This window comes from Curvibacter sp. T50 (genome assembly GCF_057219955.1).
This window is the reverse complement of sequence record NZ_JBXVVU010000004.1, coordinates 56,836-278,860: the sequence shown is the minus strand read 5'-3', so window position 1 is coordinate 278,860 and position 222,025 is coordinate 56,836. Positions and strand designations below refer to the sequence as shown.

Annotated in this window: 218 protein-coding genes, 1 pseudogene and 1 riboswitch (1 of these 220 cut by a window edge); of the genes and pseudogenes, 108 read left to right on the top strand and 111 right to left on the bottom strand. The window is 66.4% G+C overall.

The features are described from left to right. Window positions 1-24: 24 nt before the first annotated feature. From AC2EBU_RS14640 to AC2EBU_RS14605, 8 genes are all read right to left on the bottom strand, one after another. Window positions 25-492 (bottom strand): hypothetical protein, encoded by a 468-nt coding sequence (locus AC2EBU_RS14640; protein ID WP_484611173.1) that lies wholly within the window; start codon window positions 490-492, stop codon window positions 25-27. A gap of 18 nt (window positions 493-510) precedes the next feature. After that, a complete protein-coding gene (locus AC2EBU_RS14635) occupies window positions 511-1,005 on the bottom strand; it encodes a copper chaperone PCu(A)C (RefSeq protein ID WP_484611172.1) in 495 nt (164 codons plus the stop codon). After that, the gene (locus AC2EBU_RS14630) at window positions 1,002-1,631 is read right to left on the bottom strand and encodes a Crp/Fnr family transcriptional regulator (RefSeq protein WP_484611171.1); all 630 of its coding nucleotides are present in this window, start codon (window positions 1,629-1,631) and stop codon (window positions 1,002-1,004) included. Before AC2EBU_RS14630 ends, AC2EBU_RS14635 begins: the two co-directional genes overlap by 4 nt. A 16-nt stretch (window positions 1,632-1,647) precedes the next feature. Beyond that, window positions 1,648-1,989: a hypothetical protein gene (locus AC2EBU_RS14625; RefSeq protein WP_484611170.1), complete on the bottom strand. Its 342-nt coding sequence runs from the start codon at window positions 1,987-1,989 to the stop codon at window positions 1,648-1,650. Window positions 1,990-2,219: 230 nt separating this feature from the next. Next, a complete protein-coding gene (locus AC2EBU_RS14620) occupies window positions 2,220-2,624 on the bottom strand; it encodes a DUF2946 family protein (protein ID WP_484611169.1) in 405 nt (134 codons plus the stop codon). A 46-nt stretch (window positions 2,625-2,670) separates the two neighbouring features. After that, window positions 2,671-3,159, bottom strand: coding sequence for a copper chaperone PCu(A)C (locus AC2EBU_RS14615; protein WP_484611168.1), 489 nt, complete (start codon window positions 3,157-3,159; stop codon window positions 2,671-2,673). Window positions 3,160-3,198: 39 nt separating this feature from the next. Further along, the gene (locus tag AC2EBU_RS14610) at window positions 3,199-3,807 is read right to left on the bottom strand and encodes an SCO family protein (protein WP_484611167.1); all 609 of its coding nucleotides are present in this window, start codon (window positions 3,805-3,807) and stop codon (window positions 3,199-3,201) included. Between the two features lie 74 nt (window positions 3,808-3,881). Then, window positions 3,882-4,238 carry a DUF2946 family protein gene (locus AC2EBU_RS14605; RefSeq protein WP_484611166.1) on the bottom strand — a complete coding sequence of 119 codons (357 nt, stop codon included), beginning with the start codon at window positions 4,236-4,238 and terminating at the stop codon, window positions 3,882-3,884. A gap of 125 nt (window positions 4,239-4,363) precedes the next feature. On the opposite strand from AC2EBU_RS14605, the gene AC2EBU_RS14600 reads away from it, so the two are divergent. Further along, complete coding sequence (locus tag AC2EBU_RS14600; protein WP_484611165.1) at window positions 4,364-5,026, top strand: glutathione S-transferase family protein; 663 nt, start codon at window positions 4,364-4,366, stop codon at window positions 5,024-5,026. Window positions 5,027-5,068: 42 nt separating this feature from the next. Here AC2EBU_RS14600 and AC2EBU_RS14595 read toward each other — a convergent pair whose 3' ends face one another. Further along, window positions 5,069-5,878: an enoyl-CoA hydratase/isomerase family protein gene (locus AC2EBU_RS14595; protein ID WP_484611164.1), complete on the bottom strand. Its 810-nt coding sequence runs from the start codon at window positions 5,876-5,878 to the stop codon at window positions 5,069-5,071. Between the two features lie 181 nt (window positions 5,879-6,059). Between AC2EBU_RS14595 and AC2EBU_RS14590 the strand changes: the two genes are divergently transcribed. Genes AC2EBU_RS14590 through AC2EBU_RS14575 form a run of 4 tightly spaced genes read left to right on the top strand, consistent with a single transcriptional unit; the run spans window position 6,060 to window position 7,906 of the window. Further along, on the top strand, window positions 6,060-6,419 hold the full coding sequence (locus tag AC2EBU_RS14590; protein ID WP_484611163.1) for a TraR/DksA family transcriptional regulator: 360 nt from the start codon (window positions 6,060-6,062) through the stop codon (window positions 6,417-6,419). A gap of 50 nt (window positions 6,420-6,469) precedes the next feature. After that, on the top strand, window positions 6,470-6,844 hold the full coding sequence (locus AC2EBU_RS14585; protein ID WP_484611162.1) for a hypothetical protein: 375 nt from the start codon (window positions 6,470-6,472) through the stop codon (window positions 6,842-6,844). 58 nt (window positions 6,845-6,902) lie between these two features. Next, window positions 6,903-7,316: a VOC family protein gene (locus AC2EBU_RS14580; RefSeq protein ID WP_484611161.1), complete on the top strand. Its 414-nt coding sequence runs from the start codon at window positions 6,903-6,905 to the stop codon at window positions 7,314-7,316. Next, window positions 7,313-7,906 (top strand): MarC family protein, encoded by a 594-nt coding sequence (locus AC2EBU_RS14575; protein WP_484611160.1) that lies wholly within the window; start codon window positions 7,313-7,315, stop codon window positions 7,904-7,906. The genes AC2EBU_RS14580 and AC2EBU_RS14575 overlap by 4 nt, the downstream gene beginning before the upstream one ends. Before the next feature lie 15 nt (window positions 7,907-7,921). On the opposite strand, the gene AC2EBU_RS14570 is transcribed toward AC2EBU_RS14575, so the two are convergent. After that, window positions 7,922-9,454: a class I adenylate-forming enzyme family protein gene (locus AC2EBU_RS14570; protein ID WP_484611159.1), complete on the bottom strand. Its 1,533-nt coding sequence runs from the start codon at window positions 9,452-9,454 to the stop codon at window positions 7,922-7,924. Window positions 9,455-9,580: 126 nt separating this feature from the next. On the opposite strand from AC2EBU_RS14570, the gene AC2EBU_RS14565 reads away from it, so the two are divergent. The 3 genes from AC2EBU_RS14565 (at window position 9,581) to AC2EBU_RS14555 (ending at window position 12,999) form a co-directional block, all read left to right on the top strand. Beyond that, window positions 9,581-10,288: a response regulator gene (locus AC2EBU_RS14565; protein WP_484611158.1), complete on the top strand. Its 708-nt coding sequence runs from the start codon at window positions 9,581-9,583 to the stop codon at window positions 10,286-10,288. A 4-nt stretch (window positions 10,289-10,292) separates the two neighbouring features. Continuing rightward, window positions 10,293-11,528, top strand: coding sequence for a sensor histidine kinase (locus AC2EBU_RS14560; RefSeq protein WP_484611157.1), 1,236 nt, complete (start codon window positions 10,293-10,295; stop codon window positions 11,526-11,528). A 241-nt stretch (window positions 11,529-11,769) separates the two neighbouring features. Next, window positions 11,770-12,999, top strand: coding sequence for an O-antigen ligase family protein (locus tag AC2EBU_RS14555; RefSeq protein WP_484611156.1), 1,230 nt, complete (start codon window positions 11,770-11,772; stop codon window positions 12,997-12,999). Window positions 13,000-13,074: 75 nt separating this feature from the next. On the opposite strand, the gene AC2EBU_RS14550 is transcribed toward AC2EBU_RS14555, so the two are convergent. The 7 genes from AC2EBU_RS14550 to AC2EBU_RS14520 all read right to left on the bottom strand — a co-directional run bounded on the left by AC2EBU_RS14550 (window position 13,075) and on the right by AC2EBU_RS14520 (window position 18,417). After that, complete coding sequence (locus AC2EBU_RS14550) at window positions 13,075-13,281, bottom strand: zinc-finger domain-containing protein (RefSeq protein ID WP_484611155.1); 207 nt, start codon at window positions 13,279-13,281, stop codon at window positions 13,075-13,077. 14 nt (window positions 13,282-13,295) lie between these two features. After that, a complete protein-coding gene (locus AC2EBU_RS14545) occupies window positions 13,296-14,234 on the bottom strand; it encodes a branched-chain amino acid transaminase (RefSeq protein WP_484611154.1) in 939 nt (312 codons plus the stop codon). Between the two features lie 55 nt (window positions 14,235-14,289). After that, on the bottom strand, window positions 14,290-14,724 hold the full coding sequence (locus tag AC2EBU_RS14540; RefSeq protein ID WP_484611153.1) for a glycerate kinase: 435 nt from the start codon (window positions 14,722-14,724) through the stop codon (window positions 14,290-14,292). A 64-nt stretch (window positions 14,725-14,788) separates the two neighbouring features. Continuing rightward, complete coding sequence (locus AC2EBU_RS14535) at window positions 14,789-15,574, bottom strand: class I SAM-dependent methyltransferase (RefSeq protein ID WP_484611152.1); 786 nt, start codon at window positions 15,572-15,574, stop codon at window positions 14,789-14,791. Between the two features lie 76 nt (window positions 15,575-15,650). After that, window positions 15,651-17,027, bottom strand: coding sequence for a DNA repair protein RadA (gene radA, locus AC2EBU_RS14530; protein WP_484611151.1), 1,377 nt, complete (start codon window positions 17,025-17,027; stop codon window positions 15,651-15,653). A 29-nt stretch (window positions 17,028-17,056) separates the two neighbouring features. Continuing rightward, entirely contained in the window at window positions 17,057-17,368 is a 312-nt protein-coding gene (locus tag AC2EBU_RS14525; protein WP_484611150.1) for an antibiotic biosynthesis monooxygenase family protein, read from the bottom strand. Next, on the bottom strand, window positions 17,368-18,417 hold the full coding sequence (locus AC2EBU_RS14520) for an NAD(P)H-dependent flavin oxidoreductase (RefSeq protein WP_484611149.1): 1,050 nt from the start codon (window positions 18,415-18,417) through the stop codon (window positions 17,368-17,370). The genes AC2EBU_RS14525 and AC2EBU_RS14520 overlap by 1 nt, the downstream gene beginning before the upstream one ends. 95 nt (window positions 18,418-18,512) lie before the next feature. On the opposite strand from AC2EBU_RS14520, the gene hpaR reads away from it, so the two are divergent. The 16 genes from hpaR to AC2EBU_RS14440 all read left to right on the top strand — a co-directional run bounded on the left by hpaR (window position 18,513) and on the right by AC2EBU_RS14440 (window position 30,246). After that, window positions 18,513-18,998, top strand: a complete 486-nt coding sequence (gene hpaR / locus AC2EBU_RS14515; RefSeq protein ID WP_484611148.1) for a homoprotocatechuate degradation operon regulator HpaR — start codon at window positions 18,513-18,515, stop codon at window positions 18,996-18,998. Further along, entirely contained in the window at window positions 18,995-19,714 is a 720-nt protein-coding gene (locus AC2EBU_RS14510) for a fumarylacetoacetate hydrolase family protein (RefSeq protein WP_484611147.1), read from the top strand. The genes hpaR and AC2EBU_RS14510 overlap by 4 nt, the downstream gene beginning before the upstream one ends. After that, window positions 19,711-20,484, top strand: coding sequence for a fumarylacetoacetate hydrolase family protein (locus AC2EBU_RS14505; RefSeq protein ID WP_484611146.1), 774 nt, complete (start codon window positions 19,711-19,713; stop codon window positions 20,482-20,484). The genes AC2EBU_RS14510 and AC2EBU_RS14505 overlap by 4 nt, the downstream gene beginning before the upstream one ends. Before the next feature lie 2 nt (window positions 20,485-20,486). Continuing rightward, a complete protein-coding gene (hpaE, locus tag AC2EBU_RS14500) occupies window positions 20,487-21,956 on the top strand; it encodes a 5-carboxymethyl-2-hydroxymuconate semialdehyde dehydrogenase (RefSeq protein ID WP_484611194.1) in 1,470 nt (489 codons plus the stop codon). Window positions 21,957-22,005: 49 nt separating this feature from the next. After that, a complete protein-coding gene (locus AC2EBU_RS14495) occupies window positions 22,006-22,299 on the top strand; it encodes a hypothetical protein (RefSeq protein ID WP_484611145.1) in 294 nt (97 codons plus the stop codon). Continuing rightward, window positions 22,296-22,694, top strand: coding sequence for a type II toxin-antitoxin system VapC family toxin (locus tag AC2EBU_RS14490; RefSeq protein ID WP_484611144.1), 399 nt, complete (start codon window positions 22,296-22,298; stop codon window positions 22,692-22,694). Before AC2EBU_RS14495 ends, AC2EBU_RS14490 begins: the two co-directional genes overlap by 4 nt. A 52-nt stretch (window positions 22,695-22,746) precedes the next feature. Beyond that, window positions 22,747-23,673 carry a 3,4-dihydroxyphenylacetate 2,3-dioxygenase gene (hpaD, locus tag AC2EBU_RS14485; protein WP_484611143.1) on the top strand — a complete coding sequence of 309 codons (927 nt, stop codon included), beginning with the start codon at window positions 22,747-22,749 and terminating at the stop codon, window positions 23,671-23,673. 7 nt (window positions 23,674-23,680) lie between these two features. Further along, the gene (locus AC2EBU_RS14480; RefSeq protein ID WP_484611142.1) at window positions 23,681-24,109 is read left to right on the top strand and encodes a 5-carboxymethyl-2-hydroxymuconate isomerase; all 429 of its coding nucleotides are present in this window, start codon (window positions 23,681-23,683) and stop codon (window positions 24,107-24,109) included. Window positions 24,110-24,253: 144 nt separating this feature from the next. Next, window positions 24,254-25,069, top strand: a complete 816-nt coding sequence (hpaH, locus tag AC2EBU_RS14475; RefSeq protein ID WP_484611141.1) for a 2-oxo-hept-4-ene-1,7-dioate hydratase — start codon at window positions 24,254-24,256, stop codon at window positions 25,067-25,069. A 15-nt stretch (window positions 25,070-25,084) separates the two neighbouring features. Next, window positions 25,085-25,915 (top strand): aldolase/citrate lyase family protein, encoded by an 831-nt coding sequence (locus tag AC2EBU_RS14470; RefSeq protein WP_484611140.1) that lies wholly within the window; start codon window positions 25,085-25,087, stop codon window positions 25,913-25,915. Window positions 25,916-25,935: 20 nt separating this feature from the next. Continuing rightward, window positions 25,936-26,736: a class II aldolase/adducin family protein gene (locus AC2EBU_RS14465; protein ID WP_484611139.1), complete on the top strand. Its 801-nt coding sequence runs from the start codon at window positions 25,936-25,938 to the stop codon at window positions 26,734-26,736. Between the two features lie 39 nt (window positions 26,737-26,775). Further along, entirely contained in the window at window positions 26,776-27,756 is a 981-nt protein-coding gene (locus AC2EBU_RS14460) for a 2-dehydropantoate 2-reductase (protein WP_484611138.1), read from the top strand. An 84-nt stretch (window positions 27,757-27,840) separates the two neighbouring features. Continuing rightward, window positions 27,841-28,176, top strand: coding sequence for a FitA-like ribbon-helix-helix domain-containing protein (locus tag AC2EBU_RS14455; protein WP_484611137.1), 336 nt, complete (start codon window positions 27,841-27,843; stop codon window positions 28,174-28,176). Further along, window positions 28,173-28,610 (top strand): type II toxin-antitoxin system VapC family toxin, encoded by a 438-nt coding sequence (locus tag AC2EBU_RS14450; protein WP_484611136.1) that lies wholly within the window; start codon window positions 28,173-28,175, stop codon window positions 28,608-28,610. The genes AC2EBU_RS14455 and AC2EBU_RS14450 overlap by 4 nt, the downstream gene beginning before the upstream one ends. 22 nt (window positions 28,611-28,632) lie before the next feature. Beyond that, the gene (locus AC2EBU_RS14445; RefSeq protein ID WP_484611135.1) at window positions 28,633-29,538 is read left to right on the top strand and encodes a DMT family transporter; all 906 of its coding nucleotides are present in this window, start codon (window positions 28,633-28,635) and stop codon (window positions 29,536-29,538) included. A gap of 192 nt (window positions 29,539-29,730) precedes the next feature. Next, window positions 29,731-30,246: a YqhA family protein gene (locus tag AC2EBU_RS14440; RefSeq protein ID WP_484611134.1), complete on the top strand. Its 516-nt coding sequence runs from the start codon at window positions 29,731-29,733 to the stop codon at window positions 30,244-30,246. 70 nt (window positions 30,247-30,316) lie between these two features. On the opposite strand, the gene AC2EBU_RS14435 is transcribed toward AC2EBU_RS14440, so the two are convergent. Continuing rightward, a complete protein-coding gene (locus tag AC2EBU_RS14435; protein WP_484611133.1) occupies window positions 30,317-30,907 on the bottom strand; it encodes an exopolysaccharide biosynthesis protein in 591 nt (196 codons plus the stop codon). A gap of 358 nt (window positions 30,908-31,265) precedes the next feature. Between AC2EBU_RS14435 and AC2EBU_RS14430 the strand changes: the two genes are divergently transcribed. After that, complete coding sequence (locus AC2EBU_RS14430; protein WP_484611132.1) at window positions 31,266-32,300, top strand: diacylglycerol/lipid kinase family protein; 1,035 nt, start codon at window positions 31,266-31,268, stop codon at window positions 32,298-32,300. Continuing rightward, window positions 32,297-33,142 (top strand): metallophosphoesterase family protein, encoded by an 846-nt coding sequence (locus AC2EBU_RS14425; protein ID WP_484611131.1) that lies wholly within the window; start codon window positions 32,297-32,299, stop codon window positions 33,140-33,142. Before AC2EBU_RS14430 ends, AC2EBU_RS14425 begins: the two co-directional genes overlap by 4 nt. 37 nt (window positions 33,143-33,179) lie before the next feature. Here AC2EBU_RS14425 and AC2EBU_RS14420 read toward each other — a convergent pair whose 3' ends face one another. Together AC2EBU_RS14420 and AC2EBU_RS14415 are read right to left on the bottom strand one after the other, a co-directional pair. After that, window positions 33,180-34,034: a mechanosensitive ion channel family protein gene (locus AC2EBU_RS14420; RefSeq protein WP_484611130.1), complete on the bottom strand. Its 855-nt coding sequence runs from the start codon at window positions 34,032-34,034 to the stop codon at window positions 33,180-33,182. A 97-nt stretch (window positions 34,035-34,131) separates the two neighbouring features. Further along, on the bottom strand, window positions 34,132-34,614 hold the full coding sequence (locus AC2EBU_RS14415; protein ID WP_484611129.1) for a DUF456 domain-containing protein: 483 nt from the start codon (window positions 34,612-34,614) through the stop codon (window positions 34,132-34,134). Window positions 34,615-35,040: 426 nt separating this feature from the next. On the opposite strand from AC2EBU_RS14415, the gene AC2EBU_RS14410 reads away from it, so the two are divergent. Continuing rightward, window positions 35,041-35,208: a hypothetical protein gene (locus AC2EBU_RS14410; RefSeq protein ID WP_484611128.1), complete on the top strand. Its 168-nt coding sequence runs from the start codon at window positions 35,041-35,043 to the stop codon at window positions 35,206-35,208. A 118-nt stretch (window positions 35,209-35,326) separates the two neighbouring features. Here AC2EBU_RS14410 and AC2EBU_RS14405 read toward each other — a convergent pair whose 3' ends face one another. From AC2EBU_RS14405 to AC2EBU_RS14395, 3 genes are read right to left on the bottom strand one after another with little or no spacing between them, the layout of a single operon-like run. Further along, window positions 35,327-36,757 (bottom strand): sulfatase family protein, encoded by a 1,431-nt coding sequence (locus AC2EBU_RS14405; protein WP_484611127.1) that lies wholly within the window; start codon window positions 36,755-36,757, stop codon window positions 35,327-35,329. Window positions 36,758-36,769: 12 nt separating this feature from the next. Continuing rightward, on the bottom strand, window positions 36,770-38,338 hold the full coding sequence (locus tag AC2EBU_RS14400; RefSeq protein ID WP_484611193.1) for a sulfatase-like hydrolase/transferase: 1,569 nt from the start codon (window positions 38,336-38,338) through the stop codon (window positions 36,770-36,772). Between the two features lie 37 nt (window positions 38,339-38,375). Beyond that, on the bottom strand, window positions 38,376-39,344 hold the full coding sequence (locus tag AC2EBU_RS14395) for a tripartite tricarboxylate transporter substrate-binding protein (protein ID WP_484611126.1): 969 nt from the start codon (window positions 39,342-39,344) through the stop codon (window positions 38,376-38,378). A 127-nt stretch (window positions 39,345-39,471) separates the two neighbouring features. On the opposite strand from AC2EBU_RS14395, the gene AC2EBU_RS14390 reads away from it, so the two are divergent. Both AC2EBU_RS14390 and AC2EBU_RS14385 read left to right on the top strand, forming a co-directional pair. Further along, on the top strand, window positions 39,472-40,185 hold the full coding sequence (locus AC2EBU_RS14390) for a Crp/Fnr family transcriptional regulator (RefSeq protein ID WP_484611125.1): 714 nt from the start codon (window positions 39,472-39,474) through the stop codon (window positions 40,183-40,185). A 54-nt stretch (window positions 40,186-40,239) separates the two neighbouring features. Then, window positions 40,240-40,413: a hypothetical protein gene (locus AC2EBU_RS14385; RefSeq protein ID WP_484611124.1), complete on the top strand. Its 174-nt coding sequence runs from the start codon at window positions 40,240-40,242 to the stop codon at window positions 40,411-40,413. Window positions 40,414-41,009: 596 nt separating this feature from the next. Here AC2EBU_RS14385 and AC2EBU_RS14380 read toward each other — a convergent pair. Continuing rightward, the gene (locus tag AC2EBU_RS14380) at window positions 41,010-41,651 is read right to left on the bottom strand and encodes a LysE/ArgO family amino acid transporter (RefSeq protein WP_484611123.1); all 642 of its coding nucleotides are present in this window, start codon (window positions 41,649-41,651) and stop codon (window positions 41,010-41,012) included. A gap of 73 nt (window positions 41,652-41,724) precedes the next feature. Between AC2EBU_RS14380 and AC2EBU_RS14375 the strand changes: the two genes are divergently transcribed. Beyond that, window positions 41,725-42,636: a LysR family transcriptional regulator ArgP gene (locus tag AC2EBU_RS14375; RefSeq protein WP_484611122.1), complete on the top strand. Its 912-nt coding sequence runs from the start codon at window positions 41,725-41,727 to the stop codon at window positions 42,634-42,636. Window positions 42,637-42,703: 67 nt separating this feature from the next. Continuing rightward, a complete protein-coding gene (locus AC2EBU_RS14370; protein WP_484611121.1) occupies window positions 42,704-43,030 on the top strand; it encodes a thioredoxin family protein in 327 nt (108 codons plus the stop codon). A 104-nt stretch (window positions 43,031-43,134) separates the two neighbouring features. Here the strand turns inward: AC2EBU_RS14370 and AC2EBU_RS14365 are convergent, their stop codons facing one another. Beyond that, entirely contained in the window at window positions 43,135-45,489 is a 2,355-nt protein-coding gene (locus AC2EBU_RS14365; RefSeq protein WP_484611120.1) for a molybdopterin-dependent oxidoreductase, read from the bottom strand. A gap of 74 nt (window positions 45,490-45,563) precedes the next feature. Between AC2EBU_RS14365 and AC2EBU_RS14360 the strand changes: the two genes are divergently transcribed. Both AC2EBU_RS14360 and AC2EBU_RS14355 read left to right on the top strand, forming a co-directional pair. Further along, window positions 45,564-46,136, top strand: a complete 573-nt coding sequence (locus tag AC2EBU_RS14360; RefSeq protein ID WP_484611119.1) for a winged helix-turn-helix transcriptional regulator — start codon at window positions 45,564-45,566, stop codon at window positions 46,134-46,136. Between the two features lie 153 nt (window positions 46,137-46,289). Beyond that, a pseudogene (locus AC2EBU_RS14355) lies at window positions 46,290-47,521 on the top strand (nucleoside recognition domain-containing protein). A gap of 3 nt (window positions 47,522-47,524) precedes the next feature. Here the strand turns inward: AC2EBU_RS14355 and AC2EBU_RS14350 are convergent. Continuing rightward, complete coding sequence (locus AC2EBU_RS14350; RefSeq protein WP_484611118.1) at window positions 47,525-48,619, bottom strand: NAD(P)/FAD-dependent oxidoreductase; 1,095 nt, start codon at window positions 48,617-48,619, stop codon at window positions 47,525-47,527. A 125-nt stretch (window positions 48,620-48,744) separates the two neighbouring features. On the opposite strand from AC2EBU_RS14350, the gene AC2EBU_RS14345 reads away from it, so the two are divergent. After that, on the top strand, window positions 48,745-49,644 hold the full coding sequence (locus tag AC2EBU_RS14345; RefSeq protein WP_484611117.1) for an MBL fold metallo-hydrolase: 900 nt from the start codon (window positions 48,745-48,747) through the stop codon (window positions 49,642-49,644). Between the two features lie 114 nt (window positions 49,645-49,758). On the opposite strand, the gene rsmI is transcribed toward AC2EBU_RS14345, so the two are convergent. Then, window positions 49,759-50,691, bottom strand: coding sequence for a 16S rRNA (cytidine(1402)-2'-O)-methyltransferase (gene rsmI / locus AC2EBU_RS14340; protein WP_484611116.1), 933 nt, complete (start codon window positions 50,689-50,691; stop codon window positions 49,759-49,761). On the opposite strand from rsmI, the gene AC2EBU_RS14335 reads away from it, so the two are divergent. From AC2EBU_RS14335 to AC2EBU_RS14325, 3 genes are read left to right on the top strand one after another with little or no spacing between them, the layout of a single operon-like run. Next, window positions 50,691-51,098: a YraN family protein gene (locus tag AC2EBU_RS14335; RefSeq protein ID WP_484611115.1), complete on the top strand. Its 408-nt coding sequence runs from the start codon at window positions 50,691-50,693 to the stop codon at window positions 51,096-51,098. The two genes, rsmI and AC2EBU_RS14335, sit on opposite strands and share 1 nt — an antisense overlap. 42 nt (window positions 51,099-51,140) lie before the next feature. After that, window positions 51,141-51,716: an SIS domain-containing protein gene (locus AC2EBU_RS14330; protein WP_484611114.1), complete on the top strand. Its 576-nt coding sequence runs from the start codon at window positions 51,141-51,143 to the stop codon at window positions 51,714-51,716. After that, window positions 51,713-52,369, top strand: a complete 657-nt coding sequence (locus AC2EBU_RS14325; protein ID WP_484611113.1) for a BON domain-containing protein — start codon at window positions 51,713-51,715, stop codon at window positions 52,367-52,369. The genes AC2EBU_RS14330 and AC2EBU_RS14325 overlap by 4 nt, the downstream gene beginning before the upstream one ends. A gap of 46 nt (window positions 52,370-52,415) precedes the next feature. Here the strand turns inward: AC2EBU_RS14325 and AC2EBU_RS14320 are convergent, their stop codons facing one another. From AC2EBU_RS14320 to AC2EBU_RS14305, 4 genes are read right to left on the bottom strand one after another with little or no spacing between them, the layout of a single operon-like run. Then, window positions 52,416-53,330: an NAD(P)-dependent oxidoreductase gene (locus AC2EBU_RS14320; RefSeq protein ID WP_484611112.1), complete on the bottom strand. Its 915-nt coding sequence runs from the start codon at window positions 53,328-53,330 to the stop codon at window positions 52,416-52,418. Between the two features lie 8 nt (window positions 53,331-53,338). Further along, complete coding sequence (locus AC2EBU_RS14315) at window positions 53,339-54,475, bottom strand: PilT/PilU family type 4a pilus ATPase (RefSeq protein WP_484611111.1); 1,137 nt, start codon at window positions 54,473-54,475, stop codon at window positions 53,339-53,341. Window positions 54,476-54,500: 25 nt separating this feature from the next. Further along, window positions 54,501-55,136, bottom strand: coding sequence for a cyclic nucleotide-binding domain-containing protein (locus AC2EBU_RS14310; protein WP_484611110.1), 636 nt, complete (start codon window positions 55,134-55,136; stop codon window positions 54,501-54,503). A 35-nt stretch (window positions 55,137-55,171) separates the two neighbouring features. Further along, a complete protein-coding gene (locus tag AC2EBU_RS14305) occupies window positions 55,172-56,215 on the bottom strand; it encodes a type IV pilus twitching motility protein PilT (RefSeq protein ID WP_484611109.1) in 1,044 nt (347 codons plus the stop codon). 36 nt (window positions 56,216-56,251) lie between these two features. Between AC2EBU_RS14305 and AC2EBU_RS14300 the strand changes: the two genes are divergently transcribed. Beyond that, window positions 56,252-56,944: a YggS family pyridoxal phosphate-dependent enzyme gene (locus tag AC2EBU_RS14300; protein ID WP_484611108.1), complete on the top strand. Its 693-nt coding sequence runs from the start codon at window positions 56,252-56,254 to the stop codon at window positions 56,942-56,944. 14 nt (window positions 56,945-56,958) lie between these two features. Here the strand turns inward: AC2EBU_RS14300 and ahpF are convergent, their stop codons facing one another. Continuing rightward, window positions 56,959-58,563 carry an alkyl hydroperoxide reductase subunit F gene (gene ahpF, locus AC2EBU_RS14295; RefSeq protein WP_484611107.1) on the bottom strand — a complete coding sequence of 535 codons (1,605 nt, stop codon included), beginning with the start codon at window positions 58,561-58,563 and terminating at the stop codon, window positions 56,959-56,961. Between the two features lie 228 nt (window positions 58,564-58,791). Beyond that, entirely contained in the window at window positions 58,792-59,367 is a 576-nt protein-coding gene (gene ahpC / locus AC2EBU_RS14290) for an alkyl hydroperoxide reductase subunit C (protein WP_484611106.1), read from the bottom strand. 207 nt (window positions 59,368-59,574) lie between these two features. Between ahpC and AC2EBU_RS14285 the strand changes: the two genes are divergently transcribed. Then, complete coding sequence (locus tag AC2EBU_RS14285; protein ID WP_484611105.1) at window positions 59,575-61,287, top strand: GMC family oxidoreductase; 1,713 nt, start codon at window positions 59,575-59,577, stop codon at window positions 61,285-61,287. Window positions 61,288-61,306: 19 nt separating this feature from the next. On the opposite strand, the gene AC2EBU_RS14280 is transcribed toward AC2EBU_RS14285, so the two are convergent. Further along, window positions 61,307-61,630, bottom strand: a complete 324-nt coding sequence (locus AC2EBU_RS14280) for a hypothetical protein (RefSeq protein WP_484611104.1) — start codon at window positions 61,628-61,630, stop codon at window positions 61,307-61,309. 50 nt (window positions 61,631-61,680) lie between these two features. After that, a complete protein-coding gene (locus tag AC2EBU_RS14275; protein WP_484611192.1) occupies window positions 61,681-62,928 on the bottom strand; it encodes an ammonium transporter in 1,248 nt (415 codons plus the stop codon). Between the two features lie 516 nt (window positions 62,929-63,444). Here AC2EBU_RS14275 and AC2EBU_RS14270 point away from each other — a divergent pair. Next, a complete protein-coding gene (locus AC2EBU_RS14270; protein WP_484611103.1) occupies window positions 63,445-64,206 on the top strand; it encodes a sulfite exporter TauE/SafE family protein in 762 nt (253 codons plus the stop codon). On the opposite strand, the gene alr is transcribed toward AC2EBU_RS14270, so the two are convergent. Beyond that, entirely contained in the window at window positions 64,203-65,321 is a 1,119-nt protein-coding gene (alr, locus tag AC2EBU_RS14265) for an alanine racemase (protein WP_484611102.1), read from the bottom strand. The genes AC2EBU_RS14270 and alr overlap by 4 nt on opposite strands. Before the next feature lie 140 nt (window positions 65,322-65,461). Between alr and lplT the strand changes: the two genes are divergently transcribed. Beyond that, complete coding sequence (gene lplT, locus AC2EBU_RS14260; RefSeq protein WP_484611101.1) at window positions 65,462-66,766, top strand: lysophospholipid transporter LplT; 1,305 nt, start codon at window positions 65,462-65,464, stop codon at window positions 66,764-66,766. 82 nt (window positions 66,767-66,848) lie between these two features. On the opposite strand, the gene AC2EBU_RS14255 is transcribed toward lplT, so the two are convergent. Beyond that, the gene (locus AC2EBU_RS14255; RefSeq protein WP_484611100.1) at window positions 66,849-67,994 is read right to left on the bottom strand and encodes a response regulator; all 1,146 of its coding nucleotides are present in this window, start codon (window positions 67,992-67,994) and stop codon (window positions 66,849-66,851) included. Window positions 67,995-68,301: 307 nt separating this feature from the next. Here AC2EBU_RS14255 and AC2EBU_RS14250 point away from each other — a divergent pair, with 307 nt between their 5' ends. Further along, window positions 68,302-68,790 (top strand): glutathione peroxidase, encoded by a 489-nt coding sequence (locus AC2EBU_RS14250; RefSeq protein ID WP_484611099.1) that lies wholly within the window; start codon window positions 68,302-68,304, stop codon window positions 68,788-68,790. Window positions 68,791-68,833: 43 nt separating this feature from the next. Here AC2EBU_RS14250 and glcF read toward each other — a convergent pair whose 3' ends face one another. The 5 genes from glcF to AC2EBU_RS14225 all read right to left on the bottom strand — a co-directional run bounded on the left by glcF (window position 68,834) and on the right by AC2EBU_RS14225 (window position 74,213). Beyond that, the gene (gene glcF / locus AC2EBU_RS14245) at window positions 68,834-70,078 is read right to left on the bottom strand and encodes a glycolate oxidase subunit GlcF (RefSeq protein ID WP_484611098.1); all 1,245 of its coding nucleotides are present in this window, start codon (window positions 70,076-70,078) and stop codon (window positions 68,834-68,836) included. 19 nt (window positions 70,079-70,097) lie between these two features. After that, window positions 70,098-71,213 carry a glycolate oxidase subunit GlcE gene (glcE, locus tag AC2EBU_RS14240; RefSeq protein WP_484611097.1) on the bottom strand — a complete coding sequence of 372 codons (1,116 nt, stop codon included), beginning with the start codon at window positions 71,211-71,213 and terminating at the stop codon, window positions 70,098-70,100. A 314-nt stretch (window positions 71,214-71,527) separates the two neighbouring features. Continuing rightward, entirely contained in the window at window positions 71,528-73,081 is a 1,554-nt protein-coding gene (locus AC2EBU_RS14235) for an ammonium transporter (RefSeq protein WP_484611096.1), read from the bottom strand. 29 nt (window positions 73,082-73,110) lie between these two features. Then, window positions 73,111-73,449 (bottom strand): P-II family nitrogen regulator, encoded by a 339-nt coding sequence (glnK, locus tag AC2EBU_RS14230; RefSeq protein WP_484611095.1) that lies wholly within the window; start codon window positions 73,447-73,449, stop codon window positions 73,111-73,113. 26 nt (window positions 73,450-73,475) lie between these two features. Then, window positions 73,476-74,213 (bottom strand): TorF family putative porin, encoded by a 738-nt coding sequence (locus tag AC2EBU_RS14225; RefSeq protein WP_484611094.1) that lies wholly within the window; start codon window positions 74,211-74,213, stop codon window positions 73,476-73,478. 213 nt (window positions 74,214-74,426) lie between these two features. On the opposite strand from AC2EBU_RS14225, the gene AC2EBU_RS14220 reads away from it, so the two are divergent. Next, window positions 74,427-75,968, top strand: coding sequence for a YifB family Mg chelatase-like AAA ATPase (locus AC2EBU_RS14220; RefSeq protein WP_484611093.1), 1,542 nt, complete (start codon window positions 74,427-74,429; stop codon window positions 75,966-75,968). Between the two features lie 27 nt (window positions 75,969-75,995). Here the strand turns inward: AC2EBU_RS14220 and metH are convergent, their stop codons facing one another. Next, on the bottom strand, window positions 75,996-78,707 hold the full coding sequence (gene metH / locus AC2EBU_RS14215) for a methionine synthase (protein ID WP_484611191.1): 2,712 nt from the start codon (window positions 78,705-78,707) through the stop codon (window positions 75,996-75,998). 77 nt (window positions 78,708-78,784) lie between these two features. Next, window positions 78,785-78,873, bottom strand: a riboswitch (S-adenosyl-L-homocysteine riboswitch). A 201-nt stretch (window positions 78,874-79,074) separates the two neighbouring features. Here metH and AC2EBU_RS14210 point away from each other — a divergent pair. Further along, on the top strand, window positions 79,075-79,704 hold the full coding sequence (locus AC2EBU_RS14210) for a hypothetical protein (RefSeq protein ID WP_484611092.1): 630 nt from the start codon (window positions 79,075-79,077) through the stop codon (window positions 79,702-79,704). Between the two features lie 56 nt (window positions 79,705-79,760). Here AC2EBU_RS14210 and AC2EBU_RS14205 read toward each other — a convergent pair whose 3' ends face one another. Continuing rightward, window positions 79,761-80,843: a homocysteine S-methyltransferase family protein gene (locus AC2EBU_RS14205; RefSeq protein WP_484611091.1), complete on the bottom strand. Its 1,083-nt coding sequence runs from the start codon at window positions 80,841-80,843 to the stop codon at window positions 79,761-79,763. Window positions 80,844-80,925: 82 nt separating this feature from the next. On the opposite strand from AC2EBU_RS14205, the gene AC2EBU_RS14200 reads away from it, so the two are divergent. After that, entirely contained in the window at window positions 80,926-81,318 is a 393-nt protein-coding gene (locus AC2EBU_RS14200) for a rhodanese-like domain-containing protein (protein ID WP_484611090.1), read from the top strand. An 86-nt stretch (window positions 81,319-81,404) separates the two neighbouring features. Further along, window positions 81,405-83,405, top strand: a complete 2,001-nt coding sequence (locus tag AC2EBU_RS14195) for a RecQ family ATP-dependent DNA helicase (protein WP_484611190.1) — start codon at window positions 81,405-81,407, stop codon at window positions 83,403-83,405. Between the two features lie 37 nt (window positions 83,406-83,442). On the opposite strand, the gene AC2EBU_RS14190 is transcribed toward AC2EBU_RS14195, so the two are convergent. Further along, window positions 83,443-85,689, bottom strand: a complete 2,247-nt coding sequence (locus AC2EBU_RS14190) for an ATP-binding protein (RefSeq protein WP_484611089.1) — start codon at window positions 85,687-85,689, stop codon at window positions 83,443-83,445. 225 nt (window positions 85,690-85,914) lie between these two features. Here AC2EBU_RS14190 and AC2EBU_RS14185 point away from each other — a divergent pair, with 225 nt between their 5' ends. The 5 genes from AC2EBU_RS14185 to AC2EBU_RS14165 all read left to right on the top strand — a co-directional run bounded on the left by AC2EBU_RS14185 (window position 85,915) and on the right by AC2EBU_RS14165 (window position 91,271). Beyond that, entirely contained in the window at window positions 85,915-87,117 is a 1,203-nt protein-coding gene (locus tag AC2EBU_RS14185) for a threonine ammonia-lyase (protein ID WP_484611088.1), read from the top strand. After that, a complete protein-coding gene (locus AC2EBU_RS14180) occupies window positions 87,114-87,551 on the top strand; it encodes a PaaI family thioesterase (protein WP_484611087.1) in 438 nt (145 codons plus the stop codon). The genes AC2EBU_RS14185 and AC2EBU_RS14180 overlap by 4 nt, the downstream gene beginning before the upstream one ends. A 66-nt stretch (window positions 87,552-87,617) precedes the next feature. Then, window positions 87,618-87,761 (top strand): hypothetical protein, encoded by a 144-nt coding sequence (locus tag AC2EBU_RS14175; RefSeq protein WP_484611086.1) that lies wholly within the window; start codon window positions 87,618-87,620, stop codon window positions 87,759-87,761. Between the two features lie 553 nt (window positions 87,762-88,314). Next, window positions 88,315-90,189 (top strand): phosphoenolpyruvate carboxykinase (GTP), encoded by a 1,875-nt coding sequence (locus AC2EBU_RS14170; protein WP_484611085.1) that lies wholly within the window; start codon window positions 88,315-88,317, stop codon window positions 90,187-90,189. Between the two features lie 167 nt (window positions 90,190-90,356). Next, window positions 90,357-91,271 (top strand): DMT family transporter, encoded by a 915-nt coding sequence (locus AC2EBU_RS14165; protein ID WP_484611084.1) that lies wholly within the window; start codon window positions 90,357-90,359, stop codon window positions 91,269-91,271. A 25-nt stretch (window positions 91,272-91,296) separates the two neighbouring features. Here the strand turns inward: AC2EBU_RS14165 and AC2EBU_RS14160 are convergent, their stop codons facing one another. After that, window positions 91,297-91,773 carry a hypothetical protein gene (locus AC2EBU_RS14160; RefSeq protein ID WP_484611083.1) on the bottom strand — a complete coding sequence of 159 codons (477 nt, stop codon included), beginning with the start codon at window positions 91,771-91,773 and terminating at the stop codon, window positions 91,297-91,299. 116 nt (window positions 91,774-91,889) lie between these two features. Between AC2EBU_RS14160 and AC2EBU_RS14155 the strand changes: the two genes are divergently transcribed. The 4 genes from AC2EBU_RS14155 to AC2EBU_RS14140 all read left to right on the top strand — a co-directional run bounded on the left by AC2EBU_RS14155 (window position 91,890) and on the right by AC2EBU_RS14140 (window position 94,767). Next, window positions 91,890-92,870, top strand: coding sequence for a LysR family transcriptional regulator (locus tag AC2EBU_RS14155; protein ID WP_484611082.1), 981 nt, complete (start codon window positions 91,890-91,892; stop codon window positions 92,868-92,870). A 92-nt stretch (window positions 92,871-92,962) separates the two neighbouring features. Next, complete coding sequence (locus AC2EBU_RS14150) at window positions 92,963-93,349, top strand: universal stress protein (RefSeq protein ID WP_484611081.1); 387 nt, start codon at window positions 92,963-92,965, stop codon at window positions 93,347-93,349. A 21-nt stretch (window positions 93,350-93,370) separates the two neighbouring features. After that, window positions 93,371-94,189, top strand: a complete 819-nt coding sequence (locus AC2EBU_RS14145; RefSeq protein WP_484611189.1) for a metallophosphoesterase — start codon at window positions 93,371-93,373, stop codon at window positions 94,187-94,189. Between the two features lie 155 nt (window positions 94,190-94,344). Next, window positions 94,345-94,767 (top strand): universal stress protein, encoded by a 423-nt coding sequence (locus AC2EBU_RS14140; protein ID WP_484611080.1) that lies wholly within the window; start codon window positions 94,345-94,347, stop codon window positions 94,765-94,767. A gap of 75 nt (window positions 94,768-94,842) precedes the next feature. Here the strand turns inward: AC2EBU_RS14140 and AC2EBU_RS14135 are convergent, their stop codons facing one another. The 8 genes from AC2EBU_RS14135 to AC2EBU_RS14100 form a co-directional block, all read right to left on the bottom strand. Then, window positions 94,843-97,986, bottom strand: a complete 3,144-nt coding sequence (locus AC2EBU_RS14135) for an efflux RND transporter permease subunit (protein ID WP_484611188.1) — start codon at window positions 97,984-97,986, stop codon at window positions 94,843-94,845. 13 nt (window positions 97,987-97,999) lie between these two features. Then, the gene (locus AC2EBU_RS14130; RefSeq protein WP_484611079.1) at window positions 98,000-99,169 is read right to left on the bottom strand and encodes an efflux RND transporter periplasmic adaptor subunit; all 1,170 of its coding nucleotides are present in this window, start codon (window positions 99,167-99,169) and stop codon (window positions 98,000-98,002) included. A 37-nt stretch (window positions 99,170-99,206) separates the two neighbouring features. After that, window positions 99,207-100,616 carry an efflux transporter outer membrane subunit gene (locus AC2EBU_RS14125; RefSeq protein ID WP_484611078.1) on the bottom strand — a complete coding sequence of 470 codons (1,410 nt, stop codon included), beginning with the start codon at window positions 100,614-100,616 and terminating at the stop codon, window positions 99,207-99,209. 26 nt (window positions 100,617-100,642) lie between these two features. Then, complete coding sequence (locus AC2EBU_RS14120) at window positions 100,643-101,338, bottom strand: CerR family C-terminal domain-containing protein (protein WP_484611077.1); 696 nt, start codon at window positions 101,336-101,338, stop codon at window positions 100,643-100,645. Between the two features lie 190 nt (window positions 101,339-101,528). Beyond that, on the bottom strand, window positions 101,529-102,161 hold the full coding sequence (locus tag AC2EBU_RS14115) for a TetR/AcrR family transcriptional regulator (RefSeq protein WP_484611076.1): 633 nt from the start codon (window positions 102,159-102,161) through the stop codon (window positions 101,529-101,531). 104 nt (window positions 102,162-102,265) lie between these two features. Further along, window positions 102,266-103,831: an alkaline phosphatase D family protein gene (locus AC2EBU_RS14110; RefSeq protein ID WP_484611075.1), complete on the bottom strand. Its 1,566-nt coding sequence runs from the start codon at window positions 103,829-103,831 to the stop codon at window positions 102,266-102,268. Continuing rightward, window positions 103,828-106,107, bottom strand: a complete 2,280-nt coding sequence (locus AC2EBU_RS14105; protein WP_484611074.1) for a sensor histidine kinase — start codon at window positions 106,105-106,107, stop codon at window positions 103,828-103,830. The genes AC2EBU_RS14110 and AC2EBU_RS14105 overlap by 4 nt, the downstream gene beginning before the upstream one ends. 6 nt (window positions 106,108-106,113) lie before the next feature. Then, window positions 106,114-107,022, bottom strand: a complete 909-nt coding sequence (locus AC2EBU_RS14100) for a LysR family transcriptional regulator ArgP (RefSeq protein ID WP_484611073.1) — start codon at window positions 107,020-107,022, stop codon at window positions 106,114-106,116. Between the two features lie 131 nt (window positions 107,023-107,153). On the opposite strand from AC2EBU_RS14100, the gene AC2EBU_RS14095 reads away from it, so the two are divergent. Together AC2EBU_RS14095 and AC2EBU_RS14090 are read left to right on the top strand one after the other, a co-directional pair. Continuing rightward, window positions 107,154-108,470 carry a D-amino acid dehydrogenase gene (locus AC2EBU_RS14095; RefSeq protein WP_484611072.1) on the top strand — a complete coding sequence of 439 codons (1,317 nt, stop codon included), beginning with the start codon at window positions 107,154-107,156 and terminating at the stop codon, window positions 108,468-108,470. Continuing rightward, window positions 108,467-109,036 (top strand): NAD(P)H-dependent oxidoreductase, encoded by a 570-nt coding sequence (locus AC2EBU_RS14090; protein ID WP_484611071.1) that lies wholly within the window; start codon window positions 108,467-108,469, stop codon window positions 109,034-109,036. Before AC2EBU_RS14095 ends, AC2EBU_RS14090 begins: the two co-directional genes overlap by 4 nt. 97 nt (window positions 109,037-109,133) lie before the next feature. On the opposite strand, the gene mnmE is transcribed toward AC2EBU_RS14090, so the two are convergent. The 5 genes from mnmE to rpmH form a co-directional block, all read right to left on the bottom strand. Beyond that, window positions 109,134-110,555, bottom strand: coding sequence for a tRNA uridine-5-carboxymethylaminomethyl(34) synthesis GTPase MnmE (gene mnmE / locus AC2EBU_RS14085; RefSeq protein WP_484611070.1), 1,422 nt, complete (start codon window positions 110,553-110,555; stop codon window positions 109,134-109,136). 103 nt (window positions 110,556-110,658) lie between these two features. Beyond that, window positions 110,659-112,362: a membrane protein insertase YidC gene (gene yidC / locus AC2EBU_RS14080; protein WP_484611069.1), complete on the bottom strand. Its 1,704-nt coding sequence runs from the start codon at window positions 112,360-112,362 to the stop codon at window positions 110,659-110,661. Then, window positions 112,359-112,631 carry a membrane protein insertion efficiency factor YidD gene (yidD, locus tag AC2EBU_RS14075; RefSeq protein WP_484611068.1) on the bottom strand — a complete coding sequence of 91 codons (273 nt, stop codon included), beginning with the start codon at window positions 112,629-112,631 and terminating at the stop codon, window positions 112,359-112,361. Before yidD ends, yidC begins: the two co-directional genes overlap by 4 nt. Further along, a complete protein-coding gene (locus AC2EBU_RS14070) occupies window positions 112,628-113,032 on the bottom strand; it encodes a ribonuclease P protein component (RefSeq protein ID WP_484611067.1) in 405 nt (134 codons plus the stop codon). Before AC2EBU_RS14070 ends, yidD begins: the two co-directional genes overlap by 4 nt. 46 nt (window positions 113,033-113,078) lie before the next feature. Continuing rightward, window positions 113,079-113,213 carry a 50S ribosomal protein L34 gene (gene rpmH, locus AC2EBU_RS14065; protein ID WP_005798102.1) on the bottom strand — a complete coding sequence of 45 codons (135 nt, stop codon included), beginning with the start codon at window positions 113,211-113,213 and terminating at the stop codon, window positions 113,079-113,081. Between the two features lie 311 nt (window positions 113,214-113,524). Here rpmH and dnaA point away from each other — a divergent pair, with 311 nt between their 5' ends. The 4 genes from dnaA (at window position 113,525) to AC2EBU_RS14045 (ending at window position 119,747) form a co-directional block, all read left to right on the top strand. Continuing rightward, window positions 113,525-114,946: a chromosomal replication initiator protein DnaA gene (dnaA, locus tag AC2EBU_RS14060; RefSeq protein ID WP_484611066.1), complete on the top strand. Its 1,422-nt coding sequence runs from the start codon at window positions 113,525-113,527 to the stop codon at window positions 114,944-114,946. 122 nt (window positions 114,947-115,068) lie between these two features. Further along, complete coding sequence (dnaN, locus tag AC2EBU_RS14055) at window positions 115,069-116,187, top strand: DNA polymerase III subunit beta (RefSeq protein ID WP_484611065.1); 1,119 nt, start codon at window positions 115,069-115,071, stop codon at window positions 116,185-116,187. Window positions 116,188-116,270: 83 nt separating this feature from the next. After that, a complete protein-coding gene (gene gyrB / locus AC2EBU_RS14050; protein ID WP_484611064.1) occupies window positions 116,271-118,874 on the top strand; it encodes a DNA topoisomerase (ATP-hydrolyzing) subunit B in 2,604 nt (867 codons plus the stop codon). A 3-nt stretch (window positions 118,875-118,877) separates the two neighbouring features. Then, the gene (locus AC2EBU_RS14045) at window positions 118,878-119,747 is read left to right on the top strand and encodes an SDR family NAD(P)-dependent oxidoreductase (RefSeq protein ID WP_484611063.1); all 870 of its coding nucleotides are present in this window, start codon (window positions 118,878-118,880) and stop codon (window positions 119,745-119,747) included. A 166-nt stretch (window positions 119,748-119,913) separates the two neighbouring features. Here the strand turns inward: AC2EBU_RS14045 and AC2EBU_RS14040 are convergent, their stop codons facing one another. After that, window positions 119,914-120,213: an acylphosphatase gene (locus AC2EBU_RS14040; RefSeq protein WP_484611062.1), complete on the bottom strand. Its 300-nt coding sequence runs from the start codon at window positions 120,211-120,213 to the stop codon at window positions 119,914-119,916. Between the two features lie 128 nt (window positions 120,214-120,341). On the opposite strand from AC2EBU_RS14040, the gene AC2EBU_RS14035 reads away from it, so the two are divergent. Both AC2EBU_RS14035 and AC2EBU_RS14030 read left to right on the top strand, forming a co-directional pair. Further along, window positions 120,342-120,605, top strand: coding sequence for a helix-turn-helix domain-containing protein (locus AC2EBU_RS14035; protein WP_484611061.1), 264 nt, complete (start codon window positions 120,342-120,344; stop codon window positions 120,603-120,605). A gap of 1 nt (window position 120,606) precedes the next feature. Continuing rightward, window positions 120,607-121,956, top strand: coding sequence for a type II toxin-antitoxin system HipA family toxin (locus AC2EBU_RS14030; RefSeq protein WP_484611060.1), 1,350 nt, complete (start codon window positions 120,607-120,609; stop codon window positions 121,954-121,956). A 29-nt stretch (window positions 121,957-121,985) separates the two neighbouring features. On the opposite strand, the gene AC2EBU_RS14025 is transcribed toward AC2EBU_RS14030, so the two are convergent. The 4 genes from AC2EBU_RS14025 to AC2EBU_RS14010 all read right to left on the bottom strand — a co-directional run bounded on the left by AC2EBU_RS14025 (window position 121,986) and on the right by AC2EBU_RS14010 (window position 124,302). Further along, window positions 121,986-122,240, bottom strand: a complete 255-nt coding sequence (locus AC2EBU_RS14025; protein WP_484611059.1) for an acylphosphatase — start codon at window positions 122,238-122,240, stop codon at window positions 121,986-121,988. 28 nt (window positions 122,241-122,268) lie between these two features. Further along, window positions 122,269-122,658, bottom strand: a complete 390-nt coding sequence (locus AC2EBU_RS14020; RefSeq protein WP_484611058.1) for a hypothetical protein — start codon at window positions 122,656-122,658, stop codon at window positions 122,269-122,271. Continuing rightward, on the bottom strand, window positions 122,655-123,566 hold the full coding sequence (locus AC2EBU_RS14015; protein WP_484611057.1) for a DUF6544 family protein: 912 nt from the start codon (window positions 123,564-123,566) through the stop codon (window positions 122,655-122,657). The genes AC2EBU_RS14020 and AC2EBU_RS14015 overlap by 4 nt, the downstream gene beginning before the upstream one ends. Window positions 123,567-123,642: 76 nt before the next feature. Beyond that, window positions 123,643-124,302 (bottom strand): Crp/Fnr family transcriptional regulator, encoded by a 660-nt coding sequence (locus AC2EBU_RS14010; protein WP_484611056.1) that lies wholly within the window; start codon window positions 124,300-124,302, stop codon window positions 123,643-123,645. Window positions 124,303-124,437: 135 nt separating this feature from the next. Between AC2EBU_RS14010 and AC2EBU_RS14005 the strand changes: the two genes are divergently transcribed. Then, window positions 124,438-124,818 (top strand): HIT family protein, encoded by a 381-nt coding sequence (locus AC2EBU_RS14005; RefSeq protein ID WP_484611055.1) that lies wholly within the window; start codon window positions 124,438-124,440, stop codon window positions 124,816-124,818. 61 nt (window positions 124,819-124,879) lie between these two features. Here the strand turns inward: AC2EBU_RS14005 and AC2EBU_RS14000 are convergent, their stop codons facing one another. Continuing rightward, a complete protein-coding gene (locus AC2EBU_RS14000) occupies window positions 124,880-125,164 on the bottom strand; it encodes a hypothetical protein (protein ID WP_484611054.1) in 285 nt (94 codons plus the stop codon). Window positions 125,165-125,259: 95 nt separating this feature from the next. On the opposite strand from AC2EBU_RS14000, the gene AC2EBU_RS13995 reads away from it, so the two are divergent. The 6 genes from AC2EBU_RS13995 to AC2EBU_RS13970 all read left to right on the top strand — a co-directional run bounded on the left by AC2EBU_RS13995 (window position 125,260) and on the right by AC2EBU_RS13970 (window position 131,380). Then, window positions 125,260-126,327 (top strand): helix-turn-helix domain-containing protein, encoded by a 1,068-nt coding sequence (locus tag AC2EBU_RS13995; protein ID WP_484611053.1) that lies wholly within the window; start codon window positions 125,260-125,262, stop codon window positions 126,325-126,327. A 5-nt stretch (window positions 126,328-126,332) separates the two neighbouring features. Then, the gene (locus AC2EBU_RS13990; protein ID WP_484611052.1) at window positions 126,333-126,827 is read left to right on the top strand and encodes a PIN domain-containing protein; all 495 of its coding nucleotides are present in this window, start codon (window positions 126,333-126,335) and stop codon (window positions 126,825-126,827) included. After that, on the top strand, window positions 126,808-127,239 hold the full coding sequence (locus AC2EBU_RS13985) for an HIT family protein (protein WP_484611051.1): 432 nt from the start codon (window positions 126,808-126,810) through the stop codon (window positions 127,237-127,239). Before AC2EBU_RS13990 ends, AC2EBU_RS13985 begins: the two co-directional genes overlap by 20 nt. A 3-nt stretch (window positions 127,240-127,242) precedes the next feature. Continuing rightward, a complete protein-coding gene (locus AC2EBU_RS13980) occupies window positions 127,243-129,219 on the top strand; it encodes a DUF2075 domain-containing protein (protein ID WP_484611050.1) in 1,977 nt (658 codons plus the stop codon). Between the two features lie 41 nt (window positions 129,220-129,260). Further along, window positions 129,261-130,220 carry an HNH endonuclease gene (locus AC2EBU_RS13975; RefSeq protein ID WP_484611049.1) on the top strand — a complete coding sequence of 320 codons (960 nt, stop codon included), beginning with the start codon at window positions 129,261-129,263 and terminating at the stop codon, window positions 130,218-130,220. 233 nt (window positions 130,221-130,453) lie between these two features. Next, window positions 130,454-131,380, top strand: coding sequence for an alpha/beta fold hydrolase (locus tag AC2EBU_RS13970; RefSeq protein WP_484611048.1), 927 nt, complete (start codon window positions 130,454-130,456; stop codon window positions 131,378-131,380). A gap of 149 nt (window positions 131,381-131,529) precedes the next feature. Here AC2EBU_RS13970 and AC2EBU_RS13965 read toward each other — a convergent pair whose 3' ends face one another. From AC2EBU_RS13965 to AC2EBU_RS13945, 5 genes are all read right to left on the bottom strand, one after another. Next, the gene (locus AC2EBU_RS13965) at window positions 131,530-133,713 is read right to left on the bottom strand and encodes a M13 family metallopeptidase (protein WP_484611047.1); all 2,184 of its coding nucleotides are present in this window, start codon (window positions 133,711-133,713) and stop codon (window positions 131,530-131,532) included. Between the two features lie 98 nt (window positions 133,714-133,811). Continuing rightward, window positions 133,812-134,024 (bottom strand): cation transporter, encoded by a 213-nt coding sequence (locus AC2EBU_RS13960; RefSeq protein ID WP_484611046.1) that lies wholly within the window; start codon window positions 134,022-134,024, stop codon window positions 133,812-133,814. Window positions 134,025-134,212: 188 nt separating this feature from the next. Next, window positions 134,213-136,339 carry an FAD-dependent oxidoreductase gene (locus tag AC2EBU_RS13955; RefSeq protein WP_484611045.1) on the bottom strand — a complete coding sequence of 709 codons (2,127 nt, stop codon included), beginning with the start codon at window positions 136,337-136,339 and terminating at the stop codon, window positions 134,213-134,215. Window positions 136,340-136,476: 137 nt separating this feature from the next. After that, window positions 136,477-137,622 carry a Fic family protein gene (locus AC2EBU_RS13950; protein ID WP_484611044.1) on the bottom strand — a complete coding sequence of 382 codons (1,146 nt, stop codon included), beginning with the start codon at window positions 137,620-137,622 and terminating at the stop codon, window positions 136,477-136,479. Between the two features lie 153 nt (window positions 137,623-137,775). Next, complete coding sequence (locus AC2EBU_RS13945) at window positions 137,776-138,213, bottom strand: PACE efflux transporter (protein WP_484611043.1); 438 nt, start codon at window positions 138,211-138,213, stop codon at window positions 137,776-137,778. Window positions 138,214-138,340: 127 nt separating this feature from the next. On the opposite strand from AC2EBU_RS13945, the gene AC2EBU_RS13940 reads away from it, so the two are divergent. From AC2EBU_RS13940 to AC2EBU_RS13920, 5 genes are all read left to right on the top strand, one after another. After that, window positions 138,341-138,745: a YkgJ family cysteine cluster protein gene (locus tag AC2EBU_RS13940; RefSeq protein WP_484611042.1), complete on the top strand. Its 405-nt coding sequence runs from the start codon at window positions 138,341-138,343 to the stop codon at window positions 138,743-138,745. Window positions 138,746-138,868: 123 nt separating this feature from the next. Further along, the gene (locus tag AC2EBU_RS13935) at window positions 138,869-139,747 is read left to right on the top strand and encodes a hypothetical protein (RefSeq protein ID WP_484611041.1); all 879 of its coding nucleotides are present in this window, start codon (window positions 138,869-138,871) and stop codon (window positions 139,745-139,747) included. Window positions 139,748-139,896: 149 nt separating this feature from the next. After that, window positions 139,897-141,174: a M14 family metallopeptidase gene (locus AC2EBU_RS13930; protein ID WP_484611040.1), complete on the top strand. Its 1,278-nt coding sequence runs from the start codon at window positions 139,897-139,899 to the stop codon at window positions 141,172-141,174. Window positions 141,175-141,185: 11 nt separating this feature from the next. After that, window positions 141,186-141,830: a Crp/Fnr family transcriptional regulator gene (locus AC2EBU_RS13925; protein WP_484611039.1), complete on the top strand. Its 645-nt coding sequence runs from the start codon at window positions 141,186-141,188 to the stop codon at window positions 141,828-141,830. A gap of 48 nt (window positions 141,831-141,878) precedes the next feature. Then, window positions 141,879-142,097 carry an ATP-binding protein gene (locus tag AC2EBU_RS13920; RefSeq protein ID WP_484611038.1) on the top strand — a complete coding sequence of 73 codons (219 nt, stop codon included), beginning with the start codon at window positions 141,879-141,881 and terminating at the stop codon, window positions 142,095-142,097. A 43-nt stretch (window positions 142,098-142,140) separates the two neighbouring features. On the opposite strand, the gene AC2EBU_RS13915 is transcribed toward AC2EBU_RS13920, so the two are convergent. Then, window positions 142,141-142,851, bottom strand: coding sequence for a Crp/Fnr family transcriptional regulator (locus AC2EBU_RS13915; protein WP_484611037.1), 711 nt, complete (start codon window positions 142,849-142,851; stop codon window positions 142,141-142,143). Between the two features lie 92 nt (window positions 142,852-142,943). Between AC2EBU_RS13915 and AC2EBU_RS13910 the strand changes: the two genes are divergently transcribed. From AC2EBU_RS13910 to AC2EBU_RS13865, 10 genes are all read left to right on the top strand, one after another. Continuing rightward, window positions 142,944-143,939 (top strand): ABC transporter substrate-binding protein, encoded by a 996-nt coding sequence (locus AC2EBU_RS13910; protein WP_484611036.1) that lies wholly within the window; start codon window positions 142,944-142,946, stop codon window positions 143,937-143,939. A 36-nt stretch (window positions 143,940-143,975) separates the two neighbouring features. Continuing rightward, entirely contained in the window at window positions 143,976-144,740 is a 765-nt protein-coding gene (locus AC2EBU_RS13905) for an ABC transporter ATP-binding protein (protein WP_484611035.1), read from the top strand. After that, entirely contained in the window at window positions 144,730-145,485 is a 756-nt protein-coding gene (locus AC2EBU_RS13900; protein ID WP_484611034.1) for an ABC transporter permease, read from the top strand. Before AC2EBU_RS13905 ends, AC2EBU_RS13900 begins: the two co-directional genes overlap by 11 nt. Before the next feature lie 30 nt (window positions 145,486-145,515). After that, on the top strand, window positions 145,516-146,619 hold the full coding sequence (locus tag AC2EBU_RS13895) for a TauD/TfdA dioxygenase family protein (RefSeq protein WP_484611033.1): 1,104 nt from the start codon (window positions 145,516-145,518) through the stop codon (window positions 146,617-146,619). A gap of 19 nt (window positions 146,620-146,638) precedes the next feature. Then, window positions 146,639-148,135 carry an aldehyde dehydrogenase family protein gene (locus AC2EBU_RS13890; RefSeq protein WP_484611032.1) on the top strand — a complete coding sequence of 499 codons (1,497 nt, stop codon included), beginning with the start codon at window positions 146,639-146,641 and terminating at the stop codon, window positions 148,133-148,135. A 9-nt stretch (window positions 148,136-148,144) separates the two neighbouring features. Further along, window positions 148,145-148,759 (top strand): BMC domain-containing protein, encoded by a 615-nt coding sequence (locus AC2EBU_RS13885; RefSeq protein ID WP_484611031.1) that lies wholly within the window; start codon window positions 148,145-148,147, stop codon window positions 148,757-148,759. Further along, window positions 148,756-149,331: a hypothetical protein gene (locus tag AC2EBU_RS13880; RefSeq protein WP_484611030.1), complete on the top strand. Its 576-nt coding sequence runs from the start codon at window positions 148,756-148,758 to the stop codon at window positions 149,329-149,331. The genes AC2EBU_RS13885 and AC2EBU_RS13880 overlap by 4 nt, the downstream gene beginning before the upstream one ends. Next, complete coding sequence (locus AC2EBU_RS13875; protein ID WP_484611029.1) at window positions 149,328-149,597, top strand: EutN/CcmL family microcompartment protein; 270 nt, start codon at window positions 149,328-149,330, stop codon at window positions 149,595-149,597. The genes AC2EBU_RS13880 and AC2EBU_RS13875 overlap by 4 nt, the downstream gene beginning before the upstream one ends. 70 nt (window positions 149,598-149,667) lie before the next feature. Next, window positions 149,668-149,940, top strand: a complete 273-nt coding sequence (locus tag AC2EBU_RS13870) for a BMC domain-containing protein (RefSeq protein WP_484611028.1) — start codon at window positions 149,668-149,670, stop codon at window positions 149,938-149,940. A gap of 38 nt (window positions 149,941-149,978) precedes the next feature. Then, window positions 149,979-150,644, top strand: coding sequence for a microcompartment protein (locus AC2EBU_RS13865; protein ID WP_484611027.1), 666 nt, complete (start codon window positions 149,979-149,981; stop codon window positions 150,642-150,644). Window positions 150,645-150,830: 186 nt separating this feature from the next. Here AC2EBU_RS13865 and AC2EBU_RS13860 read toward each other — a convergent pair whose 3' ends face one another. After that, window positions 150,831-153,146: a penicillin-binding protein 1A gene (locus tag AC2EBU_RS13860; RefSeq protein ID WP_484611026.1), complete on the bottom strand. Its 2,316-nt coding sequence runs from the start codon at window positions 153,144-153,146 to the stop codon at window positions 150,831-150,833. 130 nt (window positions 153,147-153,276) lie between these two features. Here AC2EBU_RS13860 and AC2EBU_RS13855 point away from each other — a divergent pair, with 130 nt between their 5' ends. The 4 genes from AC2EBU_RS13855 to AC2EBU_RS13840 all read left to right on the top strand — a co-directional run bounded on the left by AC2EBU_RS13855 (window position 153,277) and on the right by AC2EBU_RS13840 (window position 159,222). After that, window positions 153,277-155,526: a TonB-dependent receptor plug domain-containing protein gene (locus AC2EBU_RS13855; RefSeq protein ID WP_484611025.1), complete on the top strand. Its 2,250-nt coding sequence runs from the start codon at window positions 153,277-153,279 to the stop codon at window positions 155,524-155,526. Next, window positions 155,526-156,113: a YfiR family protein gene (locus AC2EBU_RS13850; protein WP_484611024.1), complete on the top strand. Its 588-nt coding sequence runs from the start codon at window positions 155,526-155,528 to the stop codon at window positions 156,111-156,113. Before AC2EBU_RS13855 ends, AC2EBU_RS13850 begins: the two co-directional genes overlap by 1 nt. Beyond that, window positions 156,110-158,515: an ATP-binding protein gene (locus AC2EBU_RS13845; RefSeq protein WP_484611023.1), complete on the top strand. Its 2,406-nt coding sequence runs from the start codon at window positions 156,110-156,112 to the stop codon at window positions 158,513-158,515. The genes AC2EBU_RS13850 and AC2EBU_RS13845 overlap by 4 nt, the downstream gene beginning before the upstream one ends. 128 nt (window positions 158,516-158,643) lie before the next feature. Continuing rightward, a complete protein-coding gene (locus AC2EBU_RS13840) occupies window positions 158,644-159,222 on the top strand; it encodes an NnrU family protein (RefSeq protein ID WP_484611022.1) in 579 nt (192 codons plus the stop codon). A 27-nt stretch (window positions 159,223-159,249) separates the two neighbouring features. Here AC2EBU_RS13840 and AC2EBU_RS13835 read toward each other — a convergent pair whose 3' ends face one another. The 4 genes from AC2EBU_RS13835 to AC2EBU_RS13820 form a co-directional block, all read right to left on the bottom strand. Continuing rightward, window positions 159,250-160,854 carry a GMC family oxidoreductase gene (locus AC2EBU_RS13835; RefSeq protein ID WP_484611021.1) on the bottom strand — a complete coding sequence of 535 codons (1,605 nt, stop codon included), beginning with the start codon at window positions 160,852-160,854 and terminating at the stop codon, window positions 159,250-159,252. A 36-nt stretch (window positions 160,855-160,890) separates the two neighbouring features. Continuing rightward, window positions 160,891-162,333: a coniferyl aldehyde dehydrogenase gene (locus AC2EBU_RS13830; RefSeq protein ID WP_484611020.1), complete on the bottom strand. Its 1,443-nt coding sequence runs from the start codon at window positions 162,331-162,333 to the stop codon at window positions 160,891-160,893. 190 nt (window positions 162,334-162,523) lie between these two features. Further along, entirely contained in the window at window positions 162,524-163,642 is a 1,119-nt protein-coding gene (locus tag AC2EBU_RS13825) for a beta-ketoacyl-ACP synthase III (protein WP_484611019.1), read from the bottom strand. Window positions 163,643-163,725: 83 nt separating this feature from the next. Continuing rightward, window positions 163,726-165,909, bottom strand: a complete 2,184-nt coding sequence (locus AC2EBU_RS13820) for a dehydrogenase (RefSeq protein WP_484611018.1) — start codon at window positions 165,907-165,909, stop codon at window positions 163,726-163,728. Between the two features lie 209 nt (window positions 165,910-166,118). Between AC2EBU_RS13820 and AC2EBU_RS13815 the strand changes: the two genes are divergently transcribed. Next, window positions 166,119-167,237, top strand: a complete 1,119-nt coding sequence (locus tag AC2EBU_RS13815) for a 3-deoxy-7-phosphoheptulonate synthase (protein WP_484611017.1) — start codon at window positions 166,119-166,121, stop codon at window positions 167,235-167,237. 46 nt (window positions 167,238-167,283) lie between these two features. Here the strand turns inward: AC2EBU_RS13815 and AC2EBU_RS13810 are convergent, their stop codons facing one another. From AC2EBU_RS13810 to AC2EBU_RS13770, 9 genes are all read right to left on the bottom strand, one after another. Then, window positions 167,284-167,850: a DUF1254 domain-containing protein gene (locus tag AC2EBU_RS13810; RefSeq protein ID WP_484611016.1), complete on the bottom strand. Its 567-nt coding sequence runs from the start codon at window positions 167,848-167,850 to the stop codon at window positions 167,284-167,286. Between the two features lie 61 nt (window positions 167,851-167,911). Further along, window positions 167,912-168,535, bottom strand: coding sequence for a DUF1214 domain-containing protein (locus tag AC2EBU_RS13805; protein ID WP_484611015.1), 624 nt, complete (start codon window positions 168,533-168,535; stop codon window positions 167,912-167,914). Continuing rightward, window positions 168,535-169,386: an SDR family NAD(P)-dependent oxidoreductase gene (locus tag AC2EBU_RS13800; RefSeq protein WP_484611014.1), complete on the bottom strand. Its 852-nt coding sequence runs from the start codon at window positions 169,384-169,386 to the stop codon at window positions 168,535-168,537. The genes AC2EBU_RS13805 and AC2EBU_RS13800 overlap by 1 nt, the downstream gene beginning before the upstream one ends. A 125-nt stretch (window positions 169,387-169,511) precedes the next feature. Then, window positions 169,512-169,775 carry a translation initiation factor IF-1 gene (gene infA / locus AC2EBU_RS13795; protein ID WP_484611187.1) on the bottom strand — a complete coding sequence of 88 codons (264 nt, stop codon included), beginning with the start codon at window positions 169,773-169,775 and terminating at the stop codon, window positions 169,512-169,514. A gap of 226 nt (window positions 169,776-170,001) precedes the next feature. Further along, window positions 170,002-170,262: a cell division topological specificity factor MinE gene (gene minE, locus AC2EBU_RS13790; RefSeq protein ID WP_484611013.1), complete on the bottom strand. Its 261-nt coding sequence runs from the start codon at window positions 170,260-170,262 to the stop codon at window positions 170,002-170,004. A 7-nt stretch (window positions 170,263-170,269) separates the two neighbouring features. Next, window positions 170,270-171,085, bottom strand: a complete 816-nt coding sequence (gene minD, locus AC2EBU_RS13785) for a septum site-determining protein MinD (protein WP_484611012.1) — start codon at window positions 171,083-171,085, stop codon at window positions 170,270-170,272. Window positions 171,086-171,129: 44 nt separating this feature from the next. Next, window positions 171,130-171,894: a septum site-determining protein MinC gene (gene minC / locus AC2EBU_RS13780; protein ID WP_484611011.1), complete on the bottom strand. Its 765-nt coding sequence runs from the start codon at window positions 171,892-171,894 to the stop codon at window positions 171,130-171,132. A 133-nt stretch (window positions 171,895-172,027) separates the two neighbouring features. Next, the gene (locus AC2EBU_RS13775; RefSeq protein ID WP_484611010.1) at window positions 172,028-174,718 is read right to left on the bottom strand and encodes a bifunctional acetate--CoA ligase family protein/GNAT family N-acetyltransferase; all 2,691 of its coding nucleotides are present in this window, start codon (window positions 174,716-174,718) and stop codon (window positions 172,028-172,030) included. A 47-nt stretch (window positions 174,719-174,765) separates the two neighbouring features. Beyond that, window positions 174,766-175,692 carry a histone deacetylase family protein gene (locus AC2EBU_RS13770; protein WP_484611009.1) on the bottom strand — a complete coding sequence of 309 codons (927 nt, stop codon included), beginning with the start codon at window positions 175,690-175,692 and terminating at the stop codon, window positions 174,766-174,768. Between the two features lie 398 nt (window positions 175,693-176,090). Between AC2EBU_RS13770 and AC2EBU_RS13765 the strand changes: the two genes are divergently transcribed. Together AC2EBU_RS13765 and AC2EBU_RS13760 are read left to right on the top strand one after the other, a co-directional pair. Beyond that, a complete protein-coding gene (locus tag AC2EBU_RS13765) occupies window positions 176,091-177,065 on the top strand; it encodes an alpha/beta fold hydrolase (RefSeq protein ID WP_484611008.1) in 975 nt (324 codons plus the stop codon). An 84-nt stretch (window positions 177,066-177,149) separates the two neighbouring features. Then, window positions 177,150-177,551, top strand: a complete 402-nt coding sequence (locus tag AC2EBU_RS13760) for a nuclear transport factor 2 family protein (protein ID WP_484611007.1) — start codon at window positions 177,150-177,152, stop codon at window positions 177,549-177,551. A 36-nt stretch (window positions 177,552-177,587) separates the two neighbouring features. On the opposite strand, the gene ubiM is transcribed toward AC2EBU_RS13760, so the two are convergent. From ubiM to AC2EBU_RS13740, 4 genes are all read right to left on the bottom strand, one after another. Next, window positions 177,588-178,790 carry a 5-demethoxyubiquinol-8 5-hydroxylase UbiM gene (gene ubiM, locus AC2EBU_RS13755; RefSeq protein ID WP_484611006.1) on the bottom strand — a complete coding sequence of 401 codons (1,203 nt, stop codon included), beginning with the start codon at window positions 178,788-178,790 and terminating at the stop codon, window positions 177,588-177,590. 5 nt (window positions 178,791-178,795) lie between these two features. Further along, window positions 178,796-179,005, bottom strand: a complete 210-nt coding sequence (locus AC2EBU_RS13750; RefSeq protein WP_484611005.1) for a DUF2788 domain-containing protein — start codon at window positions 179,003-179,005, stop codon at window positions 178,796-178,798. Further along, window positions 179,005-179,871, bottom strand: a complete 867-nt coding sequence (locus tag AC2EBU_RS13745; RefSeq protein WP_484611004.1) for a DUF2189 domain-containing protein — start codon at window positions 179,869-179,871, stop codon at window positions 179,005-179,007. The genes AC2EBU_RS13750 and AC2EBU_RS13745 overlap by 1 nt, the downstream gene beginning before the upstream one ends. A gap of 96 nt (window positions 179,872-179,967) precedes the next feature. Further along, window positions 179,968-180,519, bottom strand: coding sequence for a Spy/CpxP family protein refolding chaperone (locus tag AC2EBU_RS13740; RefSeq protein WP_484611003.1), 552 nt, complete (start codon window positions 180,517-180,519; stop codon window positions 179,968-179,970). A 176-nt stretch (window positions 180,520-180,695) separates the two neighbouring features. On the opposite strand from AC2EBU_RS13740, the gene AC2EBU_RS13735 reads away from it, so the two are divergent. After that, window positions 180,696-181,592, top strand: coding sequence for a recombination-associated protein RdgC (locus AC2EBU_RS13735; RefSeq protein WP_484611002.1), 897 nt, complete (start codon window positions 180,696-180,698; stop codon window positions 181,590-181,592). A 115-nt stretch (window positions 181,593-181,707) separates the two neighbouring features. Here AC2EBU_RS13735 and AC2EBU_RS13730 read toward each other — a convergent pair whose 3' ends face one another. From AC2EBU_RS13730 to AC2EBU_RS13715, 4 genes are all read right to left on the bottom strand, one after another. Next, window positions 181,708-181,905, bottom strand: coding sequence for a YgaP family membrane protein (locus AC2EBU_RS13730; RefSeq protein WP_484611001.1), 198 nt, complete (start codon window positions 181,903-181,905; stop codon window positions 181,708-181,710). Window positions 181,906-182,001: 96 nt separating this feature from the next. Next, on the bottom strand, window positions 182,002-182,652 hold the full coding sequence (locus AC2EBU_RS13725; protein ID WP_484611000.1) for a Crp/Fnr family transcriptional regulator: 651 nt from the start codon (window positions 182,650-182,652) through the stop codon (window positions 182,002-182,004). Between the two features lie 55 nt (window positions 182,653-182,707). Continuing rightward, entirely contained in the window at window positions 182,708-183,142 is a 435-nt protein-coding gene (gene cueR, locus AC2EBU_RS13720) for a Cu(I)-responsive transcriptional regulator (RefSeq protein WP_484610999.1), read from the bottom strand. Continuing rightward, a complete protein-coding gene (locus tag AC2EBU_RS13715) occupies window positions 183,126-183,323 on the bottom strand; it encodes a heavy-metal-associated domain-containing protein (protein ID WP_484610998.1) in 198 nt (65 codons plus the stop codon). Before AC2EBU_RS13715 ends, cueR begins: the two co-directional genes overlap by 17 nt. Window positions 183,324-183,463: 140 nt before the next feature. Between AC2EBU_RS13715 and AC2EBU_RS13710 the strand changes: the two genes are divergently transcribed. The 3 genes from AC2EBU_RS13710 to AC2EBU_RS13700 all read left to right on the top strand — a co-directional run bounded on the left by AC2EBU_RS13710 (window position 183,464) and on the right by AC2EBU_RS13700 (window position 187,776). Continuing rightward, window positions 183,464-185,761 (top strand): heavy metal translocating P-type ATPase, encoded by a 2,298-nt coding sequence (locus AC2EBU_RS13710; RefSeq protein ID WP_484610997.1) that lies wholly within the window; start codon window positions 183,464-183,466, stop codon window positions 185,759-185,761. A gap of 100 nt (window positions 185,762-185,861) precedes the next feature. Continuing rightward, window positions 185,862-186,449 (top strand): hemerythrin domain-containing protein, encoded by a 588-nt coding sequence (locus AC2EBU_RS13705; RefSeq protein ID WP_484610996.1) that lies wholly within the window; start codon window positions 185,862-185,864, stop codon window positions 186,447-186,449. A 94-nt stretch (window positions 186,450-186,543) separates the two neighbouring features. Further along, a complete protein-coding gene (locus AC2EBU_RS13700) occupies window positions 186,544-187,776 on the top strand; it encodes an acyltransferase family protein (protein ID WP_484610995.1) in 1,233 nt (410 codons plus the stop codon). 3 nt (window positions 187,777-187,779) lie between these two features. Here AC2EBU_RS13700 and AC2EBU_RS13695 read toward each other — a convergent pair whose 3' ends face one another. Continuing rightward, window positions 187,780-188,886 (bottom strand): alkene reductase, encoded by a 1,107-nt coding sequence (locus AC2EBU_RS13695; RefSeq protein ID WP_484610994.1) that lies wholly within the window; start codon window positions 188,884-188,886, stop codon window positions 187,780-187,782. Window positions 188,887-188,955: 69 nt separating this feature from the next. On the opposite strand from AC2EBU_RS13695, the gene AC2EBU_RS13690 reads away from it, so the two are divergent. After that, window positions 188,956-190,179, top strand: a complete 1,224-nt coding sequence (locus tag AC2EBU_RS13690) for a YbfB/YjiJ family MFS transporter (protein ID WP_484610993.1) — start codon at window positions 188,956-188,958, stop codon at window positions 190,177-190,179. Window positions 190,180-190,311: 132 nt separating this feature from the next. Here AC2EBU_RS13690 and AC2EBU_RS13685 read toward each other — a convergent pair whose 3' ends face one another. The 12 genes from AC2EBU_RS13685 to AC2EBU_RS13630 all read right to left on the bottom strand — a co-directional run bounded on the left by AC2EBU_RS13685 (window position 190,312) and on the right by AC2EBU_RS13630 (window position 202,556). Continuing rightward, window positions 190,312-190,599, bottom strand: coding sequence for a YkgJ family cysteine cluster protein (locus AC2EBU_RS13685; protein WP_484610992.1), 288 nt, complete (start codon window positions 190,597-190,599; stop codon window positions 190,312-190,314). A gap of 77 nt (window positions 190,600-190,676) precedes the next feature. Beyond that, window positions 190,677-191,282 carry an NADPH-dependent FMN reductase gene (locus AC2EBU_RS13680; RefSeq protein ID WP_484610991.1) on the bottom strand — a complete coding sequence of 202 codons (606 nt, stop codon included), beginning with the start codon at window positions 191,280-191,282 and terminating at the stop codon, window positions 190,677-190,679. Window positions 191,283-191,307: 25 nt separating this feature from the next. Continuing rightward, on the bottom strand, window positions 191,308-192,609 hold the full coding sequence (locus AC2EBU_RS13675) for a Glu/Leu/Phe/Val family dehydrogenase (RefSeq protein WP_484610990.1): 1,302 nt from the start codon (window positions 192,607-192,609) through the stop codon (window positions 191,308-191,310). 141 nt (window positions 192,610-192,750) lie between these two features. Beyond that, window positions 192,751-193,341 (bottom strand): response regulator transcription factor, encoded by a 591-nt coding sequence (locus AC2EBU_RS13670; RefSeq protein WP_484610989.1) that lies wholly within the window; start codon window positions 193,339-193,341, stop codon window positions 192,751-192,753. Beyond that, the gene (locus tag AC2EBU_RS13665; protein ID WP_484610988.1) at window positions 193,338-195,275 is read right to left on the bottom strand and encodes a sensor histidine kinase; all 1,938 of its coding nucleotides are present in this window, start codon (window positions 195,273-195,275) and stop codon (window positions 193,338-193,340) included. The genes AC2EBU_RS13670 and AC2EBU_RS13665 overlap by 4 nt, the downstream gene beginning before the upstream one ends. Continuing rightward, window positions 195,272-196,390, bottom strand: a complete 1,119-nt coding sequence (locus AC2EBU_RS13660; protein ID WP_484610987.1) for a 4Fe-4S binding protein — start codon at window positions 196,388-196,390, stop codon at window positions 195,272-195,274. Before AC2EBU_RS13660 ends, AC2EBU_RS13665 begins: the two co-directional genes overlap by 4 nt. Before the next feature lie 93 nt (window positions 196,391-196,483). Then, on the bottom strand, window positions 196,484-197,218 hold the full coding sequence (locus tag AC2EBU_RS13655; protein ID WP_484610986.1) for a TorD/DmsD family molecular chaperone: 735 nt from the start codon (window positions 197,216-197,218) through the stop codon (window positions 196,484-196,486). Next, entirely contained in the window at window positions 197,215-197,907 is a 693-nt protein-coding gene (locus AC2EBU_RS13650; protein ID WP_484610985.1) for a 4Fe-4S dicluster domain-containing protein, read from the bottom strand. Before AC2EBU_RS13650 ends, AC2EBU_RS13655 begins: the two co-directional genes overlap by 4 nt. Window positions 197,908-197,922: 15 nt before the next feature. Then, the gene (locus AC2EBU_RS13645; protein WP_484610984.1) at window positions 197,923-200,544 is read right to left on the bottom strand and encodes a molybdopterin-dependent oxidoreductase; all 2,622 of its coding nucleotides are present in this window, start codon (window positions 200,542-200,544) and stop codon (window positions 197,923-197,925) included. After that, the gene (locus tag AC2EBU_RS13640) at window positions 200,541-201,392 is read right to left on the bottom strand and encodes a hypothetical protein (protein ID WP_484610983.1); all 852 of its coding nucleotides are present in this window, start codon (window positions 201,390-201,392) and stop codon (window positions 200,541-200,543) included. Before AC2EBU_RS13640 ends, AC2EBU_RS13645 begins: the two co-directional genes overlap by 4 nt. A 100-nt stretch (window positions 201,393-201,492) precedes the next feature. Beyond that, window positions 201,493-202,074 carry a hypothetical protein gene (locus AC2EBU_RS13635; RefSeq protein WP_484610982.1) on the bottom strand — a complete coding sequence of 194 codons (582 nt, stop codon included), beginning with the start codon at window positions 202,072-202,074 and terminating at the stop codon, window positions 201,493-201,495. A gap of 155 nt (window positions 202,075-202,229) precedes the next feature. Then, on the bottom strand, window positions 202,230-202,556 hold the full coding sequence (locus AC2EBU_RS13630; protein WP_484610981.1) for a hypothetical protein: 327 nt from the start codon (window positions 202,554-202,556) through the stop codon (window positions 202,230-202,232). A gap of 333 nt (window positions 202,557-202,889) precedes the next feature. Between AC2EBU_RS13630 and mnmG the strand changes: the two genes are divergently transcribed. From mnmG to AC2EBU_RS13595, 7 genes are all read left to right on the top strand, one after another. Continuing rightward, window positions 202,890-204,875, top strand: coding sequence for a tRNA uridine-5-carboxymethylaminomethyl(34) synthesis enzyme MnmG (mnmG, locus tag AC2EBU_RS13625; protein ID WP_484610980.1), 1,986 nt, complete (start codon window positions 202,890-202,892; stop codon window positions 204,873-204,875). Then, window positions 204,872-205,537 carry a 16S rRNA (guanine(527)-N(7))-methyltransferase RsmG gene (gene rsmG, locus AC2EBU_RS13620; RefSeq protein ID WP_484610979.1) on the top strand — a complete coding sequence of 222 codons (666 nt, stop codon included), beginning with the start codon at window positions 204,872-204,874 and terminating at the stop codon, window positions 205,535-205,537. Before mnmG ends, rsmG begins: the two co-directional genes overlap by 4 nt. 43 nt (window positions 205,538-205,580) lie before the next feature. Beyond that, the gene (locus tag AC2EBU_RS13615; RefSeq protein ID WP_484610978.1) at window positions 205,581-206,195 is read left to right on the top strand and encodes a LysE family transporter; all 615 of its coding nucleotides are present in this window, start codon (window positions 205,581-205,583) and stop codon (window positions 206,193-206,195) included. Between the two features lie 39 nt (window positions 206,196-206,234). After that, window positions 206,235-207,005, top strand: a complete 771-nt coding sequence (locus AC2EBU_RS13610) for a ParA family protein (protein WP_484610977.1) — start codon at window positions 206,235-206,237, stop codon at window positions 207,003-207,005. A 78-nt stretch (window positions 207,006-207,083) separates the two neighbouring features. Continuing rightward, complete coding sequence (locus AC2EBU_RS13605) at window positions 207,084-207,638, top strand: RBBP9/YdeN family alpha/beta hydrolase (RefSeq protein WP_484610976.1); 555 nt, start codon at window positions 207,084-207,086, stop codon at window positions 207,636-207,638. Between the two features lie 9 nt (window positions 207,639-207,647). Further along, window positions 207,648-208,577 carry a ParB/RepB/Spo0J family partition protein gene (locus AC2EBU_RS13600; protein ID WP_484610975.1) on the top strand — a complete coding sequence of 310 codons (930 nt, stop codon included), beginning with the start codon at window positions 207,648-207,650 and terminating at the stop codon, window positions 208,575-208,577. Window positions 208,578-208,662: 85 nt separating this feature from the next. Then, the gene (locus AC2EBU_RS13595) at window positions 208,663-209,169 is read left to right on the top strand and encodes a hypothetical protein (protein WP_484610974.1); all 507 of its coding nucleotides are present in this window, start codon (window positions 208,663-208,665) and stop codon (window positions 209,167-209,169) included. 98 nt (window positions 209,170-209,267) lie between these two features. On the opposite strand, the gene AC2EBU_RS13590 is transcribed toward AC2EBU_RS13595, so the two are convergent. Beyond that, window positions 209,268-210,695 (bottom strand): FAD-binding oxidoreductase, encoded by a 1,428-nt coding sequence (locus tag AC2EBU_RS13590; protein WP_484610973.1) that lies wholly within the window; start codon window positions 210,693-210,695, stop codon window positions 209,268-209,270. Window positions 210,696-210,896: 201 nt separating this feature from the next. On the opposite strand from AC2EBU_RS13590, the gene AC2EBU_RS13585 reads away from it, so the two are divergent. Continuing rightward, window positions 210,897-211,487 carry a cob(I)yrinic acid a,c-diamide adenosyltransferase gene (locus tag AC2EBU_RS13585; protein WP_484610972.1) on the top strand — a complete coding sequence of 197 codons (591 nt, stop codon included), beginning with the start codon at window positions 210,897-210,899 and terminating at the stop codon, window positions 211,485-211,487. A gap of 24 nt (window positions 211,488-211,511) precedes the next feature. Here the strand turns inward: AC2EBU_RS13585 and AC2EBU_RS13580 are convergent, their stop codons facing one another. From AC2EBU_RS13580 to AC2EBU_RS13570, 3 genes are all read right to left on the bottom strand, one after another. Beyond that, window positions 211,512-215,522: a DUF7933 domain-containing protein gene (locus AC2EBU_RS13580; protein WP_484610971.1), complete on the bottom strand. Its 4,011-nt coding sequence runs from the start codon at window positions 215,520-215,522 to the stop codon at window positions 211,512-211,514. A 219-nt stretch (window positions 215,523-215,741) separates the two neighbouring features. Continuing rightward, window positions 215,742-216,647 carry a DUF2817 domain-containing protein gene (locus AC2EBU_RS13575; protein WP_484610970.1) on the bottom strand — a complete coding sequence of 302 codons (906 nt, stop codon included), beginning with the start codon at window positions 216,645-216,647 and terminating at the stop codon, window positions 215,742-215,744. Beyond that, a complete protein-coding gene (locus AC2EBU_RS13570; protein ID WP_484610969.1) occupies window positions 216,644-217,810 on the bottom strand; it encodes a saccharopine dehydrogenase family protein in 1,167 nt (388 codons plus the stop codon). Before AC2EBU_RS13570 ends, AC2EBU_RS13575 begins: the two co-directional genes overlap by 4 nt. A gap of 149 nt (window positions 217,811-217,959) precedes the next feature. Here AC2EBU_RS13570 and AC2EBU_RS13565 point away from each other — a divergent pair, with 149 nt between their 5' ends. The 3 genes from AC2EBU_RS13565 to AC2EBU_RS13555 are packed head-to-tail and all read left to right on the top strand — an operon-like array spanning window position 217,960 to window position 221,783. Continuing rightward, a complete protein-coding gene (locus tag AC2EBU_RS13565; RefSeq protein ID WP_484610968.1) occupies window positions 217,960-221,121 on the top strand; it encodes a class I SAM-dependent DNA methyltransferase in 3,162 nt (1,053 codons plus the stop codon). Window positions 221,122-221,163: 42 nt separating this feature from the next. Beyond that, entirely contained in the window at window positions 221,164-221,418 is a 255-nt protein-coding gene (locus tag AC2EBU_RS13560; RefSeq protein WP_484610967.1) for a type II toxin-antitoxin system RelE family toxin, read from the top strand. Then, the gene (locus AC2EBU_RS13555) at window positions 221,415-221,783 is read left to right on the top strand and encodes a helix-turn-helix domain-containing protein (protein ID WP_484610966.1); all 369 of its coding nucleotides are present in this window, start codon (window positions 221,415-221,417) and stop codon (window positions 221,781-221,783) included. Before AC2EBU_RS13560 ends, AC2EBU_RS13555 begins: the two co-directional genes overlap by 4 nt. Before the next feature lie 102 nt (window positions 221,784-221,885). On the opposite strand, the gene AC2EBU_RS13550 is transcribed toward AC2EBU_RS13555, so the two are convergent. Beyond that, on the bottom strand, window positions 221,886-222,025 hold the 3' end of the coding sequence (locus AC2EBU_RS13550; protein WP_484610965.1) for an acyl-CoA dehydrogenase family protein. 1,108 nt of this gene lie beyond the right edge of the window; 140 of the gene's 1,248 nt are visible here — the last part of the coding sequence; its start codon lies beyond the right edge, outside the window; its stop codon occupies window positions 221,886-221,888.

The following is a 222,025-nucleotide window of genomic DNA, read 5'->3' as shown; positions in this document are numbered from 1 at the left end:
CACAAAAAGTGGGGAAACGTGGATTCAGGCCGCCGGAGCCGGCGGGGCCCGCATCGGCGCCATCAGCAGCACGCGCGCGGGTCCGTCCTGACCGTGGGGGCGTGCCAATGCCAGGCCTGGCATGGCGCTGCGGTCGGCGGCCAGCGGCGTCCGCACCAGCCCCAGCCGCGGGATCGGTGGCAGGCTGACGTGGGCCAGTGCCCAGACGCAGGTCATTTCCGCGCCGGGCGCCCGGTTGTCGTCCGTACCCGTACCGGTCGTCGTGTCGGGCGTCTGAACCACCGCGTCCAGCCGGACCCACTGCAAACCCTGGGGCGTGCAGATTTCAGCCACCGGGGCGTCGCCCGCGATCCAGGACACCACCCAGGCGCCCAGCACCCCCTGCAACGCAGAGAACAGCATCGACAACACCAGCCAGCGGATGGTGCGGCCGCGCCCACGGCCCACGCGGGGCGCGTGCCAGGATATCCGGTGTGATGTTGTTCGGGTCATCGGGAGGTGGTCCGGCGATCAGTGCCGGTGCGTGGTTGCGTCGCGGGGTGTCTGCACCCAGACCTTCACCGCGCGCTCACCCGCCCGCTCGAAGCGCAGGGTCAGGTCGAAACGGTCGCCGTCTTTGAGCGGTTGCTTCAGGTCGATCAGCATCAGGTGGTATTCGCCGCCATGCCGAAGAGACGTCATGGCGCGCGGTGGTAACGGGACCGCGTCCACCGCACGCATCCGCATTACGTCGCCGTCCAGCACCATGCGATGCAACTCCACGCGGGTCGCCACCGTCGTGGCGGCGCCCAGCAGCCGGTCGGGCCGGTCGCCGGCATTGCGGATGCCACGAAGGTACGCCGCGCCGTTCGGCGCCCCGGCGATGCTGGGCACCGCATATGGGTGGTCGATTTCAAGGTCACCGATCCGAAAGCCATGTGCGAAGGCCGCCGGGGTGGCCGTCAAGAGGGCTGCAGCGAGCCCCGCCGCCAGACGACGCGACGCGAGGTTCGATAGTCCGCTCATGCGGCCACCAACGTCCCGCCGAATCCGGCCGGTGCCGTCATCCAGGGCGCCGGCGATGCGATCCGCGGCGCCCGCGGGCGCGCAGGCACCAGACGATTGAGCTCGCGGCAGACCGTTTCCGGTGCCGAATTGACGATCTGGGCGATGTCACGCAAAGTGGGCAATTCCTTGCGATCCAGGAGGGTCTCGCGGCGCACGTGGGGCCGCGACAGCAAACGCAGCAGATGCTGTAGCCGTTCGACCACGGGGCCGCTGCGCAGCTCGGCCATCTCCAAGGACTGCCGCTGCTGTTGACGGACTGCGTGACCCAGGACGCCGGCCAGATCACTTTCGCCCGCCTGGTCGCAGGCACACAGGGCGGCGTCCAGCAGGGCGGTGGCACCAAACGCCGCCGCCTCACCCAGCAAGGATTCGACCCCGATCAGATCGCCCGGCAGGGCCAGGGCCACGACGTCACGCCCGTCGCGGGTCGGGCGTTCGATCAGGCAGACCCCGCGTTCCATGCGCCAGAGCCCGGCCCGCTGGCCGGTCTCGATGGCGGCCTCGCCTCGGAAAACGGTGCGCCGCGCGGTCGCAGGAGGACGACGAGATTGGGGGATGACGATCGGAGATTGAAGACTGGTCATAAGGGGTACCTCCTTTTCAGCGTACGTGCAGCACAATGCGTCCACCGGAGCCTTCGCTCCAGCCGCTGGGCGCATCCAGCGCGCGGCGTTCCTGAACCCAGGCGGGAACGGCCCCGGGATCCGGCCGATTGCTCAGCCTGGCCAGGCTGGTCGAAAGTGACTCCGGACGCGATGTCGACGGGGTTTGCGCATGCGCATAGTCGCTTGCGCGCAGGGGCAAGACCGGGGCCTCGGCACCGGCAATTGCGGCGGCAACGGCAATACCAAAAACCGCCGTCACGTGAACGCCCAAAAACACCAGAATGCGCCGGTTGGACAAGGCACCGTTGCGTGCCCGGTCAGGGTCGGAATAGCGCATGTCACCCTCCCGCTGCCGGCACGCGCGCAGCAAGCCATGCCACCAACGCGAGCGTGGCGCCCATATTGAGATGCGTGACCGCACGCACCAGAAATTCCAAAGTTTTCATTCGAAACACTCCTGAAAAAACCTGAAGGAACCATTCCTTCAGATGCCGGCGCGAGGGCCGGCGAACACCGGGGGCGGTGCCGGAACGCGCCATCGACACGATGGCGCAGACACCGAACGGATCAGGAGAGGGTGAGAGGGGGGCCGCGTGCCCGCTGAAATGCGGGCGGCTCCGGAAGAAGGGGCGCTGCCCCGGTCAGACCGGGGACGACCGGGCGACCAAGGGCAAACGCCAGAGAAGGATGGGTCGGGGGCGGTGCCAGCCGCTCCGCCGCCAGCACGCAGTAGGGACAAGCATCGAGCCAAGGCTGGCTGGAGTCTCCTTGCGCCGGCGGTGCCTGCGATCGGATTTCCCCGGTTTGAAGCGACACCCACCGCATGCCTGCGGCAGAACACACCTCCAGCCAGGCTGCCTGGCCGGCTGCAGGCGCGGACAAGGCACGCGACAGCGTTGGCAGACAGGCTGCCAACGCAATCGCCAGGATGGCGAGCCACGTCAACGGGCGGTGTCGGCGCAGGGTGTTCACGGCGGATGTTGCAGCGTCCGGGGTCAGGGCAGCAGGCGTGTGGCGCTCAATGCTTCATGCCCGCGTGGCCGGCATGACCACCCTGGCTGGGGTCGGTCTTGGCCGCTGCGTTCAGCGGGCGGGCCGGGGCCTTGATCTCCACCGTCTGCTTCTTGCCGTCCTTGCCTTCGAAAACCAGGCTCACCGGCACGGTGTCGCCATCCTTGATCTGGCCTTTCAGGTCCATCAGCATGACGTGGTAGCCACCGGGCTTGAGATCCACCGCCTTGCCGGCGGGCAGCGCCAGGCCGCCGGCCACCTGGCGCATCTTCATCACGTTGTTGTCCATGGCCATTTCATGGATTTCCACCACACCGGCCACCGGTGAGCTGCCAGCGACCAGTTTGGCATCCTGGGCTGCCGTCAGCTGCATGAAGGCACCGGTGGCTTTCTGTTGCGGCACGGTGGCGCGCACCCAGGGTTCCTTGACGGTGACCTGGGCCTGGGCGGCGGCCGCCACAGCGAGGGTGGCGAGGGTGAGGGCAAAACGTTTCATGGGGGCTCCTTTTACAAAAAAAACACAGTGTGCATCCGCTCAGCCGTTCTGCGCAAGAAGCAGCCGGATGTCATGGGCGTAGTCGTCGGCGGTCTGCTCATGGCGCATGGCCAGTCGCAGGCGACCTTGCGGGTCGAACACGTAGGACAGCGCCGAGTGGTCCATGGTGTAGGAACTGCCGGTGGGCACTTTCTTGTAATACACCTTGAACTCGTCGGCGGTTTCCCGGGTGCGGGCCAGGTCGCCCGACAGGCCGAGGAACGACGGGTCGAACGCCGCGGTGTACTCGCGCAGCATGGGCGCGGTGTCGCGCTCCGGGTCCACGGTGATGAAGACCACCTGCAGCTTGTCTTTGTCGGCGCCCAGCAGCTTGCGCACCTCGGCGGCGCGGATCAGCGCGGTGGGGCAGACGTCCGGGCACTGGGTGAAGCCGAAATACAGCAGCACCGCACGGCCGCGAAAGTCCGCCAGGGTGCGTTCGCGGCCATCGGGGTCGTTCAGGCGAAAGTCGCGCCCGTAGGCCGCCCCGGTCAGGTCCAGACCGCGAAACCGGACCGCCGGCGTGCTTGCCGAGCGGTCACAACCAAGCATAGGCAGCGCCAGCGCCGCCGCCAGCCAGCGAACCCGGGCCCGGGGGGTGAAAGCCATGCTTTCTCCTGAAAACTCAATGAAAAGTGGCAATACCCAGCGTCAGCTGGTCATTGTCTGCTATGAAAATTGAATCAGGAGAACACCGGCGGCGCGCGGGCCTGCCAGGCGGCGCCGATGCGCGCGGCGATGCGCGCGGCCTCGATCGGCACGAGGGCATGTGACAGCGCATGCGGCGGCGCCACGGCGGCGACGAGTGCCGGCGGCGGGGCGCTGAGCGTGGCGCACAGCGGGCAGTCCAGCGTGCTGTGGCCCACCTCGGCCGCGCTGCCATCAGCGTCCAGCACCACCATTTTCACGCTGGCGCCGGAGCAGACCAGCAGGGTGGACTGGGGCGCCACCAGCGGCGAGGCCACTGCCACACCGAGCGACAACACAAACCACACCAGCACCAGGCGGATGATGTGGCGGGCGTGACGCAGGAAACTCATAGGCCTCAATTATCGTTGAATCCGGCTATCCGACCTGATCTATGTCAATCGCATGCCTGTCGGCACCGCGACTGCCGCCGCACCGCCACCCCGATACGATGCCTCTTTTGACCAGGAGACACCCCATGCTCACCCTCTGCGGATTTGCGGCCAGCAACTACTACAACAAGGTCAAGCTCGCCCTACTTGAAAAAGGCGTGCCGTTTGAAGAAGAGCTGGCCTGGGTCGGCCAAACCGACCTGGCCGCCAGCCCGCTGGGCAAGGTTCCCTACCTCAAGACCGACGAGGGCGCCCTGTCCGAATCGACCGTGCTGCTGGAATACATTGAGGCGAAATACCCCGCCCACCCGCTGTTGCCGGCCGACCCGTTTGCCGCCGCCAAGGTGCGCGAGCTGCTGCGCTACACCGAGCTGCACCTGGAGCTGGTGGCGCGCAACCTCTACCCCGAGGCCTTTTTCGGCGGCAAGGTCAGCGACGCGGCCAAGGAAAAAACCGGCCAGCAGTTGGAGAAGAACATCGCCGCCTTCGCCAAGCTCGCGAAATTCGCCCCCTATCTGGCCGGCGACACCTTCACCCTGGCCGACTGCGGCGGCGCCGTACACCTGCAGCTGGTGGCCAGCGCCACCAAGATCATCTACGGGCGCGACTACCTGGCCGAGCTGCCGGTGCGCGACTACCTCAAGCGCCTGGGCGAGCGCGCGACGGTGCAGAAGGTCAACGCCGACCGCAAGGCCAACACGGAGCTGATGATGGCCGCCGCCAAAGCGAAGGCCCAGGCGAAAACCTGACCCGGCTCCGTGGCGGCTTCCTGTTCGGCGGCGGCGTCCTGATCAATATCTCGGCGCGCGCCGCTCGCGCAAGGAGGCCACGCCTTCGCGCACGTCCGGGCCGGCGAAGCCCATGAATTCGAGGGCCAGCGAGGTGTCGAAGGTGGGGCCGGCCTGGCGCAGCCAGTTGTTCAGGCTGTATTTGGTCCAGCGGATGGCGGTGGCGCTGCCGGCGGCCAGGCGGTCGGCCACTTCGTAGGCTTTGGGCAGCAGCTGGTCGTCGTCCACCGCCAGTGACACCAGGCCGATGCGCTCGGCCTCTTCGCCGCTCACCGCCTCGCACAGCATCAGGTAGTACTTGGCCTTGGCCATGCCGCACAGCAGCGGCCAGACGATGGCCGCGTGGTCGCCCGCGGCCACGCCCAGGCGGGTGTGGCCGTCGACGATCTTCGCGGTTTTGGTGGCGATCGAGATGTCGGCCAGCAGGCCCGCCACCAGGCCGGCGCCCACGGCCGGGCCGTGCATGGCGCTGACAATGGGTTTGTCGCAGTTGATGACGTTGTAGACCAGGTCACGCGCCTCTTTCCACACACGGGTGCGCACGGCGAAGTCGCTGGCCATGTCCTGCACCAGGGCCAGGTCGCCGCCGCCGGAAAAGCCCAGGCCGTCGCCGCGCAGCACGGCGCAGCGCACGCTGTCGTCTTTGTCGATGTCGCGCCAGATCTCGCACAGCTCCCAGTGGCCGTCGTGGCCGGCGGTGGGTAGCTTGCCGTTTTGCGCTTTCATCTGGATATCGAGCACGGCGTCGTTGGCACCCCGGCGGGTGATGGACAGGGTCTCGTAGCGGCTGTAGTCGGGTCGGGCAGGCGACATGGTGAGGGCTCCAGGTTGCGGAAGGAAAAAGGCGGCTGCCGTGTTGTGGCAGCCCAGTCCGCATTGTCGGGCGGCCGCCGCCCCGCCGCCGCAAATCGACGCGGCGCAAATCTTGACTTCAGTCAAAGACGAAGGGGCGCAGCGGGGCGCATGATGACCGCATCAATCAGGAGTAGCCATCATGAACAAGGAACAAGCCTCACCCTATGGTCAGGAGCTGCGCCGAATGCGCGCCGACCTGCTGTCCCGGATCGAGCTGCACCGCGGAGGGGACCGTAGCCGCGCGGAAGCGACCGCCGATCATTTCGGCCATCCCGAGGATTCGCCGGCACAGGTTGCCACCGAAAAGGATCTTGAGCTGGCAATCGGTGACCATGAGATGGTCGAACTGAACGCCATCAACGCAGCGCTGACACGCATCGACCTCGGAACCTACGGCGAATGCACGGACTGTGGCGTGGACATTCCGCCGGCACGCCTGGACGTTGCCCCGCAAACGCCCCGGTGCATCCATTGCCAGGAAGCGTTCGAAAAACACTGACCAGCCCGAGTCCAACCGATTTTTTTACCCTTCAGAAGGAAGTTTGTTCAATGAGTACGTTTCACGCCGTTGTCTGGATGGACCACAACGAAGCCCATGTGGTGATGTTTGATCGGGAGCACATGGAGGCCCAGCGCATCAAGTCGCGCAGCCACCACAAGCACCAGGGCAAGTCCCATGACAACGCCGCCTTCTACCTGGATGTCGCCGGAGCGCTGGCCGGCGCCCATGAGGTGTTGCTGGCTGGCCCCGGCATGGCCCGCAATGAATTCCGCGACTGGGCTGTCAAGCACCACCATGCGGTTTCGAAAACCATCGTCGACTCGGTGTCGGCCGACCATCCCACCGACGGTCAGCTGGTCGCCATGGCCCGCCAATACTTTCACAAGTACGACAACATGGCGGCCGATCCGTCGCTGAGCTGACCACAAAACGGCAGTGATCGGGCTGCGGCCCGACGCAGGCTGCGCTATCCTTGACCGGATGCGCAGCCTGTTTCATTTTGCTTTCCATGTGACCGACCTGGACGTCGCCCGGCGCTTCTACGGCGGCGTGCTGGGCTGCCGCGAAGGGCGCTCCACGGCCACCTGGGTGGACTTCGACTTTTTCGGGCACCAGCTTTCGCTGCACCTGGGCAGCCCGTTCCCCACGGCCGACACCGGCCTGGTGGGTGACCACCGCGTGCCGATGCCACATTTCGGGCTGGTGCTGGCGCTGCCGGACTGGCAGGCGATGGCGGCGCGGCTCAAAGCCGCCGGCACCGACTTTGTCCTCAGCCCCCAGCTGCGCTTTGCCGGGCAGCCGGGCGAGCAATGGACGATGTTCTTCCGCGACCCGTTCGGCAACCCGATCGAAGTCAAGGGCTTTGCGTCGCTGGACCAGGTGTACGCGGCATGACCTATACCTTCACGTCCGCCACCATCCTGCTGCTGCTGATCACCGATCCGTTCGGCAACATCCCGATTTTTGCCAACGCGCTGCGGCCGGTGGCGCCCGAGCGGCGTGCGCGGGTGATCCTGCGCGAGGTGCTGATTGCCTTTGTGCTGCTGCTGACCTTCATGTTCGTGGGCGACCGCTTCCTGCGGCTGATGAACCTGTCGGACCTGTCGCTGCAGATTGCCGGTGGTGTGGTGCTGTTCCTGATCGCGCTGCGCATGATCTTTCCGCCGCCGCCGGTGGCCGGCGCGCTGCAGCAGGGCGAGCCGCTGATCGTGCCGCTGGCCATTCCGGCACTGGCCGGGCCGTCGGCCATGGCGACCGTGATGCTGCTGGTCAGCCAGGCGCCGGAGCGGCGGCTGGAATGGGTGGCCGCGCTGAGCGTGACCATGCTGGTCTGTGCCGTGGTGCTGGTGCTGGCCGAGCGCATCCAGCGGGTGGTGGGTGACCGGGTGGTGGTGGCCTTCGAGCGGCTGATGGGCCTGATCCTGGTGGCGATTTCGGTCGAGATGCTGATTCGCGGCCTCAAGGCGCTCAAGACGCAGCTGTAGGGCGAGACCTCGCCCTCAGCCTGCCGTGCCTTCGACCAGCTGGCGCATCAGCACGGCCTTTTGCACCTTGCCCAGCGCGGTGCGCGGCAGGGCGTTCACCGCGATCCACCGGCGGGGAAGCTTGTAGCGTGCAATGCGTTGCTGCAACCAGTCCGACAGCTCTCGCTCCCAAAACGAGAGCAATTCATCACCTTTTTCCGCTGGGTATTGGCAGTTTTCGCCCTTCAGAACCACCACAGCGGCCAGTACCTCGCCCCAACGGGCGTCCGGCAACCCGACGATCGCGCATTCGGCAACCATCGGATGGTTGGCCAGCAACTGCTCGATCTCGGCCGGATAGATGTTTTCGCCGCCGGAAATGATCATGTCCTTGGCGCGGCCGACGATGGTGTAGCTGCCGTCGGCCGCCCGGCGCGCCAGGTCGCCGCTGTGGAACCAGCCCTCGGCATCCACGGCGGGCCGATCTGGCCAGTAATGGCGGACCACCGCCGGCGAGCGCAGCAGAACTTCCCCGACACCGTCCGCGCCGGCCGCCAGACGGACCTCCACACCCAGCGCCGGCCAGCCGCACGAACCGGCGTGGCTGGCGGCCTGAGCGGGCGGCAGGGCGACAGAGAAAGGTCCGGTTTCCGTGGCGCCGTACACATTGCACACGGCAATGCCCCGTTGCAGGAACGCATCGACCAGCGCAGCCGGGAGGACACTGGAGCCAGCCCAGACCGCGCGCAGCGTGGTGAAGTCGGTCCCGGGCCAGTCGGGGTGGTCGATCATTGCCTTCATGGTTGCCGGCACCTGCAGGGTCAGGGTGGGACGGTGGTCCCGGATCGCGGCCAGCGTCGCGCCCGGCTCAAAGCGCGGATGCAACAGCACCGACGCCCCGGCCATCAGGGCCGGCAAGGTCTGGATACACAGTCCGCCGACATGAAACAGTGGCAATACCGTCAGTACCGTGTCGTCCCGCGACAGGGCCTGGGCAGAAACAGCGGCCAACATGTTGGCCAGCAGATTGGCATGGGTGTGGGCAGCGCCTTTGGGTTCACCGGTAGTCCCCGAGGTGTAGACCAGCAAGACCGGCGAATCCGGCCGGGCGACCGAAACCACCGGGCCAAGCGCCGGGGTAGCGATCAGGGATTCGACCGAATAAGCCGCCAGCGCCCGGGACCGCGCCAGTTCACCCGCCTGCGACTGCCAGGACTCGTCAAACACCAGGCAATGGGGATTGCAGTCAGCCAGGACCGCTTGCCATTCCGCCGGGGCCAGCCGGTAATTGAGTGGCACCAAAATTGCGCCGAGTCGGCCCAGTGCGAACAGCAGCACCAGCTGATCCACGTGGTTGAAACCCAGCCACGCAACGCGGTCACCGGATCGGACGCCCCATTCATTCGCCAGGCGGGCCGCGGCCCGCTTAGTGCGCCGGGCCAGTTTGCCGTAGCTGTACCATGCGTCCGCGAATTGGACGGCGGGTGAGTCGGGGGCTTCCTGCGCTCGGGCGTGCAACAGATCGTCCAGCACGGCCGGGGCGTGATCCGAAAGGGATGGTGTCGACATTTACCCAACTTTACCCCGGCTTCAAGCGCCGGGCGGTTCATGCTGTCACCATGGACGGCAACATAACCCGCACACCGGCTGGCGCCATGCCCGCAGCCCGCACGAAACTGCCCCTACACTGATTCCATGAGCACCGACCTGCTGATGATCGAGGACGACCACCGACTGGCATCCATGGTCAGCGACTACCTGAGCCAGTCCGGCTTCTCGTGTCGTGTCGCCGATACCGGCCAGGCGGGCCTGGCCCAAGCCCAGGCGCGGCCCCCGGCACTGATCATTCTGGATCTCATGCTGCCCGACAGCGAAGGCCTGGACCTGTGTCGCCGTATCCGCGCCATGCCGCCCCCCCTGGGTTCGACCGCGATCCTGATGCTGACCGCCAAGGGCGACCCCATGGACCGTGTCATCGGACTGGAAGTCGGTGCGGACGACTACCTGCCCAAACCCTTCGAACCCCGGGAACTGCTGGCTCGCATCCGGGCCGTGCTGCGGCGTCGCGAAGGATCGCCGAACACGGAACCGGCGGGGACGCTGCGATTCGGCTCGCTCGAAATCGACCGCAACGCCAGGACCGTGGCTGTCGGCGGCGAGCCCAGGGAAATGACGTCCTACCAGTTCGACCTGCTGATGACCCTGGCGGAGCGGGCCGGGCGGGTGCTGACCCGCGACCAGATCATGGAAGCTGTCCGCGGCCGGGAGCTTGAAGCCTTCGACCGCTCGATCGATGTGCATGTGGGCAGAATTCGCGCCGCCATAGAAGCGGACGCCAAGAACCCCAAACGGATCCTGACGGTTCGGGGGGTGGGCTACGTGTTCGCCCGTCAGCAGGATTAAGGCCGTGGCCTTTTTCCCCGCGCTGGCACGGCGCCTTTACCTGCGCATCTGGCTGGCCGTCATTGTTGCGGTGGCCGTGGTGATCCTGGCGGCCGGTTGGGCCTGGCGCGAGACGGTCCGATTCAACCGGCTGCAAGCCCCACCGCCCCGCGAGGTGACGGTGCGCAATCCGGCCGGCGAGCTGATCGGTTCCGCGCTGGCCCAGCCGGCCCGGACGCCCGGCGGCGGGATCGAATTCCGGGTTCAGCTGTCCGACGGGCAGACGCTGTGGCTGCAAATGCCCCCGCGAGGGAGCGGAGGCGCTCGTCCGCCGGCGCCCCTGGCGCCACCCTGGTACCGGCCACCCTATGGCTATTTCTGGTTGCTGGGTCTGGTCGCCGTGGCGGTCGCTGCGGGGCTGTATCCGGTCGCGCGTCGTCTGACCCACCGTCTGGAAACACTTCAGCAGGGTGTACAGCGCTGGGGTAACGGCGATCTCGCCGAACGGGTTCCCGAGGGCGGGCAGGACGAGGTCGCCGATCTGGCCCGGCATTTCAACGCCGCCGCCGAAAAAGTTGAGGCGCTCATGCAAACGCAAAAGGCCCTTTTGGGCGCCCAGAAGACCTTGCTTGCCAACGCGTCTCATGAATTGCGTTCACCGCTGGCCCGTATCCGCATGGCACTGGAATTGCAGCGCCAGAACCCCACGCCGGCGATCCACGACGAAATCAGCCGAAACATCGGCGAGCTGGACCAACTCATTGACGAAATCCTGATGGCCAGCCGGCTCGACAGCCCCGACCCCGGGCTGGAACCGGTGGAGTCGGTTGATCTGGTCGGTCTCGCGGCCGAGGAGGCGGCACGCGTCGACGCCCAGCTGGAGCTGCCGCAAGGCCATACGATTGTGCTGCGGGGTGAGACGCGGCTGCTTCGTCGCCTGTTGCGCAATCTGCTGGAGAACGCGCGCCGCCATGGGGGCGCCGATCGCCGCGAAGACATTCGCGTCGAGCTCGGCACCGACCCCGGCGGGGTCACGATCCGGGTCGGCGACCGCGGGCCGGGTGTCCCGCCGGACCAACGCGAGCGGATCTTCGAGCCCTTTTACCGACTGCCCGGCAGCAGCGAGCGCGAAGGTGGCGTGGGACTGGGACTGGCACTGGTGAGATCAATCGCTCAACGGCATGGTGGCTCGGTGTCCTGCCTGGACCGCGTCGGCGGTGGCGCCGAATTCGTGGTTCGACTTCCGCACGAGCGTTCGTGAACAAATGCGCAGCTTCGCCGCTTTACTGCCGGCGCCCGTCGCAAGCCCCCCACGTTCATGGGGGGTAATCCACATTCCGTGCCCCTATAGTCCACCTGACGCTGTCACACCCAACGGGGAATCGGAAAACCGGTTCATTCCTTCCTGAGGAAATCGTCTCCCGACGTCGTCCCTTCGGGGACTTGAATGCCACCTTCGGGTGGCATTTTTTTCTGCGCCTCAAGGTATCTAGAATCGCCCGATGTTTCGCACGCACCTGGTCTCCTGGATGGCATTCGCGTGGGGCGCTTTGCTGTTTCTTCCCATCGGGGTGAACTACCTGACGTTCCTGGCACTGCTGGCTGCGCTGCTGGCTGGCGGCCGGTGGGCTGAGCGGGGCCGACGCATCCGGCACAGTCCGTACTGGTGGCCCGTGGCCGGTTTCGTCGGCTGGACAGTTTTCTGTCTCGCTGCGCAGCCGGCCTATTTCGCGGAAACACCCAGCAACCTGTTTCATGGCCTTCGTATAGCCCTCACCTTCCTGGTTGTCGCCGCGCTGGATGAGCGAGAGCTGTCGTCAGGGCTGCGGGGCCTGGTCATCGGCGGTCTTGCCGGGCTGGCAATTGCTGCTGTGAATGGGGTAATCGGTCTTCCGCCGTCCGATATGTGGCGCAGCCTGATCAGCCACCATGGCAACAAGTCCATTTCGAACGCGCTGATCTATGCCCTTCTGGCCGTGCTCGCCGTGCGAGTGGCGTTCGAGCAAGCCCCATGGAAGCAGAGTGCGCTTTTGCTGATCGGAGCGATGGCCTGCATCGCGCAGATAGTGGTTGTCCTGCCGTCTCGCACCTCCATGATTGCCGCTGTTCTCGCGATGGCCTTGCTGGCCGTGCACCGCTGGCGAAACGCCTGGCGACCGCTGGTCTCCGCCGTGGCGGCGACAACCGCGCTGGCTGGCGCAGTGCTGACGCTGCAGCCGGACGTTTCCCGCGAATTCGAGAGGGGCCTCAATCAGCTGCGGGCGGCCGATAGCGAACGGGTGGAAATGACCAACAGCTGGGGCGTGCGCTACCACCTCTATGACAAGACGGCTGCGATGGTGGCGGATCGGCCTGTGCTGGGTTGGGGTATCGGCAGCTGGAATGGGCAGTGGCGCGCGCGTGCCGACGCCGCCATCGGTGACATCAACATGCCCCACAACGACTACCTCTGGATGGGCGCCCAGGCCGGAATCCCGGGCCTGATTGCCATGCTGGCACTGGTACTGGCCGGAGCGGGCCGGTGCTGGAGCCGGCGTGACGCCATCGGGGCCATGGGTCTGGCCGCCATCGTCATTCTGGCCCTGGGGGCATCCTTCAATTCCGCACTGCGGGACGCCGCAATCGGTCTTTCGTTGCCGTTCGTCACTGCCCTGTTGGTCAGCCGTGCCGTGCTGGCACCATCGTCTGATCCGCCGTCCGGACCAGACGGCCGCAAGCCCTCGATTGCCTGAGTTTTCGCCATAGAGGCCGCCTGCTGCGGCTCCGCTGGCGCTGACCGGCAAAGACTCCGGCGGAGTCGCTGGAGTTCAGTGGCCGTGTCCCACCGTTTCCCCCGCCTTGAGCCGGTAGACGGTTCCGCAATAGGGGCATTTCGCTTCACCGGTTCGGGCCACGTCCAGATAAACCTTCGGGTGGCTGTTCCAGAGTTTCATGTCGGCCTTCGGACTGGGGCAGTAAACACCGCCCTGGGCGTTCAGGTCGCTGGCCAGAAGTTCGATTGCAGCTTGGGTCATGGTGTATCTCCCTTTCAGACCTTGGTCAGCCAGTGGGCGTATTTCGGGTTGCGGCCGTTGACGATGTCGAAGAACGCGCTCTGGATCTTCTCCGTCACCGGGCCGCGGCTGCCGGCACCGATTTCCACACGGTCCAGCTCGCGGATGGGCGTCACCTCGGCCGCGGTACCGGTGAAAAACGCTTCGTCGGCGATATAAATCTCATCGCGCGTGATGCGCTTTTGCACCACCTCGATGCCCAAGTCCTTGCAGATGTGGAACACGGTGTTGCGCGTGATGCCGTTAAGCGCACCTGCCGACAGGTCCGGCGTGTAGACCACGCCGTTCTTGATGACAAACACGTTCTCGCCGGCGCCTTCGGAGACAAAACCCGCGCTGTCCAGCAGCAGGGCTTCGTCGTAACCGTCGTCCAGGGCTTCCATGTTGGCCAGGATGGAGTTGCTGTAGTTGCTCACCGCCTTGGCCTGCGTCATGGTGATGTTGACATGGTGGCGGGTGTAGCTGCTGGTCTTGACGCGGATGCCCCGCGCCATGCCCTCTTCGCCGAGGTAGGCGCCCCAGGCCCAGGCCGCCACCATCAGGTGGATGGTGTTGCCCCTGGGCGAGACGCCCAACTTCTTGTCGCCGATCCAGGTCAGCGGCCGCAGGTAGCAGCTTGCCAGATTGTTCTCGCGGACAACGGCGATTTTCGCCTCGTTCACCTGTTCCTGAGTGAACGGAATCTTCATGCGCAGGATCTTGGCGCTGTTGAACAGGCGCTCGGTGTGCTCCTGCAACCGGAAGATGGCCGTGCCATTGACGGTGTTGTACGCGCGCACGCCCTCGAAGGCGCCACAGCCGTAGTGCAGGGTGTGGGTCAGCACATGGATTTTGGCATCGCGCCAGTCGACCATCTGGCCGTCCATCCAGATTTTGCCGTCGCGGTCGGACATCGAGGGAATTACGGGGCTCATGGTTGATCCTTTGAAGGAAATTCGGGTCGCGTCGCAATGCTGCGCCGACCGGATTTTACGATCCGGACTGAACCATGCTTGTGGTGGCATCGGCTGGCGCCTCAGCCTCCGGCGGGGGGCGCACCAGGGTCCACTGCACCAGTTTGCCCTCGCGGAACTCGCAAGTCACATGGGAGTCGCCGCTGTCAGTCCAGCGGAAAAACTCCGGCTGTTCGTCCTTGGGCGAGCGCAATGCGCCCAGGGACCGGGTCATGGCGATGACATGCATCAGCGTCACCCCGGTCTTGAGCTTGGCGTTGAGCATGACGGCACTGTCCACGTACCCGATCGGGCGGTCGGCGGCCCTTTTCAGGATGGTCATCAATCGGGTGAAATGAAGCAGTATCCACATCAGGATGGCACCGGCCACTACTGCCACACCGGCCCACCCGTACTGAAGAAAGGCCACAACAATCGCAACCAGACCGAAAACTGTGAACAAGTACTTCACCGGAACCCACCTCAGGATTTCACACCACCAACACCATCCGGCCCGAGAGACTGGCGTTCGACGACTACGTCGGCGCGCTGACGGGTCGGGCGAACAGCCACTCGCCGATGATCTTGCGGCCCTCCGAGAGCAGCACCGCGCGATCAAGGTCATGCCAGGCCGTCAACTCGTTGAGCGGGGACCAGTCACGGGCGCGGTCGCGAACCACCTCGACCGTCCAGTTCGCGGACAGGCTGTCGACAAGCCGCTGGCGGGCCGAAGCATCCACCCGACCATACCGGTCATGCAGTTCCACCGCGATGAAGGCACCCTTCAACTGATGCAATGCCGAGGCATTCAGGAGTTGAAACTCAGCCCCTTCCACGTCCATGAGCACTACGGTCCGCGCACCGTCAAGTCCGAGTGATTGCAGCTGGGCGGCGAAATCACCCTCCGCTGCACCCAGAGCACGCAATGCCTTGGAAACCTGGTTGAGTTCAGCGTTCCGCGCGATGGCCATGCGCCCGGTCTCGGTGGCTTCAAAAGCCACCGCTTGCTCGCAAAAACCCTTGGCCAGCAGCGAAACGGGGTAATAACCATCCCCCGCACCCACATCGACGAAGGTGCGCGGCCCATCGCCTGTCATTGATGTCAGCGCGGCAAGAAGCCAGTCGCAGACCGGTTCTTCGTAAAGGCCGTAGATTTTCAGACCATGCGCGGACTGGCTGATATTGGCATCTCCATTGAACCGAATACCGGCAAAGGGCCCGCGCTGTATGACGCCGGCATGCCTGCTGAATACTTCACGAGCCAGCGCCTTGCGATGGCTTTTGATGATCGCCCTGCGGAGAGAATGAAGAAAGCTGTTCAAGAGAAATCCAAGCTGTTAACCGGTCAACAGGCGCCCCGCCTTTCACCGCGAAGAGGCAAGCACTATACCTGCCGCATCAGCCCATTTCTCGCACCAGCGCCATCGCCTCTTCGATCCGGTCCACCGGGTGAATGGTCAGGCCCTCGAAGGCCTTGTCGTGCTTCTTCGGTGCATTGGACTTGGGCACCACCGCCACCGAAAACCCGAGCTTGGCCGCTTCCTTCAGCCGCTCCTGCCCGCGCGGCGCGGGCCGCACCTCGCCAGCCAGGCCAACCTCGCCGAAGGCTAGAAAGCCTTTGGGCAGCGCCTTGCCACGCAAGCTGGACGTGATGGCCAGCATCACCGCCAGATCGGCCGCCGGCTCGCTGATGCGCACACCGCCCACGGCGTTGACGAACACGTCCTGATCCATGCAAGCGACACCGGCGTGGCGGTGCAACACGGCCAGCAGCATCGCCAGGCGATCGCGATCCAGCCCCACACTGAGGCGACGCGGGCTGGGCCCACCGCTGTCCACCAGCGCCTGGATTTCGACCAGCAGCGGGCGGGTGCCCTCCAGCGTGACCAGCACACAGCTGCCCGGCACCGGCTCGGCATGCTGGCTCAGGAAGATGGCGCTGGGGTTGGCCACTCCTTTGAGGCCGCGTTCGGTCATCGCGAACACACCGATCTCGTTCACGGCGCCGAAGCGGTTCTTGATCGCCCGGATCAGGCGGAAACTGCTGTGGGTGTCGCCTTCGAAATACAGCACCGTGTCCACCATGTGCTCCAGCACCCGCGGACCGGCGAGCGCGCCTTCTTTGGTGACATGGCCCACCAGCACGATGGCCGTGCCGCTGGCCTTGGCCGCGCGCGTCAGGTGCGCCGCGCACTCGCGTACCTGCGCCACCGAGCCCGGTGCGCTGGTGAGCTGATCCGAATACACCGTCTGGATCGAGTCGATCACCGCGATCGCCGGTTTGCGGGACTCCAGCGTGGCGAGGATTTTTTCGAGCTGGATTTCGGCCAGCACCTGAACCTGCGAGCCGTCCAGGCCCAGCCGCCGCGCGCGCAGCGCGACCTGCGCGCCGCTTTCCTCACCGGTGACGTAGAGCGTGGGATGCGCGCTTCGCTGCAGCGAATCCAGCGCCTGCAACAGCAGCGTGGACTTGCCGATGCCGGGGTCGCCGCCGATCAGCACCACGCCGCCCTCGACGATGCCGCCGCCCAGCACGCGGTCCAGCTCGTCATGCCCGGTTGGGGTGCGCGCGAAATCGCTGGCCTCGATCTCGCCCAGCGTCGCCACTTCGGCGGTCCGGGCCAGCGAGGCAAAGCGGTTTTTTGCCGGTGCGGCCGCCTCGGCCAGCGACTCGACCAGCGTGTTCCACGCACCGCAAGCCGGGCATTTGCCCAACCAGCGCGCGCTGGTGCCGCCGCATTCGTTGCAGACGAAGTACGTTTTCTCTTTGGCCATCGGGCGAGACTACCACCCCGAAGCGACCGCTACCGACGGTTGCCGTGAACCGTGTCGCGTTGATAACGGCGTCTGACCTCGGCAATCTCCACCCGGTAGTCGCTGTACCAGCGCTCACGGCCGAGTTTCTGGGCCATCAGGTGGTCCGCCTGCTGCTTCCAGGCGCGGATGCTGGCCTCGTCCGGCCAGTAGGACAGCGCAATTTCCTGCTCGCCTTCGGTCACGGCGAGAAACTCCAGGCAGCCGAAGTCGCGCAGCGCCAGTTCGCGCAGGTGCGCGGCGGTGGCGGCGTAGTCGGTGTCAAGGGCACGCGCCGTGGCGCGGAAGATGACCACAAACATCAGTGAACCCCTTCAAAACCCGCCGCCAGCGCCCGCGTCAGCTCCGCCGCGGGCACGGCGCGACAGCCACGGGTGTTCTGGCCCGCCCACAGCGGCGAAAAGTCGGCGCTGCCACGGGCCTCAAACCCAGCCCGCAGGGGCGCCATGGTGGCGGTGGCCAGCGGAAATTCGGGCGCTGCGGCGCTGAGGCTGCCCAGCTCGCGCATCACCCGGTTGACGATGCCGCGGGCCGGCCGGCCGGTGAACACGTTGGTCAGCGCGGTGTGGCGGGCCGCGTCGCTGTGCAGCGCGGCGCGGTGCAGGGCGCTGGTGGTCGCCTCGGGGCAGCACAGGTAGGCCGTGCCCACCTGCACCCCGGCGGCGCCCAGCGCCCGCGCGGCGCGCACACTGGCGGCGTCGGCGATGCCGCCGGCGGCGATCACCGGCACCGACACCGCGCGCACCACCTGCGGCAGCAGCGCAAATGTGCCCATCTGCTCGCTCAGGTCGTGCCGCAGGAAGTGGCCACGGTGGCCGCCGGCCTCCAGGCCCTGGGCAATCACTGCATCCGCGCCGTGGGCCTGCAGCCAGACGGCTTCATCCACCGTGGTGGCGGATGACAGCACCGTGGCGCCCCAGGCCTTGACGCGCGCCAGCAGGGCCGGTGCGGGCAGGCCGAAATGGAAGCTCACCACCGGCGGGCGAAACGGCGCGATCAGATCGGCCAGGTCGGCGCTGAACGGCGCCCGTCCCGCGCCGGCCGGCACGGCCGCGCTGTCGAGTCCGAGCTCGGCGTAGTAGGGTGCCAGCGTGGCACGCCAGGCCGTTTCACGGGTGGCATCGGGTTCGGGCGGCGTATGACAAAAGAAATTAACGTTGCAGGGGCGCCCGCTGGCCGCCAGCACCGCCAGCTCGGCGCGCAGCGCATCGGGCGTCAGCATGGCCGCCGGCAACGAGCCCAGCGCCCCGGCGCCCGACACGGCCAGCGCCAGCGCGCTGCCCTGCGCGCCAGCCATGGGCGCCTGAATCAACGGAAATTCGGTGCCCAGCAGGGCCTGCAGCGTGCGCATGGGGTTCTCCGGACGTTCGCGCATTCTCACCCGAAGGCGCGCCAAGGGTTTACCCGCAGATTCACCGCCCTGAAATCATTTAATATATTAAATAAATGCCGCACCCGACCCCGTTCACCCATCGCAACCTGCCCCGCCTGCTGCTGCAGGCGCGCGAGGCCGTGATGCTGCACACCCGCCCCAGCCTGCGCGGCCATGGCCTGTCGGACCAGCAATGGCGCGTCCTGCGGGTGCTGGGCGAACACGCGGCCGACCCCGGGGGTGTGGAAACCGGCCGCGTGGCGCGCGAGGCGTTTCTGCTGGGCCCCAGCCTCACCGGCGTGCTGGCCCGCATGGAGCGCGACGGCCTGCTGACCCGCAGCCGCTGCCCCGAAGACGCCCGCCGCAGCGTGGTGCGCGCCACCGCCCAGGGCCTGGCGCTGGTGGACGCGCTGTCGCACACCATCGAGGCGCACTACGCCTGGCTGGAAAGCCAGCTCGGCGCTGCCAAGCTGGCCCAGCTGTATGCGCTGCTGGACGACCTGATCGCGCTGGAAGTGCCGCCCGACACCGAAGCCTCCACCCCGGACACAGACGAATGACCGCTCCCCCCCTGTTCCAGCCCGACGGCACCGTCTACGGCACACTGCTGAACTTCCGCCGCGAGGCCGCGCTGTGGGCCGATCGTGCCCGCGAGGCGCCTTACAAAGGTGCGCCCCGCGCCCCGGTGCTCTACATCAAGACCGCCAACACCTTCCGCACGGCCGGTGCGGCCATTCCGGTGCCCGTCAGGGCGCCCGAGGTCGAGGTGGGGGCCTCGGTGGGCCTGGTTTTCGGAGATTTCAAGGATTTTTGGCCAATCCCCAGCGCCAACCGGCCACAAGCAGCTATTAATTCAGGAGTCAATGAAAGCCTTCCCGGTGTCGCCGGCTGTGTGCTGCTGAACGACCTGAGCCTGCCGCACACCAGCTACTACCGCCCGCCGGTGAAATTCCGCAACCTGGACGGCTTCCTCGGCGTGGGCCCGCGCGTGGTGCCGCTGACCGCTGTGGGGGACCTGGCCGCGCTGACGCTCACGGTGCGCATCAACGGCGAGCTGTGGCAGACGGTCCAGCTGTCGACCCTGGTGCGCGACGCCGCCACGCTGCTGGCCGACGTGCGCGACTTCCAGACCCTGCAGCCGGGCGACATCCTGATGCTGGGCACAGATTGCCTGGACGACGGCACGCGACCGCGCGCCCGCGTGGGCGACCGGATCGAAATTACCGCGCCGGGCTTCGAGCCGCTGGTGAATACCCTCGTCGAGGAGGCCACATGAAAAGAGCCCGCATCGCCTGGGCCGGCGCCATCCATGACGCCATCGAGGCCGACGGCCAGCTCGAACTGCTCACCCCCGCGTTCAAGGGCCGCCGGGTCGGCTTCGACGACGTGATCTGGCTGCCGCCGCTGGCGCCCATGCCGGCCCACCGCCCGCGCACCGTGCTGGCGCTGGGCCTGAACTATGCCGACCACGCGAAGGAACTGGCCTTCAAGGCGCCCGAGGAGCCACTGGCCTTTCTGAAGGGCGAGGCCTCGCTCACCGGTCACCGCGGTTTCACCGTGCGCCCGGCCGGGGTGGACTTCATGCACTACGAATGCGAACTGGCGGTGGTGATCGGGCGCGAGGCGCGCCGCGTGGCCAAAGCCGACGCGCTGGACTGTGTGGCCGGCTACACCGTGGCCAACGACTACGCCATCCGCGACTACCTGGAAAACTGGTACCGCCCCAACCTGAAGGTCAAGAACCGCGACACCTGCACGCCCATCGGGCCCTGGCTGGTGGACGCCGCCGACATCCCCGACCCGATGAACCTGGCGCTGCGCACCACGGTCAATGGCACCGTGACCCAGCAGGGCCACACACGCGACATGATCTTCGACGTGCCCACGCTGATCGAGTACTTCAGCGCCTTCATGACGCTCTACCCCGGCGACCTGATCCTCACCGGCACACCCGACGGCGTGGTGGACTGCCGGCCCGGGGACGTGATCGTCACCGAAATCGAGGGCGTCGGCGCCCTCATGAACACCATCACCGCCCAAGGATGACCATGCGCATCGACCACCTGATCAACGGCCAGCCGGTTGCCGGCGCCGCCTACTTCGAAACCGTCAACCCCGCGACCCAGGAGGTGCTGGCCGAGGTGGCCGCCGGCGGCGAGGCGGAGGTCCACGCCGCCGTCGCCGCTGCCAAGGCCGCGTTCCCGAAATGGGCCGGCACGCCGGCGACCGAGCGCGCCCGCCTGATGCGCAAGCTCGGCGAACTGATCGCGAAGCATGTGCCCGAGATCGCCCAGCTGGAGACCAACGACTGCGGCCAGGTGATCAGCCAGACCGGCAAGCAGCTGATCCCGCGCGCGGCGGACAACTTCACCTACTTTGCCGAGATGTGCACCCGCGTGGACGGCCACACCTACCCCACGCCCACGCACCTGAACTACACGCTGTTCCACCCGGTGGGCGTGTGCGCGCTGATCAGCCCCTGGAACGTGCCCTTCATGACCGCCACCTGGAAAGTCGCGCCGTGTCTCGCCTTCGGCAACACCGCCGTGCTGAAGATGAGCGAGCTCTCGCCGCTGACCGCCGCCCGCCTGGGCGAGCTGGCGCTGGAAGCCGGCATCCCGGCCGGGGTGCTGAACATCGTGCACGGCTTTGGCAAGGACGCCGGCGAGCCGCTGTGCGGGCACCCTGATGTGCGCGCGATCAGCTTCACCGGGTCCACCGCCACCGGCAACCGCATCGTCCAGGCGGCGGGCCTGAAGAAGTTCAGCATGGAGCTGGGCGGCAAGAGCCCGTTCGTGATCTTCGACGACGCCGATCTGGACCGGGCGCTCGACGCCGCGATCTTCATGATCTTCTCCAACAACGGCGAGCGCTGCACCGCGGGCAGCCGCATCCTGGTGCAGCAGTCGATCTACGCCCACTTTGTGGACAAGTTCGTGGACCGCGCCCGGCGCATCACGGTGGGCGACCCGCTGGACGAGAAAACCATCGTCGGCCCGATGATCAGCCAGGGCCACCTGGCCAAGGTGCGCAGCTACATCGAACTCGGCCCCAAGGAAGGCGCCACGCTGCTGTGCGGCGGCCTGGAGCAGCCGCGCTATGCCACCGAACTGCCCGAGCGCGTGAAACACGGCAACTTCGTCTGGCCCACCGTGTTCGCCGACGTGGACAACCGCATGCGCATCGCGCAGGAAGAAATCTTCGGCCCCGTGGCCTGCCTGATCCCGTTCCGCGACGAGGCCCACGCGATTGAACTCGCCAACGACATCCAGTACGGCCTGTCCAGCTACGTCTGGACCGAAAACCTCGGCCGCGCGCACCGGGTCGCCGCCGCGGTGGAGGCCGGCATGTGCTTCGTCAACAGCCAGAACGTGCGCGACCTGCGCCAGCCCTTCGGCGGCACCAAGGCCAGCGGCACCGGCCGTGAAGGCGGCACCTGGAGCTACGAAGTCTTCTGCGAACCCAAGAACGTGGCCGTGTCGCTGGGGTCGCACCACATTCCGCACTGGGGTGTATGACAGGCTGTATGACAACCAGCAATGCGTCATACAATGAATCACCTGCTGTATGACAAGGAGACTGTCCATGCTCTCGGTGCGACTCCCCCAGAACCTTGAACGAGACCTCGGCGCCCTGTGCGAGCGCCGTGGCGTCACCAAGACGCAGGTGGTGCAGGAGGCGCTGGCCGAATACCTGGTGGCGGCCAAAGCGACCGACGCCACACCGCCGCCCGGCGAGCCGGACCTGTCGTTTCTGGCCCCGGATGACCCCATCCGCCCGTTCATCGGCATCGCCAAAGGCGGCATGAGCACGGACGAACTGATGCGACTCACGCGCGGCGACGACTGGAACCAGCCATGACCCTGGTGGATACCAATGTGTTTGTCGACGTGATCCACCAAGATCCGGTCTGGCTGGATTGGTCCCTGCGCGAACTGGGAAAGGCGCGCGCCCGCTCCACCGTGCTGACCAACTACGTGGTCTACGCCGAACTGCATACCCATGACACCGCAGGCCCGCACATCGACACCCTGCTGGACCGACTGGGCGTTCAGGTGCTCGACCTGGATCGGGACGCCGCCCGAATGGCGGCACATGCCTTTCGCACCTATCGCCAGCGCGGCGGCACGCGGACCGGCGTGCTCCCCGACTTCTTCATTGGCGCCCATGCGGTGTCGATGGGCTGGGCGCTGCTCACCCGCGACGCCGGACGCTACCGGACCTATTTCCCCGACATCGACCTGATCTGTCCCTGACAGCACGCCGAATGCCGACAGACCCTTCCACCACCACCCCAGGAGCCTGACCATGGGAACCGTCGCCCTCGTCGGCAAGATCACCCACGTGCCCTCGATGTACCTCAGCGAGCTGGACGGCCCGCGCAAAGGCACGCGCCAGGACGCCATTGAAGGCCACCGGGCCATCGCGCGCCGCTGCCGCGAAGCGGGCGTGGACACCATCGTGGTGTTCGACACCCACTGGCTGGTCAACGCCACCTACCACCTGAACTGCGCGCCGCACTGGCAGGGCACCTACACCAGCAACGAGCTGCCGCACTTCATCAGCAACATGCCCTACGCCATTCCGGGCAACCCGGCGCTGGGCCAGCTGCTGGCCAAGGTGGCCAACGAACACGGCGTGGAAACGCTGGCGCACCACGCCACGACCCTGCAGCCGGAATACGGCACGCTGGTGCCCATGCGCTACATGAATGAAGACCAGCACTTCAAGGCGGTGTCGGTCTCGGCGCTGTGCACCTCGCACTACCTGAACGACAGCGCGCGCCTGGGCTGGGCGATGCGCCGGGCGGTGGAAGACCACTACGACGGCACCGTGGCCTTTCTGGCCAGCGGCTCCCTGAGCCACCGGTTCGCGCAGAACGGCCTGGCGCCCGAGTTCGCCTTCAGGATCTGGAGCCCTTTCCTGGAACATCTGGACCAGGAGGTGATCCGCATGTGGAAAGCGGGCGAGTGGAAGGACTTCTGCGACATGCTGCCCGAGTACGCCGCCAAAGGCCACGGCGAAGGCTTCATGCACGACACCGCCATGATGCTGGGCGTGCTGGGCTGGAGCGAATACACCGGCGCGGCCGAGATCATCACCCCGTACTTCGGCGCCAGCGGCACCGGCCAGATGAACGCGCTGTTCCCGGTGCTGCCCGTCACGGGCGCCGCCGTGCCGCCGCCGGTGGCCTCGCGCGCCGACGGGTACACGTCTGTCGCCACCCGCCTGTGAACGCGCCATGCCCCACCTCGTCATCCTCTACACCGCCAACCTCGACGCCGAGACCGACATGACGGCGCTGTGCCGCAGCCTGGCCGACACCATGCTGGCGGCACACGACGACGCCGGCCAGCCGGTGTTCCCGCCCGGCGGCACCCGCGTGCTGGCCTATCCCGCACCGCACTACGCCGTGTCGGACGGCGGCGCCGCGGGCCGTGCGGCCGGCGGCACCGGCGACTATGCCTTCGTGTACCTCAACCTGCGCATGGCCCAGGGCCGCAGCCCCGCCACACACAAGCGCGTGGGCGACGCGCTGCTGATGGCCACCAAGGCGCACTTCCAGCCGGTGTTCCACGCCCGCCACATCGGCGTGACGCTGCAGATCGACGAAGGCCATGAAGTCTTCGACGCCAAACACAGCAACCTGCATCCGCTCTTCAAGAAATGAGGAAACACCCCCGAAGCGCCTGGGGTGCCTTCCCCTCAAGGGGGCGCCATCAGCGGCCCGGCAAAGCCGGCTCCGCGATGGCCCTGGCCTGGGCCGGCAGCCCATCACAGCAACGCGCGCCACACAACCGCGAGAAATTTGCTTATGTTTGACGACACCCTGATCCGCCAGCTCGCTGCCGAGCTGCACCAGTCTGAACAATCCCGCGCTCAGGTGGAGCATTTCTCGAAACGCTACCCCGGCATGACCATCGAAGACGGCTACCGCATCAGCCGCGCCTGGATGGACCTCAAGCGCGCCGAAGGCCGCACCGTGATCGGCCACAAGATCGGCCTGACCTCGCGCGCCATGCAGCAGGCCAGCCAGATCACCGAGCCCGATTACGGCACGCTGCTGGACGACATGCTCTACACCTGCACACCCGGCCAGGTGCTGGACATCCCCGCCACGCGGTTCATCGCGCCGCGGGTGGAGGTGGAGCTGGCCTTCGTGCTCAAGGCGCCTTTGAAGGGCCCGGACGTGACGGTGGAGCAGGTGCTGGCCGCCACCGACCACGTGACGCCGGCCATCGAGATCATCGACGCGCGCATCGAGCAGTTCGACCGCCACAGCAAGGTGATGCGCAAGGTCTACGACACCATCAGCGACAACGCGGCCAATGCCGGCATCGTCGTCGGTGGGGTGAAGGCCGATCCGCACACCACCGACCTGCCCTGGTGCGGCGCCATCCTGCGCCAGAACGGCGTGGTGGAAGAAACGGGCCTCGCTGCCGGGGTGCAGGGCCACCCGGCCATCGGCATTGCCTGGCTGGCCAACAAGCTCGCGCCCTGGGGCGAGTCGCTGCTGGCCGGGCAGATCGTGCTGGCGGGTTCATTCACGCGGCCGGTGCCGGCGCAGGCCGGCGACACCTTTGACGCCGACTACGGGCCGCTCGGCCGGCTGTTGTTCCGTTTTGTCTGATTGCAAAGGACACTCATGCACACCCCCGTCAACACCTTCAAACACGCCCTGGCCGCCGGCCAGACCCAGCTCGGTCTGTGGGTGGCGCTGGCCAGCCCCTACAGCACCGAACTCGTGGCCGGCATCGGCTACGACTGGCTGCTGCTGGACGGCGAACACGCGCCCAACGACGTGCGCTCCACGCTGACGCAGCTGCAGGCCGTGGCCAGCGCGCAGCAGGCCTTCGGCGACCGGCGCTCCCACCCCATCGTGCGCGTGCCGGTGGGCACCGGCGACGTGGGTGTGGCGCTGATCAAGCAGTACCTGGACATCGGCGCCCAGACCCTGCTGGTGCCGATGATCGACACCCCCGAGCAGGCGGCGCTGGTGGTGGCGGCCAGCCGCTACGCGCCTGCCGGCATCCGCGGCATGGGCAGCGCGCTGGCGCGCGCCTCGCGCTGGCAGGCGCACCCGCGCTACGTGCACGAGGCCAACGACCAGGTCTGTGTGCTGGTGCAGGCCGAAACCGTGCTGGCCATGCAGAACCTGGACGCCATCGCCGCCACGCCCGGGGTGGACGGGGTGTTCATCGGCCCGGCGGACCTGAGCGCCTCGATGGGCCACCCGGGCAACGCCGCACATCCGGAGGTGCAGGCCGTCATCGAAGACGGCATTGCCCGCATCCTCAAAGCCGGCAAGGCGCCCGGCATTCTGGCCACCAGCGAGTCGCAGGCGCGCAAATGGCTGGCCGCCGGCGCGCGTTTCGTCGCCGTGGGCGCCGACACCCTGCTGCTGGCCGCGGGCGCCAGCCAGCTGCTGGCCACCTACCGCACCCCGCCGGCCCCGGCCGGCGCCAACAGCTACTGAAAACCTGCCCGGAGCACGCCATGAATGCCCTCAGCCCCTCAAGCCTCTCCAGCCCCGCCGCACCCGCCCCCGCCGGCATGCACCCCGACGAGTGGGCCGCGCGCGTGCGCCTGGCCGCCGCCTACCGCGTCTTTGCCATGCTGGGCTGGACGGAAATGATCTACAACCACATCACGCTGCGCCTGCCCGACAGCGTGAGCGGCGCGGAAAAACAGTTCCTGATCAACCCCTTCGGCCTGCACTACACCGAGGTCACCGCGCGCAACCTGGTCAGGATCAACCTCGCCGGCGACGTGCTGGACGGCTCGCCCTGGCCGATCAACCCGGCCGGTTACACGCTGCACAGCACCATCCACGGCGGCATCGACGGCGCGCATTGCGTCATGCACACCCACACCACCGCCGGCGTGGCTGTGGCCTCGCTGGCCGGCGGCCTGAGCCAGAGCAACTTCTACAGCGCCCAGCTGCACGACATGGTGGCCTACCACCCGTTCGAGGGCATCACCATCCACGCCGAGGAAAGCCCGCGCGTGCTGGCCAGCATGGGCAACAAACAGGCCATCATCCTGCGCAACCATGGCCTGCTGAGCTGGGGCCAGACGCTGGAGCAGGCCTTTGCCATCCTCTGGACGCTGCAGCGCGCCTGCGAGATCCAGCTGGCCACGCTGAGCATGGGCGCCGCCATCCCGGTGCCCGAGGCCATCGCCGCCAAGTGCACGCGCGACGCGCTGCAGTTCAACCCCGCCCACGGCGCCGGCCGCGACGTGTTCGACGCGCTGGTGCGGCAGGTCGACCGGCTGGACGACAGCTACAAAAAATAGAGCAAACCATCACCTTCTGACGCTGGGTAAAGGCCAAAAATGATCCAAAAAGTCGCGATTTACGGCGCTGGCGCCATCGGAGGCTGGCTGGGGGCCAGGCTGGCGGGCGTCGACTGCACCGTGGGCGTGGTGGCGCGCACCGCCACACTGGACGCGCTGCAGCGGGACGGACTGCAACTGGTGGAAGCCGATGGCCGCAGGGCCCAACCCGTGACCGCGGTGGCCGAGCCGGCCGCGCTGGGCCCGCAGGACCTGGTCATCGTCGCCGTCAAAGCGCCGGCGCTGGCCGACGTCGCCCGCCACATCGCCCCGCTGATCGGGCCCGACACCATCGTGCTGACGGCCATGAACGGCGTGCCCTGGTGGTTTTTTGAAGGTTTTGGCGGCCCGCTGGCCGGCACGACGCTGCAGGCGGTGGACCCCACCGGCGCCATCGGGCGGGCGATTCCGGCACGCCAGGTGATCGGCTGCGTTGTGCACGCCAGCTGCTCGGTGCAGGCGCCGGGTGTGATCCGCCACCACTTCGGCAACGGGCTGATCGTGGGCGAGCCCTCGGGGCAGGAGACACCGCGTGTGTTGGCGCTGGCCGCGTTGCTGCAGCGCGCCGGCTTTGCCGCCACGGTGTCGCCGCAGATCCAGAAAGACATCTGGTTCAAGCTCTGGGGCAACATGACCGTCAACCCCATCAGCGCCTTCACCGGCGCCACCACCGACCTGATCATGAACGACGAGCTGGTGCGCGGCTTCATCAGCGCGGTGATGCTGGAGGCCAAGGAGATCGGCGCACGCATCGGCATCCCGATCGACCAGCAGCCCGAAGACCGCCATGCCGTCACCCGCAAGCTGGGCGCGTTCAAGACCTCGATGCTGCAGGACGTGGAAGCCGGCAAGGCCGTGGAGCTGGACGCGCTGGTCACCGTGGTGCGCGAACTGGGCCAGAAGACGGGCGTGCCCACCCCCTTCACCGACGCGCTGCTGGGCCTGGCGCGGGTGCATGCGCAGGTGCACGATTTGTATTGAGCCCGGGTGCGCGACCGCAGCGCGCTTGATCAGCCTGCAGATCGGCTCCATAATGGCTCCACGGATTCATTTTGGAGCCATCTCATGCCCAACCTCTCCATCAAGGACGTGCCCGAAGCCTGGGCCGAAGCGCTGCGCCAGCGCGCCGCGCGCCACCACCGCTCGCTGCAGGGCGAGTTGATGGCCCTGGTCGAACAGGCGGTGAAGCAGGAAACAGACGTGCCCACTTCGCCTGCAGACCCCGCCAACCCTGGCGCGCCACGCATCGTCGGGTATGACAAACGGGGCTGGCCCATCGTGCGGCAGGGCTGGAAAACGGTGGAGCAGGTGGTGGCGGAGCTGAAGGCCAAGTACCCCGAGCCGATCGACTCCGGGCTGTCCAGTATCGACATCATTCGTGAAGACCGGGATTCGCGATGAGCACCGCCCCGCGTTTCTACATCGCCGAGCCGCCCCCGAAATACCTGCCACGGCCCCCGATCGTGGTGGATTGCAGCGCCTTGGCGGGCATCCTGTTTCAGGAACCGTGGCAAGACGCGGCGCGCCAGCGGCTGGCCGGACGCAGCCTGTATGCCCCGTTTATCCTGCAGTCGGAGTTCTGCAATGTGGCGCTCAAGAAGGCCCGGCGCGGCGCCACCGTGGCCGCTGCCGAGGGCCTGGCCCAGTTTTCGGAGTTCGGCATCGAGCTGCTGCGCATCGACATCGGCGAAGCCTTCGACCTCGCCCAGCGCTACCAGCTCTCCGCCTACGACGCCGCCTACCTCTGGCTCGCGGCCGACCTGATGTGCCCGCTGGCCACCTTCGACGAGCGCCTGGCCGCCGCCGCGCAAACCCATCTCTCGGGCCTGGCCTGATTCTCACACCCGGCCCGCCCGCATGACCCCACCCACCCGCCCCCTCTCCGCCACCGCCTTCGCCACGCTGCTGCTCATCGCGCTGATGATGGGCGCCAACCACGTGGCCGCGCGCCTGGCCTTCAACCACGGGGTGGACGTGGCCACGGCGGTGACCTTCCGCAGCGCCATCACCGCGCTGGTGGTGGCCGCCATCGTGGCGTGGCACCGCGTGCCCATCCGTCTGACGGCACGGCACAAAAAAGCCTTGCCCGCCATCGGGCTGCTGATCGGTGTGCAGAGCCTGTGCCTGTACTCGGCCGTGGCGCGGCTGCCGGTGGCGCTGGCCCTGCTGGCCTTCAACACCTACCCGCTGTGGACCGCGCTGTGGGCGCGCCTGTTCTACCGACACCGCCCCGAGCGCGCGGTGCTGCTGGCCATGCCGGTGATGCTGGTGGGCCTGGCGCTGGCGCTGGACGTGTTCGGCGCCGCCTCGGGCCTGGGCGCGGCCGGGCAATGGGGCCGCATCGGCGCCGGTGTGGCCTTTGCGCTGACGGCCGCCGCCACCTTCGGTGTGGCGCTGGTGATCACCCAGCACGAGGCCAGCGACCTGGACGGCCGCGTGCGCACCGCCTCCACCATGGGCATCGTCGGCCTGCTGGCGCTGGCCGCCGTCACCGCACAGGGTGGCCCGCACCTGCCCACCGCGCCGCTGGGCTGGGTGGGCCTGGGCGCGCTGACCTTTCTCTACGGCACCGCCTTCACCATCATGTTCACCGTGCTGCCCAAGCTGGGCGTGGTGGGCAACTCGGCCATCATGAACGTGGAGCCCGTCTTCGCCCTGCTGCTGGCCTGGGCCATCCTGGGGCAGTCCATTGCGCCGGTGCAGGTGGCCGGGGCGCTGGTGGTGGTGGGGACGGTGGTGTGGCTGGGGATGCTGCGGCGGTGAGGGGCGGCGGGCACGAGGGGAGCGGGCACGATTTGTGCTGCCATCGAAATGGGGTCGATCTGACCGACCCAACCGCCTGAGCGGCCGCTTGCAACAGGCGGTTCACTGACCAGTGTTAGTCTTGGATCAATGGGTCATTCCGCTTTACAACCAACCGATTTATCAAATTCTTTGACTCCGGACGCCAACAAAATGGAAAACGTTCTCGCCAAGGTAGGCGCCCTGCTGTACGGCATGCGGTTCACCATGCTCTTCTTCTACGTGGGGCTGGTAGCGATCATCATCGGCATACTGGGCAAGTTCCTGCTCGAAAGCTACAAGCTCATGCAAACCTTGCTGTTCGGTGACCTGGAGAAAATTGCACTCATCATCAAGGTCCTGGAATTGGTGGACATGACGATGGTGGCCCAGTTGGTGTGGGTGGTGGCGCTGGCGGGAGTTTCGCTGTTCGTCACCACCGGGCACTTTGACAAGACCGAGATGAAAAAGCCGGACTGGCTGGACCATGTCAACACCTACAACCTCAAACTGAAACTGGCTTTTGCCATCATTTCCATTTCGGGCGTCCATGCGCTCAAAACCTATCTGAGCAGCGACCTGAGCCTGCCAAGCATTCAGACCGTGACCCTGGTGGCCGTCATCCACTTCACCTTCGTGCTGTCCGCGATGGGCATCTCTTTTGCCGAGCGGATGACCCGAGAGCACTAGGGCACCACAGCACTGGCGCGCCCTGCCCTGGCAAAGCCCCGGTCTGACAGCCCGGGGCGGGGGGTTGCAATCAGTTTGTGGCCCAGGCCAACAGGTTGCCGGCCGCCAGGGCGCCACCCCACCAAAGCAGCGTGACCGAGGCCACCGCGGCGATGGCAACCCCGTAGCCCGCCAGCAGCATCAGGCCGTCGCGCAGCCGCAGGCCCCAGGCGATCAGAACAATGGCCATGGCGGGCAACACGTTGTCAAATGTGATCATCGGGACAGGGACCACCATGGCGAGCCCGGAAGTGCCCAGCATCAGCCCGTTGAAGAAGCGGGCCGGCTGGTTGCTCAAGGCCAGCATGCGGGGCCGTCCCAGGCGGGCAATGATGCGAACCGCGCGATGGAGCATGCTGGCCAGCAGGCCCTTGACGCGGGCACTCAGCTCGCGCCTGGCAAGCCACCCGGGCAAAGGGATTGATTGACCCAGGCACAGTCCGAGCGCCACCAGCAGACACAAAGTGCCCACCCCCGAGGCCATGCCGGGCAAAGCAATCGGAAACAGCAGCGGCATGGCCAGCAAACCCAGCCAGACCAGCCGCTGCCGGGCCCCCAGACCGACGGTATCGGCCACCGTGTCGCCCATCGCAGCCAGGTGAGCCGCCGCAATCCGGTCCACCGAAGATCGACGCCTGATCCTCGCTTCTGCCGGACCGCGAGCGTTTCGGATCAATTTTTCTGACGGAGATTGAGGCAACCTGCGACCCCTCATTTCAAGCAATGATGCAAACCCTGCGAACCAGGATTGTCAAACAATTCTGAAATGGACGCTTATTCAGGCTTCGGCCACCGGAATTAGCTGAACCGTTGCCCCCGCTTTACCCGAACACCCTCATGATCGCGGCAATCGGGCGGTTCCATCCAATGCGCTGCCCCCGGCCGCGCCGGTGGCGCTGGACCGTGCCGGGAAACCACGCCGAACCCGAGGGCCGGGATGGCGACCGCACCACTTTCGACGACCAGTTGGAGCACGACCGATGGCCTTCAGCCTTCGCATCCCCACGCAAAGCAGCTCGCCGCAGGCCGTCGCGCCGGGTCCGCGCTTTGACCCCGCGGCGACACTGCTGTTCGTTGTCAACGCATCCTCGGGAGCCCAGGACATCGAGGCCAAATGCGCCGTGATCGAATCGGCCCTTTCAGCCGGGGGGCGTCGTGGCGAGCTGCTGATTTGCGGGCCCGCGGATCTTCCGCGGGTAGCCACCGAAGCAGCCGCCAGGGCGATGGCACGCGGCTCCGCCGTGGTGGCGGTGGGCGGCGATGGGAGCCTCAGCACCGTGGCCCAGGCCGCCCACGCGGCCGGTTGTGCGATGGGAGTGATTCCGTACGGCACCTTCAACTACTTTGCTCGCACACACGGCATTCCCACCGACCCGGCCGCCGCTGCACGGCTGCTGCTGACTGCCCATCCCGGCCCGGTTCAGGTGGCCGCGATCAACGACAGAATGTTCCTGGTCAACGCCAGCCTGGGCGTTTACCCCGAGTTGCTGCAAGACCGCGAGGCCTTCAAGGCCCGGTTTGGTCGAAGCCGCTGGGTGGCCTTTGTGGCCGCCGCAGCCACCTTGCTGCGCGCCCAGCGTCGGTTGCGGCTGCACATCGAAACGGGAAACACAACACGCGACGTGCAAACCTTGACGCTTTTTGTGGGCAACAACCGCCTGCAACTGGAGCAGGTGGGTGCCGAGCCCGCCGACACCCTGGCCGGCACACCGGGCCACGGCAGCATGGCCGCGCTGATGTTGCGGCCCATCGGGACCCTGGCCATGATCCGGCTCATGCTGCATGGTGCCATGGGCCGGCTGGGGGAGGCCGCCGGGGTGGAAAGCTTCGAGTTCCACCACATGGTGGTGCGGCCCAGGCTGGCACCCGGACGCAAAGTGGTGGTGGTGGCGTTCGACGGCGAAGTGGCCCGCATGCGCTCACCGATCGACATCCGTGTGCTCGACAGGCCTTTGTACCTGCTCCAGGCTTCTGACGACGACCCCATGGCCGGCGCGCCAGGGGAGGTCGCATGAGTGTGCTGCTGCACCTGTCCGACACCCACTTTGGCACCGAGCGGCCGCAAGTGGTCGAGGCCTTGCTGGCCCTGGCGGCGCAGCAGCGCCCCGATGGAGTGGTGCTGTCGGGCGACATCACACAACGCGCGCGGCCCGCGCAGTTCCGCGCAGCCAAGGCCTTTGTGGACCAACTGGGTGCGCCTGTTCTCGCCATCCCGGGCAACCACGACATTGCGCTGTTCGACCTGTGGGCACGGCTGACCCGCCCCTATGCGCGTTTCGCCCGGGTCTTCGGAGCCGATCTGGAGCCCGTCGCGATCTCGCCCGACTGGCTCATCGTGGGGGTGAACACCACCCGTGCGCGGCGTCACACTCAGGGGGAGGTATCGGAGGCGCAAGTTGCCCGGGTGGCCAGCCTGCTGGCCGCAGCCGGGCCGCAGCAACTGCGCGTGGTGGTGGTACACCAGCCGCTGGCAGTACCCGAGGCGGGCGAAGCGTCCAACCTGCTGCGTGGCCATGCGCGGGCCGCCCGGGCCTGGGCACAGGCCGGGGCCGACCTGGTGCTGGGCGGCCACATCCACCTGCCCTACACGCTGCCACTGCAGGGCCTGGCGCGGCGGCTGTGGGTGGTGCAAGCGGGCACCGCCGTCTCCGCGCGCACACGCCCCGGGGTGCCCAACTCGGTCAACCTGCTGCGATGGGGCGATACGGCGGCCACGCTGGACGCCGACCCGCCCGGCGGGCCCCTGCCAGGCAAATGCTGCCTGATCGAGCGGTGGGACTTTTCCGAGCGTCAGCAGGCGTTTGAACGCAGACAGGTCACGGCCTTGCAGCCGGAACGTGCCACCCGACTCCGTTGATCCGCCATGACGGCCGGCCCGCGCAACAGCCGCGCCTTCACTGGCCTTCCTGCGCGACCGCCTGGTTTGCGGGCGACAAGGCGCGCCAGGTGTCTCTAAAAACCGCCTGTTCCACTTTGGCGCGCTGCCCGACCGGACAGGCCACACGGACTACCAGCACCAGGTGTTCAGGGTCTGAAAAATCCCACGACACTTTGGTTTTCCCCGAGGGGAGTGCTATGAAGTTCTCTTCAGAGGCCTTGCGAAAATGGTTCATTGCCTCTTCGCTCCAGACGGCGGTCGCGCGGTCGGCAGCAGCCAGAGCCGCGGCCTCGATGTGGTCCAGGTCATGCGAGAGGCGTTCAGGGATGGGAATCTGAATGGCGTGCAGCACGTAGGCGCCGTTGGGAGACGCATTGATCAGCGGGTGGGTGAGCAACAGCCCGTTGGGAAATTCGGCCACTTTTCCGGTACGCTGGCCGGCCTTGTCAAGCTCCACCAGCGTGGTGGCAAACATGTCGATATCGACCACACGGCCGTGCAAATGGTTGAACTCGATCACGTCGCCTATCTTGAAGGGCTGCACCAGGGTCACATACAGGTAGCCGTGAACGCACATGACGAGCTCCTTGCTGACGATCAGCAGCGCGCCCGCCACCGCCGCGACAGACAGCGCGAAACCCGCGATCGTGGAAGCCCAGACTGACACAATGACCAGCAGCGCCGCAAACCAGATGATGTTGCGCGCCCAGACCAGGTGGAGGCGGCGCTTCTCCGCCGAAATCGAGCCGCGCGAGAGATAGCGCGCCCACAGGTGCGACGCAAGCAAGGCCATGCCAACCAGCAAGGCCGTGACAATGACCTTTTCCCACTGCCCGGGAATCAGGGCGGCCAGGCGTTCAAACAAGGACATGGGGCACCTTCAGAGGGGTCGAGCCATTGGGGGATGGCGAAAGCCGGAAATCGGAAATCGGTCTCGCCCGAAGGCGGTTCGGGCAGGGCGCTTGGGGTCAGAACAGCAAAGCCGCGGCAAACACTCCCACCATGATGAAGGCGAGCACCACTTTGGCAAGCAGCCCCAGCATGATGCCAACCCAGGTCGCAAAGCCGACCTTGACCGCACGGGTTTCGTCCTTGCGCGCCAGATACTCACCCAGAGCAGCGCCCACCAGAGGCATGAACAGCACACCCACCAGGCCCATAAAGAGTCCCAGCACCGTGCCCACCGCAGCGCCCAGCAGGGCCAGTTTGCTGGCACCGGCCTTTTTCGCGCCCAGCAGCCCGGCGGCATAGTCCAGGCCCCAAGCCAGCACCCCCAGCACGCTGATGAACACCACGGTGGTGACGCTGACCCGGGCAAAGTCGTCAATCCAGGCGCCCAACACGATGCCCGCCCAGACCAGCAAGGTGCCCGGTAGCACGGGCAGCACCGTGCCCGCCAACCCCAAAAGAATCAGGGCGATGCACAAACCCCACAACAAGATCATTTCCATGGCCTGCTTTCAAGATCAAAACTCATCTGGCCCCCAGACAGGTGAAGCCTCCGTGCCGTTCTTCAAGGCCCGAAACCCGCCATCAAGAGGGGGACAGTCGAAGTGCCTGCTCACCCCGTAGGCCCGATCCGGCGTGTACCGGGTGCGGGTACGCGCCCAGCACCGCTGTGGCGGCCACCAGACGAACCGAAACCCTTGCCACGACACGATTTGACACCAAACAGGCCAATACCCAGCATAAAAAGGTCATTTGATGCTACACAATCAGGACTTATCAGGAGGCCCGATGACGACGCCATCGCCGCGGTTCCGGGAGCTTTTCTTCACGCTGTACGAAGGCCTGCCGCGGCAGGGGCCGGGCACCGGCCCTGGCGGTTTGCTTCGGGCTGCTGCGCCCGGGCGGCTACCTGGCCTTACCGACGCGGTGTGGAGCAGCGCATTGCCACCCTACGCCTGCAGCACGCCGGCGAAGCCGAGGTGATCCTGGATCAGCTGGCGCAGGAGCCCGAGATGCACCGCTCCTTTGGCCACCACCACGCCTGCGAATTTTTCGTGGTACGCAAACCCCCCGGCGACGAACGTCCCGGCGATTGACGGGCCCGGCGGCGCCACGCCGGGTGTGGCTGGTACGCGCTCATTCCCGAGACTCGAAAGGTGTCGTCGAGTGTGCACACGGTTGCCATGGACACCCGTTCACATTCGCATGGGTGTGTCAGCGCGACGGGACTGGGCTGGCCCCAGCAGGACCTTTGCCCAAGGCCGCTTCCCGGCCGCCGAATCGGGCGACCAGTGCGTCTTGATCGGCCTTGGCGCGCTGGTCGGTGGCCACGGGGTCGAGCATCTGGTTCAAAAGCGCTTGCATGTGGTCGCGGATCGGCCGGGCGCTGTCATGCGCAGCGAGATCCACGCTCTGGCCTGGATCAGATGCCATGTCAAACAATTCCGGCTCGTAGCCTACATAGTGGTGATAGGCCCACGGGCCTTGTCGCACCAGATAGGCGGCGCTCGGGGAGCCGACGGCATGGTATTCACTGAAGCCGATCCGTTGGGGGTCATCTTCCTCATTGGCGATCGCCACAAGCGAGCGGCCCGGTAGCGTGGGGTCAGCGGGCAGGTTTGCGTTGTCGAGCACGGTCGGGGCGATGTCGATCAGGTTGGTGTGGGTCGCGCAGACTTTGCCTGACGGTATGCCCGGCCCAGCCAGGATCAAGGGGATATGGGTGGCTTCCCGGTAGAGGGTCGATTTGTTCCACATCCCTCGCACACCCTGGTTGTCGCCATGGTCGCTGCTCATGATCACTCGGGTGGATTCTTGCAAGCCCGTCTGCTTCAATGCGGTCAGCACCTTGCCGATTTGCTCGTCAATGAAGCCTGTCAACGCGTAGTAGCAAGCCAATGCCAAGCGGCGGCGCTCAGGCGTGCCCAATTCATCGTCTGCATTTGAAAAATCCGCATGCCGCTGCACCCAGGGGTGACGCTGGTAGCCGTTGATGGGATGAAGCCTGGGGCACGCGATGGCTTCGCGATCGATTGCATCGAGATAGCGCTGGGGCACGACCAAGGGAAAATGCGGTGCAACGAAACCGACGAACAAGGTCCACGGGACGGTATCTTTTTCGGCCGCTTTGTCGTGCAGCCACTGCGCTGCATGCTCTGCCGATTGCATGTCGTATCGGTTGTAGCTCGATTCTCCAGCGCCGAGCTCGGTGAACAGGCGCGAGGGGCGCGGCGCGTCGGGCAACGGGTTGCGCACCGAGCCCCAGACTTGGCCAATGCCGTCGGCCAGATGCAGGGGGGCATGCTGCTCGGAAAAGCCGGTGGGTGCAGCGGCATTGACATAGTGCAGTTTCCCGATCGACGCGACGCAGTGGCCAGCAGCCTGCAGTGCATGCCCCCAACCGGCTATCCGCCCGTCGTAGCCCATGGCGTTATCCCAATAAGCGATGTCATGCACCCAGCGCCCCGTTGCCAATGCGGCCCGTGCGGGTACGCAGATGGGCGAAGGTGTGAGGGCTTGGGTGAATCGCGTGCCACGCGCAGCGAGTGCGTCCAGATGGGGTGTCCTGACGAAGGGGTGGCCAGCGCAGCCCAGGGCGTGCGCGTCTTGCTCGTCTGTAAGAAGAATCAGAGTATTACAAGTCATGATGTGATGACGTTAGGCGGGACCCACTGGCTCAGGCAAGGGCTTGCGAATATCGTCAGGACGACCCATGAGCCGCTGCATCAACTCGTCGCGCAAGCCACGATGGTTGGGATCGTCAAAGCGATTGATGCATTCGTGGGGATCGTTGTGCAGGTCATACATCTCGCCCGCGCCGCTGCCAAGCTCAAAGGTGAGCTTGGCGCTGCGGGTGCGCACCGTGCGCAAGTCCAAGGCCACGCCACAACGTGATGGCCCGAGGCGCCATTCGTTGTAAGCGTGGTCGCGCGTTGCATCGCCCGCACGCGTGAGCAGCGGGCGCAGGCTTTTGCCATGTCGGGCAGAGGGAACAGGCGTCGAGGCATAGTCGCCAAAGGTGGCGGCCAGATCAAGCGTGGAGACAGGCTCATCGTTCTTTCGATCTGCGGCGATATCGGGGCCACGCATGATCAACCCGACTCGTAGCAGCCCTTCGTAATGCATCGGGCCCTTGAGCATGAGGCCATGATCGCCCAGCAACTCCCCGTGGTCAGAGGTGAACACGACCAGCGTGTTGTCAGCCAGTCCAGCATCCTCCAGCGCCGCCAACATACGCCCCACCTGGTGGTCCACCAGAGAAATCATGCCGTAGTAGTTGGCGATGATTTCACGCAGCTGAGCATCGGTTTGCTGCGGCATGCGTGAATACTCCTCACGCACTTTTCGGCTTTCCGGTGTGCCACCGGGTGTGTTTTCCAACGCTGCTTTGTGCCACCACGGGCGCTTGTCCAGATCCCGGCTGCGGTGCACCGGAAGATCGACCTCCTCCGGGCGATGCATCCAGCACCAGGGCGCAGGCGCATCAAACGGATGATGCGGGTCGGCCATCGACACCCAGGCGCAAAACGGTTGCGCGTTCGCCTGGGCACCGGCCGCTTCTCGCTGGCGCCGCCCTTGCGCCGCGATGTACTCGACCGTGCGGTCCCCCACCCACGTGCTGTTGTGCCACGCCGTGGGCAGGGCGCTGTTGTGCGTTTGGGCAGCGGTCGTCTGGGGGTCAAGTCGCTGGCTGTAAAGGGCGTTTTTCAACGCACCCAAGCCATCCCTGTGATACCAGCGCTCGTAGTGCAGGCCACCCGGGCTGGCCTCGGGAAGCCAGTAGTTATGCCCCAGCTGCATCAACTCGACCTGCTCAAAGCCCATGTAAGGGCCTTTCCAGTCGTCGGCAAACAGATGCGAACTGGGAATGTTCTCGCAGCGGCCGGTGGGTCGGTTTGCGTAGGAGTGATTGCTCGAAAAATGCGCCTTGCCAATGAACCGCGTGTCGTAGCCCGCTTTGCGAAGGGACCCTGCAAAGCCTCCCGCCGCGATGGATTCGTCAAGGTCGATGCCGTTGTCGTGTACCCCGCTGGTGAGCGGCAGCATACCGGTCAAGATGGCGCTTCGTGCGGGCATGCACACCACATTGGGCGTGATGCAATTGGTGAACCGCGTGCCTTGCCGGGCGAGCAGATCAAGATGCGGCGTCCGTACCCGACGCCCCTCGAATCCGAAGCAATCAGCGCGGTGCTGATCGCTCATGATCAGCAAAATGTTGGGTCGCATCAAAGGGCAAGACCGGGTTTCGTGGGATAGGGGCGCATCAGTTTTCAGCGGTGTATCCCGTGGCTTTGATGACGGGCCCCCAGCGCTCAAAATCCTCTTTGAGATGGCGAGCCAGATCAGCAGAAGACCTGACGTCGGAATCAAACTCCAGCTTTTCAATGGCGGCCACCAGGCGCGGGCTGCGCGCCGCAGCCACAATCGCCTTCTCCAGTTCCAGTTGGACAGCCGCCGGTGCTTTGCTCGATGCAAAAAGCGCAAACACCTCCGTGAGCTGCAATTCCGGGTAGCCCTGTTCTTTGAAGGTGGGCACCCCTGGCAAGCCGGGCAAGGGCTTGTCGCCGCTGAAGGCAAGAATGCGAAGTTTGCCGGACTTGTGATGCGTCACGAGGTTGGGCAACGTGGTGGCGAGAGCGGGAATCGTCCCGCCCAGCACATCCGTCATTGCGGCTGCCCCACCGCGATACGGCACATGTTGAAGGTCAATGCCGGCCTTGCGCCCGAACATCACGCCCATGAAGTGCATGGCGGTGCCGGCGCCTGGCGTGCCGTAGCTGGCTTTCCCGGGGTTGGCCTTGGCCCAATCCACAAACTCCTTGAGCGTCCTGGCGGGCGTGCCCGGCCCGACGCCCAAACCAAACTGGAAAGAGCAAACACCCGCGAGCGGCGCGAGATCGCTCAAGGCATAGCGCAGCTTGGGATAGACATGCGGAAAAATCGTGGCATTGCCCCCCGGCATCATCACAATCGTGCTGCCGTCGGCTGGTGCGGCCAGCATCGCCTCGGTCGCGAGCTGCCCGGCGGCGCCCGTGCGGTTTTCGACGATGGCGTTGTAGCCTGCGGCGCGCAGCTCTTCACCGACCTGGCGAGCCACCACATCCACAGCGCCCCCGGCAGGGTAGCCCACCAGGATTTTCAAGGGCTTGCCTTGCGCGAAGACGAGGCTGGGCCCGAAGCCTGCGCAAGCGCCGGTTCCGAGGTAGGTCAGGCAGTGGCGGCGAGTCAACATGGGGATCCTTTTGAGGAAACTGCGATCAGCATTCGACATGGGCGCAAGCGCTTTGAGGCCCATGGGTGAATGAGCCGATACTGCGCCGGACTTGAGCCGGTTTCAGTTACTTCGGTAACAATGAGGGATGACCCCTAGTCACCTGGCCTCCGGCGATCGCTTTTCCGCAGAACTTCTGCAAAGCCGTCGCCTGGGTCGCAGGTTCGCGAGCGCCCTTGCGCAACCGATGGCCCTGGAGACCCGACCGCTGCGCCGCTTCGAGGTGGGGGTGAGCTTGTTCAAAGCGGGGGATCGTGTCGCGCAGTTGCCTTACGTGGTGAGCGGACGGCTGGATGCCGTGGTGCACGTGCCGGGCGCCCAGGGCGGCCAAATCGTACCGATCTCTTTTCGCGCCGGCGAAATGGCTTTCCTGTCTTATTTGTTCAACCAGCTTCCCAGCGGAAGCGACTTGCTGGTCGGGGAGCCCAGCGTCATTCAATGGCTGCCGCTGCAAGACATTGAAACCTGCCTGTTGAATGATCAGGGCTTGCTCTTGATGCTGGTGCGCTTTCTTGGGCAGCGCCTGCGGGAGGTGCAAGCACGCGAGCGCAGCTGGGCTGCGAGAGGTGTGCATCCCCGGCTGTGCGCCGGCCTGGCGCGCATGGCCGCTGATGTGCCCAAACGCTCCGACGGGCGTACGGTTGTTGTTGCCACGCACGAGCAGTTGGCGGCCAGCTGCGGCATCAGCCGTCCCAAAGCTTCCATTGCACTCAAAGCACTGGCGGGCGATGGTGTGTTGGCACTCGGTCGCGGCTGGATCGAGGTGTTGAATTGGCGGACGCTGGTTGAAAAGGCCGGCTGAACCAGCCATCGCGACAGGCTGTGTCCGGCGTTGGCGTTGCCTCATTGCCGTCTGGTGCCAGGCGCCGATTGCGACCTGGTCAAGCGCTGGCAGATGATGAACGCCATTCGCTTCGACACCATCATGCTCAAGACCCGGACCGTGCGTGCCCAGGCCACCCCCGAAGGCATCGAAGGGACCTTGGCGCCAGCGCAGGAGGGCGACTTCGCCCGCGCCGCAAACCGGTGACCGGGTGCTGCAGTCCGTGGGACACACGCCCGATGACAAGAAGATCGCGGGCGACAAAGCGGACGTGGGCCGTGACAGACCGCGGCGTCATCACCGTCCACGGCCAGATTCAAGCCTGCAGGACCCCGAGCACTTACACGTCTGCACAGTCAACGGCGTGATCCAGGACGTGGTGAACGACCGTTGTGCTTCCCGGAAGCGGGTGTTCGCGGCCGTCAGCGCCTGTTGCGTCGCGGCCCATCGGATCAATGCCGTGGCTCACCGCAATCTGGTCGAATCCGGACCGTCGCCCCCCCACGCAAGTCAGATGCCCCCGGTTTTTCAACAAAATACCCGGTTTCCCAGCGTCGTCCGGTCACAGTCAGCTATCAAAGCGGAAGCATTCGTTTCGACAACCCAACGCGCCCACCGTCAATACCCATCCTGCATCAACCGGAATCCAACGCCCCGCCTGCCTGCAGTTCTTCGCCGGCAAGGCATCAAATGTCTGGACGTTGCTGAAGGCCAGCAACGGCTCCCCGCCCAGGGCGAAGGGAAAGGTCCGTTGCGCGGCCGAGAACGTCCGCGGCCAGTCCCCCGTCGGGTTGGGCAAGTCGTCAGATCCCACCCCACGCATGGCGCACCATCAGCAGTGCCAGCACGGCCATCGTCACCCCGATCAAGCCGTCCAGCACACGCCAGGCGGTGGGCCGGGCAAACCACGGTGCCAGCCAGCGCGCGCCCACGCCCAGCAGGCTGAACCAAACCACGCTGGCGGTGCTGGCGCCGGCGGCAAACCAGGCTTGCAGCGGCGCCGGCTGCTGCGCGCCCAGGCCGCCCACCAGCAGCACGGTGTCCAGGTAGACATGCGGGTTCAGCAGCGTGAAGGCGGCGGCCTGGGCCAGCGCGGCGCGGCGGCTCAAGGCCTCGCCGCCCGTGGCGGCCTGCAGACTGCCGGCTTGGCGCATGCGCTGCAAGGCTTTCCAGCCGTACCAGGCGAGGAACACCGCGCCCGCCAGCGCCAGCGCGCGCGCCAGTTGCGGGCGCTCGCCCAAGGCGCGGGCCATGCCGAAGACGCCGGCGGTGATCAGCGCCGCATCCATCAGCGCACAGAACGCCACCACCGCGCCCACATGCTCGCGCCGCAGGCCCTGGCGCAGCACAAAGGCGTTCTGCGCACCGATGGCCACGATCAGGCCCAGCCCCAGGGCGAAGCCTTGGGTGAACACCGGGGCGCCAACCGTGCTTTCAACACTCATGGCGCCAGCTTGCCGGGTCTGGCGGGTGAAGCCAAGCTACATTTCCTAAACGCACCTTAGCAACACTTCATCCATGCTGGACTACCCCTCACTGTTTGCGCTGGCCGCCGTGGTGCGTGAAGGCAGTTTCGAGCGCGCCGCGCGGGCGCTGCACGTCACGCCGTCGGCCGTGTCGCAGCGGGTGCGGCTGCTGGAAGAACGGGTGGGCTGCGCGCTGGTGGTGCGCGGCCAGCCCTGCGTGCCGACCGAGGCCGGACGCCGCCTGTGCCAGCACGCCGACCAGGTGCGCCTGCTGGAGGGTGAGCTGCGAGAGGCGCTGCCCGCCGCCACGCCGGTGGACGACCCGACCGGCGCGCGGCGCGTCACCCTGCCGGTGGCGGTGAACGCCGACAGCCTGGCCACCTGGTTCCTGCCGGCCGTCACCGCGTTTGCCGCCAGCGCACCGGTGCTGGTGCAGCTGGCGGTGGATGACGAGGGCCACACCGCCGACTGGCTGCGTCAGGGCACGGTGCTGGCCGCCGTCACCGCCCAGGCCCAGCCCGCGGCCGGCTGCAGCAGCCGCGCGCTCGGTGCGATGCGCTACATCGCCGCGGCCAGTCCGGCCTTTGTCGCGCGGCATTTTGCCGACGGGGTGTCCGCCGCCCGCCTGGCCGCCGCGCCCAGCCTGGTCTTCAACGCCAAAGACACCCTGCAGCAGCGCTGGGTGCAACGCACCGTGGGCGCGCCCGTTCCCCTGCCCGGCCACACCCTGCCGTCGTCACACGCGTTTGTGGCGGCATCCCTGGCCGGCATGGGCTGGGCCTTGCACCCGCTGGCCCTGGTGGAGCCGCACCTGGCCCGGGGTGAACTGGTGGCGCTGCTGCCCGGCACGCCGCTGGACGTTCCCCTGTACTGGCACCAGGCCCGGCTGGCCTCGACCGGGCTGCGCGCCCTGTCTGACGCGGTGGCGCGCGCGGCCGCCGCCGGGCTGGTGGCGGTGCCGTGACGGTCTTGCCGGGCCGCCAGCCGCCGCTTCGCAGCACGCGGCCCGGCGGGCGCGACACAATCCGGGCATGACCGCCTTCAAACCCTACCTGAGCGCCATCGAGGCGCCGACGCGCGCCGACGTGGACGCGCTGCCCGGCCTGACCGTGCTGGAGTTCGGCACCACCTGGTGCGGTCATTGCCGCGCCGCCCAGCCCGCGGTGGCCGAGGCGCTGGCGCAACACCCGCAGTGGCAGCACCTGCGGGTGGAGGACGGGCCGGGTCAGCCGCTGGGGCGCAGCTACCGCGTCAAGCTCTGGCCCACGCTGGTGCTGCTGAAAGACGGGCAGGAAGTGGCCCGCGTGGTGCGCCCCAGGCAAACCGCCGACCTTGCCGACGCCCTGAACGGCGCCTGATCAGCCCCCGATCAGCCCCGGACCGGTGCGCCGGCGGTGTGGCGACGCTTTTTGAGTCAAAAGTGCCATTACCCAGCGTGGAATGGTGATTGTTTGCTCTCTTTTCAGGACTCTGCAGGCGCCACCGCCTCGATGCGCGCCGGCACCCATTTGTGCCACGGCGTGCCGGCAAAGGCGTCGCGGTCGTCCAGGTGCGTGAGTTCGTTCGGCGCGGTGCCGGTGAGGGCGGCCTCGCCGTCGGCACCGGGAAAGTCCACGCCCTGGCCATTGGGCAGCGACACGTGGCCGGGCCTCATGCGATCGCTCAGCGCCACCGTGACCTCGGCCTGCCCGCTGCGGGTGACCAGACGCGCGCGGTCGCCGTCCGCCAGGCCCAGGCGGGCCGCGTCGGCGGGGTTCAGCGCCAAGGCGCCGGCGCGGTCCTTGCGGCGCCAGTCGGGGTTGCGGACGATGGTGTTGGCGGTGTAGCTGCGGCGCTCGCCGGCCGAGAGCACGAAGGGAAATTCCGCCGGCGGCTGCGGCGCGGGCTCGGCCGCCAGCGCAAGGATTTCGTCATAGAACTCCCGCAGCGCCAGCTGGATGCGGCCGTTGGGCGTGGACACACGGCGCAAGGATTCGTCCCAGTCGTCCACCGAAAACACCCGGCCCGAAGGCGCGGCCAGGATGGCGTCGAACAGCGCGTCGGCCAGTTCGGCGCTGTCTTGGGCCTCCAGGCCGATGCCGGCCCGGCGGATCGACTCGCGCTGGTGCTTCACGGCCAGCTGGCACACGCCCCACAGGCCCGCGCCCTCGGCCAGGCCGGGCGGCAGCAGGTCACCGATGGCGCGGTACAGCAGCACCGGCAACAGGGCCAGCACCTGCGGTGCGGCGGCGGCCAGCTCGGCAAACGCACGGCGGAAGGCCGGGCGGCCGGCCTGCCAGGCGGTGCGCAACGCCGCCACGGCGTCGGCCGGCAGCACGCCGGCGGTCTCCAGCAGGCGGGCGTGCAGCTCGGCCTCGGAGAACAGGCCGTTCTGCGGCGGCAGCAAGGCGCGGCGCAGGTGGAACACGTTGTGCGGAAACTCGAAATTGAAGAAGGTGGCCTCGGCCTTTTCCAGCTGGCTGGCCACCGGCAGCACGTAGTGCGCCAGGCGCGCGGTTTCGGTCATGGCCACATCGACCACCACCAGCAGGTCGAGTGCGGCCAGGGCCTCGCGCATGCGCGGCCCGTCGGCCAGCGAATGCGCCGGGTTGGCCGACTCCACCCACAGGCCGCGAAAGCGCTGCGGATGGTCGGTGAGGATTTCCTCGGGGATGCTGTTGCACGGCATCAGCCCGCCGATGATGGGCGCGCCGGTGACCGGTGTGCGCTTGTAGCTGCCCGGGCCAGAGGCCGTGCCGACGATAGGCACCAGCGCGGTGGGGCGGTACAGCGTGCCCGGCTTGCCGAAGTGGCCGGTCAGCAGCACCAGCAGCAGGTGCAGGTAGGACACCAGCGTGCTGTGCCGGTTCATCTGCACGCCCAGGTCTTCAAAGCTGGCCACGCTGCGTGCGCGGGCGATGCGGCGCGCCACGTCGCGCACCACCGCTTCGTCGATGCCGGCTTTGCGCGCGTGCGCCGCCACGTCCAGATGGGCGAACAGGGCGGTCACCTCGGCGGCGCCGTCGGCATGGGCCTGCAGCCAGGCATCGGCGAGCAGGCCTTCCTGCACCACGGTGCCGATCAGCGCGGCCAGCAGGAAGGCGTCGGCGCCGGGACGCACCGCGAGGTGGATGTCGGCGATGTCCGCCGTCTCGCTGCGGCGCGGGTCGATGACGATCAGGGTGCGCGCCGGGTCGCGCGCGATCTCGCGCAGCGTGACCCGCGCTTTGGGGATGCCGTGCGAATGCCAGGGGTTCTTGCCGATCAGCAGCGCCACCTCGGCGTGTTCGAAGTCGGCCCGCGCCACGCCGCCGAGCATGCAGCCGGCCACGTAGAAGGCGCCGGTTTTTTCCTGGGCGATGGCGCTGCTCTGGTAGCGCATGCCCAGCGCCGCCCGCATCGCGCGGCTGTACAGGCCCGGCAGGTGGTTGCCCTGGCCGCCGCCACCGTAATACAGCAGGCTGGCTCCGCCGTGGCGGCCGGCCAGCGCCATCGCGCGCTGCGTGACCTCGCGCAGCGCGGTGTCCCAGCTGATGGCCTCGAAGCTGCCGTCGGGGCGGCGGCGCATCGGGCGGGTCAGGCGCTGCGGGCCGTTCTGGTAGTAGTCCATGCGCGAGGCTTTTTCGCAGGCGTAGCCGCGCGAGGCGGGGTGGGCGTCGTCGCCGCGAACCCGCACCAGGTGGCGGCCGCCCTCGCCGCCCAGCTCCACCTCCAGGCCGCAGTTGTTCTCGCACAGGATGCAGGCGGTGTGCTGCCAGGGGGCGTGGCGGTGCGCGCCGTCGTCGGCGTCGGCCTGGGGTGCGGTGGCGGACGGGCTGTCGGGGGTCGGGCTGTGCATGCGCTTTCTCCGGATTTCGACGAAACAGAATGTGGACTATACTTTTTATATGGCAATGCGCAAGCGGGATCACGATGAAACGCAGTGAGCTGGCCGACCGGGCGTGCCCCGTGTCGCGCGCAGCCGCGCAGCTGGCGGACGCCTGGACCTTTGTGGTGCTGCGCGAGTTGTTCCTGGGCAACCGGCGCTTCGAAGGCCTGCGGCTGCACACCGGCATGTCGCCGCGTTCGCTGGCCCTGCGCCTGGCGCAGCTGGTGGCGCAGGATGTGATCGTGCGCGTGACGCCCGATGCGGCGTCGACGCAAAGTGAGTACAGGCTCACCGAGAAGGGCCTGGACCTGTGGCCGGTGCTGGTGACGCTGCGCCAATGGGGCGAACGCTGGGCCGGCCCCTGGTCCGGCGACAGCACACCCCTGGCGCTGGAGCACCGCGGCCACGGCCATGCGCTGCGGGTCGAGTTGCGCTGCGCCGAATGCGGCGAGCCGGTGCAGGCGCGCTCCGCCCGGGTCGTGCCCACCGAGCAGGCCTTGCGCGAGCGCGCCGCGTTCGCCGACGCCGAGCGCGCCCGCACGCCCCGGCGAGCGCGCCGCGCCACCCAGGACCCCGCCCGGGAACCCCGCCGCCCGAAGCCGCCTGCGGCCGTCTGAGCGCCCCGGGAGCCGGCGCAAAAGGCCCCTGGAGCGCCGTTTTCAGGGCCGAATCAACCTGTTCCCAGCGCCAACCAGCCACCAGCAGCTATCTTTTCAGGAGTGATCACCCCCCTTGCGGCCGGCACGAACCCGCCCCACTATGATGACCCCATACTGCTGAACCTGATCTGGCTGGGCTTCTTCGTCAGTGCGTTCGCGGTGGCGCTGGGCCGGCTGGCGATGGGGGACATGGAGGTGTTCCCCAAGTTGCTGGCGGCGGTGTTCGACGCGGCGCGCACCGGTTTCGACATCTCGATCGGGCTGGTCGGCGTGATGGCGCTGTGGCTGGGCATTCTGCGCGTGGGCGAGCGCGCGGGCCTGGTGCAGGCGCTGGCGCGCGGGGCGGCGCCGGCGCTGCGGCATCTGTTTCCCGGCGTGCCGCCCGGCCACCCGGCGCAGGGCGCGATGGTGATGAATGTCTCGGCCAACCTGCTGGGGCTGGACAACGCGGCCACGCCGCTCGGCCTCAAAGCCATGCAGGAGCTGCAGACGCTCAACCCGAGCCCCGAGCGCGCCACCGACGCGCAGATTTTGTCCATCGTGCTCAACACCGCCGGGCTGACGCTGATTCCGACCTCGGTGATCGCAATCCGGCAGGCGATGGCGGTCAGGCAGGGGCGGGCGGGCTTCAACGCGGCGGACATCTTCCTGCCGACGCTGCTGGCCACGGCGATCTCGCTGCTGGCGGCCCTGCTGGCGGTGGCCGTGGTGCAGCGCCTGCCGATCTGGCGCGCGCAGTTGCTGATGCCGCTGGCGGCCTCAATCGCCGGCATCGGCGCGGTGCTGTGGGGCCTGGGCCGGCTGCCGCCCGAGGTGGCCGCGCGCGCGGTGGGGCTGACCGGCAGCCTGGTGATCGTCACGCTGTTGCTGGTGTTCCTGCTGGCGGGTGCCGGTGTACGAGGTGTTCGTCGAGGGCGCGAAGGAGGGTTTCGGGGTGGCGGTCGCCATCATTCCCTACCTGGTGGCGATGCTGGTGGCCATCGGCGTGTTCCGCGCGGCCGGCTGCATGGACGCCGTGATGGGCGCCATCGGCGCGGGCGTGACTGCGCTGGGCTGGAACACCGACTTCCTGCCGGCGATGCCGGTGGGGCTGATGAAGATTCTCTCGGGCTCGGGCGCGCGCGCTGATGGTGGACGTGATGCAGACCCACAGCATCGACTCGTTCCCGGCCCGGCTGGCGGCCATCATCCAGGGCTCGACCGAAACCACCTTCTACGTGCTGGCGGTGTACTTCGGTAGCGTGGGCGTGAAGGACACGCGCCACGCGCTGGGCTGCGCGCTGTTCGCCGACGCGGTGGGCATCGTGGCGGCGATCGGCGTGGCCTACGGGTTCTACCGCTGAACGTCAGAGTCGCGCCAGACCGGCGACATGTTCGCCGATCGCCAGTGACGAGGTCAGGCCCGGACTTTCGATGCCGAACAAGGCGATCACCCCCGGTTGGCTGTCGTCGATGACAAAGTCCCGCTGTGGCTGGCCAGGCCCGTGCAGTTTGGGACGGATGCCGGCATAGTCCGGGTAAAAGGCGCCGTCAGGCAGCCCCGGCCAGAAGCGGCGCACATAGTCCTCGAAATACCTCACCCGAGCTGGATCGACGACATAGTCCGGCGCATCGACAAACTCCAGGTCCGGCCCGAAGCGGGCCTGCCCCCCCAGGTCGCGCCGGTAATGAATGCCCAGCGCGCCCGGAATGGGCGGCGGATAGATCAGGCGCTGGAACGGCGCGTGGCCGGTCAGCGCGAAATAGCTGCCTTTGCCGTAATGCAGGGCGGGGATGCGTTCTTCAGGAAAACCTTGCACCCAGGTCGCCGTTTCCTGCGATTGCAGGCCGCCCGCCAGGATCAGGCGGCGGGTGGTGACGGTGCTGGGGTCGTCCCCGCCGATGCGCACCTCGACCTGTCCGGCCGATGGCGTCGCCCCCAGAAAAGGGGAGTTCAGCACTACCACGCCGCCATGCGCCTCAATCGCGCCAACCAGCGCGTCCATGTAGCCATGCGCATCGAAGACCCCGCTTTCGGCCGAGTGCAACGCGCCCACCGTGCGCAAGGCCGGCTCCAGGGCCAGGGCCTGCGCGGCGTCCAGGCGGGTCACGCCTTCGACCCCGTTGGCCTCGCCGCGCGCGGCCAGTGCGTCCAACGCCGCGAGTTCATCGTCCTGCGTGGCCACGATGAGCTTGCCACATTTGTTGTAGGCAACGTGGTGGCGATCGAGGAAGTGGTACAGCAGGCGCCGGCCCTCGACACAGAAACGGGCCTTCAGCGACCCTGGCGGGTAGTGCAGGCCGGCGTGGATCACCTCCGAATTGCGCGAGGAGATGCCCGCACCCACACGGCGCTCACGCTCCAGCACCGCCACGCTGTGGCCCTGGCGGGCCAGCGCATACCCGCAGGCCAGGCCCACTGCACCGGCCCCCACCACGATTGCGTCAAAGTCGATTGTCATGGCCCGAGGATAGCCGAGCGCCGCCCGCACCGGTAGCCGAACAGCGCACTGCGGCAGAATGAATGGTCAGGCCCGCGACCGCCACGCGGCGACGGTTCCTTCTTCAACCCCTCTGAAGCACCACGATGGACATCCCCAGCCAGCAGATCGGCCCCGTGACCGTATTTTTCGGCGACCGCAACGGCAAGTACCCCGACGGCAACCAGGTGGTCGTGGCCGGTTCGGACCTGCGCGTGGCCTTCGATACGCCGCTGGTGGCCAACCGCATCGGGCCGGCGCTGGATGGCGTCGATGCCGTCATGCTGGGTCATGTGCACGAAGACCACATGGCCGGCCTGCACCGCCTGCCGCGCGCCGCGGTGTGGGCACACGAGGCTGATGTCGAGGCCGCCCGCAGCTGGCCCGGGCTGGCGCGCCACTACGGCTACCCGGCCGACACCAGCGAGCGCCTGCGCACCATGATCGAGGCCAAGTTCCACTACCACCCCCGGCCGGACGCGCAAGCCTATGCCGACGGCCAGCGCTGGGACCTGGGTGGCGGCGTGAGCGTGACCGCCTTTCATCTGCCCGGCCACACCCGCGGCCACTGCGCGCTGCTGGTGGAGCCCGAAGGCGTGGCCTTCATCGGCGACATCGACCTCACCGGCTTCGGCCCCTACTACGGCGACGCGACCTCCAGCCTGACGGCGTTCCGGCGCTCGCTGCAGGCGGTGCAGGACATTCCGGCCCGCGTGTGGGTCACCTCCCACCACCGGGGCGTGGTCAACGACCGGGCGGCCTTTCTGGCGCACCTGGCCGCGTTCACCGCCCGCATCGACGAGCGCGCCGAACGGCTGCTGCAGATGCTGGCCGACGGACCCTCCACCCTGGAGGCGCTGGTGCAGCGCCGGCTGACGTACCCGGTGGGCTACGACGAGGTCTGGGTGAACGATGCCGAGCGCCGCACCATTACCCAGCACCTGGACGAGCTGGTGGCCGAAGGCCGCGCGCGGGTGCTGGAAGACGGGCGGTTTGCACGCGCCTGAGCACCGGCGAGCAGGCCGCAAACAGTTCACGCGCCGGGGGACGCGGGTTTTTGACCGGTTTCAGAACAAAGTTGGCCGATACTCAGCGTGAAAAGGTCACTGTTTGCTATCTTTTCAGGACTCCTGGTCATCCCGACCGGCTTTTCGCAGCGCCAGCGCCGCGTCGTACAGGGTGTTTTTGGGGCGACCGGTAATCTCCGCCGCCAGTTTCACAGCGGTTTTCAGCGGCAGTTCGGCCAGCAGAAGCCTGAGCACGCGCTGGTCGTCACCCGCATCCGCCGCTACGGGGGCGCCGTGCACCACCACCACGAATTCGCCACGCGTACGGTTCGCATCGGCCGCCAGCCAGGCCGGGCCGTCGCGGGCGGGCACGGTAGCGACTTCCTCGAACTGCTTGGTCAGTTCGCGTCCGAAGGTCACTGGTCGCTCGCCGAGGGTTGCCAGCGCGCCGGCCAGGGCCTCGATGCGGTGGGGCGCTTCCAGCAGCACCACGGCGCGCGGCTCACCGGCCAGCTGCAGCACGGCGCGTTCACGCTCGGCGGCCTTGGACGACAAAAAGCCCGCGAACACGAAACCGCCCTCCTGCGTCATGCCGGCGGCGCAGAGCAGTGTGGTGATGCTGCTGGCACCGGGCAGCGGCACCACCGGCAGTCCGGCGGCGCGTACGGCGGCCACCAGGCGCGCGCCGGGGTCGCTGACGGCGGGTGTGCCGGCATCTGACACATAGGCGATGCGTTGGCCGTGGCGCAGGTGGTCGATCACCGTGTGCGCCGCCTCGGCTTCATTGTGCTGGTGCACGGCCAGCAACTGTGCGCCGGGGCGCTCGATGCCGTAGGCGCGCAGCAGCTGCTGGGTGTGGCGCGTGTCTTCGCAGGCCACGGCATCGACGAGGGCCAGCACATGCAGCGCGCGCAGCGTGATGTCGGCCAGGTTGCCGATGGGTGTGGCCACGACGAACAGCGCGCCCTGCGGATAATGCTGGTGCGCCGCTGCCTCGCGGGCCGCGCTCAGGGCCGGGGCAAAGGAAGCGCTCAAGGAGTGGGTCAATGGATTTCCTGACGAAACGGTCCGCGGCGCAGGCGGGGGCAGCCCGGCCGCCCACCACCAAGCAGAAGGGCGACGCCGCCGAAGATGCCGCGCTGCGCCATCTGCAAGCCGCCGGCCTGCGGCTGCTGGCGCGCAATTATCGGACGCCAGGACGCGGCGGCGGCGAAATTGACCTGATTCTGCGCGCGCCGGATGGCACCCTGGTGTTTGCCGAGGTGCGTCAGCGCAGTGCCACGACCCATGGCGGTGCGGCGGCCAGCATCGGCCACGTGAAACGGCAACGCATCATTTTTGCCGCGCGCCACTATCTGATGCGGCTGCCGTCACCCCCGCCATGCCGCTTCGACGTGATCGTCGTGGAACCTGCGGGGCTGCAATGGCTCCAAGGGGCATTCGACGCCGGGTAACACCCCAAGAACGTCGGCAATCCACAGGTATCATGGCCTCCCATGCTTGAGCCGCGCATACAACAGCAATTCATCGACAGCGCCGACCTGAACTACAAGCTGGCCCCGACCCTTTCGGGCGCTGTCGACGCCGCAGTGCAGGCGCTGCTGGCCTGCGTGACCGGTGGCCATACCCTGCTGGTCGGCGCGACCGGTCGCAGCGCCATGCTGGCGCAGTATTTCGCGGACGCATTCGTCGGGCCGTTCGAACGGGAGCGACCCGAACTGAGGGCGCTGGCCCTGACCACCCGTTCTGGTCCCAGCGGGACCCCCGACCTGGCCCGGCAGGTGCGTGCCTTGGGAGCCCCGGGGGATGTGCTCCTGCTGATTTCCACCACCGGTCAGGGGCCCTTGCTGCAGGAGGCCGCATCCGCAGCCCACGCGCGCGAGATGACCGTCATTGCGCTCACCGGCGCCGACGGCGGGGAACTGCGCCGCAGACTGAATGAAACCGATGTGCTGGTGTGTGTGCCCCATGAACGCGCGGCGCGCATCCGCGAAGTACATCTGCTGGTCCTGAACTGTCTGTGTGACGGTGTCGACAGCCATCTGCTTGGAGAACAGGAGAACCTGACATGAAATTTGCCCCGGGCCGCAGTGCGGCATGGATTCTTGTGGCCGCGCTGGCCGGTGGCGCTGTGCTCAGTGGCTGCGCGCCGCTGGCTGTGGGCGGCGCGGTGCTGGTCGCGACCGACCGGCGCACTTCAGGCGCTCAGCTGGAGGACGAAGGCATCGAGCTGCGGTCGGCCAATCGCCTGCGTGAGGCGCTGGGCGACCGCGCCCACATCAATGTGACCAGCTACAACCGGCAGGTTCTGCTGACCGGCGAGGTGCCCGGCGCAGCCGAGCGGCAGCAGGTGGAACAGATCGTTTCGCGGGTCGAGAACGTGCGCGCCATCATCAACGATCTGGCGGTGCTGGGGAATTCGACGCTCGGCCAGCGCTCCAATGACGTGCTGATCACCGGCAAGGTGAAAGCATCCCTGGTCGACGCGCGCGACTTGTTTGCCAACGCCTTCAAGGTGGTCACCGAACGCGGCACGGTGTACCTGATGGGACGCGTCACCCAGCGCGAAGCCGATCGCGCGACGGAAATCACCCGTTCCGTCGGCGGCGTTCAGAAGGTCGTCCGGGTGATGGAGATCATCAGCGAAGAGGAGTTGCAGCGCATGCTGCCCAAGCCCGCGCCAGAGCCTGGCGGCAGCACCCCGCCCGCCGCGAACCGGACCTGACCGGGAAGCTCATGCGAAACGCCCCTGGAGTCAGTGGGGGGGCAGCTCAGCGCAGGCGGCGGATCAGACTGGAAGTATCCCAGCGGTTGCCGCCCATCTGCTGCACGTCGGCATAGAACTGGTCCACCAGCGCGGTCACCGGCAACCGTGCGCCGTTGCGCCTGGCCTCTTCCAGGACCAGGCCGAGATCCTTGCGCATCCAGTCGACAGCGAAACCGAAATCGAACCGATCGGCCACCATGGTCTTGCCGCGGTTGTCCAGTTGCCAGCTCTGGGCCGCGCCTTTGCCGATCACATCCAGGACCTGGTTCATGTCCAGGCCGGCTTTCTGGCCAAATGCGACGGCTTCACTCAAGCCCTGCACCAGTCCGGCGATGCATATCTGGTTGACCATTTTGGTCAGTTGCCCGGCGCCGCTGGAGCCCATGCGGGTAAAGGCGCGCGAGAACGCCAGGGCAACCGGTCGTGCGGCATCGAAGGGCGCCTGGTCACCACCACACATGACCGTCAGCTGCCCATTTTGCGCCCCCGCCTGCCCCCCAGAGACGGGTGCGTCGACAAAATGCAGATCCGCCGCGCGCGCGACGGCGTAGAGCTCTCTTGCCACGTCAGCGGAAGCGGTGGTGTGGTCGACGAAGACCGACCCCGGCGTCATGCCGGCGAAAGCCCCGTCTGCCCCCAGGGTCACCGAGCGCAGATCGTCGTCGTTGCCGACGCAACAGAACACCAGGTCCGCGCCTTGGGCCGCCTGGCGGGGGGTTAGGGCATGTTTATGGCTATTACCCGGCGCAAATTCGTCACACCATGCTATCGCTTTTGGTTCGGTGCGATTGAACACGGTGACGGTGTGCCCCGCTTGGGCCAAATGGGCGGCCATAGGGTAGCCCATCACACCCAGACCGAGAAAGGCAACGCGGCGCGCAGGGGTGGTTTCGTAGGAACGTGGATTGATACTGGGCATGAAAGGGATCAGACGATGGACAGATGTTCGGTTCCGGCGGATAGATCAGCCGACTTGGCGCGCTGGCTCTGCAGCTTGATCTGCAACCGAAGGTCGTTGACGGAATCGGCGTTCCGCAGTGCGTCTTCATAGGAAATGGTTTCGGCCTCGAACAGGTCAAACAAGGCCTGGTCAAAGGTCTGCATGCCCAGATTGCGGCTCTTCTTCATGATCTCCTTGACCTCTCCGACCTCGCCTTTGAAGATCAGGTCGGCAATGAGTGGCGTGTTGATCATGATTTCAACTGCAGCGGTACGGCCTTTGCCGTTCTGCCGGGGCACCAGCCGCTGGGAGATCATGGACTTGAGGTTGAGCGACAGGTCCATGAGCAGCTGGGTACGTCGCTCTTCGGGGAAGAAGTTGATGATGCGGTCCAGCGCCTGGTTGGCACTGTTGGCATGCAATGTCGCCAGGCACAGGTGGCCGGTTTCGGCAAACGCGACCGCGTGCTCCATGGTTTCACGATCGCGAATCTCGCCCATCAGGATGACGTCGGGCGCCTGACGCAAGGTGTTCTTCAGCGCCGCTTCCCAGGAGTCGGTGTCCAACCCCACCTCGCGCTGGGTGACCACGCAGTTCTTGTGCGGGTGCACAAATTCCACCGGGTCTTCGACCGTGATGATGTGTCCGTAGGAATTCTCGTTGCGCCAGTCGACCATCGCGGCCAATGTCGTCGACTTGCCCGAGCCGGTGGCGCCCACCAGGATACACAGGCCACGCTTGGCCAGCACCAGTTCCTTGAGCACCTTGGGCATGCCCAGCCCGTCCAGGGTCGGCAAGGTTTGCGGAATCAGGCGAAGAACCATGCCGATCTTGCCCTGCTGCACGAAGGCATTGACACGGAATCGCCCCACCTGGGCCGGTGCAATGGCGAAATTGCACTCTTTCGTGCGCTCGAAATCGGCCGACTGCTTGTCGTTCATGATCGAGCGCGCCAGCGCCTGGGTGTGTGCCCCTGTCAGAGGCTGCGGCGAGAGTTTGGTCACCTTGCCGTCGACCTTGATGGCTGGCGGAAAATCGGCCGTGATGAACAGGTCGCTGCCGTTGCGGCTGATCATCAGCTTCAGCAGGTCGTTGATGAATTTGCTTGCCTGGTCGCGCTCCATTCCTGTCTCCGGTTTAGCGCGAGCCTCAGCCGCGTTGCTGATAGCTCAACTTGGCTCCCATCGCACGCAGGCGCAGGGACAGCTTGCGAGCCAGCAGACCGATAAGCGCAGCCGACAGATGGGGCGCCTGCACAATCATTTCATCCAGTGCCTGCGCACTGAGAACTGCCATGTGGCATTCGTCGATGGTGGTGCAGTCGGAGAACCGCTTGCCGCCATCCAGCAGCGACATCTCCCCCAGGACCTCACCGGGTTTGGCCTCGCTCAATCGCAGGCGTTCGCCCCACGGCTGGTTGCGTTCCACCGCCATCGAGCCGTTGAGCAGGACGACCATAAAGCTGCCATATTCGTCCTGGCGCATCACGTCGCGCTGCGAAGGGACCACCGCAAAATCGAAAAAATGCACCAGATGGTCCATCGCCTGACCCTGCAGGTGTTTCATGTGATGGTCTTTGACCCACAGGCTTCGCATCAGCGCACCCCCTTTTTCCGAGGGGAAGCGCTTGGCACCGATTTCGACAGCCCGCGCCTCCCAGGGAATGGCTTCCTCCGCGGAAATGCCGTGGTCGGCGAACGCCGTGGCAAAGAACACCGACTCCGGTGCGTCGTCGTTCTCCTGGTTGGCCGACTTGCCACGCAGGACATCGAGCAGATTTTTCATGGAACCCCCTAATTTCCCTGGTGTGGTCAGGCGACTCAGCCGGGGAAGTTTTCTGGAATCTTGGCTTTGGAGCGCGCTTCACCCGGCGTGATCATGTTGCGTTTGACCAGGTCGGAGAGGTTTTGGTCCAGCGTCTGCATGCCCACACTGTTGCCCGTCTGGATGGCCGAATACATCTGCGCGACCTTGGCCTCGCGAATCAGGTTGCGGATGGCGCTGGTGCCGATCATGATCTCGTGGGCCGCCACCCGACCGGAACCGTCCTTGGTTTTGCACAGGGTCTGCGAGATCACCGCCACCAGCGATTCGGACAACATGGCCCGCACCATGTCCTTCTCTTCGGCCGGAAAAACGTCAATAACCCGGTCGATGGTCTTGGCAGCACTGGAGGTATGCAAGGTGCCAAACACCAGATGCCCTGTTTCGGCTGCGGTCATGGCCAGGCGAATGGTTTCCAGATCGCGCAATTCGCCCACCAGGATGGCGTCCGGGTCTTCCCGCAGGGCGGACCGCAAGGCGGCGTTGAAGCTCAGGGTGTGCGGGCCAACTTCACGCTGGTTGACCAGGCACTTTTTGGATTCGTGCACGAACTCGATCGGGTCTTCGATGGTCAGCACATGGCCATACTCATTCTCGTTGAGGTGATTCACCATGCCCGCCAGTGTGGTCGACTTGCCCGAGCCGGTCGGTCCGGTGACCAGCACCAGCCCACGGGGTTTGAGCGCCAGATCGGCGAAGATGCGGGGCGCGTTGAGCTGCTCCAGCGTCAGGATCTTGGACGGAATGGTCCGGAACACCGCGCCGGCACCCCGGTTCTGGTTGAAGGCATTGACCCGGAAGCGGGCAAGTCCTTCGATCTCGAACGAAAAGTCCACCTCCAGGAATTCTTCATAGGTCTTTCGCTGGCTGTCGTTCATGATGTCGTAGACCATGGCGTACACGGTCTTGTGACTGAGCGCCTCGACGTTGATGCGACGCACATCACCATGGACCCGGATCATCGGGGGCAGACCCGCCGACAGGTGCAGATCGGAAGCCTTGTTCTTGACGCTGAATGCCAGCAGCTGGGTGATGTCCACGAATCCCTCGGTCGGTTTGCTACGCTCGGGCCCATTATGACGACGATTGCCGACAAGCTCCAGACCGTTCGGGCCCGCATCGATGCCGCATGTCGGCAGTGTGGGCGCGACCCCGCCTCCATAAGGCTACTGGCGGTTTCAAAGACCTTTGGGCCGGAGGCTGTTCGCGAGGCCTGGGCCGCGGGGCAACCCGCCTTTGGCGAAAACTACGTGCAAGAGGCCGTGGAGAAGATTCAGGCCCTGCAGGATCTCCCCATCGAGTGGCACTGTATCGGACCCCTGCAGAGCAACAAGACCCGGCTGGTGGCTGCCCACTTTCACTGGGTGCACTCGGTCGACCGACTGGCCATTGCCCAGCGACTGAGCCTCCAGCGTCCCGCGACCCTGCCGCCGCTGCAGATTTGCCTGCAAGTCAACGTGGACGGCGGCCAGACGAAGTCCGGCGTCGCGCCGGAATCGGCCGCTCAACTGGCACACGCAATCAAGAGCCTGAGCGGCATCCGCCTGCGCGGATTGATGACCATTCCCGAGCCATCCGACGACTTCACCCGCATGCTGGCCGTCCACCAGCGTACCCGGGCCTTGTTCGACCAGCTCAACGCGCAGGGCTTCGCGTTGGATACCCTGTCCATGGGCATGTCGGCCGACCTGGAAGCTGCGGTGCAGGCCGGCAGCACCCTGGTGCGGGTCGGCACGGCCCTCTTTGGCGTGCGCGCTGACCCGGCCTGAGAGCCCACCGCCGATCAGGCGGCGACCGCTTCCCGTGCGGCTTCCGGTGCCGGCATGGGGGCCGGCGTGCGGATCAGGTGATCGAAAGCGCTCAAGGCGGCCGTGGCGCCGGCGCCGGCCGCGATCACGATCTGCTTGAACGGCACGGTGGTGCAGTCACCGGCGGCGAACACGCCCGGTACGCTGGTCTGGCCCTTGGCATCGATCACGATCTCGCCGAACTTCGTCAGCTCCAGCGTGCCCTTGAGCCATTCGGTGTTCGGCACCAGGCCGATCTGCACGAACACGCCGGCCAGGGGGACGAGATGCTCCTCGCCGGTGGCGCGGTCCTTGTAGCGCAGGCCGTTGACCTTGCCGTCGGCACCCGTGATCTCGGTGGTCTGGGCGTTCGTGTGCACCGTCACGTTGGGCAAGCTTTGGAGCTTTTTCACCAGCACGGCGTCGGCCTTGAGTTCGGGCATGAACTCGATCACGGTGACGTGCTTCACTACGCCGGCCAGGTCGATGGCGGCCTCGATGCCGGAGTTGCCGCCGCCGATGACGGCCACGTCCTTGCCCTTGAACAGCGGGCCGTCGCAGTGCGGGCAATACGCCACGCCCTTGTTTTTGTATTCCGCTTCGCCCGGCACGTTGACGTTGCGCCAACGCGCGCCGGTGGACAGGATCACGGTTTTCGCCTTCAGCGAGCCGCCGTTGGCCAGCTTCAGCTCGGCCAGACCGCCGGGCTCGCCGGCGGGGATGAGCTGGTCAGCGCGCTGCAGGTTCATGATGTCCACGTCGTAGGCGCGGGTGTGGGCTTCCAGCGCCGCGGCGAATTTGGGGCCGTCGGTTTCGAGGACCGAGATGTAGTTCTCGATCGCCAGCGTGTCGTTGACCTGGCCGCCGAAGCGCTCGGCCGCCACGCCCACGCGGATGCCTTTGCGGGCGGCATACACCGCCGCGGCCGCGCCGGCCGGGCCGCCGCCGACGATCAGCACGTCGTACGGCGCCTTGGCGCTGAGTTTGGCGGCGTCACGGGCGGCGGCGCCCGAGTCGAGCTTGGCGACGATTTCCTCGATGCTCATGCGGCCGGAGGCGAACACCGCGCCGTTGAGGAACACCATGGGCACCGCCATGATCTCGCGCTCGGTCACTTCCTGCTGGAAGGCGCCGCCTTCGATCACCGTGGTCTGGATCGCCGGGTTCAGGATGGCCATGAGGCTGAGCGCCTGCACCACATCGGGGCAGTTGTGGCAGGACAGGCTCATGTAGACCTCGAAGCGGAAGTCGCCCTGCAGCGCCCGGATCTGCTCGATCACCTCGGGCTCCACCTTGGGCGGATGGCCACCGGTCCACAGTAGCGCCAGCACCAGGGAGGTGAACTCATGGCCCAGCGGCAGACCGGCAAAGCGCAGCTGCGTGGCGCTGCCGGTGCGTTGCAGGGCAAACGACGGCTTGCGGGCGTCCTGGCCGTCTGTGCGCAGCGTGATCTTGTCGGCACGCAAGCTGGCGATGGTTTCGAGCAGCTCGCGCATCTGGCGCGAGGTGTCGTCGTCGCCCAGGGAGGCCACCAGCTCGAACGGTTGCGTCACGCGCTCCAGGTAGGCGGCGAGTTGGGACTTGAGGGTGTCGTCGAGCATGGATTTACTCCTTGTTTCATAGCGTCAAATGTCCATTTGACGCTGGGTATTGGCAAATTTTGGCGAAAAAAAGCCGGACGGCAGGACTCCAGCCCTCTCGCCGTCCGGCTTGGCTATTCCCTCACGGGTGCAGGACCTGTTTCGCCGCCGGGCCGCCCCAAGGCGAACGGCGACCCCCTTGGGGGACAGGACGCTACACGACGTGAGCGACCGTGGGGGCCCGTGTTTTCAGATCTTGCCGACCAGGTCCAGCGACGGAGCCAGGGTCTTGGCGCCTTCGTTCCACTTGGCCGGGCAGACCTGGCCCGGGTTGGCGGCGGTGTACTGGGCGGCCTTGAGCTTGCGCACCGTTTCCTTGACGTCACGGGCGATTTCGTTGGAATGCACTTCCATCGTCTTGATGATGCCTTCGGGGTTGATCACGAAGGTGCCGCGCAGCGCCAGGCCTTCTTCGGGGATGTGCACACCGAAGGCGTTGGTCAGCTGGTGCGTGGGGTCGCCCACCAGCGGGAACTTGGCCTTGCCCACGGCGGGGCTGGTCTCGTGCCACACCTTGTGAGAAAAATGGGTGTCGGTGGTGACGATGTAGACCTCGGCGCCGGCCTTCTGGAACTCGGCATAGTTGTCAGCCGCGTCTTCGATCTCGGTCGGGCAGTTGAAGGTGAAGGCAGCCGGCATGAAGATCAGCACGGACCACTTGCCGTGCAGGCTCTTTTCGGTGACTTCGATGAACTCGCCCTTGCCGCCGCGGTTGACGAAGGCGGTGGTCTTGAAGGGCTGGACTTGGGTGTTGATCAGGGACATGGAGAACTCCTTGGGTTGGTTGATCTGAAAGCGGTCGGTCCGTGGATCCGATGGGCTAAATCATAGCGGCGACCTATCGATTAATGAATTCAGTTTTTTCTAAGCTATTGATAGGCGTTCTATATTGCATTGCAGCAAATTGCCGTTACGCCCGCCGTGCATCGGTCGCGCTAAGCTCGCGATCTCGTCGCATCAGAAGACATTGCCATGAGCGCACCCCGCTTCGACACCATCATCATCGGCGCCGGCACCGCCGGCTGCCTGCTGGCCAACCGCCTCTCGGCCGACGCTGGCCGGCGCGTGCTGCTGATCGAGGCCGGCCGCAAGGACGACTACCACTGGATCCACATCCCGGTCGGCTACCTGTACTGCATCGGCAACCCGCGCACCGACTGGCTCTACCAGACCGAGCCGGCCGCGGGCCTGAACGGCCGCACCCTGCGCTACCCGCGCGGCAAGACCCTCGGCGGCTGCAGCAGCATCAACGGCATGATCTACATGCGCGGCCAGGCCCGCGACTACGACCGGTGGGCCCAGCTGACCGGCGACGACAGCTGGACCTGGCAGAACGCGCTGCCGTACTTTCGCCTGCATGAAGACCACTACAAAGGGGCCAATGCCGCACACGGCGCCCGCGGCACCCCGTCAGAGCTGCTGGACACCGCGGATAGCGCGCCCGAAGAGCTGTGGCGCACCGTGCTGCGCCACCACAAGGCGGGTGGGGAGTGGCGCATCGACAAGCAGCGCCTGCGCTGGGATGTGCTGGACGCGTTCGCGCAGGCGGCGCAGCAGGCCGGCATCGCCGCCACCGACGACTTCAACACCGGCGACAACGAAGGTGTGGGCTACTTCGAAGTCAACCAGAAAGCCGGCTGGCGCTGGAACACCGCCAAGGCGTTCCTGCGGCCCACCTGCTATGGCCGGCCCAATTTCGAGCTCTGGACGTCGGCCCAGGTCGAGAAACTGGTCATCGAAACCCAGCCCGACGGCCGCCAGCGCTGCACCGGCGTGCAGGTCTGGGACGGCAAACAGATGGTGAAGATCACCGCAGCCAGGGAGGTGGTCCTGTCGGCCGGCAGCATCGGCTCGCCGCAGATCCTGCAACTGTCCGGCATCGGGCCAGGCGCACTGCTGCAGCAGCATGGCATCGGTGTCACCCACGACCTGCCCGGGGTCGGCGCCAACCTGCAGGACCATCTTCAGATCCGCGCGGTGTTCAAGGTCAAGGGTGTGCAGACCCTCAACACCCTGGCGAACTCGTTCTGGGGCAAGGCCCGGATCGGGCTGGAATATGCGCTCAAGCAAAGCGGCCCCATGAGCATGGCCCCGAGCCAGCTGGGGGCCTTCACCCGCAGCGACCCGTCGCAGCCGCATCCGAACATCGAGTACCACGTGCAGCCGCTGTCGCTGGACGCGTTCGGTGAGCCGCTGCACACCTTTCCGGCGTTCACCGCCAGCGTCTGCAACCTCAACCCGACCAGCCGCGGCACGGTCGCCATCCGCAGTCCGCGCTTCGAGGACGCGCCGGCCATTGCGCCCAACTACCTGTCCACCGACGAGGACCGCAAGGTGGCCGCCGACAGCCTGCGGGTCACCCGCCGGATCGTGGCGCAACCGGCGCTGGCACCGTTCCAGCCGGAGGAATTCCGCCCCGGGCCGCAGTACCAGAGCGACGACGAACTGGCGCGACTGGCCGGCGACATCGCCAGCACCATCTTCCACCCGGTCGGCACCACCCGGATGGGCCGGGACGACGACCCCATGGCCGTGGTCGACAGCCGCCTGCGCGTGCGCGGCATCGACGGCCTGCGGGTGGTGGACGCGGGCGTGATGCCCACCATCACCAGTGGCAACACCAACAGCCCCACACTGATGATTGCCGAGAAGGCAGCGCGCTGGATCATGGCCGGCGGAGGCTGAAGCTGCGGCCGTGTCACGCCTAGCGCAATCCGCCGATATAGCGGCTTTGCGGCGGCGCCGTTGGCGATAGTTCGGAAGCGGCGGTCGGCGCGAGAGAAGCCGGCGGCGACGCGCCGGTTGCGGCTCGGCCGGGTCCTGGCGCGTGGCAGGCTTCCAGTTTGTCCGCCCAGGACGCCAGCTCCGGGGCTGTGCCGTCCGCAGCATTGATCCGGCAGAAGCGGGCAATTTCCGCGGCGTACTCTGCGTTGACTGCCATCCATTCGGTGTCCGTCACCCGACCGGTCTTTCGACGCAGCAAGACATGCAAATGCGCCGCTATGGCAAAACGTTCCGAAGGTGACACCACGGGCTCCGTTCTTGCTGCTGTTGGTCGTTCAGATCAGGCCGCCCACACTATGGCCCCACTCGTTCGCGGTGCTGGGCAATGTCCAGGCCGGTCTGCTCAGACTGTTCGTCGACACGAAGGCCGACCATCATGTGGCTGAAGCCGAGCAGAAGGCCGGTCATGACCGCGCTGTAAACACCAACCGCCAGCACACCAATGGCCTGCACCCAGACATCCCCGCGCACACCCGCGATGGCGGGATCAGCCAGCAGCCCGGTCATCAGCGCACCGACCATGCCGCCTACGGCATGGACGCCAAAGACATCAAGGGCATCATCAGCCATCAGCAGACGCTTCAGTCCGGTCGCGCCCCAATAACACGCGACCCCGGCAACGACCCCGATCAGGATGGCGGACTTCGGAGTGACGTATCCGGCGGCTGGCGTGATGGCGACAAGCCCCGCAACGACACCGGAGCACAGCCCCAAAAGCGACGGCCGACGGCGAACCACCCACTCCACCGCCATCCATGCGAGCGCGCCTGCACAGGCGGCCAGATGGGTGACCAACATCGCCAGGCCGGCTTTGGAGTCCGCGGCCAAAGCGGAGCCCGCATTGAACCCAAACCATCCCATCCAAAGCAGCGCGGCGCCCGTCATGGTCAGACCGAGATTCACCGGCTCAAAGGGCTCGCGTCCGTACCCCTGCCGGCGGCCCAGGGCGTAAGCACACACCAGCGCAGCAACTCCCGCATTGACATGAACAACGGCACCTCCGGCGAAATCAAGCACACCCAAGCGCGCCAACCAGCCCCCGGGCTCCCAGACCCAGTGTGCGATGGGCGCATATACCAGCAGACACCAGGGCGTGATAAACCACAACAAGGCGGAAAACCGCATGCGCTCCACCACCGCGCCAACGACAAGCGCTGCCGTAATCACGGCAAACGACAGCTGGAACATCGCATACACGCTCTCTGGCACTTTCGGCGCCAGGGGGCTGACGGAGACCACTTCTCCCACAAGTTGCATGCCGGCAAAACCCCAGCGGTCCAGACCACCGATCCAGGCCGAACCGGGAGTGAACGCCAGGCTGTAGGCCGCCACAAACCACAGCAGACTGACCAGGGCAACGATTCCGACCACACTCGCCATGGTGTTGAGCATGTTTTTGCGACGAACCATGCCACCGTAGAACAAGGCAATCCCCGGCAGGCTCATGAGCAGGACCAGGATGGTCGAAACCATCAGCCAGGCGGTATCGGCGGAACTCAATGCGGCAGCCGATTGCAAGGCCGGAAAGTGGGATGTCGTCATGGATACCGTTGCCAGGGCGGCCTGCGCTGTCGCCTGCGCCGTCGACAAGGTGATCGTCGAAGCGGCTCCGGGGAGACTCTCCGGGCTTTGCGCTGCCACCGGCGCGATGAACGCGACCAGCAAGGCCGCTGCCACTGCATATTGTCGAATGGTCATGTGCATGCTCCAGGGCCTGACTGACCACAACCACGCAAGCGCCATGCCAGGCAACAGAACCGCTTTTCGCGTGCGTGCCGATCACGACGGTGCACACGCGGAACGATTTCGTACCGGTTTCGCGCGGGATAACCCGAATGCACAGCTTTGGTGCTGCCCGTTACAGTTGCGCCGCTGAGCGGCCGACCCAAAGGCGGCGGTACATCACAGGGGCCGAGGAGACACCAGACCCAGAATTATCCCGATCGACATCCAACCAAGATGCTTTGGCGCCGCACCTGTTGCGGCGTTTTTTTTGCCCCGCCTTCCACGCCCCACATCCTTTTCGGCGCACTCTGCACTGCTGAGAAAATCTGTCCCATGGAACTTGTCGCCGTCGCCCTGGCATCGCTCTTTGCCGGCCTGATCGACTCCATTGTCGGCGGCGGTGGACTGATCCTGGTCCCGGCATTGTTCGCACTGTTCCCACAAACCCACCCGGCAACCTTGTTCGGCACGAACAAAAGTGCCTCCATCTGGGGAACCGCTGTCGCGACCTGGCAATACAGCCGACGAGTGCAGATTCAGTGGCAGGCCATCGTGCCTGCGGCCGGCGCCGGCTTTCTGGGTTCATTGGCTGGTGCCTGGGTCGTCACCCAGATCGATCCGGGGTTTCTGCGACGACTCCTGCCCTTCATCCTGCTGGCGGTCTTGCTCTACACCCTCGCCCGCAAAGAGATGGGGCGCAGTCATCAGCCCCGGTTCACTGGACGCGACGAAGCCTTTGTCGCCAGTGCGATCGGCCTGGTCATCGGGTTTTACGATGGCTTTTTCGGACCGGGAACGGGCAGTTTTCTGGTGTTCCTGTTCGTCCGTGCGCTCGGCTATGACTTTCTCAACGCATCGGCATCGGCCAAGCTGGTCAATACGGCCACCAATCTTTCAGCGCTGACCCTCTTCGCGTTGAAAGGACACGTCTGGTGGCACTTCGCGCTGGTCATGGCGGCTGCCAACATCGCAGGCAGCCTCCTGGGAACCCGCCTCGCGCTGCGGCATGGCGCAGGCTTTGTGCGGGGTGTCTTCATCGTTGTCGTGACCGCGCTCATCCTCAAGACCGCCTACGACGCGTTTCTCCGGGGTTAGCAGCCGTGGGTGTCGGTTTCCGAATCCACTTCGACGGGAACGCGCGGCGCCAGCGCGCAAAGCAACTCGTAGCCGACCGTCCCCGCCAAGCGCGCCACTTCATCGACGGCAAGGACCGCCCCGTTTCCCGCTTTGCCCCACAAAGTGACTTCGCTGTCGAACCCGGAATCCGGGCAGTCGGTCAGATCAACCGTCAACATGTCCATGCTGACCCTGCCGATCGTGCGAGTGCGCCTTCCATCCACAAGCACAGGTGTCCCGGTGGGCGCGATGCGGGGATAGCCGTCCGCATACCCACAGGCGACGACGCCGATCCGCATCGGCCGGTCGGCGACATAGGTGCGGCCATACCCAACCGATTCACCCGGACTGATCGACTGCACCGCAATGACGCGGGCCGTCAGGGTCATGGCCGGCGCCAGGTTCCAATGCGCGATATCGTGCTCGGGAAAATCGGGAGAGCTTCCATAAACCGCAATCCCCGGGCGGACCCAGTCGCCGAGGAGGCCGGGAATCCCGCTGTGACGCAAAGTCGCGGCACTGTTGCAGACGGAACGCTCCCCCGGAAGATCCCGGGTGACCGACTGAAAGACAGCCCATTGATCCGTGACACCCGACGGGCCATCCGCATCGGCAAAATGGGTCATCAAGGTGATTTCATCCACCTGCGACAACGCCGAAAGCCGGGTCCACGCAGAGCGGTAGGCCTGCGGCGAAAACCCGAGCCGGTTCATGCCACTGTTCAACTTGAGGAATACCCGATGTGGTTGATGGGTCTTGTGCAAGGCCAGCATGTCGATCTGGGATTCGCTGTGAACCGTGTGCCAGAGATTCAGTCGTGAACACAACTCCAGGTCTCTCGCCTCGAACACGCCTTCGAGCAGCAGGACCGGGCCGCGCCAACCAAGCGCACGAACCCTCTCGGCTTCGGACAGATCCAGCAGCGCAAAACCGTCGGCCCCACGCAGGCCGTCGAAAACGTTTTCAATTCCGTGCCCATAGCCGTTCGCCTTGACCACGGCCCAGACTCTGGCGTCGGCCGCAGCATGGCGCAGGGCTGTCAGGTTGTCGCGCAGGGCGCGGGGGTGAATTCGTGCGGCGATCGGACGGGGCATGATCTGGCAACCGAGCTGTCAAGGTTCGAGATTGTGGCACTTCGGTCGATTGCCGGGGCCATGCTATAAACCCCGATCCGTCGGAGACATCGCCTTTACAGAACAAGCGGAGCCTTCCCCGAAGAGGCCCGGATTCACTCATGAAACGTGGCTTCTACACCATCATGTCAGCGCAGTTTTTCAGCTCGCTGGCCGACAATGCCCTGTTTGTCTGCGCCGTGCAGCTGTTGCGGACGGAGGGCGCGCCGGAATGGCAACAGGCCGCGCTGGTTCCGATGTTCGCGCTGTTCTACGTCGCCCTGGCTCCGTATGTAGGTGCCTTCGCGGACTCGCGTCCGAAGGGCGATGTGATGTTGGTCAGCAACTCGATCAAGGTCGTCGGCTGCCTGATGATGTTGTTCGGCAGCCATCCACTGGCTGCCTATGCGATTGTCGGCTTGGGTGCAGCGGCCTATTCGCCGGCGAAGTACGGCATCCTGACCGAGTTGCTGCCTCCGTCCCAGTTGGTCAAGGCCAATGGCTGGATCGAGGGCCTGACCATCGCCTCCATCATCTTGGGCGTACTGCTGGGCGGACAACTGGTCGGTCCTGCCGTCGCCTCACATCTGCTGGCGATTGACATTCCAGGCTTCGAGACGGGAATCGACACCGCTCCCGAAGCGGCCATTGCCCTCCTGATCACGGTCTACGCGCTGGCGGCCTGGTTCAACACCCGCATTCCGCTGACCGGGGTCCCGATGCGGCCCATGCGGGCCGACCCTTCGCGGAGCCTGGGCGCCAACCTGATCGCCTTGCTGCCCGATTTCTGGACCTGCAATACACGGCTGTGGCGCGACCGGTTGGGGCAGATCTCGCTGGCGACGACCACCCTCTTCTGGGGCGTATCCGGCAATCTGCGCTACATCGTGCTTGCCTGGGCAGCTGCCGCTTTGGGTTACAGCGTGACCCAGGCGTCCAGCCTTGTCGGGGTCGTGGCAATCGGAACAGCGGTCGGCGCGGTCGTTGCGTCGGTACGGATGAAACTGGATCAGGCGACCCGTGTCATTCCACTCGGAATCGGCATGGGTCTGCTGGTCATTGTTCTGAACTTCATCGACAACGTCTGGGTCGCAGCGCCTTTCCTCATCCTTCTGGGGGGGCTAGGCGGCTTTCTGGTGGTGCCGATGAACGCGCTGCTGCAGCACCGGGGCCACAACCTGATGGGTGCGGGCCGTTCGATCGCGGTTCAGAACTTCAATGAACAAGCCTGCATTCTCGGACTGGGCGCTTTGTACGCCTTTTCTACGGGTATGGGGCTGTCCGCCTTCGGCGCCATTACCGGTTTCGGCCTGATCGTCGCGGGATTCATGTGGCTGATCCAGCGCTGGCACCAGAACAACCTGATCCACCATCGGGCCGATGTCGAACGTCTCCTGGAACATGCGCGGCACGACCATTCGCACTGATCCGGATCGCTTGCGCTTTACGGCTTGATCCGCCGTACCCGGGTTGTGCGCCGGCACGGCGCATAAACACAGCGAACAGCCGCTACGCTTCCTGACCGGATCGGGCAGGCAAACCCAAGGTTTCCATCAGTTCGTGTTTGCGCAGCGGCACCGCCAGCCAGGCGTCACAGCCGGCGAATCGGGCGCGAATCCGGTCGATCCAGCCCGCCGGTGGCGACAAAATGATGATCCGTCCGGGAATTCTGGACGATGATGCCTGCGCGTGACGCACGCCGGTACAGATACCAAACGTGTCGTCACCCAGGTAAAGGCGATCAAGGATGACCGCACGGTAGGTTCGTTCGATCAGAAACTTGCGGGCGAGGGAGTGCTCGGCAACCAGGTCCAGTTCGCATCCCCGATCCCGCAATGCCTTTCGCATCGGCGCCCAATCGGCCTTCTTGTCACAGATCAGGAGAACCCGGACCACGGATTCATCAACACCGGGCAACGTCTCCTGAACCGGCACGGTTTCGGGTGCATCGGAGCCAGCAGAGGGCACCTCCGCTTCCGGTCCAGAAGATGAGACGGACGAGAAAAACGTCGGGTGAGAATCGGCAGGGGCGCGTTCAGGCGCCTGCGGGCCAGGCGCCGCAGTCGCCGCACCGACGAGGGGTCGCGCCGGTTCCTGGATCACCGACTCGGTATCGACGACCCGCCGCATCGGAAGCGTTGCTTCCATCGGATTGCCGGCGTTCGGCGATGAGACATCCAGCGTCGCATACACCGGACCCTGCGCAGGCTTGCGGGCCTGTGGTGAGGGGCCGCCAGCGAGCGACTGCAATTCTTCCCGCGACATCGGCACGGTCGCCTGCGGATCGAACGCCGGTGGCGATGTTGCCTGTACAACGGGTTGCAGAAACTCGGAGGGGGAGAACGGTCGGGTCGCGGCAAACCCGGTGGCCTGCTGGGCGGGGTCATCCCACTCATCGAACAACGACGCTCTGGCCGATTCTTTACTCGCATCCTTATCGGGCGGCGCGGTCGCTTGCCGAACGGTATCCTGGGCGCGCAGGGCCTCCAGCAGAGAGGGCAAACGCACGGGGCGCGGTACAACAGGCCAACCGGTTCCAGGCAAATCTTTGCCGATGAGGACGACGCCCCGCCCGTTGGCCATCGTTCGAATCGATTCGGGCGACACCATCCCCAGTGGGTCAACGATCAGGATGTCAGCGAGCGACTCGCTCAAGGCGATCCCATACCCGTGCCCACCCCCGGAGCCCAGTGCTATCAGGGCTTGCAGAAGTGTTCGATCAGCGGCAGGCAGCCCAACCAGAGCAACGGAGCGCGTTTTTGCCAAAAGTCCCTACTCCCAAAGAAAGCCGACAAAACGCCAGTATTTACCGCTTTGACCATACTATCCACCGAAACGCGGGTTTTCTGTTCGAGACTGTGGCTATTGAGCATCGTAACCGCGCCGGGTCATCGCCGTGGCTGGCGAAACCGGACCCCATCTGCCACCGTTTACCGCCCATACCCCCTTTCCAGGTACCACCATGCACCCGCTCGACCAGATTTCCGTGATGCGAATCGACGGCACCCCGCTGCCCCTTGCCCAGTTGCAGGGCAAAGTCCTTCTGGTTGTGAACACCGCAAGTGCCTGCGGCTTCACGCCTCAGTTTGAAGCGCTGCAGACGCTGCATGAGGAATACGGACCGCAAGGACTGGCCGTTCTCGGATTTCCCTGCAACCAGTTTGGCGCACAGGACCCTGGCAGCAACGAGGAGATTGCCGATTTCTGCCAGGTGAACTACGGCGTGAGCTTTCCGATGATGGCCAAGGTCGATGTGAACGGTCCCCAGGCCCATCCTCTGTTCCAGTGGTTGTGCACACAGGCGCCCGGCTTGCTCGGAAGCACCGGCATCAAGTGGAACTTTACGAAGTTTCTGGTTTCCCGAGACCGCGAAACCGTCAGCCGTCACGCACCTCAGGTTGCGCCAGACAGCTTGCGTGATGCCATCGAGTCGGCACTGGCCGAACCTTAAGTCTCCTGTCGCGCGACGGGGGCGCTTACCTGCGGATAGCCGGTCAGGCGAGCAGCTCGTCCAGTACTTCCACCCAGTGGCGCACCGGCGTCGCGGTGCCACCTTGCAGATGGGTGATGCAGCCGATGTTGGCGCTGACGATCTGGTCACACCCCAAAGGCGCCAGTTGCTGCAGTTTCCGGTCGCGCAGTTGCTCGCTCAGTGCGGGCTGTAGCACGCTGTAGGTTCCGGCGGAGCCGCAACAGAGATGGGACTCCACGGGAGCCAGGCGGACCCCGATACCCAACTCGGTGAGGCCGGCCTCGACCAGCCCTTTGAGCTGCTGACCATGTTGCAGCGTGCAGGGTGGATGAAAACCGACTGAAGTCTGCTTTTCCTGGTTGCTTGCGATCCATTCGGGCCGGTTGGCCTTCAAGACGGACACCACATCGGGCAACAGCTCCGAGAGGTCTTTCGCCAGCCCACTGACAACTTCCGCTTTGCTTGCCCACACCGGGTCGTCCTTGAGGATATGGCCGTACTCCTTGACCGTGACACCACAACCGGATGCATTCACGACAATGGCCTCAACAGCGCCCGATTGAATGTGAGGCCACCAGGCGTCGATGTTGGCACGCATCTCGGCCTTGCCGCCGTCCTGGTCATTGAGGTGGAACTTGACGGCACCACAGCAGCCCGCCTTGGAGACAAGGATGGTCTGTATGCCGGCACAGTCGAGCACGCGCGCTGTCGCGGCATTGATATTGGGCATCATGGCCGGCTGGACACAACCCGCCAACATCAGGACTTTTCGGGGGTGTTGGGCCGTGGGCCAGACCCCTGCGGCCTGAGCAGCGGGCACTTTGGCCTTCAGAGTCGCCGGCAACATGCCGCGCACCGCCTGACCCACTTTCATGGCTGGCCCAAACAGCGGTGAAGTCAGGCCTTCTTTCAGAGCCCAGCGCAGCACCTTTTCACCGGCCGGGCGGGGAACCCGCTCATCCACCAGTTTGCGACCGATGTCGACCAGATGACCGTACTGCACACCACTGGGACAGGTGCTTTCACAGTTGCGACACGTCAGGCAGCGGTCCAGGTGAAGTTGCGTCTTGCGGGTGGGTGCGTGGCCTTCGAGCACCTGCTTGATCAGATAGATGCGACCGCGCGGGCCGTCAAGCTCGTCGCCAAGCAACTGGTATGTGGGGCAGGTGGCGGTACAAAAACCACAGTGCACGCATTTGCGCAGAATGGCCTCGGCCTCGCGACCCTCGGAGGTGTCCCGGAATTCGGGTGCCAGTTGGGTTTGCATGGAATCCGCCGCTTCGAGATCAAAGGCCCGCGACCAGGCGGCCGGGGTTGAGGATGCCGGCGGGGTCGAACTCCGCCTTCAAACGCCGGTGGATACGGTCCAACGGCGGCTTCAAAGGTTCAAAACGCGACATAGCCAGCACGGAAAGGTCGTTTTCAGCTATGAATAGTGAAGCACTCCCGCCGGCTGCGGCTGCCGCTCGCCGGAGCGCTTGGCCGTGGGCTGCAGCCGCGATCACCCAGCGCTGGGCCCCATGCCACTCTACCAGCGGCGGCGCGACACCCGGGGGCAGTTCCAGCACCGGTGCCGTCTTCGGCACCGACAGACGCCACAGCGACAGGGTCGGATCCCGACCGGTGAACCAGGGCATGCGCTGGTCGCGGCAGGCACTCCAGTCGACGGACGGGGCATTGCCGGGTTGGCGCTCCCCGCCCATGGTGCGGCAGGCCGCGTCCACGGCAGCCACGGCACCACGCAGGCGCACCGAGAGGGTGCCATGGCCTGCGGGCTCATCGACCCAGTAGCTGGCATTCAGCGGCAGCGGCTGGCCGCCCCAGGCGGCAAGGCGCCTCAAAGCCTCCGCCTGGCTCGCCTCGAACCGCAGCGTCGCCTCCGCGGGTGCGACTGGCAGCACCTTGAGGCTGACCTCGACCAGCACACCCAAGGTGCCCATGGCACCGGCCATCAGACGGGATAGGTCGTAACCGGCCACATTTTTCATGACCTGGCCGCCGAACGTCAGCAGCTCGCCACGGCCATTGACCAGTGTCACGCCCAGCACATAGTCCCGCACCGCGCCGACACTCGCCCGCGCCGGCCCCGACAGGCCGGACGCCACCATCCCCCCCACGGTGCCGTCAGCGCCAAAGCGCGGCGGCTCGAACGCAAGGCACTGGCCCTGCGCCGCCAGTGTGGCTTCCAGTTCTGACAAGGGTGTGCCGGCGCGCACCGTCACCACCAGTTCGCTGGGTTCATAGGACACGATGCCGGCCAGCGCACCCATGTGCAGCAGCTCGCCCACCGGGAGTTGGCCCAGAAAGTCCTTGGTGCCACCGCCACGGATGCGCAACGGCGTCCCGCGTCCGGCGGCTGCGCGGACGGTGTCAATCAATTGGAGTAGGACAGCATCGTGCATGGGGCGCATCGTAAACCGCCACTGCATTTCCGATACTGAATTTTTTGCAGGCCCGGTATGCGGGTTTTTTCGCCCATGCCCGGGTCGGTCGGCAATCGGCGGTGATCGGTGCGGCCCGAGATCGTTTGAAAACAATAGCAGAAAGTGACCTTTTAACGCTGGGTATCGTCACTTTTTGTTCAAATTTCCACCGCGCTGCAGGTCTGCCGCGGTGATGGCGAAAAAAATGGCCCACCGAGGTGGGCCAAAGATCCAAGGAAAAGACACGCAATGAAAAGAAGCAGGTCGCGGCGGTGCTCGCCGCGACCGGTGGGTCAACGACCGTAGGCCGTTTCGCCGTGGGAAGTGATGTCCAGGCCTTCGCGCTCGTCTTCTTCCGAGACACGCAGGCCGATGGTCAGGTCGACGATCTTGTAGGCCACGAAGGACACGACGCCAGACCACACGATGGTGATCAGCACGCCCTTGAACTGGACCCAGACCTGGTTGGCGATCGAATAGTCGGCCGCACTCACCATGGAGGCGGTGACCCAGTCGCCCACCAGGCTCGGACCACCCAGCGCCGGGCTGTTGAACACGCCAGTCAGCAGCGCGCCGACGATGCCGCCGACACCGTGGACGCCAAACACGTCGAGCGAGTCGTCCGCGCCCAGCATCTTCTTGAGCCCATTCACACCCCAGAGGCAGGCGAAGCCGGCGATGAAACCGATCACCAATGCGCCGCCGATGCCGACGTTGCCGGCGGCCGGCGTAATGGCCACCAGGCCCGCCACCGCACCGGAAGCCGCACCCAGCATCGAGGCCTTGCCCCGCATCAGCGCTTCGCCGATACACCAGGCCAGCACGGCGGCAGCCGTAGCGCCAAAGGTGTTGACAAAAGCCAGGGCGGCAAAACCGTTCGCTTCGAGCGCTGAGCCGGCATTGAAACCGAACCAGCCCACCCACAGCAGTGAGGCGCCCACCATGGTCAGGGTCAGGCTGTGCGGCGCCATGGCTTCGCGGCCGTAACCGATGCGTTTGCCCACCATGAAGGCACCCACCAGACCGGCGACTGCCGCGTTGATGTGCACCACGGTTCCACCGGCGAAGTCCAGCGCGCCGTGCTGCCAGATCAGGCCGGCCTTGGCGTTCATGGCGTCAACCACTTCCTTGCCCGTGTAGGCATCCGGGCCCATCCAGAACCAGACCATGTGCGCCATCGGCAGGTAGCTGAAGGTGAACCAGATCACCATGAAGAGAAGCACGGCGGAGAACTTGATGCGCTCGGCGAAAGCCCCGACGATCAGCGCGCAAGTGATACCGGCAAACGTGGCCTGGAAGGCGGCGAAGACGATCTCGGGAATCACTACGCCTTTGCTGAAAGTTGCCGCGTTGGCAAAGGTGCCCGCCGCGTTGTCCCAGATGCCGTTCATGAACAGCCGGTCAAAACCGCCGATGAACTGATTGCCTTCGGTAAACGCCAGGCTGTAGCCATAAATGAACCACAGCACAACGATCAGCGAGAAGGTCACCATCACCTGCATCAGCACCGACAGCATGTTCTTGCTGCGGACCAGACCGCCATAGAACAGCGCCAGTCCGGGGACGGTCATCAAGATCACCAACAATGTGGCGACCATCATCCAGGCGGTATCGCCCTTGTTCGGCACCGGTGCGGGGGCCGCTGCAGCAGCCGGGGCAGGAGCTGCGGCTGCGGCAGCGGCGGGCGCCGCAGCGACCGCAGCCGCCGGGGCAGCAGCGTCAGCCGGTTTGGCCTCGGCAGGCGCGGCGGCGGCGGCTGGCGCGGAGGCCGGTGTCTGGGCCATGACGGCGTGAGCGCCCATCAAGAGACCCAGTCCCAGCGCAAAGGAAGCAAGTAGTTTTTTCATTTCGGTTTCCTCTTACGGGTTGCGGGCGCTCACAGCGCCTCCTTGCCGGTCTCGCCGGTACGGATGCGAACAACCTGCTCGACGTCGTAAACAAAGATCTTTCCGTCACCGATCTTGCCGGTACGAGCGGCCCCTTCGATGGCTTCGATCACCCGTTCGACGAGGTCGTCGGCAATGGCCGCTTCGATCTTGACCTTGGGCAAGAAGTCGACAACATACTCGGCTCCTCGGTAGAGCTCGGTGTGGCCTTTCTGGCGACCGAAACCCTTGACCTCAGTGACCGTGATGCCCTGCACGCCGATCGCCGACAATGCCTCGCGGACCTCGTCGAGCTTGAACGGCTTGATGATGGCTGTTACCAGTTTCATGATTTCTCCTCAGGAGCATCCGGTCTTCAGAAGCTGTACTTCACGCCGAGAACCAGGCCCGCTTTGCCAGTGAATTTGCCGGCCGGCGTGACATACAGGGTCTTGGAGGCGTCGGTCCCAACCACCATGGCACTGGCGGACAGGCCATTACCCAGGTCTTTGCCCACCGTCACCGAGTAGTCGGTGTAGGAGAAGGCGCCGTTGTTCTTGACTTTCTGGTGCCCGATATGGGGCGTCACCGTCCAACCGTCGCCCATGTCGAAGGTCGCGCTCAGGTCAAGATAGGAGCTGTTCTTGCTGTTGGCAAAACCGAACAGGTTGGTTGTCGCATGCGAATACTTCAGCGTCGCGGGACCGAAAGTCACGGCGCCATACAGTTCGGTGGTATTGGGGCTCACCGCCAGCTTGTGGCTGGGGTACTGGTAGCGCAGCAAACCCACGTCATAGCCGATGTCACCCACCGAGCCTTTGTATCCGCCGTAGAGATCCAGTTCCAGGTTGGCGTCGCCACCACCGTCCTTGATCCACTTGATCGTGGAGCCCCACGCACCGAGGTAGACGCCGCTCTTGTGCGAGAAATCCACGCCACCCTGCAAGGCCGGCTTGAGACGGGACTGGGAAATGCCGCGATACCGGTAGTCGGTGACTGCACCGGCGTTGAAAGAAACCGTGTAGTCCGGCTCGGGTGCTTTCGCCTGGGCGAATGCCGACGTGCCGAACGCTGCGGCAACAAGGATCAATGCAGATTGCGCGAATGGTTTCATGATGAACTCCGGTCTGGTGAAAAGGACACCCGCTTCAAGCACAGACCGTGCCAAGAAGTTCACCCTGCTTTCACCCCGCGCGGGCAACATGCCCTTGCCTTCCCTGCGGAAGATCCGCTACGATATCTGTATGAAAAACCAGTATGCACCTGAGTGGTGCACGCCAGAAGGAATACGCGACCCCCGTGTGCACCACAACGGGAGGATCCTTCGATGAGCATTGCATTGGTGCAAAGCCGTGCCATGGTCGGCCTGGAGGCGGTTGCCGTCACGGTGGAGGTGCATCTGGCCAACGGACTTCCCAGTTTCACCCTGGTCGGGTTGGCCGACATCGAAGTTCGTGAGGCCCGTGAGAGGGTGCGATCGGCGGTTCTGAACAGCGGACTGGAGTTTCCGAGCAATCGACGGATCACGGTCAACCTGGCGCCGGCCGACCTGCCCAAAGATTCCGGTCGCTTTGACTTGCCCATCGCCCTCGGGATACTCGCGGCATCGGGCCAGATTGATGTGTCGCGCCTGCCTGGCCTGGAGTTCGCAGGCGAGCTTTCCCTGACTGGGGCCTTGCGGCCCATCCGCGGTGCGCTGGCCATGAGTCTGGACCTGGCACGGCGCCAATGCCCGTCAAAACTCGTCTTGCCGCCGATCAGCGCCGAGGAGGCCGCCATCGCGCCCGGCGCAACGGTCTTTCGCGCCAACCACCTGCTGGATGTGGTCGCCAGCCTCAGCCCTGTTGCCACGACAGATTCGGCTGCGATGACGTCGTCGACCGGATGGTCTGCCGTCACCGCGCCTGCCGCTGCCTCGGAGCCGCAATACCCCGACATGGCCGACGTCAAAGGCCAGGCGGCCGCCAAACGTGCGCTGGAGATCGCTGCTGCGGGCGGACACAGTGTGCTGCTGGTCGGCCCGCCCGGTTCGGGAAAATCGATGTTGGCCCAGCGCTTCAATGGCCTGCTCCCGCCGATGACCACGGACGAAGCCATGGAGTGTGCCGCCATCGCCAGTGTCAGCGGGCGCTTTGATGTCCGCCGATGGGCCCACCGACCACTGGCCGCACCCCATCACACGGCCAGCGCAGTCGCCCTGGTCGGTGGTGGCTCACCCCCGAGGCCCGGGGAAATCTCGATGGCCCATCAGGGCGTACTTTTTCTGGACGAACTGCCGGAGTTCCCGCGATCGGCATTGGAGGCACTTCGCGAACCCCTGGAGACCGGCGTCATTTCCATCTCCCGGGCTGCCCGCCGCAGCGAGTTTCCCGCGCGTTTCCAGCTGATCGCCGCGATGAATCCCTGTCCATGCGGCTATCTGGGGTCGAACCTTCGGGTTTGCCGCTGCACACCGGATCAGGTGGTCCGATACCAGGGTCGCCTTTCTGGTCCGTTGATGGATCGCATCGATCTCCATGTCGAAGTCCCCTCCGTCGCAGCTGCCGACCTGCTGCACACCGCCAGTGGTGATGGCACCGCGGCGCTCAGGGCCCGCTGTGCGCAAGCCCGATCCCATGCGATCGAGCGCCAGGGAAAACCCAACCAGGCGTTGCAGGGGCTCGAAATCGACCACCAGGTCAAGCTGGCCGCCCCGGCCGCAGATTTCCTTCGCGCAGCAGCCGACCGACTGGGCTGGAGCAGCCGCGGAACCCATCGAGCGCTCAAAGTCGCGCGCACCATTGCCGATCTGGCCGGCAGCAACACCACTGAAGTGGTTCACCTTGCTGAAGCCATTCAATACCGGCGCGCGCTGAAACAAGTCAACTGAGCCGCTCCGTTTGCCGCTTTTGCCCGTTCACAGGCTCGGCGCCAACTTTCGCCGCAGGTCATCCGCAGAGAGCCCCTGACGCTTTGCCAGATCGTCCACCTGATCGTCCCCGATCTTGCCCACATTGAAGTAGGTACTCTGCGGGTGGCTCAGCATGAAACCGCTGACGCTTGCAGCAGGCGTCATGGCCAGGCTTTCGGTCAGCCCCATGCCGATGTCGCCGCACTGCAGCAATTCGAACATCGCGCGTTTCACGCTGTGGTCCGGGCAGGCGGGGTAGCCCGGCGCCGGGCGGATGCCGGTGTACTTTTCCGCAATCATCTCGGTGTTCGAGAGTGCCTCCTGTGGCGCATAGCCCCACAGATCCGTGCGAACGCGGTGGTGCAGGCATTCGGCAAAGGCCTCGGCCAGCCGGTCGGCCAGCGCCTTGAGCATGATCGCGGAGTAGTCGTCGTGCGCATCAATGAAGGCCTGCTCCCTCTTCTCCACGCCCAGCCCCGCCGTCACGGCGAACACGCCGACGTAGTCGTCGGCGACGCCCTTCGGCGCCACAAAGTCGGCCAGGCAGCGGCTCGGGCGCATCACGCCGTCGATCTCGTGCTTTTCGGTCTGCTGGCGCAGGCCGTGCCAGGTCAGCGCTACCTGGCTGCGTGTCTCGTCGGTGTACAACTCGATGTCGTCGTCGCTTACCGTGTTGGCCGGATACAGGCCGATCACCGCGCTGGCGCTGAGCCACCGGCCCTCGATCAGGCGCTGCAGCATCGCCTGACCGTCGGCAAACACCCTGCGGGCCTGTTCGCCGACCACCTCATCCTGCAGGATCTCCGGGTAGGGGCCGGCCAGGTCCCAGGTCTGGAAGAACGGGCTCCAGTCGATGTATTTCGCCAGTTCCGCCAGATCGAAGTTCCTGAAAACGCGTTTGCCGGTGAACTTCGGCTTCGGCGGCTGGTAACCGGTCCAGTCGATCGGCGTCTTGTTGGCACGGGCTTTTTCCAGCGGCCACAACACGACCGGTTTCTTGTTGGCATGCTGGGTGCGCACGCGTTCGTAATCGGCGTTGAGCTCGGCGATGTAGCTTGCCGCCTGATCGGACAACAGCCCCTGCGCCACACCCACGCTGCGCGAGGCGTCCGGGACGTAAACCACCGGGCCATCGTAGTGCGGCGCGATCTTGACGGCGGTATGCACGCGGCTGGTGGTGGCGCCACCGATCAGCAGCGGCATCTGGCGGGCGCGGAAATACTCGTCTTTCTGCATTTCGCCGGCCACATATTGCATCTCCTCCAGGCTGGGCGTGATCAGGCCGGACAGGCCGATGATGTCCGCACCTTCTTCTTTCGCCTTGGCCAGGATCTCATGGGCCGGCACCATGACCCCCATGTTCACCACCTCGAAGTTGTTGCACTGCAACACCACGGTGACAATGTTCTTGCCGATGTCGTGTACGTCGCCCTTGACGGTGGCCATCACGATCTTGCCCTTGGCCTTGACGTCTTCTCCGGCGCTGGCTTGCTGGCGCTTTTCTTCTTCGATGTAGGGCAGCAGGTGCGCCACGGCCTGCTTCATCACGCGGGCCGACTTGACGACCTGTGGCAGGAACATCTTGCCTTGGCCGAACAGGTCACCGACGACGTTCATGCCGTCCATCAGCGGGCCTTCGATGACGTGCAGCGGTCGCCCGCCTTTCGCCAGAATGGCGCGGTAAGCCTCTTCGGTGTCGTCGTTGATGAAGTCCGTGATGCCATGCACCAGGGCATGGGAAAGTCGCTCGGCCACGGTCCGGGGAGATTCGGGCGTGCCACGCCACTCGAGCTTCTTGCTCTCATCCTTGGCGCCACTGCGGGCGGTTTCGGCAATCTCGACCAGACGTTCGCCCGCATCCGGGCGGCGGTTCAGCACCACGTCTTCGACGCGCTCGCGCAGTGTCGGCTCCAGATCGTCATACACACCGACCATGCCCGCGTTGACGATGCCCATGTCCATGCCGGCCGCAATCGCGTGGTACAGGAACACGGTGTGGATGGCCTCGCGCACCGGGTCATTGCCGCGGAAGGAAAAGCTCACATTCGACACGCCACCCGACACCTTGGCGCCCGGCAGGTGCTGCTTGATCCAGCGCGTGGCCTCGATGAAGTCCACCGCGTAGTTGTTGTGTTCCTCGATGCCGGTGGCAATGGCGAAGATGTTGGGGTCGAAGATGATGTCTTCCGGCGGGAAGTCCAACTCGTCCACCAGGGTGCGGTACGCACGCTCGCAGATCTCGATCTTGCGGGCAAAGGTGTCGGCCTGCCCTTTTTCGTCGAAGGCCATCACCACAGCGGCGGCCCCGTAGCGTTTGACCAGCCGGGCCTGGCGCTTGAACTCCGCCACCCCCTCTTTCATGCTGATCGAGTTGACGATGCCCTTGCCCTGGATGCAGCGCAGGCCGGCTTCAATGACGCTCCACTTGGAGCTGTCCACCATGATCGGTACGCGGGCCACGTCGGGCTCACCGGCGATCAGGTTCAGGAATCGCACCATGGCCGCCTGGCTGTCGAGCATGGCCTCGTCCATGTTGATGTCGATCACCTGCGCGCCGTTCTCCACTTGCTGGCGTGCCACGGCCAGCGCCTGCTCGAACTCGCCGTTGAGGATCATGCGGGCAAAAGCCTTGGAGCCGGTGACATTGGTGCGTTCGCCGACGTTGACGAACAGGCTACCGTCGCCGATGCGCACCGGCTCCAGGCCGGACAGTTTCATGGGCGGGATGGCCGGCGTGGCAACAGCCGCGCCAAGGGCAAAGGGATCGGGCATGGGTCTCACCTGGGAAAAGGCCGAACAGGTGAGCGTCGTTGCATCCCGGAAACGGGGTCCAAGCCTGACACCGTCCCGGGGCCGGGCTGGTGCTGCAACGCTCCTTGGAAACGCGAAATTTTAGCTGACCCCGCGTTGGCTGGCAGCCAGTCGGGCCGGTTTCCGTTCTGTTGCGATTTTGAACCGAAGAGTAACGCATTGACCGCTTCGGATTTTGCCGTCAGAATAAAGGACCACTTTTTTATCTATTTCGCTTCAGGTCGCCCGCGACGCCATGGACCGAGCACAATCCGACGTCGGAAACGATAGCCGCATGGAGCTGCGCCGCCGCATTGACGCCGAGCTGGCTGAAATGAGTGACATCCCGGTCAGCTCCTACCTGATGGCTGAGAAGCCCGCCGAAGAAATTTCGGTGCCTCACGGGCCTGTCGCGTCGGAGATTGAAGTGGATTCGGCGATCGGACGGCTGCTGTGGCACGCTGGCGAGCGTCTGGATCAATCGCCTTGCTTTCACGTCAACGGTCCCGATAGCACCCTGATCGCTGTGGCCTGTGTGCCCACGGGACGCCTCAGTGTGCGCCCGGGCTGTGCCTGGGAGCATCTGGAACACCTCAAGCTCACACCCCGCCCCGCCGCCGCCGCGGCCGCACCGCCGGGCTACCGCACCATTCACCGCGATGTGGCTTTGTGGCGGTTCGCCCTGTTCGGACGCCAGGGTGCCGAAACCTTGCCGCGTCACTACCGGCTGCTGCCACTGCGCTTGCGGGCCAAGCCCGAACTTGACCGTGCCCATGTGGCCGGCCGGCATGGCAAACTGATGCGCCTGCTGACGGGTCAGTCACGCACCTTCCGGGAGCTGCGTGAGCTGACCGGGCTGAGCGATGCGCAGCTCAGTCGCGATCTCGGCGCGCTCGCGCTGTTGCGCTGCATCGGTCCCGCCTGATCCGCAGCCTTCACCGTGATGGCATTCCCAGCCGCCAGGGCCTCAGGGCTCCGCGCTCAGGCTGCGGTCGCCTCCCTGTAGAAAACCCCTGACCCCAGGCCCCGGGCGGCCAATGGCCGCACCGCGTCATGAATCGCCCCGATGTGCGCCGGCGTGGTGCCGCAGCAGCCGCCCACGATGTTCACCAGCCCCTCGGCGGCGAATTCGCGGATCAGCCGGCTGGTGACGTCCGGCGTTTCGTCAAAGCCGGTGTCGCTCATGGGGTTGGGCAGCCCGGCGTTGGGGTAGCAGCTGATGAAGGTGTCGGGCGCCGCCTTGGCCAGCTCCTGGATGTAGGGGCGCATCAGCGTGGCGCCCAGCGCGCAGTTCAGCCCCACCGCCAGCGGGCGGGCGTGGCGCACGCTGTGCCAGAAGGCCGTCACGGTCTGGCCGCTGAGGATGCGGCCCGACGCGTCGGTCACGGTGCCGCTGATCAGGATGGGCAGGCATTCGCCGGACTGCTCGAAGTATTCGTCGATGGCAAACAGGGCCGCCTTGGCGTTGAGCGTGTCGAAAATCGTCTCCACCAGCAGCACGTCGGCGCCGCCTTCCACCAGCGCCTGCACCTGTTCGTAATAGGCGGCGCGCAGCTCCTCGAAGCTCACGTTGCGCGCACCGGGGTCGTTCACGTCCGGGCTGATGCTGGCGGTCTTGGGCGTCGGGCCCAGCGCCCCGGCCACAAAGCGCGGGTGATCCGGGGTGCTGAACTTGTCGCAGGCCTGGCGCGCCAGCCGGGCGGACGCCAGGTTCATCTCGCGCGCCAGGTGCGCCATGTCGTAGTCGGCCTGGGCGATGGTGGTGGCGCCGAAGGTGTTGGTCTCGATCAGGTCGGCGCCCGCCGCCAGATAGGCCTCGTGGATGTCGCGGATCACGTCCGGGCGCGTCAGCGACAGCAGCTCGTTGTTGCCCTTGACATCTTTCGGGAAGTCCCTGAACCGGTCGCCGGCGCCGTCCGGGCCGTGGTAGCCCTCGCCCCGGTACTGGGCTTCATTGAGTTTGAAGCGCTGGATCATCGTGCCCATGGCGCCGTCCAGGATGACGATGCGGCGTTGCAGGAGGTCGGGCAGCGCCCGGGCGCGGGTGTAGACAAGCGGCTTCATGGGCTCCGATTGTAGGAAGCGGCGCCCGGCGGGCACCGGCCCGGGTCTTTGCCGCACCGCTTTGGCCGGACAATAGCCCCCCATGAAGAACCTGCTCCCCCAAGAAGCCTGGGACCTGCTGCAGCGCCAGCCCGATACCCTGTTTGTCGACGTGCGCATGGAAATCGAGTCGCTGTACGTCGGCCGCCCGCCCGGCGTGGAAAACATCGCCTGGTACGAATACCCGGACCTCACCCCCAACCCGCAGGCCTTCGCCGCCGCCGTGCTGCGCGAGGCCGGCACCCCCACGCGCCCGGTCTTGCTGATCTGCCGCAGCGGCAAACGCACCGTGGACGCGGGCCTGGCGCTGGAGGCCGCCGGGTTCACCGACGTGGCCCATGTGGTGCATGGCTTTGAGGGCGACCTGGACGACCGGTTTCAGCGTTCCACGCTCAACGGCTGGCGCCACGACGGCCTGCCGTGGGAGCAGATGTAGGCGGCGACGGCTTTTTCATGCCTTTTTGGCCGTTACCCAGCGCCAAAAGGTGATTGTCTGCTCTCTTTTTCGTAGTGTCCGACCTGATGCCCCTGTCCATCCTGCGTGACGTTTTCGGCTACGCCGCCTTTCGCGGCCCGCAGGAAGCCATCATCGACCATGTCACCGGCGGCGGCGACGCGCTGGTGCTGATGCCCACCGGCGGCGGCAAAAGCCTGTGCTACCAGATCCCGGCCATTGCCCGCCAGCGGGCGGGGCACGGCGTCACCGTGGTGGTCTCGCCGCTGATCGCGCTGATGCACGACCAGGTCGGCGCGCTGCACGAGGCCGGTGTGGACGCCGCCTTCCTCAACTCCACCCTGGACGCCGAGGCCGCCGCGCAGGTGGAGCGCCGCCTGCTGCAGGGCAGTGTCACGCTGCTGTACGCCGCCCCCGAGCGGGTGACCACGCCGCGCTTCCTGGCCCAGCTCGATTCGCTGCACGAACGCGGCCTGCTGTCGCTGTTCGCCATCGACGAGGCGCATTGCGTCAGCCAGTGGGGCCACGACTTCCGGCCCGAGTACCGCGGCCTGACGGTGCTGCACGAGCGCTACGCCGGTGTGCCCCGCATCGCGCTCACGGCCACGGCGGACGCGCTCACGCGGGCCGACATTGTCGAGCGCCTGCAGCTGGAGGACGCCCGCCCCTTTGTCAGCAGCTTCGACCGGCCCAACATCCGCTACGCCATCGTCGAGAAAAAAGACGCCACCACCCAGCTGCTGCGCTTCATCCAGCGCGAGCACCCGGGCGAGGCCGGCATCGTCTACTGCCAGTCGCGCCGCAAGGTGGAAGACCTGGCGCAGGCGCTGTGCGAGGCCGGCGTGCCCGCGCTGCCCTACCACGCCGGGCTGGACGCCGCTGTGCGCCAGACCCACCAGGACCGCTTCCTGCGCGAAGACGGCCTGGTGATGGTGGCCACCATCGCTTTCGGCATGGGCATCGACAAGCCCGACGTGCGTTTTGTCGCCCACGTGGACATGCCCAAGAACATCGAGGGCTATTACCAGGAGACCGGCCGCGCCGGCCGCGACGGCCTTCCTGCCGACGCCTGGATGGCCTACGGCCTGCAGGACGTGGTAAACCAGCGCCGCATGATCGACGAAAGCCCGGCCGCCGACGAATTCAAGCAGGTGATGCGCGGCAAGCTCGAAGCCCTGCTGGCACTGGCCGAAGCCACCGACTGCCGGCGGGTGCGGCTGCTGGGCTACTTCGGCGAAGCCTATCGGGAGCCGTCGGGCGCCACCGGACCCGGCCGGGACGCGGGCACCCCGGCGCGGGACCACAACGACACGCCCCTGCCGGGCCTGGCGACCCGCTGCCACAACTGCGACAACTGCCTCTCGCCGCCCCAGACCTGGGACGGCACCGAAGCCGCGCGCATGCTGCTGTCCACCATCTACCGGGTGCAGCAGGCCAGCGGCATCAGCTTCGGCGCCGGCCACATCATGGACATCCTGCGCGGCAAGACGACCGAGAAAGTGACGCAGTTCGGCCACGACAGCCTGTCCACCTTCGGCATCGGCGCGGCGTTCAGCGAAACCCAGCTGCGCGCCGTGCTGCGCCAGCTGCTGGCCACCGGCGCGCTGGGCCTGCACAAGGTGCTGCTGTCCAGCGGCCAGGGCTTCGACACCCTGGTGCTCACCGACGCCTCCCGCGCCGTGCTGCGCGGCGAGCAACCGGTGCGGCTGCGCGAATCGGTGTCGGCCCCGGCACCGGCCGCCGGTGCGGCGCGCGGTCGCACCAGCCGCGGCAGCCGTGCGGCCCCGGTGGCCGCCGCCGAGCTCGACGCCGCCGGCCAGGCCCGCTTTGCCGCGCTGAAAGACTGGCGCGCCGCCGTGGCCCGCGAACACAACCTGCCCGCCTACGTGATCTTCCACGACGCCACCCTCGCCGCCATCGCCGCCCGGCAGCCCGCCACGCTGGACGACCTGCAGGGCATCAGCGGCATCGGCACCGCCAAGCTGGAGCGCTACGGCAGCGACGTGCTGCGGGTGTGCGGGGCGGGAAGCGGTCTTGTGCCGGCCGTCGAGGAACTTCCGGATTTATAGCAAACAATGACCATTTCACGATGGGTCATGGCCATTTTTATTGCATAAAGCCGATCGAACGCTCTTCCCGCACCTCGGGTTTGATGCGGTGCTCGGCTTCGAGCTGCTCCAGGAACTCTTCGGGGCTGAAATCGACGGCCAGGATGTCGGTCTGGCGTTTCACGGCGGCGAAGTCGCCCGGGCACAGTTGCTCCAGCCGGGCGAGCCGCGCCTGCCAGGCGGCCGTGAGGGCCGTTGCCTCACCGCCAAGGGCCTCGGTGACGAACATCCGCTCGCGCTGAACTGCCGTCAGCGGCCGGAACCTGATCTTGAACGCAAAGCGCCGCAACGCCGCCTGGTCGATACGGTCAAGCAGGTTGGTGGTGCAGATGAAGATACCGGCAAAGCGCTCCATCTGCTGCAGCATTTCATTGACCTCGGTGACTTCATAGGTCCGCTGGGCGCCCCGGCGGTCCTGCAGGTAACTGTCGGCTTCGTCGAGCAACAGCACCGCTTTTTCAGCTTCTGCGTCGCGGAACATTGCGGCCAGATTCTGTTCGGTCTCCCCGACAAACTTGCTGACCAGATCGCTGGCCTTGCGCACCATCAGCGGTCGCCCCAGCGCGCGGGCAATGTGCTCACCCAGCGCGGTCTTGCCCGTGCCAGGCGGCCCGTAGAAACACAGGGTTCCGTGACCCCGCGCCCGCAAAGCTTCCACGACCCGTGGCAACTCGAAACGGGTTTCCACGTTCAGCATGGATAGGTCCCAGGTGGTCACGGTGGGGCGGCCGGCGGCTTGCTCCACGGCCGTACCCAGCGCCGCGTCGGCGTTGCGCAGTTGCCGCTCGATCAGCGACTCGAATGCTTCGCCGTCCGGTTCGGCCGCTGCCGTGGCCAGCCCCGCGAAGCGCACCGCAGTGCGAATCTGGGCCGGGGTCAACCCCTTGCGTGCCGTCAGGCGGGCGACAAAGGGCTCGCTGACGGCGACGCCCTCCAGCGTTCGGCGCACCAGGGCCTCCCGAGCGCCCGGTGGCGGCGAGCGCAGTTCCAGGTGATAGGCAAAGCGGCGGCGGAAAGCCGGGTCAATCTGTTCGATGCGGTTGGTGACCCACAGGGTGGGCACCGGATTGTTCTCCAGGATCTGGTTGACCCAGGCTTTGCCGTTGACCGAATGGCTGACCGCCGCGGCCAGCGCCTGCTGTTCGTGGCGGGCCATCAGGCCGGCGGCATCCACGCTGACCGGCGGAAACACGTCTTCGACTTCGTCGAAAAGCAGTGCGGCCTGATGGGTGCCGCGCAGAAACACCTGTGCGATCTGCATGGACCGATAGCGGTCACGGCCCGACAGGCTGTTGCCGTCCCGGTCGGCATACTCGACCTCGAACAGCGCCACCCCCGCCGCCTGGGCAAGCACCTTGGCCAACTCGGTCTTGCCGGTTCCCGGCGGACCGTAGAGCAACACGTTGACGCCCTGCGCCTGTTCGGCGATGGCCCGGCGCAACAGGGTCACCAGCACCGCGACGTCCTCGCCGATGAAATCGAAGTCGGTGGTTGACAGATGGGTGGTCGCTGCGGGCCGGGTAAACACGGCCATCAGTTCGCTGCGGTCCCGGTATTCGCGCATCAGCACCGGCGGCAGCTTTTCGCTCACCTTCATCAGGTCAGCCAGATCGGTGATGTTGTGTTCGGAAATCAGGTTTTCGACCAGCCCGATCCGTTCGAGTCGTGAGCCCGCCCGCAGCGCATCGCCGACTTCGTCAGCGCTGACCCCAGCCACTTCGGCCAGCGCGGCGTAGGCTTCGGGGGCGTTGCTGACCTTGAACTCGACCAGCATGCTGCGCAGATCGCGCTGGTAACGTGCCAGCGTGCCGTACAGCAACAAGGCACGTTCGGCCTTGTTCAGCTGCAGCAGTTTGGCCAGTTCGTCGATGTTCTTTTCCACCAGGGTGGAGTGCTTTTTCAGGTTGTGTGTCAGCCAGCGTCCCGTGGCGGTCAACACCGCCAGCAGGTCCCGGGGACTGTCCTTGGCGTATTCGTCCAGATAAAAGAACAGCGTGCCCTCTTCGTAGGGACCGCGCCAGGCGCCATAACGGTCAAGAAACTCCCCCATGGGCATCTGTTCATGATGGCGCCAGAAGTCGTTGTCGCGGCAGCGCCGGCCCAGGAAGTCGCGCAGCCGTTGCAATACCGGTTCCGGCCAGACGAGGTGCCGGGCGGTGAGCGCCATCAGGCTGTTGAGGTCGCGGCGAACGTTGAATTTCGAGCCCTGTTTGCCGGCCAGGGTCAGCACAAATTGCGAACACATGAGGTCCATGACCGGGGCTTGTGCCAGACCCGGCGATAGCCAGACGGCGCCACCGAGCTCTCGCGAGACGACGGGCGCTGAAACGGATACCGAGCGCTTGACCATTGTGAAGCCTCCAGCTGCAACATTTGCGGCTTCACCATAACGCAGACTTGCGGTCGATGGAATACGGTGATGCGGGAAAAACACAGGCCGTTCAGGGGATTTCCTCACGACAATCAGCTCATGATCGATCTTCAAACCATTCGCGCTGCGGCGCAGCGCTTGAGCGGCCAGGTTCTGGAGACACCGTTCGTCGAATCACGAACGCTGTCCGAAATCACCGGCGCACAGGTCTTCCTCAAATTCGAGAACCTGCAATTCACCGCATCCTTCAAGGAACGCGGTGCCTGCAACCGGCTTGCCCAGCTGACGGCGGCAGAGCGCACTGCCGGGGTGATTGCCATGTCGGCCGGCAACCACGCGCAAGGGGTTGCCTATCATGCCCAGAAGCTGGGTGTACGCGCGGTCATTGTGATGCCACAGTTCACGCCCGCCGTAAAAGTGGAGCGGACCCGGGGTTTCGGCGCCGAAGTGGTGCTGACCGGCGAAACCCTGGAAGACGCGCGCTCCCACGCGTTGGCCATGGCCCGGGAGCAAGGCCTGACCTTCGTTCACCCCTACGACGACCCCGATGTGATCTCCGGGCAAGGCACGATAGGGCTGGAAATGCTGCAGGCGGTCCCCGATCTGGACTGTCTGGTCATTGCGGTCGGTGGCGGTGGCTTGTTGGCGGGCGTGGCTACGGTGGCGCGCGCGCTGCGACCGGATATCGACATCGTCGGGGTGCAGACCCGGCGCTACCCGGCCATGTTCGATGCTTTCAAGGGTACCCATCATGACGGTGGCGGCAGCACCATTGCCGAGGGTATCGCGGTGGGCACTCCGGGCACCCTGACCGAGGCAATCATCCGCCGTACCGTCAACGACATGTTGCTGGTCGACGAAGGCGATATCGAGCAGGCCATCGTCATGTTGCTCGAAATCGAAAAGACCCTGGTGGAAGGTGCCGGGGCGGCTTCGCTGGCTGCGGTCTTGCGCGAGCCTGCCCGGTTTCAGGGCCGCAAATTGGGCCTCGTGCTGTGTGGTGGCAACATTGATCCTTTGCTACTGGCTTCGATCATCGAACGGGGGATGGTTCGGGCCGGGCGGCTGGCCCGGGTTCGGGTCAGCGCCCGTGACGTCCCGGGCGTGCTGGCGACCATCACCCGGGTGGTTGCCGATGCCGGGGCCAACATCGATGAGGTGCATCACCAACGGGCGTTCACCACCTTGGCCGCGCAGAATGTCGAGATCCAGCTCGTGCTGCAGACCCGCGGGCGCGCGCACATCGAAACCGTGCTGTCGGCGCTGCGGGCCGCCGGCCTCCATGCCGAGGAACAGAAGTGAACACCCCATCAGCACACTCGCCCGAATTGATCAGTCGGGAGGCACTGCAGCAGGCCCTGGCCGAGCTGTTTGCACCGTGGGTTCAGGCACTGGAGCTTCGTGTCGACGCGGTCGCGCCCGCGTCGGTCTCGGTGGTCCTGCCGGTGGGCGAACATCTCGCCCGGGTCGGCGGCACACTGTGCGGACAGGCCATGATGGCAGCGGCCGACACCGCGATGGTGCTGGCCCTGATGGCGCACTTCGGCGCCTTCCGGCCATGCACGACGGTGCAGATGAATACCAGCTTTCTGCGCCCTCTGGTGGGCCAACCGGCGCGGGTGACGGCCACCGTGATTCGTGCCGGCAAGTCTCTGGCCTTTGGCGAAATCGACATCTGCGGTGCCAGCGACGGCAAGAGCGTGTGCCGTGCCAGCGTGACCTACGCCCTGCTGTAGATGGCCGAGTGCATCGGTGCGGGAAGACCATTAGAATCGCGCCGATTCACTTGTGAGGTTATCCCCATGTCCGCACCCGCGTCCCACTCCGATCACACCACCGAACAGGACCCCGTTGAGGCGGTGGTCAAACATATCCCGGTGGTTCTGCCGGTACTGGGCGGGGTGCTGATTTTCCTGCTGGCTTTCATTGCCGTTTTCATGGGCTGATACCGGCTACGGGATCGTCTTCGGCGATCTCGCCGACGCCGGCCTGGCACCTTCCCTTGAGTTCGTTTTCACCTGGCTCCGGCAGGACTTTGGCCGTCCTGCGGCTGCGGTGGACCCGCCGGCCCCCTCCCTGACAGACTTCCTGATTGCGCGCCGCCCCGGTTTCCGGAGGCCGGGCGCTCCTTGTCGTCTTCCATCCGGGAATGGCAGGTGCGCCGTCACGGCCGTGTTGCACCGGTTCAACACGCGCTGCGTCTGAAGCAGGGGTTTTGCGACCGATGGGAACGAACCGGCGCCTGCTCCTTCGCGCATAACCCTATGCACCTTTTGCATAAGTTTCGGCGATTTCACCCGGATTTCGTCAGGCGCGTCGGCGCGGTACTTCATAAAATCGGCATCCCGCTGAGTCCAGCTACCGGCCGGTTACGAGCTGGTTACGACGTGGTTCGGTTCAGGGCGCATCGGTTGACGTCGCCCGGTGAGTCGTCATTCCCCAAGTTCTTGCCTCAGGCGTGGCTTGCGGAACGACGATTTTTTTACTTAGGAGCTGTTCATGAATTCTCCCGTCCTGCAAGGCCTCGGTACCGGTGCGCCGGCCTACGTCAAGCATGCGCGTCTGATTGCCTGGGTTGCCGACATGGTGGCGCTGTGCAAGCCCGCTGCCGTGGTCTGGTGCGATGGCAGCCAGGAAGAGTACGACCGGCTGTGTCGGCAGCTGGTGGACGCGGGTACCTTCCGCAAACTCGATGAGGCCAAGCGCCCGGGCAGCTTTCTGGCCTGGTCCGACCCGTCGGACGTGGCCCGGGTGGAAGACCGCACCTACATCTGTTCGGAAAAGAAGGAAGACGCCGGCCCCACCAACAACTGGATGGCGCCGGCAGACATGCGCGCCACGCTGCAGCCGCTGTTCGACGGCTGCATGGCCGGACGCACCATGTATGTGGTGCCGTTCTCCATGGGTCCGCTGGGCAGCCACATCGCCCATATTGGTGTCGAACTGACGGACAGCGCCTATGTGGTCGTCAACCAGAAGCTCATGACCCGCATGGGCAAGGCCGTCTACGACGTGCTGGGCAACGACGGTGATTTTGTGCCGTGCATGCACACCGTGGGGGCGCCCCTGGCCGCAGGCCAGAAAGACACCACCAGCTGGCCGTGCAATCCCAAGGTCAAGTACATCGTCCATTACCCTGAGACCCGCGAGATCTGGTCTTACGGTTCCGGCTACGGCGGAAACGCCTTGCTGGGCAAAAAGTGCCTGGCGTTACGCATCGCCTCCACCATGGGCCGCGACCAGGGCTGGCTGGCCGAGCACATGCTGATCCTCGGCGTGACCAACCCCGCTGGCAAGAAATACCACGTGGCCGCGGCCTTCCCGAGCGCCTGCGGCAAGACCAATTTCTCCATGCTGGTGCCGCCGGCCGGCTTCGAGGGCTGGAAAGTCACCACCATCGGTGACGACATCGCCTGGATCAAGCCCCATGCCGACGGCAAGATGTACGCCATCAACCCCGAGGCCGGCTACTTCGGCGTGGCCCCGGGCACCAACACACTCACCAATCCCAACTGCATGGCGAGTCTGGACAAGAACGTGATCTTCACCAATGTCGCGCTGACCGACGACGGCGACGTATGGTGGGAGGGCATGGAAAAGGACCAGGGAAAACTCCCCGAGCACCTGATCGACTGGCAGGGCAAGGACTGGACTCCGGAGATCGCCAAGGCAACCGGCGCCAAGGCCGCGCACCCCAATGCCCGTTTCACCGTGGCCGCCACCAACAACCCGGCGCTGGATGCCCAGTGGGACGACCCCAATGGCGTGGCCATCGACGCCTTCATCTTCGGCGGCCGGCGCTCCACCACCGTGCCGCTGGTGACCGAGGCGCGCAGCTGGATGGAGGGCGTCTACATGGCCGCCACCATGGGCTCGGAGACCACGGCTGCCGCCTTCGGCGCGCAAGGCGTGGTGCGGCGCGATCCGTTCGCCATGCTGCCGTTCTGTGGCTACAACATGAGCGACTATTTCCAGCATTGGCTGGACATGGAACACAAGCTGGAGGAGATGGGCCACACGCTGCCCAAGATCTTCTGTGTGAACTGGTTCCGCAAGGATGAAGCGGGAAAGTTTGTCTGGCCCGGCTACGGCGAAAACATGCGCGTGCTCAAGTGGATGATCGACCGCATCGAAGGCCAGGCCACCGGTGAAGAGACCCTGTTCGGCGTCGCCCCGGCGTATGGCGAACTGAACTGGACCGGCCTGGCCTTCAGCGCCGAACAGTTCAAAACGGTGACCACCATCGACAAGGCCGCCTGGATCGAAGAACTGAAGCTGCATACCGCGCATTTCGAGCAGCTGGCCTACCACCTGCCCCAGGAGTTGGTCGAGACCAAATCGGCACTTGAACAACGCCTGGCGGAACTGGCCTGAGTCTCCGAGCCCCGTCTGCGGCGGGCGCAGCGGTCCTGTCCTCAGGGCTGCCGTCCCGGCTGCTTGCCCGCCCTGCGCCCTGGCCAGGGCTTTGTTTTTTGGGGAGTTTGGAATGAAATGTGGCAATACCCGGCGTAATAAGGTCGTTTTCTGCTATTGTTTTTGACATGACCGGCCCAATTCGGACTCGCGCCAATGCCTGGCCGGGGGGTGCGCTGGTGTTGCTCTGGCTGACGCCCGCCCTGTGGGCGGTGAACTACATCGTGGCCCGCAAGGCGCCCGGGGTGATCGAACCGCACTTGCTGGCTGCCGGACGCTGGGCCTTGGCGGCGCTGGTATTGACCGCCGTGGCGCACCGCGAACTGTGGAATCACAGGCGACTGGTCGCCGCGGCGTGGCGGGAACATCTGGTCCTGGGCGCGCTGGGCATGCTGATTTGCGGCGCCTGGGTCTATCTGGGTGCACGGACGACCTCGGCGATGAACATCGCGCTGATCTACGCGGCGTCGCCGGTGCTGATCGCGCTGGGCGCCGTGCTTTGGCTGGGTGAGCGCTTCAGCCTCCGGCAGGCCTGCGGCGTCGTGCTGGCCCTCGCGGGCGTGATCCATGTCATCGTCCAAGGCCGTTGGACCGCCTTGGGCGAGGTGCAGTGGGTCGCCGGCGACGGCTGGATTGTGGCCTGCATGGTCTCCTGGGCCGCCTATGCGCTGCTGCTCAAACACTGGCCCAGTCCCTTGTCGTCAACCGCCAGGCTGGCAGTTACCGCCTGGGGTGGCGTCGTCACCTTGCTCCCCGGCGCATTCTGGGAACTGAGCTCACGAGCCGGTGGCGCCTGGTCCATCGATGCGCTGGCATTGGTGGTCGCCGCGGCGCTGATTCCGGGGGTCGGTGCTTATTGGGCCTACAGCCATGTGCAAAAGGCTCTGGGCGCCAGTCGCGTCGCGGCCACGCTCTACATGGGACCGTTATGGGGTGCGCTTGCGGCCTGGGGGGTCTTGGGCGAAGCCCTGGGCTGGCATCATGCGATGGGTGCCGCGCTGATCATTCCCGGCATCGCCCTGGTGACGCGACGCCCGCGCTGACCGGCCGCCACGCCGGCCGGTCACCTCACAAGACGGGTTGACCCTTGACCGATACCCCTTCGGTGGGGCGGTGACTGGCCACAAAAACCGTTGCATCGTCGCGGCGCAGTGCCGCCTGCAGTTCCGACATGACCCGCGCGTCGGCACGGGCAATGGCCCACAGCCGCTCGCTGGCCCGACGCTCGGCACGCCGGGCCGCCCAGGCGTCCATCTCGGCCATCAGCTTTTCGGAGAACCGGCGGACCGTACCCGCCAGCAATGCCAGGCCGGCAAAAGCCACAATCCACAGCGAGACCCAGGCGAGCAGCAGGTGTCCATCTGCCCAGGCGTCAACCAGCATGTCGGCCACGACCAGGACCGAGGACACGATGGCAGCCAGCAACAAAGCGGCCAGCGCACGCACCGATGCCGTTTCGCGGCGGACCGATGCGCCGACCGACGGCGCGGCGCCAGGACCGGCCGTCGCAACGGCAGGTCGGGATACCAGACGAGGCAGGTTCATGGTTTTCCTCCTTGCGGGACTGTGGGGATCACGAAGACTTGTCCACACCGCCATCCTAGGGTAAACCCGTATTTCGGTCTACTTTTGATCTATGATGATTCATATTCACAACGTGAATGACTAGACCCGTGGTTTCGACGCCCAACTTTCGCACCCTGGACCTGAACCTGCTGCGGGTTTTTGATGAAATCATGGCCGAACGCAGCCTCACCCGGGCGGCACGCAACCTCGCATTGACCCAGCCTGCGGTGAGCAATGCGTTGCGGCGGCTGAGGGAAAGTCTGGGCGACGATCTGGTACGACGGCATGGACAGGGCCTGGAGCCCACGCCGCGGGCGCTGGCCATGTGGCCGGGGGTGCGCGACGCCCTGGCGCAACTGCAGGCCGTGGTCGCGCCGCATCAGGAGTCGCCAGCGCAACTGCAGACAACATTCGTGCTGGCGATGGCCGATGCCACGGCCGCCGAGCTGATTCCCGATCTGGTCGAAACCATGGAGGCGGTCGCGCCGGGCGTTGCCTTGCGGGTCCTCCCGCTCACCACCCGTGACCCGCGGTCCTGGCTTGAGGAGGGCCATGCAGACCTGGCGATCGGCTACTTTCCTGCCGTCCTGGCGGACCTGACCGCACGGGAGCAAGGGGGTGAAGCCGTGGCGTTCGAACACCAGCGTCTGTATGAGGGCGAGTATGTCTGTGTCATGCGCGAAGACCATCCGCTGGCCCGCGAACCATTGACGCTGGACGCCTATTGCGAGGCGCGGCACCTGCTGGTCAGTTTCTCGGGCCGGCCCTGGGGGTTTGTCGACGAAGCGCTGGCGGCCATCGACCGCCGGCGTCGGGTGGTCCTCACGGTCAACCAGTTTTTTACCGCCGGGCAGGTGGTTGCCCGGACCCGTCTGCTGACCGTGTTGCCCCGACACTTCGTGCAGACCCTGGCCGCGTCATCCCGGCTGTGCCTGCGGGAATTGCCCCTGAACGTGCCCCCGGTTCATGTCGAAGCCCTGTGGCACCGGCGGGTCCGCCATGCGGCCGGCCACGCCTGGCTGCACCAGATGATTCTGGAGTCGGGGCGCCGCGCTTTCAAAAACAATAGCAATTAAGTACTAAATCTGACGAATTACCGCACAGTCAAGACGGTGAACATCGGGTTCATTTGTCTATCTGATGACGAAAAATCCCTAGAATCGGGAGCATGCATATCCTGCTCGCCGTTGACGGTAGTTCCTTCACCCGCAAGATGCTGGCTTATGTGTCGTCCAACGAGTTGTGGTTCCGCCATGACTTCAATTACACCTTGCTGCATGTGACTGCCAAGGTCACCGGCCCCATGTACACCGAGGCAGGCCGTGTCATCAACGAAGCCGCCAACGACCTCGCCCGCCACTTCGGAACTTCGCCGGTACGGGCCATGCGGGTGGGCAAGCCGGCCGAAGTCATCACCGACTTTGCCCGCCGTGAACAATGCAATGTGATTGTCATGGGTACCCATGGCTACAACAGCCTGCAATCGGTGATGCTGGGCTCGGTCACGCAGGCGGTACTCTCATCCAGCCATGTGCCGGTACTGGTCGTTCGCTGACCGGCCGTTGCGCCCGTGGCGCTGACGATCCAGCTGCTGTCGGATCTGCACCTGGAGTGTCAGCCCGACTGGAAACCCGAGCCGGCACCCGGCGCCGATCTGCTGGTGCTCGCCGGTGACATCGGCTCCTACCAGCAAGGGTCGGCTCTGGCCACCCTCGGCGATCCCCATTTCGGACTGGGCCGTTTTTCACCCGCCGAGGGCTGGCCGTGCCCCGTGCTGTTTGTTCCCGGCAACCATGAGTACGATGGACTGGATTTCGACGAGGCACACCAGCGGCTTCAGGACAGCTGCCACACCCTGGGAATCCATTGGCTGGAGCAGCAAACCCTGTATTTCGGCGGGGTGCGTTTCATCGGCACCACGCTATGGAGCGACTTCGACGCGCTCGACAATCGTCCGGACCACGGCCGCGCCCCCGGCAAGAGCGGGCGCGACAAAGCCATGCGCGCCGCCAACTACTACCTGCAAACGACGGGAACGCACCGCCAGGGCAAACCCTTTCTGGCCGAGCAGGTCCGCGAACAGGCACTGCGCAGCCAGTCCTGGCTGCGGCACGCACTGGCTGTCCCGGCTGCGGAACCTGTAGTAGTTGTCACTCACTTCGCGCCCAGCCTCCACAGCGCAGACCCGCGTTATGGCATGACTCCAGGAACGGCGGGCTTCTGCAACAGCCTGGACGCCCTGACACAGTACGCCGACCTGTGGCTGCATGGCCACCTCCATTGCACGTCGGACTATCGGCTCGGCCGGTGCCGGGTCGTCGCCAATCCGCTCGGTTACGCCGAAAAAGGCGAGCAGGCTGCCTTTCGCCCTCAGCGGACGGTACAGATCGGTTGAGGCTCAGGCGTCCGCCTGCCAGGCGGTGCGGGCGCCCGGCGTTGGCGGCCCGTTTCGCCGCGCCAGGCAATTCCCCATGCGGTCTGTACGTATCGCAATTCGGGTCAAGCCGGATAGACTAGGCTGGAAATCTCTTTTCACACACGGAGCATGCGATGAAGATTCTTCTGGCTGTCGATGGCAGCAAGTACTCCAAGAAGATGCTGGCCTATCTGACCACCCACGAGGCCTTGATGAGCCCTGGCAATGAATACACCGCGCTGTCGGTGCAATTGCCACTGCCCCCCCGCGCCCGGGCGGCGGTCGGCAAGGATATTGCCGACGGCTACCACGCCGAAGAAGCAGAAAAGGTCCTCGGCCCGGTCTGCAAGTTTCTTGCCCGCCATGACATGACGGTCAAGAGCCAATGGAAGGTTGGTCATGCCGGCGAGACCATCGCCAAGGTGGCCGACAGTGGTGGCTATGACCTGGTCGTGATGGGCTCCCATGGACACAGCGCCCTGGGCAACCTCGTCATGGGTTCCGTGGCAACGCAGGTTCTGGCCCACTGCCAAGTCCCTGTCCTGCTGGTACGCTGACCACAGAGCCTGGCGGCGCCCGCGCAGTGCGCCCACCCTGGGCGTGGACACCGGCCATTGGCCGGTTTTTTTTCCTCAGCCTCCGGCAGCCTTCACCTCCGGACTCACGGGCCGGCCGCGCAACCGCCGCAGCAGCCGCAGGCAGAGTTGGGCGAAATCATCGACATAGGTGAACACCGCCGGTATCACCAGCAGACTCAGGAATGTCGAAGTTATCAGGCCGCCGATGACCGCCACCGCCATCGGCGAGCGGAAGCTGGCGTCGGCCGCCCCCCAACCGATGGCAATCGGCAGCATGCCCGCACCCATGGCCAGTGTGGTCATGATGATGGGACGGGCGCGCTTGTGGCAGGCGTCCAGCAGCGCGTCGCGCCGGCTCATCGGCGCCACGGCGGGCTGGCCATCGTGGCCGTCGTGCCCGCGCCGGGCGACGATCGCGTATTCCACCAGCAAGATCGAATTCTTGGTGGCCACCCCCATCAGCATGATCAGACCGATCAACGAAGGCATGGAGAAGCTCTTGCCCGCGAGCAGCAGTCCCACAAAAGCGCCGCCCAGTGACAATGGCAGCGCCATCAGGATGGTGACCGGTTGCAGGAAAGCCTTGAACAGCAGCACCAGCACGATGTAGATACACAGCACCCCGGTCAGCATGGCCAGGCCGAAACTGGCAAACAGCTCGCCCATCACCTCGGCATCGCCCACTTCGACCACCTTTACGCCGGGCGGCAGGTTGCGGATCGAGGGCAATTCCTGGGTGGCCTTGACCACATCGCCCAGCGGCAAACCGGACAATTCGATCTCGAAGTTGATGTTGCGCGAGCGGTCGTAGCGGTCGATGACGGCCGGCCCGCCGGTCATCTCCAGTGTCGCCACCTGGCCCAGCATCACCGGGCCACGCGCGCCGGGCACGGCCAGGCGCTCCAGTACCGACAAATCCTTGCGGGCGGAGTCCTCCAGTCGCACCACCACCGGCACCTGCCGCTGCGACAGGTTCAGTTTTGCCAGGGCCACGTCATAGTCACCCAGCGTAGCCACACGCAGCGTCTCGCCGATGGCGGCACTGGTCACCCCCAGGTCGGCGGCGCGGGCAAAGTCGGGGCGCACGGCGATTTCCGGCCGGATCAGACTGGCCGTGGAGGCCACACTGCCCAGGCCGGGAATGGTGCGCAGGTCTTTTTCCACCGCCAGCGCGGCGGTCTGCAGCGCCTGGGGGTCTTCGCCGGTCAGCACCAGAACGTATTTTTCGCCCGAACCCCCCAGGCCCACCTTGCTGCGCACTCCGGCCAGCGGCTCCAGCGCGGTGCGGATCTGGTTTTCGATGCCTTGCTTGCGCGGCCGTTCACCCCGCGCATCCAGCAGGATGGTCAGCGTCGCCTTGCGCACCTCGGCGGCGCCGGACATCGCAAACGGATCGCCCCCGGCGCTGCCGCCTCCGACGGTGGTGTACACGCTTCGGACATGCGGCACCTTCACGATCAACTGGCGGGCCTGTTCGGCCGTGTCCACCGTCTGGCGCAGCGAGCTGCCCGGCGGCAATTCCAGATAGACCTGGGTCTGCGAGTTGTCGTCCGGCGGGATGAAGCCGGTGGGCAGCAGCGGAATCAGCGCCAACGAGCCGACAAAGAACGCCAGCGACAGCACAATGGTTGCGAGCCGGTGGCGGGTGCACCAGCCCGCCATGCGCATGTACCAGCGCATCCAGCGCGGATCGGCATGCTGGCCGACGATGGGCTTGAGCAGATAGGCAGCCATCATGGGTGTCAGCATGCGGGCGACGACCAGCGACGCAAACACCGCCAGCGACGCGGTCCAGCCGAACTGCTTGAAAAACTTGCCCGCCACTCCGCTCATGAAGGCCGTGGGCAGAAACACGGCAATCAGGGTAAAGGTGGTCGCAATCACCGCCAGGCCGATCTCGTCTGCCGCCTCCATGGCCGCCTGGTAGGGCGTCTTGCCCATGCGCAGGTGCCGCACGATGTTTTCCACCTCGACGATGGCGTCGTCCACCAGAATGCCGACCACCAGCGACAGCGCCAGCAGCGTGACCACGTTGACGGAGAACCCGAGCAGATACATGCCGATGAAGGCCGGAATCACGGACATCGGCAGCGCCACCGCCGACACCAGGGTGGCACGCCAGTCGCGCAGGAACAGCCACACCACCAGGACGGCCAAAATGGCGCCTTCGTAGAGCATCAGCAAGGAACCGTCGTACTCTTCCTGCACGGGCGTGACAAAGTCGAACGCCTGGGTCAGTTCGATGTCCGGATAGCGGGCCTTGAGCTCTTCGAGCGCTGCCCGGACCGCCGCCCCCACCGCGACTTCGCTCTCGCCGCGGCTGCGCGCGACTTCAAAGCCAACGACCGATCGGCCATCCAGATAGGCGGCAGCGCGGGCTTCGGCCACCGTATCACTGACGGTCGCCACCTGATCCAGCCGGACCCGGCGCCCCTGTCCCTCGGCGCCTGCGCCGGAAAGGGCCAGTTCGAGTCCCGCGATTTCGTCCGCCGTCCCCACGGTACCCAGGGTGCGCACCGCCTGCTCGCTCCCCCCGAGGTCGGTGCGCCCGCCGGCAGCCTCCTGCTGCACTTGACGCAGCTGACGCGACACTTCCGCCGCGGTCACGCCCAGCGCCTGCAAGCGCTGCGGGTCAAGCGCCACCCGGATCTCGCGGTTGACGCCGCCGACGCGGTTGACCGCACCGACGCCTTTGACCGCCAGCAGACGGCGCGCCACCTCGTTGTCGACGAACCAGGACAAGGCCTCGTCATCCATGCGGGCCGAGCGCACGGTATAGGCCAGCACCGGTTGTCCGGCCAGATCCATCTTCTGCACGATCGGGTCGCGCAAATCGGAGGGCAGATCGGCCCGGATGCGCTGCACGGCCGAGCGGACATCATCGACCGCTTCCTGCACCGGCTTTTCCAGGCGGAACTCGGCGGTCACCGTGACCACGCCGTCCTGCACTTTGGTGTAGATGTGTTTGAGCCCCTGCAGGCTGGCAACGGTGTTCTCCAGCTTGCGGGCGACATCGTTTTCAAGCTGCGCCGGTGCAGCGCCGGGCAAAGCCGCCGACACCGTGACGGTGGGCAGATCGATGTCGGGAAAGTTCTGTACCTTCATGGCCTTGAAGGACAGCAAGCCGGCAAAGGTCAGCATGACAAACACCATCACCGCCGGGATGGGGTTGCGGATCGACCAGGACGAGACGTTGATCATGGCGCGTCTTTCAACGGTTCGCAGCGGACGCCGGCGCGGCCGGCGCCACGGTGCTGATACGCACCAGGTCACCGTCGTTGAGGAATCCGGCGCCGACCACCACCACCCGGGTGTCGGCCGCCAGCCCGCTGTGGATTTCCACCCGGTCCCCTTCGATCCGTCCGGTACGCACCTTGGTCATGGCGACCCGGTTGCCCTCGATCATCCGGAGTACATAAGAAAAGCCATCGCGCACCACCACGGCCGCCTGCGGCAGCGTCAGCGCCGCGCCCTCGCCGAGCAGGAATTCGCCGCGCGCGAACATGCCCGGCAACGCCGGCAACGGCGCCGAGCCCGGCGCGCGGTTCAGGTCCACATAGACCAGCGCCTGCCGGGTCTGGGCATCGACCGTCGGCGCCACCTGCCGCACCCGGCCCACAAGTACGGCACCACTGGCCGCCGTGACCGTGGCAGCGGTTCCCGGGGCGAGTCGGCCGAGTTCGGCCGCGGTGACTTCGGCCCGCCATTCCAGACGGCCCTTGCGGATCAGGCGAAACAGCTCGGCACCGGGATTGACCACGGCACCCAGTGTGGCGCTGCGGGCGGAGATGATGCCGTCGTCCGGGGCACGGACCTGCGCCTGCGCCAGGCGGGTCTGCTGCACCTCCAGCAGGGCCTGCGCCGCCTGCACCCGGGCTTGACTGGTCTGCTCGGCGGTCAGGTACTGGGCAATCTGGGCCTCGCTGAGCGCGCCGGTGCCACGCAGCTCACGCGCTCGCACGGCATTGGCCTGCGCTTCGGCGGCCATCGCCTGCGCCTCGGCCAGACTGGCACGTGTTTGCGCCAGCTCGGCCCGCAAGGTGTCGGCATTGAGCTCCGCGAGGATCTGCCCGCGGGTCACCCGATCGCCCACCTGCGCGCGCACTTCAATCAGGCGCAGTCCCGCTGTTTCCGCGCCAATACTCGCTTCCTGCCACGCGGCCAGGCTGCCGTTGGCGCTGAGTCGGCGGGGCCACTGGCGGCTCTGCGGCGTATCGACCGCCACCGTCAGGGCCGGGCGTGCCTTGGCCGCAGACGCGGCCGGAGCCGGGGTCGGTGCGGCAGTCGGGGTGGCGTTCTGCGCCTGCGCAACAAATGCCGCCAGCGACAACAGGGCGGTCAGGGCGAGGGAAATCCGGGTGAACGGTGCAATCGGTTTCATGGCGGTGGTGGAGTTCGGGGTCAACGGGAACAGTCGGTTACGGGCGCACTGGCAGCGCGGGGCTGGGCTCGGCGGGCGTCCAGCCGCCACCCATGGCGCGATAGAGCGCGATCCAGGCCAGCTTTTGCTCCAGTTCCCATGTCAGGACACTTTGTTGGGCGGCGAGCGCGGCGCGGCGCGCCTCTTCGAGTTCCTGGGCACTGGCCAGGCCGGCACGGTGGCGTGATTCGGTGGCGGCCAATGCCCGGCGAAAGCCATCGGCGGCCTCGCGGACATCGGCCTGCCGGGCACTTGCGCCGTCATGGGCAAGCAAGGCTTGTTCGACTTCCCGCACAGCCTGTCGGGCGGTCGCCTCATACCGCGCGGCCGCCGCCGCGAGTCGAACCCGCGCCGCCTGCGCTTCGGCGTCACGTCGGCCACCATCGACCAGTGGCAAGCTCAGTTGCAGCGGCCCCAGTGACCAGGTTGTGGCATCGCCGCCGGTGCCGCGTTGGCCCACCCGGCCGATCTGGCCACTGAGCGTCAGGCGGGGGTAACGGGCAGCGTCGGCGACACCGACATCGGCACGGGCGGCCAGCCATTCCCTGTCGGCGGCGCGCAGATCCGGGCGCTGCTGCAGCTGTTCTGCCGGTAGCCGTTGCGGAATCGGAGGACCGGCCGGTTGCGGCGCGTCTTCCTGCCCCGCAAGGCGCTGGTCAAGGCGGGCCAGACTCCAGCCCGTCAGGGCCGCCAGACCCTGGCGTTCACTCGCGCAGCGGGTCTGCTGGTCGCGCTGCTCGGCGCGGCCCTGGGCGGCGCTGGCCGTCAGCAAGGCGGTGGCCGCCGGTGCCTCCAGCCCAGCTTGCGCGCGCAGCGTCGAAAGGCGTGCCAGCGCGCCCCGTGCTTCGACATCCGCACGGGTAAGCGCCAGACTGCGCTCGCAGTGGCGCAGGCTGACCCGCGCCCGCGCGACCTCGGCCGCCACGGCAACCCGGGCATCATGCCAGCGCGCCGCACTGGCATCGACGCGTGCGTCGGCCGCATCGCGGCCGGCCTGCTGCCCGCCCCAGAGGTCCAGTTCCCAGTTCATGAGCAGGCTCGCCGCCGCCTGGGTTGCCGGCGGACCGCCGGGGCCGGCGGGTCCCGAGGTGGTGGCGCGGGCTGCCTGCAAACTGCCATCGACCTGGGGCCGACCGGCCGCGGTGGCAGCAATCTGCGCCGCCTGGGCCTGGGCCAGCCGGGCCCGCGCTTCGGTCAGGTCGGCGCTGACGGCCTGGGCATCGACGATCAGCTCCAGCAGAACCGGGTCGTTCCATTGGCGCCACCAGTCCTGCAGGCGGGCAGGGTCGCCGTTGTGGGGCAAGGGTGCGGACCAGGCGGCCGGGACCACCGTTGGCGGCGCCGGGGGCGGGGGCGGCGCACTGGCGCAGGCGGACAGCACTGCGCCCACCAGCAGGGGGAGCAGCATTCGGTGCGGAAGGGGCGGTTTGCAGTTCATGGGGTGTCGGTAGGCAGGGGCAGGCCACGGCGGCGGGCCTCGGCCTGCACCATGGCCAGGGCATGCTCGGCCATGCGCTCGGCCCAGCGATGGATTGCGGGGGCGTCGGCCATCAGGGACGGGCACAGGTCGTCGATCAAGTCCTGGCCCACGTACAGGTAGACCCCGAGGCTGACGATGGCAAAGGCCAATCGATACAGGTCGTCATCGGGTCGGGGCAGCCCCAGGTGCCGGCGCAGGACCTCGGTCAACGCCTGGTGATAGGGACGCAGGTCCATCTGAATATGGGTCTGCCAGGCGCCGGTCGGCTCGACCATTTCGCGCAGATGCAGCCGGGTGCACAGGCGCGGCAGCTCTCCCTGTTCGAAGGGTTCGGCGAAGCCGCGATAGACGGCCAGCAGCGCCTGGTGCAGGTTCAGCGCCGGGTCGGCAAATGCGGCGATGTCGTCGCGGGGATTGCCGGTGACCTCGGTGAAGGCGGCGCGGTACAGCCCCTGCTTGTCGCCGAAATAGTAGGCAATGGCGCCCACGTTGGCATGGGCGGACTGGGCAATCTCGCGCGTGGACGTGCGCTCGTAGCCTTTTTCGGCAAACAGGCGCAGGGCACTCAGCAGCAAGCGTTCACGGGTCTGGGCACCGTCGCTGCGCCGCATGCGATCAGCAGGTTCGCCGGGGAGTTCGGAAGGTGCCATCGCTGGGATTCTACAGTTAAATCAAACGTTTGATCTAAGTATGACCGGAAGCAAGGTCACCCCTATTTTCGGGAATTGAAACACTGATTTTTGCTTTGTTTTCGATAGCATCGGCAGACCCTTTTACGCTGGGTATCGATGCTTTTCTTCCCTTTTTCAGGGATTGGCCGAGATCTTGGCGCCGGCGACGCTAGCGGGCGCGCAATCCGTCAAAACAGGTGCTCATCACCAGATCGACAATGGCTTCGTCACTGTGCTGACCGCCCATTTTGAGGAACTCCACCACCGGATCGCACGCGCGGGCGAACAGGGTGTAGAGGATGGCGATCGCAGGCAGGCCGGGGTTGAGTTGGCCACTGGCCTGCGCGGCTTCGATCCAGACACCCAGGGTGTCGCTGATCTCCACCAGGCCGTCCATGTATTCGCGACTGGACATGAGCGCCGCACGCAGGCTGGAGTTCTGGCTGGGAAGGGATGGCATTTCGCCGCTGAGCAGCACCTGCAGTGTCCAGCGGGTCACCGCCTGAATGTTCGCCAGGGGATCGCCGGAGGCTGGTATGGAGCGGACAAAGTCCTGGGCCCGCTTCATCACCCGGACCATGGCGGCGCAGGCCAGATCTTCCTTGCTGGGGAAGTGCTTGTACAAGCTGGCCTTGGCGATGCCGACATCGGCCGCGACTTCATCGACGGTCATGGCGTCGAAGCCTTTTTCGGCCAGCAGCCGGTTCACCGAGCGGATGATGGCATCTTCCCGGGCCAGCAACATGCGCGCCTTGAACGACAGCCGGGCGGTAGGCGCAACAGGGGTATCAAGTGTCTCCATCGCTCGATTGTAGATGCGGGAGATTTTTTCTGCACGCCGCGTATGAAAGCTTACTGATGAGTATGCGTTCGCACAGCCTCGCGTCGATGGGGTGCCGCGAAAACCTAACCGCGTTCCACCTGCGGCCGGCCGCGCTGCACGACGAAGCTGGCCTGTCGCTGCAGCCGACTGTCGGGCAGGACGGGGTGGGCGGTGGTGCGAAACTGCGCTTCCAGCCGCTCGGCGCGCAGGTCCAGCAGGGTGTAACCGCGTTCATCGGCCCGCGCATGATGGATGTCGGCGTTGGACTGTCGGATGCCGTCCACCACGGTGTCGGACAGCCCCCGCGAGCTGATGGAGGTGGTGACCAGCTCGCTGGCAATGACCGGCGAGGCGGTATCGCCCGCGTGGCGGCGCAGATCGGCGGCGACGGCCATGTGAACGTCGCCCCCCAAGGTGACCACGTTGGCCCCTGCAGCGGCGGCCAGCGCGGTCATCAACCGTTCGCGCGCCTGCGGATAGCCATCCCAGCCGTCGCTGTAGGCGCTGCGGCCCAGCGGGGTCACCACGCCCCACGGATTGATCAGGGTCGACTGCGCGACAAATTTCCAGCCTCGGGCGGACCGGGCCAGGCCGTCGGCCAGCCATTGCTCCTGCTCGGCGCCCAGCAGGGTGCGCGCCGGGTCGGCCAATTCGGCACAGCCAAGCAGGATGCGCCCGCCGCCGCGCAGCGGGTCGGGGCAGGCGTGGGGACTGCGGTACTGCCGACAGTCGAGCATCCACAGGTCCGCCAGTTGCCCCCAGGACAGTTGCTGGTGAATGCGCATCGGCACGCCCGGCTGCTGGCCCGCCGGCAGCTCGACGGGCATGTGTTCGAACCACGCCCGATAGGCTGCCACCCGGCGCTGCAGGAAAAGCTGGGGGTCGCCGCCTTTGGGGTCCAGCCCGCCCGCGTAGTCGTTGACCACCTCGTGGTCGTCCCAGGTGACCAGCCAGGGATGGGCGGCGTGGGCAGCCTGCAAGTCGGGATCGCGCCGGTACAGCGCGTAGCGCGCCCGGTACTCGGCCAGGCTGCGCGGAATGCCCCCGGTATGCCGCCGCTGCGCCGGCGCGACCATGCGGCGCGGGTTGCTGCCTTCGTAGATGTAGTCACCGACAAAAAGCACCAGGTCGATGTCCTGTGCGGCCAGATCCCGGTGCGCGGTGAACCAGCCCTGCTCGTAGTGCTGGCAGGAGGCCAGCGCCAGCCGCAGCCGACCGACCGCGGCCTGTGGCGCCGGGGCGGTGCGCGTGCGCCCGGTGGCGCTGACTGCGTCACCGCTGGTAAAGCGGTACCAGTAGGGCCGATCCGGCGCCAGCCCGCTCAGGGGAACATGGACGCTGTAGCCGCGCTGTGCGTCGGTCAGCACATCGCCACGGGTCACCGGCCGGCGCAGGGCATCATCGCTATACACTTCATAGCTGACCGCGACCGTTTTGCGCTGGGTATCGGTAAAAAAGTCTTCATCGTCGGGTGCCAGCCGGGTCCAGAGCACGGCGCCATCGGGTCGGGGTTGTCCGCTGGCCACCCCCAGGGTGAAGGGCTGCGATCGCCACGGCGCAGCCGCCACTCCGGCGGCAAGCGGCGTGCGCAGCCAGGGCATCAGCGCCATCGAAACGGCCAGCCGGCCCAGCGCACGGCGGTGCATCATGGTGTGGGTACTCCCGGCAGAGTGAAGGTGAAGGTGGCGCCTTCACCCACCGCAGCGTCGGCCCAGATCCGCCCGCCGTGGCGGGCCACCACCCGCTGCACGGTGGCCAGACCGATACCGGTGCCGGGAAAGTCGTCTTCGGCATGGAAGCGCTCGAATGGCTCAAAAAGGCGGGCGGCAAACTTCATGTCGAAGCCCGCGCCGTTGTCGGCGACAAAGAATTCGGCCAGCCCGGGCTCGGTGCCGGCATGGGTGCCGAAGTGAATATGGGCGTCGGCTTTGCGCAAGGTGAACTTCCATGCATTGCCCAGCAGGTTGACCAGCAGCTGGCGCACCAGCGCCCGGTCACCCTCGCAGGCCAGGCCTGGCTCGATCAGGATCTGGGGACTGCGGCCGGGCTCGGCCGCCCGCAGTTCGTCAACCACCTCGGCCGCCAAGGCGCTCAGATCGATCGGTTCCGGCTGCAAGGTCACCCGGGAAACCCGGGCCAGCGCCATGATCTGGTCAATCAGCTCCTGCATGGAGCCCAGGCCCTGCTCCATCCGCATCAGGCATTGCGCCACGTCCGGGTCCGCGGTCACCGGCGCCGGCAGTTGTTCCTGCAGCATCTGGCGGAACATGTCGACCGCGCGCAGCGGATTGCGCAGGTCGTGCGACACCGACCAGGCGAAGGCTTCAAGTTCGCGGTTGGACAGCTCCAGATCCCGGGTGCGTTCGGCCACCCGTTGCTCCAGGCGTTCGGTGGCCAAGCGGGCGCGTTCTTCGGCCAGCAGGCGCGCGGTGATGTCGGTCACCATCACCAACTGGGCCGGCTGCCCGTTGAAGTCCACCGGGTGGGTGGCGATTTCGACCTGACGCAGTTCGCCCGAGCGCAGACGGTGGGTCCAGTTGGCCGAGTCGGGGTCGGGTTTGCCGGAAATCAGGTCGGAGAGCAGCCGGGCGTGCTCCGACGCCGGGCGGATATCGAGCAAGTTGCGCTGCAGGAACTCGCCTTCGGCATAACCGTAGAAGCGCACCGCCGCCTGATTGACCGCCAGAAAGCGCAGGGTACGGCGGTCAAACACATACATGATCTGCGGACTGCCTTCGAATAGTTCGCGGTAGCGGTTTTCCCGCTCCTGCAGCGCTGCCAGGGCTTCGTCGCGCTCGAAGCGCTGGTTTTCGAGACTGAGAACCAGACTGTTGACGGAGCGTTGCAGGCCGGCGAGTTCGGCAATGCGGGGTTCCGTGGCATCGAGCGCCTTGGCATGTTCGCCGCGCTCGATCTGGATCAGGCTGCGACGCAAGCGGCGCACCGGCGCCGCCAGCAGGCGCAAGCCGGCCACCCAGATCAGCAGCGCCATGGCCAGTGCGCCGGCGGCCGTCAATGCGGTGGCGGTCAGCGTTTCACCGGCTGGTCTGCGGGTGGCGCCGTCCGACACAGACCGCAGCACCAGCAGACGGTTGCCGTCACCGAGGTCGGCGCTGGCCAGCGCCTTCAGCAGCCCGCCCGGTGACGGTTCAGGGACCGGGACACCGGCCCGGTAGGCCTGCACGGCTGCATTCCAGTCCGGGTCCGCCAGTCGCTGGCCGGGGGGGTCGGGCAAGCGGGGGCGGGAGAAGACCACCCGCTGATCACTGTCCAGGACGATCAGCGCTGCGGCGGGACTGGGCTCTCCCGGGCCGCGGTGCGGCACGACGACGTCCAGGTCCAAGGTGACTACCAGGGCGGCCGGCCCAGCCTGTGAGGTGGCCGGAACCGCCCGAGCCAGCACCAGCGCGGTTCTGTCACTGAGGGTGCCCGCCGGGAACACGGTCAGCACCAGTTCGCCGGGCCGGGCCTGGGCCTGGCGCACGAGGCTGGCTGCCATCGGGCGGGTCGCGTATTCCGTGGCTTCGCACAGGCGTCGTCCGTCGGCTTGCAAGATGGCAAAGCGGACGCCAGGTACGGACTGCGCGGGAAGGGGTTTCATCCAGGCGTTGCAGGCCCGGGCGTCCCGGTAGGCTACGAACGCGGCCTGGGCAGCGGCGACCAGCATCTTGTCCAGGGTGCGCAATTGCGCCTCCAGCGCGCCCGCAGCCAGACGGGTTTCAGCTTCCAGGGTCTGAACGTTCCGGGCGCGCTCGAACTGGCGCTCCTGACGCGCGCGCAACAACTCGGAGACGGTCCACGGCAAAGTGGCCAGGGCGGCAAACAGCAACAACAAGGTCCCCAGACGGGTGCCGCGCCGCCTGGCGGTCCCTGGACGCGCCTGCAGCGGCTGGGCCACGGTGGGTTCGAACTGAGCCTCTGTCATGCCCGGTCAGTTCAGGTGGCGCTCTGCGGCCTGCGTGAGTGCGTCGGTCAAGGCCTCCAGCACGTCGGACTGGAGATTCCAGCAATGCCAGAACAACTGGATGGACAGCTGGTGTCCGGGCGCCACATTGACGAGCGCGCCCGATCGCAGATCCTCGCGGGCGATCTGCTCGGGCACCACGGCAATTCCCCAACCCGCCCGGATGGCACGCACCTGCCCCTCGCTGGACGGAACGTACAGCTGGGTCAGGCTGACCTGCTTGAGGCCGAAACATTGCGACACGAACTCGGTCTGCATGTCGTCCTTGCGGTTGAAGGCGACGAAAGGGAAATGGCGAAAGTTGTAGGGCGTCAGCCCGTCCGGCAGATGTTCGGCGGCCCAGGCGGGACTGGCCACCGCCACATAGTGCATGGCGCCGAGGGTTACCAGCTTGCAGCCGCGCAGGGGCTGATGCTGGGTGGTGACACAGCCCAGCACCTGGCCCGATCGCAGCCATTCGTGGGTGAAGTCCTGGTCGTCGGTAATGACCTCCAGCGGCACGCCGCGGCGGGCCAGGTCGCCCAGCGCATCCAGCGCCCAGCTGGCAATGCTGTCGGCGTTGATGGCGATGCTGATCCGTTCGTCTTCGCGACTGCCGCCCCCCAGTCGGGGCGCAAACTCGCGCAGGTCACGCTCCAGGTCAGCCCGCAACAGGCGCAGCTGCTGGGTGTGTTTGAGCAGCAGTTGCCCGGCGGGCGTCACTTTCAGCGGCCGGCTGCGCACCACCAGCACGGTACCCACCTGGGCCTCCAGCCCGCGCAGGCGCTGCGATACCGCCGACTGCGTGATGTGAAGACGCCGGGCCGCCCGCTCGAAGCCGCCCTCTTCGACAATGGCAGCAAGACACTCCAGAGCTTCGGGATCAAAGGGGTTCATGGCGAAATCACAGGATGGGGTTGTCGTTAAATTAGTCTAACTGATGATTTTCGCTTTTAGTTAATTCGTCTTTTAATTTGACCGGGTTTGCCGGACACTGCGGCCCATCGATTGTTCACCGAGTACACATCATGCACATCATCGTTCTGGGAGCCGGCATCATCGGCGTGAGCACTGCCTGGCATCTGGCCGAGCGCGGCCACACCGTGACCGTGGTCGACCGGCAGGCCGATGCTGCCCTGGAAACCAGTTTTGCCAACGCCGCCCAGATTTCCGTGAGCTATTGTGAACCCTGGGCCAACCGCGAAGCGCCGCTGAAAGCGCTGAAATGGATGTTCAGCAAGGAGGCGCCCCTGCTGTTCCGCCCCACCTTCGACATCCAGCAGTGGCTGTGGGGCCTGCGCTTTCTCGGCCAGTGCCATGACGCCGCCTTCGAGCGCAACGTGCGCCAGCTGGTGGCCCTGGGCGCCTACAGCCACGCGGCGCTCAAGGACGTGGTGGCCAGCACCGGCATCGAATACCAGCGCCTGACCCGCGGCATTGCCCACTACTACACCGACCAGAAGTCGTTTGACGGCGCGGCCGACGCCGCCGCGCTGATGCGCCGCCATGGCGTGCAGCGCCGCGTGGTGGACCGCGACGAGCTGCTGCGCATCGAGCCGGCGCTGGCGGCCTACGGCGAGCGCATCGTCGGCGGCACCTACACCCCGTCGGACGAATCGGGCGACGCCCGCGTCTTCACCCAGGAACTGGCCCGTCGCTGCGCGGCGCGCGGCGTGCGTTTCCTGTGGAACCACGACGTGCTGCGGCTGATCCGCACCGGCGGCCAGGTCACCGCCACCGCACTGCGCGACCGCGCCAGCGGAGAGGTGGTGACCGAGCGCGCCGACGCCACCGTGGTGGCCTGCGGCAGCTACAGCGCGCCACTGCTGCGCACCGTGGGCGTGAACCTGCCGATCTACCCCGGCAAGGGCTACAGCGCCACGCTGCGCCTGCGCCGGCCCGAGGCCGCGCCCAGCGTCAGCCTGCTGGACGACAGCGTCAAATGCGCCATGAGCCGCCTGGGCGACACGCTGCGCATCGCCGGCACCATCGAAGTCGGCGGCTGGGACCTGACCCTGGACACGCCGCTGGCGCGCGCCCGCTGCGCCATGCTGGTGCGCCGGGTGGAAGAAGTCTTCCCCGGCGTCTGCGAACTGGACGAGCCCAACTTCTGGGCCGGCCTGCGCCCCGCCACCCCCACCAACATTCCGTTCATCGGCGCCACCCGCGTCGGGCGGCTGTGGGTGAACGCCGGCCACGGCACGCTGGGCTGGACGCACGGCGCCGGCTCCGGCAAGGCGCTGGCCGAGCTGATCAGCGGCACACAGCCCGCGCTGGACTTCGGCTTCACCGGGCCGCGCGCGCCCGGCCTGCGTGCCGCCACGCCGCTACCATCGGCGGCATGAGTTCCACGCCCACCCGACACGTCCTGTTCCTGGTCGCCTCCGCCCGCGAAGACGGCCACCCCGGCAACACCGAATGGCTGGCCCGCCAGGCCGCGGCCGCCCTGCCACCCGGCACCGCCCAGACCTGGCTGCACCTGGCGCGGCTGGATCTGCCGCCGTTTGTGGACCAGCGCCACACCACCGGCCAGTACCCGATGCCCGAGGGCGATCTGCGCCGCCTGCTGGACGCCACCCTGGCGGCCACCGACCTGGTTTTTGTGGCGCCGGTGTACTGGTTCAGCATTCCCGCGCACCTGAAAACCTATCTGGACCACTGGAGCGCCTGGCTGCGGGTGCCCGGCCTGGGCTTCAAGGAGGCGATGGGCGCCAAGACGCTGCGCCTGATCACCACCAGCGGCGACCGCACCAAGGCCCAGCCGATGATCGACAGCGTCAAGCTGTGTGGCGCCTTTCTGGCCATGCCCTGGGGCGGTGAACTCTGGGGCAAAGGCGGCGCACCCGGTGCGGTGGCGGCCGACGCGACGGCGGTGGCGGCAGCAGCCGGGTTTCTGCGCGACCCTGCCTGACTATCAAAGTAGTAGCTTAAAACGACGTTTCCACGCTGGGTATCGGCATTCTTCATGCCAAAACGGTCGTTCCGACGCCGCCCGGCCGGCCCGGGCCTCACTTGCCGATACAAAAGCGGCTGAAGATCACCCCCAGCAGGTCGTCCGGGGTGAATTCGCCGGTGATGTCGTTCAGCGCGTTTTGCGCCAGGCGCAGCTCTTCGGCCAGCAGATCCAGCAGCGGCACCCGGGCCGACAGCTGCGCCTGCGCCTGATCCAGGTGCGCCCGCACCCGGCGCAGCGCCTGCACGTGGCGCTCGCGGGCGATGTACAGCCCCTCGGTCGCGCCCTGCCAGCCGGCCAGTTCCAGCAGACGGCGGCGCAGCGCCTCCAGCCCGGTGCCGGCTTTGGCCGACAGCACCAGCCCATCGGCGGGCGCTGGAGCGGCGCCGGCGGCATCACATTTGTTCCAGACATGGACCACCGGCACGTTTTTGGCCACTTTTTCGGCCAGACCCAGCGTGATCCGGTCATCTTCTGCTCTGTATTCAGGAGCATTCAGACGCGTCAGGTCGTGCAGGAACAGCACCGCATCGGCCGATTCGATCTGGCCCCAGGCCCGTTCGATGCCGATCTGCTCGACCGCGTCCACGCCGGGCAGGTGGCTTTCGCGCAGCCCGGCGGTGTCCACCACATGCAGCGGCACACCGTCGATCTGGATCGTCTGCTGCACCACGTCGCGGGTGGTGCCGGCGATCGGCGTGACGATGGCCAGCTCGGCACCGGCCAAGGCATTCAGCAGCGAGCTTTTCCCGGCATTGGGCTGGCCGGCAATCACCACCTTGATGCCTTCGCGCAACAACGCGCCCTGGCGCGCGTGGCCCAGCACCGCGGCCAGCGTGGCCTGCAGGCGGTCCAGCTGGCCCTGCGCGTCGGCCTGGCGCAGGAAGTCGATCTCTTCTTCCGGAAAGTCCAGCGTGGCTTCGACCAGCATGCGCAGGTGGATCAGGGCGTCGCGCAGGCCGTGGATCTCGGCGGAAAACGCCCCTGACAGCGAGCGGCTGGCGCTGCGCGCCGCCGCTTCGGTGCTGGCGTCGATCAGGTCGGCGATGGCTTCGGCCTGGGCCAGGTCGATCTTGTCGTTCAGAAAGGCGCGCTCGGAGAACTCGCCCGGCTGCGCCACCCGCAGCCCCGGCAGGCGCGGGGCACCGCGGGTCGGGTCGGTTTCGGCGGCGGCGGCCAGGCAGCGCGCCAGCAACAGCTGCAGCACCACCGGCCCGCCGTGGGCCTGCAGTTCCAGCACATCTTCGCCGGTGAAGGAGTGCGGCGCCGGAAAGTACAGCGCCAGGCCGTGGTCGATGGCCGAGCCGTCGGCATCGCGGAACGGCAGGTAGGTGGCCTCCCGGGGCTTCAGGTCACGCCCGCACAGGGCCTGCACCAGCGCGCCCAGGCCCCGTCCGGACACCCGCACGATGCCCACCGCGCCGCGACCCGGTGCGGTGGCAATGGCGGCAATGGGATCTTGGTTCTTCGAGAGCATTGGAAGGAGGGGCTGTGAACCAGAGACACCGTGGAACTGGCTTTGCCAGGCCACCGGTGTCGCCCCCCTTCCCAAGGGGGGAGGCGCGCAGCGCCTCGGGGGGTTATTTGAATTTCGGCAGGTTGAACTGTGGTGGCACGCCCATGCGGGTATTGATCACCCACTGCTGTGCAATCGACAGGATGTTGTTGGTAATCCAGTACAGCACCAGACCGGCCGGGAAGAAGAAGAACATCACGCTGAAGATCAGCGGCATGAACCACATCAACTTGGCCTGCAGGGGATCCGGCGGCGCGGGGTTCAAGGCCGTCTGCAGCAGCGTGGTCAGTGTCATCACGACCGGCAAGATGAAATACGGGTCCGGCGTGGAAAGATCCTTGATCCAGAGTATCCAGGGCGCGTTGCGCATCTCCACGCTGGACAGCAGCACCCAGTACAGCGCGATGAATACCGGAATCTGGATGAGGATCGGGAAACACCCGCCCATGGGGTTGACCTTTTCCTCGCGGTAGATGCGCATCATTTCCTGCTGCATCTGCTGCGGGTTGTCTTTCAGCCGCTCGCGCATCTCCATGATGCGGGGGTTGATGGCCTTCATCTTGGCCATGCTGGCATAGGCTTTGGCGTTGAGCCAGTAGAAGGCAATCTTCAGCAGCAGCACCAGCGCCACAATCGACCAGCCCCAGTTGGCGAGTACCTTGTGCAGCTGGTCCAGCAGCCAGTACAGCGGCTTGGCCAGCATGGTCAGCCAGCCGTAGTCCTTGATCAGGTCCAGTCCCGGTGCCAGGGCCTCCAGGCGCTTTTCTTCCTGGGGACCGACAAACAGCGTCACGTCGGCCGACACGCTGGCCCCCGGGGCGACCGGCTTGAGCGGGGTAATCACGCCAACCGAATACAGGTTGTTGTCGACCTTGCGCATGAAAAATTCACGCGCCATGCCCTGCGGAAGCAGCCAGGCCGAAGCGAAATAGTGCTGCACCATGGCAACGTAGCCATCGCTGGCGGTCTTCTGGAAGCTGGCTTTGCCTTTGTCGATGTCGCTGAATTCGACTTTCTGGAACTTGGCCGCGTCGGTATAGACCGCCGGACCGGTGAACGTCATGTAGAACGCCGATTCGCCTTTGGGCTTGTTGCCGTCGCGCAGCAGCTGCAGGTACAACTGCGGAGTCACGGCTGCGGTGCCGGAGTTGATGACCTCATGCCGCACGGCGATGGCGTAGTCCCCCCGTTTGACCGTGTAGGTCTTGACCAGTTTCACGCCACCGATGTCCGCCGACTCGAAGCGTGCCACCAGCTGGTTGGCGCCATCCGGGAGGGTCTTGTCGCCACTGAAGGTCATGGCCGTTTTGTGGGTCGGGAAGTTCCCGCCAATCAGACCGGTCTGCGCCAGATAGACGCGATCCGGGCTTTCTTCGAGCAACACGAACGGACGATTCTTGTCGTCCATGTCCACGTGCTTGAGGAACTCGCTGCGCACCAGCGATCCGCCCTCGCTGTCGAAGGTCAGCCGCAGCACATCGGTGGTGACCGTCACCCGCTCGCGGGCGACCGGCACCCGGGCACTGTCTGCCGGTACCTGGGCCGAGCCCGCCGGCGCGGCAGCGGTCGCGGGCAGCGAAGACGGTGCAGGCGTGCTGGCCGCACCCGAGGCAGCGGTACCGGTTGCGGCGGGCGTCGTAGCCGCCGGTTTGGCCGGCGTCGGGAAGAAAGTGGCCTGGCGACCGTTGTGCAGTTGCCATTGGTCCCACAACAGGACCAGCGAGAACCCAAAGATCACCCACAGGATGGTGCGGCGGATATCGTTCATGAAGACTTCTTCGAAGATGCGGAATGCAACAGGTCGGTGAACAGGCGGGGTCGTTCGACCGGTACCGGGTCATGGCCCCCGTCGCACCACGGGTGGCAACGGCCAATCCGGCGCACGGTCAGGATGCTGCCAACGAGCGCGCCGTGGCGGCGCAAGGCTTCGATGGAGTAGGACGAACAGGACGGTGTGAACCGGCACGACGAGCCCAGCATGGGGCTGAGCAGCAGCTGATAGCCGCGAACCAGCGCGGCAAGGAAAGACGCAATCATGGCGCAGCCCCCGCCGCCGCACCGGCGATGCGGGCAAACAGCTGGTCCAGCTCCTGCCGGACAGCGCGCTTGAGCGCATCCGAGCTGGCGCTGACGAATTGACGGCGGTCGAACGCAGCGCGCAGGCGCACCACATGGGCTGACGCGGGCAGGCGCAGCGTCACCCCGGCGGCCGCAGCGTAAATCTGCCGGCGGATGCCGTTGCGGGTCACGGCGCGGCGCGCCCAGCGTTTGGGAATGAGCGCACCCAGCCAGTGCCCGTCGACCCCGGCGCCAGACGGCGAGGGCCCGGGCGGCAGACAGGCCAGATCGGCCCGGTGCAGCACAAAATGCGCCGTGCGGGAAACCACCGGCGCTGCGAGAACAGCCTGGAATTGGGCGCGCGTTTTCAGCCGCTGCATGGACATTTGCCCGTAGCCGCTGGCGGCAGCCGCTGCAAAAGTCCGCTCAGACGGCCAGGCGCTTGCGACCCTTGGCGCGGCGGGCGTTGATGACCGCGCGGCCGCCGCGGGTTTTCATGCGGACCAGAAAGCCGTGGGTACGGGCGCGGCGGGTCTTGGAGGGCTGATAAGTGCGTTTCATGATTGGCAGTCCTTGAGGGTTCGGTGGGCCCGATGGCTTGCGCCGGCCAAGCCGTGCAATGCAACCGAAACATGCCCGTCAACCTCTGTTGTCGGCGCACGCGATCGACCGGACCCGGTCAGATCACCCTGATTGGTTTCAGGGAAACCTCTGATTGTCGCAAAATCCGCGCTCCTCGGCAACCTAAGCCCTTAGAAGGCGTCCCGGCATCCCCGGATGGTCGTATCGGCCGCATTTGTGGATAAGCCCTGAACAATCTAGAATCGCGCCCTTCGCGCCGCATCGGCTATCCACAATAAGAAACCACCCGAATGACCGAGGGACACCCCCCCACCGCCGCCCTGGACGCCGGCCCCGACATGGGCCACAGCCTCTGGCAGGCCTGCCTCGAACAGCTCGCCCAGGAGATCCCGGAGCAGCAATTCAACACCTGGATCCGGCCCCTCGGTGCCCGGGTCGCGCCCGATTTGTCCAAGGCCACCATCGAAGTGGCCAACCGCTTCAAACTCGACTGGGTGCGCAGCCAATATGGTGCGCGTCTGAGCCAGTTGCTGGAGCATCTGTCCGGCGCACCAGTACTCATTGAGTTAGTGCTTGCTCCGCGAGAAGCGTCCGTAAAGCCTTCGTTTTCCCCATCTGCTCCATCCACCGCCAGCCCCCAAGCGGTGGCAACAACCGGGGCCACCGCCGAGGAAACCGCCGCCACGCTGCCCCGAACCCGGCTCAACACCGCGCTGACGTTCGAAACCCTGGTGGAGGGTTCTGCCAACCGCATGGCGCGCGCAGCAGCCATGCATGTGGCGGGCACACCGGGGCACCTGTACAACCCGCTTTTCATTTACGGCGGTGTCGGTCTGGGCAAGACCCATCTGGTCCATGCCGTGGGCAACCGCCTGCTGGCGGACCGGCCGGACGCCAAAGTTCTCTACATCCATGCGGAACAATTTGTTTCGGATGTGGTCAAGGCGTATCAACGCAAGACTTTCGACGAGTTCAAGGCCCGCTATCACAGCCTGGATCTGCTGCTGATCGACGACGTGCAGTTCTTCGCCAACAAGGAACGCACCCAGGAAGAGTTCTTCAACGCCTTCGAAGCCCTGCTGGCCAAGAAGAGCCACATCGTGATGACCTCGGACACCTACCCCAAGGGTCTGGCCGACATCCACGAGCGGCTGGTGTCGCGATTCGATTCGGGCCTGACGGTGGCCATCGAGCCGCCCGAGCTGGAAATGCGTGTGGCCATTCTGATCAACAAGGCGCTGGCCGAAGGCTCATCGATGCCGGAGGAGGTGGCATTTTTCGTCGCCAAGAACGTGCGTTCGAACGTGCGTGAACTCGAAGGCGCGCTGCGCAAGGTTCTGGCCTACAGCCGCTTCAACCAGCGCGAGGTTTCCATCCAGCTCGCGCGCGAGGCGCTGCGCGACCTGCTGACCATACAGAACCGGCAGATCGGCGTCGAGAACATCCAGAAAACGGTGGCCGATTACTACAAGATCAAGGTGTCGGACATGTACAGCAAAAAACGCCCGGCCAGCATTGCGCGGCCGCGCCAGATTGCCATGTACCTGGCCAAGGAGCTGACACAAAAGAGCCTGCCCGAGATCGGCGAGCTGTTCGGCGGGCGCGACCACACCACGGTGCTGCACGCCGTGCGCAAGATCAGTGCCGAGCGCCAGCAGTTGACCGAGCTGAACCAGCAACTGCATGTTCTGGAGCAGACCCTGAAAGGCTGATCACGCGTTTTACCCGTCCAAAGCACGAAAAACGTCATCAAAAACGGCGAAAATGCGCCATTGCGTCCCACTTGGCAAGCCGGCGGCGCCGGGCGCACACAGACCAACCACAAGAGGTAGACATGATTGTTCTCAAGGCCACCCAGGAAAAGCTGCTCGCCGTGCTGCAGTCCGTCGCCGGCATCGTGGAGCGGCGGCACACCTTGCCCATCCTGGCCAATGTGTTGATCCGCAAGACCGGCTCCAGCCTGCAGCTGACCACCAGTGACCTCGAAATCCAGATCCGCACCGCCGCCGATCTGGGCGGTGACGAGGGCAGCTTCACCACCACCGTCGGCGCGCGCAAGCTGATCGACATCCTGCGCACCATGCCCGCCGAGCAGACGGTCAGCCTCGAATCGTCGCAGTCCAAGCTGATTCTCAAGGGCGGCAAGAGCAAGTTCACCCTGCAGACCCTGCCGGCGGAAGACTTTCCCCTGGTGCAGGAAGCGGCGGCATTCGGTCCGGTATTCAGCGTCCCGCAGAAAACGCTCAAGAACCTGCTCTCCCAGGTGTCGTTTGCGATGGCAGTGCACGACATCCGCTACTACCTCAACGGCATCCTCTTTGTGGCCGAGGGCAAACAGCTCAGCCTGGTGGCCACCGACGGCCACCGCCTGGCCTTCGCCAGCGCCACGCTGGACGTGGACGTGCCCAAGCAGGAGGTCATCCTGCCGCGCAAGACCGTGATCGAGCTGCAACGCCTGCTCAGTGACGTGGGCGGTGACAACCAGCCCCATATCGAGATGCAGTTCGCCAACAACCAGGCCAAGTTCAGTTTCGGCGGCATGGAGTTCGTCACCAAGCTGGTCGAGGGCAAATTCCCCGACTACAACCGCGTCATCCCCCGCAACCACCGCAACGGTGTCACACTGGGGCGCGCGCCGCTGCTGGCCAGCCTGCAACGTACCGCCATCCTGACCAGCGACAAATTCAAGGGTGTGCGCCTGAACATTGACCCGGGCACGCTGCGCGTCGCCAGCAACAACGCCGAGCAGGAAGAAGCCGTGGACGAGCTCGACATCGACTACGGTGGCGACAGCATCGAAATCGGCTTCAACGTCACCTATCTGATCGACGTGCTCAGCAACATGGGCCAGGAGATGGTCAAACTGGAGCTGCAGGACGCCAACAGCTCGGCGCTGATCACCATTCCCGACGACACCGCCTTCAAGTATGTGGTGATGCCAATGCGCATCTGATGCAACAAAAACCGTAGCAGACCACGACCGGAACCCGCAGGCCCCTGCGGGTTCTGGCCATTCAAGCGACAGAGAATCCGACCATGACCGAAGAAAACAAGCCCGCCGGCGAAGCCTTCACCACCGCCCAGCCCGCCATTGACGCGCACCAGGCCGGCGCCAGCGACGGCTACGGCGAAGGCGCCATCCAGATCCTGGAGGGGCTGGAAGCGGTGCGCAAGCGCCCCGGCATGTACATCGGCGACACGTCCGACGGCACCGGCCTGCACCACCTGGTGTTCGAGGTGGTCGACAACTCCATTGACGAGGCGCTGGCCGGCCATTGCGACGACATCGTCGTCACCATCCACAGTGACAACTCGATTTCCGTCACCGACAACGGGCGCGGCATTCCCACCGGCGTGAAGATGGACGACAAGCACGAGCCCAAGCGCTCGGCCGCCGAAATCGCCCTGACCGAGCTGCACGCTGGCGGCAAGTTCAACCAGAACAGCTACAAGGTCTCGGGCGGCCTGCACGGCGTGGGCGTCTCCTGCGTGAACGCGCTGTCCAAATGGCTTCGCCTGACGGTGCGCCGCGATGGCAAGGTGCACCAGCTGGAATTTGCGCGCGGCTTTGTGCAGAACCGCATCAGCGACACCGTGGACGGCTTTGACACCAGCCCCATGAAAGTCACCGGCGCCACCGACAAACGCGGCACCGAAGTGCACTTCCTGCCCGACACCGACATCTTCCAGCAGAACAACGATTTCCACTACGAGATCCTGGCCAAGCGCCTGCGCGAGCTCTCGTTCCTGAACAACGGCGTGCGCATCCGCCTCAAGGACGAGCGCACCGGCAAGGAAGACGACTTCTCCGGCGCCGGCGGCGTCAAGGGCTTTGTCGATTTCATCAACGCCAACAAGAAGGTGCTGCACCCCAACGCCTTCCACGCCCTTGGCGTGCGGCCGGCAGACAGCTATGGCGGCATTCCCGGCACCGAAATCGGCGTCGAGGTGGCCATGCAGTGGAACGAGGGCTACAACGAGCAGGTGCTCTGTTTCACCAACAACATCCCCCAGCGCGACGGCGGCACCCACCTGACCGGCCTGCGCGCGGCCATGACCCGCGTCATCAGCAAATACATCGAAGCGAACGAACTGGCCAAGAAGGCCAAAGTGGATGTCGGTGGCGATGACATGCGCGAAGGCCTGTGCTGCGTGCTCAGCGTCAAGGTGCCCGAGCCCAAGTTCAGCAGCCAGACCAAGGACAAGCTGGTCAGCTCCGAGGTGCGCGCGCCGGTGGAAGACATCGTCGCCCGCGCGCTGACCGAGTTCCTGGAAGAGCGCCCCAACGACGCCAAGATCATCTGCGGCAAGATCGTCGAAGCCGCCCGAGCCCGCGAAGCCGCGCGCAAGGCCAGGGAGATGACGCGCCGCAAGGGCGTGCTCGACGGCATGGGCCTGCCCGGCAAGCTGGCCGACTGCCAGGAAAAAGACCCCGCCCTGTGCGAGATCTACATCGTCGAGGGCGACAGCGCCGGCGGCAGCGCCAAGCAGGGTCGCGACCGCAAGTTCCAGGCCATCCTGCCGCTGCGCGGCAAGATCCTGAACGTCGAAAAAGCCCGCTACGAAAAACTGCTGACCAGCAACGAAATCGTCACGCTGATCACCGCCCTGGGCACCGGCATCGGCAAGGCCGCGGTCGAAAGCGGCAAGAGCGGGGCCGACGACTTCAACGTCGACAAGCTGCGCTACCACCGCATCATCATCATGACCGACGCCGACGTTGACGGCGCCCACATCCGCACCCTGCTGCTGACCTTTTTCTACCGTCAGATGCCCGAGCTGGTGGAGCGCGGCCACATCTACATCGCCCAGCCGCCGCTGTACAAGGTCAAGAACGGCAAGGAAGAGCTGTACCTGAAGGACGGCCCGGCGCTCGACAGCTTCCTGCTGCGCGTGGCGCTGAAAGACGCCAGCGTCTTCACCGGCGGCGACAGCCCGCAGACCCTCACCGACGCCACCCTGGCCGAGCTGGCGCGCAAGCACCAGGTGGCCGAGGCCGTCATCGCGCGCCTGTCCGCCTTCATGGACGCCGAGGCCCTGCGCGCCGTGGCCGACGGCGTGGCCATCAACCTCGACAGCGTGGAGCAGGCCGAGGCCAGCGCCGTGGCCCTGCAAGCCCGCCTGCGCGATCTGGCCACCACCGGTGTGCCCGCCGAGGTCGCCGGCGAATTCGACGCGCGCACCGACAAGCCCATCCTGCGCATCAGCCGCCGCCACCACGGCAACATCAAGAGCAGCGTCATCACGCAGGACTTCGTCCACGGCGCCGACTACGCCGCGCTGGCCGAGGCGGCCGACACCTTCCGCGGCCTGCTCGGCGAAGGCGCCAAGGTGATGCGCGGCGAGGGCGAGCGCCGCAAGGAAGAAAAAGTCACCGACTTCCGCCAGGCCATGGCCTGGCTGATCAGCGAGGCCGAACGCACCACCGCGCGCCAGCGCTACAAGGGCCTGGGCGAAATGAACCCCGAACAGCTGTGGGAAACCACCATGGACCCCGCCGTGCGCCGCCTGCTGCGCGTGCAGATCGACGACGCCATCGAGGCCGATCGCGTGTTCACCATGCTGATGGGCGACGAGGTGGAACCCCGCCGCGACTTCATCGAGGCCAACGCACTGCGGGCGGGCAACATAGACGTCTGATCCATGGCAGCTTCGTCGCCTGCCGCTGCACCTGTCACCCCCAACGGCCGGGTCGCCCTGGTCACCGGCGCCAACTCCGGCATCGGCCGCGTCACGGCCGTCGAACTGGCGCTGCAGGGGTTCCACGTCTTTCTGGCTTGCCGCGATGCGGGCAAGGCGGCCGAGGTGCTGCGCGAGATCGCCAAGCGCAGCGGCGGCACGGCCCAGGCCGAGTTCATCGCGCTGGACCTGGGCGACCTCGCCAGCGTGCGCCGCTGCGCGCAGGCCTTCAACGCGCGCGAGCTGCCGCTGCATGTGCTGGTCAACAACGCCGGGCTGGCCGGGCAGAAAGGGTTCGCCCCGTCCGGTTTCGAGCTGGCCTTTGGCGTCTGCCATGTCGGCCACTTCCTGCTGACGCAGCTGCTGCTGGATCGCCTGAAGGCAGCCGCGCCGTCGCGCGTGGTGGTGGTGGCCAGCCGGGCGCACCGCCATGCCAGGGGCATCGACTTTGACGCGGTGCGCCAGCCCACCCGCAGCCGCGGCGGCCTGATGGACTACAGCGTCGCCAAGCTGGCCAACATCCTGTTCGCCGCCGAGCTGGGGCGGCGCCTGGCGGGCACCGGCGTCACCACCTACGCGCTGCACCCCGGCGTGGTGGCCACGGGCATCTGGCGCGTGCTGCCCCGGCCGCTGGACGCCCTGGTCAAGCTGTTCATGATCGACTCGGAAGAGGGCGCGAAGACCACGCTGTACTGCGCCACCTCGGACGACGTGGCGAACCAGACCGGCCTGTACTACGTGAAAAGCGCCGTGGCGCGGCCCACGCCGGTGGCCCAGGATGCCGCGCTGGCGCAGGCGCTGTGGACGGCCAGCGAAGGCTGGGTGCAAGGCTGAAGCACCTGCGGGCCCTGGCGCAGGCGCGGGTCGCTCCCGGGCAGTCCTGAAACTATAGCAAAAGACGACCTTTTCACGCTGGGTATCGGGCATTTTGGCCCTGATTCCGGTTGTTGGGGGCCCCACAGCCGCCCGTGACCCTTCCCGGCGCGTCAGACCCGGCCCGCTACACCGTCTCGCGCTGCTCGAAGCCGGCCAAGGCGGGCTCCGGCTCGGCCGGCGTGACCTGCACCGCCTCCACCCGCGCCAGCTCCGGCCCGCGGTGGGCCCAGTCGATCAGCGCCAACACCGCCACCGCCGGGCCCTGGGCCAGCCCCTCCACGCTGCCGTCGCGCCGGTTGCGCACCCAGCCGCTCACGCCGAGCGCGCGCGCCTGCTGCGCCATGCTGGCGCGGTAATACACGCCCTGCACGCGGCCGGTGATGCGCAGGTGGCGGGTGAGCGTGGGCGGCGGTGGGGTGGGCATGGACGGATGGTAAACGGGCGGTCGGCTGCAAGCGCTGGACAACGTGCGGATTCACCCGTCATCCAGCTATTGCCAATTTATCCGCTTCGCAGATATGATGCAAATATCTGTACTTCAGATTTTCTACCATGTCCGCCGTCCTGCCCTCGCAACCCCTGATCACCGCCCTGCAGCTCGGCCACGTGCTGAAGTCAGCGCGCAAGCACCGCAAGCTCACGCAGGCCCAGGTCGCCGCTCGCCTGGGGCTGAGCCAGAACCGCGTTTCCTATCTGGAACAGCACCCGGATGAACTGAGTTTCAAGCAGTTGCTGGGCTGGTGCGCCGCCGTCGGGCTGGAATTGCGGCTGGGCCCGCGCGACAACACCGCGCCAACCGAGCCGGTGGAGTGGTGACATGGGGCGCCGCTCGCACAGCCGGACCCTGACCCTGTGGGCCAACGGCGAGCTCGTCGGCCGCTGGACCCTCACGGCCCGTGGCGACATGGAGCTGCACTACGACGCCGGCTGGATGGCCTCGCCACGCGGGCGGCCCATTTCCTTGTCGCTGCCGTTCAGCCTGCACAACGAGCCTTTGACAGGCCCCCACGTCGCCCACTACTTTGAAGGCCTGCTGCCCGACAGCGACACCCTCCGCCGTCGCGTGGCCGAGCGCTTCAGGACCGGCTCCACCGACGCCTTCGACCTGCTGGCCGCCATCGGGCGCGATTGCGCCGGGGCGCTGCAACTCTTGCCCGAAGGCGAGCTGCCGGTGGGCGTGGACCGCACCGAGGGCGTGGTGGTGGACGAAGCCGCCATCGAGCGCCACCTGCTCGACATGGTGACGCCCGAGCGCTTCGCCGCCGCCCGCGACCCCGACGACGACTTCCGCATCTCGCTGGCCGGCGCCCAGGAGAAAGACGCCTTCCTGTGGTGGAACGGCCAATGGATGAAGCCGCGCGGCGCGACGCCCACCACGCACATCTTCAAGATGCCGCTCGGCCTGGTCGGCGGGCGGCGGGCCGACTTCAGCACCTCGGTGGACAACGAATGGCTGTGCCTTCGCCTGCTCACCGCCTACGGTCTGCCCACCGCGCAGGCCCATATCGCCACGTTTGGCCGACAGCGTGTGCTGGTGGTGGAGCGCTTCGACCGGGTGAAGTCGTCCGATGGCACCCGGTTGCTGCGCCTGATGCAGGAAGACTTCTGCCAGGCCACGGGCACATCGCCGCACATCAAGTACGAGAACGAAGGCGGGCCCGGGCTGGCGCCCCTGTTCACGCTGGTGCAGCAGTCGCTGGACGCCGAGCGCGACCTGCGCACCCTGATGGCATCGCAAATCCTGTTCTGGATGCTGCGCGCGCCGGACGGTCATGCCAAGAACTTCAGCATCCAGCTCCAGGCCGGTGCTGCCGGGCGCTTTCGGCTTGCGCCGTTGTACGACGTGATGTCCGCCCACCCGGTGATCGGCGACGGGCCCAACCAGTGGGCCGCGCGCGAACTCAAACTGGCCATGGCGCTACTGGGCAAGAACCGGCATTACCTGATGCACACCATCCAGCGCCGGCACTTCAACAGCACCGCCAAAAAGCTGGGCTACGGAGAAACCGCCGAACCCCTGCTGCAGGAACTGGTCGAGCGCACGCCGGCCGTGGTGGCACAGGTGCAAAACGAGCTGCCAGAAGGCTTCTCGCAACAGGTCGCCGACCAGATTCTGGACGGCCTGCTCAGCGCCGCCCGGGCGCTGGAGGCCATGCCAGCCGCCTGACCGATGCGGCGCAGCCGCGCTCAAGCACATCAATCATTCCCAAAACAATAGCTGCTCATGACCATTTGACGCTGGGAAAAGCCTGTTTCGATCAGAAAAAGACGCTTCGCCGGCCCCGGGCCCTGGGCCAGCGCCTCCACGCTGCCGTCGCGCCGGTTGCGCACCCAGCCGGCCACGCCCAGCGCACGCGCCTGCTGCGCCATGCTGGCGCGGTAATACACGCCTTGCACGCGGCCGGTGATGCGCAGGTGGCGGGTGAGGGTGGGCGGCGGCGCGGTGTGCATGGCGCGATTGTCGCCGCCCGCTCCGCCGTCAGTCCCGGCTGCGCCACAGCCGCCAGGCCGACCAGGCGATCACCAGCACGCACGCGCTGCCCACCGCGATCACCGGCGTCAGCGCCGCGGCGTGCACCTCGGTCAAGAGCTTGTGCGGCCCCACCGACGGCAGGTACGACAGGCCCGCCAGCAGCGACACCCACGGCGCGGCACGATGGCGGCCGCGCACCACCACCAGGGCCGCCACCGCCAGGGCGATGTTGGCCGCCACGAAGGGCAGCTTGTCGTGCGGCGGGCTGGGCACGATGCCGGCGAGCGCCGCCACCGCCATGAACAGGCTCAAGGCCAGCAAGGCGGCCAACGCGGCCGTCAGCGGCACCTGCGGATCCGCATGCCCCGGCACATGGTTTTCGTTCGTGTGGTTCATTGCGCCCTCCCGGCCGTTTCGAACACCACCTCGTCGATGACCTCACGAACCTGCTCGAACTCACCGCCCCCCAGCACCCAGCGTATCGACATGGTCGTGGGCAGGCGCAGGCCCGCCATCTCGCGGTAGTTGCCGCGGGTCATCACCCATCGGGCGGGCACCCAGCGTTCGGCCACATCGCCGGAGAAGCGCAGCTTGCGGTCGTTGCTTTCGCATTCGGTCAGCGCGCCCTGGGCGTCGAAGCGGCACAGCATGCTGGCGCTGATCGCGCCGTCGCGCACATGGGCGCGCGCGCTGCCGGCGTCCACCGCCTCCCAGCGCAGGTTCGGCCCGGGCATCAGCATGGCCGGGGCCTGAGTCGCCTCGGCGAAGAAGCGGATCAGGTAGGTGGCCGCCATCGCCTCGTCGCCCTCGTCGATCAGCACCGTGCCGTCGTCGCGCACCGCCCAGATGTGGGTCTGGCCGTTGACGTAGCGGTCGCGCACATCCACCGCGAAGCGCGGGTTGGTCCAGCGGGTGTCCCACACATAGCCCAGGCCGGCTTTGGACAGCGCCATGGTCTGGCTGCCGGTCATGGCCATCCAGGGCGTGGCGGCATCCACCCGCTCCCGCCCGCCGGTCTGCGGCAGGCGGACCTCGCCGGTGAAACGGATCCGCGCGTAGCGGGCCAGCGGCTGGCGGTCGAGCCCGGTGTAGGCCACGTACCGGCGCACCGGCTCGGGCAGGCGGTTCAGGTCCAGCGGGTCCGCGTCAGGGGGCTGGGCGGCCATGGCCGACAGCTGGCGCAGCTCGCCGTCGACGCGTTCGCGCATATGCGGCTGCGCCACCTGGGCCAGCGCAGCGCCCGCCGCCCAGAGGCACGCCAGGGCCACGGTGGTGCGGTGCATAAAGAACAAGCTTCGGGTCATGGGAACACCTCGCAAAGTCAGGGTGTTCACAGACTAGGGGCGCCGCGCCGCTTTGCCCTTAACAGATGTTCAGAACTCAGCGCGCCACCGCGCGGGCCTTGTCGGCCCGGCGCAGCCGTGAGAGCGACACGTCGGTCATCCCCAGAAAACTCGCCAGGTGCTTGAGCGGCACCCGCCCCGCCAGGCCCGGAAACCGCTGGCCAAACGCCTGGTAGCGCTGCCGCCCGTCCAGCGCCAGCAAATCATGCTCGCGCTGCAGCTTGCCCGTCAGCAGCCGGGCCAGCAGCTCGCACTGCAGCTCGCGCCAGAGCCCGTGCTCGGCCAGGCCGGCGCGCATCGCCGCCGCGTCGGCCACCCAGCAGTGAGTGGCCTCGATGGTGTGGATGCCGAACAGCGAGGGCTCCAGCCACATGGCCGGCGCGATCGGGCAGATCAGGCTGCCCTCGGCGTAGAAGTTCTTGTTGAACTCATGGCCCTCGCGGTCCACAAAGTGCATGCGGATCAGGCCGGTGCGGATCAGGAACGCGCGCTGCCAGACCTCCCCCTGGCGCAGCAGCGCCGCCTTGGGCGGCACCTGCAGCGGGCGGAAGCGCGGCGCCAGGTGGCGCGCGGCGGCCTCGATGCGGTCCACCGGCGGGTGAGGCAGCAAGCCGGCCAACACGGCTACCAACGGCTGCGGCGCCAGGGCGCCATCGCCCGGCGGGGCGGCGGCCAGCGGCGTGGACGGATCGGACATGCGCAAATTATTGATCCGGATGCCCCCGCCGAACCTCCCCGCCGCCCAACCAGCGGCCCGGCGCCCCGGCCACCACCGCTGGCCGAAAGCGGCGACACTTGACGCATCGGCGCGCGCCGCTGCGCACCGCCACGCATGACCAACCCGCCCTGCCCCTTCTGCCACCTGCCCGCCGAACGCATCGCCGGCGGCAACACGCTGGGCCTGATCGTGCGCGACGCGTACCCCGTCTCGCCCGGCCACACACTGATCATTCCGCGCCGGCACATCGGCTCGTTCTTCGAGCTCACCCCCGACGAGCGCACCGCCCTGCTGGCGCTGCTGGACGAAGCCCGCGACGGCCTGGCGCGCAGCCACCAGCCCGCGGCCTGGAACATCGGCATCAACGACGGCCCGGCCGCCGGCCAGACCGTGCCGCACCTGCACATCCACCTGATCCCGCGCTACGCGGGCGATGTGGAAGACCCGCGGGGCGGGGTCAGGTGGGTGATGCCGGGGAAGGCGAGGTATTGGTGAGGTCGGCCAAAGTTTGCTGGCAAGTGGCCCGTGCCAGGCTGTTGTACGACACGCCCTCTGCTCACCAAATACTCAGCAAGCGTTTTCTGTCTTTAAGGTACAGCTTCACCGCCAATGCCAGGAATGAGACCAGTCCGAACCAAGCGACCCGGTCATATCGGTGCAGCAGCTTGTCTTGTATGGCACCCGTCAGCGGTGCCAATGGTCCATGGAACTCCACGCCCGAGACCATGAAGTGGCCGAGCAACAAAGTACCGAAAAACGAAATGACCGCCAACGCAAGCGCTACTTGTGTCTTGCGCGAGTAGGCAAAGACGTACAGAAATTCAGCCCACCAGTCAGCCATTGAGTGACCTCATTTTGATTCGTCAGATTGACAGGTCTAAGTTTACAAAATAAACTGTCAAACCTCAATATGTAAACCACAAGTCGGAGTTAACCATGATCGGAAACCGACTCAAGCGGGCCCGTGCGGCCCTGGGCCTGTCGCTTCGCGACCTTGAAGCCGCCCTCAATGGCCAAGTGTCCGCACAAGCCATTGGCAAATACGAGCGCAATGAAATGATGCCGGGCTCTGCGGTGCTGCTTGCACTGGCCAAAGCACTGCAAATCACGCCGGAGTACCTGCTGAGTGAACGCGAAATTTCCCTGGCCGGAGTCGACTTTCGCAAGTCGCCTCATGCCGGAGTCAAGGAAGAACGGGCCGTTGAGGCTGCCGTCCTGGATCAGGTCGAGCGTTACCTGGCGCTGGAAGAACTGCTGCCCAGCTCCGACGCGGAATGGGCCGCGCCCGATGACGCGGTGTTCACCATTGGGCGCGTGGAAGACGCCGAAGCTGCCGCAGACTCGCTGCGCCGGCTGTGGGAGTTGGGCATCGACCCCATTCCCATGCTGGCCGAGTTGCTGGAAGAAAAGGGCGTCAAAGTGATCGCCCTTGACCTGCCTGAAAGCGTTTCCGGCTCCAAAGCCTTCGTCCAGCGCTCAGACCACAGCGACGTGCCCGTCATCGTCGTCAACCAAGGCCATAACGGCGAACGGCAGCGCTTCACGTTGGCGCATGAGCTGGCGCACCTGGTGCTGCGCTTCAGTGGCCTCAGCGAAGCAGACGAAGAAAAGGCTGCGGACCGCTTTGCGGGCGCCTTCCTCATGGCCAAGGACATGATGTTGCAGTTGTTGGGCAAACACCGCACGTCCATCTCGTTGGGCGAACTGGCAGAGCTCAAGAAGCTGTTCAAAGTGAGCATCGCATCACTGGCAGTCCGCTGCTCGCAGATTGGCGTGCTGACCAAGGCTGCCTATAGAAGGCTTTGGGCCCAAATCAAGGGCCAGGGCTGGAATGGCCCCCAATCGTCCGAGCCCCACAAGCTGCCACCCGAAGTGCCCAGCCGAATGGAGCGGTTATGCCTGCAGGCCGTCGCCGAAGAAGCCATCTCCGAGGCCAAAGCCGCTGAGCTATTGCGCATCAGTGTCCGAGAGCTGGACCGCCGCCTGATGGCCCAAGTTGCCTGACCTGCATGATCATTCTCGTCTCCGACACCTCGGTGCTGATCGACCTGGAGCGAGGCGGATTGCTGGAGGCCGCCTTCACGTGCGGCCTGACCATGGTCGTGCCCGACCTGCTTTACGAAAAGGAGCTGGCAGCAGAAAACGGACCCTGGCTTCGGCAACTGGGGCTTGGCGTCGTCAGCCTCTCGCCCCAGGAACTGAGCCTGGCGCAAGAAGTGCACAACACACGGTCCGCCCTTTCACTGCCGGATTGCTTTGCGCTGAGCTGCGCCACCCGAGACGGCTACGAACTCGTCACCAACGACAAAGCCCTGCGCAGCGAAGCGCTGGCGCGCCTGGGCAAGGTGTTTGGCCTGTTCTGGATGCTGGACCAGATGGCCGCCTCGGGGAAGGTTTCCACTGACATCCTGTTCAACGGATTGACGCAGATCGCGGGGCACCCGCGCTGCCGCCTACCGGGCGCCGAAATCAGGAGTCGTTTGAATGCCTGGAGGCCTGTTTAGGCTCTTGCGTAACGCGAGGGCACCGGGCGCGTCTCGCGTCCCACCCTGCCCCTTCTGCCACCTGCCGCCCGAGCGCATCGCCGGCGGCAACGCGCTGGGCCTGATCGTGCGCGACGCGTACCCGGTCTCGCCCGGGCACACGCTCATCATCCCGCGCCGGCATGTGGGCAGCTTTTTCGAGATCACGCCCGACGAACGCGCCGCCCTGCTGGCCCTGCTGGACGAAGCCCGCGAGGGCCTGGCGCGCAGCCACCAGCCCGCAGCCTGGAACATCGGCATCAACGACGGCCCCGCCGCCGGCCAGACCGTGCCGCACCTGCACATCCACCTGATCCCGCGCTACGCGGGCGATGTGGAAGACCCGCGGGGCGGGGTGCGGTGGGTGGTGGCGGGGAAGGCGCGATACTGGTGAGCTATGAATGCCTACTACTCGACCAGCCTCGCCGAGTTCCTGAACACACCAGACGAGGCTGTCCTAGGAAAGCTGGTGGAAAACTCGCTGTTTCCCATCGAACTCGATCAGCGAAATGCCTGGTCTCAGCAAATTGAATTGCTGAAAGAGCCGCTCAAGCCTTGGTCGGGCCAAGGACATGTTTTCTTCGAGTTCGTCGTCCCCCGGATGGGCCGGCGAATTGATGTCCTGGTGATCGTTCGAAACGCGATCTTTGTCATCGAATTCAAAGTCGGCGAATCCCATTTCACTCGCCACGCATTGGATCAAGCCTGGGACTATGCCCTTGATCTAAAGAATTTTCACGAACCCAGTCATAGCGCGACGATCGTTCCGGTTCTGGTTGCAACTGAGGCCAGACAGGCGGATTTTCAGGTCACTACCAGCCATCACAACGATGGCGTGCTTTTCCCCGTGAAAGCCACCCCGGCCCAAATTGCAGACTGCATTCAGCAGGCGTTGATATTCGCAGACGGCGCTGCAATCAATGCGAGTGAATGGTTGTCGGGTCGGTACAAACCAACCCCGACCATCGTCGAGGCAGCTACAGCGCTCTATGGTCGGCACTCAGTTGCAGATTTGTCGCGAAGCGACGCCGACGCAAAGAACCTTTCGCTGACTGCAACCGCCGTTGATCAGTTGATACAAAAAGCAAGGTTGAATCGGGAAAAGGCTATTTGTTTCATTACTGGCGTACCGGGTGCCGGAAAGACATTGGTCGGCCTCGACATTGCTACAAAGCACATGGACGCCAAGAATGAACTACACAGCGTCTATTTGTCCGGAAACGGCCCCCTTGTAAAGATTCTCTGCGAAGCGCTTACCAGGGACGAAGTTGCTCGCGGCAGGTCCAGAAATCTCAAACTCAGAGTAGGGGAAGTCCGTAAGGCCGTGGAAGCGTTTATTCAAAACGTTCATCACTTCCGAGATGCTTACCTTTCCGACCCACGCGCGCCGTCGGATCACGTTGTGATTTTTGACGAGGCTCAGCGCGCATGGACGATGGAGCAAACGACGACGTTTATGGCACGAAAGAAAGGGCGGCCAAACTTCAATCGTTCTGAGCCCGAGTTTCTAGTTTCTTGCATGGATCGCCACAACGATTGGGCCGTCATCGTTTGTCTGGTCGGAGGCGGCCAAGAAATCAACACCGGCGAAGCCGGAATCGGTGAATGGTTAGCTGCCATCGAACGACACTTCCCGAATTGGGAGGTGCACATTTCCCCGAACCTCACTGACAGTGAATACGCTGCCGCCGATGCAATTCATTCGCTGCAGAATCGCGTCAAAGTGGTACTTAACGAAGACCTGCATCTTGCGGTATCGATGCGGTCTTTCCGAGCTGAGCACGTCTCCGCTTTTGTGAAGCATTTACTTGATCGGGAAATTGCTTCGGCCAAGAAGAGCCTTGCATCTATTTGCGCTCGATACCCCATCGCAGTGACTCGCGATCTGTCAGCCGCAAAACGCTGGCTTATGGAAAAGGCGCGCGGTTCGGAGCGATACGGCATTGTTGTTTCGTCGCAGGCGGAACGCCTCAAGCCTCACGCCATCAATGTGCGCTCGCCCATGGACCCGGTTCACTGGTTTCTCGACAACAAAGACGATGTACGGTCCTCCTATTACTTGGAGGATGTTGCGACGGAGTTCCACGTCCAAGGACTGGAATTGGATTGGGCATGCGTCGTTTGGGATGCGGACTTGCGCTCGGGACCTTCGGACTGGAGCCATCACCAATTTGTCGGCAACAAGTGGCAAAAGATAAACAAGGCTGAACGTCAAACCTATTTGAAGAATGCTTATCGAGTCCTCTTGACCAGAGCGCGGCAAGGAATGGTGATCGTCGTTCCCGCAGGGGATCAGAACGATCCAACGCGAGACCCTGCTTTTTACGATCCGATTTTTGAATACCTGTGTCAGATTGGCTTGCCCGAAATCTGATTCAAAGCTTCGAGAGTTAAAGAAGAACCCAACCCGTCGCCATGTCGGCCCTCGCCACCTACCAGCAAGCCCTCACCCGCCTGGTCGTTGCCCAGCGCGCCGGGCGGGCCAGCCCGCACAAGATTTGTTTGCTGTTGGCGGTGTTGGATCTGGCGCGGGCCGGTGGCTTGCCGGTGAACCGCATCGTCTTCGGCCCGCCACTGCTGGAGCGTTATCACGGCTTTTTCAACGCGGTGAAGCAGCCGGGCGACCACGCCAACCCCTACTTTCCGTTTTTTCACCTCGCCGGCAAGCTGCGCGGCGGGGGCGCCAGCTTCTGGCATCTGGTGCCTCAGCCGGGGCGCGAGACCGTGCTGGCCGCCATGAGCACCGCGCGCAGCCTGCGCGACATCACCGACAACATTGCCTGGGCTGAGCTGGATGCGGACCTGTTCGCCCTGCTGCAGCAGCCCGAGGCGCTGGATGCGTTGGGCCAGACGCTGGCTGGTCACTGGTTTGACCGGGGCTTGCAAGAGTTGGGCACCATTGCGGCGCAAAGCGAGGCCAGCAGCCGATACGAATACCGCTTGCGCCATGGCGAACCGTTGACCGCCACCGAGCCGCCGCCCGCCTGGGTGCGCGACCCGGCGTTTCGCCGGGTGGTGACCGAGGCCTACGACTGGCGCTGCGCCGCCACCGGGCTGCGCATCTTGCTGCCGACGGGCGAGTCGCTGGTTGAGGCCGCGCACATCCACCCGTTCAGCGCAGCGGGTGACGACGATCCGCGCAACGGGCTGGCACTCACCCCCGACATGCACTGGGCGCTGGACAGGCACCTGATTGCCCCAGGCGAGGACTTGTTATGGCACGTCAGCCCGCTGCTGGACCGCCGCATTCCCGACTATGCCCCGCTGGTGCGACTGGACAGCCAGCCACTGATCCTGCCCACGGAACGCCGCTACGCCCCCAAACGCGACGCCCTGGCCTGGCGCATGGCCCACCTGCGCCGCCCCGCCCCCTGACCGCCACCCCGGCTGGCGAAAACGGCTCTCGCAAGCCGTTTTCAAGCAAAAACTGCCCATACCCAGCGTAAAACTGTCATAGTTTGCTATGGTTTCAGGACTGCTTCGGAGCCCGTTGCAGCCCCGCCAGGCGCCCCGGCGGTGATTTCCCGGGCGCTTTGGCTGCCGGTTTGGGGCCACAATGGCCGCAGCCAGTCCGCGCCCCCTGCCCCACCACCTCACTGCCAACCCCCATGCCCTCCACCCCCTGGTTTGATGGTTTTGAAGCGCGCCGCATCGCCACCACCGGCGCCGAGATTTTTGTGCGCACCGGGGGTGACCCGGCGGCGCCGGCGCTGCTGCTGTTGCACGGGTTTCCGCAGACGCATGTGATGTGGCGGCGGGTGGCGCAGCGGCTGCAGCGCGACTTTTTTCTGGTGCTGCCGGATTTGCGCGGCTACGGTGATTCGTCGCACGCGCCGGGCCTGCCGGACCACAGCAACTACAGCAAGCGCGCGCTGGCGCAAGACCTGGTGGAGGTGATGGATGCGCTGGGCGTGGCGCACTTTGGCCTGTGCGGGCACGACCGCGGCGGGCGGGTGGCGCACCGGCTGGCGCTGGACCACGCGGCGCGGGTGCGCCGGCTGTGTGTGATCGACATCGCGCCCACGCTGGACATGTATGCCCGCACCGACTTTGACTTTGCCCGGGCCTACTACCACTGGTTCCACCTGATCCAGCCCGCGCCGCTGCCCGAGCGGATGATTGGCGGCAACCCGCGCGACTACCTGCACGCCAAGCTGGGCGGCTGGGGCAGCGGCGGGCTGGGCCACATCGAGCCGGCGGCGCTGGCCGAATACGAGCGCTGTTTCTGCGCCCCCGCGCCCGATGACGGCGCTCTGCCGCCCGCCATCCACACCGCGTGTGAAGACTACCGCGCCAGCGCCGGCATCGATCTGGAGCACGACCGCGCCAGCCGCGCGCGTGGCGACAAAATTGCCTGCGACACGCTGGTGCTGTGGGGCGCACACGGCGTGGTGCAGCGTCTGTTTGACCCGCTGTCGCTGTGGCAGGCCCAGTGCAGCGGCGCCGTCACCGGCTGGGCCATGCCGGCGGGGCATTTCATCCCCGAGCAGCTGCCGGAGGAGACGGCCACGGCGCTGCGGGCGTTTATGGGGTGAGGCGGGAGCGGGCGGGCAGGGCTTCGACAGGCTCAGCCCGAACGGAGTGGGGGAGCCCGAACGGAGTGGGGGAGCCCGAACGGAGTGGGGGAGCCCGAACGGGGTGGGGGGAGGCCGAGCGGGGCGGCGCGGACGCTGGCGCAGCGGGCCTACCAGATGCGCGCGCGCTGGGCGGGCGCCAGCCACATGGGGTCGCCCGGTTGGGTGCCGAAGGCCTTGTGGAAGGCGTCCAGGTTGCGCAGGGGGCCGAAGCCGCGCAGAAAGCCCAGGGCGTGGAAGTCGTTGGCGGCCAGGTAGCGGATGCGCTCGGTGCGGGCCTTGAAGGTCCACAGCTGGGCCCAGGCGACGAAGCAGCGCTGGTCGGTGGTCAGGCCGTCCACGGTGGGGGTTTGTTGGCCTTTCAGGGCGCGGTTGAGCGCGGCGTGGGCCAGGGCGATGCCGCCCAGGTCGGCGGTGTTTTCGGTCAGGGTGAGGGTGCCGCTCTGTTTCAGGCCGGGCAGCACGGAGTAGGTGTTGTACTGGTCCACCAGCAGCTGGGTGCGTTTGGCGAACTCGGCCGCGGCGGTGGGCGTCCACCAGTCGCGCACGTTGCCGATGGCGTCGTACAGGCGGCCGTTGCTGTCAAACCCGTGGGTCAGCTCGTGGCCGATGACGGCGCCGATGGTGCAGTAGTTGACGGCCTGGTCGCCGCCGGGGGTGTAGAACGGCGGCTGCAGGATGGCCGCGGTGATGTCGATGCTGTTGTTGGCAGGGACGTAGGCCGCGTTCACCGAGACCGGTGTGGTGTAGGGCGGGGTGCTGAAGCGGTCCGGCCGCACGGGCTGGTTCAGGCGGTCGCGGTCGCGCTCGAACATGAACCGCGCCACGCGCTGGTTGTTGCCCAGGTGGTCGTCGGGCCGGATGTCGATGCTGCTGAAGTCGATCCAGTCCGCCTCTTTGGGATAACCCACCTGAATGTCGATGCGGGCGAGCTTTTCGAGTGCCTGCTGGCGGGTGGGCTCATCCAGCCAGGGGTTGGTGCGCAGCCGGGTCTCGAATTCCTGACGGATGCGCGCGACCATGGTGGTGATGTCACGCCGCGTGGCATCGGTGAAGTAGGTCTTGACGTACATGCGCGACAGCGGGTGGAACAGCTTCATGGAAATGGCGTTGACCGCCTGCTCTTCCCGCGGCTCGGCCCGGACCAGCTGGTCGCGCTGGCGCTCGTATTCTTCGGTCATGCCGTACCAGGGCTGGCCCAGGAAACGGGCATTGGCCGACAAGGTGAACCACCGCAAGAATGCCTGTATGTCTTCCCTGGAGCGGGTCTGAAGGACGGTGTTCAGCGCGCGCAGGCCTTCGATGTCGGTGACCTGCAATCGGTCGACTTGCGCGTAGCCCAGCGCACCCAGCAGCCGGGCGAGGTCGATCGACGGTATCAGGGCCTGGGCTTGCGCGACCGTCATGATGTTGTAGGTGCGCTGCGGATCGCGGGCTTGCAGGGGGGTGAGCCTGGCGGCGCTGAGCTCGGCCTCCATGGCCAGGATGGTGCGGGCGTGGGCGGCGGCGCGCTCGGCGCTGTCACCGGCCTGCTGCAGCATGCGGGTGATGTAGCTCACATAGAGGTCGCGGATGCGCTGGCTGGGGGCGTCGGTGTACTGGTTCTGCTCCAGTTGCGCACCGCCGGCCGCCAGCAGCAGCACGCGGCGGGTGTTGTCCCGGGCGTCAGTGATCGGCCAGGCGATCAGCAGCGGACCTCCGCCATCGACCAACTGCTGGGCGCTGTGGCGGGCCAGGTCGACCGGCGTGGTGGCGGCGGCAGCAGCCGCCAAGGCGGGCTTCAGGGGCTCCAGGCCCAGTTGGTCCAGGCGCGCGGTGTTCATGGCAGCGCGGTAGAAGTCGCCCACCTGCTGCTCGGGGCTGCCCTTGGGGGCGGCAGCGGTGCTGGCATTCAAGGTCAGGCTGAGCAACTGGTGCTTGATGGTCGTCTTGAGCATCGAGAAGCCGCTGATGTCGGTCTCGGCGTCGGGGATGGTCAGACTGTTGAGCCAGTTGCCGGTGGCATAGGCATAGAAGTCGGCGCGCGGGCTGACGCTGCGGTCCATGTGGCGGGGCGAGTAGCCCAGGGGACCGACGGGCAACACCGCGCCGGCGCGGGTGGGCCGCTCGATCACCGTGGCGTGGCCAGCCGGGGCGCCCGAGGCTGCCCCCACCGTCTGGGCACCGAGCGGCAGCGCGGCCGCCAGCAGCGCCGGCAACAGCGCGGGTTTGAGCGCGGGGCGAAGTGCCGTGCGCCAAGTGGCGCGCAGGGTGGCCAGGGTCGGGCGGGCGGGCGTCGGGGTGCGAGGCGGCATGGTTGTCTCCGGAGGTTTCCGTGCCATTGTGGGGCAGTTGCGCGCTCAGTGTCTTGTGACGGCGCCAGCCACCTTCGGCCGGCAAACCGGCGGGGGGGTCAGCCGCGTACCTGCGCGTCGTAGCCGGCTTCGGCCAGCGCGGCGGCGATGTCTTCGGCGGCGATCATGGTGCTGTGGCTCACCCAGGCGGTGCGCTCGGGCAGGTTGACGTCGGCCTGGTGCACGCAGGGCAGATCCTGCAGCTCGAACATGACGGCGTCGGCGGCGTCCTGGTCGGCCATGGCGGGGATGTGGAAGGTGGTTTCGGGCATGGGGCGATGATGCCGGCGGGTGGGTGACCTTGGTGGTGGTGCGGGTTGGCGGGCCTGTCGGCCGGCGCCCGGGGGCCACCAAGGCCCCCAGAGACGCTTCATCGGCCTGCCGGGGTGCCACCCGGTCTTGTCTGGCCGATTTTTCAAGCATATTCAGCCACTTCCCAGCGCCAAATGGTCCTCGGTTGCTATGTATTCGTGAGTAACTGGGCAGGCTTGGTGTCCAGCAAACCGGGCACCAGCGCGTCGGCGGCCAGCGCGCCGGAGATCACCACCGCCTCGATGCCGGGGCCGTGGGTGGCGCTGCCGGCCAGCACCAGGCCTTCGATGGGTGTTTTCACCGGCAGCTTGGGGCCGGTGCTGCCGTAGATGGCGCCCTGGGTGCTCCAGTTGTAGCGGCGGAAGGTGAGCGGGCTGGCCTCGGTGCGGCAGACGATGCGCGCGCGCAGGCCGGGCAGCGCGGTTTCGGCCAGGTCGATCAGCTCGTCGGCCAGGCGGCGCTTGCGCTCGGCGTAGGCGGCGCTGTGGCGCGTGGCGGGGTCGTCGGTGGCCGTTTCGGTGGCTTCGGCGAACCAGGTGCGGGCCTCGTCCTGCGGCAGCAGGCGGATCAGCTCCACGGTGCTGTAGCCGGCCGGCGCGGCCGATGCGTCCGCCTGGGTGGGCAGCACGATGCCCACGCCCTGCCCGCCCCGGCGCAGGTGAATGAGCGCGGGCAGATCGCCAAAGCCGCCGCGCACGCCCAGGTGCACGCAGAAGGCCGAGCACGCGGGCGCACGCTGCGCCAGCGCGGCGCGGGTGGCGGCGGGCCAGGCGTCGGGGGCGATCAGCCCGCGGGCGGCGCCCAGCAGGTCGGCGTTGAGCACCACGGCGGCGGCGCGCACCGTCTCGCCGCCGGCCAGCACCACGCCTTGTACCCGGCCGCCTTCTACCTGCACGCGCTGCACCGGCGTGCCCAGGCGCACGATGCCGCCATCCAGCGCGATGGCGTCGGCCAGCGCCTGCGCCAGCACGCCCGATCCGCCGTGCGGGTACCAGCCGCCTTTGAGCGTGTAGCCGAACAGCGGCACCATGTCGCCCACGGTCAGGGTGGCGGCGTCATCGGTCACGTAGCCGGCCAGGCCCAGCAGCATGGCCTGCGCCTGCGGCGAGAGGCCGTGGGCCTGCAGCAGGCGGGCAAAGGGCTGGTCGAGCCAGCGCACCACCAGCGGGTGGGCGCGGGCGTAGTCCAGCAGGCCCTGCACGCTGCGCGGGCTGCCGGGGATGCCGCTGCGATGCGGGGCCTCGGCGTACATGCCCTCAAAGAGCGTGCGGATTTCGGCCAGCGCGGCGCGCAAGGCGGCGGCCTCATCGGGCAGACGCGCGGCCATGGCGTTGACGTAAGCGTCCCAGTCGGTGGGCACGTCGAAGGCCGCCCCGTCGGTGACGAAGCGGTGCTGCAGCCGTTGCCAGTCGATGGCCTCGCCCAGGCCCAGGCGCGCCAGCACGCCGTGCACCGGCCCGCCCGGCCACACGCCCGAAACGTCGTGCACGCCCGAGTCGAATCGGAAAGGCAGCGTGGCCGCGCCGTCGCGGCCCGTCCAGCCCCAGGTGTGGGCGTAGCCGCCGGGGGCGGTGTGCTGCTCGGCCACCAGCACCTTCAGGCCTGACTGCGCCAGCAGCGCGGCGGCCGTGAGCCCGCCGATGCCGGCGCCCACCACCACGACGTCTACGGCATCCGCACCCCTCGCGGCGCGGGCGGCGGCAAAGTCGGGTGCGGGCCAGGGGTGGGGGTCTTGCGCGGCCAGGCGGGCCTGCAGTGCGGCCCGCACCCAGCGCCGCGGTGTCAGCACCGACGCCACGATGCCGCCAGCCACCGGCACCAGCGAGGCCCAGGCCGGCAGGTGCAATGCGTTGGCCAGCGCCAGCCAGGCGAACAGCACCGCCCACAGCGCAGAAAGCGCGCGGTTGATGCGAAGGAACAGCGGGTCGTGCTCGGTGCCGGCGTATTCGCGCCGGGCAAAGTCAGCCGTCCAGGGCCGCCCGCGCGCCAGGCTGACGGCCGCGCCCAGGCTCAGCCCCGCAAAACCGGCTGCGCTGGCGGCCAAGCCCGAAGGCGGCCCGGCCAGCAGGCACCATGCGGCGATGGCCGCCAGCGTGAGCGCCATGGCGACTTCCAGCTGCGGCACGGGTTGGCGCGTGGCCCGCCGCCAGGCCACCAGCGCACCGGCCAGCCCCGCGCCGACCACCGCCCCGGCGGTGACCTGCCCCAGCCCCACGGCGATGCCGAAGGCGGCAAAGGGAATCAGCGTGATCTTGACGGCCAGGGTGGTGTTCATGGCGGGGCCTCTCGGCGGGTGTTTGCATCGTTGCGGCCCCAGCATCGCGCGAGCGCGCCGCCGCAGCCAGCGCGATGCGACGAAACGGCGCCGAGGCGGGGTGAAGTGCGCGGGGACGGGGGGAATGGGGGGCGGGCTTACCCGCTGAGAAGGTCCACGTAGGCCTGGTAGCTGAATAGCCGGTGCTTTTTCTGGCCCGTTTGTTCGGAGACGATCCCCAGGCTTTGCAGCAAGCTCGCTGCGGCGGTGGCGGTGGGAAACGTGGTGTTGAGGCGCCGACGCGCCTGCTCGATCGAAAACCGCGGCATGGTGGGCAGAAGTTCGAACAGGCGCAAGCTGGCGGGTGTGGCCTTTGGGGTCTGCAGCAGGCGGTGGCGGTCGGCGTTGATGAGGCTGGCCAGCGCGATGATGCTGCGTTCGGCCGCTTCGGCGGATCGGGCCACGCCTTCCAGGAAAAAGCCGACCCAGGCTTCCCAGTCGCCCTCGGTGCGCACGGCCGACAGGCGGCGGTAGTACTCGGCCTGGTGTTGCTTCAGAAAACCGCTCACATACATCAGCGGCTCGGTCAGAACACCCCACTGCTCGAAGAGGGCCGCGATCAGCAGGCGGCCGATCCGGCCATTGCCGTCAAGGAAAGGATGGATGGTTTCGAATTGCACATGGACCAGCGCAATGCGCACCAGGGGCGGCAGATCGGGCGCCGGTTGATGGATGAATTGCTCCAGCGCACTCAGCAGGGCCGGCACCTGCTCGGGTGGCGGGGGCACAAAGATCGCGTTGCCGGGACGTGTGCCACCGATCCAGTTCTGCGACTGACGCAGCTCACCCGGCTGGCGGCCCGCGCCACGCGCGCCGTCCAAGAGCACACGGTGTGCCTCGCGCAGCAGGCGCACGCTCAAGGGAAGGCCGTCGGGCCGGCGCAGGTGGTCTTGCACCAGACGAAAGGCGCGCAGGTAGTTGGTGACCTCTTCGACGTCGTCAGCGTTGCGGATCACCTGCCCGGCCTCGTCGTCGAACAGATCCACCAAGGTGGCTTGCGTACCCTCGATTTGCGAGGTCAGCAGCGCTTCCTTGCGCAGGGCGCTGTACAGCAGCCAATCCTGCGAAGGCACGAGGCCAGCCACCCCAATCAGCCGGGCCAGCGCCAGTTCGGCGGCATGATGAGCCGCCAGATAACAAGCCGGGTCCAAAGGCGGGTCGGCCGGCGGCAAGGGGTGCGGCACAAACGCGCGCACCGCTTCGCCCAAGGTTGTGGATGTGACGAAGCTGCCGGTGATACGCATGGTGAGCGGCCTACATTAAAGATTGCTTGAATATGAGGCTCACATATTAAATCATTCTTTAATATATGGCGGTATTTTCAAAGCTTCTTTCATGGCGCCCCAACAGCATGGGGGTCCAGCGCACCCTGCCAAGGGCGGCAGCCGCGTCGGCGATCAGCCCTGCTCCCCCACCGGCAACGCCGACGCCGGCAGGCCGAAGACGCGGTCGAACACCCAGTTGAAGACGAAGGTATAGACCAGAAAGAACAGCAGCAGCCCCAGATCGAGCACAAAGGCCTGCCACAGGCTGATGTCCAGCCACCAGGCGAAGAAGGGCACCAGCGTGACGACCAGACCGCCCTCGAAACCGATCGCGTGCGCCGCGCGCCGGGCCAGGCCGCGCCCGCGCACGCTCTGGCGGGCCTCCCAGCGCTCGAACAGGGTGTTGAACACCACGTTCCACACCACCGCGATCGCCGACGACACCACCGCCGCCACGCCGGCGCGCTCCACGCTGCTGTCGGAGAAGACGGACAGGCCGATGCTGGTGGCCACGATGGCGATCAGCTCGTAGAGCGTGACATAGACGATTCGGCGGCGGGGGCCTTGCATGGGCGAGGATGGGCGTGTGATGGGGTGATTCGGACCTTCGATTGTGGCCGCGGCGCGGCGCCCTTTTGGTCAAGCTGCGGCGACGCCTGTGAAACAATGACTCGACTCACCGGCCCCGCCCCGCCCCATGCGCTCTTCCATCCGCATCGTCGACTGCGACAACCCCGGCACCTGGACACGGTACCGCGCCGGGCTGTGCGACAGCTGCCAGGCCAACTGCTGCACCATGCCGCTGGAGGTGCGCCTGCCGGATCTGGTGCGGCTGGGCCTGGTGGATGCGTTCGAGGCCGAGCATGAGGAGGCGGGGCGGATTGCCAAACGCTTGATGAAGGCGCGGCTGATCGAGCATTTCAACCACAAGCACGCGATCTTCACCATCGCCCGCCGCGCGGGGGGCGACTGCCACTTTCTGGATGCCGCCACGCGCCGCTGCACGGTGTACGAACAGCGGCCCGACACCTGCCGCCAACACCCGCAGACCAAAAGCCCGCGGCCGGGCTGGTGCGCCTACGGGGCGCGCGGACGGGGATAGCGGGGTGCGGCGCCCGGAGCACTTGCGCGGTCTGCCGCGGTGCCCATAATGGGGCTGGAGCGCGGTGCCGCCGCAGATTCATCCCCGACATGCTGTCGCACAACCAACCGAAAGGAAACCGCCATGAGCCGCCATGTTTTGCTTCCCCTCTTTCTTGCCACCGCTGCGATAGGCCTGACCGCCTGCGGCGGGGGTGACGACGACACCACGGTGGCTGCGACGCCCGCACCGGCGCCCGCACCCGCACCCGCCCCAGCGCCAGCGCCATCGACGTCTCCGGCGCCGGCGCCCGCTCCCGGTTCGGGCACCGGCAGCTCGGCCGAGTGCTTCAATGTGGCCTGGTACCGCCCCGGTACGACCTGGGTGCTGGACTACGTCATTTCCGGCAACGCCACGGGCACCACGCGGTCCAACGGTACCGTCACCGGTGGCAAGACGTTCAACGGTCAGGCGGGCCTGGTCGAGCAGGACAACGATCAGACGACGACCTACACCAGCCCGGGCACCCTGGCCGCCGCTGGGGTGATACCGACCCGCTCGCGCTTCTATTTCACTGAGAACGGTTCGGTGATCAACAGCTTCGGTGGCACGGTGGCGGCCGGCGCCACGGTGTCGGGAATCACCGTCACCACGACCACGACCACCACCTACACCCCGCCGCGGGTAGACCGCCGCTTCACGCTGGCGGCGGCCACCAGCGACAGTTTCTCGTCCACGTCCGCCAGCAGTGTCACAACCAATTTCGGCGGAGCGCCCACCAATACGAGCACGGCCCAGAACATCACCATCAACTTTGCGGGGCAGGAGACGGTGACGGTTCCGGCGGGCACCTTCGTCGCCTGCAAGTTCCTGGAAACGATCAACAGCGACACCAACGAGCAGTGGTACGCCAAGGGCAGCGGCGCGCCCATCAAGTACACCAGCCGCACGTCGGAAGGGCAGGCCATTACGCTGTCGATGACCTCGGCCAGCCGGCTCAACGGTGCGGCCATCGCGCCCTGAGGGCAGGGGCTTGTCCGGTGTTCGTGCAATCGCCCCCTCTTGGGGCGATTTTTCTTCCGGGGATCACGGCGCTGCGATGGGGGCTTGGGGTGATGCGCTACGCTCGCCGGTTTCGTTGAAACGACCGATCGAATAACGGAGGAGTGTCGATGTCCAAACTGATGCGCTGGCTGGCAGGAGGCGTGGTGGCGATTGCAGGCCTGGGGGCGGTCGGGGTGGGGGTGACCACCTGGCAGTTTGCCAACTACGCGCCCAAAGACACGCCCCAGGCGCCGGACCCGGGGGCACTGGCCTATTTTGTGGATGACTACCAGGGCGCCCGCAAGGCGTTTCTGGCTCAGGGAGAGGCACTGGCGACGCAGTATCGCGGCGTCGAGCGGTTCGAGGTGCCCATCGTCAGCAGCAAGGCCGAGCGGGACCAGTTTGTCGATGGCCTGTATATCCCGGCGCAAAGCGCGCCCAAGCGCTTGCTGCTGGTGACCTCGGGCGTGCATGGCGTCGAAGGCCCGACGGGCAGCGCCGTCCAGCGCATGTTCATGAAGGAGTTCCTGAAGCCCGAGGCTCTGGCCGAGACCGGTGTGCTGTTTGTGCACGCCGTCAACCCCTGGGGCTTCAGCAACTACCGCCGGGTGACCGAAAACAATGTGGACCTGAACCGCAACGCGGCGACCACCGGCGCGCTGTACCGCACGGTCAATGCCGGGTATCCCACCGTCAGCCCGGTGATCAACCCGGCGGGGCCGGCCAACACCGGTGCGCTGGGCAATGTGTTGTTTCCGCTGCGGGCGGTCGGTCTGATCGCCCAGCATGGTATGCCCACGCTGCGACAGGCGGTGCTGCAGGGGCAGTATCAGGAGCCGCAGGGCATCTATTTCGGCGGGCAGGCAATGGAGCCGTCACTGCGACGGCTGGCCCCGTACCTGCTGCCGATTCTGGCCAAGTACCCGCTGGCCATGACGGTGGACCTGCACACCGGCTATGGCGAGCGCGGCACCTTGCACCTCTTTTTTGACCCGCCCAAGGACGCGGCGCGCCGCGCGATGCTGGAGCAGGTGTTTGCCGGTCAGCGCATCGACTGGGCCACCGGCAGCGATTTTTATACGGTCACCGGCGACTTTGTCTCGTGGGTGGGCGCACTGAAGGAATCCGCCGGGGGGGTGCATCTGCCGGCCGTGTGGGAGTACGGAACCATGGACAGCCAGACCACCATGGGCTCGATCAAGTCCTTGCATGTGTCGCTGCTGGAGAATCAGGGCTTCCACCACGGCTACTTCACCTCGGCTGACGAAGCCCGCATCAAGCGTGACTACCGCGAGATGTTCTACCCCTCGTCACCCGACTGGCGGCTGAAAGTGATGCGCGACAGCCGCTCCATGTTCACCACCGTGCTGGCGAACTGGCCCAAAATGGGTGCGCCGGGATCCTGAAAGGAGTCACCATGCCTGAGAATGCACTGCCCCGAAACCAGTTCTCGCAGGCGGATGCGGCCCGGTTGCTGGTGACGGAGTCGGCGCTGGGCGAGCTGTCCCTGAAGGATGCGATGCGCATCGTGGCCTACATGCGGCCCAAACGCCTTCGCGCCGGCCAGGCGCTGGTGCAAGAGGGCGAAAAAGTCCACACCAATTACATGATGCTCATCCTCTCGGGGGATGTGCAGGTGGAAAGTGAAACGCCCGGTACCGGTGAGTCGCTGGTCGTCTCGGTGGTCGGGGCCGGCAGCCTGATCGGCGAAATGGGCTTGCTCAATGGCTCGGCGCGGACGGCAACCTGCGTCGCTGGCACCGATCTGGTGGTGGCGGTGCTGACCCGGGAGGGCTTGCGGCGCATGCTTTCGGCAGAGCCGGACCTGGCCGCGCGCTTTCTGCTGGCGATGTCGAGCCGGCTGGCCGAACGATTGCGTGAGACCACCGACAAGCTCAAGCGCTTTGTGCAGCTCACCGGCATGTTGCAGCGCGAGGTGTTCATGCTGATGGATGCCCGACCCGCGACCACCCAACCACCCCCGGACGCGGCGCTGCTACCCACCCGGCCCGCGCCCCTGGACGAGCCCGGGCGGCGCGGCGGGGGACGCCCGGGCCGCTGAATTCGACCCGGTCCGGTTTTCGCAGATCCGCCTTGCTGCCACCGCGCCATGCCGTCGCCACCCGCTGCGCTACCGGTGATCAACCCGGCGCGCTGCACCGGCTGCGGTTGGTGTGTGGCCGCTTGCCCGCCCCATGTGCTGTCGCTGCAGGTGCAGCAGTGGCGCAAGACCTCGGTCCTGGACGACCCCGCCGGCTGCACCGGTTGTGCCCGCTGCGCAGTGCGCTGCCCGTTCGGCGCCATCCGCATGCGCCGCGAGGCCCTCTGAGGCGGCTTTCAGGCCAAATCGACCGATACCCAGCGTAAAAAGGTCATTTTGCGCTATGGTTTTCTATAGCTGGCCGCAGCAGGGTGACGCGGCGGTAGCCGAGACGCAGGATGCCTTCCCGTTCCATGCGCTTGAGTTCCTGCTGGACCTTGGGGCGGGACGCGTTGACGGACTGGGCGATCTCCTGTTGGGTCAGGTTCAGGGCGATATGCCCGAGGCGGTCGGGCTGCCCGTTGAACTGCGCCAGCCGCTGCAAGCGCTGGTAGACCCGGGCTCGCAGTGAGGGCAGCAGGTCGGCTTCCATCAGGTCGAACATTTCGGCCACCCGGGTGGCCAGGCTGCGGATGATGCCCAGGGCAAGGTCAGGCTCGGTGCGCAGCGTCTGAATCAGGGCCTGGCGGGAAACTTCGAGGGTGTGGCCCGCTTCTTCGCAGACCATGTCGGTGGGGAAGGGCGCTCCAGCCAAGGCCGAGGGCACGCCATAGAGTTCGCCGGCGGTGATGCGTCGAAGAAAGAGCGAATGCCCATCGACGTTATTGAGCAACACCTTGTACTGTCCGCTCAGGCACACGCTGACGCTCTCCATGCGCTGGCCGCTTCGCGTCAGCGTATCGCCCGCTTTCCAGGACCGTCGCAGGCCCACCGCTTCCAGCCTGTGAACCATGGCCTGGTCGAGCATGAAGCGATCCAGCGCAGGCTTGAGCAACCCATGGCGGGACGGCACGTCTTCGGGTAAACCATAGATTGGTGTCATCCCTTAAATTGTTACTTACGGAACATTTTTATTCAAGACTTACACCGAACATGCGCCCACGGGCTTGAGCTCGATCAAAAGGAGACACGGACGTGATCAAGAAATTTCTGATTCGGTGGATGTCGGTGGCCGCTGTGGCCAGTGCGGCCGTGGGCGCTGTTCAGGCCCAGCCCGTGGTGCGCTTTCAAGACTACCCTGGCACCGGCAACTTGCTGGTCCGGGTGGCGCAGGCGAATGGCTATTGCGAGCAGGCGGGCATTCGCTGCGAGCTGCGCACCATTCCGGCGGCACCGCTGGGCATGCAGACCATGCTGTCGGGCGACATCGAGGTCGCGTTTGGTCCCACTGAGGTGGTAGCCGCCGCCCTGGCGCGCAAGTCACCCGTCAAGATCATCGCGGCGGGTTATGCGGACCCGGTCTTCTTTGTCGCGGCGGGCGCGAAGACCGAGTTGCCGACCGAGGCCGAAGGCTACCCCGGCGTGGTGAAGTCGTTCAAAGGCAAGAAGATCGGCGTCACCCAGCGCGGCTCGGGTGCGGAGTTTCAGCTGATCGACATGCTCGCCGACGCCGGGCTGACCGCCAACGACGTGACCATCGTGGCCGTGGGCGCACCCAACACCGCCTTCCCCGCCCTGACCCAGGGACAGGTGGACCTGATCATGACCTTCCCGCCCGCCGACGGTATGTGCGAGGTACTGAAGGCCTGCCGCGTGGTGATCGACCCGCGCAAGGGGCAGGGACCGAAGAGCATTCTCGACACGAGGGGTGGTGCCGGCTACATGGCGGTCAAGGCCGACTGGGCGGCGGCCAACCCGGCGGTGGTGGCGAGCATTCGCAAGATGCTGGACATGTCCGACGCCTTTGTGTCCAACCCGGCCAATTTCGGCAAGACGCTGGAGGTGCTGCGCAAGACCTTCGGCCTGCAACTGCCCAACGCCGACCAGATCGCCGAGGTGTCGCTGCGCCTCTCGATCAGCAACTTCAAGGCCCGCGGAGCAGTGCCCGCCATGCAGGCAGTGGCCGACTCGATGCTGCAGAACAAGCTGTTGCCCGCCCGCGTGGACATGGCCCCCGCGGTGTTGCCCTGAGAGACCAACCGACGCAGCACGACGCCGGTACTCGCCATGATTGACGCCCAGCGCATTGACCTGAGTTTTGACGGCACCCACCTGGTGCTGCAGGCGGTGGACCTGCACGTCAGGACCGGCGAGTTCGTGGCGCTGGCGGGCCCCAGTGGCTGTGGCAAGACGACCTTGCTGAACCTGTGTGCCGGGTTGGTGCCGTTGCCGCCCAGCCAGCACCTGCGGGTGGCAGGCAACGCACCGGCGTTGGGCAGTCAGCGTGTGGCCTACATGCTGGCCCGGGACAGCCTGTTTCCCTGGCTCACCGCGCTGGACAATGCTGCGTTCGGGCTGAAAGTGCGGGGAACGCCAGTGGCCGAGGCGCGCGAGCGCGCGGCGGTGATGCTCAAGCGCGTGGGGCTGGGCGGGTCGGAAAGCAAGCTCCCCAAGGAACTCTCCCACGGCATGCGCCAGCGCGTGGCGCTGGCGCGCACCTTCGCCATGCCGTCGCCGCTGCTGCTGATGGACGAACCCTTCGGCGCGCTGGACGCGCAGACCAAACTGCAGTTGCAGGACCTGTTGCTGCAGCTGTGCCAGGAAAGCGAGCGCTCGGTGCTGTTCGTGACCCACGACCTGTCGGAGGCGGTGGCGCTGGCCGATCGGGTGGTGGTGATGTCCTCTCGCCCTGGCCGCATCGTGGCCGACGTGCCGGTGCCGTTGCCGCGCCCGCGGTCCATCCGCGCCCTGCAGACCAGCGACGACTTCCACCACACCTATGCGCGGGTGTGGAAACACCTCGAAGAAGGCTGGGTGCACCATGAAGGCTGAAACGCTTCGCACCGTGGCGCAGCACGCGGTGTTTGTGGCCGTGGCGCTGGGGGCCTGGGAATGGGCCGCCCGCAGCGGCGTGGTCGATGCCAGCTTTGTGGGCAGCCCGCTGGGCATCGCCAGTTTCACGCTGGAGAATTTCACCAACGCGCGCCTGTGGGTCGATCTGGTCTGGACGCTGACGGCGGTGTTCGTGTCGTTCACCATCGGTTCGCTGGCCGCGATGGCCACCGGCCTGGCCTTTGTGACCTGGCCGCGCCTGGAAGCCTTCTGCGAGCCCTATATCGCGGCCATGAACGTGTTGCCGCGCATCGCGCTGGTGCCGCTGTTCATCCTCTGGTTCGGCCTGGGCCTGGGCTCCAAGATCGCGATGGGCGTGTCGCTGACGTTTTTCATCGTGCTGTCCACCACGGTGGCGGGCATCCGCGGTGTCAGTCAGGACCACGTCACGCTGACCCGCACGCTGGGCGCGAGCAGCCGGCAGATGTTTTTCTGGGTCACCCTGCCGGGCGCCGTGCCGGTGCTGTTTTCCGGTCTGCGCCTGGGTCTGATCTACGCCTTCCTGGGTGTGGTGGGCGCCGAAGTGATCGCGTCCGAGCGCGGGCTGGGGCAGCAACTCGCCTACCTGGGCTCCACCTTCAACGTCAACGGTGTGTGGTCGCTGCTGTTCGACCTGGCCTTCATCGGCGTGCTGATCATGAAGCTCATGAACTGGCTTGAGCGCCGCCTGCTGCACTGGCAATAGTTTTTACCCATTCTCATCAGGAGATCCGACATGACTTTCCGTCACATCAAGGTGGAGCCTCTGACGCCCACCATCGGCGCCATGATCAGTGGCGTGGATCTGAACCACGTGCGCAGCGAAGACGTGTACGAGGAGATCCAGGCCGCACTGTGGAAACACGGGGTCGTTTTCTTTCGCAAGCAGCCGCTGACACCCCAGGCCCACATCCGCCTGGCAAGCCAGTTCGGCGACGTCGAGCGACACGAGTTCTTTCCGCACATCGAGGGGCACCCCGAGGTGCAGCTGATCGCCAACGAAGGCCACGAATCGCCGGAGACCGACCGCTGGCACACCGATGTGACCTTCCGAAAGAAGCCGTCGCTCATCTGCGTGCTGCGCCTGACCGACCTGCCCCCGTCGGGCGGCGACACCATGTGGGCCAGCACCGGCGCAGCCTTCGATGCCTTGGGCGCGCCCTTGCAGAACCTGTTGCTGGGTCTGCAGGCCGAGCACGACATGCCGTTCCACTTCCGGCGCATCAACGCCTACGAGAAGCTGATCAAGCGCCAGACCGCAGCGGCGAAAAAGCAGGGCGGGGCCGGGCCGATGATGAACTCGATGATGTCGGCGCAGGAGATGAACGACGCGCTCGCCGACCGCGAGTGCAAGATGATCAAGGACAACCCCTCGGCCATCCACCCGGCGGTCATCGCGCACCCGGTCACCGGCCGGCGTTGCCTGTTCGTCAATTCCATCTGGACCAAGCGGCTGCTGGGCGTCCACATGGACCTGAGCGAAGCGCTGCTCAACATGCTCTACGAGTGGGTCAAGAAGCCCGAGTTCATGGTGCGTTTCCGCTGGGAGAAGGACTCGGTGGTGCTGTGGGACAACAGCCAGACCCAGCACTACGCGGTGTTCGACTACGCGCCGCACTACCGCGCCGGCAACCGCGTCACGGCCGGCAGCTTCATGCCGACCCTGGCCCCGGCTGCGGCCGCCGCCACGTCCGGGCAGTCTTCAATGATGCGTCAGCTGCTGGATGCCACCCGCTTGCAGGCGGCCAGCCCGCGCGAGCAGCAGGCGGTCGACGCCATCTTCAGCGCCCTCGAAGGGGTCGATCTCAATGCGGTGGCCAGCTCCGCGCAGGGCCGTTGAAGCCGGAACCGACACTGTCATGACCGAGCTCAATCCGATCACCCTGGCCGACACCGACCTGGCCGCCGTGCAGGAGGCTCGGCAATTGCTGGCTCAGGCCCGACCGGCGGCCGATGCGCTGGCCGGGTGGACGCCCGAGCACGCCAAAGCGGTGGCCAAGCGGGTGGGGGCGGCCTTGCTGCCGCGCGCCGACTTTTATGCCGAATGGGCGGTCCGCGAAACCCGCATCGGCAAGGTGGCCGACAAGGTGGCGAAGAACCGCATGGCCTGCACCCTCACCGCCAGTGCCTGGGACGCGGTGGCACTGGGGGGCGTGCGCCGCAACGACGCGCTGCGCATCATCGAGATCGGCCGTCCGGCCGGTGTGGTGGTGGGGCTGTCCAACTCCACCTCGCCGGTAGCCACCATTCTGTTCAAGACCCTGATGTGCCTGATGACGCGCAACGCCCTGGTGGTGTCGCCGCACCCGGTGGCACTGGGGTGTTGCACGGCGGTGGTGCGCGAGCTGCAGGCCGCCATCGGGGCCGAAGGTGGCCCGGCGCACGCGGTGCAGATCCTGACCCGGCCGACCGTGGAAGCCACCGGCGCGCTGATGCGCGACACCCGCACCGACGTGATCCTGGCCACAGGCGGCACGCCCATGGTGCGCGCCGCCTACGGCTCGGGCAACCCGGCCATCGGGGTGGGTTCGGGCAACGTGCCAATCTACGTGGACGCCAGCGCCGACCTGAACGACGCGGTACAGAAAGTGGTGCTGGCCAAGAACTTCGACCACGGCAGCCCGTGCTCGGCACCCTCGGTGCTGGCACTGCATGCCGGTATCGCGCCCGCCATGCTGCAGGCGCTCGCCGCCGCCGGTGCGCATGTGTGCAGCGAGCGCGAGGCGCGGCAGATCCAGGACTACGCTTTTCCGGGTGGTCGGTTCAACCCCAAGGTGGTGGGACGACCGGCACACGAGATTGCCAGCGCCGCCGGGGTGGCGGTAAGCGCGGGTTGCGAGGCGCTGGTGTGCCCCGTGGCCTCGCCTCAGGCAGGCCACCCCTTGCTGCGCGAGAAGCTCTCGCCCATTCTGGGCTGTGTGGTGGTGCCGGACATGGCGCAGGCCGTGGATGTGGCCCGCCTGATGCTGCAACACAGCGGCGGGGGTCACACCTCGGGCATTTACACCGCCGACGCCACCCAGGCGGTGGCCTGGGGTGCGGCGCTGGATTACTACCGCGTGGTCGTCAACGGCAACACGGTGCTCGACAGCACCGGCGCCAACACCGGACTGCCCTACACCTTCACCATCGGCACGGGCTACGCCGGCAAGAGCTCGGTGGACTGCAATGTCGGCCCGGAGTTGCTGGTGAACTGGAAGCGTGTGGCTTTTCCCCTGCCGGACGGCTGGGCCGGGGCCATGGCGTCAGGCGCGGCATCCGCTGCTTCGGCCACCGTGGAACCGGCCGCCCTCCCGCCCGAGATCTCCGCCATGGTGCTGCGCATCGTGCAGGAAGAACTCGAACTCCTTCGCTGAAAGCCTGTCATGTCCACTTTGCGCAGCTACATCTTTCTGGACCGCTTGCAGCCACAGCTGATGTGTTTGCTGGGGTCGACCGCGCGCGGCTTCCTGCCGCGCCACAACGACTCGGCCATGGTCATTGAAGTGGCACCCGGCATGGACATCGAGTGGTTGACCGACGTTGCCTTGAAGCACGACAACGTCAAGCCGGGCAACCTGGTGGTGGAGCGGCAGTTTGGCTACCTGGAATTTCACGGTCAGTCCTCGTCATCGGTGAAGTCGGCCGGCGCGGCCGTGCTGGACGCCATGGGTGTGCGCGAAGACCACGCGCTCAAGCCCGAGATCCTGGCGTCCAAGGTGATCGACCGGGTGGACGGCTACCACGCCTTCCTGATCAACCGCAGCAAATCCGGCAGCATGCTCCTGCCCGGCGAATCGCTCTACATCATGGAGATGACCACGTCTTCCTATGCGCTGCTGGTGGCCAACGAAGCCGAAAAGGCTGCCAACGTGAAGCTGGTGGATTGCCGCTTCATGGGCCCGGCCGGTCGGCTGTACCTGTCGGGCAATGCCTCCGACGTGCGGGCGGCTGCCGCAGCGGCCGAAGCGGTGATTCGCGATGCGAGAGGTGGCGCATGAACCACGAAACACTGCGCGAGCAGATTCGCGCCCAGGTGCGCCAGGCGCTGCAACGCCGGGCCGCGCCGGCCCCCGCCGCCCCCCTGGGCACCGCGCCGCGGAGCCCGGTGCGGGTGCCGCTGCACCTGCGTAGCGCGCAGCACACCGCAGCCCTGACCGAGCTGTTCCGGCGGCTGGCAGCCAACCCGGCCCTGTTGGAGCTGGTGCAGACCGGATGGCTGCGGTTCGACCTGCGGGTCGAACCGACCGCCTTGCCAGGAACGGCGGGCGCGCCAGCGGCCGGTGCCGCGCCCGCCTTGACCACCCCCCGCGCCCCCGAGACCCCGACCTGCTGTGCGTCATGCCGGGCCGGCAAAGCCTGCGAATGCCAGGGCGACCGCTGCGAAGCGCATGGCCACCCAGCCGTTGAAGAGGTGCCCGAACTGCAGGGTGTGATCGGCGAGCGGGCGCTCAAGACGCTGGCGCCGACGGTGAAAACGGTGCGCCTGCACCCCAGGGCGGTCCTGACCCCCCTGGCCAAGGATGCGCTGCGCAAGCGCGGTATTGCCATTGACCGAGGAGCCACCCCATGAAAACCGGAACCGTGATCGGTCGCATCGTCGCCAGCAAGCGCCTGCCTGAATTGCCCGCTGGTGCCCTGCTGGAGGTGCAGCTCGACTACCCCAAGGACGTGGTGGTGTGCTTCGACCCGCTGGGCTGCGGCGTCGGTGAGCGCGTGATGATCACCATCGGTGCGCCGGCCGCCTGGTGGTTCGCACCGGCGCAGCAGCGCGTGGTGGCCGACGCGCTGATCATTGCCTCGCTCGACAACTACGACACCCCGACGCCCATGCGTTGACACCGCGCTGCGACCACGCCGCCTCTTTCCTTTTTTCAAACCGTTTTCCCAACCCCCAAAGGAGACTTTCATGTCACAAGCCATCGGAATGATCGAGACCAAAGGTTATGTCAGCGCTTTCGCTGCCGCCGACGCCATGGTCAAGGCCGCCAACGTCAACATCGTGGGCAAAAAAGAGGTGGGCGGCGGTCTGGTCGCCATCATCGTTTCGGGCGACGTGGGCGCCGTCAAGGCCGCCACCGAAGCTGGTGCCGAAGCGGCGGGCGCCATCGGTGAGGTGGTGTCCTGCCACGTCATTCCCCGCCCGCACGCCGACGTTCAGAAAGCGTTTGACGGCCAGTAAGCGGTCAATCGCTGTTGGAACGACCACAAGGAGGCCGCATGGCCACAAGCAAAAAAACGGCGGCACCCGCCCGGCCGGCAGCCGAGCTGCGGGTGTACCTGACGCTGACCGACCTGCAGCCCCAGTTTTCGTCGTGGATGAGTTCGCCCCTGGGCGCGCGCGGCTATGTCGCCATGCAGGGCACCCATGCGCTGCTGGTGGAGATCGCCCCCGGGCTGTCCATTCAGCGGGTGATTGATCTGGCCCTGAAGGCCGAGCCGAGCCTGGAGCCGGGCATCCTGGCGGTGGAGCGGCAGTTTGGAGTGCTGGAGCTTCACGGCAACGACCGCGCCGCGCTGCAGCGCGGCGGCCAGGCCATCCTGGACTGGATGCAGGCCCGGGCCGAGGACCAGTTGCGGCCACAGCTGCTGTACAGCGACATCCTCGAAAACGTGACCGATCAGCACGCGGTGCTGATGAACCGCACGCGCCAGGCCAGCATGGTGCTGCCGGGCCAGAACCTGCTCCTGATGGAAGTGGCTCCGGCCCTGTTTGGTGCCCACATGGCCAACGAAGCCGAGAAAGTGGCTCCCGGTGTGACGCTGGTGGAGTGCAGCATGATCGGCGCCAGCGGGCGCATGTATCTGAGCGGCAGCCTCGCGGACCTGGCCAAGGCCAAGGCCCATGTCGAGCGATTGCTGGCGGAGATCCCCGGACGAGGGTGACTGGCTGCGCCGGCGCGCGTCCCGCGTGTTCGTTTGGCCGACGAGCCGGTGAGTCAAGGCACCCGAAGGCCGACGATGTGTTTGGCGCCATCCGCATGCGCCGCGAGGCCCTCTGAGGCCGTTTTCAGGCCAAATCGACCGGTACCCATCGTAAAAAGGTCATCTTGCGCTACTATTTTTATATCTTCAGCCGCCGCCGGCAGCCGGTGATACCGGCGCAGGCGGAGCCGGTGGTGGCGCCGCCCGTGGCGCGGACAGGCTGCCGCCCGGGGTGAACTCGGGCACCGCCGACATTTCACCGGCCGCGGGCATGGGGGGTGGACCGGCCGGGGCGGCGGGCTCCGCAGGGGCTTCGACACCGGACGCCGACCCCTCCGGCGCCGAGGCAGCCGGTGCGGCGGCCGCCGGAGGCGGCAAGCCGGCAAAACGGGCGCTGGCGTCAATGGCCCGCACGCGCAGCGCCTGCTGGAAAAACGCGCCCACGATGGGCAGCGCCGCGCGCGCGCCCTGGCCCCAGCCGTCCTGCATGGTGATGCGGTTGTCGTTGAAGCCCACACGCGCGCCGGCCACCAGCTGCGGGTGCATCAGGATGAACCAGGCGTCGGTGTTGTCCTGCGTGGTGCCGGTCTTGCCGGCCACGTCGGCGCTGATGCCCCAGCGCCCGCGGATCGCGGCGCCGGTGCCGCGGTCGATGGCGCCGCGCAGCACGTCCACCAGGGTTTGCGCGGCGGCTTCGCGCATGACGGGTTCGGGCTCCGGGTCGGCAAAGGCTTCCAGCACCTTGCCGTGGCGGTCTTCGATGCGCGTGACGATCAGCGGCTCCCGCCGGCGCCCGCCGTCGGCGATGGACGCGTAGGCACTGACCATTTCACGCAGCGTCACCGGGCTGGTGCCCAGCGCCAGCGAGGGCACCAGATCCATCCGGCTCTGGCGCACGCCCAGGTCCCGCGCGAGTTTGCCCACGGCCGCGGGGCCCACTTTCTGCATCAGCTGCGCGGTGATGGTGTTTTTGGAGAACGCCAGCCCGTCGCGCAGCGTCATGGGGCCCAGCGTGGGCTCGCCGCTGTCCGAGGGGCGCCACACCGCGCCGCCACCCAGGGCAATTTCCACCGGGCCGTCGAAGAAGGTCTCGAACGGGCTGATGCCCTGCTCGAACGCGGCGCCGTACACAAACGGTTTGAAGGTGGAGCCCGGCTGGCGCCGCGCCTGGCTGACGTGGTCGAACTGGTCGTCGCGAAAGCCGCGGCTGCCCACCCAGGCGCGCACCTGGCCGCTGCGCGGGTCGATGGCCACAAAACCCGCCTGCAGCCGCGTCTTGTCGCGGCGCAGGGCTTCGACCAGCGCGGTGTCGGCCATCAGGCGGGCCAGCGCCTGGCGCTCGTCCAGCCCGGCTTCGCGGGCGGCGGCGTATTGCGGTGTCTCGCGCAGCAGCGCCTGCACCAGCGCGGGGTTGCCGCGCCACTGCGCGCGCGGGCCCCAGGCGGCATCGGCCAGGGTCTGCAGATAGTTCATGTGCTGCGCCACGGCCTGGTTGGCGGCCGCCTGCAGGCGCGAATCGATGCCGGTGCGCACCACCAGGCCGTCGGCGTGGATGCTGTAGTTGTTGCGGTCGGCCCAGTCGATCAGCCAGCGGCGCAGCTGCTGCGTCAGGTGGGGCGCCGGGCCCGGCGGCTCGGTCTGGCGCTCGAAATCCAGCTTCAGCGGGCGCTTTTGCAGTGCGGCCAGCCGGCCTTTGGGCAGCTTGCCGGCCTTGTCCATCTGCGCCAGCACCAGGTTGCGCCGCTGCAGGGCGCGCTCGGGGTTGAGCACGGGGTTGTAGTAGCTGGTGCCCTTGAGCATGCCCACCAGCGTGGCGGCCTCCAGCACGTCCAGCTGGTCGGCGGTTTTGTCGAAATAGGTGCGCGCCGCCATCTCGATGCCGTAGGCGTTGTAGAGAAACGGCACGGTGTTCAGGTAGGTCTCCAGGATTTCATCCTTGGTGTAGACCCATTCGATCTTCAGCGCGGTGATGGCTTCCTTGATCTTGCGCGTGAGGGTGGGCGCGCGGCCGATGTCGTCCGGGTAGAGGTTGCGCGCCAGCTGCTGTGTCAGCGTGCTGCCGCCCTGGCGGTCGCCCCCGAGCGTGGCCAGCACCGCGCCGCCGGTGCGCCGCCAGTCCAGCCCGCCGTGTTCGTAGAAGCGGCGGTCTTCGGTGGCGATCAGCGCGTCCACCACCGCGGGCGCCACCTCGGGCAGCTTCACCCAGCTGCGGTTGGCGCGGCGAAACACCGCCAGCTCCTTGCCGTCGACCGACAGCACCACGGCGGGCGCTTCCTGCTTGGCCTTGCGCAGGTCGCTGATGCCGGGGGTGAACGGAATCAGCACCAGCACATACAGCACCAGCAGCGAGGGCAGCACCGCCAGCGCCCGCAGGATGTCCCGGCGCGAGGGGTGGCGAAGGCGCTGCAGCACCCGCGTCAGCCGTTCACGCAAGGGCGGGGGAATTCGGTCGATCAGGGCCATGAAAAAACAGGATAAGCAGGCTTGGGATTGTCGGGCAGGCGGCGTCGGGCCGTTGCAAAGTCTCACGCACGCCCGCGTCCACGCTTGTTACCATCCGAGACGTCCTTTCCCGTGTCACCGCGAGGCCCCCATGCGTGCACATTTTGGTTTTTTACCCGTCTGGCTGGTGAGTCTGTCGGGGCTGACCGTGGCGACGCCCCTGTGGGCAGCTCACGGCCCCTCAGGGGATGTCGAACGGCTGATGCAGCTGTCCCTCAACGAACTGATCCGGACCCCGATCGTTACGGCTTCGCGGCGCAGCGAGTCACGCGACGAGACCGCCTCGCACATTGTGGTGGTATCGCAGGAGCAAATCCGCGAACGGCGCTACCGCAATCTGGCCGATCTGCTGGAGGACATGCCGGGCGTGGATTTCCAGCGGGGCACCAAATCGTCTCAGTACAACCAGTTTGTGGTGCAGGGCTACGTGGGCCCGAACAAGCTGCTGGTGATGCTGGACGGGGTTCGCATCGGACATCCCGCCGGCGGCAATTTTCCGGTGGCGGAGAACCTGGCCCTGCACGGCGCACGCCAGGTGGAGTTCGTGTATGGACCGGCGGCAGCGCTGTATGGCGCTGACGCGGTCGCCGGTGTGATCAACATCATTACCGATGCTCATGGGCTGCCGGATGGCCGGCAGCTGGAGCTGTCCGCTGGCCGTTTCGGCCAGCAGGAATTGCGCTTCTCCGGTCGATGGAGCCTGCCGGGCGAACTGCGCCTGAGTGCCGCAGGCCATCTGCAGTCGGCCGATCGGGCACCTCTGGACCACTTTTATCCGGCCGATTTCGCCCGCGTCGATGCGCGAACCACCAGCGGCACACTGGTGCGGGCGGCAAACGACCGCGAACCCTATGCCGGCCCCATCGCCAGTCACAGCCTGCTGGTGCGGGCCGACTGGGGGCAGGACCTGAGTGTGGCCTACCTGCGCCATGCCTTTCGCAGCCTCACCAGCACGGGCGATCCACCGGCAACGGCGCTGTATGACCCCGGTGCGCGCTGGCTCACGACCACCGACACGGTGTATGGCAAGGCACGCTACGCCTTGTCGCCCCGACTGGAGGGAGAGCTGGTACTGGACTACTCCCGCGCCGAGGTCGATCCGCGTTCCCGTTACGTGAACATTTACAACCATTTCACCGACGGTTATTCCTACACCTACGGGGAGCGTCTGGGCATCGAGCAGAACCTGCGCTGGCGATTGGGCGAGCGCCACGAAATGGTTGCCGGGGTCGGCTGGAGCCGCCATTCGGCGATTGAGGCCGCCTCTCTGCCGGCACCCTACAACACGGCTGCGGCACCGGGCGCCCAGGGCTTCGTCTATCCGAATACCTCACTTCCGATGGCGGTGCACCACCAGCGTTTCGAGAACTGGTCCGCGTACGGGCAGATGCAGTCGCGCTGGTCGGACCGGTGGTCGACAACGGCCGGCGTGCGGGTCGATCGTCACTCCATCTACGGGGAATCGGTCAACCCCCGTGTGGGCGCCATCTGGCGATTGACCGACGACAACCTGCTCAAACTGGCCTACGGAAAGGCGTTTCGCGCCCCGTCCCCGGAGGAGAGCCTGGGCAGTTTCGGCAATTTCGACGGCTCCCGGGACGCCAGCGGCCGCTTTGTCGGAACCGGTTTTCGTATTCCTAACCTCGATCTGCAGCCGGAAAAGGCCCGAACCCTGGGGCTCACCTGGGACTGGCGGCCGGGACCGCAGTGGCACCTGGTAGCCAACTGGTACGCAAGCCGGATCGACCACCTGGTCGTCACGCAGGCATCGGCCAACCTGTCGGCCATCCCCGGGGCCATTCTGGTGAACCCGGAAACCAAAGGCAACGCCGGGCATCAACGCCAGCGCGGGCTGGACCTGGCCGCCCAGTGGCGCTTCTCCCTGGGCGAGTCCTGGCGCGGTGAACTGTGGGGCAGCGCGAGCTGGATCCGCGGGCGTCTGGCCGAAGCGGACGCCATGGAGTGGGACATCCCGCTGGTGGCCGAGCACAAGCTGAAGGCGGGCCTGACCCTGCGCTGGCGCGACCGCTTCAGCGTCACACCCAAACTGGTCCGAACCGGCGATGTCACCAACGGACGCAAACGCCCGAGCAGCGTGCTTGCCCAGCAATGCACCACCACACCGACCATGCCGACACGTTGCACCACGGCCGGCGCCACGGTGGTCAACCTGCACCTGGGCTGGCACAAACTGTTCGACGGCCATGCGTCCCTGTGGCTGGACATCTACAACCTGTTCGACCGCCGCCATGACGCCGCTCATGGCTCGGCGAGCCGTACTTTCTATGACATGCCACAGCAGCCCCGCACCTGGGTGGCCACGCTGGAGTACCGATTCTGATGGCGCAGCCGCCGGTCGGAACCGCATGCGCATTGTCATGGGCTGGCCTCAGGCGGCTGCTCGCCCTGGCGCTGGCACTGGGAATGGGCTGCGGTGCGACGGTGGCGTCGGCCAATTCCCCTGTGGCCGAATACACGCTCAAGGCGGCGCTGTTGTTCCGGCTGCCCGATTTCGTCTGGGGCGCCGAAGCCAGTTCGCCGGGCAGCCAACCGTATTGCCTGTGCCTGCTGGGCACCGACCCCTTTGGCGCCATTGCGGATCAGCTGGCACGCACGACGCTGCCGGCCGGACGCAGCATGAAGTTCATGCGCATGGAGCCTTCCGCGCCCCTGACCGATTGCGACATGGTGTTCTTGGCCCGCAGTGAAAGTCGCCAGCTCGCCACGGTGTTGCGCCGGCTGGCAGGCACCAGGGCAGTCACGGTTTCCGATATCGATGGCTTCGCGCGCGCGGGTGGCATGGTGGAATTGGCGCTGGCCCCTGAAGGCCAGCATGTCAACCTGTTGATCAATCGGGGCGCGGCGGCGGACAAAGGGCTTAGCTTTCACGCTCAACTGCTGCGTCTGGCCCGGGTGGTGGGCCCATGACCGCGCGCTGGTTCGCCGAGATGTGGCAAGCCCCCAGCATCCGGTCGCGGCTGCGCCTGCTGTCCCTGTCCGTGCTGCTGATCACCGTGATGCTGGTGTTTGTCGTGATGCAGGAGCAGCAACGACGGCTGCTGCAGCAGGAGACCACCGAGTCGGTGACGGCACAAGCCCGGCTGATGGCCATCAACAGCCAGGCGGCGCTCGCGTTTCGCGACCGGCGCGAGGCCGGGCGCTTGCTGGCTGCGGTGGAAAGCAATCCGGCGGTGCTGCGTGCACGTCTGCTGGTGGGCTCCAGTGACCGGGTGTTCGCCCAGTATGTTCGCGGCAGCCATGTCGCCGTGAGCAACTGGCCGATCCCACCGCTGGGCGACGGATGGCGCGTGGACAACCGCCTGCTGACCGTGTGGGCCCCGGTGCCGGGCCAGGAAATCGAGCCGGCCACGGTGGAGCTGACCGTGTCTCTGGACGGCATGCGCCGTTCGCTGGAGCGGTCCGCCTTCGAGAGTGCGTTGGTCGTTCTGCTCGGTTTGCTCGTGACCCTGGGTCTGTCCAACTGGCTGGCGCGGCGGCTGACCGCGCCGTTGGAAAAGCTGGGCAATCTGGTGACCCGGGTCGCTGCCAATCCGGGCTTGACCGACCGGGTCGCGGTCGACGGTTTCGACGAAATTGCCCAACTCGCCCACGGCGTGAACGGGATGCTCGACACCTTGCGAACCCGCGACCAGGAGCTGGCGCAATATCGCGAGAACCTGGAGCAGCTGGTTCTGCAGCGCACGCGCGAACTGGAACGGGCCGTGGAAGCGGCGCGTTCGGCCGACCGGGCCAAAGGCGATTTCCTCGCCCGCATGAGCCATGAGATCCGCACGCCCATGAACGCCGTGGTCGGCCTCAGTCGCTACCTGCTGGATACGCCGCTGACGCCAAGTCAGCGTGACTACCAGGAAAAGGTGATCGGCGCGGCCGAAACGCTGCTGCGCCTGATCGACGACATACTCGATTTCGCGCGTATCGAGGCCGGCAAACTGAGTATCGAGTCGATCGCCTTCGATCTCAAGCGCCTGACGGAGAACGTGCAGGCCCAGCTGGAAGTTCGCGCCCGAGAGAAGGGACTGCGGTTTACCGTGGATATGGAGGCAAGTGTTCCGCAAATGCTGGTCGGCGATCCCCTGCGGCTGTCCCAGATATTGCTGAACCTGGCCGGCAACGCCGTCAAATTCACAACCCAGGGTGAGGTGTCGGTACGATTCATGTTGGGTACACAACCCCCGGAGGACAGCGATTCGAACGGCGTGTTGCCACTGCGGGTCGAAGTGTCAGATACCGGCCCGGGCATGTCGGCGGAAACCCTGGCCCACCTGTTCAGCCCGTTCGAACAGTTCGACGGCAGCATCACCCGGCAGCACGGCGGCAGTGGTCTGGGCCTGGCCATTTGCAAGCAGTTGGTCGAGCTGATGGGGGGTGTCATCGGCGTTGACAGCGCCCCGGGCCGGGGCAGCCGCTTCTGGCTGGAGCTGCCGCTGCGGCGCACGCCGCCAGAGGCAGCAGCGGCGGTGGGGCCATCCGAGATTCCGGATTTTGGCGCCATCGCCGGAGCGCGGGTATTGCTGGTGGACGACGTTCGCCTCAACCGTGAAGTCGCGCTGGCCTTCCTGCGGCGCACCGGCGTCGACGTTGAGGTTGCAGCCAGCGGCTCGGAGGCGTTGGCGAAACTGCAGGAAATGCCTTTCGACCTGGTGCTGATGGACGTGCAAATGCCCGATCAGGACGGCTGGAGCGTTACCCGGCAGATTCGTGCCGACCCGCGCTTGCACGACCTGCCGGTCATTGCCATGACGGCGCATGCGATGCCGGCCGACCGCGTGCGCAGCCGCGAAGCCGGCATGAATGATCATTTGAACAAACCCATCGTTCCGGCCCAGCTGTATGACGCCCTGCTGCGATGGATACCGCCCCGTCAAGGGGGGTCGGACGCCGAGGCCACCCCCCAGCGGGCGGTCCGCAACGAACCGGACACAGCCGCCGCCCCGGGGGACAGTTGGCTCAACGTGTTACAGGAGTCGGGGATCGACCCGGCCGTCGGCATGGGCTATCACATGAACGATGCCTTGTTCTACCAGGAGAACCTGCACGCCTTTGTCGAGGAGTTCGCAAACGCGATGGACACGGTACGCAATGCGCTGCGGGTCGGTGACCGCGATTCGGCCGCGCGCATGGCGCATTCGCTCAAATCCGCGGCGGCGACCATCGGGGCCATGGAAGTGGCAACGCTCAGCGCCCAGCTGGAGCGGGACCTTGTCGCCGGCCGGGATGGCGAGCCCGCCGCCGCGGAATGCGAACAACGACTGCAACGGCTGGCACAAGGCATCACCCCGGTGATGTCGCGTTTGCCGGCCGGGCACTGACGCGGGTATGCGGCTGTTTGCCGACGCTGAACGGGTGCACCCGGCCGATGTGCGGATTTGCACGGCGGAGCAGCGCCACGCCGGCTTCGTTTCTATGATGAACCCCTGAACAAACTCAAAGGCGCCCCATGAGCATCCTGTTGCTGGGATTGATAGTGTTTCTTGGTGTCCATTCGGTTCGCATCGTCGCGGAAGACTGGCGCACCCGGACGATCGCGTCCCGAGGGGTTGGCGCGTGGAAAGGCATGTATTCCGCGCTGTCGGTCGTGGGCCTGGGGTTGGTGGTCTGGGGATACGGCCTGGCTCGCCAGGAACCGGTGATCCTGTGGTCACCTCCGACGGGCATGCGGCATGCGGCGTCCTTGCTGACCCTGGTTGCATTTGTGCTGCTGACCGCCGCGTACGTACCGCGCAACGCGCTGCGCTTGCGGCTGCGCCATCCCATGGTGCTCGGCGTCAAGGCCTGGGCGCTGGCGCACTTGCTGTCAAACGGCTCCTTGGCCGATCTTCTGCTGTTCGGTTCGTTCCTGGTCTGGGCAGTTCTGAGCTTCCGGGCGGCCCGCCAGCGGGACCGTCAGGCCTCGCCGGCGGTGGTCAGCACCTCGGCACTGGCCACCGGTCTGACGCTAGTTGTCGGCATTGGCGCCTGGGTTGTGTTTGCGCTGTGGTTGCACGGGCCGTTGATGGGTGTGCGACCGTTCGGCTGACCTCGGGGCCACCCCGCCGCCGACCCTTCACGAACCTGCCCGGATCAGGTCGGCGGCTTTCTCGCCGATCACCATGGACGGCGCGTTGGTGTTGCCGCTGGTCAGCGCCGGCATGATGGACGCGTCCACCACGCGCAAGCCCTGCACGCCCTTGACGCGCAACCGCGCATCGACCACCGCCATCGGGTCGGAGTCCGGGCCCATCTTGCAGGTGCCCACCGGGTGGTATTCGGTGTCGCAGGTGGCGCGCAGAAAGGCCTCCATGGCCTTGTCGTCGTTCACGTCGACCGGGTGCAGGCGCTTGCCCCGGTAAGACGCCATGGCCTTGGCCTCCAGGATCTCGAATCCCATGCGCGCGCCCTTGATGGCGACGGCCATGTCGTCGGGATGGGTGTAGAAGCCGGGGTCGATGGCGGGTGCCTGGTGGGGGTCGGCGCTCTGCAAGGTGACGCTGCCGCGGCTCTTGGGACGCATCAGCGTGGTGTGCAGCGTGTAGCCGTGGCCCAGATGCGTCTTGCGGGTGTGGTCGTCGACGATGCTGGGCAGGAAGGCCAGCTGGATGTCGGGATGGTCAGGGTTGCCGCAGGTGGAAATGAAACCGTTGGATTCGGACACACAGGTGGTGATCCAGCCCTTGCGCTCTCTGCGCCACTGAAAGATCGCCTTGATGATTTCCCAGGCGCCGCGCACCGAAATGCCCACCGTGTCTTTCCAGCGCGGCGTGCGGTAGATCAGGTTGGAGGTGACGTGGTCCTGCAGGTTCTGGCCCACACCGGGCAGGTCGTGCAACACCGCGATGCCGTGTTGTTGCAGGTGCGCTGCGGGGCCGATGCCCGACAGCATGAGCAACTGGGGCGAGCCGAAGGCCCCGGCGCTCAGGATCACCTCCTTGCGGGCCCGGACCTGTTCGACCTGGCCGTCCCGGCGCAGCTCCACCCCGGTGGCGGTCTTGCCGTCGAAGACGACCTTGCGGGCGTGGCAACCCTTGAGCACCGTGAGGCTCTTGCGATCGGCATTGGCGTGCAGATAGGCCCGCGCGGCGTTCCAGCGCTCGCCGTTGTATTGCGTGGCCTGGGTGGGCGAGATGCCGAACTGCGAGGCGCCGTTGTAGTCGGGGTTGAGCGGAATGCCTTTTTCGACGCAGGCGGCCCGGAAGGCCTCGTTGGCCGGCGACGGGCTGCGCAGGTAGCTCACGTGCAGCGGGCCGCTGTTGCCGTGGTACTCGTTGTTGGAAAAACAATGGCTGTTCTCGGCGCGCTTGAACAGGGGCAGCAGGTCGGCGTAGCTCCAGCCGGGGTTGCCCTGCGCCGCCCAACCGTCGTAGTCGTTGCGGTTGCAGCGGGTGTACACCATCGCGTTGATCGAGCTGGAGCCGCCCAGCACCTTGCCGCGTGGCTGGAAGCCCTTGCGGCCGTTGAGCCCCTTCTGCGGCGTGGTGAAGTAGTGCCAGCTATTCATCAGGCCGAACGGCACCATGACGATGATGCCCAGCGGGGCGCGAACGAACACCGAGTGATCCTCGCCGCCGGCCTCCAGCACGCAGACGGTGGTGCCGGGGTCTTCGCTCAGCCGCCCGGCCAGGGCGCAACCGGCGGAGCCGCCGCCGACGATCACGTAGTCGAATTCCATCATCACAGCTCCTGAGGAAAAGGGGACGTCGCCAACGAACTAGCGGGTCAGGAAATCGAGGTAACGGGTCGCGAACTTCCCGTAAGGGGGCCAGAGAAACTTCACGGCACTGAAGGGCGCCTGGTAGAAAACCGGGCGCAGCTTGGAGAACGTGACGAAGCCCTCATGTCCATGATAGTGGCCCATCCCGCTTTCACCGACGCCGCCGAACGGCATGTCGTGTTGTCCGGTGTGCAGCACGATGTCATTGACGGTGACGCCGCCGGACATGACGCGGTGGATCAGGTCATGGACCAGCGCTTTGTCGTGGCTGAACGGATAAAACGCCAGGGGCCTGGGGCCGGCATTGATGCTGTCAACCACCTGATTGATATCGCTGTAGCCGATGAGCGGCAGCACCGGCCCGAAAATCTCGCGGGTGCGCAAAGCGCAATCGGCGGGCGCATCCAGCACGATATGGGGCGCAATCTTTCGGCTGGCTGCATCCCATGCCGGACCGGGAATCAGCTGAATCAGCGTGGCGCCCCGGTCACGTGCTTCCTCCAGCGCCTGCGTGATGCGCTGGAACGCCCGGTCATCGATGACCGAGGTGTAGTCCGGGGAATGCAATGCGGGGTACCGGGCCGAAACCACAGTTCGAGCGATCTCCACGAACTCGGCAATCCGGCCCTGCGGCACGAAGGCGTGATCGGCAGTGGTGCATATCTGGCCTGCATTGAAGTACTTGAAAAAAGTAATGCGCTCGACGGCGGTGCGCAGCGGAAAGTCGTCACAGACCAAGGCCGGAGCCTTGCCGCCGAGTTCCAGCGTGACCGGACACAGGTTCTGAGAGGCGGCCGCCATGACCGCCCGACCCGTCTGGCCGGAACCGGTAAACAGCAAGTGGTCGAACTTGAGCTGCGAGAACGCAATGCCAACGCCGCCGGTCTCGTCAAAAAACGCCAGCTTGTCGGCGGGAAAATACTTCGGCGCCAACTCGATCAGCAATCGGGCCAGGCCCCGCGAGTTTTCGGACATTTTGACCATGCAGCGGTTGCCGGCGGCGAACGCCGAAGTCAGGCCACCGAAACACAGGAAGATGGGAAAGTTCCAGGGCACGATGTGTCCCACAACCCCCAGCGGTTGCGGAATGACCCGATTGCGCGCGCCGAAAAAGTTCTTCAGGTCGATGCTGCGCCGTTGCGGTTTCATCCACTTGCGCAGGTTGCCGATCGCATGGTCGATGCCGTCGAGCACCCCATAGATCTCGGCAAACAGGGTTTCATGGCGCGAACGGTTGCCGTAGTCGGCGCTGATGGCGTCCAGGATGGCGTCGCGGTTGTCGCGAACGAAGGCCTTGAGCCGCAACAGATCATCCTTGCGCTGCGCACGGCTCGGATAGGGATTGGCAAGGTAGGCTTTGCGCTGCAGCGCCAGCGTCTGCTCGAGCGTTTCGCGCTGGGCCTCGGCGGACGCCGGGGTCGGGCTCACTGAATCTGTCATGTTCTCAACTCCGATGGATGCACGGGCGCGTGGGCGATCCGGTTCGGAATGCCCACGCGCCACAGAATCGGCGGAGATTAGCGGTTGGCCGGGCGCTTGGCTATCGTTTTGCGTCACACTGGAGTCAGATTCCCAAATCTGACCCGGGTTTACCCGGCAGTCGGCGCCCGAACTGGCCGGGCAAACGACCTCAGGTGCGGCGCACGACCACGCTGCCGATCGAGTAGCCCGCGCCGAACGAGCAGATCACACCCATGTCGCCGGCCCGGAAATCAGCGCTGTGGCGGTGGAAGGCGATGATGGAACCGGCCGAGGCGGTATTGGCGAACTCGTCCAGGATCACCGGCGCTTCTTCGGGCGTGGCGTCGCGGCCCAGCAGCTTGCGGGCGATGAGCTGGTTCATCGACAGGTTGGCCTGATGCAGCCAGAAGCGGCGGACCTGTGCAGGCGTGAAACCCAGGTCGGCCAGGTGGCTGGTCATGTGCTGCGCGGCCAGCGGGCAAACCTCTTTGAACACACGGCGGCCCTCCTGATAGAAGAGCTGGTCGCGGTCGTCGGGGTCGCGGTCTTCGGCGCGCGACATGAAGCCGGCGTTGTTGCGTATGGCATTGGAGAAACTGGTGAGCAGCCGGGTGCCCAGCACCTCCCAGGCACCGGCGGGCGCATTGTCCAGGCGCTCGACCAGGATGGCGGTGCAGACGTCACCGAAGATGAAGTGGCAGTCGCGGTCTTTCCAGGCCAGGTGGGCGGAGGTAATCTCGGGGTCCACCACCAGCACCGCGCGGGCGGCGCCGGATTTGACGGCGTTGACCGCCATCTCGATGCCAAAGGTGGCCGACGAACAGGCCACGTTCATGTCGAAACCGAAGCCCTGGATCCCCAGCGCGGTCTGGATCTCGACCGCCATCGCGGGGTAGGCGCGCTGCATGTTGGCCGCGGCGCAGATCACGCCATCGACATCGGCGGCGGTCTTGCCGGCGCGCTCCAATGCCTGCCTGGCAGCGGCGACGGCGATCTCGGCCATCATGGAGATCTCGGTGTCGGGGCGGGCCTTGAAGCGCGGGCGCATGCGCCGGGGGTCGAGCACGCCGTCTTTTTCCATCACATAGCGGCGCTTGATCCCCGAGGCTTTTTCGATGAACTCGACGCTGGACAGCGGCACCGGCTGGCGCGTGCCGGCAGCGATCTCGGCGGCGTGCGCGGCATTTTCCTGTTCGGCAAAGGCGTTGAATGCGACCACCAGTTCTTCGTTGGTGATGACGTGCGGCGGGACAAACAGCCCGGTGCTGCTGATGGCGACTGGAAACATGGCGTCGGTTCCGGCTGGGAAATGGTGACTCCACGGCAAACCGTGGATGCCGGATTGTCGGTCAGTTTGGCACGATCACGCGATCACGGCGCTTTCGGCCGGCTGGTCGGCCGGCGGGACTTCGGCGCCGCCGGTGCGGCGCTGCCCGGTGAAGCCGCCGCCCGGCGCTGGCGCGGTGCAGCCACTTTCCCAGCCGCGGCAGGCTTGCCTGACCCCTTGGCGGTGCCTTGCGGAAGGCGCCGGGCCCGCTCGGCCAGCGCGCGTTCGCGCACCTGCGCGATGTCTTCGTCGCTGAACGGCCCGTTGACACCCGAGATGGCCGCCAGCTTCATGCCATGTTTGAGGCCGAGCTTGTAGATTTCTCGCACCTTCTCCCACTCGATGGCGCGGCCGACGGTGAAGTTCTCGAATCGGCCCTCCAGCGCCAGAACAATGGTTTCCGCCAGGCAGGCGTAGGCTACCCCTTTGGGCAAACCGATGTTTTTCATGTGCACGTCACCGGGCATCTCGATTTCGCCGGATTCAATGACCAGCACATCCGGTCGTTTGGCCACCTCTTCCGGCGGCAGGTCCAGCGGCCGGGCCACATCGGTGATCACGCAGCCGGGTTTGACCTTCATGATGTCCAGCACTTTCTTGCCGGCACCGGAGGTGGCTGTGACGATCATGTCCATCTCCGCGATGTCCTTGTCGGCACGGGCCGACAGGAACAGATTCACACCCGGGGATTCCTTCAGGATCGATTCTTTCAGCGCCAGCAACTTGGCGGTCTCGGGCGAGACCAGGTAGACGTCCTGAGCAGCCCGGGCGAGCAGGCGGGCGCAGACCGAACCAATGGCACCGGTGGCACCGACCACCATGGCCTTGAACGGCACGCGCCCTTTCCCCTTGGGCGGCGGCAGCAGCCGCATGCGCAACATCGCATCGTGCGCGGCCCACAGCGCGCCGGACGCGCTGTAGCTGTTGCCGGTGGTGATGGGCAAGGGCGCGCGTTTGGCCACAGTGAGCCCGGCGTCGCCGACCACCTTGGTGAAAGCGCCCAGCCCCATGATCTGCGCGCCCAGGCGTTTGGCCATGGCGGATGCGTCCAGCAGGCGCTTGTAGGTGAACTCGGGGCTATGGGCCATGATCTCGCGGGGCGTGCCGCCGACGGAAATCAGCCAGCCTTCGGCTTCCACCCCAGTCGGCGACTTCACGCCGGTGACCCGCGAATAGACGAAGGGCGGCGCATAGGCCATGATTTTTTCCAGCGAGTTCATCATCACCGGTGGCGACACCTGCGACAACATCTCGATCGGTTTGACCTTCTTGAAGTACTCCTGCGACAGCGGGTGAATCACAAACGCAAACCGGTTGATCCGCTTGAAGCCGTTGGGGTAGAGCAGGCGAGGCTCGATGCCCAAGCCATTGATGATCTCCAGGTAATCGTCTTCCAGCAGGTCGGCCGGCTGCTTTTCGGTGGCCGCAACAATCATGGCGTCCATCAGAGCCGGGTCGAGCACGTGGCCTTCGAGCTCCGGGGCGCCGTCAATGATCAGGTGCACTCCCTTGTCCCGAAACGCCTCCAGCCGCTGGGCATTGACCGTGGTCGTGATGACGGTCTTTCCGGCCAGTTCCTCGAGACCGAAATCGTCCAGTTCATGAACCGGCGCGACCACCACGGTGGCCTTCTGCAAGGCTTTGCGCAGCACAAAACGGGTCCATTCCTTGACCGGGCCGGAGGCGATCACCTCCGGCGGCGTCCAGTCGGTGACGTAGTGCGCGCCGCTGGCGTACAGCTGCAGACCGTCCAGCGAAGTGAGCATCTTGGGCACCGCCAGTTGCTGCAGGGCATCGGCAAACTGGAGGTTTTCGGTCCACTCCGACAGGGTTACCGCCAGCTTGTAGTGGGTCAGCCCCGAGAAAAACAGCACCCGCTGGTTGTTGAAATAGTTGCCCAGATGAATCTGCGCATGTCGGACGGCCCATTCCTGGTAAATGTCGGCCAGACGCGCGCCGATGCTGCAGGGAGCCTTGCGCACCAGCGCGACCAGTTCGGCGCTTTCCTTTTCGATCAGGCGCGTTGTCCCGACCTTGTATTTGTCCTTGACGACACCCAGACCAATCGCGTCGGCCTTTTTGTCCCACTCGCGCAATAACTTGGCGGCACGGGTCTTGGAGCCATCGGTTCCGATGCGCTGCACCCGCATGCGCACACCCAGGAAGGTGGTGGTGAAGGAAAAATCCTGCTGGCTGGAGCCCAGACTGATGCCGATGACGTGTTTCATGGTGGGGGTCTCTTGCGACAAGGTGTATGCCGATTTCATTGTCACACGGGTGCGCTGGATGCAAGGCCGATTGGCGCAAACGAATCGCATTTCGCCGCCATCGGCGAAGCGACGGAATCGGTCCGGGGTTCCGCCAAGGGGTTAAAAAACAATAGCACAAGATGACCTTATTTCGCTGGGTATGGCAATTTTTGGCTGATAATCTGGCCATGATCACCCATGTACACCCCGCCCGGGCCGTCGCGACCCTGGACCACACCCGAATTGACGACACGCGCATCGGCGCCGTACGCCCCCTGATCACCCCGGCCCTGCTGCAGGAATGGCTTCCCGCGCCAGAGGCCGCGCAGGCGCTGGTTGAACACAGCCGGCAGGCCATTTCGAAGATTCTGCACGGGCAGGACGACCGCCTGATTGTGGTGGTGGGACCCTGCTCGATCCACGACCATGACCAGGCCATGGACTACGCCCGGCGCCTGAAGGCGGAGGCGGACCGGCTGCGCGACGACCTGCTGGTCGTGATGCGGGTGTATTTCGAAAAGCCCCGCACCACGGTGGGCTGGAAGGGCTACATCAACGACCCGCACCTGGACGGGAGCTTTGCCATCAACGAAGGGCTGGAGCTGGCGCGCCAGCTGCTGCTGGACGTGCTGGCGCTGGGCCTGCCGGTGGGCACCGAGTTCCTCGACCTGCTGTCGCCACAGTTCATCAGCGACCTGGTGAGCTGGGGCGCGATCGGTGCGCGCACGACGGAGAGCCAGAGCCACCGCCAGCTGGCCAGCGGTCTGTCCTGCCCGGTGGGCTTCAAGAACGGCACCGACGGCGGCATCAAGGTGGCGTCCGACGCCATCCAGGCCGCGCTGGCCAGTCACGCCTTTATGGGTATGACGAAGATGGGCCAGGCCGCTATTTTCGAAACCCGTGGCAACAACGACTGCCACGTCATCCTGCGCGGCGGCAAGACCACCAACTACGCCAAGGCGGACGTCGACGCGGCCTGCAGCCTGCTCAAGGCCGCCGGCCTGCGCGAGCAGGTGATGATCGACGTCTCGCACGCCAACAGCAGCAAGCAGCACCAGCGGCAGATTGCCGTGGCGGCCGAGGTGGCCGCGCAGGTTTCCGCCGGCGACACCCGCATTACCGGCGTGATGATCGAAAGCCACCTCAAAGAAGGCCGCCAGGACATCGTGCCCGGCCAGCCGCTGCAGCACGGCGTGTCGGTCACCGACGCCTGCATCAGCTTCGACCAGACCGTTCCGGTCCTCGACGGCCTGGCTGCGGCTGTACAACTTCGCCGCAACCACGCCAACCCCCACACTGGCGGCTGATGTCCAGGCCGTGCGGCGCCGGGCTGCGCGGTCTTGTGGTGGCCGGTCAGGCCAGCGGCGTGCAGCGCAGCGTGCGCCGGGCGGCCTCGACCGCCACACGCTCGGCGGCGTAGTCACCCACCAGCACCCGCATCAGCAGCAGGCCGCGTCCGCCCGGCGCCGTGACCCGCCGTATGCCCGCGGGGAGGGCAGCCGGCTCCGGGGTGTCCGGGCCCATCAGCAGAAGATCGACCGGCGCGCCGGCTGCCTGCCGATCATTGAGCACAAAGAAGTTGTCGGAATTGGCCGCGTAAAGCGCAATCGACCAGTAACCGGGCAGTTTCGGGTCCGCCTGGATACGCAGTGCCTGCCGGCGCACGTCGAAACTGCAAGTGGCGTACAGCAGGTCGGGGCTGGGCAACACCACGCGGCGCTGGGTGTGGTCGGTCATGGGCGGGAAATACACCACACCGGGCTCCCGCCCCTCGGCGGGTGCCGCCCGCGACAGCGCCGTCATGATGGCGTAGGGGATCGCCCAGACCACCAGCAGGTGCGCAAGCAGGGCCACCGCCGCCAGCACCTCGATGCGGACGTACCAGGGGCTGCGCAGGCTCAGGTATCGAAGCGGGCTCACTTGGCAAGCTCCATGCTTTTCATGGCGGTGCGAGCTTGCTTGCGGCGGTCCGGCGTGGCGCTCATTCGCAGGCTCCCAGGCGTTCAATGCCCGGAGCGGCCAGCGAGGCCGGATCGGCCGCCACGCCGGGTTCGGGGTTGTACAGACGCAGCGCAAAACTCAAGCCGCGATCGCCCGGCGTGGGCAGCCAGGCCACCGCCGATGCGGCATCCGGTGCGTTCGGACCACTCTCGAAAGCAAACTGGCCCTGGGCGCCCAGCGGTACGGTTCGCCCGTTGACGCTGTAGCGGCCACCGGGCGCATCGAACAGGAAACGGTCCTCCGCATAGGCCGTGATGCTCCACCATCGCGCCGGCGGTGGTGTGCCGCTGATCCGGTAGCGGCAACGCGAAAGCAGAGCCCGCCCGTCGCTGTCGGTGCTGGCCAGGAAATACAAGGTTTCGTTGCGATTGAGTGCCAGGAGTGCGCCCAGCGCCACCACGGCCCGGGTGTAAGGGTCGGCGTCGGTGCTACCCGCCAGTGTGCTGGTCCGCCACGGGCCGGCACCGACACCCCCACGGTCGAGCTGGCTGCGCACCACCAGCCAGGCCGATCCGGCACCGACGACAAGCGCCAGAACGTACAGCAGGACAACGACACCCCAGTGGGGCCGTTCGGGCGTGACAGACGCGGAATGGACGGCCATCAAGAGGCGTTCGCGTGCTGCCGCAGGCGACGTGCCAGCGCCGACAGCCAGGGCGCGGCGCGGGTCGGCCAGAGACGATAGATCACGTCACCGAGGCGGGCGTCGGCACCGATCAGCAGCCGCGTGCGCCGGTCTTGCATGGCGCGCACGATGGCCTGCGCCGCTTGCGGCGCGGTGGTGCGCGCGGCCTGATCGAACTGGGCATGCAGCGCCTGCGGCGTGTCGGCGACCGCTGAGATATCGCCCAGGCGGGCTTCCTGGCAAATGCGGGTCTGGATGCCGCCAGGGTGCACACACAACACACGCACGCCGCTGTCGCGCAACTCTTCGCGCAGCGCGTCCGAGAAGCCGCGCACCGCCGCCTTGCTGGCGTTGTAGATCGACTGGGTAGGCATCGACACCATGGCGAAGATGCTGGAGATATTGACGATCACCGTGTCTTCCTGGCGCCGCGCGCGGGCCTGCAACTGCGGCATAAACGCCTGACAGCCGTGGACCACCCCCCAGAAGTTGATGTTCATGAGCCAATGGGCATCGGGCATCGACAGGTTGTGCACCGGCGCCACCAGGCCGACACCGGCGTTGTTGACCACCCCATGGGCACCGCCCCAGGCCTGTTGCGCCGTGTCGGCCAGCGCCAGCACCGAGGCCCGGTCGGCGACATCACAGACCTGCGCCCGGCAGTCGGCGCCGGTGGCGCGCAGGGCGGCGACCACGGCGTCGAGTCGCTCGGCATGTACGTCGGCAAGCAGCAGCCGTGCACCCTGCGCCGCCAGTGTGTGTGCCAGCGCCTCACCGATGCCGGAGGCCGCGCCGGTGATCACAATGCCCTGACCATGGAAGGATCGCATGGCAAGCATTGTGGCACCGCCCGCGCCACAGTGCGCAGCGACGGAGAGCCCTCTGCGCGTCGCGCGCGGACACGGCAGTTCAGGAACCGGACCATCGCCCCAGTGGAGCGGCGATCGGGACGCGTTCAGCGATTGGTGGGTCGACGCGCCGCCGGCGCGGGCCCGCGTGATTCGAGATGGCGGAAGCTGATGCGGCCCTTGGTCAGGTCGTAGGGCGACAGTTCCAGCGAAACCCGGTCACCCGCCAGGATGCGGATGTGGTTTTTTTTCATTTTCCCGGCGGAGTAGGCGATGAGCTGGTGACCGTTGTCCAGCGTCACTCGAAATCGGGTGTCGGGCAGGACCTCGTTGACGACACCCATCATTTCGATCAGTTCTTCTTTGGCCATGGAGCAGATTCCTTTTCCGAGTTCTGCGCGATGGGGCAAGCCGCGATGCCACCGGGTGCGCCACACACCGCCGTCGAACAGCCAGTCGAAGGCGGCGGTCATACGTTTCTGCTCCGGCCTGCAGCGGCAGCGCAAAGCAAATCATCCCCAAACTACGGGAAAACCCGAAACTTTATCAGGGACTTGAATTTTCTGCCAGTCCCCGCCGGGGTGGTCGGGTCGAATTTCAGCGGCTGTCGGGCAGCTCGATCTTCACTTCCAGCACTTCCAGGTTGTCCTGGCGTTCGAGCTGGACCTTGATGTCGTCGGGATTGATCTTGATGTACTTGCCGATCACCGCCACCAGATCACGCTGCAGTGCGGGCAGGTAATCGGGCTCGGCGGCGCTGCGGCCCGCGCGTTCGTGCGCCAGGATGATCTGAAGCCGTTCCTTGGCGACGCTGGCGGTCTTCTTCTTCTCGCCCAGCAGGAAGGACAGAAAGGACATGCTCACTTCACTTTCTGCCGAACAGGCGCTTGAGCAGGCCGGGTTTGGCCGCGTCGATGAAGCGCAACGGCTTGTCGGCACCGAGGAAGCGGTCGACCACGTCGCCATAGGCTTCGGCGACATCGGTGCCCTTGAGGTGAATGGCCGGTGTGCCCTGGTTGGATGCCGTGAGCACGTTCTCACTCTCGGGAATCACACCGATGAGCGGGATGCGCAGGATGTCCTGAATGTCTTCCAGGCTCAGCATCTGGCCTTCGGCGACCCGGCCGGGGTTGTAGCGGGTGATCAGCAGATGCTCCTTGATCGGTTCCTTGCCCTCGATGGCGCGCCGGGTCTTGCTGCCCAGCATGCCCAGGATGCGGTCGGAGTCGCGCACGCTGGAGACCTCGGGGTTGGTCACCACCAGCGCCTCGTCGGCGTAGTGCATGGCCATCAGCGCGCCGGTTTCGATGCCGGCGGGCGAGTCGCAGACGATGTACTCGAAGCCCATGCCGGCCAGGTCGGCCAGCACTTTTTCCACGCCGTCCTGGGTCAGGGCGTCCTTGTCGCGCGTCTGGCTGGCGGCCAGCACAAACAGGTTTTCGCACTGCTTGTCCTTGATCAGCGCCTGGTTGAGGTTGGCCTCGCCATGGATGACGTTGATCAGGTCGTAGACCACCCGCCGCTCGCAGCCCATGATCAGGTCCAGGTTGCGCAGGCCGACGTCGAAGTCGATCACGGCCGTCTTGTGGCCGCGCAGGGCCAGGCCGGCGGCAAAGCTGGCGCTGGTGGTGGTTTTGCCCACCCCGCCTTTGCCGGAGGTCACAACAACAATTCGGGTCATTTCGAGTCCATCTTTCCAAAGGGCGCCGGGAGAAAGCCTCGGCTTCAGGGGTTGAGTGTTTCGAGGATCAGCCGGTCCCCGTCGGGGCCGCTGCGCAAGCGGATCTGGGCCGCTTTGCCCCGCACGTTGTCGGGCCAGGGGGTTTCGCTGGTGCGGTAGACACCGGCAATCGAGACCAGTTCGGGCTCCAGGCCCAGGGTAAAGATGCGGGCCTCGGCATCGCCCCGCACCCCCGCCATGGCTTTGCCTCGCAATGGTGCGTAGACATGGATGCTGCCATCGGCAATGACTTCGGCGCCCGCATTGACCATGGCCAGCACCACCAGGTCCCGGCCCCGGGCATAAACCTGCTGTCCGGAGCGCAAAGGCCGGTCGATGACCAGCGCCGACGACGGCGCCGCCGGCGCTGGCGCGACGGGGGCCACACTCGCCGCCGACGGGGCCGGTGGCGGCGGCAAATCGCGGGCATCGGTGGCAGCAACCAGACCGGCTGCGCGGGCCTGCTGCATCTGCGCCGCAGTTGCGCCGCGTACCGCAAGCGGTTCAAGCCGCCATTGCCGCAGCAGCGCCATCAGGGCAGCAAAGTCGATGGGGGGGGCGGCCGTGCCGTCTGCCGGCGGCGGCAGGTGGGACAGATCCAGCACCACCGGATCACCGTCAAAAAAATCCGGCGTGTCCGCCCAACGTTGCGACAGTTCCGCCGCAAGCGCGGCCAGATCGGCTGATTTGAGCAAGACGGCCACCAGCGGCAAAACGGCGCTTTTGATTTCGAAGGTGGCCGGCGTGGTTGCGGAGGCAGCGTGGGACATCAGCGGTTGGGGGAAAAGCGCGGCAGTGTAGCAGTGGGACGGGTGCCGGCAGCCCGGGGCGGCCTTCCCCGGGCCGGTTTCAGCTCTTTTATGCCGATACCCAGCGTAAAAAGGTGACTTTCAGCTATGAATATCAGAGTGAATGGGTGACCAGACGGAAGTCCGGGTCTTCCGCGAAGGACTTGATGGTGTAACCCAGGCTGGCCATCAGCTTGAGCATGGGGGCGTTGTTGGTCAGCACCAGACCTTCGATTTCGGACAGCCCTTTGTCACGGGCGACGTCCATGATGCTGAGCATCAGGCGTGAACCCAGACCTTTGCCGCCGAAATCGTCGGCCACCACCAGAGAGAACTCGCAACTGGATTTGTCCGGGTTGGTCACGTAGCGCGACACACCAACGATCCGTTCGGTTTCGGTGATTTCGCCATCCTCGGCGATCTTGCGCTCGCGCACCACGGCGACCAGGGCCATTTCGCGGTCGTAGTCGATCAGGGTGAAGCGCGACAACATCGCCGGCGGCAGTTCGCTGATGGACGAGACAAAGCGGAAATAGCGGCTTTCCGGTGACAGGTGGTGCATCAGGTCCTGCAGCATCTGCGCATCATCCGGGTGGATCGGGCGGATGGTGTATTCGCCGCCACCGCGCAGGGGCCATACCTGTTCATAACGCGCCGGGTAGGGCAGGATGGCCAGGTGGTTGTAATCACGCCCGCGGCCGTCGGTGGGCTGCGGCGCAGAGTCGATCAGGATGCGGGCGTCCACGGCCACGGCACCGGATTCGTCGACGATGATGGGGTTGATGTCCATCTCGCGCAGCTGGGGCAGTTCACAGACCATTTCCGAAACCCGCAGCAGCACCTGTTCCAGCGTGTCCATGTCGACGGCGCTGGCACCGCGCCACTCGCCCAGGGTTTCGGACACCCGGGCGCGGTCGATCAGCCGGCGCGCCAGGAACTGGTTCAGTGGCGGCAGTTCCATGGCCCGGTCGTTGATCAGCTCGATCATGGTGCCGCCGGCCCCGAAGGCAATGACCGGACCGAACGGATCGTCGGTCACCAGACCGATGTAGATTTCACGTCCGCGGCGCTGGCGCGCCATTTTCTGCACCGTCACGCCGTTGATGCGGGCGCCCGGCTGCAGGCGGGAGACCTGCTGCATCATGTCGTTGAAGGTATCCCGCACGGCCACCGCATTGGCGACATTGAGCGCCACGCCGTTGACGTCGGACTTGTGGCTGATATCGGGCGAATCGATCTTCAGCGCCACCGGGAAACCCAGTTGCGCAGCAATCATCATCGCCTCATTGGCGCTGCGGGCCAGGATGGTCTGGGTTACCGGGATATGGAAAGCCGACAGCAGCGCTTTCGATTCCATTTCGGTCAGTACCTTGCGGCGTTCGGCCAGCACACTTTCGATCAGCAGCCGGGCCCCTTCGATATCAGGCTGCGCCAGCGACGACAGCGGCGGCGGCGTCTGCTGCAGCAACTGCTGGTTCTGGTAGAAGCTGGCAATGTTGCCGAACGCCCCGACGGCAGCCTCCGGGGTGCGAAAAGTCGGGATCAGCGCGGTGGCGAGCACCGCACGGGCTTCACCGACCGACGCATCACCCATCCAGCAACTGATCAGCGGTTTGCTCAGCCGTTTTCTCAACTCGGCCATCGCCTGGGCGACCGCCGTGCCATCGATCCCGGCCTTGGGCGAGAACACCACCAGAATGCCGTCGATCTGCGGGTCGCTGCCGGCGGCATCAATGGCGGCGCGGTAGTGGTCCGCACCCGCTTCTTCGGACAGATCGATCAGGTCAGTCAGCGAGGCCAGTGGTGGCAGTTTCTCGCGCAGGGCGCCCGCCACCTGGGGTGACAGACGTCCCAGTTGCAGGTGGATTTCACTGACCCAGTCGGCCGCCAGGACACCAGGACCACCACCGTTGGTGATGATGGCCAGCCGTTTGCCGACCGGGCGATAACGCGACGCTAGGCATTTTGCGGCGGAGAACAACTGCACGAAGCTGCGCACCCGCACGGCACCAGCTCGCCGCAATGCCGCGTCAAACACCTCGTCACTGCCCACGATGGCTCCGCTGTGGGTTCTGGCCGCTTCATTGCCGGCCTGTTTGCGGCCCGCCTTGAGAATCACCACGGGTTTGGCATTGGCGGCCGCGCGCAGCGCGCTCATGAATCGGCGTGCGCTGGAAATCCCTTCCAGATAGACCACGATGCTGTGGGTCTGGGCGTCCGAGGCCAGGAAATCCAGCACCTGGGCGATGTCCACATCGGTATTCGGCCCCAGGGAAACCACGGTGGAAAAGCCCACCCCGTTCTGGCGCGCCCAGTCCAGGATCGAAGAAGTCAGTGCCCCCGACTGCGACACCAGCGCCAGGGGACCGACCGCCGCCAGCGCGCCCGCAACACTGGCGTTGAGCAGGGCACGCGGCCGCTGGATACCCACACAATTGGGGCCCAGCAGCTGGATGTCATAGCGCCGGGCGAGTTGCTGCAGATCAGCGGCCTGGGCCGCCGAAATGCCTGAGCTGATGATCAGCGCGGCGCGGCAGCGGATGCGACCGGCCACTTCCAGCGCGGCCATCACCTCGTCGCCGGACAAGGCGATGATGGCCAGGTCGGCCCGGGTCTGGGCCAGATCGGCCAAGGTGCCGCTGGTGTGGATGTCCAGGAAAACCAGCGTACCGGAAAAGCGCTGGGCGGTGAGGGACTGGACCAGCGCCCGGGCATGGGCGGTCTGGGTTTCCGGTTCGTCGATCCGGCCGGCAAAAACAGCGATGGTTTCGGGGGAAAAAAGCGGTGTGAGGTAATGCTTGTCCATTCACATACCCGTCCGGACTCTGCAGCCTGGCGGGCACCAGTTGTCCGTCAGTCGGCGCCAATCAGCACCTTGACGTGGGCCGCGACGCTGCGCGCCAGCGGGCTGAGTACATAACCACCTTCAAGGCACGATACCACGCGACCGTGACTGTGGCGGGCGGCCAGGGCAACCAGTTCCCGGGTGACCCATTCATAGTCGGCTTCCACCAGTCCGAGGTTGCCCATGTCGTCTTCCCGGTGGGCGTCGAAACCGGCGGAAATGACCACAAGTTGTGGTTTGAAAGCCTCCAGGGCCGGCAGCCATTCGCGCACCACGGCTTCGCGGAACTTGTCCCCCCCGGAGCGGCTGGGCAGGCCGACGTTGACCATGTTCGGGCCCTTGGCCTCTTCGCCGTTGAAGGGGTACAGACCTTTTTCGAAGATCGAGCACATCAGCACCCGTTCGTCGCCCTTGAAGATGTCTTCACTGCCGTTGCCATGGTGGACATCGAAGTCGATCAGTGCCACCCGCTGCAGACCGTGCACATCCAGCGCATGGCGGATGCCGACGGCCGCGTTGTTGAAAAAGCAAAAGCCCATCGCCGCATCATGTTCGGCATGGTGGCCCGGGGGGCGCACATTGCAGAACGCGGTGGATGCCTTGCCGGCGATGACCAGATCGACCGCATGGACCGCCGCACCAGCGGCCCGGCGAGCCGCTTGCAGGGTGTGGGGGTTCATGTTGGTGTCCGGATCCACATGGTGATAGCCCTCCGCCGGGGAGGCTTCGAAGATCTCGCGGACGTATAGCGACGAATGGGCCCGACCGAGCTGCTCTTCGGTGGCCAGTGGCGCGTCGTACGGAATCATGTAGTCGAGCAAGCCTTTGATCAGCAGGTGATCGGTGATGGCGCCCAGGCGTTCCGGGCATTCGGGGTGATGGGGGCCCATTTCGTGGCGGGCACAGTCGGGATGGCTGATGAATGCGGCTAACACGGTTTGTCTCCGATTGTAGGAATTCAGGGGAAACCCTAATTCTGGTTCCGAGAACCCCTCATTTTCTTGATCTGAAGCAAATCCGGGCCAGTGGGCTTGAGGCCGGCGGACTGCCGCGCGACCGGAATTTTTCCCTGGCTGTTGTTCTTAAAGGTTTCTATCACTGAATAGTCGTAGTAGTAGAGCGCCCGCATGGGTGGGGACAAGCCTTCATTTCCGTTTCGTGACAAGGGGTTGCCAACGGGGTAAGGCTGTGTTGCAGGCGTCCGGGAGGTGCACGGCCTTTCTGGATAAGTCGGCGGCGGCATGGCAGTCTGTGGACAAGTGGTCATTTGTCCGGCTTTTATCCACAAGTTTGTGCTTTGACGCCCGGCCCTCGGTGGCCTAGAGTCGCGCGCATGAAACTGTTGTGGAAATCGTTGGCCCTGGTATTGGGGGCGGTGGTGTTTTTTTCCGGAGCCGCGGTGGTGGCCACCTGGGCTCCAGACCAAACGGTTCAGGCGCTCAGTGTTCGCTGGGCGAATGCGCCGTCCCGGTTTGTGCCGGTGGGACCGTTGTCGGTGCATCTGCGCGACGAGGGGCCGCGCAGCCCGCCCGGCGCCGAGGCGCCCTTGCCACTGGTTTTATTGCACGGAACGTCGGCCAGCCTGCACACCTGGGACGGGTGGGTTGCGGCGCTGGGCCGGGAGCGCCGGGTGATCCGCTTTGATCTGCCGGGTTTTGGCCTCACCGGGCCGGATCCGGCGCATGACTACCGCATTGACCGATATGCGCAGTTTGTGCTCGCGACGCTGGATCAACTCGGTGTGCGGCGCTTTGCGCTGGCCGGCAATTCGCTGGGTGGACAGATTGCCTGGACCACGGCATTGGCGGCGCCGGATCGGGTGGCGGCGCTGGTGCTGGTCGATGCCAGCGGCTATCCGCTGGAGCTGGATCCGTCTTCCGACAACGTGCCCATCGGTTTTCGCATCGCTGCGACACCGGGGCTCAACCGGGTCATGGAATGGACTTTGCCCCGTGGCCTGGTGGAGTCCAGCGTGCGCAATGTGTATGGCGACCCGACCAAGGTGACGCCGCAACTGGTCGACCGATATTTCGAGCTGACCTTGCGCGAGGGCAACCGGGCGGCCCTGGCGCACCGTTTGCAGCAAGGGTATACCGGCCCGGTGGAACGTCTGCCCGAGATTCGCCAGCCGACGTTGATCCTCTGGGGGGGCCGCGATCGCCTGATCCCGGTGGCGATGGCCCATCGTTTTGCCCGGGATATCCCTGGCAGCCGCCTGGTGGTGTTCGATGATCTGGGCCATGTGCCCCATGAGGAAGACCCGCCGCGCACGGCAGAGGCGGTGCGCGGCTTCCTCGCGGGTCGCTGAGGGGATTTTTTGGTGTTTTTGGCCAATAGCCAGCGAAAAATGGTCGCTTTTCGCTATGTTTTTTGATTGATCACAGGAGTTCGCATGGAGCTTCATCCCATGGATCGGTGGCATGCGGTTGTGCGCGGCCGCGACAGCGCCGGTCTTGACGCGCTGTTGGCCGACGACGCGGTGTTTCTTTCCCCGGTGGTGCATACCCCGCAGCGGGGCAAACGACTGACCGCGGCCTATCTGGCGGCGGCGTTTCAGGTACTGGGCCAGCCGTCGTTCCGTTATGTGCGCGAGATACGGGGGCCTTCGGACGCGATGCTCGAGTTCGAAACCGAGCTGGACGGCGTGGTGGTCAATGGGGTCGACATCATCCGCTGGAATACCCAGGGCCAGATCACCGAGTTCAAGGTCATGATCCGTCCGCTCAAGGCGATCGAGCGGGTGCATCAACAGATGGCGGCGATGCTGGCAGCCCGCCAGAGCGCGGGCGGGTGACGTCGGACGGACAGGCGCCGGCGAGCGCAGCGGTGCTCAGTGCGCGCCGGTCAGGGAGGCCGCGACCGCCCGTTTGAAGGGGGTGAAACGTTCACCCAGGCGCAAGGCGGCACTGCGCAGCAGACGTGCCGGCGGTGTCTCGTCGGTGTACAGCCGGGTGATGAACTGGGTGGCCAGGTACAAGGGACGCGTGGCGCGGCGGTGGGTCTGTTCGTAGCGGGCCAGATCCGCAGGGTTGGCAATGTCGCGGCCGCTGGCATGGGCGGCGCGTACCAGTCCGGCCAGATTGTCCAGGCCCAGCAGGCCGAAGTTGAAACCGTGGGCCGTGACCGGGTGCATGCCCACGGCGGCATCGCCCACACACGCAAACCGGGTGGCGACCAGCTGGCGCGGGTACACCGCCACCAGCGGATAGACATGGCGGGTGCTGAGCAATTGCATGGCACCCAGACGCTGGTGGAAACGTTCGGCCATGGCGCGATTGAAATCGGCGGCGGGCTGCGTCAGCATCGGGTCGATCTCCTGGCTGGGCAGTGTCAGAACCACGGAAGACCGGTGTTGGCCGCTGGCCGGATCGGGATTCATGGGCAGCAGCGCCAGGGTCTGGCCGTGATCGAACCATTCCCAGGCGGCATGGTCATGGGGCGCGTCATGGGTCATCACACACACCAGCATGCTGCGCCCGAAATCATGCAGATCGGCGGCGATTCCCATGGCGCGTCGGGTCGCAGAGAAGCGGCTGTCGGCCGCCACCAGCAAGCGCGCGCGCAACTCGCGGCCACTGGCCAGTCGGACCTGGGCCAGGTCGCGGTCGGTGTGAACGCCGTTGACACTGTCGCCGGTGATCAGGGTGATGTCCCCGTGGGTGCTGCGGGCTTCAGCGACAGCAGCGTAGGCGGCGCGGCGGATCAGGTGGTTCGATACCAGCCAGCCCAGCTCGGCATGGCGTGACAACTGATGTCCGATCACCATGGCAAACGGGGAGGCGCCATTGAGCACCCGGGCATCGCGCAGGGGCGACAGATCGGCCGGATCGAAACGTTCCCATACGCCCAGCCGGCGCAGCAACTGGGCCGAGTGCTGGGTCAGCGCAATTTCCCGGCCGTCAAAGGCGGGGTCCTGGAGCGCCGGTTCAGGCTGCGGCTCGATCAGCGCGATTGACAGACCAGAGCCGGACAGGGCCCGTGCAAGACACAACCCGGCCGGGCCGGCGCCGGAGATGAGAATGTCGTAGTCCATGACCGTCATTTTTCCAGATACCACTGAATCAGGTATTTGGCGACAAAACCAAGCATGCCGAAAGCAAGGGCAAGGAACAGCACAAACGTGCCGAACTTGCCCGCCTTGGACTCCCACGCCAGTTGCCCGATGATGAAAATCATGTAGAGCATGAAGGCGCCGACCCCGAAGGTCAGGCCAAACGTGGCAATCTGCTCCTCGGTGAAGCCGAACATCAGGGCGCCACCTCCGGGGGCAGCCGCTCAGGCAGGCGCGTGGTGTCGAGCAGGTCGCGGTAGGCATGCCAGCTGGCGTGACCCAGCACCGGCAGAATCACGATCAGGCCCAGCATGGCGGTTGCCATGCCCACGGCCGTGAGCACCATGATCAGTGCCGCCCACAGCGCCAGCGGAACCGGATTGGTCAGCACCGCCTGCCAGCTGGCCAGCACGGCCTGCAGCACATTGACCCGCCGGTCGAGCAGCAAAGGCATGGCAACGACGCTGGAGGCAAACAGCGGCGCGGCCATCAGTCCGCCCATGGTCAGCCACAGTTCGAACAGGTAGTGTCCGGGCGCCAGCACCACATGGCGCAGGAAGTCGGCGGGTGTCTGGACCGGGGCTGGGGCCAGCAGCGTGATCAGTGCGGCCGATGTCAGCACCCAGCCGGTGGCGGCCAGACCCAGCAGCAGTCCGAAACGTACCAGTGACCAATAGCCGCCGTTGACGGCGTAGCGCGAATACTGCCAGCGCATCCAGGTCTTGAGGATGAGGTCCAGATCGGCCGGTTCACCCCGTTCAATGGCCCGGCTGAGCGCGTAGAAGCTGGTGGCCAGCACCGGCGCGACGACCAGGAAACCCGAAATGGAGCCGGCCAGCAACCAGAAGCGGTTGTGGGCCAGGGCAACCAGCGCCAGGCCGATCAGTGCGAGGACCAGGCCGTGCAAGAGACTCAGGCCGGCGCAGCGGCGCAGGTCGGCAAAACCGCGCACCAGCCAGCCGAGCGGCTGCAAGACCCCGATGACCCGCGCCGCCGGCAAGGCCAGCGGCTCGTCAGGCGGAGGAGGTTCGTAGGGCGGAAGGGGCGGGAGTGCGGTAGCCATGGCAAACAATAGCACGCGCAAGCATAGTCAGCCCGCCCCCGCCGGGGATTGACCTGGGTCAATCCCGAACCTGTCCGGTTTGCTTGCCGCCGCTGCTCAGCCGCGAGGGCCGTGGTGGTTGCCATGGTGGCCGCCACCGTGCGGACGGGCGTGTCCTTGCATGGCGTGCCGGGCGGACTCATCAAAAGTCTTTTTCTGATCGGCGCTCAGTGTGGCGTAGAAGGATTTCACCACCTCGGTGCGCTTTTTCAGTTCGGCCTGGCGATCGGCCAGCTGGGCCTGCATGCGATCCATGCGCTCCGGGGTGCTCAACGTGGCCATGTCGCCGGGTCTGAGTGGCATCCGGGGGGCTGGCTTCATGCCGTCTTCGAAGCTTTTCCAGGCCGCTTCCTGCTCGGGGCTGAGTTTCAGGCGGGACTTGAGCACGGCCATGCGGGCAATGTGGCGCTCGGCCCGGTGCTGCTGCATCGCCGCCGGGTTGTGGTGTTCGGCCATCATGCCCGGACCCATGCCGTGCATGCGAGCCGGGCCGGGAGGCGTCGTCTGCGGCCCGGGCGGGGACCCCGCTGGCGACTGGGCGAAGGCGCCCAGAGCCGCGACGGTCAGTGCGGTGGCGGCGAGGCCGCGCTGGATCAAGGTCAGTTTCATACAGGTCCTTTCTGTCAGTGAGATCGGTTCAGATCAATCCGGGTGTCCGGATGCTGGCAGTGTGTGCCGTCCTCGCAAAGGGGTTATGTCGCCTTGGCAAGGGTTTGTAAAGAGGGCCCGTTCACGGCTGTGCAGAATAGGCGCCCTTTCATCTCTTCCCGGATCGGTCTTCTTCTGTGTTCAAGAATCTCATCGTCTACCGTATTGCCCCGTCGTGGGACGCCTCATTGACTGCGCTGGAGCAGGCGCTGGCCACACGCCGTTTTGTGCCCTGTGGACCCGGACAGGAGCAGGCCCTGGGCTGGGTGGAGCCGCGCGGCGAGGCCCATGGCCCGCTGGCGGAGTCGGTCGGGGGTCAGTGGGTGCTGCGGCTGATGTCCGAAACGCGGGTCCTGCCGGCTTCGGTGGTGAACCGCGCCGCCCAGGAGCAGGCGGCGCAGATCGAGGCGACGACCGGTCGCAAGGTCGGTCGCAAGGAGTTGCGTGACCTCAAGGAGCAGGCCCGGCAGGCCTTGCTGCCGCAGGCGTTCACCCGCCAGAGCTCGGCCTGGGTCTGGATCGACCCCCTGGCGCGGCGGCTGGTGATCGACAGCGCCAGCCAAAGCCGGGCCGATGGCGTGGTGACCGAGCTGGTGCGGGCGATCGACGGGATGGGGCTGGAACTGCTGCCGACCGCGCAGACCCCGGCGGGTTGCATGGCCGCCTGGCTGGCCGATGGGGAACCTCCGGCGGGGTTTGCCATCGACCGCGAGTGTGAACTCAAGGCCACCGATGGCAGCCAGGCCGTGGTGCGGTATGCCCGCCACCCGCTGGACACCGATGAAGTTCGACAGCACATCGCCCAGGGCAAACAGCCGACGCGACTGGCGCTGACCTGGGGTGGCCGGGTCAGTCTGGTGCTGACCGAAGGCCTGCAGATCAAGAAGCTGGCTTTTCTGGAAGGTGTGTTTGCCGGGCGGGAGGCCCAGGCCGAAGAAGGTTTCGACACCGACGTGGCGATTGCCACCGGCGAGCTGCGTCAGCTCCTTCCCCAGCTGCTGGAAGCGCTGGGTGGCGAAAACCTTCCGGTGTGACGCGATTAATGCAAAAAATACCCGATACCCAGCGTAAAAACGTCGCTGATTGCTATGGTATCGGGAGCTTTATGGGCCGGCCGGACCCGGGCTTGCCCCGTCCGGCGCAGACCCTTTACTGCGACTGTTTGACCGAGCAGGTGTTCCAGCCAAAGAGGGCGTAGGGCGGGCACCAGCCGACCAGACCGGTGGCCAGCGGCACCACGCCGATCCAGCCCCAGACACCCACGGTACCGGTGGCAGCCAGAGCAATCAGTGCCAGGCCGGCAACGATGCGCACAGTGCGGTCGATGCCGCCAACGTTCTGTTTCATGGAAATCTCCTGATAAGGGGTTGTTGATGGAACGGATTACACCGGTCCGACCCCTTGCCCGTCTGTGACTTCGGTCACCGAGCGCTTTGGGTCCGATCAGCCGGGCAGATGCGCGGCCAGCACGCGCAGCGCGGCGCTGTCGCGGATATGGATATGTTCGCGCGCCAGTGCGACCCAGCCTTCGCGTTCAAAGCGGCGCAGCAAACGGGTGATGATTTCGCGCACCGTGCCCAGTTCATCGGCCAGTTGCTGATGGGTGATGGCCAGGTCCTGCCCGCGGCCGAGCAGGGCGGCCGCCAGACGCTGGTCCAGCCGGTGAAAGGCCACCGCGTCGATCAGGCCCGTCAGGTCGGCCATGCGTTCGGCAAACAGGCCCAGCACGTCGTTGCGAAAGGCGGGGCTTTCCAGCCAGCGGTCGAAAACCGGCGGTGGGATCAGCAGCAAGGTGGTCAACCGGGTCGCGACGCCGTGGGCCGACAAGGGCTGGCTGCGAAACAGACAGGCCGACGACACCAGGCACAGCTCGCCAGGCACCACCCGGTACAGCTCCAGCGAGCGGCCGTCACTGGAGTGGCGCGAGACCTTGACCTCGCCCTCCAGCACCAGCGGAAAACCCTGACAGGGCTGGGCCTCGTCGAACAGCACCGTGCCGGCGGGCACGGTCAAGGGACCGGCGGCCGGCCCCAGTGCCGTTACCGGCGGCTGTACGGTGGCCAGCGCGGGGTAAAAAGCCAGCGGGTCGGACATGGGCGCAGTGTACGGCCCGCCGGGTGTTTGCGCCGGTGGCAGCCGCCCGAGGGGCTCAGTGACAGCTGCCGCCGGCCAAGTCGTCCAGGATGGGGCAGTCCGGCCGGTGGTCGCCGTGGCAGTGTGTCAGCAGGGCCTGCAAGCTGCGCTGCATTCCCTGCAGCGCAGCAATGCGGTTTTCCAGATCGTCCAGGTGCTGCTGCGCGATGCGCTTGACGGCGGCGCTGGCGCGGCTGCGGTCGCGCCACAGTCCGACCAGTTCGGCAATTTCCGCCATGGAAAAGCCCAGATCGCGGCTGCGGCGGATGAAGCGCAGCGTGTGGATGTCGGCGGCGGTGTATTGGCGGTAGCCGCTGTCGGTGCGGCGCACCGGCCCCAGCAGCCCCAGCGACTCGTAGTGGCGCAGCATCTTGGCCGATACGCCGCTGCGCCGCGCCGCCTCGCTGATGGCCACCGGCGCGTCGGGCCGTGGTTCAGTCGGCGACGGCATAACCTTCTTCGGCGATCGCGCCGGCCAGCGTCTGGCGCGGCTGGGTGGATTCGACCACGACCCGGTTGGCGGTGCGGTCAATCTGGACCTGGGCCTGGGGGTCGACGGTGAGCAGCGCGCGGCGGACTGCCATTTCGCAATGGCCGCAGGTCATGCCGGTGACGGTAAAGGTCTGGTTCATGGGGAATCCTTTGACGTTTTGATGAGAAAAGCATAGCCTGAACCCTGCCATCCTGGGAAAGTCAAGTGGCCGTGGGGGCTCCTGGTCGGCGCCGACTGGCGCTTGACCTTCCCCCCGGGGCAGGCCCGACACTGCGCACCATGAACCCGCTTGTGACCGCTGACCCTTCTGATCCTGCGAGCCAGACCGATATCGGCATCGGCGGCATGACCTGCGCCGCCTGCTCTGCGCGGGTCGAGCGCGCGCTGCGCAAAGTGCCCGGTGTGGTGGATGCCCAGGTCAACCTGGCGACCGAATCGGCCCGTGTCACGTTTGCGCCGGGCGATCAGATGCCGGCGCGTTTGCGCCGGGCGGTACGGGACGCGGGCTACGAGCCCCGCGCGGCCGACGCCGCCCTGACCGCACCGGACGAGGCACCCTGGGCCGGTTTTGGCCCGGTGGCCTTGGGCCTGGTGCTGTCGGCGCCCCTGGTGTTGCCCATGGTGGGCGACCTGTTCGGTCGCCACTGGATGCTGCCGGCCTGGCTGCAGTTTCTGCTGGCGACGCCGGTGCAGTTCGGGCTGGGCGCGCGTTTCTACCGAGCCGGCTGGGCGGCATTGCGGGCGGGCAGCGGCAATATGGATCTGCTGGTTTCGGTCGGTACCACCGCCGGCTGGCTGCTGTCAATGTGGCTGTGGCTGTCGGCCCCGCCCGACACCATGGTGCACCTGTACTTCGAAGGTTCCGCCGTGGTGATCACGCTGGTGCTGCTGGGCAAATGGCTGGAAGCGCGTGCCAGGCGCCAGACCACAGCGGCGATCCGGGCGCTGCATGCCCTGCGCCCGGAGTTGGCCCATCTGGTGCGCGGGCGTTGGAGCGCTGTGCAGGGGGCTGCCGCCAGCGGGGGTGCCGGTCAGACCGAGGCCTTTGTCGCCGAAACCACCGATGTGCCGGTATCCGAAGTGCTGGTGGGCGACCACTTGCTCGTACGCCCCGGCGAGCGCTTTCCGGTCGATGGCACGGTGCTGGACGGGCAGACGCAGGTGGACGAATCGCTGTTGACCGGCGAGCCCTTGCCCGTGCCGCGCGGACCGGGCGAGCGGGTGACCGGCGGCGCGATCAATGGCGATGGCCGGGTGCTGATGACGGTCACCGCGGTGGGCAGCGAGACGGTGCTGGCGCGCATCATCCGGCTGGTGGAGGACGCGCAGGCGGCCAAGGCGCCGATCCAGCGCCTGGTGGACCAGGTGGCGGCGGTGTTTGTGCCGGTGGTGCTGGCCGTGGCGGCGCTGACATGGGGCGGCTGGCTGTGGAGCGGCGCCGCCGTCGAGACGGCCGTGATCCACGCGGTGGCGGTGCTGGTGATCGCCTGTCCTTGCGCGCTGGGACTGGCCACGCCGACCGCCATCATGGCCGGCACCGGGGTGGCGGCGCGCCACGGCATCCTGATTCGCGATGTGCAGGCGCTGGAGTTGGCGCACCGGGTGGACACGGTGGCTTTTGACAAGACCGGCACGCTGACCGAGGGCCGACCGGTGCTCGGTGACCTGCGCGCCACCTCGGAGGGTGATGAAGCCGGCATGTTGGCCCGGGCGGCCGCCATCGGCCAAGGCAGCGAGCACCCGCTGGCGCGCGCGGTGGTGGCGGCGGCCGTTGCGCGCGGACTGGCGCCGCTGGCGGCCGATGGGGTGCGCGCCGTGCCCGGTTGTGGCACCGAGGGGCAGGTGGCCGGGCGGATGCTGCGGGTGGGCAGCCTGCGCTGGATGAACGCGCTCGGCGCAGCGCCCGGCCCCTGGTCCGACTGGGCGGCCGCCTGGCAAGAGCAGGGTGCCACGGTGGCGCTGGTGGCCGAGCAACAAGCCCAGGGCCTGGTCGTGCAGGGGGTGCTGGCCTTCGGTGACGAACCCAAACCCCATGCGGCAGCGGCACTGGGGTTGCTGCGCAAACGGGGCTTGCGGCTGGTGATGGTCTCGGGCGACAACCGCGGCGCCGCAGAGGCCATGGGACGCCGACTGGGCTTGCGGCCCGAAAACGGCGAAGTTGTGGCCGGCGTTTTGCCGGGCGACAAGGTGGCCACCGTGGCGGCCCTGCGGGCGGGCTCACACATCGTCGCCATGGTGGGTGACGGGGTCAATGACGCCCCGGCGCTGGCGGCGGCCGATGTGGGCATGGCGATGGGCAACGGCACCGACGTGGCCATGCAGGCGGCCGGCATCACGCTGATGCGGGGAGATCCGGCCCTGGTGGCCGCTGCGCTGGACATTTCGGCCCGCACGGTGGCCAAGATCCGCCAGAACCTGTTCTGGGCGTTTTTCTACAACGTCGCGGGTATTCCTCTGGCGGCGCTGGGTTACCTGAATCCGGTGCTGGCGGGCGCGGCCATGGCGCTGAGCTCGGTCAGTGTCGTGAGCAATGCGCTGTTGCTGCGGCGTTGGCGACCGGCGGCATCGGCGTCCTGACGATTTCTTGACTTGCGTCATGGCGCCAGGCGGCCGGCCCCGGCATGCTTGCGGCTGTGATCGCCCCTGCGGGGCGACTGGAAAAGAACCGGAGTCCGCCATGAATGCCCCCCATACCAGCTTGCAGATCATTCGCGATGAGCATTCGTCGCTGGCTGCCATGCTCCAGTCGATGCGCATGATGGTTGCCCGCGGGCCGGTCGATGACGCGCGCAATTTCTTCGACGTTTTGCGGGCGATGCTTTTCTACATTGACGAGTTTCCCGAGCGGCTGCACCACCCCAAAGAGTCCAATCTGTTGTTCCCCCGGGTTGCCAAGGCGGTGCCGTCGGTCATGGGCGCCATCGACCGTCTGGAACGCGACCACATGAGCGGCGAAAAAATGGTGCGGGAGGTCCAGCATCTGCTGCTCGCCTGGGAGTTGCTGGGCGAGAGCCGCCGGCAGGTGTTTGTGGACACCTTCAATCGCTACATCGACTTCTACCTGGAGCACATGCGGCTGGAAGAGACGGTCATCCTGCCGGAAGCGCAAAAACACTTCAGCGAACAGGACTGGCAGGAACTGGATGCGGCGTTCGAGAAAAACTGTGATCCTTTGACCGGCAAATATCCGCCTGACCCGGTCTACGACAAGCTGTTTACCCGCATCGTGATGAAAGCGCCTGCGCCGATCGGCCTGGGCGAGTGAATCGGGCGGGCCGCCCCGGGTGGGGGCTGCCGGGGTTTCGGGCGGGCGGCGCAAATGACCGCCACCTAGAATCGGGGATTGTCATGAGCCGGCCATGGCGTCCAAAGAAAAAAACATCGATATCGAGTTCCTGCGCGCTGCGGCGCTGCTGATGATCCTGTTCCAGCATGCCGAGGTGCTGGTTTCCGGCAGTCACCAGCTGTACTGGAACATCCGTGACCATCTGAACCTGTGGGGCAGCGTCGACCTGTTCTTCTGTGTCTCGGGTTTCATCATCACGCGGGGGCTGATCCAGACCTTCCCGCCCGGTCCCGGTGAAGAACGCTACCTGATTTCCCGCCGCCTGGGCTGGAAGCACACCGCGTTCGCGTTCTGGGTGCGGCGCGCCTGGCGCCTGTGGCCAGCGGCCTGGCTGTGGATCATGCTGTCTCTGGCATGTGCGCTGTGGCTCAACCGCTCCGGGGTGTTCGGGGATGTCGGGCGCATGGCCCGTGACGGCCTGGCCGCGTTCGTCCACCTGGCCAATTTTCATTGGGCCGGTTGTTACCTGCAGGACCTGGCGACCTGCAACATGATGCCCGCGACACGGTTCGAGGCCCATTTGCCCACCGGCTGGAACCTGGCGGTCTACTGGTCCTTGTCGCTGGAGGAGCAGTTCTACTTCCTGGTGCCGCTGGTGCTGTTTTTCCTTCCCAAGCGTTGGGTCGCGGCGGCCATCGGCCTGAGTCTGGTGGGGCTGGGGCTGCTCAGCCGCGATCCGATGGGGGTGCTCTGGTTTGTTCGGGTGGACGCGATCCTGGTGGGGGTCGCCATAGGCTGGTACACCCACGAGCGGGATCGGCGCGCGGTGGTTTCCGGTCCGCCGGCGTGGTTGCGTCACCGGTGGCTGATTCACCTGCTGACCATCGCCTTGCTGCTGGCGATCGGCTGGCTGGGTGCGGGGGATCGGGGGGGGCGCCCAGGCACCATCAGCGCCATCGCCTTGTGCAGCGGCGCCCTGGTGTGGATCGCCAGCTTTGACCGCGATGCACTGGTTCCCTCCCAGGCGCTGGCCCGTGCCTTTTTTGTCTGGGTGGGCAAACGCTCGTACTGCATCTATCTGGCGCACATGGTGGTTTTTTTCGTCACCATCGAGCTGTGGTACCGGGCCGGCGGAGTCCACACGACCCGGCAGTGGGTGGCCTTTTTTCTCACCCCTGTGGTGATCCTGCCATTGCTGGCGGAAGCAACGGCCCGCTGGGTCGAAACCCCGCTGCGCCGGCACGGGCATGAGCGGGCCAAGGTCTGGCTGCTGCCCCCTGCGCCGGCCACGGGGGCGAAGCGCTAGGGATCAGCCCCGCACCGGGTAGTCGGTGTAGCCGGCGGCGCCGCCGCCGTAGAAGGTCTTGCGGTCCGGGGTGTTGAAGGGGCCGCCGGCGCGCAGGCGGGCCACCAGATCCGGGTTGGCGATGAAGGGGCGGCCGAAGGCGACCAGGTCGGCGCCGCCGTCCAGCGCCTGCTGGGCCAGGTCGCGGTCCAGCCCGTTGTTGACCATCCAGGCGCCGGTGCCGCCCGCAGCGCGCCAGGCGCTGCGCAGCGCGGTGTAGTCAAACGGCGCCGGGCCTTGCTGGAAGTCGCGCGCGGCGCCGGTGGAGCCTTCGATCACGTGCACATAGGCCAGGCCCAGCGGGCCGAGCCCGCGGACCACGTGTTCGAACAGCGGCTGCGGGTCGGCGTCGGCCGCGTCGTTGGCGGGGGTGACGGGCGAGAGGCGGATGCCGGTGCGGCCGCCGCCGATCTCGTCCACCACGGCGCGGGTCACCTCCAGCAGGAAGCGGGCGCGGTTTTCGATGCTGCCGCCCCAGGCGTCGGTGCGCTGGTTGCTGCCGCTGCGCAGGAACTGGTCGGGCAGGTAGCCGTTGGCGCCGTGGATCTCCACCCCGTCAAAGCCGGCGCGAATGGCATTGGCCGCGGCGCGGCGGTAGTCGGCGACGATGCCCGGGATTTCGGCACTGTCCAGCGCGCGGGGGGCCGAGGTGTCGACAAAGGTGGGCAGACCGTCGCGGATCAGCACGGTTTTGGTCCGCGCCGTGAGGGCGGACGGGGCGACCGGCGCCTGGCCGCCGGGTTGCAGGTCCACATGCGAGACCCGCCCCACATGCCACAGCTGCACCACGATGCGCCCGCCCGCGGCGTGGACGGCGTCGGTGACGGTTTTCCAGGCGGCCACCTGTTCGTCGCTCCACAGGCCGGGCACGTCGGCGTAGCCCTGGGCGGTGGGGCTGATGGCGGTGGCCTCGGTGATCAGCAGGCCGGCGCTGGCGCGCTGGGCGTAGTAGGTGGCCATCAGTGCGGTGGGCAGCGCCCCCGGGGCGCGGTTGCGGGTGAGCGGGGCCATGACGATGCGGTTGGCCAGGTGCAGGTCGCCGGCTTGGGCGGGGTCGAACAGGGTGGGCATGGAGGATCGAGGTCAGGGGTTGCGGGCGTGACGCACGCCGCGGGGGCGTGCGGTGACAATGAGCCTGTCATGTTGGCGCCCGATTCCCGTTCTCAAGTCAGCCCGCTGTCGCTTCTGGGACTGGCGGCAGCCTTGTCGCTGGGCGCGGCGGTGTCGCTGGGCATCACCCGGTTTGCCTACGGCTTGCTGTTGCCGCCGATGCGCGCCGACCTGGGCTGGAGCTACACGCTGGCCGGCGCCATGAACACCGCCAATGCCGCCGGTTACTTGCTGGGTGCGCTGGCCACGCCGGCGCTGCTGCGGCGCTGGGGCGCGGCGCGGGTGCTGCTGGCCGGCTCGGCGGCGGCGACGCTGTTCATGGCGGCCAGCGGGTTTTTCACCGCGGCGGCGCCGCTGCTGGTGCAGCGCCTGCTGGCGGGTGTGGCCAGTGCCGGGGTGTTTGTGGCCGGCGGGCTGCTGGCGGCGCGGCTGGGGGCGCTGGCGCCGGGGCGCTCGGGCCTGCTGCTGGGCTTGTATTACGGCGGCACCGGCTGGGGCATTGTGCTGTCGGCGCTGGGGGTGCCGGCCACGCTGCGGGCCGCGCACGGGGTGGCGCATGGCTGGAGCTGGGCCTGGTGGGGGCTGGCGGCGGCCTGCGCGCTGGCCACGGCCGCCATGGCCTGGCCGGTGCTGCGGCTGGAGCGGCTGACCGCGGGTCCGTCCGGCGCCACGGGCCCGGCGGGGGCTGCACCGGCCCCGACGCCGCTGCGCTGGCGGCCGATGGCGGCGGCGCTGGCGGGCTACACCCTGTTTGGCGTGGGCTACATCGGCTACATGACGTTTGTGATCGCGCTGCTGCGCGAACAAGGCGTCGGCACGGCGGCGGTGACCGGCTTTTACGCGCTGCTGGGGCTGGCGGTGGTGGCGTCGTCGCGGCTGTGGGCCGGGCTGCTCGACCGGGCGCGGGGCGGGCAGGCGCTGGCGCGGCTCAACGGTCTGCTGGGCCTGGCCACGGTGCTGCCGGCGCTGAGTGCCTGGGCCCCGGTGGTGCTGGCCTCGGGCCTGCTGTTCGGGGCGGTGTTTTTGTCGGTGGTGGCGTCGACCACCGCGTTTGTGCGGCACCACCTGCCGGCGGCGCAGTGGCCGGCCGGCATCAGCGCGTTCACCATCGTGTTCGCCGCCGGGCAGATCGTCGGGCCCACCGTGGTGGGCTGGATTGCCGACGGCCCGGGCGGACTGGCCCGGGGACTGGTGTTTTCAGCCGCGGCGCTGTGGCTGGGGGCGTTGGTGGCGGGGCGACAGAAGCCGCTGTGAGCTCCGCAGCATCCTGATGGGCGCTTCTGCCTCGATTTTCAATGTATTAGGCCGAAACCCAGCGATTTTCCGTCATTGTTTGCTATGGAAAGTGATGGCTCGGGTGATCTGGCGTCGCGGCGGTACCGACAGCTATCGGGGCTGGGTCAGGAGTTCGAGTTGCGCCAGATAGTGCAGCGCATGGCGGCCGCCATCGCCGGCGGGGCCACACATGAGCGGCGAGGGTTGCAGCCCGGCGCAGAACGCCGGCCGCTCGGGTCGGCCGAACAGGCGGCAGCGGTGCGCATCGTCGAGCTGCACACAGCGCACCCCGGCCGGTTTGCCACCGGGCATGCCGGGGATGGGGCTGGTGATTGACGGCGCAATGCAGCAGGCGCCGCAACCGGGGTGGCAAGAGGCGCCTGTAACTTCAATAAGCATAGCAAATAGTGACCATTTGATGCTGGGTAAGGTCAGTTTTTGCCCAAAAGGCGCAGGTCCGGACGGTTTTGCGCCGGTCAGGGCGCGGCGTGGGGTTCGCCGATGCGGCGCGCTGCCCACAGCACCTGGTCGACCACAGCGCGCAATCCCGCGCGGTTGGCCTCGTTGCCCAGCTGGCCGTCCGGGTCAAAGCCTTCTTCGGCCTTGATCAGTGCGAACTGCCGGGGTGCGACCCAGGCTCCCAGGTTCATCAGCAGGGGCAGCAGGTGGCTTTGGGCGCGGATGCCCCCCAGCGCGCCAGGCGATGCGCTGACGATGCCGGCCACCTTGCCGGCGAAGGGCTTGCGGCCGTCTTTCCACTCGGGGTGGTGGGCGATGGGGCGCGAGGCCCAGTCGATGGCGTTCTTGAGCACCGGCGGGTAGCTGCCGTTGTACTCGGGGGTGGCGATGATCCAGGCTTCGTGGGTGTAGAGCAGTTCCTTGAGGCGCACGACGGCTACCGGCACGGCCTGGGCTTCCAGGTCGCCGTCGTACAGCGGCAGCGCCAGGTCGGCCAGGTGGAGTTCGGTAACCTCGGCGCCGTCGGCCCGCGCGATGCGGGCGGCGGCGGCGGCGAGTTTGCGGTTCCAGGAGCCGGCGCGGGTGCTGCCGGCGAATACGAGGGCTTTGACAGGGGCTTTCATGGCCCCATTGTGCCCCCTCGCGGTTTCAGGGATACAGGCCGCGCATTTCGCGGGCGTGCAGGATCCGGGTGCAGGCGACGATGAAGGTGGCCGTACGCAGGCTGACCCCTTTGTCTTGCGCGACCTGCCAGACGGCGGTGAACGCTTCTTTCATGACCCGGACCAGACGCTGGTTGATTTCGTCTTCGGTCCAGAAGAAGCTGGAGAAATCCTGCACCCACTCGAAATAGCTCACGGTGACGCCGCCGGCATTGGCAATGACGTCGGGCAGGACCAGGATGTTGCGTTCCTGCAGGATGTCGTCGGCCTCCGGGGTGGTCGGGCCGTTGGCGCCTTCGATCACCATGCGGGCCTGGATTTTGGGTGCGTTGGCGGCGGTGATCTGGCCTTCCAGCGCCGCAGGAATCAGGATGTCGCAGGGAATGGACCAGAACTCGCCGGCGTCCAGCACCTCCGCGCCGGCAAAACCGGCAACGCTGCCGGTGCGGGCGACATGGTCGAGCAGCGCGGGCACGTCCATGCCGCGGTCGTTGACCAGGCTGCCGCCGTGGTCCTGAACCGCGACCACCCGGGCCCCGGCCTCGGCAAACAGCTTGCCGGCGATGCCGCCGACATTGCCGAAGCCCTGGATGGCGATGCGGGCGCCCTCAATGGGCATGCCGATGCGCTGCGCCGCTTCGACACCGACGGTGAACACGCCCCGGCCGGTGGCTTCGCGCCGGCCCAGCGAGCCGCCCAGGTCGACCGGCTTGCCGGTGACGACACCGGTGGCGGTTTCGCCGACGTTCATGGAATAGGTGTCCATCATCCAGGCCATGACCTGGGCGTTGGTGTTGACGTCGGGTGCGGGGATGTCTTTGGTCGGGCCGATGATCAGACCGATTTCGCTGGTGTAGCGGCGTGTCAGGCGCTCCAGTTCACCCAGGGACAAGGTTTTCGGGTTGACACGAATGCCGCCTTTGGCGCCGCCGTAGGGGACGTTGACCGCCGCGTTCTTGATCGACATCCAGGCCGACAGCGCCATCACTTCGGACAGCGTGACGTCCTGGTGGAAGCGCACGCCGCCTTTGCCCGGGCCGCGGCTGGTGTTGTGCTGCACCCGGTACCCTTCGAAATGGGCGACGGTGCCGTCGTCCAGGTGGATGGGTACGTCGACGATCAGCGCGCGTTTGGGTCGCTTGAGGGTTTCAACCCAGCGCGACAGGTGGCCCAGGTACGGCGTGACGCGGTCAACCTGCTGCAGGTAGATGCCCCAGGGGCCAAGGTGGTGGGGGTCCAGGTAGGAAGGCAGCGCGTGGTTGATGAGGGGGGTTGCAGCTTGTGGCATGCGGAATTCCGGGTCGGAGTGGATGACGGGCGAACTGTAGGCCGCGGCGGGCGATCTTGTCCAAGGCCGGAAGTTTCATCACCCATGCAAAAAGCGCATGACGTAGCCGCCGCGCGATCGCGGCCGTGCGGGTGCGGACGATCAGGTCTCGTTGTCCTGACGCAAGCCGTGCCGGTCGAGCATGCGGTAGGCGGTCCGCTCGGACACCCCCAGTGCTTCGGCGACCTTGCGGCGGTTGCCGGCGTATTTGCGCAGCAGGCGTTGCAGGTATTCGCGTTCAATGGTGTCCAGCGTCGGCTCGCCGGTCAGCACCAGGGCTTCGGCCCGGGCCCTTTGCTCGCGGGCACGCTGCAGCGCCTGCGCGACCACACGCTCCAGCGCTTCCAGGTCGACCGGCTTGACCAGGTAGTCGGCCGCGCCCAGGCGCATGGCTTCGACGGCCTGGGCGACATTGCCGTAGGCGGTGAGCATGACCACCGGGCGGTCGGCGGCGGTCTCGGTCAGCGGCACCCAGCCGGCACTGTCGGGCAGCTTCATGTCCAGCAGCACCAGATCGGGCTGCAGGCGGGGCAGCCGCTCGCGGGCTTCGGCCCAGGAATGCGCGCTGCCGACGTCGTAGCCGGCTTTGGCGAGCTGGCGTACCAGCAGGCGGTTGAGGACCGGGTCGTCTTCCACCACCAGGACGGTGGCGCGCTCGGGGGCAGCGGTGGACAGCGGGGCGGACTCGCTCATGGTTCGGGCGCGGTGGCGGTGGGCGGGGCGGTGCGCAGGGTCAGCGTGAAGGTGGTGCCGGCGCCGGCCTCGCTGCGCACGCTGATGTCGCCGCCGAAGTGATCCATCAGACTCTTGCAGATGGCCAGCCCCAGGCCCATGCCAGACTGGCCGTCGGCGCGGCGGCTGAAGAAGGGCAGAAATATGCGCGGCAGGTCCGCATCGGGGATGCCGGTGCCGGTGTCGCGCACGCTGAGCACCTGATGACGCCCGTCAGCCGACTCCACGCGTCGGATATGGATTTCACCACCTTCGGGCATGGCGTGCAGCGCGTTGTGTACCAGGTTGACCAGCACCTGGCGCAGACCCGCGTGGTCGGCCAGCACCTGCACGGTGGCAGGTGCCAACTCGACATGGGTTGTCACTCGCCGCTGGCGGCATTCTTCCCGCAGCAGGGCCAGCACATCGTCGACCGCGGGGGCCAGAGGGACCGGGCTGGGCTGGTCGCCCGGCGGGTGGCTCATCCGCATCAGGCGATCGGTGGCCAGGACGGCGCGGTCGATCTGGTCGTCAACCAGTTCGAGGTAGTCGACCAGTTCTTCTCGGGTGATGGTGTCGGTCTGCAGCCCGCGCAAGCTCGCTTGCAGTGCCAGGCGAATCGAGGCCAGCGGGTTGTGAATTTCGTGGGCCACGCCGTTGGCCAACAGGCCGATGGTGGCCAGGCGCTGTTCCTGCGAGAAACGGATCGAGCGGTCCAGGGGACGCATGACTTCGACGACGCCGGGCAGGCCATCCACCGGCAGGGGCGCCGCCTCGATTTCAACGGGGATGTCGGTGCCGTCGGCGTGGCGCAAGGTCATGACCGTGCGCAGGGACCGGGGCGGGTTGGCGCCGGTGAGTTCGGCCAGGGGGCAGTGCACCAGCGTGGCGGGGCAGGGCTGGTCCAGCGCCCGGCCGATCCGATGGCAGCAAGCGCCGGCAACCCGATCACGCGGCTGCCCGATGATCTGGCGGTAGGCGTGGTTGGCCAGGCGGATTCGGTGATCGGCCCCGATGACCAGCACCGGATCGGGCAGGGCATCGATCAGTTGTTGCAGGAAAGCCTGCTGGGACCGCAGACGGCCCATGCTGTGGTCCAGCCGTTCGGCCATCGTATCGAAATGGCGGCCGACCCGGGCAAATTCGTCCTGCCCGCTCAGGGCGGCGCGGGCCTGGGTGTCGCCGGCAGCAAGGCGGTCGGCGGCCCCGGTCAGCGCGGCCAGGGGCCGGGTGATCAGGCGCGTCAGGGTCCAGGCCATCAGCAGACCGAAAAGCGTCAGGGCGCCGAGCCCGACCAGCAGCAGGGCGGGCGTCTGACCCTGTGGTGGGCTCAGGGTGTGCTCGGGCTGGAATTCGATGAGCAGCACCCCGTTGAAGGGCTGCGCACTGGCCGGGCCGTGGCATGCGGCACACCGCGCCTGATTGGCGATCGGGTAGGCCAGTTGCAATGCCGGGCCGCTCGTGCCGGGCCGCCACTGAATCTGGGCCGTGGCCTGGCCAGGACAGGCTGCGGAAAGGCACAGGCCGGCCAGTCGATCGGTGTGGGTGGTGGCGAGCCAGGCCGGATCGGACGCAAACCGGACCTCGCCACGGATGTCGAGCAGGCCGGCCCGGGCGACTCCGGGAGCGTCCCCCAGCGTTTGCAGCAGGTGGCCCAGACCGGCAAGGTCGCGCTGCAGCATGGCGTTGTGCAGGCTGGCTTCAAACAGGGTGGCCAGACGGCGCGCGTCGTTTTCCTGGGCGTGGCGCACCGACTGCCGGCCGATGCTCACCGCCGTCAGGGTCAGGAGCGCGCCCGACACCAGCAGAGCGACCAGCAGGCCGGCCAGCAGGCGGTTGCGGGTGCTGCCAAGCAGCCAGGCCAGGCCCGGTCCGGGCCCGGGCGGGTTAGGGGCGGTTGGTCCCGGGCGGTTCATGGGTAGGGCCGGGTTTGCACCACGCGGTCAGCCCGGGGCAGCCTGCCGCGCTGACAGGCGGGGCAACGCCCCGCGACTTCAGTGGGGGAGTGCGGCGTGGTTCGATGGGGTGTCAGGAAGCGGACGCGGCACGACGGGCAGTCGCGACTGTGCAGCCGCACGCGCTGGGGCGGGCCCGGCCGGGGGGTGCCCGGGCCGTGCAGCGTCAGGGCGTGGCTGTCGCACAGGTCGATGCACAGGCCGCAACCGGTGCAGCGGTTCATTTCCATTGTCCAGTCCTGGTCTGCGCTGTTCGTCGTTCCGTCGGTGTGCTGCGGGGGGTGCAGGCAAAAAGCCTCGGCGGGGCAGATGGACTGGCACGCCATGCAGGCGGTACAGCGGTTCGGGTCGACGGCGACCCACCACAGGGGGGCTGGCGCTTGCGTCGATTCTGCGGGCTGCAACTGGCGCACCAGCCGGGTGCGGCCGCTGGTGTGTGGGGTCGGGCCGGCGACGAGGCTGGGTCCGCCAGGGGAGGAGGATGGCACCACCGCGCCGAAGAAGCGGCGGCGCCCGGGGTCCGGCTGGTCGGTCTGGCGGGCCAGAGCCTGCCACTGGGTGGCGGTGGTGGCCTGCCAGCGGGGGAGCTGCTGCCCGTGCAAGGCGGCGTGCCCGGACAGCTGCTGCCAGCGATGCGCGAGGTCGGCCTGCGGGTTGCGCGGACCACGTTCGCATCGGGAGCAGTCGCCGGTGGCGACGCGCAGGACCTCGGCGCGGTGGCGGGTGCTCCATTCCATCAGCAGGTCGGGGCTGAGGCCGTGCACGCAGCGGACCCGGCCGGTAGTCTGCGATGCGCCGGGTGCACGGTCAGGCAGGCCTGCGTGCTCACAGGCCAGGAGCAGGGCGCGCGGGCGGGTGTCCGCCACGGCCGGCAAAGGGGCGGGCAGGGCAAGGGCTTCCAACGGGCAGGCGGCGACACATTGGCCACAGTCGTCACAGGCGTCGGTGTCGAAGCCCAGGCCGTCCGGGTGCAGCTGCCAGGCGTTGTGCGGGCAGGCATCGACGCAGGCGCGGCAACGCGAGTCGGCGATACGCTGGTGGGCGCATCGTTCGGCGTCAACGGTCAATTGCGGCATGGATTTTTCAGCGCTCACGCAGGAAATACGGGCTCACGGATCGTAGCCGGCGCGGGCACGGCGGTCGAGGGTGCCGCCCGGTCCGAAGGAGGGTCAGCGCCCGCAACCGGGCGTGCTGCTGGCGGCCGGCTCGGTCGTGACGCCCGGCATCGGGGCCACCCTCGGCAGCCACTGGCGGCATTGCTCGCAGCAAGCGAGTGTGAGCATCGCCAGCGCGGCGTAGAAGGGGGTGGCGGCACGCTGGCCGACACGCTGCGCAAAGTCCGGCAACCAGGCCATCAGGTGCTGGGCAAGGAAACGGGCGGCTTCGCGTTGTTCGCCGCGTTCGAGCAACAAGGCGACAAACTGGAGCTCGTGCGAGATATGGTCGTCGGCGAGCTTGCGCCAGTCGAGTACCTGCATGCCGTGGCGCCGGTAGAACTCGCGCACTGCAAAGGTAGGCCCTTGCATGACCAGGTGGTCTTCGTCGAGCCAGACGGACTCGAACGGCGCGGCCCGCAGGCCATGGGTGAGGTAGATTGCGGCGAAGTCGGCGGCCAGTTCATCACCGCTGGACGCTGGCAAGCTGCCGTCGCCGCGCCCGGCCAGCGCCGCGAGAGCGGCATCCATGGCCTGGCGCGCCGGCTGCTCTGGCGGCGAAAGGCACAGGGTGTCGGGGAAGCCATGCTCGTACAAGGCCACCAGCATGGCCGGGCTGCGTTCGGCTTCGTGCAGCCAGGCCAGGGCCCGCAGGTCTTCGGCCGCCAGCGCGGTCCAGCCTTCGGGGGGGGCGCCGGAGTTGCCGTGCGTCGGCTCGTCCGGGGCGTCGGACAGGACCCCGGCGCTCATGACTGGACCTTGCCTTTCGGATGGGCAATGAACACGATGGACGGATTGGTCAGTTCGGGGTTGGCCATATGCTGGACCTGGCGCACCGGCTGGTCTCCTTTGACCATGGCCTTGGTCGGGTACGTGCCTTTGCGCAACTGGTCGATCGGGCCGATGTCGAGCACGCGCATCATGCAGGCCGACACGCAGTAGGGCTTGCGACCGGCTTCCAGCTCGTCGATGCACAGGTTGCATTTCTTGACCGTGTTGTCGACCGGATCGTACTGGGGTGCGCCGTACGGGCAGGTGCCCTCACAGCGACGGCAACCAATGCACAGCGTCGAGTCGATATCCACGACGCCGTTGTCGGTGCGTTTCCAGATCGCGCCGGTCGGACAGGCCGGCAGGCAGGCCGGTTCCGCGCAATGGTTGCACGACATGTTCACCTTGTAGGCGAACACATCGGGGTAGCTGCCGCCTTCGACGTACATCACGCGGCGAAAGCGTGGACCGGGGCCGAGCCCGTTTTTGTCCTTGCAGGCGATTTCGCAGGCCCGGCAGCCGATGCAATCCATGTTGTTGTGGATGAAACCGAGCTGTTTCTCCGGCACCACGGGTTCGTAGGTCGTGGCATCGCGCACCTTCTGGGCGTCGCGGACACGGACTTTCTCGGCATTGCCGAGCTTCCTGATCACGATTTTTTCGGTCATGGCAAGCCTCTGTCCTTACATGTCACGCCGGAAGACGTGGGAGCGTGCAATTGCCAGCTGATCCCAGCCGGGCCGATGGGTCAGGGTGCTCTTGGCCATCTGGACCATCGCGTTGTTGTACGCAAAGGCGCCGGCCGGACTGGGTTCGTCCAGGGTCAGGAAGTCGGGGTTGCCGCCCCGGTCAACGCCGTCCTTGTCCAGATCCATCCAGGCGCCTTCGTGCAGAACGAGTACGCCGGGCATCAGCCGCTCGGTGACATAGGCCGGGATCACACATTTGCCGCGGTCGTTCCAGACCTCCACCGTGTCGCCGGTCTTGATGCCCAGTTTGGCGGCGTCAGAGGCATTGATGGTGACCTCTTGTTCGTAGGTCTCGCGCAGCCACGGAATATTGTTGAAGATCGAATGGGTGCGCCAGCGGGGATGCGGGCTGATGAGGTGGAACGGATACTTTTTTGCAATCGGGTGATTCAGCGATTCGAACGGCTCGATCCATTTCGGCAGGTAGGGAATTTCGTAGCCAAACTGGGTTTTTGTCCAGTCTTTGATGCCGGCGAGGTAGGTCGAGAGGATTTCAATCTTGCCCGATGCGGTTTCGAACGGCACACCTTGGGTCACCTGTTCGCGGAAGGCGACATGAGGCTCTTTCAGGACGAACTTGTAGGTGCCGTGCTTCTTGAATGCCTCCCATGACATCGTGACGTGCTGGTGCTTTTTGACGCTGTTGTTCCACCAGTGGGAGAGGTAGGCCTCATCGACGGCATCCGGATTCTGGAAGTAGCTGCGGTCGGCGCGCGGGTTGTAGCGCTTGCCCAGATCCTTCAGGGTCGGATCCAGCGCTTCCAGGCGGTAGCACAACTCGGTGAAGACCTGGAAATCGGTCTTGGATTCGCCCAGGGGTTCGATCACCTTGGGACGGTGAATGTAATAGTGGCCCTTGTACCAGGGCAGGGCGACATCGTGCCGCTCGAAATGGGTGGCGATCGGCAGCAGCACGTCGGCCCAGATGCCCGAGGGCGTGATGGTGGAGTCCAGGCAGACCACCAGCTCCAGCTTCTCGATGGCCTTGATTTCCTTGTTGATGTTGGTCAGCTGGTTGAACCAGTCCGAGCCCTGCCAGAAGATGCCCTTGATGTTGGGGATGGTGCCGTCGAGGGCGTCATCGCGCGGCCACAGGCCGATTTCCTCGCGCTTGACGTTGGGGTAGTTCAGCACGCAGTGCGCCCAGCGGTCGGACTTGATCGAACCCCACCAGAGGTTGGCGTTTTCGTCGTAGGGGTAGGCCACACTTTCGGCATGCCAGGCTTTGCCCACGCCCTCGGCGCAGCCACCGAGCACACCGATGTTGCCGGTCATGGCCTGCAAGGCGGCCGCCATGCGGTTGTACTGCTCGCCGTAGGAGGCCCGACCGGGCGCCCAGGACGCCTTCAGTGCGGCCGGCTTGGTCTTGGCGTATTGGTCGGCCAGCTTGCGGATGTCCGCGGCCTTGACGCCACAGATCGGCTCGGCCCACTCGGGCGTCTTGGGCGTCTTGTCGTAGGTGCCCAGGATGTAGTCCTTGAAGTTTTCCTTGTCGGCCAGGTCCTGGGGCATCGTGCCCTTGTCCATGCCGAGGCAGAACTTGTCGATGAACTTCTGGTCCTGCAGGTTGTTGGTGAAGATGTGATGGGCCATCGCGGCCATCATGGCCGCGTCGGTGTTGGGCTTGATTGGAATCCACCAGGCGTCGTAGACCGCCGCCGAGTCGGTGTACTGCGGATCGACCAGCACGAACTTGCAGCCCCGCTGCTTGGCCATCCGCATGTAGTAGAAGGTGTTGCCGCCGTGGAAGGTGTAGGCGGGGTTCCAGCCCCACATGATGATCAGCTTGCTGTGGGCGAAGGTGTCGTCCTCATTGCCGTCCTGGATGGTGCCGAAGGTCATGCGGCTGGAGAAGGTCGTGGCCTGGTAGCTGGGCACCGACCAGGAATTGGTGCGGCAACCGAACATGCCGAGGAATCGGCCGAGCAGCCCCTCGATCTGGTCGGACTTGTGCAACACGCCGTAGGAGGCTCCGGCGTAACTCTGGTCGAGCAGGGCGGTCGGGCCATAGTGCTTCTTGAGTTCGACCATCTTCTTCGCGACGGTGTCCAAAGCCTCGTCCCAGGACACGCGCTTGAATTTGCCTTCGCCCCGTTTGCCCACGCGCACCATCGGGTACAGCAGCCTTTCGGGCGAATACAGGCGTGCGCGGTACGAGCGTCCGCGCAGGCAGGCGCGCAACTGTGGTTCCTCGAAGGTGTCCTTGCCATACGCGCCAGCGGCCTGGTACTCGCCGTTGTCGGTGGACAGGCGAACGATCACGTCACCTTTCTTGTGGGCCACCAGCACATGGCGCGAACCGCAGTTGTGGGCGCAGGACGTGACGACCGTGGTCAATTGGTCGTCGGTGTAGTAGGGTTCGTAGGCAAAGGCCGTGGCTTCGCGGACCGGAACCGATACGCCGGCCGTCACCAGTCCGGCCGCGCCGGCGGTGGCCCCCACAATCTTCAGGAAATCGCGGCGCCGGTAGGCCGCACCGTGGGGTGAAGCCGTGTCGTTGACGCCGGGAAAGCGCGGGTCGGTGGCGGGGTCGATGAGGGGAAGATCGCGGTTCATGGCTTGGATCCTTTGCTCATGGTGTCGGCGATAAAGCGGACATCCGAGGCTGTCGGGCGCCCCTTGGCCCAGTCCGGAATTTCTGCGGGCATGCCCTGCCAGGCGTGACGCGGATAGGGGAAATGGGTGCGATACCACGCGCGTCCACCGTGGCAGCCGAAACAGATGTCACCGTTTTTTGCGCCGGCCTCTTCGATCGCGCGGGCGTTCAGGTAGTTGACTTCATGCCGCGTGGTCCGGATGGCGGCGTGGCAGGTCAGGCAGTTGTTCTGAAAAACGGTCCTGGATTTCTCCCACGGCTCGGGCAGGCCCATGACCTGCCAGTTCAGCTTGCCATGGCAGCTCAGGCAGACCGCCTCGGGGTCGACCATCTTGCGCAGCGTCAGCTTGTCTTTCTGGTTGGTCGCCGAGGTCCCGGGGGCTTCATCGCGGGGGTCATTGCCCTGGTGGCAGGTGGTGCAGCGCATGGTCATGAGCTGCCTGGCCATTGCCGTGTCCAGGTGCCGCCGGTGCAAGGTGTCCTGCTCGCCTTGATAGGTGCTGGTCTGCTGGTACCAGGCCTTGGCTTCGGCCGAAGGCACGCCGGCGGGTGACTGTTTGGCGACGGACGGTTTCAGAACCTCCTGATGGCAAGCCAGGCACTGGGCGTCGGTGGCCTTGTCAATCGCCGGTTTGAAGTGAATCGGGTCGTAGCGGGCCGCCTGGTAGTCGGGTGTTTTCTGGCCTGAGGCGGCAGCGGCCTGATCGGGTTCTTTCCCGGAGTCACAGGCAATGAGTCCAAAGGCTGCTGCGCATATCAGCAAGGCCATGGGGATGGTTTTCAACCATGATTGCCAGCGGGTCTGCATGACCGATCTCCCGGTGAGTGGACGTGAAGTTTCAGGGGCGCGGCGGAAGACCGCGAAGAAAAAGGGCCGACCGCCGGTCGGCCCTTCGGGCTGCGAGAAATTACTTCTTGCCTTCCATGCCGGACATGCCTTTCTGGCCTTGCATGCCAGACATACCGGACATGCCGGACATACCCTTCTGGTCACCGGACATGCCGCTCATGCCCTTCTGGCCCTGCATGCCGGACATACCGGACATGCCGGACATGCCCTTCTGGTCACCGGACATGCCGCTCATGCCTTCTTGCTTGGCCTTCTTCTCTTTTTTGGCCTTCTCTTTCTTGCCTTCCATGCCGCTCATGCCGGACATGCCCTTCTGGCCTTGCATACCGGACATGCCGCTCATGCCAGACATGCCTTTCTGGTCACCGGACATGCCGGACATACCACTCATGCCTTTCTGGCCTTGCATGCCGGACATGCCGCTCATGCCAGACATGCCTTTCTGGTCACCGGACATGCCGGACATGCCGCTCATGCCTTTCTGGCCTTGCATGCCGGACATGCCGCTCATGCCAGACATGCCCTTCTGGTCGCCGGACATACCGGACATACCGCTCATGCCCGCTTGCTGGGCGTGTGCGGTTGCGGCCAGAGCGGCAGCAATGATGGTGAGGCCGAGTGCTTTGCGAATGGATTTCATAGCTTTTCCTTGATCAAGTTTGGTTTGCAAAAGTAATGGGGCAAATGCCCCCTGCTCGTCAGCAGTTCGTACCACCAGCGTTGTGCGCTGGTGGTTCGACGCGGTGGGGCCGGGCGGCGATGTTTTCCGCCTTGGGCCGAATGGGATAAGGTGTGTCATCGGGTGGCTGGTGTGGCTGCAGCGGGTGCGCTGCTGTGCCATCCACGCGGGTCATAGGGTGGGGTCATGCCGGGGTGACGCATCGGCACCCACCAGTTGCCGGTTCCGACGATGTGGGTCACGTTGCCGGGTGGAGTGCCTTCGACACCTTTCAGATACCGTGCCATCTGTTCGCTGGTGGGTGGCGAGTCGGCCTTGACCGGTGCGCCAGCCGGGCGTTGGTCCGGAACCAGTCCGGCAACGAACCCGGGCGCTGCGAACGCCACCGTGGACCCCAGCAGGACGGCTGCGATGGATGCCCGGGTGGCCGGTAGTCGGAACATGTCTTAATCCTTTTGGTGATATGGTTATTCTGTGTATGGGCCGGCGTGTCTTCGCGCCGGAGATTGCATCCTTTTGATCTGGGTCAACCTGAATGGGCGTTTGCCCCGGTAGCCGGGGGGCGGTCGGGACAAGGCCCTGACAAGTTGGCAGTGGTCGCCCGGATCACCACGGTGATCGAAGGCGCGCATGCTGCTGCCGGGACGGGGGAGTCGGTCCTTGATGGGACAATGCCGACTTTGCGGGGTGTCGGAAGAGATCTGACATGCGGTTCCACGTGGAACCGTGACTGCTTGGCATGGCGGGGCGCTGGATCAGGGCGGGAGTTGTAGCGAATGTTGTACCCACAGGAATTTGATGTCATCGTCGTCGGCGGCGGCCATGCCGGCACGGAAGCCGCGCTGGCCGCGGCCCGCATGGGCTGCAAGACGCTGCTGCTGTCGCACAACATCGAGACGCTGGGGCAGATGAGCTGCAACCCGTCCATCGGCGGCATCGGCAAGGGGCATCTGGTCAAGGAGGTGGACGCACTCGGCGGCGCGATGGCCCTGGCCACCGACGAGGGCGGCATCCAGTTCCGCATCCTCAACAGCTCCAAGGGTCCGGCGGTGCGCGCCACCCGTGCGCAGGCCGACCGCATCCTGTACAAGGCCGCCATCCGCCGCATGCTGGAAAACCAGCCGAACCTGTGGCTGTTCCAGCAGGCGGTGGACGACCTGATGGTGGAGGGTGATGGCGACGGGGCGCGGGTGGTGGGTGCGGTGACGCAGGTGGGCATCCGCTTTCGTTGCCGCACGGTGGTGCTGACGGCGGGCACCTTCCTGGACGGCAAGATCCACGTGGGTCTCAACAACTACGCGGCCGGCCGCGCGGGTGATCCGCCCGCCGTGTCGCTCTCGGCCCGGCTCAAGGAACTGAAGCTGCCGCAGGGGCGCCTCAAGACCGGCACCCCGCCGCGCATCGACGGGCGCAGCATCGATTTCAGCCAGTGCACCGAGCAGCCCGGCGACGGCATGCCCGGTGGCGTGAACGAGGGCGCGGTGCCGGTGTTCAGCTTCATGGGCCGTGTGGCCATGCACCCGCAGCAGGTGCCGTGTTGGATCACGCACACCAATGCGCGTACGCACGAGATCATCCGCAGTGGCTTTGACCGCAGCCCGATGTTCACCGGCAAGATCGAAGGGGTGGGGCCGCGCTACTGCCCGAGTGTGGAAGACAAGATCAACCGCTTTGCCGACAAGGACAGCCACCAGATCTTTCTGGAGCCCGAGGGCCTGACGACCAACGAGTTCTACCCCAACGGCATCTCCACCAGCCTGCCGTTCGACATCCAGTACGACCTGGTGCGCAGCATGAAGGGGCTGGAAAATGCCCACATCCTGCGGCCGGGCTATGCCATCGAGTACGACTATTTCGACCCGCGCTCGCTGAAATCCAGCTTCGAGACGCAACAGATCGGCGGCCTGTTCTTTGCGGGCCAGATCAACGGCACCACCGGGTATGAAGAGGCGGCGGCGCAGGGCCTGTTTGCCGGCATCAACGCGGCGCTGCAGTGCCGCGGTTTGGGGCCGTGGCTGCCCGCGCGGGACGAGGCCTATCTGGGCGTGCTGGTGGACGACCTGGTTACCCAGGGGGTCACGGAGCCCTATCGCATGTTCACCAGCCGGGCCGAGTTTCGGCTGCAGCTGCGCGAAGACAACGCCGACATGCGCCTGACCGAGACCGGCCGGCGCCTGGGCTTGGTCGACGATGCGCGCTGGGACGCCTTCAGCCGCAAGCGCGACGCGGTTTCACGTGAAACCGAACGGCTGAAATCCACCTGGGTGAACCCGCGAAGCCTTCCGGCCGCCGAGTCCGAGCGGGTGCTGGGCAAGGCTATCGAACACGAATACAACCTGTTTGACCTGCTGCGCCGCCCGGACGTGAGTTACCCGGGTCTGATGAGCCTGGACGACGGCCGCTACCGCGGCGCGGTGGTTTCACGTGAAACACTGGGCGATCTGGTGGCGCCGGTGGTGGAACAGGTGGAGATTGCCGCCAAGTACGCTGGCTATATTGATCGCCAGCGCGACGAGGTGCAGCGCGCCGCCAACTACGAAGGCCTGAAGCTGCCAGCCGACATGGACTACCTGCAGGTGACGGCGCTGTCGATCGAGGCGCGCCAGAAGCTGCAGAAACACCGGCCAGAGACGCTGGGCCAGGCCTCGCGGATCTCGGGCATCACGCCGGCCAGTATTTCCTTGCTCCTGATTCACCTGAAAAAGGGGGGTTTCAGAGGATTTTCCGCAACCCGGGGTGACGAGCGGGGTGGTGTAGCATGACAGCGGCGTTGCGACCCGAGCTGGAAGCCGGCGCGGCGGCGCTGGGCGTGCAACTGACCAGCCGCCAGGTCGACCAGTTGCTGGACTATCTGGAACTGATGCGCAAATGGAACCAGGTCTACAACCTCACCGCGGTCCGCGAGCCGCACGCCATGCTGACCCATCATCTGCTCGACAGCCTGGCGGTAGTGCAGCCTTTGCGTCGACACACCGGAACACGGGCAGCCCGTTTGCTTGACGTGGGTGCCGGGGCTGGTCTGCCAGGGGTGGTCATCGCAATCGGTTGTCCGGAAGTCGCGGTCACCTGTGTCGACGCGGTCGCAAAGAAAGCGGCGTTCGTACAGCAGGTTGCGGCCAGCCTGACTCTGCCGAATTTGCGGGGTCTGCATGCGCGGGTCGAAACCTTGGGTGCGCGCGGCATCGCACCGTTTGATGTCATCTCCTCACGGGCCTTTGCCACACTCGCCGATTTTGTGAGCGGCTCCGAGGCGGCACTCGCCGAAGGGGGTTGCTGGTTGGCCATGAAGGGGCGACACCCCGGAGAAGAAATCGCGGCACTGCCCGCGGGTATTGAGGTGTTTCACGTGGAACCGCTACAGGTGCCAGACCTTCATGCCGAGCGCTGTGTGATCTGGATGCGCAAAGCGCCAGTGTCCGGTTAGCCGGTAACGTAAACTCGTCGCTCCCACCAATCCAGGATTTGTGATGTTCGGCATCTCGGACTACGGCGCATTCGTTGCCGCCATGATTGTGTTTCTGCTGATCCCCGGCCCGGGCAATCTGGCGCTCATCACCTCCACCAGCAAAGGCGGTGTGGCCGGTGGCATGGGCGCCACCCTGGGGGTGATCGCCGGTGACCAGGTCCTGATGTGGATGGCGGTGGCGGGCGTCGCGGCCTTGCTGGCCACCTATCCCGCGGCCTTTGCCGCAGTGCAGTGGCTGGGCGCAGCCTACCTGGCCTGGCTGGGGTTCAAGATGCTGGTTGCCAAACCCGGCAGTGCACCCGTGCTGCATATCAGGCCCAGCCACTATTTCCAGCAGGCCTTTGCCATCACTTTGCTGAACCCCAAGGCCATCGTCTTTTACATGGCGTTCTTTCCGCTGTTCATCGATCCGGCGCGTCACCAGGGTCTGCTGACCTTCGGTGTCCTGGCCGCCACCATTGCTGTCCTGGCCTTCCTCTACGGGCTGGTCGTCGTGTTGCTCACGCATTTCCTGGCCGAGCGACTGCGCGCCAGTCCGGTCATCGGCCGAGTGCTCGAAAAAATCGCCGGCGTGTTCCTGATCGGCTTTGGCATCAGGCTGGTCTGGTCCAAATAGCCGGCACAAGCCCTTTTTCTCTTTCACCCGAGAGGACCCATGGCCAAGATATTCTGCGTTGCCAACCAGAAGGGCGGTGTCGGCAAGACCACCACCACCGTCAACCTTGCCGCCGGACTGGCCACGGTGGGGCAGCGCGTGCTGATGATCGACCTCGACCCGCAGGGCAATGCCACCATGGGCTCGGGGGTGGACAAGCGCAAGATGCCGCTGAGCGTGTATGACGTGCTGCTGGAGTCGGCCTCGATCCGCGAAGCTGCAGTGCTGTCGGAGAAATGTGGCTATCACGTGCTCGGCGCCAATCGCGAGCTGGCGGGCGCCGAGGTCGAGCTGGTGGCGCTGGACCATCGCGAAAAACGCCTGAAGACCGCCTTGTCCGAGGTGGCGGACGACTACGACTTCGTGCTCATCGACTGCCCGCCGTCCCTGAGCCTGCTGACCCTGAACGGGCTGTGCTCGGCCCATGGGGTCGTCGTGCCGATGCAGTGCGAGTACTTCGCCCTCGAAGGCTTGACCGATCTGGTCAACACCATCAAGCAGGTCCATGCCAACCTCAACCGCCAATTGCAGATCATCGGTCTGTTGCGGGTGATGTTTGATCCGCGCATTACCTTGCAGCAGCAGGTCAGTGACCAGCTCAAGGCCCACTTTGGCGACAAGGTGTTCGATACCGTGATCCCGCGCAACGTCCGCCTGGCCGAAGCGCCCAGCTACGGCTTGCCCGGCGTAGTGTTCGATCCGGCCGCCAAAGGCAGCCAGGCCTTTGTGGAATTCGCCCGCGAAATGGTCGAACGGGTCCGGCGGGGGTGACTTTGACCCATTATTTGCCAGTACCCAGCGCAAAACAGTCTTGCTTTGCTATGATTTTCAAACCCCCAGGAGCCGCCGATGGTCGCGGTTGATCCCGGCGCGGCCACGGTGTTGCTGCTGCCCGGCTGGCAGGACAGTGGCCCTGGTCACTGGCAGACCCGGTGGGAGCAGTCGTTCGGCTACACGCGGGTGCAACAGCACGACTGGATGCGGCCGCTGCGCGGCGACTGGACGGTGCGGCTGGAGGAAGTCGTGCTGCAGACGCCGGGCCCGCTGGTGCTGGTCGCGCACAGCCTGGGCTGTCTGCTGACGGCCTGGTGGGCGGCGCACAGCCGCAACCACCACCGGGTGCGCGGAGCCTTGCTGGTCGCGCCACCGGAAATCGGCCGCGCCGATCTCGCCGCATTGATTCCGGGCTGGAGCCCGATTGCCCGCCAGCGCCTGCCGTTTGCCAGCGTGCTGGTCGCCAGCAGTGACGACCCCTACGGTTCCCTGGCCCATGCCGGCGGACTGGCGGCCGACTGGGGCAGCACCTTCTACCATCTTGGCCCCTGCGGCCATATCAACGCCGATTCCGGGTTGGGCGACTGGCCGGATGGCCAGGCCCTGCTGGCCGATCTGCTGACGAACTGAGGAGACACCATGGTCACCAAGAAACCCAAAGGCCTCGGCCGCGGCCTCGACGCCCTGTTGGGCCCGCGCGTCGAGCCGAACACCGACCCGCAAGGAGGCGACGTCCCGGCGGAGCGTACCAGTGAACTGTCGCTGGACGATCTGGTGCCGGGTGTCTACCAGCCGCGCACCCGCATGGACGAAGGGGCCTTGTACGAACTGGCCGAGTCGATTCGTGCCCAGGGCATCATGCAGCCCATTCTTGTTCGCCGTCTGGCCGGCGGCGACAACGCCGGGCGCTACGAAATCATTGCCGGCGAGCGGCGTTTCCGTGCCGCCCGCCTGGCCGGGCTGGAGCGGGTGCCGGTACTGGTGCGCGACGTGCCCGACGAAGCCGCCGCCGCGATGGCGCTGATCGAGAACATCCAGCGGGAAGACCTCAACCCCCTGGAGGAAGCGCAGGGCCTGCAGCGCCTGGTCAAGGAATTCGGACTGACCCATGAACAGGCAGCGCAGGCGGTGGGCCGCTCGCGCAGCGCGGCCAGCAACCTGCTTCGCCTGCTCAATCTGGCCGAGCCGGTGCAGACCATGCTGATGGCCGGCGATATCGACATGGGCCACGCCCGGGCCCTGCTGGCGCTGGACAAAGCGGCACAGATCACGGCAGGCAACCAGATCGCAGCACGCAAGCTCTCCGTGCGCGAAGCCGAAAGCCTGGTGAAAAAGCTGGGTGCCGAATTCAACCTGATGCCGCAAAAACCCAAGAAAGAAAAGTCCCGGGACCTGCGCCGTCTGGAGGAAGAACTCTCGGACCTGCTGACCGCCGAAGTCGAAATCCGGGTCAAGAAGCGGGTCAAGCGCCACGGCCGGATCGAAGAAATGGGCGAACTGGCGGTGCAGTTCGGTTCCCTGGAGGCCCTGAACGGCCTGATCGACCAGTTGCGCGCCGGGCGGGGCTGATCGGGCGGGCCCCCCAATCCGGGGAGTGACGCCCGGCGGTCGAACCGCTAGGCTCGTCCGGGTTCCATCTTCAGAAAGTCCGACCGTGAAACATGTCTCCCTCCTTCTCTTGCTCCTGTCCGCCAGTGCCGCGGTGTCCGCCCAGACCCCGATCGAGCGGGTCAAGCTGACCGACAACGACCTGAGCTGCCAGCAGGTCTACGGTGAAATCACCCAGATGGATGCCGTGATCGGCCGCGCGAACCAGCCTGTGGCGGCCGCGCCGGTGGCCGACCCCAGCGCCGGCCAGGGTGCCGCCGTTGCCGGTGCCGTCGCCGGGGCGGTGGCCCAGCAGGCCATGGTCAACGCGGCAGCACGCAGTGGCTTCGGCTTCGGTGGTTTCGGCAGCGGCGCCGGTGCCATCGGCGGCCTCTTCGGCGGTCTGGCACAACAGGCCGTTGCGCAGCAGGCCGCCGGCCAGCAGGCGGCGGCCGCCGCCGGGGCGCAGCTGGCCGCTCAGCAGGCGCAGCAGGCCCAGGGCCGCAAGGACCACCTGACCGGGCTGTTCCTGTCCAAAGGCTGCAAGATGAGCGACATCCAGAAACAGGGATGAACCCGCGCTGCGCTGCATTGTGGTGCGGCAGCCCATCGGTCAGCAAAAAGCCCGGCAGTGCCGGGCTTTTTTTCGGGACGACGTGCCGCCGGCGGCGCTCAGAGGCTGAAGATCTTGCCGGGGTTGAGAATGTTCTTCGGGTCCAGCGCCTGCTTGATGGCCCGCATCAGGTCAATGGTGCCGACACCGGCCTCGTCGCGCAGAAACCCCATCTTGTGCAGGCCCACCCCGTGCTCGCCGGTGCAGGTGCCACCCAGCGCCAGTGCGTGGTTGACCAGCCGGTGGTTGAGGTCTTCGGCCAACTGCCGTTCGGCGGCGCTGTCGGGGTCAATCAGGTAGCCCATATGGAAGTTGCCGTCGCCGACATGGCCGACAAGAAAGTAGGGCAGGCCGCTGGCTTCGGCCTCGTGCACGCTGGTGACCACGGCCTCGGCCAGCTGCGAAATGGGCACACAGGCGTCGGTGGTGATGGCCTTGCAGCCGGGCTTGCTCTGCAGCGCGGCAAAAAAAGCGTTGTGCCGGGCGGTCCACAGCCGGGTGCGCTCTTCCGGCGTGCTGGCCCATTCGAAGGATTCCCCGCCGTGACTGGCGGCAATTTCCTGCACCGTCTCGGCCTGTTCGCGCACACCGGCGGGGGAGCCGTGAAACTCCATCAGCAGCAGCGGCTCCTCGCGCAGTCCCAGGCGGGAATGGGCGTTGACCGCACGCACCGTGTTGGCGTCGATCAGTTCCACCCGCGCGATCGGCACACCCATCTGTATCGTCTCGATGGTGGTGTTGACGGCGTCGGCGACCGACGGGAAGGAACAGATCGCTGCCGACACCGCCTCGGGCAGCGGATACAGGCGCAGCGTCACCTCGGTGATGATGCCCAGCGTGCCCTCGCTGCCGACGAACAGCCGCGTCAGGTCGTATCCGGCCGATGACTTGCGCGCCCGGGTGCCGGTGCGCACCACGTCGCCACCGGCGGTGACCACCTCCAGCGCCAGCACGTTTTCGCGCATCGTGCCGTAGCGCACGGCGTTGGTACCGCTGGCCCGGGTGGCCGACATGCCACCCAGCGTGGCGTCCGCGCCCGGATCGATCGGGAAAAAGAGGCCGGTGGATTTGATTTCGTCATTGAGCTGCTTGCGGGTCACGCCCGCCTGCACGGTCACGGTCAGGTCCTGCGGGTGAACGGCCAGCACCCGGTTCATGCGCCCCAGGTCGATGCTGATGCCCCCTTGTACCGCCAGCAGGTGCCCTTCGAGGGACGAGCCCACACCGAAAGGAATCACCGGCACCTCATGGGCGGCGGCCAGGCGCACCGCGTCGGCCACATCCTGCGTCGACTCGGCAAACACCACGGCGGCCGGCGGCGGCACCGTGGTGAAGGCCGATTCGTCCCGCCCGTGCTGCTCGCGCACCGCCAGGGCGGTCGAGCACCGGGCGCCAAACCGATGCGCAAGGGCGTCGAGCAGGGCCGGCGGAATCGGGCGGGTTGCAATCTGGGGGCTCAGCGCGGACAGGTCGGCAGGGGCGTTCACGGGCAGGTCTCCGGTCGGTACGGGTCAGGTCGCAGTGTACGTCGGTTGGGCGGACAAGTCGACGCTATTGAAATAATAGCTATGAACGACTGAAATACGCTGGGTATGGGCAGAAATCGTTCCGAAAACCTGCCGAAAACCCCGATCCGGCCCCCGCGCGCCGCCCCGGCGGACAATAGAGGCATTGCAAGGAGCGCAGCCATGGCCAATCGCCTGACCCAGATCGCAACCCGCACCGGTGACGACGGCACCACCGGGCTGGGTGACAACACCCGTGTTTCCAAGAACAGCCTTCGTGTCCACGCCATGGGCGATGTCGACGAACTCAACTCCCATATTGGCGTGCTGTTGTGTGAGCCCCTGCCGGAGCCGGTGCGCGAGCTGCTGGTCGAGATCCAGCACCAGTTGTTCAATCTGGGCGGCGAGCTGTCCATTCCAGGCTTCGAGCTGCTCCAGCCGCAGGCGCTGGCCACGCTGGACGACGCTCTGGCGCACTACAACGCGCAGCTGCCGCGCCTGCAGGAATTCATCCTTCCCGCCGGCACCCGCGCCGCCGCGCAAGCCCATGTCTGCCGCACGGTGGCCCGCCGGGCCGAGCGGGCCGTGGTCGCGCTGGGCGCGCAGGACGCGCTCAAAGACACCCCGCGCCAGTACCTCAACCGCCTGAGCGACCTGATGTTCGTGCTCGCCCGGGTGCTCAATCGCCACCGCAGCGACGGCCTGCAAGGTGACGACGTCTACTGGCGCAGCGCCCGCCTGGCGCGTGCGGCGCAGGAGCCCGACGCCGGCTGAGCGCCACCCGCCCGCCCGGCGAATTCACTCGCCGGTGGCGGTGACGGTGCAGCCCAGCGAGAAACTGACCGAACTGGATGCCGGCAGTGTCGGCACCAGGTAACCGGCGCCTTGCAACGTCGGCACATCCAGCGGGCCCGCCGGACAGACGGCGCCGCCGCTGGCGCTGCAACTCAGGGTCGTGCAGTCCAGACCGCTGGCCGCCGGGTCCACCACGGTGGTGCCGGCCCCGGACGCCGGCCCCAGGTTGGTGACGGTGATGACGTAGGTGGTGGACTGGCCGGCGGTCAGCGTGGTTTCGCTGTTGGTTTTGGTCACTTCCAGGTGCGCCGACGGCGTCACGGTCAGCGAGGCAGTCGCCGCGGGCGCCGAACCGGCGTTGACGGTGTCCAGCACCGAGGTGGTGTTGAGGTACAGGCCGGGCGTGGGGGCCAGCACCACCACGCTGAACGCACAGGTACCGGAGGCCGCAAGGCTGCCGCCGGTAAGCCGGATGCCGACATCCGCTGCCGCCAGCGCGCCGCCGCCGCTGTCCTGCAAGGTCCCGCCACAGGTATTGCTGGTGGTCAGCGGGCTGGCCACCGTCATGGTGCCGGGGCTGCCGGGAAAGGCATCGGTCACCGCGGGTGACGCCAGGTTGACCACGGTGGTGTTGGGGTTGCTGAGGGTGATCGTCAGCACGGCCGTTCCCGTGCCACCACTGAGAATCGTGGCGGGACTGATGGATTTGCTCTGGCTCGGCGCCGCCAGCACGGTCAGCGTGGCGGTGTTGGACGGCGCGCTCGCGGTGGGCAGCAGTGTGGTGATGACCCCGGAGCTCTGGTTCGGATAGACCCCGACGGCACCGGCATTGACCAGCAGTGCCACCGTGCATGAGCCGGCCGCCGGAATGGTCAACCCGGTGATCGCCAGGCTGGTCGCGCCCGCGGTGAGCAGATTGCCCGATGCGCCGACACAACTGCCCGCGGCCGGGCCGCTGAGCGTGACGGTCAGGCCGGCGGGCAGGCTGTCGGTGAACTGCGCGCCGGTCAGGCCGCCGGGCAGCAGCGCCGCCGAATTCGGGTTGCCCAGGGTGAAGGTCAATGTGGACGGCTGCGCCGAGGCCAGCGAGGTCGGGTTGAAGGACTTCGCAATCGTCGGTGGTGCCAGCACGCGCAACCGGGCGGTGGCCGGATCGGGGTTGGTGCTGCCCTCCAGGGTGGTCACCGAGCCGGGCGGGATGACGTTGTCCACCGTGCCGGCGGTGACACTGGTCACCACCACCGACAGGGTACAGACACTGCCTGCGGGAAAGTTGCCGCCGTTCAGGCGCACGCTGGTGTCCCCGGCGTTCAGCGCGCCGCCGGCGCCGTCGGTCAGGCTGCTGGCCGCGCAGCTGTTGGTCGACACGCCGGAGGCCAGCGTCACACCGGCGGGCAGGTTGTCGGTGAAGGTATTGGTCGGGGTGCCGGTACGCGCCACGTCGTTGGTGTTGAGCACCGCAATCACCAGCGTCGCCGTGCCGCCCTGCACGATGGTGTCCGGCTGGAAGTATTTGCTGATGCCGACGTTGCGCAGCACCGTCAGGGTTGCCGAGGGCGCGTTGTCATTGGTGACACCCTGGGCGCTGGTCAGCTGACTGACGGGGATGTTGTTGGTCAGGTTGCCATCCTGCAGGCCGGTGACCACCACGGTGACATTGCAGACCGAGTTCGCCGCGATGCTGGCCCCGGAAAAACTCACCGAGCCGGCCAGCGGCACCGCGACAAAGGTGGCGCTGGTGCACCCGGCGCCGGTGAAACTCGGGTTGGGGGTGGCGGCCAGCGCCATGCCGGTCGGCATCACGTCGGTCAGTGCCACATTGCTAAGGGCCAGCGCGCCCGGATTGTTGTTGGCGATGGTGATCTGCAAGGTCGATGTGGCTCCCCCGTTGATGCTGGTCGGCAGGAAGGATTTGTTGAGCGTGACCGGTGCGCCGCTGGAAACGCGCGTCAGCGTCGCCGACGCCGCGGCCCGGCTGCGCACCCCTTCGGCCGTCGTGACGCTGCCGGAAATGATGGTGTTGGTGGCGGCACCGGTGCCCGCCGGCGCCTGAATCGTCACGGCCACCACACAGCTGCTGGTGCCGGCCGGCAGGAAACCCCCGCCCAGGTTGAAGGTGGCCGAGCCGGCGTTGGCGGTCACCGTGCCGCCGCAGGTGCTGAAGACATCGGGCGGCGCCGCGACCGTGTGCCCGGCGGGCAGGTTGTCGATGAACGACAGGTTGGTAAAAGGCGGCGCGCCGTTCGCGTGGTTGATGGTGACCGTCAGCCGCGACGTGCCCGACGGCGTGATCGTGGCCGGCGAAAACGCTTTGGCCGCCGTCAGGGCCGCGTTGATGGTCAGCGCCGCGGTCGCGGTGTTTTCATTGTTGCCCACCGAGGTCACCAGGCTGTCCGGAGGCAGCGTATTGGTGCGGTTGCCGCCCAGGCCGTTCGGTTCGGCCTGGACGGGCACGGTGATCTGGCAGTTGCCGGAGGCCGGAATGGTGCCACCGGTCAGACTGATGGTGGTGGTACCCGCCGTCGCCGTGAGCGTACCGCCGCAGTTGGTGGTGGGGGTCGGTGTGGCGGCGATCCGCACCGCCAGGTTGCCCATGGTCAGCAGGTTGTCAGTGAAACTGGTGATGGCCGCTGGCACCCCGCCGGCATTGTTGAGGGTGATGGTCAGCAGGCTGGTGCCGGTGTGCACCACCGTGGCCGGTGCGAAAGCCTTGCTCACCGACACCGGCGAGGGCGGTATGACCCGCAGCGTGGCCGAGGCTGCTCCGTGGCTGAGCGGGATGGCACCGAAGCTGCCGGCGGCAATGGTGTTGGGATAGTTGCCCGCCGTGGGCGCGGTCACCTGCACCACAATGGCGCAACTGGCCGAGCCGCTGGAATTGGGGTCGGTGACAGCGGGAATCGTTCCCCCGGTCAAGGTCACGGTACCGGACGGAAAGCTGTTGAGGCTGCCGCCGCAACTGTTGCTCAGCAGGCTTTGCACCGTCACACCGGCCGGCATGGCGTCGGTGAAGTCCACGGCGGTCGCGGTAAAGAGGTTGCGGTTGGTCAGGGTCAGCGTCAGGGTCGAAAGGCCACCCTCGGTGATGGTGGAGGGCGAAAACACCTTGCCCACCGCACCGCCGGTGCGCAGGTTGACGGTGCCGCTGATGGCGGCGCTGTTGGTCACGCCTTCGGCGGTGCTCACCCCGCCGGCCGTGATGCTGTTGGTGACGCCACCGTTGCTGATGCCCCCGTCCGTGGTCGGCCGAAAGACGAAACTGATCGAGCAGCTGCCACTGACCGGAATGGTGCCGCCGGTCAGCCGCAGGCCGGTGTCACCATCGTCGAGCGCGCCGCCGCCGAGGTCCAGCACCGAACCGCCGCAGCTGTTGGTCACCAGGCCGCCAGTGCCGATGCGCAGCGACGCCGGCAAGGTGTCGGTGAACCCCACGTTGGTCAGTGCAATCGCGTTGCTGTTGGACAGGGTGATGACAAAAGCCCGGGTGCCGCCGCCGTGCAGGTCGGTGTCCACCGCCACCGCCTTCGTGCCGGTCGGCCGAGCCAGCGGGTTGACCGTCATGGTGGCGAGCGCGTCCGCTTCGGCGATGATCGGCCCGGGCGCGTTGGCCGTCACGTCGGTGCGCACCAGGGTGTTGACATGGGTTCCCGGTGACAGCGCGGTCACCACCGCCGCCACCGAACAGGCGCCACTGACCGAGCCGCTGGCATTGGGCACGGTGCCGCCGGTCAGCGTCAGCTGGGTTCCGGTGGCGGTGGCCGTGCCGCCGCAGGAGTTGGACAACACGGCGCTCACGGACATGCCTGCCGGCATGGTGTCGGTGAAGCTGGCGGCGGTGGCCGAGTTGACCGGGTCGCTGTTGAAAATCGAAATGATCAGCGTGGCGGTCTGGCCGACATTGCGGTTGATCGGGTTGTAGGACTTGTTGGTATCGATCACCGCGTGGGCCGACCACGAAGCCATCAGCAGCCAGGCCAGAGCCAGCCAGCGCAGCAGTCGGGCAAAAGCGTTCATGATGTCCTTGTCGGATGGGCGGGCAAGCGGCCGCACAGGCCCAGGCGGCGGCGGTTTGTGCTCGCGCGATGCTATCCAGATTGCACCGCGCGCGTTGCGCTGAACGAACGCGAAGTGCAACCAAACGTGAACTTTTGCCGTTCTGGCCGATGGTGTGGCGCCGGTGTTCGCGCAGGGCAGGGGGACGGCGTGCCCTGCCCCGTCGGAAAAGCGCTTTTTTCAGCGGGCTGACGGTGTCATGAGCCGCTCGCTCATCCAGCGCAGCAAGTCCACCCACATCTGGCGCATTTCGGCGTCCAGCGGCGTGCGCTGGGCATGGGGCAGTTCCACCGTGACCACCGGGATGCCCTTGTGTACCCCGCCGAAGTTGCCCAGACTGCCCGGGTAGATGCCCACCTGGTCCAGATACAGCCGGCCCAGGCGCTGCGGTGGCGCCATCGGGCCGTCAAAGTCCAGCACCCCGAACGGCGCGTGAATGCTGACGATCAGGTGCGGCGCAAACCGGGTCATTTCCTCGTGCAGGTAGCGGCTTTCCGGTTCCGACAAGGGTTTCGGGCCGGGCCAGCGGCGCGGGTCCTTGCCGGTACGGCGCTCCCAGTACTGCGGCGCCTCGCGTTCCCAGCGGGGGGTAGGGAAGTTGCGGTTCAGGTCCACGCCGTTGGCATTGACCCGGCGCGGCGGCTGGCGGATCAGTCCGTCGGGGTTCAGCGCCGGAATGAAGCGCCAGTGCACCGCCTGCGGCAGCGCGAAGCCGCCGCTCTCGGCCAGGCGCAACCAGTGCAGCGCGACCGAACTCGACGACAGCTCATCGCCGTGAATGCCGCCCACCACCAGCACGCGTAGCCGCGCGTCCGGCGCCGGCAGATCGCGCACCAGCAAGGCCCGGCCCTGGACCGAGCGCGCCGGGCCCGGCGTCAGCGCGGCGTCGCGGCACAAGGCGGCGTTCACATTGGGCAAACGGCGCACCAGATCGTGGCACTGGGCGGCCACCGGGTCCGGTAGCGCCGGTTTGGGGTCTATCTGGGGCATACCCAGCGCAAAAAGGTGCGTTGTTGCTACAAAACAAATAGCAACGACGCGGCCGATCCGGCCCCCGGGGTGGCGCTGCAGGACGTGTGAGCTCATGCCTCCACTGTAAACCGCAGCCCGGCGTGCTCCTGCAAACGGGCCACCAGCGCGGTGCCCAATGCCGACGCGGGCGTCCAGATGCCGCCGGGCGTGGCCGATTCGAGCAGGCAGACGGCGGCCTCGGCGATCATCTTCGAGGTCGAGCCATAGCCGGGGTCGCGGTCGCCGGTGACGCCCACGCGCACCTGGTGGCCGGCGGTGTCTTCGCCCAGGAACAGCACGTCGTAGTGGCCGGCCTCGCGCTCGGCGCGCGACGGGCCTTCGCCGGGTTTCGGGCCGCCCTCGGCACCCAGCGACTTGTCGGCTGCCACGGCGTGGGCGAATGCCTCGCCTTTTTCGCCCGCGCCGGTGATGAGCATCTCGTCGTAGACCAGGTCGGCGCCCCAGGCATGGCCGAGCAGGAAGTTGGAGCGGTGCACGTTGCGGGTGTTGATGGCCGCCATCACAAACGGTGCCACCCACAGGCCCAGCGCCTCGTCCAGCATGGGCTTGGCGCCCGAGGGCTGGCGCGGCCCTTCGAAGCCGGGCGTCAGCGCGAACGGGTTGCGCAGCAGGTCCAGCACGCCCGGTTTCGTGGCGGCGGCGGCCATCGTCGCCTTCAGGCTGGCGGCGGTGCCACCCGAGAAGGTGCCTTTCATCTTGCGCACCCGTCCGCGCACCCGGCTGGCCGGGTGGCCGTGGCGCGCTTTCATCTCGTTTTGCAGCACCAGCATACCCAGATCGAACGGAATCGAGTCGAAGCCGCAGGAGAACACGATGCGCGCGCCGCTGGCCCGGGCCTGGGCTTCGTGCGCGTCGATCATGGTGCGCATCCAGGCCGGCTCGCCACACAGGTCCACATAGTCCACGCCGCTGGCCGCGCAGGCGGCGACCAGCTCGTTGCCATACAGCTGGTAGGGGCCCACGGTGGTCAGCACCAGCCGGGTCTGGGCCATCAGCGCCGCCAGGCTGGCCGGGTCGGCGCTGTCGGTCACCACCAGCGGCGTGTCGGCCGGTGCGCCCACCTCGTCACGCACGGCGGCCAGCTTGTCGGCGCTGCGCCCGCCCATGGCCCAGCGCAGGCCGCTGCCGGCCGGGTAGCGCTGCAGCAGATATTCCACCACCAGCCGGCCGGTGAAACCGGTGGCGCCGTGGACAACAAGATCAAAGGGTTTGGACATGGCGGGCCTTGCAGAACGTAAAGCGCCGCAGTGTGCCCCGGCGGCGCCGGCCCCGTCAGTCGTGTGGGTGTCAGGCGGCGCGCGCCACGCCGCCTACCTGCGTTCGCCGGGCCGCTTTGTACACTCGACCAGTCGCCGGCGCCTTGGCAGTGACCCGTGCCGGAGACGCCACCCACCGCCCGCGCGGCCGCCTGGCCGCGCCGGCACCCGAGCCCAGCCACCCGTTTGTCCCGGAGGCATCCGCCCGCATGACGCCACAGGAATTCATCGCCAAATGGGGCGCCCCGGACGGCACCCCGGGCCCGGCCTACTTCCTCAACGAAGAGCAGGGCGCACAAAGCCACTTTCTGGACCTGTGCGAGCTGCTGGACGTGCCCAAGCCCGGCAGCGCCGAGGGTTACCGGTTCGAGGAAAAGAGCCAGATCATCGGCGGGCGCACCGGCTACGCCGATGTGTGCCTGCCCGGTGTGTTCGCCTGGGAGAACAAGGCGCCGGGCAAAAATCTGGACGCCGCGCTGCAGCAGCTGCTCACCTACAGCCTGGCGCTGAACAACCCGCCGCTGCTGGTGGTGTCCGACCGGCTCACCACCCGCATCCACACCCGCTTCACCGGGCACCCCAGCGAAACGCACGAGGTGCGCATCGGCGAGCTGGACCAGCCCGACAAGCGCGCCCTGCTGCGCCGGGTGTGGACCGACCCGCACAGCTTTCGCCCGCGCAAGACCAGCCGCGACATCACCGAAGCGGCCGCGCGCAGCTTCGCCACGCTGGCCGAGCAGCTGCGCGGGCGCGGCCACCACCCCGACACGGTGGCGCACTTCCTCACGCAGTGCCTGTTCTGCTTCTTCGCTGAAGACGTGGGCCTGCTGCCCGGGCGGATGTTCGAGCGCCTGGTGGGCAACCGCCAGCTCACCAGCGAGCGGCTCACCGCCGGGCTGGGCAGCCTGTTTGCCACCATGCGCGACGGCGGCCTGTACGGCCCCGACGACATCCCCTGGTTCAACGGCGGGCTGTTCAAGCGCGTCGAGGTGCCGAAACTGGAAATCCTCGACATCACCGAGCTGCGCAACGCCGCCGGCCTGAACTGGAGCGCCATCGACGTCTCCATCTTCGGCACCCTGTTCGAACGCGGGCTGGACCCGGCCAAACGCAGCCAGCTCGGCGCCCACTACACCGACCCGGCCACCATCCAGCGGCTGATCGAGCCCGTCGTCGAGCGCCCGCTGCACCAGCTCTGGGAGCAGGAAAAGACCGCGCTGGAGGGGCTGCTGGCCAAAAGCGCCCGCAAGAACGACAAACACCACCGTGCCGCCCGCGAGCGCTTCATCCTGTGGCTGGAGCGCCTGAAGGCCTACCGCGTGCTGGACCCGGCCTGCGGCAGCGGCAACTTCCTGTTCATGGGGCTGAAGGCGCTGAAGGACATCGAGCACCGCTGCCACCTGGACGCCGCCGCCCTGGGGCTGGACCGCGAGGCCGACCTGGTGACCGGCCCGCACAACGTGCTGGGCATCGAGCTCAACGAATACGCGGCCGAGCTGGCCCGCGTGACGGTCTGGATCGGCGAGCTGCAATGGCGCCTGGCCCACGGCTATCCCTTCAAGACCAACCCGGTGCTGGAGCCGCTGGACCACATCGAGTGCCGGGACGCGTTGCTGGCGTTTGCGGCGCCTGCGCAATCGGCCGCGGGCTGCGCTCCCACGGAGGCGCCCTGGCCCCAGGCGGACGTGGTGATCGGTAATCCGCCGTTTCTGGGCGTCAGCCGAAAGCGCGGCGAACTCGGGGAGGATTACACCCGCGCACTGGACGCCGTCTATGCGCCTGGCGTACCGGGCGGCGCTGACCTCGTGTGTTACTGGTTCGCCAAGGCGCTGAAAGCCATCGAGAGCAACCATCTGAACGCTGCAGGACTCGTGGCCACCAACTCGATTCGAGGCGGAGCCAATCGCAAGGTACTGGAGGCCATCGTCGAGCGGAGCACCATCTTCGACGCCTGGAGCGATGAGCCCTGGGTGAACGAGGGCGCGGCGGTTCGCGTTTCTCTGGTGTGTTTTGGTCCCGAGGGGGCCGCTCGGCTGAATGGTGCCGATGTTCCCCAGATTTATGCTGACCTCACCGCGCCACAGGTCGCTGGTGACTCGCTGAACGTCAGTCTGGCAGCGTCGCTGCCTTCCAATCTGGGCGCCAGCTTCCAGGGCGCGTCCAAGAAAGCCAAGTTTGAAATCGACGCGGCATTGGCGCGCCAGTGGCTGCGACTGCCCAACCCGAACGGTCGCCCCAACAGCGACGTGCTCAAACCCTGGGCCAACGGCTTCGAACTCAGCCGGGGACCGCAACACCAGTGGATCATTGACTTTGGAATAGTCATCCCTGAAGCAGACGCGGCTCTGTATGAACAACCGTTTTCGTACGCAACGCTTCATGTCAAGCCGGAGCGAATTACGAACAACCGCGAGGCCTACCGCAAGTATTGGTGGCGCTTCGCGGAAGCACGTCCAGGATTGCGGTCGGCATTGGCCACATTGCCTCGTTTCATTGCGACGGTCGCCCACTCCAAACACCGTTTCTTCGTATGGTTGCCCGTCACCACCTCGCCGGACCAAGCCCTCATCACCATCGCCCGCGCCGACGACACGACCTTCGGCATCCTGCACAGCCGCTTCCATGAGCTCTGGTCGCTGCGCATGGGCACCTCGCTGGAAGACCGGCCGCGCTACACCCCCACCACCTGCTTCGAAACCTTCCCTTTCCCCGCCGGCCTGACGCCCGCCGACACCGCGCACCAGCGCACCGAGGTGCTGGAAGGCGGCGCGGTGATCCCGGCAGGGCTGGCGGACATGATTTCTGATCAAAAAGGGCCGATACCCAGCGTCAATGGGTCATCTGTTGCTATTAAAACAGGATCGATCCGGGCCGCGGCGGTGGCGATTGCGCAGGCGGCGCGGCGTCTGGACACCTTGCGCGAAGCCTGGCTCAACCCGCCCGAGTGGACGCAGCGCGTGCCCGAGGTGGTGCCGCTGGGCCTGGACACCAGCCCCTACCCCGACCGCATCGAGCCCAAACCCGGCCTGAGCGAGGCCGACCTGCAGGCGCTGAAAAAGCGCACGCTCACCAACCTCTACAACCAGCGCCCGGCCTGGCTGGCCATGGCCCACCAGCAGCTTGACGCCGCCGTGGCCGCCGCCTACGGCTGGGCCGACGACACGCCCGCGATGCCCGACGATGAAATCCTCCGCCGGCTGCTGGCGCTGAACCGGGCGCGGGCGGCGACGGCCGGTCCGCAGGACGGGAGCCCGGATGAAGCCGGTCTTTAGCTTTTATTAGCTTTTTGCTAACATTGCCAGGAAGCCCAGCCAATGTTCCGCATTGAATACAGCCGCGATGCGCTCAAGGCGCTGAGAGCCCTGCCGCGCAATGTGCAAACGGGCATCGTGGCGAAGATCGAGCAACTGGCGGCCGATCCGTTCAAGGCGCCGCAGGTCAAGAAACTCGTCGGGCGAGAGGGCTACCGGCTTCGATACGGCGATTGGCGGGTGATTTATGAAATTCACGGTGACCGGCTGGTTGTTTTTGTGCTGGCCGTCGCGCCGCGTGGAGGTGTCTACACATGAGTGAAATCCAGTTCATCGAACGCAACGGGCGGCGCGAATACGCCGTGGTGCCCATGCCCTTGTTCACGCGCATGGCGGCACTGCTTGAGACGCTTGACGACGAAGCCCTGTATGACAAAACCAAGGCGGCCGACGACGGATTCCGTGTGCCGGCCGAGGTGGCCCATGCCATTCTGGGCGGAGCGCATCCGGTCAAGGCCTGGCGCGAACACCGCACCCTGACGCAGGATGCGCTGGCGGCCAAGTCGGGCATCAGCACCGCTTACCTGTGCCAGATCGAGACCGGCAAGCGCCAGGGCGCGGTCAAGACCCTCAGGAGTCTGGCCACAGCGCTGGGGGTGACGCTGGACGACCTGGAGGCATGACACATCCGCTGAAAGTGAGACCGGCGGGAGGAATCAAGCGAACCCAGCTTGTCAGCTCGCGCCGCGGCGGTCACCATCGCCCGCGCCGGGGCGCACCCCGCTTCACTCGTCCCGCTCGCCCGCCTCGTACAGGGTTTCGCGGCCCATGCGGTCGACGATGAGTTCGGCGGTCCAGGGCAGCATCAGCGCGCCGCAGCGGCTGTCGCGGTACAGGCGTTCCAGCGGTAGGTGGCGCATCATGC

Coding starts and splice junctions, on each gene's coding strand:
- AC2EBU_RS14640 (WP_484611173.1), bottom strand. CDS start 492: ATGACCCGAACAACATCACACCGGATATCCTGGCACGCGCCCCGCGTG.
- AC2EBU_RS14635 (WP_484611172.1), bottom strand. CDS start 1,005: ATGAGCGGACTATCGAACCTCGCGTCGCGTCGTCTGGCGGCGGGGCTC.
- AC2EBU_RS14630 (WP_484611171.1), bottom strand. CDS start 1,631: ATGACCAGTCTTCAATCTCCGATCGTCATCCCCCAATCTCGTCGTCCT.
- AC2EBU_RS14625 (WP_484611170.1), bottom strand. CDS start 1,989: ATGCGCTATTCCGACCCTGACCGGGCACGCAACGGTGCCTTGTCCAAC.
- AC2EBU_RS14615 (WP_484611168.1), bottom strand. CDS start 3,159: ATGAAACGTTTTGCCCTCACCCTCGCCACCCTCGCTGTGGCGGCCGCC.
- AC2EBU_RS14610 (WP_484611167.1), bottom strand. CDS start 3,807: ATGGCTTTCACCCCCCGGGCCCGGGTTCGCTGGCTGGCGGCGGCGCTG.
- AC2EBU_RS14605 (WP_484611166.1), bottom strand. CDS start 4,238: ATGAGTTTCCTGCGTCACGCCCGCCACATCATCCGCCTGGTGCTGGTG.
- AC2EBU_RS14600 (WP_484611165.1), top strand. CDS start 4,364: ATGCTCACCCTCTGCGGATTTGCGGCCAGCAACTACTACAACAAGGTC.
- AC2EBU_RS14595 (WP_484611164.1), bottom strand. CDS start 5,878: ATGTCGCCTGCCCGACCCGACTACAGCCGCTACGAGACCCTGTCCATC.
- AC2EBU_RS14590 (WP_484611163.1), top strand. CDS start 6,060: ATGAACAAGGAACAAGCCTCACCCTATGGTCAGGAGCTGCGCCGAATG.
- AC2EBU_RS14585 (WP_484611162.1), top strand. CDS start 6,470: ATGAGTACGTTTCACGCCGTTGTCTGGATGGACCACAACGAAGCCCAT.
- AC2EBU_RS14580 (WP_484611161.1), top strand. CDS start 6,903: ATGCGCAGCCTGTTTCATTTTGCTTTCCATGTGACCGACCTGGACGTC.
- AC2EBU_RS14575 (WP_484611160.1), top strand. CDS start 7,313: ATGACCTATACCTTCACGTCCGCCACCATCCTGCTGCTGCTGATCACC.
- AC2EBU_RS14570 (WP_484611159.1), bottom strand. CDS start 9,454: ATGTCGACACCATCCCTTTCGGATCACGCCCCGGCCGTGCTGGACGAT.
- AC2EBU_RS14565 (WP_484611158.1), top strand. CDS start 9,581: ATGAGCACCGACCTGCTGATGATCGAGGACGACCACCGACTGGCATCC.
- AC2EBU_RS14555 (WP_484611156.1), top strand. CDS start 11,770: ATGTTTCGCACGCACCTGGTCTCCTGGATGGCATTCGCGTGGGGCGCT.
- AC2EBU_RS14550 (WP_484611155.1), bottom strand. CDS start 13,281: ATGACCCAAGCTGCAATCGAACTTCTGGCCAGCGACCTGAACGCCCAG.
- AC2EBU_RS14545 (WP_484611154.1), bottom strand. CDS start 14,234: ATGAGCCCCGTAATTCCCTCGATGTCCGACCGCGACGGCAAAATCTGG.
- radA (WP_484611151.1), bottom strand. CDS start 17,027: ATGGCCAAAGAGAAAACGTACTTCGTCTGCAACGAATGCGGCGGCACC.
- AC2EBU_RS14525 (WP_484611150.1), bottom strand. CDS start 17,368: ATGTTTGTGGTCATCTTCCGCGCCACGGCGCGTGCCCTTGACACCGAC.
- AC2EBU_RS14520 (WP_484611149.1), bottom strand. CDS start 18,417: ATGCGCACGCTGCAGGCCCTGCTGGGCACCGAATTTCCGTTGATTCAG.
- hpaR (WP_484611148.1), top strand. CDS start 18,513: ATGCCGCACCCGACCCCGTTCACCCATCGCAACCTGCCCCGCCTGCTG.
- AC2EBU_RS14510 (WP_484611147.1), top strand. CDS start 18,995: ATGACCGCTCCCCCCCTGTTCCAGCCCGACGGCACCGTCTACGGCACA.
- AC2EBU_RS14505 (WP_484611146.1), top strand. CDS start 19,711: ATGAAAAGAGCCCGCATCGCCTGGGCCGGCGCCATCCATGACGCCATC.
- hpaE (WP_484611194.1), top strand. CDS start 20,487: ATGCGCATCGACCACCTGATCAACGGCCAGCCGGTTGCCGGCGCCGCC.
- AC2EBU_RS14495 (WP_484611145.1), top strand. CDS start 22,006: ATGACAAGGAGACTGTCCATGCTCTCGGTGCGACTCCCCCAGAACCTT.
- AC2EBU_RS14490 (WP_484611144.1), top strand. CDS start 22,296: ATGACCCTGGTGGATACCAATGTGTTTGTCGACGTGATCCACCAAGAT.
- hpaD (WP_484611143.1), top strand. CDS start 22,747: ATGGGAACCGTCGCCCTCGTCGGCAAGATCACCCACGTGCCCTCGATG.
- AC2EBU_RS14480 (WP_484611142.1), top strand. CDS start 23,681: ATGCCCCACCTCGTCATCCTCTACACCGCCAACCTCGACGCCGAGACC.
- hpaH (WP_484611141.1), top strand. CDS start 24,254: ATGTTTGACGACACCCTGATCCGCCAGCTCGCTGCCGAGCTGCACCAG.
- AC2EBU_RS14470 (WP_484611140.1), top strand. CDS start 25,085: ATGCACACCCCCGTCAACACCTTCAAACACGCCCTGGCCGCCGGCCAG.
- AC2EBU_RS14465 (WP_484611139.1), top strand. CDS start 25,936: ATGAATGCCCTCAGCCCCTCAAGCCTCTCCAGCCCCGCCGCACCCGCC.
- AC2EBU_RS14460 (WP_484611138.1), top strand. CDS start 26,776: ATGATCCAAAAAGTCGCGATTTACGGCGCTGGCGCCATCGGAGGCTGG.
- AC2EBU_RS14455 (WP_484611137.1), top strand. CDS start 27,841: ATGCCCAACCTCTCCATCAAGGACGTGCCCGAAGCCTGGGCCGAAGCG.
- AC2EBU_RS14450 (WP_484611136.1), top strand. CDS start 28,173: ATGAGCACCGCCCCGCGTTTCTACATCGCCGAGCCGCCCCCGAAATAC.
- AC2EBU_RS14445 (WP_484611135.1), top strand. CDS start 28,633: ATGACCCCACCCACCCGCCCCCTCTCCGCCACCGCCTTCGCCACGCTG.
- AC2EBU_RS14440 (WP_484611134.1), top strand. CDS start 29,731: ATGGAAAACGTTCTCGCCAAGGTAGGCGCCCTGCTGTACGGCATGCGG.
- AC2EBU_RS14430 (WP_484611132.1), top strand. CDS start 31,266: ATGGCCTTCAGCCTTCGCATCCCCACGCAAAGCAGCTCGCCGCAGGCC.
- AC2EBU_RS14425 (WP_484611131.1), top strand. CDS start 32,297: ATGAGTGTGCTGCTGCACCTGTCCGACACCCACTTTGGCACCGAGCGG.
- AC2EBU_RS14420 (WP_484611130.1), bottom strand. CDS start 34,034: ATGTCCTTGTTTGAACGCCTGGCCGCCCTGATTCCCGGGCAGTGGGAA.
- AC2EBU_RS14415 (WP_484611129.1), bottom strand. CDS start 34,614: ATGGAAATGATCTTGTTGTGGGGTTTGTGCATCGCCCTGATTCTTTTG.
- AC2EBU_RS14405 (WP_484611127.1), bottom strand. CDS start 36,757: ATGACTTGTAATACTCTGATTCTTCTTACAGACGAGCAAGACGCGCAC.
- AC2EBU_RS14400 (WP_484611193.1), bottom strand. CDS start 38,338: ATGCGACCCAACATTTTGCTGATCATGAGCGATCAGCACCGCGCTGAT.
- AC2EBU_RS14395 (WP_484611126.1), bottom strand. CDS start 39,344: ATGTTGACTCGCCGCCACTGCCTGACCTACCTCGGAACCGGCGCTTGC.
- AC2EBU_RS14390 (WP_484611125.1), top strand. CDS start 39,472: ATGACCCCTAGTCACCTGGCCTCCGGCGATCGCTTTTCCGCAGAACTT.
- AC2EBU_RS14380 (WP_484611123.1), bottom strand. CDS start 41,651: ATGAGTGTTGAAAGCACGGTTGGCGCCCCGGTGTTCACCCAAGGCTTC.
- AC2EBU_RS14375 (WP_484611122.1), top strand. CDS start 41,725: ATGCTGGACTACCCCTCACTGTTTGCGCTGGCCGCCGTGGTGCGTGAA.
- AC2EBU_RS14370 (WP_484611121.1), top strand. CDS start 42,704: ATGACCGCCTTCAAACCCTACCTGAGCGCCATCGAGGCGCCGACGCGC.
- AC2EBU_RS14365 (WP_484611120.1), bottom strand. CDS start 45,489: ATGCACAGCCCGACCCCCGACAGCCCGTCCGCCACCGCACCCCAGGCC.
- AC2EBU_RS14360 (WP_484611119.1), top strand. CDS start 45,564: ATGAAACGCAGTGAGCTGGCCGACCGGGCGTGCCCCGTGTCGCGCGCA.
- AC2EBU_RS14350 (WP_484611118.1), bottom strand. CDS start 48,619: ATGACAATCGACTTTGACGCAATCGTGGTGGGGGCCGGTGCAGTGGGC.
- AC2EBU_RS14345 (WP_484611117.1), top strand. CDS start 48,745: ATGGACATCCCCAGCCAGCAGATCGGCCCCGTGACCGTATTTTTCGGC.
- AC2EBU_RS14335 (WP_484611115.1), top strand. CDS start 50,691: ATGGATTTCCTGACGAAACGGTCCGCGGCGCAGGCGGGGGCAGCCCGG.
- AC2EBU_RS14330 (WP_484611114.1), top strand. CDS start 51,141: ATGCTTGAGCCGCGCATACAACAGCAATTCATCGACAGCGCCGACCTG.
- AC2EBU_RS14325 (WP_484611113.1), top strand. CDS start 51,713: ATGAAATTTGCCCCGGGCCGCAGTGCGGCATGGATTCTTGTGGCCGCG.
- AC2EBU_RS14320 (WP_484611112.1), bottom strand. CDS start 53,330: ATGCCCAGTATCAATCCACGTTCCTACGAAACCACCCCTGCGCGCCGC.
- AC2EBU_RS14315 (WP_484611111.1), bottom strand. CDS start 54,475: ATGGAGCGCGACCAGGCAAGCAAATTCATCAACGACCTGCTGAAGCTG.
- AC2EBU_RS14310 (WP_484611110.1), bottom strand. CDS start 55,136: ATGAAAAATCTGCTCGATGTCCTGCGTGGCAAGTCGGCCAACCAGGAG.
- AC2EBU_RS14300 (WP_484611108.1), top strand. CDS start 56,252: ATGACGACGATTGCCGACAAGCTCCAGACCGTTCGGGCCCGCATCGAT.
- ahpF (WP_484611107.1), bottom strand. CDS start 58,563: ATGCTCGACGACACCCTCAAGTCCCAACTCGCCGCCTACCTGGAGCGC.
- ahpC (WP_484611106.1), bottom strand. CDS start 59,367: ATGTCCCTGATCAACACCCAAGTCCAGCCCTTCAAGACCACCGCCTTC.
- AC2EBU_RS14285 (WP_484611105.1), top strand. CDS start 59,575: ATGAGCGCACCCCGCTTCGACACCATCATCATCGGCGCCGGCACCGCC.
- AC2EBU_RS14275 (WP_484611192.1), bottom strand. CDS start 62,928: ATGACGACATCCCACTTTCCGGCCTTGCAATCGGCTGCCGCATTGAGT.
- AC2EBU_RS14270 (WP_484611103.1), top strand. CDS start 63,445: ATGGAACTTGTCGCCGTCGCCCTGGCATCGCTCTTTGCCGGCCTGATC.
- alr (WP_484611102.1), bottom strand. CDS start 65,321: ATGCCCCGTCCGATCGCCGCACGAATTCACCCCCGCGCCCTGCGCGAC.
- lplT (WP_484611101.1), top strand. CDS start 65,462: ATGAAACGTGGCTTCTACACCATCATGTCAGCGCAGTTTTTCAGCTCG.
- AC2EBU_RS14250 (WP_484611099.1), top strand. CDS start 68,302: ATGCACCCGCTCGACCAGATTTCCGTGATGCGAATCGACGGCACCCCG.
- glcF (WP_484611098.1), bottom strand. CDS start 70,078: ATGCAAACCCAACTGGCACCCGAATTCCGGGACACCTCCGAGGGTCGC.
- glcE (WP_484611097.1), bottom strand. CDS start 71,213: ATGCACGATGCTGTCCTACTCCAATTGATTGACACCGTCCGCGCAGCC.
- AC2EBU_RS14235 (WP_484611096.1), bottom strand. CDS start 73,081: ATGAAAAAACTACTTGCTTCCTTTGCGCTGGGACTGGGTCTCTTGATG.
- glnK (WP_484611095.1), bottom strand. CDS start 73,449: ATGAAACTGGTAACAGCCATCATCAAGCCGTTCAAGCTCGACGAGGTC.
- AC2EBU_RS14225 (WP_484611094.1), bottom strand. CDS start 74,213: ATGAAACCATTCGCGCAATCTGCATTGATCCTTGTTGCCGCAGCGTTC.
- AC2EBU_RS14220 (WP_484611093.1), top strand. CDS start 74,427: ATGAGCATTGCATTGGTGCAAAGCCGTGCCATGGTCGGCCTGGAGGCG.
- metH (WP_484611191.1), bottom strand. CDS start 78,707: ATGAAACTGTCCGGCCTGGAGCCGGTGCGCATCGGCGACGGTAGCCTG.
- AC2EBU_RS14210 (WP_484611092.1), top strand. CDS start 79,075: ATGGAGCTGCGCCGCCGCATTGACGCCGAGCTGGCTGAAATGAGTGAC.
- AC2EBU_RS14205 (WP_484611091.1), bottom strand. CDS start 80,843: ATGAAGCCGCTTGTCTACACCCGCGCCCGGGCGCTGCCCGACCTCCTG.
- AC2EBU_RS14200 (WP_484611090.1), top strand. CDS start 80,926: ATGAAGAACCTGCTCCCCCAAGAAGCCTGGGACCTGCTGCAGCGCCAG.
- AC2EBU_RS14195 (WP_484611190.1), top strand. CDS start 81,405: ATGCCCCTGTCCATCCTGCGTGACGTTTTCGGCTACGCCGCCTTTCGC.
- AC2EBU_RS14190 (WP_484611089.1), bottom strand. CDS start 85,689: ATGTGTTCGCAATTTGTGCTGACCCTGGCCGGCAAACAGGGCTCGAAA.
- AC2EBU_RS14185 (WP_484611088.1), top strand. CDS start 85,915: ATGATCGATCTTCAAACCATTCGCGCTGCGGCGCAGCGCTTGAGCGGC.
- AC2EBU_RS14175 (WP_484611086.1), top strand. CDS start 87,618: ATGTCCGCACCCGCGTCCCACTCCGATCACACCACCGAACAGGACCCC.
- AC2EBU_RS14170 (WP_484611085.1), top strand. CDS start 88,315: ATGAATTCTCCCGTCCTGCAAGGCCTCGGTACCGGTGCGCCGGCCTAC.
- AC2EBU_RS14165 (WP_484611084.1), top strand. CDS start 90,357: ATGACCGGCCCAATTCGGACTCGCGCCAATGCCTGGCCGGGGGGTGCG.
- AC2EBU_RS14160 (WP_484611083.1), bottom strand. CDS start 91,773: ATGAACCTGCCTCGTCTGGTATCCCGACCTGCCGTTGCGACGGCCGGT.
- AC2EBU_RS14155 (WP_484611082.1), top strand. CDS start 91,890: ATGACTAGACCCGTGGTTTCGACGCCCAACTTTCGCACCCTGGACCTG.
- AC2EBU_RS14150 (WP_484611081.1), top strand. CDS start 92,963: ATGCATATCCTGCTCGCCGTTGACGGTAGTTCCTTCACCCGCAAGATG.
- AC2EBU_RS14140 (WP_484611080.1), top strand. CDS start 94,345: ATGAAGATTCTTCTGGCTGTCGATGGCAGCAAGTACTCCAAGAAGATG.
- AC2EBU_RS14130 (WP_484611079.1), bottom strand. CDS start 99,169: ATGAAACCGATTGCACCGTTCACCCGGATTTCCCTCGCCCTGACCGCC.
- AC2EBU_RS14125 (WP_484611078.1), bottom strand. CDS start 100,616: ATGCTGCTCCCCCTGCTGGTGGGCGCAGTGCTGTCCGCCTGCGCCAGT.
- AC2EBU_RS14120 (WP_484611077.1), bottom strand. CDS start 101,338: ATGGCACCTTCCGAACTCCCCGGCGAACCTGCTGATCGCATGCGGCGC.
- AC2EBU_RS14115 (WP_484611076.1), bottom strand. CDS start 102,161: ATGGAGACACTTGATACCCCTGTTGCGCCTACCGCCCGGCTGTCGTTC.
- AC2EBU_RS14110 (WP_484611075.1), bottom strand. CDS start 103,831: ATGATGCACCGCCGTGCGCTGGGCCGGCTGGCCGTTTCGATGGCGCTG.
- AC2EBU_RS14105 (WP_484611074.1), bottom strand. CDS start 106,107: ATGACAGAGGCTCAGTTCGAACCCACCGTGGCCCAGCCGCTGCAGGCG.
- AC2EBU_RS14100 (WP_484611073.1), bottom strand. CDS start 107,022: ATGAACCCCTTTGATCCCGAAGCTCTGGAGTGTCTTGCTGCCATTGTC.
- AC2EBU_RS14095 (WP_484611072.1), top strand. CDS start 107,154: ATGCACATCATCGTTCTGGGAGCCGGCATCATCGGCGTGAGCACTGCC.
- AC2EBU_RS14090 (WP_484611071.1), top strand. CDS start 108,467: ATGAGTTCCACGCCCACCCGACACGTCCTGTTCCTGGTCGCCTCCGCC.
- mnmE (WP_484611070.1), bottom strand. CDS start 110,555: ATGCTCTCGAAGAACCAAGATCCCATTGCCGCCATTGCCACCGCACCG.
- yidC (WP_484611069.1), bottom strand. CDS start 112,362: ATGAACGATATCCGCCGCACCATCCTGTGGGTGATCTTTGGGTTCTCG.
- yidD (WP_484611068.1), bottom strand. CDS start 112,631: ATGATTGCGTCTTTCCTTGCCGCGCTGGTTCGCGGCTATCAGCTGCTG.
- AC2EBU_RS14070 (WP_484611067.1), bottom strand. CDS start 113,032: ATGCAGCGGCTGAAAACGCGCGCCCAATTCCAGGCTGTTCTCGCAGCG.
- rpmH (WP_005798102.1), bottom strand. CDS start 113,213: ATGAAACGCACTTATCAGCCCTCCAAGACCCGCCGCGCCCGTACCCAC.
- dnaA (WP_484611066.1), top strand. CDS start 113,525: ATGACCGAGGGACACCCCCCCACCGCCGCCCTGGACGCCGGCCCCGAC.
- dnaN (WP_484611065.1), top strand. CDS start 115,069: ATGATTGTTCTCAAGGCCACCCAGGAAAAGCTGCTCGCCGTGCTGCAG.
- gyrB (WP_484611064.1), top strand. CDS start 116,271: ATGACCGAAGAAAACAAGCCCGCCGGCGAAGCCTTCACCACCGCCCAG.
- AC2EBU_RS14045 (WP_484611063.1), top strand. CDS start 118,878: ATGGCAGCTTCGTCGCCTGCCGCTGCACCTGTCACCCCCAACGGCCGG.
- AC2EBU_RS14040 (WP_484611062.1), bottom strand. CDS start 120,213: ATGCCCACCCCACCGCCGCCCACGCTCACCCGCCACCTGCGCATCACC.
- AC2EBU_RS14035 (WP_484611061.1), top strand. CDS start 120,342: ATGTCCGCCGTCCTGCCCTCGCAACCCCTGATCACCGCCCTGCAGCTC.
- AC2EBU_RS14030 (WP_484611060.1), top strand. CDS start 120,607: ATGGGGCGCCGCTCGCACAGCCGGACCCTGACCCTGTGGGCCAACGGC.
- AC2EBU_RS14025 (WP_484611059.1), bottom strand. CDS start 122,240: ATGCACACCGCGCCGCCGCCCACCCTCACCCGCCACCTGCGCATCACC.
- AC2EBU_RS14020 (WP_484611058.1), bottom strand. CDS start 122,658: ATGAACCACACGAACGAAAACCATGTGCCGGGGCATGCGGATCCGCAG.
- AC2EBU_RS14015 (WP_484611057.1), bottom strand. CDS start 123,566: ATGACCCGAAGCTTGTTCTTTATGCACCGCACCACCGTGGCCCTGGCG.
- AC2EBU_RS14010 (WP_484611056.1), bottom strand. CDS start 124,302: ATGTCCGATCCGTCCACGCCGCTGGCCGCCGCCCCGCCGGGCGATGGC.
- AC2EBU_RS14005 (WP_484611055.1), top strand. CDS start 124,438: ATGACCAACCCGCCCTGCCCCTTCTGCCACCTGCCCGCCGAACGCATC.
- AC2EBU_RS14000 (WP_484611054.1), bottom strand. CDS start 125,164: ATGGCTGACTGGTGGGCTGAATTTCTGTACGTCTTTGCCTACTCGCGC.
- AC2EBU_RS13995 (WP_484611053.1), top strand. CDS start 125,260: ATGATCGGAAACCGACTCAAGCGGGCCCGTGCGGCCCTGGGCCTGTCG.
- AC2EBU_RS13990 (WP_484611052.1), top strand. CDS start 126,333: ATGATCATTCTCGTCTCCGACACCTCGGTGCTGATCGACCTGGAGCGA.
- AC2EBU_RS13985 (WP_484611051.1), top strand. CDS start 126,808: ATGCCTGGAGGCCTGTTTAGGCTCTTGCGTAACGCGAGGGCACCGGGC.
- AC2EBU_RS13980 (WP_484611050.1), top strand. CDS start 127,243: ATGAATGCCTACTACTCGACCAGCCTCGCCGAGTTCCTGAACACACCA.
- AC2EBU_RS13975 (WP_484611049.1), top strand. CDS start 129,261: ATGTCGGCCCTCGCCACCTACCAGCAAGCCCTCACCCGCCTGGTCGTT.
- AC2EBU_RS13970 (WP_484611048.1), top strand. CDS start 130,454: ATGCCCTCCACCCCCTGGTTTGATGGTTTTGAAGCGCGCCGCATCGCC.
- AC2EBU_RS13965 (WP_484611047.1), bottom strand. CDS start 133,713: ATGCCGCCTCGCACCCCGACGCCCGCCCGCCCGACCCTGGCCACCCTG.
- AC2EBU_RS13960 (WP_484611046.1), bottom strand. CDS start 134,024: ATGCCCGAAACCACCTTCCACATCCCCGCCATGGCCGACCAGGACGCC.
- AC2EBU_RS13955 (WP_484611045.1), bottom strand. CDS start 136,339: ATGAACACCACCCTGGCCGTCAAGATCACGCTGATTCCCTTTGCCGCC.
- AC2EBU_RS13950 (WP_484611044.1), bottom strand. CDS start 137,622: ATGCGTATCACCGGCAGCTTCGTCACATCCACAACCTTGGGCGAAGCG.
- AC2EBU_RS13945 (WP_484611043.1), bottom strand. CDS start 138,213: ATGCAAGGCCCCCGCCGCCGAATCGTCTATGTCACGCTCTACGAGCTG.
- AC2EBU_RS13940 (WP_484611042.1), top strand. CDS start 138,341: ATGCGCTCTTCCATCCGCATCGTCGACTGCGACAACCCCGGCACCTGG.
- AC2EBU_RS13935 (WP_484611041.1), top strand. CDS start 138,869: ATGAGCCGCCATGTTTTGCTTCCCCTCTTTCTTGCCACCGCTGCGATA.
- AC2EBU_RS13930 (WP_484611040.1), top strand. CDS start 139,897: ATGTCCAAACTGATGCGCTGGCTGGCAGGAGGCGTGGTGGCGATTGCA.
- AC2EBU_RS13925 (WP_484611039.1), top strand. CDS start 141,186: ATGCCTGAGAATGCACTGCCCCGAAACCAGTTCTCGCAGGCGGATGCG.
- AC2EBU_RS13920 (WP_484611038.1), top strand. CDS start 141,879: ATGCCGTCGCCACCCGCTGCGCTACCGGTGATCAACCCGGCGCGCTGC.
- AC2EBU_RS13915 (WP_484611037.1), bottom strand. CDS start 142,851: ATGACACCAATCTATGGTTTACCCGAAGACGTGCCGTCCCGCCATGGG.
- AC2EBU_RS13905 (WP_484611035.1), top strand. CDS start 143,976: ATGATTGACGCCCAGCGCATTGACCTGAGTTTTGACGGCACCCACCTG.
- AC2EBU_RS13900 (WP_484611034.1), top strand. CDS start 144,730: ATGAAGGCTGAAACGCTTCGCACCGTGGCGCAGCACGCGGTGTTTGTG.
- AC2EBU_RS13895 (WP_484611033.1), top strand. CDS start 145,516: ATGACTTTCCGTCACATCAAGGTGGAGCCTCTGACGCCCACCATCGGC.
- AC2EBU_RS13890 (WP_484611032.1), top strand. CDS start 146,639: ATGACCGAGCTCAATCCGATCACCCTGGCCGACACCGACCTGGCCGCC.
- AC2EBU_RS13885 (WP_484611031.1), top strand. CDS start 148,145: ATGTCCACTTTGCGCAGCTACATCTTTCTGGACCGCTTGCAGCCACAG.
- AC2EBU_RS13880 (WP_484611030.1), top strand. CDS start 148,756: ATGAACCACGAAACACTGCGCGAGCAGATTCGCGCCCAGGTGCGCCAG.
- AC2EBU_RS13875 (WP_484611029.1), top strand. CDS start 149,328: ATGAAAACCGGAACCGTGATCGGTCGCATCGTCGCCAGCAAGCGCCTG.
- AC2EBU_RS13870 (WP_484611028.1), top strand. CDS start 149,668: ATGTCACAAGCCATCGGAATGATCGAGACCAAAGGTTATGTCAGCGCT.
- AC2EBU_RS13865 (WP_484611027.1), top strand. CDS start 149,979: ATGGCCACAAGCAAAAAAACGGCGGCACCCGCCCGGCCGGCAGCCGAG.
- AC2EBU_RS13860 (WP_484611026.1), bottom strand. CDS start 153,146: ATGGCCCTGATCGACCGAATTCCCCCGCCCTTGCGTGAACGGCTGACG.
- AC2EBU_RS13855 (WP_484611025.1), top strand. CDS start 153,277: ATGCGTGCACATTTTGGTTTTTTACCCGTCTGGCTGGTGAGTCTGTCG.
- AC2EBU_RS13850 (WP_484611024.1), top strand. CDS start 155,526: ATGGCGCAGCCGCCGGTCGGAACCGCATGCGCATTGTCATGGGCTGGC.
- AC2EBU_RS13845 (WP_484611023.1), top strand. CDS start 156,110: ATGACCGCGCGCTGGTTCGCCGAGATGTGGCAAGCCCCCAGCATCCGG.
- AC2EBU_RS13840 (WP_484611022.1), top strand. CDS start 158,644: ATGAGCATCCTGTTGCTGGGATTGATAGTGTTTCTTGGTGTCCATTCG.
- AC2EBU_RS13835 (WP_484611021.1), bottom strand. CDS start 160,854: ATGATGGAATTCGACTACGTGATCGTCGGCGGCGGCTCCGCCGGTTGC.
- AC2EBU_RS13830 (WP_484611020.1), bottom strand. CDS start 162,333: ATGACAGATTCAGTGAGCCCGACCCCGGCGTCCGCCGAGGCCCAGCGC.
- AC2EBU_RS13825 (WP_484611019.1), bottom strand. CDS start 163,642: ATGTTTCCAGTCGCCATCAGCAGCACCGGGCTGTTTGTCCCGCCGCAC.
- AC2EBU_RS13820 (WP_484611018.1), bottom strand. CDS start 165,909: ATGAAACACGTCATCGGCATCAGTCTGGGCTCCAGCCAGCAGGATTTT.
- AC2EBU_RS13815 (WP_484611017.1), top strand. CDS start 166,119: ATGATCACCCATGTACACCCCGCCCGGGCCGTCGCGACCCTGGACCAC.
- AC2EBU_RS13805 (WP_484611015.1), bottom strand. CDS start 168,535: ATGGCCGTCCATTCCGCGTCTGTCACGCCCGAACGGCCCCACTGGGGT.
- AC2EBU_RS13800 (WP_484611014.1), bottom strand. CDS start 169,386: ATGCGATCCTTCCATGGTCAGGGCATTGTGATCACCGGCGCGGCCTCC.
- infA (WP_484611187.1), bottom strand. CDS start 169,775: ATGGCCAAAGAAGAACTGATCGAAATGATGGGTGTCGTCAACGAGGTC.
- minE (WP_484611013.1), bottom strand. CDS start 170,262: ATGTCCTTTCTGTCCTTCCTGCTGGGCGAGAAGAAGAAGACCGCCAGC.
- minD (WP_484611012.1), bottom strand. CDS start 171,085: ATGACCCGAATTGTTGTTGTGACCTCCGGCAAAGGCGGGGTGGGCAAA.
- minC (WP_484611011.1), bottom strand. CDS start 171,894: ATGTCCCACGCTGCCTCCGCAACCACGCCGGCCACCTTCGAAATCAAA.
- AC2EBU_RS13775 (WP_484611010.1), bottom strand. CDS start 174,718: ATGGACAAGCATTACCTCACACCGCTTTTTTCCCCCGAAACCATCGCT.
- AC2EBU_RS13765 (WP_484611008.1), top strand. CDS start 176,091: ATGAAACTGTTGTGGAAATCGTTGGCCCTGGTATTGGGGGCGGTGGTG.
- AC2EBU_RS13760 (WP_484611007.1), top strand. CDS start 177,150: ATGGAGCTTCATCCCATGGATCGGTGGCATGCGGTTGTGCGCGGCCGC.
- ubiM (WP_484611006.1), bottom strand. CDS start 178,790: ATGGACTACGACATTCTCATCTCCGGCGCCGGCCCGGCCGGGTTGTGT.
- AC2EBU_RS13750 (WP_484611005.1), bottom strand. CDS start 179,005: ATGTTCGGCTTCACCGAGGAGCAGATTGCCACGTTTGGCCTGACCTTC.
- AC2EBU_RS13745 (WP_484611004.1), bottom strand. CDS start 179,871: ATGGCTACCGCACTCCCGCCCCTTCCGCCCTACGAACCTCCTCCGCCT.
- AC2EBU_RS13740 (WP_484611003.1), bottom strand. CDS start 180,519: ATGAAACTGACCTTGATCCAGCGCGGCCTCGCCGCCACCGCACTGACC.
- AC2EBU_RS13730 (WP_484611001.1), bottom strand. CDS start 181,905: ATGAAACAGAACGTTGGCGGCATCGACCGCACTGTGCGCATCGTTGCC.
- AC2EBU_RS13725 (WP_484611000.1), bottom strand. CDS start 182,652: ATGTCCGACCCGCTGGCTTTTTACCCCGCGCTGGCCACCGTACAGCCG.
- cueR (WP_484610999.1), bottom strand. CDS start 183,142: ATGCCGTCGCCGACTGAACCACGGCCCGACGCGCCGGTGGCCATCAGC.
- AC2EBU_RS13715 (WP_484610998.1), bottom strand. CDS start 183,323: ATGAACCAGACCTTTACCGTCACCGGCATGACCTGCGGCCATTGCGAA.
- AC2EBU_RS13710 (WP_484610997.1), top strand. CDS start 183,464: ATGAACCCGCTTGTGACCGCTGACCCTTCTGATCCTGCGAGCCAGACC.
- AC2EBU_RS13705 (WP_484610996.1), top strand. CDS start 185,862: ATGAATGCCCCCCATACCAGCTTGCAGATCATTCGCGATGAGCATTCG.
- AC2EBU_RS13700 (WP_484610995.1), top strand. CDS start 186,544: ATGGCGTCCAAAGAAAAAAACATCGATATCGAGTTCCTGCGCGCTGCG.
- AC2EBU_RS13695 (WP_484610994.1), bottom strand. CDS start 188,886: ATGCCCACCCTGTTCGACCCCGCCCAAGCCGGCGACCTGCACCTGGCC.
- AC2EBU_RS13690 (WP_484610993.1), top strand. CDS start 188,956: ATGTTGGCGCCCGATTCCCGTTCTCAAGTCAGCCCGCTGTCGCTTCTG.
- AC2EBU_RS13685 (WP_484610992.1), bottom strand. CDS start 190,599: ATGCTTATTGAAGTTACAGGCGCCTCTTGCCACCCCGGTTGCGGCGCC.
- AC2EBU_RS13680 (WP_484610991.1), bottom strand. CDS start 191,282: ATGAAAGCCCCTGTCAAAGCCCTCGTATTCGCCGGCAGCACCCGCGCC.
- AC2EBU_RS13675 (WP_484610990.1), bottom strand. CDS start 192,609: ATGCCACAAGCTGCAACCCCCCTCATCAACCACGCGCTGCCTTCCTAC.
- AC2EBU_RS13670 (WP_484610989.1), bottom strand. CDS start 193,341: ATGAGCGAGTCCGCCCCGCTGTCCACCGCTGCCCCCGAGCGCGCCACC.
- AC2EBU_RS13665 (WP_484610988.1), bottom strand. CDS start 195,275: ATGAACCGCCCGGGACCAACCGCCCCTAACCCGCCCGGGCCCGGACCG.
- AC2EBU_RS13660 (WP_484610987.1), bottom strand. CDS start 196,390: ATGCCGCAATTGACCGTTGACGCCGAACGATGCGCCCACCAGCGTATC.
- AC2EBU_RS13655 (WP_484610986.1), bottom strand. CDS start 197,218: ATGAGCGCCGGGGTCCTGTCCGACGCCCCGGACGAGCCGACGCACGGC.
- AC2EBU_RS13650 (WP_484610985.1), bottom strand. CDS start 197,907: ATGACCGAAAAAATCGTGATCAGGAAGCTCGGCAATGCCGAGAAAGTC.
- AC2EBU_RS13645 (WP_484610984.1), bottom strand. CDS start 200,544: ATGAACCGCGATCTTCCCCTCATCGACCCCGCCACCGACCCGCGCTTT.
- AC2EBU_RS13640 (WP_484610983.1), bottom strand. CDS start 201,392: ATGCAGACCCGCTGGCAATCATGGTTGAAAACCATCCCCATGGCCTTG.
- AC2EBU_RS13635 (WP_484610982.1), bottom strand. CDS start 202,074: ATGAAATCCATTCGCAAAGCACTCGGCCTCACCATCATTGCTGCCGCT.
- AC2EBU_RS13630 (WP_484610981.1), bottom strand. CDS start 202,556: ATGTTCCGACTACCGGCCACCCGGGCATCCATCGCAGCCGTCCTGCTG.
- mnmG (WP_484610980.1), top strand. CDS start 202,890: ATGTTGTACCCACAGGAATTTGATGTCATCGTCGTCGGCGGCGGCCAT.
- rsmG (WP_484610979.1), top strand. CDS start 204,872: ATGACAGCGGCGTTGCGACCCGAGCTGGAAGCCGGCGCGGCGGCGCTG.
- AC2EBU_RS13615 (WP_484610978.1), top strand. CDS start 205,581: ATGTTCGGCATCTCGGACTACGGCGCATTCGTTGCCGCCATGATTGTG.
- AC2EBU_RS13610 (WP_484610977.1), top strand. CDS start 206,235: ATGGCCAAGATATTCTGCGTTGCCAACCAGAAGGGCGGTGTCGGCAAG.
- AC2EBU_RS13605 (WP_484610976.1), top strand. CDS start 207,084: ATGGTCGCGGTTGATCCCGGCGCGGCCACGGTGTTGCTGCTGCCCGGC.
- AC2EBU_RS13600 (WP_484610975.1), top strand. CDS start 207,648: ATGGTCACCAAGAAACCCAAAGGCCTCGGCCGCGGCCTCGACGCCCTG.
- AC2EBU_RS13585 (WP_484610972.1), top strand. CDS start 210,897: ATGGCCAATCGCCTGACCCAGATCGCAACCCGCACCGGTGACGACGGC.
- AC2EBU_RS13580 (WP_484610971.1), bottom strand. CDS start 215,522: ATGAACGCTTTTGCCCGACTGCTGCGCTGGCTGGCTCTGGCCTGGCTG.
- AC2EBU_RS13575 (WP_484610970.1), bottom strand. CDS start 216,647: ATGAGCTCACACGTCCTGCAGCGCCACCCCGGGGGCCGGATCGGCCGC.
- AC2EBU_RS13570 (WP_484610969.1), bottom strand. CDS start 217,810: ATGTCCAAACCCTTTGATCTTGTTGTCCACGGCGCCACCGGTTTCACC.
- AC2EBU_RS13560 (WP_484610967.1), top strand. CDS start 221,164: ATGTTCCGCATTGAATACAGCCGCGATGCGCTCAAGGCGCTGAGAGCC.
- AC2EBU_RS13555 (WP_484610966.1), top strand. CDS start 221,415: ATGAGTGAAATCCAGTTCATCGAACGCAACGGGCGGCGCGAATACGCC.